This window comes from Pseudomonas sp. UYEF17 (assembly GCF_040546125.1).
Lineage (GTDB): Bacteria > Pseudomonadota > Gammaproteobacteria > Pseudomonadales > Pseudomonadaceae > Aquipseudomonas > Aquipseudomonas putida_Z.
Window position 1 is genome coordinate 281,134 of the sequence record NZ_JBEPNE010000001.1, and the last position, 227,721, is coordinate 508,854.

At 64.4% G+C, this 227,721-nt stretch carries 191 protein-coding genes and 6 pseudogenes (1 of these 197 only partly in view); 96 read left to right on the top strand and 101 right to left on the bottom strand.

The genetic code is table 11. From position 1 onward, the window contains the following. The 4 genes from ABIB24_RS01360 to chrA all read left to right on the top strand — a co-directional run. On the top strand, nt 1–11 hold the final stretch of the coding sequence (locus tag ABIB24_RS01360; RefSeq protein ID WP_274078436.1) for a CaiB/BaiF CoA transferase family protein. It extends 1,222 nt beyond the left edge of the window; only the last 11 of its 1,233 coding nucleotides appear in the window; the start codon falls outside the window, past its left edge; its stop codon occupies nt 9–11. Next, entirely contained in the window at nt 8–826 is an 819-nt protein-coding gene (aroE, locus tag ABIB24_RS01365; protein WP_354315997.1) for a shikimate dehydrogenase, read from the top strand. The genes ABIB24_RS01360 and aroE overlap by 4 nt, the downstream gene beginning before the upstream one ends. A gap of 290 nt (nt 827–1,116) precedes the next feature. Next, nucleotides 1,117–2,058, top strand: coding sequence for a chromate resistance protein ChrB domain-containing protein (locus tag ABIB24_RS01370; RefSeq protein ID WP_274078434.1), 942 nt, complete (start codon nt 1,117–1,119; stop codon nt 2,056–2,058). Beyond that, the gene (gene chrA / locus ABIB24_RS01375) at nt 2,051–3,421 is read left to right on the top strand and encodes a chromate efflux transporter (RefSeq protein ID WP_274078433.1); all 1,371 of its coding nucleotides are present in this window, start codon (nt 2,051–2,053) and stop codon (nt 3,419–3,421) included. Before ABIB24_RS01370 ends, chrA begins: the two co-directional genes overlap by 8 nt. A gap of 41 nt (nt 3,422–3,462) precedes the next feature. Here chrA and ABIB24_RS01380 read toward each other — a convergent pair whose 3' ends face one another. The 13 genes from ABIB24_RS01380 to ABIB24_RS01440 form a co-directional block, all read right to left on the bottom strand. After that, nucleotides 3,463–5,874 carry a TonB-dependent receptor plug domain-containing protein gene (locus ABIB24_RS01380; protein WP_354315998.1) on the bottom strand — a complete coding sequence of 804 codons (2,412 nt, stop codon included), beginning with the start codon at nt 5,872–5,874 and terminating at the stop codon, nt 3,463–3,465. Between the two features lie 34 nt (nt 5,875–5,908). Next, on the bottom strand, nt 5,909–6,403 hold the full coding sequence (locus ABIB24_RS01385) for a RidA family protein (RefSeq protein WP_025339468.1): 495 nt from the start codon (nt 6,401–6,403) through the stop codon (nt 5,909–5,911). A 19-nt stretch (nt 6,404–6,422) separates the two neighbouring features. Beyond that, nucleotides 6,423–7,985 (bottom strand): flavin monoamine oxidase family protein, encoded by a 1,563-nt coding sequence (locus tag ABIB24_RS01390; RefSeq protein ID WP_274078431.1) that lies wholly within the window; start codon nt 7,983–7,985, stop codon nt 6,423–6,425. A 542-nt stretch (nt 7,986–8,527) separates the two neighbouring features. Next, nucleotides 8,528–9,628: an LLM class flavin-dependent oxidoreductase gene (locus ABIB24_RS01395; protein WP_354315999.1), complete on the bottom strand. Its 1,101-nt coding sequence runs from the start codon at nt 9,626–9,628 to the stop codon at nt 8,528–8,530. Nucleotides 9,629–9,659: 31 nt separating this feature from the next. After that, entirely contained in the window at nt 9,660–10,994 is a 1,335-nt protein-coding gene (locus ABIB24_RS01400; protein ID WP_075045455.1) for an LLM class flavin-dependent oxidoreductase, read from the bottom strand. Between the two features lie 72 nt (nt 10,995–11,066). Beyond that, nucleotides 11,067–12,686, bottom strand: coding sequence for a dipeptide ABC transporter ATP-binding protein (locus ABIB24_RS01405; RefSeq protein ID WP_354316000.1), 1,620 nt, complete (start codon nt 12,684–12,686; stop codon nt 11,067–11,069). Further along, the gene (locus ABIB24_RS01410) at nt 12,683–13,597 is read right to left on the bottom strand and encodes an ABC transporter permease (protein WP_354316001.1); all 915 of its coding nucleotides are present in this window, start codon (nt 13,595–13,597) and stop codon (nt 12,683–12,685) included. The genes ABIB24_RS01405 and ABIB24_RS01410 overlap by 4 nt, the downstream gene beginning before the upstream one ends. A 1-nt stretch (nt 13,598) precedes the next feature. Beyond that, the gene (locus ABIB24_RS01415; RefSeq protein WP_075045452.1) at nt 13,599–14,549 is read right to left on the bottom strand and encodes an ABC transporter permease; all 951 of its coding nucleotides are present in this window, start codon (nt 14,547–14,549) and stop codon (nt 13,599–13,601) included. After that, complete coding sequence (locus tag ABIB24_RS01420; RefSeq protein ID WP_354316002.1) at nt 14,546–16,165, bottom strand: ABC transporter substrate-binding protein; 1,620 nt, start codon at nt 16,163–16,165, stop codon at nt 14,546–14,548. The genes ABIB24_RS01415 and ABIB24_RS01420 overlap by 4 nt, the downstream gene beginning before the upstream one ends. A 155-nt stretch (nt 16,166–16,320) precedes the next feature. Continuing rightward, nucleotides 16,321–17,115 (bottom strand): class II aldolase/adducin family protein, encoded by a 795-nt coding sequence (locus ABIB24_RS01425; protein ID WP_354316003.1) that lies wholly within the window; start codon nt 17,113–17,115, stop codon nt 16,321–16,323. A 17-nt stretch (nt 17,116–17,132) separates the two neighbouring features. Next, entirely contained in the window at nt 17,133–18,077 is a 945-nt protein-coding gene (locus ABIB24_RS01430; protein ID WP_274078426.1) for a D-isomer specific 2-hydroxyacid dehydrogenase family protein, read from the bottom strand. Further along, the gene (locus ABIB24_RS01435) at nt 18,074–19,207 is read right to left on the bottom strand and encodes an acyl-CoA dehydrogenase family protein (RefSeq protein WP_354316004.1); all 1,134 of its coding nucleotides are present in this window, start codon (nt 19,205–19,207) and stop codon (nt 18,074–18,076) included. Before ABIB24_RS01435 ends, ABIB24_RS01430 begins: the two co-directional genes overlap by 4 nt. Nucleotides 19,208–19,374: 167 nt before the next feature. Further along, nucleotides 19,375–20,265 carry a LysR family transcriptional regulator gene (locus tag ABIB24_RS01440; protein ID WP_354316005.1) on the bottom strand — a complete coding sequence of 297 codons (891 nt, stop codon included), beginning with the start codon at nt 20,263–20,265 and terminating at the stop codon, nt 19,375–19,377. A gap of 198 nt (nt 20,266–20,463) precedes the next feature. Here ABIB24_RS01440 and ABIB24_RS01445 point away from each other — a divergent pair, with 198 nt between their 5' ends. Both ABIB24_RS01445 and ABIB24_RS01450 read left to right on the top strand, forming a co-directional pair. Beyond that, on the top strand, nt 20,464–21,429 hold the full coding sequence (locus ABIB24_RS01445; protein WP_354316006.1) for an ABC transporter substrate-binding protein: 966 nt from the start codon (nt 20,464–20,466) through the stop codon (nt 21,427–21,429). A 16-nt stretch (nt 21,430–21,445) separates the two neighbouring features. Next, a complete protein-coding gene (locus ABIB24_RS01450) occupies nt 21,446–22,402 on the top strand; it encodes an aliphatic sulfonate ABC transporter substrate-binding protein (protein WP_075045444.1) in 957 nt (318 codons plus the stop codon). A 68-nt stretch (nt 22,403–22,470) separates the two neighbouring features. On the opposite strand, the gene ABIB24_RS01455 is transcribed toward ABIB24_RS01450, so the two are convergent. The 3 genes from ABIB24_RS01455 to ABIB24_RS01465 all read right to left on the bottom strand — a co-directional run bounded on the left by ABIB24_RS01455 (nt 22,471) and on the right by ABIB24_RS01465 (nt 24,482). Then, the gene (locus ABIB24_RS01455) at nt 22,471–22,962 is read right to left on the bottom strand and encodes a GNAT family N-acetyltransferase (protein ID WP_274078423.1); all 492 of its coding nucleotides are present in this window, start codon (nt 22,960–22,962) and stop codon (nt 22,471–22,473) included. A 493-nt stretch (nt 22,963–23,455) separates the two neighbouring features. Continuing rightward, the gene (locus tag ABIB24_RS01460; protein WP_137164195.1) at nt 23,456–24,034 is read right to left on the bottom strand and encodes a hypothetical protein; all 579 of its coding nucleotides are present in this window, start codon (nt 24,032–24,034) and stop codon (nt 23,456–23,458) included. Between the two features lie 10 nt (nt 24,035–24,044). Further along, nucleotides 24,045–24,482 carry a DUF3592 domain-containing protein gene (locus tag ABIB24_RS01465; RefSeq protein ID WP_354316007.1) on the bottom strand — a complete coding sequence of 146 codons (438 nt, stop codon included), beginning with the start codon at nt 24,480–24,482 and terminating at the stop codon, nt 24,045–24,047. 433 nt (nt 24,483–24,915) lie between these two features. On the opposite strand from ABIB24_RS01465, the gene ABIB24_RS01470 reads away from it, so the two are divergent. Both ABIB24_RS01470 and ABIB24_RS01475 read left to right on the top strand, forming a co-directional pair. Then, the gene (locus tag ABIB24_RS01470) at nt 24,916–25,152 is read left to right on the top strand and encodes a hypothetical protein (RefSeq protein WP_015270586.1); all 237 of its coding nucleotides are present in this window, start codon (nt 24,916–24,918) and stop codon (nt 25,150–25,152) included. Between the two features lie 619 nt (nt 25,153–25,771). Beyond that, nucleotides 25,772–28,324, top strand: a complete 2,553-nt coding sequence (locus ABIB24_RS01475) for a bifunctional diguanylate cyclase/phosphodiesterase (RefSeq protein ID WP_354316008.1) — start codon at nt 25,772–25,774, stop codon at nt 28,322–28,324. A gap of 22 nt (nt 28,325–28,346) precedes the next feature. On the opposite strand, the gene ABIB24_RS01480 is transcribed toward ABIB24_RS01475, so the two are convergent. Continuing rightward, on the bottom strand, nt 28,347–29,261 hold the full coding sequence (locus tag ABIB24_RS01480; RefSeq protein WP_015270113.1) for a LysR family transcriptional regulator: 915 nt from the start codon (nt 29,259–29,261) through the stop codon (nt 28,347–28,349). A gap of 199 nt (nt 29,262–29,460) precedes the next feature. Here ABIB24_RS01480 and ABIB24_RS01485 point away from each other — a divergent pair, with 199 nt between their 5' ends. The 4 genes from ABIB24_RS01485 (at nt 29,461) to hutH (ending at nt 33,721) form a co-directional block, all read left to right on the top strand. Further along, the gene (locus tag ABIB24_RS01485; RefSeq protein WP_015270114.1) at nt 29,461–30,429 is read left to right on the top strand and encodes an ABC transporter substrate-binding protein; all 969 of its coding nucleotides are present in this window, start codon (nt 29,461–29,463) and stop codon (nt 30,427–30,429) included. A gap of 75 nt (nt 30,430–30,504) precedes the next feature. Beyond that, entirely contained in the window at nt 30,505–31,356 is an 852-nt protein-coding gene (locus tag ABIB24_RS01490) for an ABC transporter permease (RefSeq protein WP_137164191.1), read from the top strand. Further along, nucleotides 31,353–32,186 (top strand): quaternary amine ABC transporter ATP-binding protein, encoded by an 834-nt coding sequence (locus ABIB24_RS01495; RefSeq protein WP_081742278.1) that lies wholly within the window; start codon nt 31,353–31,355, stop codon nt 32,184–32,186. The genes ABIB24_RS01490 and ABIB24_RS01495 overlap by 4 nt, the downstream gene beginning before the upstream one ends. 11 nt (nt 32,187–32,197) lie before the next feature. Further along, the gene (hutH, locus tag ABIB24_RS01500) at nt 32,198–33,721 is read left to right on the top strand and encodes a histidine ammonia-lyase (protein ID WP_354316009.1); all 1,524 of its coding nucleotides are present in this window, start codon (nt 32,198–32,200) and stop codon (nt 33,719–33,721) included. An 86-nt stretch (nt 33,722–33,807) separates the two neighbouring features. On the opposite strand, the gene ABIB24_RS01505 is transcribed toward hutH, so the two are convergent. Then, entirely contained in the window at nt 33,808–34,665 is an 858-nt protein-coding gene (locus ABIB24_RS01505; RefSeq protein WP_354316084.1) for an SDR family oxidoreductase, read from the bottom strand. A 198-nt stretch (nt 34,666–34,863) separates the two neighbouring features. On the opposite strand from ABIB24_RS01505, the gene ABIB24_RS01510 reads away from it, so the two are divergent. Continuing rightward, entirely contained in the window at nt 34,864–36,216 is a 1,353-nt protein-coding gene (locus ABIB24_RS01510) for a cation:proton antiporter (RefSeq protein WP_354316085.1), read from the top strand. A gap of 90 nt (nt 36,217–36,306) precedes the next feature. Here the strand turns inward: ABIB24_RS01510 and ABIB24_RS01515 are convergent. The 4 genes and pseudogenes from ABIB24_RS01515 to ABIB24_RS01530 form a co-directional block, all read right to left on the bottom strand. After that, nucleotides 36,307–36,501, bottom strand: a pseudogene (locus ABIB24_RS01515) (con-10 family general stress protein); the annotation flags it as partial. A gap of 224 nt (nt 36,502–36,725) precedes the next feature. Beyond that, nucleotides 36,726–38,051 (bottom strand): SDR family oxidoreductase, encoded by a 1,326-nt coding sequence (locus tag ABIB24_RS01520; RefSeq protein WP_354316010.1) that lies wholly within the window; start codon nt 38,049–38,051, stop codon nt 36,726–36,728. Between the two features lie 225 nt (nt 38,052–38,276). After that, nucleotides 38,277–39,578, bottom strand: coding sequence for an Nramp family divalent metal transporter (locus tag ABIB24_RS01525; RefSeq protein WP_354316011.1), 1,302 nt, complete (start codon nt 39,576–39,578; stop codon nt 38,277–38,279). Nucleotides 39,579–39,774: 196 nt separating this feature from the next. Further along, nucleotides 39,775–40,527: an SDR family NAD(P)-dependent oxidoreductase gene (locus ABIB24_RS01530; protein WP_274078420.1), complete on the bottom strand. Its 753-nt coding sequence runs from the start codon at nt 40,525–40,527 to the stop codon at nt 39,775–39,777. 100 nt (nt 40,528–40,627) lie between these two features. On the opposite strand from ABIB24_RS01530, the gene ABIB24_RS01535 reads away from it, so the two are divergent. Next, nucleotides 40,628–41,587, top strand: a complete 960-nt coding sequence (locus ABIB24_RS01535; protein WP_137164817.1) for a LysR family transcriptional regulator — start codon at nt 40,628–40,630, stop codon at nt 41,585–41,587. Between the two features lie 180 nt (nt 41,588–41,767). Here the strand turns inward: ABIB24_RS01535 and ABIB24_RS01540 are convergent, their stop codons facing one another. Beyond that, nucleotides 41,768–42,151 carry a MerR family transcriptional regulator gene (locus ABIB24_RS01540; protein WP_137164188.1) on the bottom strand — a complete coding sequence of 128 codons (384 nt, stop codon included), beginning with the start codon at nt 42,149–42,151 and terminating at the stop codon, nt 41,768–41,770. A 164-nt stretch (nt 42,152–42,315) separates the two neighbouring features. Next, nucleotides 42,316–42,894, bottom strand: coding sequence for an NAD(P)H-dependent oxidoreductase (locus tag ABIB24_RS01545; protein WP_274078419.1), 579 nt, complete (start codon nt 42,892–42,894; stop codon nt 42,316–42,318). 328 nt (nt 42,895–43,222) lie between these two features. Between ABIB24_RS01545 and ABIB24_RS01550 the strand changes: the two genes are divergently transcribed. Next, a complete protein-coding gene (locus tag ABIB24_RS01550) occupies nt 43,223–43,948 on the top strand; it encodes a lipoyl synthase (RefSeq protein ID WP_354316013.1) in 726 nt (241 codons plus the stop codon). 15 nt (nt 43,949–43,963) lie between these two features. Here the strand turns inward: ABIB24_RS01550 and ABIB24_RS01555 are convergent. From ABIB24_RS01555 to ABIB24_RS01575, 5 genes and pseudogenes are all read right to left on the bottom strand, one after another. Continuing rightward, a pseudogene (locus tag ABIB24_RS01555) lies at nt 43,964–44,137 on the bottom strand (S-(hydroxymethyl)glutathione synthase); the annotation flags it as partial. A 15-nt stretch (nt 44,138–44,152) separates the two neighbouring features. Beyond that, complete coding sequence (locus ABIB24_RS01560; RefSeq protein ID WP_075045417.1) at nt 44,153–45,286, bottom strand: aminotransferase class V-fold PLP-dependent enzyme; 1,134 nt, start codon at nt 45,284–45,286, stop codon at nt 44,153–44,155. A 381-nt stretch (nt 45,287–45,667) separates the two neighbouring features. Continuing rightward, on the bottom strand, nt 45,668–46,129 hold the full coding sequence (locus tag ABIB24_RS01565) for a type II toxin-antitoxin system YhaV family toxin (protein ID WP_156859478.1): 462 nt from the start codon (nt 46,127–46,129) through the stop codon (nt 45,668–45,670). Further along, entirely contained in the window at nt 46,129–46,446 is a 318-nt protein-coding gene (locus ABIB24_RS01570; protein WP_075045414.1) for a type II toxin-antitoxin system PrlF family antitoxin, read from the bottom strand. The genes ABIB24_RS01565 and ABIB24_RS01570 overlap by 1 nt, the downstream gene beginning before the upstream one ends. 154 nt (nt 46,447–46,600) lie before the next feature. Beyond that, nucleotides 46,601–47,515 carry a LysR family transcriptional regulator gene (locus ABIB24_RS01575; RefSeq protein WP_038409468.1) on the bottom strand — a complete coding sequence of 305 codons (915 nt, stop codon included), beginning with the start codon at nt 47,513–47,515 and terminating at the stop codon, nt 46,601–46,603. Between the two features lie 206 nt (nt 47,516–47,721). On the opposite strand from ABIB24_RS01575, the gene ABIB24_RS01580 reads away from it, so the two are divergent. From ABIB24_RS01580 to ABIB24_RS01590, 3 genes are all read left to right on the top strand, one after another. Next, nucleotides 47,722–48,744 (top strand): zinc-dependent alcohol dehydrogenase family protein, encoded by a 1,023-nt coding sequence (locus tag ABIB24_RS01580; protein ID WP_038409469.1) that lies wholly within the window; start codon nt 47,722–47,724, stop codon nt 48,742–48,744. Between the two features lie 514 nt (nt 48,745–49,258). Continuing rightward, complete coding sequence (locus ABIB24_RS01585; RefSeq protein ID WP_274079668.1) at nt 49,259–50,644, top strand: hypothetical protein; 1,386 nt, start codon at nt 49,259–49,261, stop codon at nt 50,642–50,644. After that, nucleotides 50,644–51,999 (top strand): aminotransferase class I/II-fold pyridoxal phosphate-dependent enzyme, encoded by a 1,356-nt coding sequence (locus ABIB24_RS01590; protein WP_274079669.1) that lies wholly within the window; start codon nt 50,644–50,646, stop codon nt 51,997–51,999. Before ABIB24_RS01585 ends, ABIB24_RS01590 begins: the two co-directional genes overlap by 1 nt. Before the next feature lie 133 nt (nt 52,000–52,132). On the opposite strand, the pseudogene ABIB24_RS01595 reads toward ABIB24_RS01590, so the two are convergent. After that, a pseudogene (locus ABIB24_RS01595) lies at nt 52,133–52,282 on the bottom strand (MFS transporter); the annotation flags it as partial. Between ABIB24_RS01595 and ABIB24_RS01600 the strand changes: the two are divergent. The 3 genes and pseudogenes from ABIB24_RS01600 to ABIB24_RS01610 form a co-directional block, all read left to right on the top strand. Then, nucleotides 52,280–53,405 (top strand): annotated as a pseudogene (locus tag ABIB24_RS01600) (MFS transporter); the annotation flags it as partial. The pseudogenes ABIB24_RS01595 and ABIB24_RS01600 sit on opposite strands and share 3 nt — an antisense overlap. 228 nt (nt 53,406–53,633) lie before the next feature. After that, a complete protein-coding gene (locus tag ABIB24_RS01605) occupies nt 53,634–55,283 on the top strand; it encodes a VRR-NUC domain-containing protein (protein ID WP_289514748.1) in 1,650 nt (549 codons plus the stop codon). Continuing rightward, the gene (locus ABIB24_RS01610; RefSeq protein WP_354316015.1) at nt 55,280–57,547 is read left to right on the top strand and encodes an ATP-dependent DNA helicase; all 2,268 of its coding nucleotides are present in this window, start codon (nt 55,280–55,282) and stop codon (nt 57,545–57,547) included. Before ABIB24_RS01605 ends, ABIB24_RS01610 begins: the two co-directional genes overlap by 4 nt. Before the next feature lie 251 nt (nt 57,548–57,798). On the opposite strand, the gene ABIB24_RS01615 is transcribed toward ABIB24_RS01610, so the two are convergent. Next, nucleotides 57,799–58,980 carry an NnrS family protein gene (locus tag ABIB24_RS01615; protein WP_354316016.1) on the bottom strand — a complete coding sequence of 394 codons (1,182 nt, stop codon included), beginning with the start codon at nt 58,978–58,980 and terminating at the stop codon, nt 57,799–57,801. A 214-nt stretch (nt 58,981–59,194) separates the two neighbouring features. On the opposite strand from ABIB24_RS01615, the gene ABIB24_RS01620 reads away from it, so the two are divergent. From ABIB24_RS01620 to ureG, 9 genes are all read left to right on the top strand, one after another. After that, nucleotides 59,195–60,109, top strand: coding sequence for a site-specific integrase (locus tag ABIB24_RS01620; protein ID WP_015270152.1), 915 nt, complete (start codon nt 59,195–59,197; stop codon nt 60,107–60,109). Nucleotides 60,110–60,504: 395 nt separating this feature from the next. Further along, complete coding sequence (locus ABIB24_RS01625) at nt 60,505–61,338, top strand: urease accessory protein UreD (protein ID WP_354316017.1); 834 nt, start codon at nt 60,505–60,507, stop codon at nt 61,336–61,338. A gap of 9 nt (nt 61,339–61,347) precedes the next feature. Further along, a complete protein-coding gene (locus ABIB24_RS01630) occupies nt 61,348–61,650 on the top strand; it encodes an urease subunit gamma (RefSeq protein ID WP_003256923.1) in 303 nt (100 codons plus the stop codon). A 19-nt stretch (nt 61,651–61,669) separates the two neighbouring features. Next, nucleotides 61,670–61,987, top strand: a complete 318-nt coding sequence (locus ABIB24_RS01635) for an urease subunit beta (protein WP_025339426.1) — start codon at nt 61,670–61,672, stop codon at nt 61,985–61,987. Then, nucleotides 61,984–63,687 (top strand): urease subunit alpha, encoded by a 1,704-nt coding sequence (gene ureC, locus ABIB24_RS01640; protein ID WP_025339425.1) that lies wholly within the window; start codon nt 61,984–61,986, stop codon nt 63,685–63,687. Before ABIB24_RS01635 ends, ureC begins: the two co-directional genes overlap by 4 nt. 10 nt (nt 63,688–63,697) lie before the next feature. Then, nucleotides 63,698–64,195, top strand: a complete 498-nt coding sequence (gene ureE, locus ABIB24_RS01645) for an urease accessory protein UreE (protein ID WP_354316018.1) — start codon at nt 63,698–63,700, stop codon at nt 64,193–64,195. A gap of 17 nt (nt 64,196–64,212) precedes the next feature. Then, nucleotides 64,213–64,758, top strand: a complete 546-nt coding sequence (locus tag ABIB24_RS01650; RefSeq protein ID WP_025339423.1) for a HupE/UreJ family protein — start codon at nt 64,213–64,215, stop codon at nt 64,756–64,758. Beyond that, nucleotides 64,758–65,432 (top strand): urease accessory protein UreF, encoded by a 675-nt coding sequence (locus tag ABIB24_RS01655; RefSeq protein ID WP_354316019.1) that lies wholly within the window; start codon nt 64,758–64,760, stop codon nt 65,430–65,432. The genes ABIB24_RS01650 and ABIB24_RS01655 overlap by 1 nt, the downstream gene beginning before the upstream one ends. A gap of 11 nt (nt 65,433–65,443) precedes the next feature. Continuing rightward, entirely contained in the window at nt 65,444–66,067 is a 624-nt protein-coding gene (ureG, locus tag ABIB24_RS01660; RefSeq protein ID WP_010953755.1) for an urease accessory protein UreG, read from the top strand. A 296-nt stretch (nt 66,068–66,363) separates the two neighbouring features. Here the strand turns inward: ureG and ABIB24_RS01665 are convergent, their stop codons facing one another. From ABIB24_RS01665 to mcpP, 12 genes and pseudogenes are all read right to left on the bottom strand, one after another. Further along, nucleotides 66,364–67,092, bottom strand: a complete 729-nt coding sequence (locus ABIB24_RS01665; protein ID WP_137164178.1) for a DUF899 domain-containing protein — start codon at nt 67,090–67,092, stop codon at nt 66,364–66,366. A gap of 93 nt (nt 67,093–67,185) precedes the next feature. After that, nucleotides 67,186–69,387 (bottom strand): LTA synthase family protein, encoded by a 2,202-nt coding sequence (locus tag ABIB24_RS01670; RefSeq protein WP_354316021.1) that lies wholly within the window; start codon nt 69,385–69,387, stop codon nt 67,186–67,188. Nucleotides 69,388–69,523: 136 nt separating this feature from the next. Further along, complete coding sequence (gene fapF / locus ABIB24_RS01675) at nt 69,524–70,804, bottom strand: fibril amyloid transporter FapF (protein ID WP_025339419.1); 1,281 nt, start codon at nt 70,802–70,804, stop codon at nt 69,524–69,526. Nucleotides 70,805–70,850: 46 nt separating this feature from the next. Further along, complete coding sequence (gene fapE, locus ABIB24_RS01680) at nt 70,851–71,603, bottom strand: fibril amyloid subunit FapE (protein ID WP_274079676.1); 753 nt, start codon at nt 71,601–71,603, stop codon at nt 70,851–70,853. Nucleotides 71,604–71,649: 46 nt separating this feature from the next. Continuing rightward, nucleotides 71,650–72,330: a fibril amyloid maturation endopeptidase FapD gene (gene fapD, locus ABIB24_RS01685; RefSeq protein ID WP_025339417.1), complete on the bottom strand. Its 681-nt coding sequence runs from the start codon at nt 72,328–72,330 to the stop codon at nt 71,650–71,652. Nucleotides 72,331–72,392: 62 nt separating this feature from the next. After that, nucleotides 72,393–73,940, bottom strand: coding sequence for an amyloid-like fimbrin subunit FapC (fapC, locus tag ABIB24_RS01690; protein ID WP_025339416.1), 1,548 nt, complete (start codon nt 73,938–73,940; stop codon nt 72,393–72,395). Nucleotides 73,941–73,988: 48 nt separating this feature from the next. Continuing rightward, the gene (fapB, locus tag ABIB24_RS01695; protein ID WP_025339415.1) at nt 73,989–74,567 is read right to left on the bottom strand and encodes a fibril amyloid subunit FapB; all 579 of its coding nucleotides are present in this window, start codon (nt 74,565–74,567) and stop codon (nt 73,989–73,991) included. Nucleotide 74,568: 1 nt separating this feature from the next. Beyond that, on the bottom strand, nt 74,569–75,003 hold the full coding sequence (gene fapA, locus ABIB24_RS01700; protein ID WP_274079678.1) for a functional amyloid chaperone FapA: 435 nt from the start codon (nt 75,001–75,003) through the stop codon (nt 74,569–74,571). A 298-nt stretch (nt 75,004–75,301) separates the two neighbouring features. Continuing rightward, nucleotides 75,302–75,871 (bottom strand): AAA family ATPase, encoded by a 570-nt coding sequence (locus ABIB24_RS01705; RefSeq protein ID WP_274079679.1) that lies wholly within the window; start codon nt 75,869–75,871, stop codon nt 75,302–75,304. Further along, a complete protein-coding gene (pnuC, locus tag ABIB24_RS01710) occupies nt 75,868–76,434 on the bottom strand; it encodes a nicotinamide riboside transporter PnuC (protein WP_274079680.1) in 567 nt (188 codons plus the stop codon). Before pnuC ends, ABIB24_RS01705 begins: the two co-directional genes overlap by 4 nt. Before the next feature lie 195 nt (nt 76,435–76,629). Then, entirely contained in the window at nt 76,630–77,364 is a 735-nt protein-coding gene (locus ABIB24_RS26750) for a methyl-accepting chemotaxis protein (protein WP_502945815.1), read from the bottom strand. Between the two features lie 138 nt (nt 77,365–77,502). Next, a pseudogene (gene mcpP / locus ABIB24_RS26755) lies at nt 77,503–78,264 on the bottom strand (methyl-accepting chemotaxis protein McpP); the annotation flags it as partial. A 298-nt stretch (nt 78,265–78,562) separates the two neighbouring features. Here mcpP and ABIB24_RS01720 point away from each other — a divergent pair. Next, a complete protein-coding gene (locus tag ABIB24_RS01720; protein WP_274079682.1) occupies nt 78,563–79,393 on the top strand; it encodes an undecaprenyl-diphosphate phosphatase in 831 nt (276 codons plus the stop codon). Then, a complete protein-coding gene (locus ABIB24_RS01725) occupies nt 79,386–79,799 on the top strand; it encodes a DUF1294 domain-containing protein (protein WP_085619329.1) in 414 nt (137 codons plus the stop codon). The genes ABIB24_RS01720 and ABIB24_RS01725 overlap by 8 nt, the downstream gene beginning before the upstream one ends. 121 nt (nt 79,800–79,920) lie before the next feature. Here the strand turns inward: ABIB24_RS01725 and ABIB24_RS01730 are convergent, their stop codons facing one another. Together ABIB24_RS01730 and ABIB24_RS01735 are read right to left on the bottom strand one after the other, a co-directional pair. Continuing rightward, entirely contained in the window at nt 79,921–80,280 is a 360-nt protein-coding gene (locus ABIB24_RS01730) for an MmcQ/YjbR family DNA-binding protein (protein ID WP_084785196.1), read from the bottom strand. Next, on the bottom strand, nt 80,273–81,175 hold the full coding sequence (locus ABIB24_RS01735) for a LysR substrate-binding domain-containing protein (RefSeq protein ID WP_013972466.1): 903 nt from the start codon (nt 81,173–81,175) through the stop codon (nt 80,273–80,275). Before ABIB24_RS01735 ends, ABIB24_RS01730 begins: the two co-directional genes overlap by 8 nt. 133 nt (nt 81,176–81,308) lie before the next feature. On the opposite strand from ABIB24_RS01735, the gene ABIB24_RS01740 reads away from it, so the two are divergent. Continuing rightward, the gene (locus ABIB24_RS01740) at nt 81,309–81,920 is read left to right on the top strand and encodes an FMN-dependent NADH-azoreductase (RefSeq protein ID WP_049277030.1); all 612 of its coding nucleotides are present in this window, start codon (nt 81,309–81,311) and stop codon (nt 81,918–81,920) included. A 154-nt stretch (nt 81,921–82,074) separates the two neighbouring features. On the opposite strand, the gene ABIB24_RS01745 is transcribed toward ABIB24_RS01740, so the two are convergent. The 3 genes from ABIB24_RS01745 to ABIB24_RS01755 form a co-directional block, all read right to left on the bottom strand. After that, a complete protein-coding gene (locus ABIB24_RS01745; RefSeq protein WP_354316023.1) occupies nt 82,075–83,277 on the bottom strand; it encodes an NAD(P)/FAD-dependent oxidoreductase in 1,203 nt (400 codons plus the stop codon). Between the two features lie 69 nt (nt 83,278–83,346). Further along, a complete protein-coding gene (locus ABIB24_RS01750) occupies nt 83,347–83,946 on the bottom strand; it encodes a helix-turn-helix domain-containing protein (protein WP_025339404.1) in 600 nt (199 codons plus the stop codon). Between the two features lie 40 nt (nt 83,947–83,986). After that, entirely contained in the window at nt 83,987–85,939 is a 1,953-nt protein-coding gene (locus ABIB24_RS01755) for an oxidoreductase (RefSeq protein ID WP_354316024.1), read from the bottom strand. A gap of 176 nt (nt 85,940–86,115) precedes the next feature. Here ABIB24_RS01755 and ABIB24_RS01760 point away from each other — a divergent pair, with 176 nt between their 5' ends. Then, nucleotides 86,116–87,159, top strand: coding sequence for an ABC transporter substrate-binding protein (locus ABIB24_RS01760; protein WP_354316025.1), 1,044 nt, complete (start codon nt 86,116–86,118; stop codon nt 87,157–87,159). Between the two features lie 23 nt (nt 87,160–87,182). After that, the gene (locus ABIB24_RS01765) at nt 87,183–87,938 is read left to right on the top strand and encodes a class II aldolase/adducin family protein (RefSeq protein ID WP_354316086.1); all 756 of its coding nucleotides are present in this window, start codon (nt 87,183–87,185) and stop codon (nt 87,936–87,938) included. An 89-nt stretch (nt 87,939–88,027) separates the two neighbouring features. Here the strand turns inward: ABIB24_RS01765 and ABIB24_RS01770 are convergent, their stop codons facing one another. Beyond that, nucleotides 88,028–89,425 carry a purine-cytosine permease family protein gene (locus tag ABIB24_RS01770; protein ID WP_085591244.1) on the bottom strand — a complete coding sequence of 466 codons (1,398 nt, stop codon included), beginning with the start codon at nt 89,423–89,425 and terminating at the stop codon, nt 88,028–88,030. Between the two features lie 234 nt (nt 89,426–89,659). Here ABIB24_RS01770 and ABIB24_RS01775 point away from each other — a divergent pair, with 234 nt between their 5' ends. The 4 genes from ABIB24_RS01775 to ABIB24_RS01790 all read left to right on the top strand — a co-directional run bounded on the left by ABIB24_RS01775 (nt 89,660) and on the right by ABIB24_RS01790 (nt 91,833). Then, entirely contained in the window at nt 89,660–90,544 is an 885-nt protein-coding gene (locus tag ABIB24_RS01775; protein WP_075045384.1) for an EamA family transporter, read from the top strand. A 189-nt stretch (nt 90,545–90,733) separates the two neighbouring features. After that, nucleotides 90,734–91,054: a YbjQ family protein gene (locus ABIB24_RS01780; RefSeq protein WP_003258990.1), complete on the top strand. Its 321-nt coding sequence runs from the start codon at nt 90,734–90,736 to the stop codon at nt 91,052–91,054. Nucleotides 91,055–91,192: 138 nt separating this feature from the next. Continuing rightward, nucleotides 91,193–91,381 (top strand): hypothetical protein, encoded by a 189-nt coding sequence (locus tag ABIB24_RS01785; protein WP_003253897.1) that lies wholly within the window; start codon nt 91,193–91,195, stop codon nt 91,379–91,381. A 140-nt stretch (nt 91,382–91,521) separates the two neighbouring features. After that, nucleotides 91,522–91,833, top strand: a complete 312-nt coding sequence (locus tag ABIB24_RS01790; RefSeq protein ID WP_025339398.1) for a hypothetical protein — start codon at nt 91,522–91,524, stop codon at nt 91,831–91,833. A gap of 46 nt (nt 91,834–91,879) precedes the next feature. Here the strand turns inward: ABIB24_RS01790 and ABIB24_RS01795 are convergent, their stop codons facing one another. Together ABIB24_RS01795 and ampC are read right to left on the bottom strand one after the other, a co-directional pair. Next, nucleotides 91,880–92,212: a hypothetical protein gene (locus ABIB24_RS01795; RefSeq protein WP_003253895.1), complete on the bottom strand. Its 333-nt coding sequence runs from the start codon at nt 92,210–92,212 to the stop codon at nt 91,880–91,882. Nucleotides 92,213–92,513: 301 nt separating this feature from the next. Then, nucleotides 92,514–93,656 (bottom strand): class C beta-lactamase, encoded by a 1,143-nt coding sequence (gene ampC / locus ABIB24_RS01800; RefSeq protein WP_085663680.1) that lies wholly within the window; start codon nt 93,654–93,656, stop codon nt 92,514–92,516. A 119-nt stretch (nt 93,657–93,775) separates the two neighbouring features. Here ampC and ABIB24_RS01805 point away from each other — a divergent pair, with 119 nt between their 5' ends. Beyond that, nucleotides 93,776–94,768: a bile acid:sodium symporter family protein gene (locus ABIB24_RS01805; RefSeq protein WP_015270181.1), complete on the top strand. Its 993-nt coding sequence runs from the start codon at nt 93,776–93,778 to the stop codon at nt 94,766–94,768. A 170-nt stretch (nt 94,769–94,938) separates the two neighbouring features. On the opposite strand, the gene ABIB24_RS01810 is transcribed toward ABIB24_RS01805, so the two are convergent. Together ABIB24_RS01810 and ABIB24_RS01815 are read right to left on the bottom strand one after the other, a co-directional pair. Further along, complete coding sequence (locus tag ABIB24_RS01810) at nt 94,939–95,532, bottom strand: eCIS core domain-containing protein (protein ID WP_274119924.1); 594 nt, start codon at nt 95,530–95,532, stop codon at nt 94,939–94,941. Then, a complete protein-coding gene (locus ABIB24_RS01815; protein ID WP_137164163.1) occupies nt 95,519–96,082 on the bottom strand; it encodes a TetR/AcrR family transcriptional regulator in 564 nt (187 codons plus the stop codon). The genes ABIB24_RS01810 and ABIB24_RS01815 overlap by 14 nt, the downstream gene beginning before the upstream one ends. 89 nt (nt 96,083–96,171) lie before the next feature. Here ABIB24_RS01815 and ABIB24_RS01820 point away from each other — a divergent pair, with 89 nt between their 5' ends. Next, complete coding sequence (locus ABIB24_RS01820) at nt 96,172–96,903, top strand: SDR family oxidoreductase (protein ID WP_286919088.1); 732 nt, start codon at nt 96,172–96,174, stop codon at nt 96,901–96,903. 31 nt (nt 96,904–96,934) lie between these two features. Next, a complete protein-coding gene (locus ABIB24_RS01825; RefSeq protein ID WP_354316026.1) occupies nt 96,935–97,546 on the top strand; it encodes a 2-hydroxychromene-2-carboxylate isomerase in 612 nt (203 codons plus the stop codon). Between the two features lie 95 nt (nt 97,547–97,641). Here ABIB24_RS01825 and ABIB24_RS01830 read toward each other — a convergent pair whose 3' ends face one another. The 4 genes from ABIB24_RS01830 to ABIB24_RS01845 form a co-directional block, all read right to left on the bottom strand. Next, entirely contained in the window at nt 97,642–98,187 is a 546-nt protein-coding gene (locus ABIB24_RS01830) for a cupin domain-containing protein (RefSeq protein WP_003248033.1), read from the bottom strand. Between the two features lie 81 nt (nt 98,188–98,268). Beyond that, a complete protein-coding gene (locus ABIB24_RS01835) occupies nt 98,269–99,474 on the bottom strand; it encodes an MFS transporter (RefSeq protein WP_354316027.1) in 1,206 nt (401 codons plus the stop codon). Between the two features lie 85 nt (nt 99,475–99,559). Further along, nucleotides 99,560–100,093: a cytochrome b gene (locus ABIB24_RS01840; RefSeq protein WP_085591230.1), complete on the bottom strand. Its 534-nt coding sequence runs from the start codon at nt 100,091–100,093 to the stop codon at nt 99,560–99,562. Further along, nucleotides 100,090–101,142 (bottom strand): catalase family peroxidase, encoded by a 1,053-nt coding sequence (locus ABIB24_RS01845; protein WP_075045377.1) that lies wholly within the window; start codon nt 101,140–101,142, stop codon nt 100,090–100,092. The genes ABIB24_RS01840 and ABIB24_RS01845 overlap by 4 nt, the downstream gene beginning before the upstream one ends. Nucleotides 101,143–101,266: 124 nt before the next feature. Here ABIB24_RS01845 and ABIB24_RS01850 point away from each other — a divergent pair, with 124 nt between their 5' ends. Both ABIB24_RS01850 and ABIB24_RS01855 read left to right on the top strand, forming a co-directional pair. Continuing rightward, nucleotides 101,267–101,788 (top strand): sigma-70 family RNA polymerase sigma factor, encoded by a 522-nt coding sequence (locus ABIB24_RS01850; RefSeq protein ID WP_354316028.1) that lies wholly within the window; start codon nt 101,267–101,269, stop codon nt 101,786–101,788. Next, entirely contained in the window at nt 101,785–102,537 is a 753-nt protein-coding gene (locus ABIB24_RS01855; RefSeq protein WP_025339389.1) for an anti-sigma factor family protein, read from the top strand. Before ABIB24_RS01850 ends, ABIB24_RS01855 begins: the two co-directional genes overlap by 4 nt. Before the next feature lie 125 nt (nt 102,538–102,662). Here the strand turns inward: ABIB24_RS01855 and ABIB24_RS01860 are convergent, their stop codons facing one another. Next, nucleotides 102,663–103,814: an acyl-CoA dehydrogenase family protein gene (locus tag ABIB24_RS01860; RefSeq protein WP_075045375.1), complete on the bottom strand. Its 1,152-nt coding sequence runs from the start codon at nt 103,812–103,814 to the stop codon at nt 102,663–102,665. Between the two features lie 16 nt (nt 103,815–103,830). Next, the gene (locus ABIB24_RS01865) at nt 103,831–104,901 is read right to left on the bottom strand and encodes an enoyl-CoA hydratase/isomerase family protein (protein WP_354316029.1); all 1,071 of its coding nucleotides are present in this window, start codon (nt 104,899–104,901) and stop codon (nt 103,831–103,833) included. 365 nt (nt 104,902–105,266) lie between these two features. Between ABIB24_RS01865 and mdcA the strand changes: the two genes are divergently transcribed. From mdcA to madM, 9 genes are all read left to right on the top strand, one after another. Beyond that, on the top strand, nt 105,267–106,928 hold the full coding sequence (mdcA, locus tag ABIB24_RS01870; RefSeq protein WP_137164156.1) for a malonate decarboxylase subunit alpha: 1,662 nt from the start codon (nt 105,267–105,269) through the stop codon (nt 106,926–106,928). Beyond that, nucleotides 106,928–107,872: a triphosphoribosyl-dephospho-CoA synthase gene (locus tag ABIB24_RS01875; RefSeq protein WP_025339386.1), complete on the top strand. Its 945-nt coding sequence runs from the start codon at nt 106,928–106,930 to the stop codon at nt 107,870–107,872. The genes mdcA and ABIB24_RS01875 overlap by 1 nt, the downstream gene beginning before the upstream one ends. 1 nt (nt 107,873) lies before the next feature. Beyond that, the gene (locus ABIB24_RS01880) at nt 107,874–108,173 is read left to right on the top strand and encodes a malonate decarboxylase subunit delta (RefSeq protein WP_024087234.1); all 300 of its coding nucleotides are present in this window, start codon (nt 107,874–107,876) and stop codon (nt 108,171–108,173) included. Beyond that, complete coding sequence (locus tag ABIB24_RS01885; RefSeq protein ID WP_025339385.1) at nt 108,166–109,014, top strand: biotin-independent malonate decarboxylase subunit beta; 849 nt, start codon at nt 108,166–108,168, stop codon at nt 109,012–109,014. Before ABIB24_RS01880 ends, ABIB24_RS01885 begins: the two co-directional genes overlap by 8 nt. Next, entirely contained in the window at nt 109,011–109,802 is a 792-nt protein-coding gene (gene mdcE, locus ABIB24_RS01890) for a biotin-independent malonate decarboxylase subunit gamma (protein ID WP_274079924.1), read from the top strand. Before ABIB24_RS01885 ends, mdcE begins: the two co-directional genes overlap by 4 nt. A gap of 1 nt (nt 109,803) precedes the next feature. Further along, nucleotides 109,804–110,418: a malonate decarboxylase holo-ACP synthase gene (locus tag ABIB24_RS01895; protein WP_274079923.1), complete on the top strand. Its 615-nt coding sequence runs from the start codon at nt 109,804–109,806 to the stop codon at nt 110,416–110,418. Next, a complete protein-coding gene (mdcH, locus tag ABIB24_RS01900) occupies nt 110,415–111,335 on the top strand; it encodes a malonate decarboxylase subunit epsilon (protein ID WP_274079922.1) in 921 nt (306 codons plus the stop codon). The genes ABIB24_RS01895 and mdcH overlap by 4 nt, the downstream gene beginning before the upstream one ends. 204 nt (nt 111,336–111,539) lie before the next feature. Further along, on the top strand, nt 111,540–111,962 hold the full coding sequence (gene madL / locus ABIB24_RS01905) for a malonate transporter subunit MadL (protein WP_003258591.1): 423 nt from the start codon (nt 111,540–111,542) through the stop codon (nt 111,960–111,962). A 2-nt stretch (nt 111,963–111,964) separates the two neighbouring features. Next, nucleotides 111,965–112,729 (top strand): malonate transporter subunit MadM, encoded by a 765-nt coding sequence (madM, locus tag ABIB24_RS01910; protein WP_024087229.1) that lies wholly within the window; start codon nt 111,965–111,967, stop codon nt 112,727–112,729. Nucleotides 112,730–112,960: 231 nt separating this feature from the next. Here madM and ABIB24_RS01915 read toward each other — a convergent pair whose 3' ends face one another. The 6 genes and pseudogenes from ABIB24_RS01915 to ABIB24_RS01935 form a co-directional block, all read right to left on the bottom strand. Beyond that, a complete protein-coding gene (locus tag ABIB24_RS01915; RefSeq protein ID WP_025339381.1) occupies nt 112,961–113,233 on the bottom strand; it encodes a DUF3077 domain-containing protein in 273 nt (90 codons plus the stop codon). Nucleotides 113,234–113,970: 737 nt separating this feature from the next. Next, nucleotides 113,971–114,161 (bottom strand): annotated as a pseudogene (locus ABIB24_RS26760) (RHS repeat-associated core domain-containing protein); the annotation flags it as partial. Between the two features lie 131 nt (nt 114,162–114,292). Then, nucleotides 114,293–114,706: a hypothetical protein gene (locus tag ABIB24_RS01920; RefSeq protein WP_274079921.1), complete on the bottom strand. Its 414-nt coding sequence runs from the start codon at nt 114,704–114,706 to the stop codon at nt 114,293–114,295. Between the two features lie 211 nt (nt 114,707–114,917). After that, complete coding sequence (locus ABIB24_RS26765) at nt 114,918–115,100, bottom strand: PAAR domain-containing protein (protein ID WP_488192529.1); 183 nt, start codon at nt 115,098–115,100, stop codon at nt 114,918–114,920. Between the two features lie 131 nt (nt 115,101–115,231). Next, nucleotides 115,232–115,582, bottom strand: coding sequence for a hypothetical protein (locus ABIB24_RS01930; RefSeq protein WP_137164150.1), 351 nt, complete (start codon nt 115,580–115,582; stop codon nt 115,232–115,234). 22 nt (nt 115,583–115,604) lie between these two features. Continuing rightward, nucleotides 115,605–120,164, bottom strand: a complete 4,560-nt coding sequence (locus ABIB24_RS01935) for an RHS repeat-associated core domain-containing protein (RefSeq protein ID WP_354316031.1) — start codon at nt 120,162–120,164, stop codon at nt 115,605–115,607. Between the two features lie 673 nt (nt 120,165–120,837). Here ABIB24_RS01935 and mnxG point away from each other — a divergent pair. From mnxG to ABIB24_RS02035, 20 genes are all read left to right on the top strand, one after another. Next, nucleotides 120,838–126,687: a manganese-oxidizing multicopper oxidase MnxG gene (mnxG, locus tag ABIB24_RS01940; protein ID WP_274079797.1), complete on the top strand. Its 5,850-nt coding sequence runs from the start codon at nt 120,838–120,840 to the stop codon at nt 126,685–126,687. A gap of 20 nt (nt 126,688–126,707) precedes the next feature. Beyond that, a complete protein-coding gene (locus tag ABIB24_RS01945; RefSeq protein ID WP_354316032.1) occupies nt 126,708–128,684 on the top strand; it encodes a cytochrome D1 domain-containing protein in 1,977 nt (658 codons plus the stop codon). Beyond that, the gene (locus ABIB24_RS01950; protein ID WP_137164147.1) at nt 128,681–129,337 is read left to right on the top strand and encodes an SCO family protein; all 657 of its coding nucleotides are present in this window, start codon (nt 128,681–128,683) and stop codon (nt 129,335–129,337) included. Before ABIB24_RS01945 ends, ABIB24_RS01950 begins: the two co-directional genes overlap by 4 nt. Continuing rightward, complete coding sequence (locus tag ABIB24_RS01955; RefSeq protein WP_085665553.1) at nt 129,334–129,999, top strand: SCO family protein; 666 nt, start codon at nt 129,334–129,336, stop codon at nt 129,997–129,999. Before ABIB24_RS01950 ends, ABIB24_RS01955 begins: the two co-directional genes overlap by 4 nt. A 224-nt stretch (nt 130,000–130,223) precedes the next feature. Further along, on the top strand, nt 130,224–131,747 hold the full coding sequence (locus ABIB24_RS01960; protein ID WP_354316087.1) for a cytochrome c/ABC transporter substrate-binding protein: 1,524 nt from the start codon (nt 130,224–130,226) through the stop codon (nt 131,745–131,747). Nucleotides 131,748–131,759: 12 nt separating this feature from the next. Beyond that, nucleotides 131,760–132,401, top strand: coding sequence for a SurA N-terminal domain-containing protein (locus ABIB24_RS01965; protein WP_085588441.1), 642 nt, complete (start codon nt 131,760–131,762; stop codon nt 132,399–132,401). Between the two features lie 248 nt (nt 132,402–132,649). Next, entirely contained in the window at nt 132,650–133,183 is a 534-nt protein-coding gene (locus ABIB24_RS01970) for a response regulator (protein ID WP_031325917.1), read from the top strand. Between the two features lie 60 nt (nt 133,184–133,243). Continuing rightward, entirely contained in the window at nt 133,244–135,049 is a 1,806-nt protein-coding gene (locus ABIB24_RS01975) for a GspE/PulE family protein (protein ID WP_354316034.1), read from the top strand. After that, the gene (locus ABIB24_RS01980) at nt 135,033–135,824 is read left to right on the top strand and encodes a hypothetical protein (RefSeq protein WP_025339369.1); all 792 of its coding nucleotides are present in this window, start codon (nt 135,033–135,035) and stop codon (nt 135,822–135,824) included. The genes ABIB24_RS01975 and ABIB24_RS01980 overlap by 17 nt, the downstream gene beginning before the upstream one ends. Nucleotide 135,825: 1 nt before the next feature. Further along, the gene (locus ABIB24_RS01985) at nt 135,826–136,368 is read left to right on the top strand and encodes a PilN domain-containing protein (protein WP_354316035.1); all 543 of its coding nucleotides are present in this window, start codon (nt 135,826–135,828) and stop codon (nt 136,366–136,368) included. Beyond that, nucleotides 136,355–136,918 (top strand): GspMb/PilO family protein, encoded by a 564-nt coding sequence (locus ABIB24_RS01990; protein ID WP_085615416.1) that lies wholly within the window; start codon nt 136,355–136,357, stop codon nt 136,916–136,918. The genes ABIB24_RS01985 and ABIB24_RS01990 overlap by 14 nt, the downstream gene beginning before the upstream one ends. Next, the gene (locus tag ABIB24_RS01995; protein ID WP_274079792.1) at nt 136,918–137,442 is read left to right on the top strand and encodes a hypothetical protein; all 525 of its coding nucleotides are present in this window, start codon (nt 136,918–136,920) and stop codon (nt 137,440–137,442) included. Before ABIB24_RS01990 ends, ABIB24_RS01995 begins: the two co-directional genes overlap by 1 nt. Next, nucleotides 137,439–139,304 (top strand): secretin GspD/PilQ domain-containing protein, encoded by a 1,866-nt coding sequence (locus ABIB24_RS02000; protein ID WP_137164141.1) that lies wholly within the window; start codon nt 137,439–137,441, stop codon nt 139,302–139,304. The genes ABIB24_RS01995 and ABIB24_RS02000 overlap by 4 nt, the downstream gene beginning before the upstream one ends. Continuing rightward, nucleotides 139,301–139,780: a type II secretion system protein gene (locus ABIB24_RS02005; RefSeq protein WP_015270589.1), complete on the top strand. Its 480-nt coding sequence runs from the start codon at nt 139,301–139,303 to the stop codon at nt 139,778–139,780. Before ABIB24_RS02000 ends, ABIB24_RS02005 begins: the two co-directional genes overlap by 4 nt. Before the next feature lie 5 nt (nt 139,781–139,785). Continuing rightward, a complete protein-coding gene (locus ABIB24_RS02010; protein WP_024087221.1) occupies nt 139,786–140,160 on the top strand; it encodes a type II secretion system protein in 375 nt (124 codons plus the stop codon). Continuing rightward, a complete protein-coding gene (locus ABIB24_RS02015; protein WP_013972856.1) occupies nt 140,135–140,662 on the top strand; it encodes a type II secretion system protein in 528 nt (175 codons plus the stop codon). The genes ABIB24_RS02010 and ABIB24_RS02015 overlap by 26 nt, the downstream gene beginning before the upstream one ends. Then, nucleotides 140,659–141,060 carry a curli production assembly/transport protein CsgE gene (gene csgE / locus ABIB24_RS02020; protein WP_354316036.1) on the top strand — a complete coding sequence of 134 codons (402 nt, stop codon included), beginning with the start codon at nt 140,659–140,661 and terminating at the stop codon, nt 141,058–141,060. The genes ABIB24_RS02015 and csgE overlap by 4 nt, the downstream gene beginning before the upstream one ends. After that, complete coding sequence (locus tag ABIB24_RS02025; RefSeq protein WP_013972854.1) at nt 141,057–141,470, top strand: curli assembly protein CsgF; 414 nt, start codon at nt 141,057–141,059, stop codon at nt 141,468–141,470. The genes csgE and ABIB24_RS02025 overlap by 4 nt, the downstream gene beginning before the upstream one ends. Nucleotides 141,471–141,503: 33 nt before the next feature. Beyond that, complete coding sequence (locus ABIB24_RS02030; protein ID WP_274079791.1) at nt 141,504–142,355, top strand: CsgG/HfaB family protein; 852 nt, start codon at nt 141,504–141,506, stop codon at nt 142,353–142,355. A gap of 672 nt (nt 142,356–143,027) precedes the next feature. Further along, nucleotides 143,028–143,264, top strand: a complete 237-nt coding sequence (locus ABIB24_RS02035) for a hypothetical protein (RefSeq protein WP_354316088.1) — start codon at nt 143,028–143,030, stop codon at nt 143,262–143,264. Between the two features lie 334 nt (nt 143,265–143,598). Here ABIB24_RS02035 and ABIB24_RS02040 read toward each other — a convergent pair whose 3' ends face one another. Genes ABIB24_RS02040 through ABIB24_RS02065 form a run of 6 tightly spaced genes read right to left on the bottom strand, consistent with a single transcriptional unit; the run spans nt 143,599 to nt 150,186 of the window. Continuing rightward, nucleotides 143,599–143,871: a PAAR domain-containing protein gene (locus ABIB24_RS02040; RefSeq protein ID WP_137164138.1), complete on the bottom strand. Its 273-nt coding sequence runs from the start codon at nt 143,869–143,871 to the stop codon at nt 143,599–143,601. A 3-nt stretch (nt 143,872–143,874) separates the two neighbouring features. Next, on the bottom strand, nt 143,875–144,804 hold the full coding sequence (locus tag ABIB24_RS02045; protein ID WP_354316037.1) for a hypothetical protein: 930 nt from the start codon (nt 144,802–144,804) through the stop codon (nt 143,875–143,877). Nucleotide 144,805: 1 nt separating this feature from the next. After that, a complete protein-coding gene (locus tag ABIB24_RS02050; protein ID WP_354316038.1) occupies nt 144,806–146,680 on the bottom strand; it encodes a hypothetical protein in 1,875 nt (624 codons plus the stop codon). After that, complete coding sequence (locus tag ABIB24_RS02055) at nt 146,673–147,515, bottom strand: hypothetical protein (protein ID WP_274119913.1); 843 nt, start codon at nt 147,513–147,515, stop codon at nt 146,673–146,675. Before ABIB24_RS02055 ends, ABIB24_RS02050 begins: the two co-directional genes overlap by 8 nt. Further along, the gene (locus tag ABIB24_RS02060) at nt 147,512–148,087 is read right to left on the bottom strand and encodes a DUF4123 domain-containing protein (protein ID WP_274119912.1); all 576 of its coding nucleotides are present in this window, start codon (nt 148,085–148,087) and stop codon (nt 147,512–147,514) included. The genes ABIB24_RS02055 and ABIB24_RS02060 overlap by 4 nt, the downstream gene beginning before the upstream one ends. Beyond that, nucleotides 148,084–150,186 (bottom strand): type VI secretion system Vgr family protein, encoded by a 2,103-nt coding sequence (locus ABIB24_RS02065; protein WP_354316040.1) that lies wholly within the window; start codon nt 150,184–150,186, stop codon nt 148,084–148,086. Before ABIB24_RS02065 ends, ABIB24_RS02060 begins: the two co-directional genes overlap by 4 nt. 917 nt (nt 150,187–151,103) lie before the next feature. Here ABIB24_RS02065 and ABIB24_RS02070 point away from each other — a divergent pair. Genes ABIB24_RS02070 through qhpG form a run of 4 tightly spaced genes read left to right on the top strand, consistent with a single transcriptional unit; the run spans nt 151,104 to nt 156,701 of the window. Next, nucleotides 151,104–153,014 (top strand): sigma-54-dependent Fis family transcriptional regulator, encoded by a 1,911-nt coding sequence (locus tag ABIB24_RS02070; RefSeq protein ID WP_354316041.1) that lies wholly within the window; start codon nt 151,104–151,106, stop codon nt 153,012–153,014. 1 nt (nt 153,015) lies between these two features. Continuing rightward, nucleotides 153,016–154,749: an ABC transporter ATP-binding protein gene (locus ABIB24_RS02075; protein WP_274079210.1), complete on the top strand. Its 1,734-nt coding sequence runs from the start codon at nt 153,016–153,018 to the stop codon at nt 154,747–154,749. Beyond that, nucleotides 154,739–155,416, top strand: coding sequence for a subtilisin-like serine protease QhpE (qhpE, locus tag ABIB24_RS02080; RefSeq protein WP_137164132.1), 678 nt, complete (start codon nt 154,739–154,741; stop codon nt 155,414–155,416). Before ABIB24_RS02075 ends, qhpE begins: the two co-directional genes overlap by 11 nt. Continuing rightward, a complete protein-coding gene (qhpG, locus tag ABIB24_RS02085) occupies nt 155,409–156,701 on the top strand; it encodes a flavin-dependent monooxygenase QhpG (protein WP_354316042.1) in 1,293 nt (430 codons plus the stop codon). The genes qhpE and qhpG overlap by 8 nt, the downstream gene beginning before the upstream one ends. Before the next feature lie 372 nt (nt 156,702–157,073). Here the strand turns inward: qhpG and ABIB24_RS02090 are convergent, their stop codons facing one another. Both ABIB24_RS02090 and ABIB24_RS02095 read right to left on the bottom strand, forming a co-directional pair. Beyond that, complete coding sequence (locus ABIB24_RS02090) at nt 157,074–158,387, bottom strand: alginate export family protein (protein WP_274079208.1); 1,314 nt, start codon at nt 158,385–158,387, stop codon at nt 157,074–157,076. A 152-nt stretch (nt 158,388–158,539) separates the two neighbouring features. Then, a complete protein-coding gene (locus tag ABIB24_RS02095; protein WP_085665543.1) occupies nt 158,540–160,033 on the bottom strand; it encodes an aldehyde dehydrogenase family protein in 1,494 nt (497 codons plus the stop codon). Between the two features lie 494 nt (nt 160,034–160,527). On the opposite strand from ABIB24_RS02095, the gene peaA reads away from it, so the two are divergent. The 5 genes from peaA to ABIB24_RS02120 all read left to right on the top strand — a co-directional run bounded on the left by peaA (nt 160,528) and on the right by ABIB24_RS02120 (nt 166,856). Continuing rightward, nucleotides 160,528–162,093, top strand: coding sequence for a quinohemoprotein amine dehydrogenase subunit alpha (peaA, locus tag ABIB24_RS02100; RefSeq protein WP_354316043.1), 1,566 nt, complete (start codon nt 160,528–160,530; stop codon nt 162,091–162,093). A gap of 48 nt (nt 162,094–162,141) precedes the next feature. Then, nucleotides 162,142–163,572, top strand: coding sequence for a quinohemoprotein amine dehydrogenase maturation protein (gene peaB, locus ABIB24_RS02105; RefSeq protein ID WP_286919113.1), 1,431 nt, complete (start codon nt 162,142–162,144; stop codon nt 163,570–163,572). Nucleotide 163,573: 1 nt separating this feature from the next. Further along, on the top strand, nt 163,574–163,897 hold the full coding sequence (qhpC, locus tag ABIB24_RS02110) for a quinohemoprotein amine dehydrogenase subunit gamma (protein WP_004375838.1): 324 nt from the start codon (nt 163,574–163,576) through the stop codon (nt 163,895–163,897). A gap of 32 nt (nt 163,898–163,929) precedes the next feature. Then, nucleotides 163,930–165,051, top strand: a complete 1,122-nt coding sequence (peaD, locus tag ABIB24_RS02115; protein ID WP_286919114.1) for a quinohemoprotein amine dehydrogenase subunit beta — start codon at nt 163,930–163,932, stop codon at nt 165,049–165,051. A gap of 131 nt (nt 165,052–165,182) precedes the next feature. Then, a complete protein-coding gene (locus ABIB24_RS02120; protein WP_354316046.1) occupies nt 165,183–166,856 on the top strand; it encodes a fatty acid CoA ligase family protein in 1,674 nt (557 codons plus the stop codon). A 229-nt stretch (nt 166,857–167,085) separates the two neighbouring features. On the opposite strand, the gene mobA is transcribed toward ABIB24_RS02120, so the two are convergent. From mobA to ABIB24_RS02135, 3 genes are all read right to left on the bottom strand, one after another. Then, nucleotides 167,086–167,661 (bottom strand): molybdenum cofactor guanylyltransferase MobA, encoded by a 576-nt coding sequence (gene mobA, locus ABIB24_RS02125; protein WP_085665539.1) that lies wholly within the window; start codon nt 167,659–167,661, stop codon nt 167,086–167,088. A 61-nt stretch (nt 167,662–167,722) separates the two neighbouring features. Further along, the gene (locus tag ABIB24_RS02130; protein ID WP_274079204.1) at nt 167,723–170,851 is read right to left on the bottom strand and encodes a multidrug efflux RND transporter permease subunit; all 3,129 of its coding nucleotides are present in this window, start codon (nt 170,849–170,851) and stop codon (nt 167,723–167,725) included. Between the two features lie 11 nt (nt 170,852–170,862). Beyond that, nucleotides 170,863–172,038, bottom strand: a complete 1,176-nt coding sequence (locus ABIB24_RS02135; protein ID WP_354316047.1) for an efflux RND transporter periplasmic adaptor subunit — start codon at nt 172,036–172,038, stop codon at nt 170,863–170,865. 271 nt (nt 172,039–172,309) lie between these two features. Between ABIB24_RS02135 and ABIB24_RS02140 the strand changes: the two genes are divergently transcribed. Beyond that, nucleotides 172,310–173,011 (top strand): response regulator, encoded by a 702-nt coding sequence (locus ABIB24_RS02140; RefSeq protein WP_003259958.1) that lies wholly within the window; start codon nt 172,310–172,312, stop codon nt 173,009–173,011. 6 nt (nt 173,012–173,017) lie between these two features. After that, nucleotides 173,018–174,316, top strand: coding sequence for an ATP-binding protein (locus tag ABIB24_RS02145; RefSeq protein ID WP_013972839.1), 1,299 nt, complete (start codon nt 173,018–173,020; stop codon nt 174,314–174,316). A gap of 206 nt (nt 174,317–174,522) precedes the next feature. Here ABIB24_RS02145 and ABIB24_RS02150 read toward each other — a convergent pair whose 3' ends face one another. From ABIB24_RS02150 to nfrB, 4 genes are all read right to left on the bottom strand, one after another. Beyond that, nucleotides 174,523–175,614 carry a GGDEF domain-containing protein gene (locus ABIB24_RS02150; protein WP_289514772.1) on the bottom strand — a complete coding sequence of 364 codons (1,092 nt, stop codon included), beginning with the start codon at nt 175,612–175,614 and terminating at the stop codon, nt 174,523–174,525. 140 nt (nt 175,615–175,754) lie between these two features. Then, the gene (locus ABIB24_RS02155) at nt 175,755–176,594 is read right to left on the bottom strand and encodes a DUF4434 family protein (RefSeq protein WP_354316049.1); all 840 of its coding nucleotides are present in this window, start codon (nt 176,592–176,594) and stop codon (nt 175,755–175,757) included. Next, nucleotides 176,594–179,599, bottom strand: a complete 3,006-nt coding sequence (locus ABIB24_RS02160) for a phage receptor (RefSeq protein WP_274119903.1) — start codon at nt 179,597–179,599, stop codon at nt 176,594–176,596. Before ABIB24_RS02160 ends, ABIB24_RS02155 begins: the two co-directional genes overlap by 1 nt. Continuing rightward, nucleotides 179,596–181,770, bottom strand: a complete 2,175-nt coding sequence (gene nfrB / locus ABIB24_RS02165; RefSeq protein WP_354316051.1) for a cyclic di-3',5'-guanylate-activated glycosyltransferase NfrB — start codon at nt 181,768–181,770, stop codon at nt 179,596–179,598. Before nfrB ends, ABIB24_RS02160 begins: the two co-directional genes overlap by 4 nt. A gap of 193 nt (nt 181,771–181,963) precedes the next feature. Here nfrB and ABIB24_RS02170 point away from each other — a divergent pair, with 193 nt between their 5' ends. Together ABIB24_RS02170 and ilvA are read left to right on the top strand one after the other, a co-directional pair. Beyond that, nucleotides 181,964–182,395, top strand: a complete 432-nt coding sequence (locus tag ABIB24_RS02170; RefSeq protein ID WP_025339342.1) for a PACE efflux transporter — start codon at nt 181,964–181,966, stop codon at nt 182,393–182,395. A 181-nt stretch (nt 182,396–182,576) separates the two neighbouring features. Then, on the top strand, nt 182,577–184,136 hold the full coding sequence (ilvA, locus tag ABIB24_RS02175) for a threonine ammonia-lyase, biosynthetic (protein WP_354316053.1): 1,560 nt from the start codon (nt 182,577–182,579) through the stop codon (nt 184,134–184,136). 668 nt (nt 184,137–184,804) lie between these two features. Here ilvA and ABIB24_RS02180 read toward each other — a convergent pair. The 4 genes from ABIB24_RS02180 to ABIB24_RS02195 all read right to left on the bottom strand — a co-directional run bounded on the left by ABIB24_RS02180 (nt 184,805) and on the right by ABIB24_RS02195 (nt 192,222). After that, on the bottom strand, nt 184,805–185,986 hold the full coding sequence (locus tag ABIB24_RS02180) for a DUF8534 domain-containing protein (protein WP_354316054.1): 1,182 nt from the start codon (nt 185,984–185,986) through the stop codon (nt 184,805–184,807). 63 nt (nt 185,987–186,049) lie between these two features. Next, a complete protein-coding gene (locus ABIB24_RS02185) occupies nt 186,050–186,517 on the bottom strand; it encodes a VOC family protein (RefSeq protein ID WP_354316055.1) in 468 nt (155 codons plus the stop codon). Nucleotides 186,518–186,627: 110 nt separating this feature from the next. After that, complete coding sequence (locus tag ABIB24_RS02190) at nt 186,628–188,247, bottom strand: NADP-dependent glyceraldehyde-3-phosphate dehydrogenase (RefSeq protein ID WP_354316056.1); 1,620 nt, start codon at nt 188,245–188,247, stop codon at nt 186,628–186,630. Between the two features lie 147 nt (nt 188,248–188,394). Continuing rightward, nucleotides 188,395–192,222 (bottom strand): dermonecrotic toxin domain-containing protein, encoded by a 3,828-nt coding sequence (locus ABIB24_RS02195; protein ID WP_354316057.1) that lies wholly within the window; start codon nt 192,220–192,222, stop codon nt 188,395–188,397. A 162-nt stretch (nt 192,223–192,384) separates the two neighbouring features. On the opposite strand from ABIB24_RS02195, the gene ABIB24_RS02200 reads away from it, so the two are divergent. Continuing rightward, nucleotides 192,385–193,167: an AraC family transcriptional regulator gene (locus ABIB24_RS02200; RefSeq protein WP_274079197.1), complete on the top strand. Its 783-nt coding sequence runs from the start codon at nt 192,385–192,387 to the stop codon at nt 193,165–193,167. 92 nt (nt 193,168–193,259) lie between these two features. On the opposite strand, the gene ABIB24_RS02205 is transcribed toward ABIB24_RS02200, so the two are convergent. After that, nucleotides 193,260–193,847, bottom strand: a complete 588-nt coding sequence (locus ABIB24_RS02205) for a LysE family translocator (protein ID WP_025339335.1) — start codon at nt 193,845–193,847, stop codon at nt 193,260–193,262. Nucleotides 193,848–194,261: 414 nt separating this feature from the next. Here ABIB24_RS02205 and ABIB24_RS02210 point away from each other — a divergent pair, with 414 nt between their 5' ends. Next, the gene (locus ABIB24_RS02210; protein ID WP_354316059.1) at nt 194,262–195,833 is read left to right on the top strand and encodes a TerC family protein; all 1,572 of its coding nucleotides are present in this window, start codon (nt 194,262–194,264) and stop codon (nt 195,831–195,833) included. Here the strand turns inward: ABIB24_RS02210 and rarD are convergent. Both rarD and ABIB24_RS02220 read right to left on the bottom strand, forming a co-directional pair. Beyond that, nucleotides 195,796–196,683 (bottom strand): EamA family transporter RarD, encoded by an 888-nt coding sequence (rarD, locus tag ABIB24_RS02215; RefSeq protein ID WP_354316061.1) that lies wholly within the window; start codon nt 196,681–196,683, stop codon nt 195,796–195,798. The genes ABIB24_RS02210 and rarD overlap by 38 nt on opposite strands. Before the next feature lie 32 nt (nt 196,684–196,715). Further along, entirely contained in the window at nt 196,716–198,302 is a 1,587-nt protein-coding gene (locus tag ABIB24_RS02220; protein WP_137164115.1) for an EAL domain-containing protein, read from the bottom strand. Between the two features lie 300 nt (nt 198,303–198,602). On the opposite strand from ABIB24_RS02220, the gene hppD reads away from it, so the two are divergent. Next, nucleotides 198,603–199,679 (top strand): 4-hydroxyphenylpyruvate dioxygenase, encoded by a 1,077-nt coding sequence (gene hppD / locus ABIB24_RS02225; protein ID WP_025339331.1) that lies wholly within the window; start codon nt 198,603–198,605, stop codon nt 199,677–199,679. Nucleotides 199,680–199,702: 23 nt separating this feature from the next. Here the strand turns inward: hppD and ABIB24_RS02230 are convergent, their stop codons facing one another. Continuing rightward, nucleotides 199,703–200,509 carry a CSS-motif domain-containing protein gene (locus ABIB24_RS02230; protein ID WP_137164114.1) on the bottom strand — a complete coding sequence of 269 codons (807 nt, stop codon included), beginning with the start codon at nt 200,507–200,509 and terminating at the stop codon, nt 199,703–199,705. A gap of 133 nt (nt 200,510–200,642) precedes the next feature. Continuing rightward, nucleotides 200,643–201,329, bottom strand: coding sequence for a type 1 glutamine amidotransferase domain-containing protein (locus ABIB24_RS02235; protein WP_137164113.1), 687 nt, complete (start codon nt 201,327–201,329; stop codon nt 200,643–200,645). 174 nt (nt 201,330–201,503) lie between these two features. Between ABIB24_RS02235 and ABIB24_RS02240 the strand changes: the two genes are divergently transcribed. Then, complete coding sequence (locus tag ABIB24_RS02240) at nt 201,504–203,570, top strand: PAS domain-containing hybrid sensor histidine kinase/response regulator family protein (RefSeq protein WP_274120595.1); 2,067 nt, start codon at nt 201,504–201,506, stop codon at nt 203,568–203,570. Between the two features lie 6 nt (nt 203,571–203,576). On the opposite strand, the gene ABIB24_RS02245 is transcribed toward ABIB24_RS02240, so the two are convergent. The 7 genes from ABIB24_RS02245 to ABIB24_RS02275 all read right to left on the bottom strand — a co-directional run bounded on the left by ABIB24_RS02245 (nt 203,577) and on the right by ABIB24_RS02275 (nt 215,081). Continuing rightward, nucleotides 203,577–205,193 (bottom strand): response regulator, encoded by a 1,617-nt coding sequence (locus tag ABIB24_RS02245; RefSeq protein WP_354316062.1) that lies wholly within the window; start codon nt 205,191–205,193, stop codon nt 203,577–203,579. 80 nt (nt 205,194–205,273) lie between these two features. Beyond that, nucleotides 205,274–206,329, bottom strand: coding sequence for a tetratricopeptide repeat protein (locus tag ABIB24_RS02250; RefSeq protein WP_354316063.1), 1,056 nt, complete (start codon nt 206,327–206,329; stop codon nt 205,274–205,276). 463 nt (nt 206,330–206,792) lie between these two features. Beyond that, complete coding sequence (locus tag ABIB24_RS02255; protein WP_075045355.1) at nt 206,793–208,208, bottom strand: efflux transporter outer membrane subunit; 1,416 nt, start codon at nt 208,206–208,208, stop codon at nt 206,793–206,795. Further along, a complete protein-coding gene (locus ABIB24_RS02260) occupies nt 208,205–211,384 on the bottom strand; it encodes an efflux RND transporter permease subunit (protein WP_025339324.1) in 3,180 nt (1,059 codons plus the stop codon). Before ABIB24_RS02260 ends, ABIB24_RS02255 begins: the two co-directional genes overlap by 4 nt. Nucleotides 211,385–211,396: 12 nt before the next feature. Beyond that, nucleotides 211,397–212,638: a multidrug efflux RND transporter periplasmic adaptor subunit MexE gene (mexE, locus tag ABIB24_RS02265; RefSeq protein ID WP_025339323.1), complete on the bottom strand. Its 1,242-nt coding sequence runs from the start codon at nt 212,636–212,638 to the stop codon at nt 211,397–211,399. A 251-nt stretch (nt 212,639–212,889) separates the two neighbouring features. Next, nucleotides 212,890–214,476, bottom strand: a complete 1,587-nt coding sequence (locus ABIB24_RS02270; RefSeq protein ID WP_274120591.1) for a rhodanese-related sulfurtransferase — start codon at nt 214,474–214,476, stop codon at nt 212,890–212,892. Then, nucleotides 214,473–215,081, bottom strand: coding sequence for a cysteine dioxygenase family protein (locus ABIB24_RS02275; RefSeq protein WP_274120590.1), 609 nt, complete (start codon nt 215,079–215,081; stop codon nt 214,473–214,475). The genes ABIB24_RS02270 and ABIB24_RS02275 overlap by 4 nt, the downstream gene beginning before the upstream one ends. A gap of 215 nt (nt 215,082–215,296) precedes the next feature. On the opposite strand from ABIB24_RS02275, the gene ABIB24_RS02280 reads away from it, so the two are divergent. Both ABIB24_RS02280 and ABIB24_RS02285 read left to right on the top strand, forming a co-directional pair. Then, nucleotides 215,297–216,232: an ABC transporter substrate-binding protein gene (locus ABIB24_RS02280; protein WP_025339320.1), complete on the top strand. Its 936-nt coding sequence runs from the start codon at nt 215,297–215,299 to the stop codon at nt 216,230–216,232. A 139-nt stretch (nt 216,233–216,371) separates the two neighbouring features. After that, nucleotides 216,372–217,679 (top strand): LLM class flavin-dependent oxidoreductase, encoded by a 1,308-nt coding sequence (locus tag ABIB24_RS02285; protein WP_025339319.1) that lies wholly within the window; start codon nt 216,372–216,374, stop codon nt 217,677–217,679. Here the strand turns inward: ABIB24_RS02285 and ABIB24_RS02290 are convergent. Both ABIB24_RS02290 and gspG read right to left on the bottom strand, forming a co-directional pair. Then, entirely contained in the window at nt 217,673–218,863 is a 1,191-nt protein-coding gene (locus ABIB24_RS02290; protein WP_075045349.1) for a type II secretion system F family protein, read from the bottom strand. The genes ABIB24_RS02285 and ABIB24_RS02290 overlap by 7 nt on opposite strands. 11 nt (nt 218,864–218,874) lie before the next feature. Further along, on the bottom strand, nt 218,875–219,300 hold the full coding sequence (gspG, locus tag ABIB24_RS02295) for a type II secretion system major pseudopilin GspG (protein WP_137164107.1): 426 nt from the start codon (nt 219,298–219,300) through the stop codon (nt 218,875–218,877). Nucleotides 219,301–219,485: 185 nt separating this feature from the next. Here gspG and ABIB24_RS02300 point away from each other — a divergent pair, with 185 nt between their 5' ends. From ABIB24_RS02300 to ABIB24_RS02315, 4 genes are all read left to right on the top strand, one after another. Beyond that, the gene (locus ABIB24_RS02300; RefSeq protein WP_286919135.1) at nt 219,486–220,070 is read left to right on the top strand and encodes a lytic transglycosylase domain-containing protein; all 585 of its coding nucleotides are present in this window, start codon (nt 219,486–219,488) and stop codon (nt 220,068–220,070) included. A 340-nt stretch (nt 220,071–220,410) separates the two neighbouring features. Next, the gene (locus tag ABIB24_RS02305; RefSeq protein ID WP_274120588.1) at nt 220,411–221,871 is read left to right on the top strand and encodes a sensor histidine kinase; all 1,461 of its coding nucleotides are present in this window, start codon (nt 220,411–220,413) and stop codon (nt 221,869–221,871) included. Nucleotides 221,872–222,165: 294 nt separating this feature from the next. After that, entirely contained in the window at nt 222,166–223,659 is a 1,494-nt protein-coding gene (locus ABIB24_RS02310) for a sensor histidine kinase (RefSeq protein ID WP_354316064.1), read from the top strand. Further along, on the top strand, nt 223,628–225,055 hold the full coding sequence (locus ABIB24_RS02315) for a sigma-54-dependent transcriptional regulator (protein ID WP_025339314.1): 1,428 nt from the start codon (nt 223,628–223,630) through the stop codon (nt 225,053–225,055). Before ABIB24_RS02310 ends, ABIB24_RS02315 begins: the two co-directional genes overlap by 32 nt. A gap of 170 nt (nt 225,056–225,225) precedes the next feature. On the opposite strand, the gene ABIB24_RS02320 is transcribed toward ABIB24_RS02315, so the two are convergent. From ABIB24_RS02320 to ABIB24_RS02330, 3 genes are all read right to left on the bottom strand, one after another. Continuing rightward, nucleotides 225,226–225,519, bottom strand: coding sequence for a hypothetical protein (locus tag ABIB24_RS02320; RefSeq protein ID WP_013972806.1), 294 nt, complete (start codon nt 225,517–225,519; stop codon nt 225,226–225,228). Between the two features lie 84 nt (nt 225,520–225,603). Then, nucleotides 225,604–226,956: a GntP family permease gene (locus ABIB24_RS02325; RefSeq protein WP_015270532.1), complete on the bottom strand. Its 1,353-nt coding sequence runs from the start codon at nt 226,954–226,956 to the stop codon at nt 225,604–225,606. Nucleotides 226,957–227,067: 111 nt separating this feature from the next. Beyond that, the gene (locus tag ABIB24_RS02330; protein WP_085664749.1) at nt 227,068–227,607 is read right to left on the bottom strand and encodes a gluconokinase; all 540 of its coding nucleotides are present in this window, start codon (nt 227,605–227,607) and stop codon (nt 227,068–227,070) included. Nucleotides 227,608–227,721 lie beyond the last annotated feature (114 nt).

A 227,721-nucleotide genomic window follows, 5' to 3' on the forward strand; every position in this document is an offset into this window, starting at 1 on the left:
ATGCACGATGAGCGACCGCTATGCAGTGATCGGCCGACCGATCAACCACACCAAGTCCCCGTTGATTCATGGCCTGTTCGCCCAGGCCAGTGGCCAGTGCCTGGAGTACGGCGCCATCGAGGGCGAGCTAGAGGGCTTCGAGGCCCAGGTGCTGAACTTTCGCAACGATGGCGGGTTGGGCATGAACATCACCGCGCCGTTCAAGCTGCGCGCCTTCGAGCTGGCTGACCAACGCAGCGAGCGCGCACAGCTGGCGCGGGCGGCCAATGCATTGAAGTTCGAGAATGGCCGTATCTTTGCCGAGAACTTCGACGGCATCGGCTTGCTGCGGGATATCGAGGAAAACCTCGGTGAACCACTGGCCAATCGGCGGGTACTGTTGCTCGGCGCCGGTGGCGCGGTACGTGGTGCATTGCTGCCGTTCCTGGAGGCGGGGCCAAGCGAACTGGTGCTTGCCAACCGTGACATGGCCAAGGCGCTCAGCCTGCGCAACGAACTGGACCACCCAAGGCTGCGCATCAGCCGTTATGAGGAGCTGGAGGGACAGTCCTTCGACATCGTGGTCAACGCCACCTCCGCGAGCCTCACCGGAGAGCTGCCGCCGCTACCTGAAGGTGTGCTGGGCGAGACGCGGCTGGCTTACGAGCTGGCGTATGGCAAAGGCCTGACGCCGTTCCTGCACATGGCCCAGGCGCAGGGTGTGGCGCGCCTGGCCGACGGTGTCGGCATGCTGGTCGAGCAGGCGGCGGAGGCGTTCGCCTGGTGGCGCGGGGTGCGGCCTGAAACCCGTGCCGTGATCGATCGCCTGACCATTCCACTGGAGTAGGATCCCGCTCCTATGGAACTCCACATAACTCCTTGATTTAGCGGGGACCCTGTGGGAGCGGGTTTACCCTGGTGCCAGTCAGTTGAGCGATTTGGGGCCGCTTTGCGGCCCATCGCCGGCAAGCCGGGCTCCCACAGGTACGGCGCCGACCTCAAGATTTTCGCAGTCCCTGTGGGAGCCCGGCTTGCCGGCGATGGGCTGCGCAGCAGCCCCAAAAGCTACGGGCCTGTTGATTTTGCACAGTTTCAGTTTAGTGTAAAGGTACAAACATATTGTGTTGAGTACTCTACATGATCCACTGGTCGCTACTGATCCTCGGATTGCCGACGGCCAATGCCACCGAGCGCATGCGTGCCTGGAGGAGCCTGAAGGCCTCCGGAGCCGCAGTGCTGAGGGATGGTGTTTACCTGCTGCCCGAACAATGTGCGGGTCGGGAAGTTTTCGAGGCAGTCGAGCGTGACGTGCTGGCTATCAACGGCACCGCATTTCTCCTGTCGCTGCCTGAGCGTGAAGAGCGCTTCAGCAGGCTGTTCGACAGGAGCGACGAGTACGCCAGCCTGATGGAAGAAATTGCAGGCTGCAGGGCCGAGCTGGCGCCAGAGAATGCGCTGCAGACCGCACGGCAGGTGCGCAAGCTCAGAAAGGCCTTCAGCCAGTTGGCGGCGACCGATTTTTTCCCGGGCGTGCCCAAGGCACAAGCCGATGCGGCGCTGCAAGAGCTCGAAGCCGCGATTGGCCGCGCACTGTCTTCCGATGAGCCGAGTGCCCACGACGAGGCGATCACCCGACTGGAACGCAACGACTACCAGGGGCGCCTTTGGGCCACCCGCAAGCGCCCATGGGTGGATCGGCTGGCATGTGCCTGGTTGATTCGTCGCTTCATCGATGCCGACGCTCGATTCATCTGGCTGGACAGGCCTGAAGACTGCCCGGGCGATGCGTTGGGCTTCGATTTTGATGGGGCCAGGTTCAGCCATGTCGGCCAGCGGGTGTCCCTCGAAACCCTCATCGAGAGCTTTGCCCTACAGCAGCCGGGCCTGGCACGCTTGGCCGCGGTCATTCACTACCTGGATGTGGGAGGCAACCAGCCCTCGGAAGCACCAGGTATCGAACGTGTCCTCGCGGGCTTGAGACAAAGCATTGGCGATGACGATCAACTGACAACGGTCGCCGGGGGTATCTTCGATGGCCTTCTGACGGCTTTCGCGAGTGAGGAAGCGCAAAATGGTTGATAGCACCTCTGCAGTGGGCGAACAGCCACCATCGCAAGCGGTTCAGCGGCCTATCGGACTGTTCGAAGCATTCCTGTTCTGGCTCAAGCTGGGCTTCATCAGTTTTGGTGGGCCCGCCGGGCAGATCTCGATCATGCACCAGGAACTGGTCGAGCGCCGGCGCTGGATCAGCGAGAAGCGGTTCCTGCACGCGCTGAACTACTGCATGTTGTTGCCAGGCCCCGAGGCACAGCAACTGGCCACCTACATCGGTTGGCTCATGCACCGCTCCTGGGGCGGGGTGATTGCCGGCGTATTGTTCGTATTGCCCTCGCTGTTCATCTTGATTGGCCTGTCTTGGGTCTACATCGCCTTTGGCGAGGTGCCGGTGGTGGCGGGGGTCTTCTACGGCATCAAGCCTGCAGTCACGGCCATTGTCGTGCACGCGGCGCACCGGATCGGCTCGCGCGCGCTGAAAAACGGCTGGCTGTGGGCCATGGCCGCAGCGTCGTTCGTGGCCATCTTTGCCCTCAATGTGCCGTTCCCGTTAATCGTGCTGGTTGCCGGTATCGCAGGCTATGTGGGCGGTCGCTTCGCCCCCGGCAAATTCGTGATCGGTGGTGGTCATGGGGCTGCCAGGAGCAGCTACGGCCCGGCCCTGATCGACGATGACACACCAACGCCTGACCATGCGCGTTTTCGGGTGGGGCATTTGCTGCGTCTGGTGCTGATCGGCGCCGTATTGTGGACCTTGCCCATGGGGCTGCTGACACTGACGTTTGGCTGGGCCGGCACTCTGACGCAAATGGGCTGGTTCTTCACCAAGGCCGCACTTTTGACCTTCGGTGGCGCCTACGCCGTCCTGCCCTATGTGTATCAGGGCGCCGTCGGGCATTACGGCTGGCTGTCACCCACTCAGATGATCGATGGCCTTGCCTTGGGAGAAACCACGCCAGGACCATTGATCATGGTGGTGGCTTTCGTCGGCTTCGTCGGTGGCTACGTGCATCCGATGTTCGGTGAGCAAAACCCGTTCCTGGCCGGTGCAGTCGCGGCCAGCCTCGTCACCTGGTTCACCTTCCTGCCGTCGTTCCTGTTCATCCTCGCCGGTGGCCCGTTGGTGGAGTCGACCCACAACGAGATGAAGTTCACCGCACCGCTGACGGGGATCACGGCTGCGGTCGTGGGGGTGATCCTGAATCTCGCCATGTTCTTCGGCTATCACGTGCTCTGGCCAAAGGGTTTCAGTGGGGCGTTCGACTGGCCTTCGGCGTTGATCGCGATTGCTGCCGCAGTGGCCCTGTTCCGCTTCAAGCGTGGCGTGATCCAGGTACTGTTCAGTTGCGCCTTGGCCGGTGTGGCGGTCCATATGTTGCGTGGTTGATACCGGTTGCCGGCCGACATCGTCGGCCGGCTTGTCACGAATCAGAAGGTGTAGGTCACCCGCCCGAAGTAATACCCGCCGGTAAAGCCATAGGGCGAGTACACCCCGTATCCCTTGACCATGGTCTTGCTGCTCGGTGCCTGGCGCTCGGGGTAGATATCGAACAGGTTGCGCGCCCCAATCGCCACTTCCAGGTCCTTGGTCAGCTGGTAGCCTGCATCCAGGTCGGTGATCCAGCGCGCCTTGTACTCGCGGTCCAGCGAACGGTCGTTGGCGGCATTCACCTCGCGCCAGGATCCGTAGCGGGTCAGCCCCAGGTTGACCCGGTAGCGGTCCAGGCGCCAGTTGCCGCCAAGGATCAGCTTGGTGTGCGGTTGTACCTCGGTCAGCAGGTTGCGCGCCTGGCGATTCATAAGTTCGTAGGGCGTGCCAAGGATGTTCACGCTCTGCTTGTAGTCGAGGATCTCGGTGTCGTTCCAGTTGAAGGCTGCCGTCCACTTCACCGTCCCTGCACCGCCCAGGTCCTGGTCGTAGCTGCCCACCAGGTCCAGGCCCTTGGTGCGGGTATCGGCGCCGTTGGTGAAGTACTGGCCGCCCGAGGTCGAGTCGATACCGTTGGCGAGCAAGGCCTGGGTGACCTCGGGGCCGAGCAGGGTCCCGGTGAGGGTGATGCGGTCGCGCACGTTGATCAGGTAGGCATCGGCAGTGAAGGCCAGGCGCTCGCCAGGCTGCCAGGCCAGCCCCAGGCTGTAGTTGGTGGACTTTTCCGGTTTCAGTGGTTCGGCGCCCAGCGCCTTGGCGGCGGCCGAATCCACCGGCAGCACGCCATAGTTGATCGACTGGTACACGCCGTCGACCACGCCGTAGGTGGTGGAGCGGGCGCTGAACAGGTTGTTGGCCAAGGACGGCGCGCGGAAGCCGTTGCTCACCGTCGCCCGCACGGCCAGTTCGGGGGTCAGCTCGTAGCGGGTGGTCAGCTTGCCGCTGCGGGTGGCCCCGATGTTGCGATCATAGTGCTCGTAGCGCAGGGCAGCACCCCAGTACCACTGCGGCAGCGGGTTGAAACCCACGTCCAGGTAACCGGCGTAGCTGTTGCGGCTGGCACTGGCGGCCTCGGCGGGGGAGATGCCGTTGGTGACCTGGGCGCCGGAGGCGGCGCAATTGCCGGGCGCCTTGCAGTAGCCGCCGTCGGCCCAGCTGGCCCAGTCGCCAGCCTGCACCTGGTAGGTATCGCGGCGCTGTTCCAGGCCCCAGGAGAAGTCCAGCGGCTTGGTCAGCCCAACTTCGAAGCTGCGGCGCAGGTCGAGGTTGCTGGTCAGTTGCGAGCTGACCCAGGTGCCGGATTCGAAATGGTTGGGCGTGGCCTCGCCCAGTGACGGGTTCTGGTTGTTCCAGGTGCCCTGTTCGGCCTCGTTGCGCCCGTAGGTGCTGGACAGGTCCCAGTCCCATTCGCCGGCCAGGCCCCTGGCGCCAAACGCCGCCTGGTAGTCGTATTCCTCGATGTACCAGGTGGGCGTGTAGCCCGAGGGGCGCCCGTTGGGCCCGGTGGTGATGGTGTTGACGATGGTCGGCAGGCGGAAGTTCTGGCCCTGCTCGGCCTTGCGGTACGACCAGGTGCTGAACGAGTAGAGCGTCAGGTCGTCCTGCAGCGGCAGTTCGGCGTTGTAGCTCAGGGTCAGAAGGTTGATCTTCGGCGTGCCATAGCCGCCGTAGGTAACCTTGCCGGCGCGGTCCAGGGCTTCGGCCTGGCTGTAGCCATTGGCGCTGGCCTTGTTGTCGTCGTTCTGGCTGCGGGCGTCCAGTGCCAGTTGGACGATGCCGTCGCGGCCGATCTCGAAGCCCTTGTTCAGGCTTTGCTGCACGGTCTGCTTCTTGCCGTCGTAGCCCTGGCCTGCGGTGGTCACGGCAGTGCCGCTGGCGTCGGCCTTGAGGATCACGTTGATCACCCCGGCGATGGCGTCGGAGCCGTATTGGGCGGCCGCACCATCACGCAATACCTCGACATGGTCGATGGCACTGATGGGAATCAGGTCGAGGTCGGCGGGGGCTGCGCCGGCGTTGATGCCGCTGATGTTGAGCGTAGCGCTGGTATGGCGGCGCTTGCCGTTGACCAGCACCAGTACCTGGGCGGCGTTCAGGCCGCGCAGGTTAGGGGCGCGGGCCATGCCGCTGGCGTCCCAGCCGGTCTTTTCCGGCAAGGTCAGCGACGGCACGCTGGCGCTGAGGGCTTCCATCAGGCCGGGCTTGCCGGTTTCCTGCAACTGCTTGGCGCTGATCACGTCGATGGGCACCGGGCTGCTGGTTACGGTGCGTTTCTCGCTGCCACGGTTGCCGGTGACGATCACCGTGCCCAAGGCCTGGGCGGCGGGTTCCTCGGCCAGGCTGGGTGTGTTGTGCAGCCCGGCGGCCAGGGCCACGCCGAAAAAAGAGGCAGTTTTAAAAGCTGGCTTCATGCACGCAGTTCCTTGTCTGGCATGGCTGGCGCACTTACGGCGCTTTGGCCGCGATCGCGTCGATTTCCACCAGCGCGCCCGGCAATGGCAGGGCCACCACCTGGATGGCGGTGCGGGTCGGTGTACGGGGTTGCTCGGCGGTGGCGAAGAACTCGGTGTAGGCGGCCTGCAACCCGGCGAAGTCGAGGGCGCCGCCGTTGGCCGGGTCACCTACCAGGAACACCCGCAACTGGACGATGTCGCCAAGGTCCAGGCCCTGGCTGCGCAGCGCCGTGCGCAGCTTGTTCAGCACCGAGCGGGCCTGGGTTTCGGTGTTGCCCAGCGCTGCAACGCTACCCTTGGGCGCCTTTGGGTCGGCCACGTCCGGCAGGGTGCCGCTGATGAAGGTCAGCTGGCTGCCGGCCGGTACCGTGACCAGCTGCGAGATGGGGAAGTTCGAGCCGGGTGGCGCGACGCGCTTGATGCCGTCGGCGTGGGCGTTGAGGGTGAGCGACATGAGTACTCCGGCAAGCAGAAGAAGACGAGGCATGGGGGTGGTTCCTTGCAGGTCAGGCGGCAACGCCGCGGGTTGTCTGGCTGGCGTGTTTGGCAATCAGGCCGACCACCCGGCGGGCGGACTCGGCGGCACTGTTCTGCCAGATGCCCACGCCGCCATGGGCCAGGGCGTCGCTGGCCAGCCAGGTACGCCCCTGGGGCTGATTGAGCAGGTCGTAGCCGGGCTGGGCGACTTCGTCGTGGACGATCCACGGCGCTTCGCTGAAGGGGATCTTCGACCAGTTCACCACCACCGGCCTGGCCAGCTTGTGGCTGTGGCCGGGGTGCAGCGATTCCACCGCCTGGCGCGAGGAGGCGACCTGGGCCTGCAGCGGCTTGGCGGCAAACTGCTGGGCCACCGCGCCCGTGTTGTAGGTGGCGACCAGCACACCCTGGGCGCTGTTGAGGTGATCGCTGGGGTACCACAGGGTGCGGGCTTCGTGGTTGATGTAGCTGAGCCCGCCATAGATCTGGAAGTCGGTTTCCCAGAAGCGCGGCGACTGCCAGGCCACCTTGTTGGCCTTGTCGCCTTCGGCGCTGGCGATGGCCTGCCTGAAGGCCTTGTCGAAGTTGTTCGGCAGCTTGGCCAGCAGCGGCAGGGGCAGGGTGACGATGGCGTAGTCGGCCTGTTCGACGTGCTGCTGGCCGCTCTTGCGGTCGCGCCAGACCACCTTGGCACCGTTGTCACCGGTATCCACCCCCAGCACCTCGGCGCCCAGGCGCACGCTGTCCTTGACCTGGCGATAGAACGCCTTGGGAATCTGGTCCATGCCGCCGACCGGCTGGAACATGGTCGAGGAGAACTCGGGGATTTCGTCGAACACCAGCGGCAGTAGCAGGTTGCTGTCCAGCAGCTGGTCCAGTGGCACCGGCTGGCGCTGGATCGGGGTCTGGTCGCCGGCGCCGGCGAAGCGGGTGTAGCCGGCGCGTACCGAACCGCGGTACTGCTGCTGGCTGTCGAGGTCGCCGTAGACCTTGAGGAAGTCCAGCAAGGCCTTGCGCTGGCTGCTGTCGAGCTCGGCATCGAGGGAGTTGCGGCTGACACTGCGCGCCAGCAGTTCACTGAAGTGCCCGCGGGTGTCGTTGACTGCCTGGCGCAGCAGCAGCGGTGGGCGAGCCAGGTCTGGCTGGGCCAGGGCGTTGCGGCTGCTGTTGACCAGCACCTGCAGCTCCACCCCCAGCTCACGGCAGTAGCCGAGGATGGTCAGGTGATGGCTGGGCAGGCGCGCGGCGCCGGCGTTGAAGAAGTGGCCCGGGTCGAACTCGACGGTTTGCGAACTGCCGTCGTTGTGCTCGACGCGGTCGCCCTGGCGCAAGGTCCAGACCCGGCCACCGACCCGCTCGCGGGCCTCCAGCACGGTGACCGAAAAGCCGGCCTTGCGCAGCTCGTAGGCGGATACCAGGCCGGAAATACCAGCGCCGACAATCACCACGCGCTTGCCGTTGCCGCCGCTTGCGGCCAGTTTCAGCGGTTGGAAGGTGGCAGCCAGGGCATTCTGCCCCAGCGCGCCCAGGGCTGCCGAATAGCCGCCAATGGCGGCGAGGCGGGAGATCAGGTCTCTACGGGACAATCCCATGTCGCATGCTCCGAGAAGGTTGGGTTCGGATGTGCGCAACGGGCGGATCGAAGGGAGGGACCCGACGGCGGCTGGCACAAATCCATTTGCCTCCGCCATGTTGGGGTCGGTTTACAGAACCTAATGGACTTTCACGATGCTGTGAAAGGCTTTTTTGTTCTATGTTAATTATGTTTATTACTGATAAATCGCATCAGTATAAATGCGTAATGCTGATTTTTGAGCGGGGCCTTGTGGGAGCAACTGTCTTGCTCAATTTCTAAAATCTAGCGCGTCGCCTGCTTCGCGGGCTTGCCCGCTCCCACAGGTACTGCGTTGGCTTCGGGTTCACGCTGTACCTGTGGGAGCGGCCGTGGCCGCGAACACCGGCGCAGCCGGTGCCATGCACCGTGTTGGATTCTTCGCGGCTAAAGCCGCTCCCACAGGGTACGAGGATCGCTTGCGAACTCAGTTATCTGTCCGACAGCGCGGTCCAAAGGGCTGGGCAATCTCCCACAAGGTCCCTGCCAAAGCAACGAAAGGGCCTGCACAGGCGGCAGGGCCTATGCAGAACGCGTACTGCGTCCTGCCTCACGTTGGGCCACCAGCGCGCGGATCCGCGGAATCAGCTCCTGCCCGTACTCCACGGCATCGCGCAACTGCTCGAAGCCACGGAACAGGAAGGTGCTCACACCCAGTTCGTAGTAGGCCAACGCCGCTTCGGCCACCTGCTCGGGCGTGCCCACCAGTGAGGTGGAATTGCCGGCCCCGCCGCCCAAAGCTGCGATTTCGGTCCACAGCCGGGTATCGTGCACCTTGCGCTGGCCGGCCAGCTGTACCAGGCGCTCGGAGCCGACATTGCTCTTGCCGAAATTCTTCTCGCGGCGGTTGCCCTGGCGGATGCCGATGCGCTGCCTGGCATCGGCCAGGATGCGTTCGGCCCGCGCCCAGGCCTCTTCCTCGGTGGCCCCCAGGATCGGCCGCAGCGACAGGCTGAAGCGGATGTGATTCTCCCGCCCGTGACGGGCCGCGGCCTTGCGCACCTGGGCAATGCGCTCGCGCACCTGCTCCAGTGGCTCCCCCCACATCATGTACACATCGGCGTGTTTCGCCGCGACCTCCACCGCCGCGTCCGAAGCGCCGGAGAAGTACACCGGTAGCATGCCCACCGGCTTGACCAGGGTCAGGTTGACTTCCACCCGGTAATGCTCGCCGTGGTGGTCGAAGGGTGTGGTCTGCGTCCAGGTGTTGCGTAGTACCTGCAGGTATTCGTCGGTGCGGGCGTAGCGGGCGTCCTTGTCGAGGAAGTCGCCGTCGCGCTGCAGGTCGCCGCTGTCGCCGCCGGTGATCACGTTGATCGAGGCGCGGCCGCGGCTGAGCTGGTCGAGGGTGGCGAACTGGCGGGCGGCGAAGGTTGGCGCCTGGAACCCGGGGCGGTGCGCCACCAGCAGGCCGATGCGCTCGGTCAGCGCGGCTACGTAGCTGGCCAGGATCATCGAGTCCGGCGCGCTGGTGTTGACTGCCAGCAGGGCCTTGTCGAAGCCGGCGTATTCCTGGGCCTGGGCGAAGGCCTTGATGAAATCAAGGTCGACCAGCGGGCCGCGCGGGGCCTGTGATTCGCTGCTTTCCTGGGGGCCGATGAGGCCGATGAATTCTAGGCTCATGCAATGGAACTCCTTTTCGTGTGGGGCGGATTCAGGCAGCTGCGATCTGCCCGCGACGCAGCGTGTTGCGGTTGGTCGGAACGCTCAGGCCAAAGCTGTCGCGCAGGGTGCTGCCGCTGTATTCGCTGCGCACCAGGCCGCGTGCTTGCAGCAGGGGCACCACCAGCTCGGTGAAATACTGCAGGCCATCGGGCAGCAGCGAGTTGATGATGAAGCCGTCGGCGGCGCCGTCTTCGAACCAGTCCTGCAAGGCGTTGGCGACCTGCTCGGGGGTGCCGGTGAAGTCCCGTCTTGGGCGCGAGAAGCGCAAGGCCAGTTGGCGCAGGCTCAGGCTTTCGTCGCGGGCCAGTTGCTTCAACTGGTCGGCGGTGCCCTTGTGGCTGTTGTCGCCGAGGGTGCCCAGGTCGGGGAACGGTGCATCCAGCTCGTGCTGGCTGAAGTCATAGTCGTTGAACGGGCGGCCGAGGGCGACCAGGGCGTCCTCGATGCTCACCAGGTCGACGGCCTGCTGGTAGCGGCGCTCCACCTCTGCTTCGTCGCGGCCGACGATCGGGCGGATGCCCGGCAGGATGAACAGCTGGTCCGGGTCGCGGCCATGGCTTGCGGCGCGTTGCTTCAAATCCTGGTAGTAGGCGCGGGCATCGCTGAATGACTCGGGGTTGACGAAGATCGCATCGGCGTTCTGCGCGGCGAAGTTGCGCCCGTCCTCCGACACGCCGGCCTGGAAGATCAGCGGCTGGCCCTGGGGCGAGCGCTGGATGTTCAGCGGGCCCTTGACCTTGAAGAACTCGCCCTTGTGGCCCAGGGTGTGTAACTTGGCCGGGTCGAAGAATTCGCCGCTCTGCTTGTCGCGGGTGAAGGCGTCGTCTTCCCAGGAGTCCCACAGGCCCTTGACCACTTCGACGTGCTCGCGGGCGATGCGGTAGCGTACGGCGTGGGGCGGGTGCTGGTCCTTGCCGAAGTTGTCGGCGGTGCCCGACAGCCATGAGGTGACCACGTTCCAGCCGGCGCGGCCGCCGCTGATCAGGTCCAGCGAGGCGAGCTGGCGGGCGACCTGGAACGGTTCGGTATAGCTGACCGTGACCGTGGCCACCAGGCCGATATGGGTGGTGACCGCCGCCAGTGCCGAGAGAATGGTCAGCGGCTCGAAGCGGTTGAGGTAGTGGGGGCTGGAGCGGGCATGGATGTGCAGGCTGTCGGCGATGAAGGCGAAATCGAACTTGGCCGCCTCGGCCAATTGCGCCTGCTGCTTGTAGAAACCGAAGTTGACGCTGGCGTCGGCCAGCGCCTCGGGGTGCCGCCATTCGCCCCAGCCGTGGCCGACACCGTGGATCATTGCGCCGAGATGGATCTGTCTTTTGCTCATGTTCAATACCTCTTGCCAGATAGGCCTCAATGTCTGATCCGCGCGGCACGCCCGTGCCGCACGGCAAAACGGTCAAACCGCCACGGGCAGCACGCTGCGCGAATGCCCGGGTATCGCCTCGATCAGCGCCCGCGTATAGGCGCTGGCCGGCTGGCCGAACACCTGCACCGCCGGCCCTTGCTCGACCACCTGGCCGCGCTGCAGCACCAGCACCTGGTCGGCCATGCTCGCCACCACCGCCAGGTCGTGGGAGACCAGCACGTAGGCCATTCCCAGCTCGCGCTGCAGCTCATCCAGCAGGGCGAGGATCTGCGCCTGCACCGACACGTCCAGCGCACTGACCGGTTCGTCGAGCAGCAGCACCTCGGGCTCCAGGGCCAATGCCCGGGCGATCGCCACCCGTTGGCGCTGGCCGCCCGACAGCTCCCGGGGCAGGCGGTCGAGGAAGTGCACCGGCAGCTGCACCCGCGTGATCAGTTCACGGGCCCTGCGCTCCAGGGCCTCGCCCTTGAGCAGGCCGAACGACACCAGCGGTTCGACGATGCTGTCGAACACGGTGAAGCGCGGGTCCAGCGCGGCGAACGGGTTCTGCTGCACCAGCTGGATGCGCCGGCGCAGGGGGCGGAACTGCCGCCAGCTGCAGGCACTGACGTCCACGCCAGCGAACTCCACCCGCCCGTGGCTGGGTTTTTCCAGCCCGAGGGCGATCCGTAGCGCGGTGCTCTTGCCTGAGCCCGACTCGCCGACGATGGCCAGGGTCTGCCCGGCATGCACCTCAAGGTTCAGGTCATGCAGGGCGGTGAAGTGGGGATCCTGCCCGGGCAACGCGAAGTACTTGCCGACGTTGCTCAGGCGCAGCAGCGCTGCCTGGCCCCTCGGCGCGCCAGGCCTGCGCCGTGGCACGAAGGCCGGCGCGGCGTTGAGCAGGTCGCGGGTGTAGGGCTGCCGTGCGCCCCAGAGAATCTGCCTGGGCGAGGCCTGCTCGACGAGCTCACCCTGTTTCATGACCAGCAGGCGGTCGGCGCGGTCGCAGGCCATGCCCAGGTCATGGGTGATGATCAGCAGCGCAATGCCGCGCTCGGCCACCAGCCGTTGCAGGTGGTCGAGGATGCGCCGCTGCACCGTCACGTCCAGCGCGCTGGTGGGCTCGTCGGCGATGATCAGCCGCGGCTCGCCGGCCAGGGCGATGGCGATCAGCACCCGCTGGCGCATGCCGCCGGAGAGTTCATGGGGGTACTGGCGGGCGCGCAGCGCCGGGTCGTCCAGGCCGACCTGGGCCAGCAGCTCCAGCACATCGGCATCCACCGTCGGGTAGCGTCGGCCGCGGGCCAGCAGCAAGACCTCGGCGATCTGCCGGCCGATGCGCAGGGTCGGGTTGAGGCTGACCATCGGGTCCTGCGGTACCAGGCCGATGGTGCGCCCGCGCAACTGGCGCCGGGTACGCTCGTTGGCCTGGGCCACATCCACGCCGTCGACCCACAGCTGGCCCTGCTCGATGCGGGCATTGCCCGGCAGCAGGCCGAGCAGGGCATTGGCCAGGGTCGACTTGCCCGAGCCGGACTCGCCGACGATGGCCAGCGTCTCGCCCTGGGCCAGGCTGAACGACAGTTGGCGCAAGGCCTGGATGGGTTGCCCGGCGAAGGTGTAGCTGACACTCAGGTCGCGGACCTCGATCAGGGGGCGCTGGCTCATCGGGCATGCTCCTCGGCGCTGCGCGCCAGGTGGTTGAGGCTGAACACCACGGCTACCACGAACAGCCCTGGCAGCAGGGAGACCCAAGGGGCGGTGATCAGGAAGTGGCGGCCGTTGGCGATCAGCGTGCCCCATTCCGCCGCCGGCGGCGCCGCGCCGAAGCCGAGGAAACTCAGCCCGGCGGTGGCCAGGATGGCGGCGCCGAAGTCCAGGGTGGCGAGCACCGCCACCGGGCCCCAGGCGTTGGGCAGCACATGGCGCAGCAGCGTGCGCGCCCAGCTGGCGCCGCCCAGGCGGGCGGCCTCGACATAGGGCAGGGTCTTGATGCGCAGCACTTCGGCGCGGGTGGTGCGGGCAAAGCCCGGGATGATGCCGACGCCCACGGCGACTGCCACCGGCACCGTGCCGAAGCCGATCGCGGTGACGATGGCCAAGGCCAGCAGCAGGCCGGGCAGTGCCAGCAACACATCGATCAGGCGCATCAGCGCCGCGTCGACGCGTCCACCGGCAAAGCCGGCCAGCACGCCCAGGCCGAGGCCACCGAGCAGGGCGATGGCCACTGCCAGCAGTGCGGCCAGCACCGACAGGCGTGCGCCGTAGACCACCCGGGTATACAGGTCGCGGCCCAGCTCGTCGGTGCCGAACCAGTGCGCCACGCCGGGGGCGCTGAGCTTGTCGGCGGGCGAGGTGGCGTAGGGGTCGAAGCTGGTCAGCAACTGCGGGGCCAGTGCCGCGAACAGGGCGAACAGCACGATCAATAGCGCCAGGCTGAAGCCGGGCCTGCGCAGCAGCGGGATCAGGGCCTGCCGGGCGCGCTGCAGGTGCGTGCGCCGCTTCCAGGCGCTGGCAGGATGTGCCACCTCGCCCGTGGGCTGGGTGTCGATCGGGGACAGGGAAAGGTCAATGGTCATCTCAGCTCACCTTGGCCGTGTGGGTGATGCGTGGGTCGAGGTACGGGTAGAGCAGGTCGACGATCAGGTTCACCACCACGAAGGCGGTGGCCGATACCGCGACGATCGCCAGCACCACCGGGATGTCCTGGCGCAGCACGGCCTCCTGGGCCAGGCGGCCGACGCCGTTGCGCGAGAAGATGGTTTCCACCAGCACCGCGCCGGATACCGTATTGCCGACCTGCAGGCCGATCAGGGTCAACAGCGGCAAGGCCGCGTTGCGCAAGCCATGGCGCGCCTGCACCTGGGCCCGGCTCAGGCCCTTGGCGAAGGCGGTGGTGATGTAGGGTTCCTGCCACACGCCCTGGAAGCCACGCTGCAGCACCTGGGCGTACACCGCGGCGCTGGGGATCGCCAAGGTGATCGCCGGCAGCACCAGGCTGGCCAGGCCCTGGCTGCCGGTGGCCGGGAACCAGCCGAGGGCGAAGGCGAATACCTGGATCAGCAGCAGGCCCATCCAGAACACCGGCACCGAGAAACCCAGCGACGGCAGGCGTGCCAGGGCGGTCTTCAGTGGCCGCCATTGCAGGTAGGCGGTCAGGTAGGCCAGGCCGACCCCGGCCAGCAGCGACAGGGCGATGGCCGCGCCGGCCAGGGCCAGGGTCTGCGGCAGGCGCTCGGCCAGCAGCGCAGTGACCGGCCGGCCCAGTGACAACGACTGCCCGAGGTCACCGTGCAGGGCGCGCCACAGCAGGTCGAAGTACTGCTCGAGCAGCCCCTTGTCCAGCCCGTAGTAGGCGCGGGCCTTGGCCAGGTCCTCGGGTGACAGGCCATCGGCCTCCATGCCCGAGGCGCTGAGCATGATCGCCAGGGTGTCGCCCGGCAGCAGGTAGAGGATGAAATAGGTGATGGTGTAGGCGCCCCACAGCACCAACAGGGCCTGGCCGATGCGGCCGATCAGGTAGCGTTTCATGGCTGGCCGACCTGGATGTCACTGAGCAGCGCGAAGCCTTCTGCAGTCCAGCGGAAGTCCTTGACCCGCGGCGCGGTGGCGGCTTGCCAGACGCGTTCGTAAAGCGGGAACGCCGACGCCTCGTCGACCAGCAGGTCTTGCAGCTGGCCATAGGCCTGGGCCCGTTGCGGGGCGGCGGTGGCGGTGATGCCGCTGTCGAACAGCGCCTGGGCCCTGGCCAGGGTGTGCGGCTCGTAGGTGTTGGTGGCCAACGTGGTGCTGCTTGCTGCCCGCGGGTCGAGGATGGTCTGCAGGATGATCGGGTCGGCGCGGGTCATGTAGGTGGAGGTCAGGTCGTAGTTGCCGGACGCGTTCCCGGCCACCCATTCGGCGCGGGTCAGCACATTGAGCTTGAGGTCGATGCCGACCTTGCGCAACTGGTCCTGCACCAGCACGTCACCGGCGCTTTCGGCCGGGGTCAGGTTGTAGCGCAGGGTCAGGCGCTGGCCGTTCTTGTGCCGGTAGCCGTCCTCGCCCTTGTGCCAGCCGGCGGCCTCGAGCAGTTGCTCGGCGCCCGTGGGGTCATAGGCGAGCTTGTCGGCCTGGGGCTTGAAGTACGGCGTGGTGACGTCGTAAACGCCGCTCACCACCGGGAACGCGGCGTTGTACACGGTATGCGCGTAGCTGGTGCGGTCGATGGCCTTCTGCAGTGCCAGGCGCACCTGGCGGTCGGCCAGCAGGCGGTCGTTGCGCGTGTTGGGGTAGAGGTTGAGCGCAGGGCCCGGCAGCGAGCGGCTCTGGATGGTCGCGCCCTTGGACTGGAACAGCTTCAGGTCGACTTCCGAAAACGGGTTGCGCGGCCACAGAATGTCGGCCTTGCCCTGCAGGAACAGGCCGTTGCGCACGCTTTCCTCGGGGATGTAGCTGATGTCCACGGCATCGACGTGCGCCGGGCCCTGGTTGTGCATGTTGGCTGATGGCCAGGCGTAGTCGGCACGCTTGACCAGCCGGGCGCCCACCTCCGGGGTGTAGTGCTCGAGGATGAACGGGCCGGTGCCGATGATGTTGCCCAGTGAGCGCGCCTGGGCAGTCAGCTTGTAGGAGGCCGGCGCAAGGATGGCCAGGTTGGTGGTCGAGGTGGCCTGCAGGAAACCGGCGTTAGGTTTGGCCAGGACCAGGCGCACGGTGAAGTCGTCCAGTACCTCGGCGTGGTCGTAGCCTGCCAGGTAGGTAGCACCGAAGGTGGCCGGCAGCTGCGTGGCGAAGGCCTTGTTGCTGTCGAAGGCGGTTTTCACGGCGTGGGCGTCGAAGCGTTCGCCGTTGCTGAAGGTGACGTCCTGGCGCAGCTGGAAGGTGTAGCTCAGGGAATCGGCACTGACCTCCCAGCTTTTTGCCAGCCAGGGGATGATGCGGCCGGTTTGCGGGTCCTGGTCGGTCAGGGACTCGGCCACGTTGCGCAGCAGTACGCGGTGCTCCAGCCAGTAGACCTGGAAGGGGTCGACGCTGACCAGGGTGGTGTTGTCGCCCCAGAAGGCGATGTTCAGGGTGTTGCTGGCCGAGGTGTTGTCGGCTGGGGAGCAGGCGGTCAGGGCCAGGGCCAGGGAGCCGATGGCGAACAGGCGGTGCAGTGGGGGCATGGGATGGTCCTTCATTGAATTGGGGTTACCTGTGCCGGCCTCTTCGCGGGTAAACCCGCTCCCACAGGGATTTCACTTTCCTTGAGTGGTGCGCCGTACCTGTGGGAGCGGGTTTACCCGCGAAGAGGCCGGTACAGGCGACAGCTGCCTTCCAGTCAGCCCTGGTAATCGCGGCCTTCGCGGTCCAACTGCCGGATCAACGCATCCCAATGCCGCTGGATGCCTTCCCCCTTGCCATCGGAAAACCGCTTCGACTGTTCATGCACCTTGGCAATCGCCGCCTGCGATGCATGCAGCAGCTGGTCATTGCCCCCGGCCTGGGCCGCCACCTGGATGTTGCAGGCCCGCTCCAGCCCATGCAGCTCACGGAACGCGTGCTCGACGCTGATCCCCCCGGTGAGCAACCCGTGGTTGCGCAGGATGAGGATGTTGCTGTCGCCCAGGTTGGCCACCAGCCGCTGCTGTTCGTCCAGGTCCAGGGCCACGCCTTCGTAGTCGTGGTAAACCACCCGGCTGTAATAGGCCAAGGCATGCTGGGAGATCGGCAGCAGGCCGTCGCGCTGGGCCGATACCGCTGCGCCATCGCGGGTGTGGGTGTGCAGCACGGCCTTCAGGTCGGGGCGGGCGCGGTGGGTTGCGCTGTGGATCACGTAGCCGGCCTGGTTGATGCCCAGCCCCAGCGGGTCGTCGATGATGGTGCCGTCGACGTCGACCTTGACCAGGTTGGAGGCGGTGATTTCGTCGAACAGCAGGCCGAAGGCGTTGATCAGGAAGTGTTCGTCCGGCCCCGGCACGCGGGCTGAAAAGTGCGTGTAGATGTGGTCGGTCCAGCGGAACAGGGCGGCCAGGCGGTAGGCGGCGGCCAGCTTGACCCGCACCTCCCACTCTTCGGCGCTGACCCGGTCGCGCACCTTGTCGGTGCTGGTAGTGACGGCAGACAGTGAACTCATGGTGTGCTCTCCGGTAATCAGTAGCCGCTCGCGGTGTCGACCAGGTTGGCCAGGGGCGCCTGCTCGCGGTAGCGGTGGAAGTTGGCGATGAATGCTTCGAGCAGGGCCGGGTAGCCGTCCTCGGAAATGGCCGAGGTGTGCGGCGACAGGAACACCCGTGGGTGGTGATACAGCGGGTGGCCGGCGGGCAGCGGCTCGGGGTCGGTGACATCCAGGCTGGCGCGGCCGATCAGGCCGCTGTCCAGGGCCTCGAGCAGGGCCTGCTGGTCGAGCAGGCCACCGCGGGCGATGTTGATCAGGTGCAGGCCAGGGCGGGCATGGGCCAGCACCTGACGGTCGACCAGGCCACGGGTGGCGGCGGTGAGTGGGGCGGCCAGCACCAGGTGGTCGCTGCCGGCGAACAACTGCTGCAGGTCGGCGGCGCGCTCCACCCCGGGCATCTCGGCGATCGCCTGGCCGGGTCGACTCAAGGCCAGCACCTGCATGCCGAGGGCCACTGCCTTGCGCGCCAGGCTCTGGCCGATACTGCCAAAACCGAGAATGCCCAGGGTGCGGCCGCGCAACGGCGCCAGCGGGGTCAAGCGCCAGTCGGCATCCTTGACCCACAGCCCCGGCAGTTGCTTGGCGGCGGCGAACACCAGGGCCAGGGCAAATTCGGCCACCTGCTCGGCATTGGCACCCTTGCCACTGGTGACCGGTGTGCCCTGGAACACCCAGTCGGGGTAGAAGTCGATGCCCGAGGACACCAGCTGCACCCACTTCAGGCCCCAGGGCCAGCCTGGCGGCGGGGTGTCGATGCGCTGCCCGCGCACGTTGATCGGGCGCAAGATGAATACATCGGCAGGGGCTTGCAGGGCCAGCTGGCCGGGGGCGATATCGATGACTTCATGGTCCGGCAGGTGTTCGCGCAGATGCTGGTTGGCCTGGGCGTCGAGCTGGCTGGCGATGATCGAATGGCTCATGCGTGCACCTCCGCCAGCGCCGCGCGGCCAGCCTGGCCGAACACCACATCGTCCTGCGGGGTGTGGATGCGGCTGCAGAGCACGTCGCGGTAGTGCCGTTCCAGCGGGTTGCGTCGCGACAGCCCGGGGTTGCCGGCGGCCTCGATGGCCAGCTCCACGGCCCGGATGGCATTGGCGCTGACCAGGTGCTTGAGCTGCCCGGCATGCTGCGCGGCGACCTGCCCGGTGGTGGCTGCGTCAAGCAGGCCCTGGTTGGCGAACAGCAGGGTGTCGATGCGCCCCAGCACATCCTGGAAGCGCGGCAGGCTGGCCAGCGGCGCGCCCAGGTTGGAGGGGGAACGCTGCTTGAGAAAACCCGCCAGCCAGTCGCGGGCGGCACGGGCCACGCCGTCGTACACCGCCGGCAGCAGGACGGCCATCCACAGCAGGCTCTCGCCGTCGAGTTCGGCCTTCGGTGCGCTTGCCGGGCTGACGCTGACGGCATGGTCGAGGGGGATCAGCACGTCATCGAAGCGCACTTCGTGGCTGCAGGTGGCGCGCATGCCCAGGTGGTCCCAGTCATCGATGATGGTGATGCCGGGCGTGTCGCGGTGCACCAGGAAGCCGCCGACCAGCGGGTCGGCGTCGTCGCTGCGGCCCCAGACCAGGTACCAGGTCAGGCCGTGGCTGCCGGTGGAGTAGATCTTGCGCCCGCTCAGGCGCCAGCCCTCGGCTGTGCGCCGCGCCACGGTGGCGGGCAGGCCGCCGCGGGCCGGGGTGCCGAGTTCGGGTTCAACGCGCAGGGCATTGATCAGTGCGCCCTGATGCACGGCATCGCGGGCCACGCGCTGGCGCAGGTGTTCGGGCCAGCGGGCCTCGTCCTGCAGGCGAAAGTGCTGCAGGTACTGCATCACCAGGATCAACGCGGTAGCCGGGTCGCCCTTGCCGACCGCGCCGATCACCCGACGGGCGCTGGCCAGGTCCGCGCCAGTGCCACCGAGTGCGCGGGGTACGGTGAAGGCGAGCAGGCCGTGGCGGTGCAGCAGGTCGAAATTGTCCTGGGGGAACTGCGCGCTGCGGTCGTAGCGTTCGGCGTTGGCCGCGAGGGCCTGCGTCAGCTCGGCGAGGGCGCTGTCGGAGGGGTGACTCATGGGGTTTCATCCCTGAATGACGGTGTGTTGCTAAGACCGTATTCGTATGGATGAACGCTGTAAAAGTCTTTTTGGTTCTATGCTAATTATTTGTTTTAAGAATTTATTGTTTTTACTGTTATGCATGAATTGCATTTATTGGCGGGGCGCCAGGCGCCCCTGCGTGGTCAACCCAGCAGCCTGTGCCCTGCCACCTCACCGAAAAGCTCGACCGGTTCCTGCAGGTTGCCCAGGTAACGTGGATGAAACAGCCACAGGTCTACTTGCGGCTTGAAATCACTGACATTGATCACATCCAGCGCATCGCGGTGGCGGCTGGCCTGCAACAGTGGTTCGGGCACCAGCCCCAGGCCCTGGCCATTGGCGACCAGGCCCAGTTGCAACTCGGTGCCGAAGGTTTCCAGGTTGATCGTCAGGCTCAGCCCCTGTTCGCTCAGCGCCCGCTGCAGACCGGCGCGGAAACCACAGCCGTCGGGGTTGAGCACCCAGCCACGGGTGTAGCAGTCCTTGAGCTTGTAGCTGCGCTTGGTGACGCTGCCCTTGGCGGCTACCACCTTCAGCGGCATGCGCGCGATCGAGCGGCTGGCGATGCCTTCGGGGAAGATCTTGCCCGGTGGGAACAGCGCGGCGGCGGCGTCCAGTTCAGCGTTTTCCATGCGCGCGATAAGGCTGCTGCCCCAACCGCTGCTGACCTGGGTGCGCAATTGCGGGTAGGCCTCGCGAATCTGCGCCAGGGCATCGAGCAGCACCACGTCACCCAGGGTTTGCGGCACACCCAGGCGCAGGGTGCCCGAAGGCGCGCCATCGTTGGCCACCAGTTCGCGCAGCGAGTCGATCTCGCGCAGGATCGCCTTGCACTGCTCGTACACCCGCAGGCCCATGGGGGTGGGCTTGAGCGGCTTGGTGTTGCGGTCGAGCAGGGTGGCGCCAAGGTCTTCCTCGAAGTTCTGCACCCGGCGGGTGATCGCCGGTTGCGTCAGTTGCAGGGCCTCGGCGGCGAGGTTGGTGGATTGGCAACGGATGACCGCGACGAAGGCGTCCATATCATCGATTTTCATAACTGGCGCTCACAGGGTCGGATGGAAAATAAGGCATTAGCATAATCTGCCTGGCGGGTAATGCCATCGGTTCTGTTTCGATAGATGAAAACGCATATTAGGATATTCCTAAAATCAATTTAATTTATTTGACGGATCTCGCTAGAGTCGCCTGGCACGGGCCGCATGATGCTGCCCGCCCAGACACCGAGGAACGCCATGTCCATCCGATCGAAGCTGCTGACCCTGGCCGCGGCCCTGCTGCTGGCCAGCCAGGCCGGCGCCGCCGAGCGCCTGACCCTGCGCATCGGCGACCAGAAGGGCAACATGCGCGCCCAGCTGGAAGCCGCAGGCGCATTGCGCGACCTGCCTTACGACATCCACTGGGCCGAGTTCCCCGCTGCCGCGCCGCTGGCCGAGGCGCTCAATGCCGGGGCGATCGATGCCGGCATCATCGGTGATGCGCCGCTGCTGTTCGTGCTGGCTTCGGGGGCACCGGTCAAGGCCATTGCCGTGGACAAGTCCGACCCCTATGGCACGGCGCTGCTGGTGCGCCCTGACGCGCAGCTGCACAGCGCGGCGGAGCTCAAGGGCAAGCGCATCGCCACCGGTCGCGGATCGATCGGCCATCATCTGGCCCTCAAGGCACTGGACCAGGTCGGCTTGAGCGAGAAGGACGTGGAGTTCCGCTTCCTCGGGCCGGTGGACGCCAAGATCGCCCTGGCCAACGGCTCGGTGGACGCCTGGTCGACCTGGGAACCCTACACCGCGCTGGCCGAGCTGAGCGGGCAGGGCCGGGTGCTGGTCAATGGCCGCGGCCTTTCCAGCGGCAACAGCTTCCTCGCCGCCACCGACAAGGCGCTGGATCAACCTGCGCGGCGCGCGGCGTTGCAGGACTACCTCAACCGCCTGGCCGGGGCGCAGGTCTGGGCCAACCAGCACCTGGACAGCTACTCGAAAACCCTGGCCGCGATCATCGGCTTCCCCGAGGACGCCGCCCGCCTGCAGTTCGAGCGCCGCCAGCTGCGCTGGCAGGTGATCGACCCGCAGACCGTGGCGCAACAGCAGGACACCGCCGACTTCTACCACGCCCACGGCCTGATGAGCGAACGCCTCGATGTGGCACCGACCTTCGCCACTGGCTTCACCCTACCCGATGCCGCCACGCTGGCCGCGCAACCCTGACTCCGGAGACCTCTACATGTCCTTCAAACCCCTGCGCCAGCTTGGCCTGGCGCTGCTGGCCAGCGCCTTGCTGCCGAGCCTCGCCAGCGCCGAACAGACCCTGCGCATCGGCTACCAGAAATCCTCGACCCTGCTGACTCTGCTCAAGGCCCGCGGCAGCCTCGAACAACGCCTGCAGGCCGAGGGCATTCGCGTCAGCTGGCACGAGTTCCCCAGCGGCCTGCCTTTGCTGGAGGCGCTGAACCTGGGCAATGTCGACCTGTCCGCAGATGTTGCCGACACCGTACCGGTATTCACCCAGGCTGCTGGCGCGAGGCTTACCTACTTCGCCCGGGAGACGCCTTCGCCAACGGCCCAGGCCATCCTGGTGCCCGCGGACTCGCCACTCAGGACCCTGGCCGACCTCAAGGGCAAGCGCGTGGCGGTGACCAAGGCGGCTGGCAGCCACTACCTGCTGATCCAGGCCCTGGCCAAGGCCGGGCTGACCTTCAAGGACATCACCCCGGCCTACCTGATCCCTGCCGACGGCCGCGCCGCCTTCGAGAACCACAAGGTCGATGCCTGGGTAACCTGGGACCCTTACGTGGCCAGCGCCCAGCGCCAGCAGAACGCCCGCATCCTGGCCGATGGCAGCGAACTGGCCAGCTACCAGCGCTACTACCTGGCCAGCAGCGACTATGCCCAGGCTCACCCCGAGGTGCTGCAGCAGGTGTACCAGGCCCTGCGTGAGGCAGGTGTCTGGACCAAGGCCAACCCGGCGGCCGCAGCACGCATCCTCGGGCCGTTGTGGGGCAACCTGGACAGTGCCACGGTGCAGCAGGCCAATGCCCGGCGCAGCTACGACGTGCAGCCGGTGAAGCCGGAGAACCTGGCCGAACAGCAGCGCATCGCCGATGCGTTCTACCGCGAGGGACTGTTGCCCAAGGCGGTGGATGCCAAGGCGGTGAGCTTGTATCAGCCGGTTGCAGACTAGCGTGGGTAGTCTGTTTGGTTTGTTCTGTCTTGTTTTCAATGTCCGCTTTCGGGCGAAAGCGGTAACTATCAACTAATGGATTTGGCCATTTCCGACGTTCCAGTCCAACCGGTTTGCTCATAGACCGGTTTACCCGTCTCGGTTGCGTGCAGGACAGCGAAGGTGATGCCTCGGCGAGCGAACTCGGCGTCGGCTGCCTGCATCAAGGCTGAAGCCAGGCCACGGCGGCGATAGGCCGGGTGGACGAACACATTCAGCACGTACCCTCGCTTGTCCAGGGTCGGGTGCGATGGATGGGGAGGCCAATCAATGCTCATCAAGCCAATGGCTGCGACAGGTTGGTCGCCATCCATGAGCTTGAAACCGTAGTACCGACCGTCACCGAGCCGCTCTTCCAGCCATGGGCGAAAGTGCTGAGTCATGACTTGCAGTTTTTCAGGGTCGCCACCTGCCTCAAGAAACATCTGCTGGCGATGCGAGCAGATCATTTCTGCGTCAGCGGGCCCGACAGGCCGGCACTCCAAGCCTGAAAACTCTCCACATCCTTGTAGTTCGATCATCGTTTATCCAGTGTCAGTGGCCGATTCATGGAAAGGCAGCCTATGGCACCTTCAGGCCTGTTTGCAATGGCTTGCTTCAACGCCAGCCCCGCCAGACGAAACAAGAACTAATGGCTAACGATCGACCTTGGCAAGCCACTCAGCTCCGATAAGTGATCCGTCCGGCTTTGATGTCTGGCGCAGCGTCCGTTGTTGGTCGACAGTGGCCAGTCGCGAAGGGCTGCCAACGACCCGTTGCTGCCAGTGAGCCGAACAGCAATCTCTGTGGGAGCGGGCGCGCCCGCGAAGAATCAAACGCGGAGACTGGCACCGGCTGCGCCGGTGTTCGCGGGCACGCCCGCTCCCACAGAGTGCGCATGGCACTCACGACATCAGTTTTTTTCAGCGTCTGCTTTGGGTCGAAAGCTGCCATTCGCCGGAAACAATGCACCCACTCAAGCTGCCCAAAGCGGGCAGCGCACCGAGAGTGGTTAGCTGCCATTCTTAACTGAATCTAGAACAGCCCGCCCAGGGAAATCGTCGCGCCAGCACCGGCCTGCAGCCCTACGTTGAGTCCGGCAGCCGTGATCACGCCCTTTGCCGAGTGCAGCAGGCGCACTGCACTGTCGTGCGGCAGCAGCAGGTTGCCTACCGGCGTTAGCGTAGCGGCAGTCATCGCTAACAGCTTGGCGTCCAGGCCGAACAGCATTGCCGATCCGCTGGCGCCACCAATCAGCCCTACGCCGCCTTCGATGAACATACAAGGGCCTTCAAAGTCCTCGCGAACCAGGCCCCGGGCAGCGACCGAATCAGCCACCAGCACCCTGCCGACTGCGGGGAAGTCCTCGCTCGCGCCCGCCGCCCCGATGCTCTTGCCACGCACATGCAAGTTGACCTTGCCGAAGCGTGGCAAGCGCGCACCGAGGCCTACGCCGACCCCCAGCGATCCGTAGCGAAACTGATGATCGGCCCCCTGGGGGTCGGTCAGGGTCAATGCACCGCCAGAAGCGGCCGCGAATACAACCGTAAAACCGCCTCCGCTGGCGGTCTTGTAACGCCAGTCACTCACGCTGACAGGCAGTGGAATTTGCATGTGAATATCCTTATACGGACCGCGCCATCCGGCGTCGGCGAATCCATGCGGCCAGGTGGTAGCCGCCTCCAGAGGTGAACACGAGCGCGAACAGGCCAGCCAGCAAGCTCGCGCCCCACAGCGCGCCTCGGTCATCGATGATAGCGGTCGCAGTGGGCGCCTCGGGGCGGTACAACACGCCCACTTGGTCACCTACCGCGTAGCCAAAGATCAACCCACTTTCGGGGTAGCTGATCACGTTGCCCGTGGTGTCGGTAAAGTCGATTTGTGGATGGCTTCCGCCTGCGTTCAGCGCGCTGACATTGCCCTGGGCGCGTTGGGCCTGAGCCACAAAGCCCAGCCGGTCTTCAACCAGCCACAGTGTGAGGGAGAGCAGGCACAGGCCCAGCGGAATGAAAACCAGGGCTCGGAGCAGGTCGCCCAGAGGCGAGGATGGCGTCTTGGCCATGGCAGGTTCCTTGTGTCGTCCTTGAAACGTCGGACATTGCAGTCAATCAAGAAGGCCCTGTCAAGCACAAAGCGTGCGGGCATGGGACCCACAGGTAAGTCACGTTAAGAGATAACTGGTTTCGTAAGTGCGACGCGTACTCTGTGTGCGGGAAAGGCGCACAAGCGCCCGCTCTGCGATACAGTTGGCGCTTTTTTGTGCCCGGCTGTTTCGTTTTATGGCGGCTGTGCGTGGGGCGCCTCCGTGCGCGCCGGTTTCCTTGATTCCCGGTTGACCAACCCGCGTACAGTCGCCACCCATTCGTTTGGTCACGTTGTGTGGCGGCTCCAGTGAATCAAGGAGCGACACAATGACAAAAGGCTTACCCGATCCTCCCGTACGCGCCACCACGGCGTCCTCCAGTTTCTCCACGTGCGAATGCAGCCATCCGCCATTGTTTGCCGTGCGTTCTGGGGTGGACTACGAAGATGCGCTGGTGCATCTGTCCACGCTGCTCAAAGGCGCGTTTGCGACCAATCTCAAGGCACTGGAGCTGGCCAAGGGGACCTGTCGTGATCTGTTGTTGAGCAATGACCATGGGCTGGATTCGGCCAAGGCGGTGGTGGAGGCGTTGCTGGATGGGGTGGAGAGGCAGCAGCTGGTTGGGCGGAAGACGGTGCCGGGTGTCTGACGAGCGTTTGGGCTTTGTTGGACTCAAGCGGCAGCCGTGATTGACCTCGAGGGCCTCTTCGCGGGTGAACCCGCTCCCACAGGTTCAGCGCCAACTCAAAGCCCGCGCAGTACCTGTGGGAGCGGGCGCGCCCGCGAAGCAAGCGGCGCGGTGAATGGCACCGGCTTTGCCGGTGTTCGCGGGCATGCCCGCTCCCACAGGTACCGTGTGATCTCAAGTGCGACGCCGGCCCTGTGGGAGCGGGTTTACCCGCGAAGCAGGCGCCGCGGTGGATGGCACCGGCTGTGCCGGTGTTCGCGGGCATGCCCGCTCCCACAGGTACCGCGTGATCTCAAGTGCGACGCCGGCCCTGTGGGAGCGGGTTTACCCGCGAAGCAGGCGCCGCGGTGGATGGCACCGGCTGTGCCGGTGTTCGCGGGTAAACCCGCTCCCACAATGATCGCCGTTGGGCAAAACGACAGTTATGGGTCGTTATCCGCGGTACGCACCAGAACCGTTATCCAACCTGGCCCGTATCAGGCTTTAGGTTGCCTTTCGCCAACCACCGATCGTCAGCTCCATCGACCTCCAAGCCTGCCGCCCGGTCAACCGGGAGACCCTAGGCCGCGATGGTGAACCAATGGACGTCTTTGCTGACAATGAAATGTCGACCCGCAGTGATGTGGTCGGGCAACTGATCGTGGCGTTTTCCCTGATTCTGCTGTTGGCCTTGTTGCTGGGGCTGTTCTCCCTCTACCGCCTCGCCGGGGCACTGGACGCCCGAGAAGTGGAGCAAAGCCGCTTCTATGCAGAATCCGCGATGGCCCAGTTGCAGAAGAATGACAAGACGTTCCTGCTGACCCATGCCAACTGGCAGGCCGCCTATGATCACTTGGGCGGGCAGGTCGATGCACATTGGGCATACGACGAGGACAATGTCGGCGCCACGCTCTATACCTCCGATGGGTACGAAGGCGTATATGTGCTCGATGACGACGGTACACGGTACGCAATACTGGACGGTAAGCTCAGCCAGCAGGGCCTGGAGCAGCATACCGTCAGTGCCGGCAAGATCCTGCAGGAGGCTCGGCAAGCAGCGCAGCACGATCAGGCGTCTTCAGGCTATCTGGTCTTTCGTGGCCAGCCGGCGGTGTACGTCGCTGCACTGATCCGCCCGCAGACCCAGCCGGCCCGCCCGCCGGGACCAACTGCGGTGTTGGTGTTCATTCGGGTTCTGTCGCCACAGGTGCTCTTGCCGCTGGGCCAGGCGGCCGGGTTGTCCGGCCTGGCCGTGGGCGATTCGGCCGATCAGCGCCAAGGGCGCGGAGCCCTGCCACTCGAAGGCAGCGGCCACACCTTGACATGGGATATACCGCAGCCCGGCACCGAACTGATCCACACGGTAATCGCGCCCTTGGCTATCGCCGTTCTATTCATCGCGCTGAGCATGGCATTGTTTGCACGCTATGCGATCCGCGCCAGCACCAGGATCGATCGCAGCCACCGTGCTCTGGTGACTTCCAGGGTTGCCTTGCAATCAAGTGAAGAGCGCTTCAAGGCAGTGGCCGAAGCTGCCTCGGACTGGATCTGGGAAACTGATGCGCTTCTTCGCCTGACCTACCTTTCGGACCGGTTCACCGAACTCACCGGGCACCCCGTCGAAGCGTGGCGACAGCGCCCGATTACCGAGTTGCTATCGTGTGATACCAGCAACCTCCGGACCTCGCTGCACAGCCTGGCCGCGACAGGCTCCTCCGGCACGCTGCGCTGCCAGTACCAGGACCATCTAGGCCAGCAGCGTATCTGCAGGATCGCTTCGCGCGCGATCGTGGCCGAGGGCGTGTGTACCGGCTTTCGTGGCACGTGCAGCGACATCACCGACGAAGTCGCCGCCCATGCCCAGATTCAACACCTCTCCTTGCACGACGCCCTGACCGGCCTGCCGAATCGCAACAAGCTGTTCCGTTTCCTCGAACAATCAGCCCCTGGCGCTGAGCTACCCAAGGTGGCGCTGTTGATGCTCGATCTGGACAACTTCAAGCCAATCAACGACAGCCTTGGGCATCCGGCCGGAGACGCGGTGCTGCTCGAGGTAGCGAGCCGCCTCGGTCAAGTTACCCGTGACAGTGATCTGGTCGCCCGTCTGGGAGGCGATGAGTTCATCGTCGTGCTGACCCGGCCAGGCGATCACCAGGACATGGACCGATTCTGCATGCGCGTGATCGAGGCGATCAAACGCCCCATTCAGGTCGAAGGGCATGTCGTGCAAGTGGGGGTAAGCCTGGGTGTAGTGCTGTCGGCCGAGTACCCCGGTACGCCGAGCGACCTGATCCGGCACGCCGATGTGGCCCTTTACAGCGCCAAGCAGGCGGGCAAGAACACCTGGCGCTTCTTTTCGGCACAGATGAACGCAGCATTGATGGAGAAGCGTGTGCTGGAAAGCGAGCTGCGCGAGGGCATACCGCGTGGCGAGCTGGTGCTGCATTTTCAGCCGCGCTTCAAGGTCGATGGGGTCTCGATCGCATCGGCCGAGGCCCTGGTGCGCTGGCAACACCCGCGCCTGGGCTTGCTCCGCCCGGATCGTTTCATCCCGCTTGCCGAAGAGTCCGACCTGATCGTGCTGCTTGGCAACTGGGTGCTGCAGGAAGCCTGTATCAAGGCGCGGGGCTGGCCGCAGGCGGTGATGGTCTCGGTCAACATGTCGCCGGCCCAGTTCAGCCGCAGCGATGTGGTTCGCGACGTCGGCAACGCGTTGCGCGCCACCGGGCTGCCAGCCCACCGCCTGGAGCTGGAAATTACCGAGAACGTCATGCTCAACGATGTCGAAGGCGCACTGCACACCATGCTTGCACTGAAGGAGCTGGGCGTGCGCCTGAACATGGACGACTTCGGGACCGGTTACTCTTCGCTGGGCTACCTGCGTACCTACCCGTTCGACAGCATCAAGATCGACAAGCGCTTCGTGCAGCACCTGGGCAAGAGCGGCAGCGACCGTAGCGTGGTCCAGGCCATCATCAACCTTGGCAATGCAATGGGCATGACGGTGACTGCCGAAGGTGTCGAGACCGCCGAGCAACTGGCCTTGCTCAGCGATGACCAATGCCATGAAGTACAAGGCTTTTTGCTCAGCAAACCGCTGGAAAACGAGATACTGATGGGGATGATGAAAGACCAGGTATCGTTAGCGCAATGACGCCTCGCAGAGGAGGGCAGTTTCATTCGGATGCAAACGACGGCCGCTCCGCGAACCATGCCACTGCCAGCTCCTTGAACGCCTCAGCCGAAGGCGTCAGCGGATAGCGCTGATCATGCGCCAGCACGATGCTGTGCGTTGGCAATTTCTCCTCGGTCGGCCGACACACCAGCGCTTGGCCATCATAGCTGCGGTCACCAAATGGCCGGGTGTAGATCAGCGCCACGCCAAACCCGTTGGCGACCAGGCTACGCTGCATCTCGAAGGTGCGCACACGGTGTACAGCGGCGGGTGAAAGATCGTAGAAGCTGAACAGGTCCAGCACATGCTGCCAGCTGTGGACCTGATCGGTGACTACCAGAGTGTATTCGGATAGCGCTTTGAGGCTGACGCGCGATTCCTTGGCCAACGGGTGATCGGCAGCCAGCAGTACCTGAGCGGTCAGCTGGCACAGCTGGGTGCATTGAGTGTTCGGCGGCAGACCCAGATCGTAGGTGATCGCCAGCTCTATCGCGCCCTCACTCAGCCGCTTGCCAACATAATCGAAGCTGCCTTCGCGCATATCGACCGTGACCCTCGGGCAGGACTCCTGCATCCGGCGCACGATCTGTGGCAGGCAATAGGGCGCCAGGTCTTCAAAACACCCGACCACCAACTCTCCGACACACTCTCCCGCATTGGCATTGATCTCGGCAAAGGTCCGAGCCTCGCTCAGAACGCGACGGGCCTGGACCATGACGGTACGCCCGAACGGGGTCAGCGATATGCCGAGGCCACGTTGGCGCACGAAAATCGATTGGCCCAGCACCTCTTCCAATTCGCTGATGGCCGCCGAAATGGAGGGCTGTGAAACATGAAGCTCCATGGCGGCAGTCGTCAGGTTCCCGTGCTTGGCCGCTGCGAGCGCGTAGCGCAGTTGTCGCAGTGTGAACTTCATAGGTTTTTCCGTTGTGATACATCAGGACATATTATTTTATCCTTTTTTGAGGTTGTGAAATATTTCCTCTGTGCAGTGGCCACCGATCACAGGTGCCACGCCGATGCCGATTGCAAGGCTGATCAGCCAGTTTGGCGACCCTCTTTGGGCCGGATGCCCTCGACTACTGCAATCCATGTTCTTGTTTGGGAGCGTCACAATGAAAATTACAAAGGCTCTGCTGACCACGACACTATCTTTCGGGCTGCTGGCGGCCGCTGGTGCCAGCCAGGCGGCCGGCTGGTGCGAGTCTGGCAAACCGGTGAAATTCGCCGGATTGAACTGGGAAAGCGGGATGCTGCTCACGGACGTGATGCAGTTCGTGCTGAAAAATGGTTATGGCTGTGAAACCGACAGCCTGCCGGGCAACTCCATCTCCATGGAAAACGCCCTGAGCAGCAACGACATTCAGGTGTTTGCCGAAGAGTGGGTGGGGCGCAGCGAGGTCTGGAACAAGGCTGCCGCTGCCGGCAAGGTCGTTGGCGTCGGCGCGCCGGTCGTTGGCGCGGTCGAAGGCTGGTATGTGCCGCGTTACGTGATCGAAGGCGACCCCAAGCGCAAACTCGAAGCCAAGGCACCGAACCTCAAGACCATCGCCGATCTTGGGCAATACGCCCAGGTATTCAAAGACCCGGAAGAACCGGACAAGGGGCGCTTCTACAATTGCCCGGCCGGCTGGACCTGCGAGCTGGACAACAGCGAGATGCTCAAACACTACGGCCTGGAAAGCAGCTACACCAACTTCCGCCCGGGCACCGGCCCGGCACTGGATGCCGCCGTGCTGTCGAGCTACAAGCGTGGCGAGCCGATCCTGTTCTACTACTGGTCGCCGACGCCGCTGATGGGCCTGGTCGACCTGGTCAAGCTGGACGAGAAGCCAGGCGTGGATAAATCCCTGACCATCAAAGTGGGCCTGTCTAAGGCCTTCCACGAGCAGGCGCCGGAACTGGTGGCGGTGCTGGAAAAGGTCAATCTGCCGATCGACCTGCTGAACCAGAACCTGGCGCGCATGAGCAAAGATCGCATCGAGTCGCCGGAGCTGGCCAAGTTGTTCCTCAAGGAGCACCCCGAGGTCTGGCACAGCTGGGTCAGCGAAGACGCAGCCAAAAAGGTGGACGCGGCACTCTGAGCGTGTGGGCTCGTCCGGCTCCTGCCGGACAAGGCACGCGACAGTCCGTTTCATGCACTTGCTCGAGAGAATTCCATGTTTCCCAAGAACTTCACGTTTTCCATTGCCGACTGGGTCAATGGCTGGGTCGATGCGCTTGTAACAAACTACGGTGATGTGTTCCGGCACATCTCCGACACCCTGCTGTGGGCCATCGTCAACCTCGAAGGCCTGCTGCGCGCATTGCCCTGGTGGCTGATGCTGGCCATCGTCGCCGGTATCGCCTGGCACGCCACCCGCAAAGTCGTGACCACTGCCGTGATCGTCGGCTTGCTGTTCCTGGTCGGCGCGGTCGGCCTCTGGGACAAGCTGATGCAGACCCTGGCGCTGATGCTGGTCGCAACGCTGATATCGGTCCTGGTCGGCATTCCGCTGGGTGTGCTGTCGGCGCGCAACGATCGCCTGCGGGCGGTGTTGATGCCGCTGCTCGACATCATGCAGACCATGCCCAGCTTCGTGTACCTGATACCGGTGTTGATGCTGTTCGGCCTGGGCAAGGTGCCGGCGATCTTCGCCACCGTCATCTATGCCGCGCCGCCGCTGATTCGCCTGACCGACCTGGGCATTCGCCAGGTGGATGGCGAGGTCATGGAGGCGATCAACGCTTTCGGTGCCAATCGCATGCAGCAACTGTTCGGCGTGCAGCTGCCACTGGCGTTGCCGAGCATCATGGCCGGTATCAACCAGACCACCATGATGGCCCTGTCGATGGTGGTCATCGCCTCGATGATCGGTGCCCGTGGCCTGGGTGAAGACGTTTTGGTCGGCATCCAGACCCTGAATGTGGGCCGCGGCCTCGAAGCGGGCCTGGCCATCGTGATTCTGGCAGTCGTGATCGACCGCATTACCCAGGCCTATGGCCGACCACGGCATGGGGTGGGCAAATGAGCGCCAAACAGACAATGAACAAGATCGAAGTCAAGAATGTCTTCAAGATTTTCGGTGCTCGCGCCGAAGATGCCCTGAAACTGATCCGCCAGCAAAAAGCCAAGGATCAGGTTCTGGCCGAAACCGGCTGCGTGGTCGGGGTCAACGATCTCTCGTTGTCCATCGGCAGCGGCGAGATCTTCGTGATCATGGGGCTGTCGGGCTCGGGCAAGTCGACCCTGGTGCGCCACTTCAACCGCCTGATCGACCCGACCAGCGGCCAGATCCTGGTCGATGGCGAAGACATTCTGCAGTACGACATGGAGGCCCTGCGCGAATTCCGCCGGCACAAGATCAGCATGGTGTTTCAGAGCTTCGGCCTGTTGCCGCACCGCACCGTGCTGGACAACGTCGCCTACGGCCTGAAAGTCCGTGGCGAGAGCAAGGCCATGTGCACAGAGCGTGCCCTGCACTGGATCAACACCGTGGGCCTCAAGGGTTACGAAAAGTCGTACCCGCACCAGTTGTCGGGTGGCATGCGTCAGCGCGTCGGCCTGGCCCGCGCCCTGGCTGCCGACACCGACATCATCCTGATGGATGAAGCCTTCAGTGCGCTCGACCCACTGATTCGCGCCGAAATGCAGGACCAGTTGCTGGAGCTGCAGAAGACCCTGCACAAGACCATCGTCTTCATCACGCACGACCTGGACGAGGCGGTGCGTATCGGCAACCGGATTGCCATTCTCAAGGACGGTCGCCTGGTCCAGGTCGGCACACCGAAAGAAATCCTCTACCAGCCTGCGGACGAATACGTCGATCGTTTCGTGCAGCGTCGCGTAGCTTCGCTTTAAGGAACGCGTGTATGTCGTTTGCCGAAAGAATCATCATCGCCGAGGCGCCAGTGCGTTGGCAGGACGTGGTGGCTGTGGCCCGGCATGGCGCGAAGCTTGAGCTGGCCCCATCGGCCTGGGCGCGGATCGAGAACGCCCAGGCGATTGTCCAGCGCATCGTTTCCAGCGGTGACCGCGCCTATGGCGTCAATACCGGGCTTGGCGCCTTGTGCAATGTCTCGTTGCAGGACGAACAACTCAGCCAGCTGTCGCACAACACTTTGCTCAGCCATGCCTGTGGCGTGGGTACGGCGCTGTCGGATGAACAGACCCGGGCGATCATGTGCGCGGCGATCATCAATTTCTGCCAGGGCCGTTCCGGCCTGCAGCGCAAGGTGGTCGAGGCGCTGCTGACCCTGCTCAACCAGCGCATCACCCCGCAGGTGCCGAAGCAAGGGTCGGTGGGGTACCTGACCCACATGGCGCATATCAGCATCAGCTTGCTGGGCGTCGGCCAGGTCAGTTATCGCGGCCAGATCATGCCGGCGCAGCAGGCCTTGGCCGAGGTCGGCCTGGCGCCGGTCAAACTGGGTGCCAAGGATGGCCTGTGCCTGGTCAACGGTACCCCTTGCATGACCGGCCTGAGCTGCTTGTCGCTGGACGACGCCACTCGGTTGAGCCAATGGGCGGACGTTATCAGCGCCATGAGCTTCGAGGCCCTGCGCGGCCAGCTTGATGCCTTCGACCCTGAAATCATCGCGATGAAACCGCACCCCGGCATGCAGCGCGTGGGCAGTAACCTGCGGCGCCTGCTCGACGGCAGCGAAATCATTGCCAGCAGCCAAGGCATTCGCACCCAGGATGCCTTGAGCATTCGCTCGATCCCGCAGGTTCATGGCGCCGCGCGCGATCAGCTGGAACACGCTGCGCGGCAGATCGAAACCGAACTCAACTCCACCACCGACAACCCGATGCTGCTGGGTACGCCCGAGTCGTATCGGGTAGTTTCCCAGGCGAATCCGCACGGCCAGTCGGTGGCCATGGCGGCCGACTTGCTGGCTATCGCGGTGGCTGAGATCGGGGCGATTGCCGAGCGTCGTCTCGATCGCCTGATCAACCCGTTGGTCAGCGGCTTGCCGGCCTTCCTGGTCAGCCAGCCGGGGGTGAATTCGGGCATGATGATTGTCCAGTACGTGGCCGCTTCACTGTGTGCGGAAAACCGTCAGCTGGCACAACCGGCAGTCGTCGACAACTACGTCACCTCCGGCCTGCAGGAGGACCATCTGAGCATGGGCACCAATGCCGGGTTGAAGCTGCACCGCGCCCTGGAGAACTGCACGCAGATCCTCGCCATCGAATACCTGTTGGCGGCCCAGGCATTCGAGTTCCTCAAGGAGCAGCGCTTTGGCGCGGGTACCAACGTTGCCTGGCGGTTGTTGCGCGAACGGGTTCCAGCCTATGCCCAGGACCGTTGGCTGGCCCCGGATATCGCCAGCAGCGCATCGATCCTGAAGGATCCGGGCCTGCTTGGCGCTGCATTCCCCGAGCTGCTATGACCGATGCATCCGTGCGCTGTGTAGGCGTTATGGCTGCCGGGTGCCGTACGGGATGCGTCCGTACGGCATGTTTTCCCAACGATTTTCTAGAGGATCGGTTTGCCGCCAGTAACTCCGTAACGTGAACCACTGATGTAACTGGCCTCGTCGGAGCCCAGCAATACGTAGATCGGGGCGACTTCCACCGGTTGCCCAGGACGGCCCAACGGTGTTTTCGAGCCGAAGTTCCTGACCGCTTCGTCTGGCATGGTGGAGGGAATCAGAGGCGTCCAGATAGGCCCCGGTGCCACGCTGTTCACTCGGATTCCCTTTTTTCCGAGTAGTTGAGCCAAGCCAGCAGTGAAGTTGGCAATCGCACCTTTGGTCGTTGCATAGGCCAGCAAGCTTGGAGAGGGGTCGTCGGAGTTGACCGAGCTCGTATTGATGATCGAACTCCCTTTTGGCATGGAAGCGATTGCCGCCTGGCAGATTCGGAAGATGGCGGTGATGTTGGTATCGAAGGTTTTTACCCATTCATCATCGTCGATTTCTTCCAGGGTTTCGTGGGACATCTGGAACGCCGCGTTATTGACCAGAATGTCGATACGCCCGAACTGTTCGACTGTCTTTTCGACGATGTCGTAGCAGTGCTGTTTCTGCGCCAAGTCCCCTGGCAACAGCAGGCATTGTCGGCCCGCTGCCTTAACCCAGCGCGCTGTTTCTTGCGCGTCTTCATGCTCATTGAGGTAGGCGATGGCAACGTCGGCTCCTTCGCGGGCGTAGGCAATGGCTATCGCCCGGCCGATACCGCTGTCCGCTCCAGTGATAAGTGCAATTTTGCCTTCCAGTCGGTTCTGACCGGTATACGACTGCTCTCCGCAGTCTGGATACGGCTCCATCTTCCGCTGAGAACCGGGGACGTCTTGAGGCTGAGAGGGGAAGGGCGGAGTAGGGAAGTCTCGCACGGTAGTCGCTCCTGCAGTTGAGAACGTTAATACCGGTTTGAAACGATTGGCCCTGGTTTTGTTGGTTTCAATCTGCATTCGGTACGATGAGCGGTGCGGGGTACATTGCCCAATGAGTTACGTGCAATGCAGCGGAACGACCTGTTTCGCCAGAAAGTCCAAAATGTAGTCGAAAACTCTTTCAAGGCTTGTGCGCAGATGACCTTCATCGTCTGGTTCGCCATGCTGGGCGCCGTCTTGCTGCTACTGGCGCTCTCATCCTCCTACCTGCGATGGATCCCTGTGACTTCGTCCGTGGTGTGCCTTGCCCTGGGTATCGGCCTGGGCACATCGGGGTTGGGTTTTCTTCATCTGGACCTGAGCAAGGCGAGCGGCTGGATGGAGCACCTCACCGAAGTCGCAGTCCTGTTTTCGCTGTTCTTCAGTGGCTTGAAGTTGCGCCTGCCCTTGCATGACCGCAGATGGTGGGGCGCCTTCTACCTGGCGGGGCCGGTGATGTTGGCCTGCATCGGTGGGGTAACGCTGGTGCTGCATCATGGCCTGAACCTGGGGTGGGGCATATCGGTATTGATCGGGGCGATACTCGCACCCACAGACCCCGTGCTTGCCACCCTGGTACAGGTGGTTGATGCCCGGGATGATGATCCGGTGCGTTTCAGCTTGTCTGGCGAGGCAGGGCTCAACGATGGCGTGGCGTTCCCCTTCGTCATCCTCGGGTTGTTCCTTCAGCAGGATACCGGCCAGGCATGGTTCAGTGACTGGTTGTTCAAGGACATGCTGTGGGCAGTGACCGCAGGCCTGTTGCTTGGTTACTGGATGGGGCGCGGCCTGGGCAAGCTCACGCTCTTTTTGCGCCTGCGCAACGACGACAGTACCGTGTCGCCCAATGACTACCTGGCCCTTGCCCTGATTGCGCTGGCTTACGTGAGCGCCGAGTCGGTTCAGGCCTATGGGTTTTTAGCGGTGTTCGCTGCTGGCCTCGGTTTACGCCAGGCAGAGGTTCAGACCTCCAATGGCCCCGAAGAGCCGGCTGCTGAACACCTGGTACAGCCCGTGGTAGGCCACCAGCATGTGGCGCCGGAGATGGCCGTCAAAGGTGATGTGCAAGGCCTCGACGACTCGCAGGTGGCAGCAGGCATCATGTTGGGGGATATGCTGGCTTTCGGCAGCTTGATCGAACGGGCAATGGAGGTGTTTCTGGTGACCATGCTCGGGGTAGTACTCATCGAGCATTGGGACTGGCGGGCCTTGATCGTCGCCGCAGCGCTTTTCCTGCTGATTCGTCCCTTGAGCATCCTCGTGTTTCCGGCTCGAGGAATGCTGGATATCCGGCAGCGTGGGCTATTGGGATGGTTTGGCATTCGAGGAATCGGCAGTTTCTACTATCTGTTCTATGCCCTCAATCACGGGCTGCTTGCCACGTCAGCCGCGCAGAATATCAACCTGGTTCTATCGGTGGTGGCGCTAAGCATTCTGCTGCACGGATTGAGCGTTCAACCGCTGCTTGCCAGATACGAAGCGTGGAAAGGGCGGCTCACTGCTTCGGTGTAGCTTGAAACCGACGCAGCACGTGTGGTGGCCGCTGCGTTCAATTTGAAAAAAGGCCAGGGCGCCGTGCACCCTGGCCGAACTCATTTCAAGTTAGCGATTTTCGCTACCACGACCGCCGCCGTGACTGTTCTGTCCGCCTTTGCGTCCAGCCTCGGAGGCGCGCTCACGGTCGTTGGCAAAATTGCCCCCAGAGCTCTGGCCGCCTTTGCGACCTGCCTCCGATGCCTTCTCACGGTCATTGGCAAAGTTGTCTGGGTTGTTCTGTGCGGTACCACCTTGGTGGCCACGATTGGATTGGTTGTCAGCCATGATCTTTCACCTCATGTCGTCACACAGGAAAGTCTGTGTTCAACTCGGACGTCAGGCAGGGGGGCGTTTGCTCCACTGCTTTCTGCTCGGCCCGACGGGTTGCGCGAAAGAACCCGTGCGGGCGACTGTGGCGCCACAGAGCTTTGTTCGCCAACCTTTTGGAAGGATCTGGCTTGCGTCGAGTTTGACGGCCCAATCGTTCAGCTCCTGCGTCGTGAACGGGTGATTGCAAAACCTACGATCATTCCAAGCGCCGCTGCGCCGATCAGTACAGGCGTCTTGTCTTTTGATTTCCTCCAGCCCCCGTCGACACTCCTCATGCCACTCGGCGGCTCAAAGAGGTTGCCTGATGATGTTTCGGCTTTGGGACTGCGGTTTATTCCCCGACGCGTCAGCCACCCCGATAACAGGGGCAGGCCTGGTACCAGGTAACTGGCCAGATGCGCCAGGCGGGCCGTGGCACCGACCGTGGTGTGAGCGCGTGGTGATATTGCGCAGGCCACCATGGCCTTCGCCACAAGTTCGGGATCATATACAGGGCCCGGAGGCGTCAGCGCATGGCCTGTGTAGTTGCCGCCGTCTCGGAAGCCCGGTGTGTCCATGACGGCCGGATAGATATCGCACACGTGGATCTCGGGGAACGCCGTCAATTCCCCTCGCAGCGCCTCAGTCAGCCCACGCAAGCCGAACTTGCTCGCCGAGTACGCGGCTGCATAGGGTTGGGCCACCCAACTGCCCAGTGACAGCGTGTTGATCAGGATGCCGCTGCCTTGGGCCTTGAACAGGGGAAGGGCTACAAAAGCGCCGCGCAGGTAACCCATCAGGTCAGTCTGGATGACCTGCTCGTGGGCCTCCAGTGGAGTTTCTTCGAAATTGCCGACCGCGCCAACGCCAGCGTTGTTGATCCAGATATCGATCCGTCCGCGGCCAAATGCTGCTGCCTGCGCGGCCAGCGCTTGCACCTGGTCGTTGCGGGTGACATCGGTCGTGATCGCTATGGCATCCGTCCCGCAGTCGGTGCATTCGTCCAGGACGTCGAACAACGCTTGTTCATCGCGCGCGGCAAGCACCAAGCGAGCACCCTTGCAGGCAAATGCGTGCGCGGCGGCACGGCCGATACCGCTGGAAGCGCCAGTGATGACCACGACTTTGCCGCGCAGCGGCCCTCTGCTCGGATAGCCCTCTCGGGGCGATTCCCGCTCTTTGCCAGACGTAGTCTGGTCGTCAACTGGCGCGATCGTTTCGCTGGCTTCGATCCGAGAGATTTCAAGAGCGGTGCCGTCGACCAGGGTCAACGTCAGCCCTTCAACCGTGCCAGCCTCCCGGTTCGGAAACACGGGTTCCCCTTCGGCATCCACGCTGTCGTAGATGAAACGCGTGCCCTCGATCCAACCCACGGCGGTCAGAAGCTCAGGGCCGAGGTAGTACTTCCCGTCCTGGAAGAAGCCTGGGAACTGATGTGCCCGCTCCACGTTTTCCACGCGATAGCGTTCACCTGATTTCATACCTGTCGCTTGATCGATCATTGTGCGAACCCCTGTAGATCTCGAAAATGTCAGCCTTCTGCTAGGCATCTTTGCGTGATGGATATGCAGGGGAAGCCAAGGCGGGTCGTAAAGTTCAGACCAACAAGTCCGGTGGTAGGCTGCGTAATGGAATGCAGGCAGAAAAATACCGGTCACGCCGGTATCAGGCCGAGGCGCAGCGCCGATCAGCCCTGGCGAACATTGAGCCAGGGCTGTCCGTTACCTTCAGGCGATAAGGTCCACTGCCAGCTGGAAGGCTACCCATAACGCCAGGCCAGTGGCGAAGGCCAGCGCGATGTTTTCGAACCAGTTGTTGCGGTACGCCTTGCCCAGCAGCGATTTCTGGTTGGACATGATCAGCAGGCCCAGCGAGATCACCGGCAGGCCGACGATGTTCAGCGCGCTGACACCGATGGTAAGGGTCACGAAGTCGGGCATACCCGGGATCGACCAGGCCAGTGGTGTCACCAGGATGAACAACATGAACCATTTGTGCATCGGGTCGTTGTGGAATTCCTTTCCATAGCGTTCGCGCCGCTCGGGCTTCACATGCTGGAAAGCGTCGGTGATCAGCATGGGGAACGCAGTGGTCTTGCCAGAAATGCTGGCGAACAAGGTGGCGAATACGCCGACGAAGAAGATGTACCAGCCGATCGGGCCGAAGAACAGTTCCAACGCCTTGCCCAGGTCGCCAAGCGTTTTCACCTCGATGCCGTTGGGCCGCAGGATTTCCGCGCCGACGATCCAGATCGCCAGGTTGATGACGATACCGACGAATACCGCAAACAGCAGGTCGTTGCGCTGGATGCGTTTGTGTTGCGGGCCGACCCAGCCTTTTTCACGCATGACATAGGGGTGCACGAAGTTGGCTACCGAGCCTGCCACGGCACCGATCACCGATACTGCTACCAGCAGTGCGCCGTGAACGCCTTCATCGGCTGGAATGCTGAAGCCGATGGTGCCTTTGACGATACCCGCCACGTCGGGGCCGGACATCACCGCCAGCGCCAGGAAGGCCAAGGTCATCACCGCCAACAGTAGTTTCATGACCCCTTCGATCATTGCGTAGATGTTGCGCCCCACCAGCATCCACACGGCCAGCACCACGGCCATGGAGCACAGCAGTGGGTAGTCGATCCGCAGCAACATCGCCAGCGCTTCCCCCGCACCCTTGATCATGTAGGCGTTCATCAGGTGCCCCATCAACAGGGCATAGGCCAACATGAACCAGGCGAACACCGGGTGCAGCTGCGCATAGCCCTGCAGAATGGTCATCCCTTGGTTATTGCACAGCTGAAAGCGGGCGATGATGTTTACGATCAGGTATCGGAGCAGGAGCGAAACGGCCAGCACCCACATCATGGCGTAACCATAGTTCGCCCCGGCGACAGATGAGGTTATCAGATCTCCTGCCCCCAACCACGACAGAACCGCGATGACGCCGGGGCCAAGCAATTTGATCAGCTTTGACAGGCGATTTTGAGGGGTTACGGCAGTTTTCCCCTCGACAGAAGGTATGCTCGACATGGTGACTCCATTGTTTTTTTTGTGAGAGCGGAGCGTAGTCGATCACAGTAGATAGGATGTCGTACAACCTAAATTTCAGCAAAAATATTTCTTAATGTTTCGAGGTAAGGGGCAATGTCCATAGAACGGTCGAGACGAAACTGACAGGCTTCCTCAAACAGTGAGGGAAGGCCGCATTTGTCGCGGCCTTTACTCGTTAGACTTGCGCCTGGCCACCGTCGACGAACAGTTCGGCCCCGTTGACGAAGCTGGCGTCGCTGGACGCCAGGAACAGAGCGGCTTTGGCAATCTCTTCAGGCTCGCCGACGCGCCCCAAGGGAATCTGCGATGCCAGGTAGTCCAGCAGGCCTTGCTGCTGAGCTGCGTCCGGCCCGGCGAGGTCTACCAGACCCGGGGTGCGAGTCGCGCCGGGGCTGATGGTGTTGACCCGGATGTTGCGATCTTTAAGGTCGAGGATCCAGTTACGGGCGAAGGCACGCACCGCAGCCTTGGAGGCCGCGTACACGCTGAATGCGGGTGTGCCCGAGCTGGCGGCAGTGGAACCGGTCAAAATCACTGAAGCGCCTTGAGCCAGAAGTGGCAGCGCTTTCTGAACCGTGAACAGCGTACCTTTGACGTTACGATCAAAAGTGTCGTAGTAGTGTTCTTCAGAAATGTCTCCCAGAGGCAACATCGAGCCACCGCCTGCGTTTGCGAACAATACGTCGATTTGCCCGTGCTCTGCAGCCACCTGTTGGTACAGGGCATCGAGTTCGTCCGGCTTGGAAGAATCCACTCGAACCCCGACTGCGCTACCAATCTGTGCGACGGCGTTGTCCAGCTCCACCTGGCGGCGCCCGGTGATGAATACTCGTGCGCCTTGTTGAGCGAAAAGCTTGGCGGTCGCCAGCCCGATGCCTGAGGTTCCGCCAGTCACGATTGCGATTTTGTTTTCAAGCTTGCCAGTCATGATCATCTCCGGTGTTTGTGATGTTGCGTTGGGAGAAGCGTATCGACGACCGGGAAAAACCAAAATAGAATTGTTGGAAACTCATCGTTGCAGAAATGAAATGAGCAAACTTCCGGATTTTGAAGGGCTGGCGATGTTTGCCAAGGTAGCTGAGGAGGGCTCGTTCGCAGCCGCCGCCAGAGTCATGGGCGTTTCAGTGCCCACAGTGTCCAGGGCGGTAGCACGGCTGGAGGAGCGGCTGGGGGGGCGCCTGTTCAACCGCACGTCTCGACAACTTTCATTGACCGAATTCGGCCAGAGCATGGCTGGCAAGGCTGGGGAAATCTACCGACAGGCCGAAGAGGTGGAAGGCGAGGCAATGGAGCTCTCCGTTCGACCTCGCGGCCTGGTTCGCCTCGCGATCCCCATGTCGTTCGGCTTGAGATGGGTCGCGCCCTTGATGCCCCAACTCATTCGGCAGTATCCAGAGCTCTCGGTAGACCTCCATTTGTCCGACGCTTCGGTTGACCTGATCGCGGATGGTTTCGACGCGGCCTTGAGGATCGCTGCATTGCCCGACTCTTCATTGGTGGCTAGAAAACTGTGTGCCGTGACTCAGTTTCTTGTCGCCTCACCGGCCTACCTCAATCAGCACGGAAGGCCAAAGCACCCCCGAGAGCTTGCAAGTATGCTTTGCCTTAGCTACGCCTACCGTGCTCGGACGCAAGTCTGGAGATTCACGCATATATCTGGAGTAGAAGAGGATGTCGTGCCTACCGGGCCTTTGCGTGTCACTAATTCGGAGGCGATGATCCCAATGCTGCTAGAAGGGATGGCCATCTCTGAACTGCCTGAGTTCATCGCGAGTGAGTATCTGGCGGATGGGCGCCTGGAAAGAATCTTGCCTGAGTGGAGTATGACTCGGGGCGGCTTGTATTTCGTGACACCGTCTGCGCGAACTCGGCCAGTGAAGATCAGAGCTGTTTCCGATTTCTTCTTTGAACACCTGTCCGCGCCGACGTGGCGTTGGGCGCCTGGGTATGAGTCATCAGGTGATATTCAGCGAGCAGGGCTGGAGTAAGGTTGGTTCATCTACAGAATGCTGATTTCGCCGTGGTTCTTTGCCTCGATTGTGCCGCAACCAGCAGTGCAAGAGGGCGAGCAGCCGCGGGGTGAGGCTGTGCCAGGCTAAATCGCCGGGGCGCCTGCGTGTTGAAAACGGCACGGGGCGCCATGGCCGTTCAGGGGCGGCGGTGCGGATTCAGCGGGCTTTTTCCAGGTGTTCGAACTGGCATTGCATCCGAGCATCTTTGAGGCTCAGCTCAAACTCTACCAAGCCGTCATGCACTTGCTGCAAGGCCTGGATCTGCCCCATCAATTCCTGCTTTTTGTTATTGATGGCCTGCATGGCCAGATCCCAGGGCAGCTCCTGGCCGCGATGATCCTGCAGAATGGCCTGCATTTCCTTGAGTTTGAAACCGAGTTGCTGAGCACATTTGATGAAGGTCAGCAGCTCTACGCTTTGCTGGCTGTAGATGCGGTACTTGCCTTCGCGTTGCGGGGGGGGCAAGAGGCCGATTTCTTCGTAATGTCGAATGCTTTTGACGGTGGTGCCCGACAGCTGGGCGGCTTTGCCGATGTACATGAAAATCCCTTTTTTGACGCATCGGAAGCGAAAAGATGTCGCGTGCTCGTACGGCGCGCGACATCTTTGCACAAGCGTCAGGGGGTTGGAAGCCAAGTTGGACAAGGTGTCGCAGCAGGGAGGCTCGGCTGGGCAGCGCAGGGGCACGATACGACCGGGGCCGATCAGCGGCTGGCGACTGCCTGGACTTGTTTGAGCCAGGCTTCACGCTGTTCCGGCCTGGAGCCCAATACCGGACCGAAGGTCAGGGTTTTCAGGGTTTTTATGCCGCAGAACTCCAGGGTGGTCTTGCGCATCTGGTGCAGGCCCGGCATGCGATACACCCACCGGTAGTACCACGGCGGCGTGTCCATGGTCACCAGAAGGTGAGCCGTGCGGCCCTTGAGCAGCTTATCCGGGAAGGGCGAGCCTTTGCAGTACTTGAAGGCAAAACCGGGCAGAAACACGCGGTCGAAGAACCCCTTGAGCAGCGCCGGAATGCCGCCCCACCAGATCGGGTACACCAATGTCAGGTGTTCGGCCCAGGTAATGTCGTTCTGTGCGTTGATCAAGTCGGGCTCAAGCAACTGGACCTGGTTATAGCCATCGTGCAAGACCGGATCGAAATCCAGGGTGTCCAGGCGCAGCAGGCGCACCTCATGACCTGCTTGCGTGGCGGCCTCGACATAACGTTCGGACACAGCGCCGCAAAAGCTGTCGTTCGAAGGGTGGCCGAGGATTACGAGCATGCGTTTGCTCTTCATGACGAACTCCAGGTGATGAAGAGCCAAGGGTAAAGTCTGCCCCTTACGGTAGAGTCAAGCGTTGCCGGTTAGCGGTAGAGACAAACAGTCCAGCAGCGCTCGGGTGTAGCCCGGCAAACTGTCGAATGAGTGGGCGCAGGAACGTAATGTGTCAGGATCCCCGAAGAACATTTGGACAGGGCTGAGTCCGTTTGGGAATGCTTTCACGAACGGCTGCTATCGACCCAAAGCGGACACTGATCCAAAGCTCTGTAGTCAGTGCAGGCCTCATCGCCGGCAAGCCGGCTCCCACAGGAATATCACCAGCCTTAAGGCATGCGCTGTACTTGTGGGAGCCGCGCTTGCCGGCGATGGGCCGCGAAGCGGCCCCGGTTACAGATGTCCGCTTTGGGTCGAAAGCGTTCAGTCGCGATCAGGGCCCAAGCCACTGGATGCCGATGAGCCGACGAACCTTGCCATCGCCATTGCCGACCTTGGCCTGAAGTATGTGGTGATCACTTCGGTGGACCGTGACGACCTGCGCGATGGCGGTGCCCGCCACTTCGCCGATTGCCTGCGCGAGATCCGCAGGCTGTCGCCGGGTATTCAGCTGGAAACCCTGGTGCCGGATTACCGTGGCCGTATGGACGTTGCTCTGGACATCACGGCGCAAGAGCCGCCAGACGTGTTCAACCACAACCTGGAGACCGTGCCGCGCCTGTACCGGGCGGCACGGCCGGGCTCGGACTTCGAGTGGTCGCTGGACCTGCTGGAGCGCTTCAAGCAACGCCTGCCGGTGGTACCGACAAAGTCCGGCCTGATGCTCGGCCTGGGCGAGACCGATGCCGAGGTGGTCGAGGTGATGCAGCGCATGCGTGAGCATCAGGTTGACATGCTGACCCTGGGGCAGTATCTGCAACCGTCTCGCAGCCACCTGCCGGTGCAGCGCTTCGTGCACCCTGACACCTTCGCCATGCTTGCCGAGCAGGCCTTGGCGATGGGGTTCAGAAACGTGGCCTCCGGGCCGCTGGTGCGCTCGTCCTACCACGCTGACCGGCAACTGCAAGCAGTATAAGGGTTCAGATCACCATCATTCGCGGTAGGTGCCTTTTTGCTTGGCGGCGTGAACCGCGAGTGCATCCATGAGTGGGGGCGACAAGCAGTCGTAAGGTTCCAGGCCAAGTTCACGCAGACGCTCGCGAATCGCCGCCATCAGTGCCGGTGGCGTGCCGCTTTCGATCACCGAGGACACGAAAGCGGCAAATGCCAGGATGAGGCCTTAGTTCACCATCACTTCGTCCAGTGCCTGCTCAAGGGTGCTGACCGTGCGCTCGATATCGTGCAGTTTTTCGAGCCCGAACAGACCGATGCGGAAGGTCTGGAAGTCGGCCGGCTCGTCACATTGCAACGGCACTCCGGCGGCTATCTGCAGGCCGTGCTCGACAAATTTCTTACCGCTCTTGATATCGGCATCATCGGTGTAGCTCACCACTACGCCCGGGGCCTGAAAGCCGGCGGCGGCCACGCTCTTGATGCCTTTGCCGGTCAACATGGCGCGCACTCGATCGCCCAGAGCCTGCTGTTCGCCGCGGACCTTGTCGAAACCGTAGGCTCGCATCTCGTTGATTACTTTGTTAAATCGCGCGAGAGAGTCGCTGGGCATGGTCGCATGGTAGGCATGCCCGCCCTGTTCGTAGGCCTGCATGATCTGCAGCCACTTTTTCAGGTCGCAGGCGAAACTGCTGCTTTGCGTCTGCTCGATGCGCTCCAGGGCCAAAGCACTGAGCATCACCAGGGCGCAGCAAGGGGAGGCGCTCCAGCCTTTCTGTGGAGCGCTGATCAGCAGGTCGACTGCGCACTTTTGCATATCAACCCAGATCGTGCCTGAGGCGATGCAGTCGAGCACGAACAGGCCGCCCACCGCATGCACAGCGTCGCCGACGGCCCGCAGGTAATCGTCGGGCAGGATAATCCCGGATGAGGTTTCAACGTGGGGGGCGAAGACAATCTGCGGCTTGTGCGCCTTTATCGCCGCCAGCACTTCGTCCAGAGGGGGCGGAGCGTAGGCAGCCTGGCGACCAGTGTCGACCGGTCGGGCTTTCAGCACCGTGGTGGCCGCCGGGATGTTGCCCATCTCAAGGATCTGGCTCCAGCGATAACTGAACCAGCCGTTGCGTATCACCAGGCATTGCTGACCGGTGGCAAACTGGCGCGCTACCGATTCCATGCCGAATGTACCGCTGCCGGGCACTACCGCAACAGCCTGGGCGTTATAGACCTGTTTCAGGGTCCTGGAAATGTTCTTCATCACGCCTTGAAACGTCTGCGACATGTGATTGAGCGAGCGGTCGCTGTACACCACCGAGTACTCGACCAGCCCCTCAGGATCAATGCTGGGATAAAGCTTCGACATGGGTGACTCCTTTGGCAGGGATGTCATTGGTATCGACCCTGTCCTTAGCCTTGTCAAATGCCAAGATTGACCGGGACTGATGAAATCCATGTGATACCGCGGCGCCTGCTTCGCGGCTGAAGCCGCTCCCACAGGGGGGCGTGGCGTTCTTGCCGGCCAAGCGTGAAAGCCTTGATCCATAGCGCCTGGGCCATTTGCGCGATGAGGTGTTGGGGATCGTGCTGAGAGACTGTCCGGATCCCCGAATAACATTTGGCCCTTCATATAAATCAAATGGTTATGAATGGGGCCCCTTTTTACAGCAGCTACGAGTGGATTACAGTGGACGCACCGGGGGCGGGGCTGGCGCAGAACGTGCAATCCCTCACCCATTTGCGCAACTTATGCTTTGGGCTCGTCCCAGTCGCTACGCGTTGCAGCAGTCAGCGCATCCCAGTCATCAGGAGGGTTGCCGCGGCCCAGCATCTTCTCGAATACGGCGTAGGGATCGGATTTGCTGCCTGCGGACCGTAGGGTATTTTCGTCGTTGACCCATGCATAGACGATGACCTTGGACCTTGAGTCGTAGCGAAAGAACAGCCGAAAGCGCCTGCCGATTTTTGCGCGGCGCCAATGTCTGTAGGCGGTGCCCAGCGTGTTGCCTTGGCGGAACTCATCACGGCCTGGGTCGGCAGGCACAGCCTCCATGATCAGATGGCTCAATGCCCGAAACAGCTTGACGTTGGCGTTGCTTTCAAAACCTTGCGGATCGTTCTGCTCGGCCCGGGCGGCGGCTTCTTGCAATTTGCGTAGCTGTAAAGTCACACCTTCATGGAACAACAGTGTCCAGCCATGTCGCAGCATTAGATCGCGACCTCACCATCGATATCTTCGTCCAGGTTTACAGGGTGGTTTGCATTGGCGAGCATGGTTTGCGCCAAGTCTTCCGGCAGGGTGGTGAGGTTGCGTCCGTTTCGGATATCAGCCTCCAGCAAACCCAGGAACGCACCGATGGCAGGGTCTTCGTGGGTGGTTTCTACGCGGCTGACCACGATTTCACCCCCGCGCACGTCGAATGCAATCTTGCCACCTGTGTCAACGCCCAGTAGCTGGCGAACGGATTTTGGCAGTGTGACCTGTCCCTTCGAGGTCAACGTGGCGATTTCGTGGATGGCAGGCATGAGTGTTCTCCCGGATGTATTGATCGGATGGTAAGGAATAATCCTTACTCGGTCAATCTTGGTTTTCTGCTGATCAAGGATAGGCGGGGAGGACGCTCAATAGCGCCGCAGGATGAGTTACACCACTTCCAGGGACGCGATCGGCGCGAAGCCCCTAAAGACTGTCAGGGTCGCCGAAGAACATCTGTATCCGCGACCGCAACCACCGCTCTGCCGGGTCATTGTCCTGCGCCCCGCGCCAGGCCATGTGCAGCTCGAAACTGCGCACATCCAGCGGCAGATCCTCAGCCCGCAACCCACCCGCCGCGGTCAACGCATCCGCCGTGTAATCCGGCACTGTAGCGACAATATCGGTGCCCGCCAGCAAGCTCCCCAGCCCGTTGAACTGCGGCACCGCCAGCACCACGTGGCGCTTGCGGCCAATCTCGTCCAGCGCCTCGTCGATGAACCCCGACAGGTCCCCGGCAAACGACACCAGCGCATGCGGCCGCGCGCAGAAGTCGTCCAGGGTGATGGCGCCGGGCACGCTGTCGGCGCGCAGCAGTTTCGGCATGCTGCGGCGCAGCACCTTGCGCTTGGCGTTGGCTGGCAGTTCGCTGGTGTAGCTGACCCCCACCGAGATCTCGCCCGAGGCCAGCAGCGTCGGCATCAGCAGGTAATTGACCCGGCGCACCACCAGCACGATACCCGGCGCTTCGGCGCGGATGCGCTTGAGCAGCTGCGGCAGCAGGGCGAATTCGGCGTCGTCCGACAGGCCGATGCGGAACACCGCATTGCTGGTGGCCGGGTCGAATTCGGCAGCGCGGCTGACGGCGGTGGAAATCGAGTCCAGCGCCGGGGACAGCAGGGCGAAGATTTCGTGGGCCCGGGCCGAGGGCTCCATGCTGCGGCCGGTGCGCACGAACAGCGGGTCGTCGAACAGGTTGCGCAGGCGCGACAGGGCCGCGCTGATGGCGGGCTGGCCGAGGAACAGTTTTTCCGCGGCACGGGTCACGCTGCGCTCGTGCATCAGCGTTTCGAACACGATCAGCAGGTTGAGGTCTACGCGACGCAGGTCGTTTCGATTCATCGGTGCGCTTCGCCTAAAGTGGGGCAGAGGTGAATCTTAAGGCCAAAGGCTGGTACCCTGCACGGGTTTAGGGGGACCAATCGCAGGGAAAGTCAGGTGCCCAATCGATGACAAGCATGTCGACTATTAATGACCACTGATGGTCTAACCAGCAAAGCCCGGATAAAGTCCGTGGTAATTAGAGGTTCACAAAGGCGAGGTATGCGATGTCCCGCATGATCCGTTTCCACAAGTTCGGCGCTGCCGATGTGCTCCGTTGCGAGGAGCAGGCCGAACCGTCACCTGCTGCCGACGAGGTACAGATCCGCGTCGAGGCGGTTGGCGTCAGCTGGTATGACGTGCTCTGGCGCCAGAACCTGGCACCGTCCCAGGCGCGCCTGCCGGCGGGGATCGGCCACGAGATGGCGGGGGTGGTGACCGCGGTCGGCGAAGGGGTCGAGGATATTGCGGTGGGTGACCGGGTTGCCAGCTTCCCGGCCACCAGTGCCAACGACCACCCGGTGTATGGCGATGTCATCGTGCTGCCGCGTTCGGCCATTACCCGTTATCCGGATGTGCTCACCCCGATCGAGGCCAGCGTGCACTACACGCCGCTGCTGATCGCCTATTTCGCCTACGTCGACCTGGCCCGGGCCAAGGCCGGGCAGACCGCGCTGGTCACCGACGCCAGCCACTGCGCGGGCCCTGCCTTCGTGCAACTGGGCAAGGCCCTGGGGCTGAAGGTGTTTGCCGCCACAAAAGAGGCGGATCAGCGTGAGTACCTGCTGGGCCTGGGCGCCGACAAGGTGATTGTCACTGAAGAGCAGGACCTGTTGCTGCAGGTTGGCAAGTACACCGATGGTCGTGGCGTGGACATGGTCCTGGATGGCATGGGCGGGCCGCAGATGTCGCTGCTGGGCGATGTCCTGGCTCCACGTGGCAGCCTGGTGCTGTATGGCCTGCAAGGCGGCAATCAGACGCCGTTCCCGGCTTGCGCGGCGTTCCAGAAGAACATCCAGTTCTATGTGCACTGCATTGGCAACTTCACCGGCAAGCCGGAGCTGGGTATCAGCCAGGATCAGGTGGCGCTGCAGCGCGCCCTGCGTGATATCAACCAGTTCACTGCCGACCAGTTGCTGACACCGCAGATCATCAAGGTGTACCCGTTCGAACAGGTGGTCGAGGCGCATCGCTACATGGACCAATGCCCGTGCGGCGGGCGTGTGGTGCTGGACATGGCGCAACACTGACAGCGGTCTGCATCTATCAGGAAACCCGGGCAGAGTCCCGGGTTTTTTGTTGCTAATAGAGACTGGTTTTACGTTAAAAAAAGAAGTTTCCTACAATTAAATACGACGCGGACTATATTTGAACTGATTGCTCCGTGGCTTGCCGAAATATCCCGCCAAGTTTTTTGTCTTGTACTGTTCCCGTCTGGCAGTCAATGTGTTTTCTCACTTCCGCTGAATGGTTTTTTTACCCTGATCTGTATCTTCTATTCGCTTTGCATCCCTCGATAATGGCTCAATGATAGTTTGCGCAAGGAGCGTGGAATGAGCATGGCTATGCCCAGGCCAGGGCGGTGTATGGCAGCGGCGGGGCGTCGCGACGATGGGTTTTTCTCGATGTCATGGCGACAGTGATGGTTACGTCATTACTTCCAATTAGTTGTAGGAAATTTCTTCTGGGAAAGTTCGGGGCATGTTGATGTTCAGGTCCTCTGATCAACGTGCGCTGGCTGCATGAAGTTGATGAGGTGATCTCGTGACTGCTATTCACGACCAGGCAATGCACTATATCTACCAGCAAGTACTCGAGCGCTTGCTCAGTCATATGTCACAAGCACAGCGTGCTTCCTTGCAATTGCTGATACAACGGCTGCTGGTTGCTGCAGGCGGGCCCGACTACATCGGTACCTGCCGCTTGCTGGTGCTGCAAGGCAATGATCGCCGCAGCACCCGGCTGCTGGCCATGCTGCGTGCCGCACAACTGAGTATCGCCCTGCGTGCGCCGGTAACCTTCCAGCTGCGGGTGCTGGTGGTGAGCCTGCCCGTGGCTGACAGTGCCACGCTCGAATGCCATGAGCGCAGCTTCAATGCGCTGTTCTTGCAGGATGACCCGCGGGTGCAACTGCAGATGATCAAGGGGCGTGAAGTGGTGCCGTTCAGCCGACATGCCCCTGCCGCGCCCGACAACTGGCTGTTGGCGAGGGATGCCATGCTGATGTTCGGTCACCTGGTCGATGCCAGGCCCGAAGCGCTGCTGGGGTGTCGCCTGCACCTGGAACTGGCGGCGGCCGTGGGCTTTGCGCTGCAGGCCCATTCACCTGCTGATGTATTTATCACCGCCATCCCTGCGCGCCAGCGCCGCCGGTACCTGGCCTGGGCACGTCGCAGCCTGCGCCTGGCAGGGGAGCGCGGTCCGCATGTGGTGCACCAGTGCCTGGCGACGCTGGCACAAGGGCTGAGCCGCCTGCACGGCAGTATCGGGTTGCCATCGGGTGCCTTGGCGGGGCCGACCTCGGCGAGCGTGCCGCAGAGTACGCCGGTGCGGTTGATTGCCATTGACGACCTGCTGCCGCCATTGCTCGAAGAGCAGCAGCTGGACCTCATGCTCGGTTGTCGCTTCGAGGGGAGCCAGGACGCCTGGCCATTGACCGCGTTCGTCGAGCCGTTGGCCCCGGTGCAGCTGCGGGAGCTGCACGCACGCAGTCTCGAGCCGCAGGCCAGTCGCCCGGCATTGCGGCTGGCTGGCCAGCCGGGCGCCAACAAGCGGCGCGACACGCATCAGCTGCAGTTCGGCAAGGCATATGGCATCAACCAGATCCAACAGGTGTGCCTGCTGTTCAGCCCGTTTGCCAGGCAGGGGAAGAACCTGGAGCGTTTTCTGCAATGCTGGCATGCCGACATGCTGGTGGCGCTGCCATACCTGCATCGAGCCTTGCAGGGTAAACCCTGCCCTGAAGCGGTGAAAAACTGGCTGGTGAATACCAGCGGCCTGCCGCTGGGGCAACTCCGGTTGATCTATGGCGGAGGCCTGCCGCTGGCCTCCTGGCGCCTCATGAGCCACCTGGCCCGTCGCGATGTACAGCTGAGGTTGCTGCCACGGCGGGCAACGGGGCGGCGGCGTGGTCATGCGGGGCCGCCTTGATGGCGCAATCGGGCTCCGGCGAGTTCGCCTATCGCAAGGTCTATCGCTACCTGGAAGCCCTGATCGACCAGGCGCCACCCAGTGGCCCGTGCCGATTGCCGTCGTTGCGCGTGTTGGCCCGGCGGTTGCGGGTGTCATTGGCCACCGTGCAGAGTGCCTACAGCCTGCTGGAAGAAGAGGGGCGCGTGCAGTGTCTGCCCAGGTCGGGCTATTACGTACAGGGCGCTGCCAAGGGGGATGCTGCGGCCATGCCCCGGCAGGCGTCCCTGCCGGCACAGCCGATGCTTGAGCGCACCCTGTTCACCCACGAGCGGCGCCTGGCGCGTCAGCGCTCGCACAGTGTCGCCCCGTGGGACGCACCCGGCAGCGCCCGCCTGCGCAATGCCGTCGCCGAGCGCTATACCCGCTCCTCCAACCAGTACTGGCGTGCCGAGGACGTCCAGCTGGCGCCAGATGTGCAGGCGTTGCTGGAGACTTTGCTGGCGGCGCTGGCCCTGCAAGGCGGGACCGTGGTAGTGCACTCGCCCTGTTGCTGGCAGGTACTGCGCGCATTGGCCCGTGCCGACATGCGAGTGCTGGAGGTACCACTGGATAGCCGCGGCAACCCGGACCTGCGCGCCCTGGGCCGGCTGCTGGCCAGCGAGCCGGTGTGCATGCTGGTCATGCCGTCGTGCCTTGGCATGCCGCAGGGGCGGCTGGTTTCACTGCACTATCAGCAGCAGCTTGGCCAGCTGCTGGGCCAGCACCCTGTATGGTTGCTGGAGAACGATCTGGACAGCGAGCACTGTTACAGCGGGCCGCCGAATACGCGCCTGCGCGATTGGGTCGACCCGCGTTGGCTGTTGGTGATGGGGGCGTTCGATGCCGCAGTGGGGGGCGAGGCGCCCTATGCCTACCTGCTGGGTCATGATGCCGTGCTGGCCCGGGCTTTCGCTGAGCGTGCATTTCGGCTTGCACCGCTTCGCCTGCAAGCGCTGGCGCACATGCTGGGCAAAGGCGAAATCGAGGCGCAACTGGTGCGGCTGCGCACCGACCTGCAAAAGCGCATGCAATGCCTGGCGCGTGAGTTGCAGCTGCAGTTCGGCCAGCGGGTGGTGTTGGAAACGCCGGAGGGTGGCCGGACACTGTGGGTGCGCTTTCGCCAGCCGCTGCCGTGGGAGGGTATTGCAGCAGCGCTGGCTGGTTCAGCACTGCATGCCCTGCCGGGCGAGCAGTTCAGCCTGCAGGGCCGCTACCAGCAGTATCTGGCGATGGCGTGGCTGGGTGATCACCCGGGGGAGCTGCAACAGGCGGTAGAGCGCCTGGCTCAGGTGCTGGAACTGCGCTGCGGCCGGCCTGCCGGCGCTACACCTTGAGCCGCCGGGGTTGCGTTGCAACCCATCGCCGGCAAGCCAGCTCCCACGGGTGCAGCGTTGAACTCAAGGTTGTCGCTGTACCTGTGGGAGCCGGCTTGCCGGCGATTAGGCCTTGGCAGGCAAACGCCTCCTGTCAGCGATTCGCTTGCTCCTGCCCTTGCCGCAAGCGGGTACTGACCAGCGCTGCCACCACCAGCAACGCGGCGATGATCCACAAGCCATTGCGGGTACTGCCGGTGGCCTGCTCGATCAGGCCCATCACCGATGGGCCGACGAAACCGCCCAGCTGCCGATGGGCATGATCATCGACCGCCTGGGCAGCAAGATCGCCCTCGGCGCCTCGTTGCTGGGCTGGTCGGTGGCCCAGGCAGCGTTCGGCATGGTCAACAGCTTTGCCGGCTTCATGGGCCTGCGTGTGCTGCTGGGGATTGGCGAGGCGCCGATGTTCCCGTCGGCGGCCAAGGCCCTGTCGGAGTGGTTCGATGCCAACGAACGCGGCACCCCGACCGGCGTGGTTTGGTCCTCGACCTGCCTCGGCCCGTGCCTGGCGCCACCCTTGCTGACGCTGTTCATGGTCAACTTCGGCTGGCGCGGCATGTTCATCATCACCGGCGTGATCGGCGCTGTGCTGGCTGACCTTCTACAAAAGCAAGGCCCGCTACCTGGCGGAGCTTGCTGCCGAAGGCAAGCCGTTGCCGAGTGGGCTGCAGGCACCGGCAGCCACTTCACAAGCGCCGAAGGCCTCGTACTTCGCCGGCTGGCTCGACCTGTTCAAGCACCGCAGTACCTGGGGTGCGGTGCTCGGCTTCATGGGCGTGATCTACATGCTCTGGCTGCACCTGACCTGGCTGCCTGGCTACTTCGAGCGTGAGCACGGCCTGGACCTGTACAAGACCGCCTGGGTAGTGTCGCTGGCCTATGGCTTTGGCGCAGCGGGCACGATCGTTGCCGGGCGCTTCTGCGACGTGCTGGTGAAGCGCGGCATGAGCGTGCTGGCCAGCCGCAAGTTCAGCGTCATCACCGGGCTGGTGCTGGCGGCGCTGTTTACCCTGCCGCTGTCGTTCGTCACCGGCCTGACCGGTTGCATCGTCCTGCTGTGCCTGGCGCTGTTCAGCATCAACATGGCCAGTGCCACTGCCTGGATGATCGTCAACACCATCGTCGACAGCCAGCGCGTGGCCTCGTTTGGCTCGATCCAGAACTTCGGCGGCTACATTGCCGGCTCGGTGGCGCCGATCGTCACTGGCTTCAGCATCCAGTATTCGGGCTCGTTCACCACGGCGTTCATGATCAGTGCGGTGGTGGCGCTGTGTTCGGCGGTGGCTTACTTCCTGCTGCTGCAGGCCCCGATTGGCAGTGCCAAGGTCAAGGCGGCGGAGATGGTCGGGGCGACGGAACAGGGGTGAATTCCGGGGGGGCGCTTTGCGCCCCAATCGCGACGCAAGGCCGCTCCCACAGGTATCGCGCTGGTTTCAGCAGCACTGCAATACCTTGTGGGAGCGGCCTTGCGTCGCGATTGGGCTGCAAAGCAGCCCCCAAGCCGACAGCCGATCGTTGAGCGACCCACGGCACTTGCCAGGCATACTGGTCTGTATGTATAACCAGTATCCATTCCAGCCGCCTGACCCCAGCCAGTGATCGCCCATTCCGTCGACGACCCGTTCTACTACCTGCACAATTTCCGCCAGGTGCTGCTATGGGTCGAACAGCGCTACGAAGACCTGCTCGACGATCAGGAACTCGCTTTCATCCGCACCTTCGGCCAACTGGACGCCCCGGCACAGGCCCTGATGGTGCGCATGGTCATGCGCAAGGGCGAGCTTTTTCGCAGCGATCGCCTCGACTATGCCGAAATCGGCGATACCGGGCAGGCCCTGCAGCCGCTGCTGGCCCTCGGCTGGGTACGGGAGCCCGCGCAACTGGAACTGCAGCAACTGTTCGCCCTGCTGCGCAAGGACGAACTTGCCCGTTGTTTTGCCCCGCAGCTGAGCCGCCCTCGCGCTGCCAAGCATGACCTGCTTGCACAACTGCAACCCCTGGGCCTGCAAGCCCGTTCATTGGCCGAGTGGTTTCCGGACAGTGGCGTGCGCATCCTCCAGTGGTGCCTGCAACCCTTGTGCGACCGCATGCGCCTGCTGTTCTTCGGCAACCTGTACCAGGACTGGTCGGACTTCGTCCTCGCCGACCTCGGTTTGTTGCGCTACGAACAGGTGCCGTTCAGCACCGATTCGCGTGCCCTGCAGCAACGCGCCGAAGTCGACCTGGCCATGGCCTTGCACCAGTGCGCCGAGCGCCTGGAGCAGGGCGACGACCCGCTGTCGATCCTGGCAGCCATGCAGGGCCTGCACAGCGACAACCCATGGCTGGCCCGGCGCCATGCGCGCCTGCAATTCGCCCTGGGCCAGCAATGCGAGCGCCTGGGCGACTGGGCGCAGGCCATGGCTGTGTACACGCAGTGCAGCCATGCCCAGGCGCGCATCCGCCAGGTGCGGGTGCTGGAGCGCAGCGAACAGTGGCCCCAGGCCCATGCACTGGCGCTGCAACTGGCGGCGGCGCCGGCCAACGCCCTGGAAGTGCAGGCGCTGGAACGCATGTTGCCACGCCTGGCACGCAAGCTCGGTGGCCCGCCACAGCGGCGCCAGCGTGTCGCGCCCCTGGAGCTGATCGAGCTGGAACTGCCCCGGGAACTGGCAGCGCTGGGTGTGGAGGAGGCGGTACGCCAGCACCTGGCCGAAGCCGGTGGGCCGGTGCATTACGTGGAGAACACGCTGTTCAACAGCCTGTTCGGCCTGCTGTGCTGGGAGGCGATCTTCGCCCCGGTGCCTGGCGCGTTCTTCAACCCGTTCCAGGCCGCCCCGCAGGACCTGCATGACAGCGACTTCCAGCAACGCCGCAGTCCTCTGTTCGAACGTTGCCTGGGGCGGCTGGACGATGGCAGCCATCACCGGGCGATTCTCGACTGCTACGCCGCCAAGCAAGGGCTGCAGTCGCCGTTCGTGTTCTGGTCCGTGCTCAGTGAAGCGTTGCTTGAGCAAGCCTTGGCCTGCCTGCCGGCGGCCCATTTGAAACAGTGCTTCCTGCGCCTGCTGCAGGACATCCGCAACAACCGCGCCGGCATGCCCGACCTGATCCAGTTCTGGCCCGAGCAAGGTCGCTATCGCATGGTCGAGGTCAAGGGCCCTGGCGACCGCCTGCAGGACAACCAGCTGCGCTGGCTGGAGTTCTGCCGGGCCCACGGCCTGCCTGTCGCGGTGTGCCACGTGCGCTGGAGCGAAACACCGTGAGCTACAGCGTGGCGGTACGCGCCTTGTGTGAATTCAGCGCCAAGGTCGGCGACCTGGACCTGCGCTTCACGCCATCACCCACCGCCCAGGAGGGGATCGAGGGGCATCGGCGGGTGGTGGCGCGACGTGCTGCGGGCTATGAGTCGGAAATTGCCCTTGAAGGCCAGTTCGAAACCCTGAAAGTGCGTGGCCGCGCCGACGGTTACGACCCCGCCTGCAACCGCCTGGAAGAGATCAAGACCCACCGTGGCGACCTGTCGCGCCAACCGGCCAACCATCGCCAGTTGCACTGGGCGCAGGCCAAGGTCTACGGCTGGTTGATGTGCCAGGCACGGCAACTGCCGGCCATCGAGGTAGCGCTGGTTTACCTGGACGTGGACAGCGATGGCCAGACTCTGATCAGTGAACACTGCACGGCAGCCGAACTGCAGGCCTTCTTCGAAACCCAGTGCCAGCGCTTTTTGGCGTGGGCACAAGGGCAGGAGCAGCGCCTGGCCGAGCGTAACCTGGGCCTGCAAGCACTGGGCTTCCCCTATCCGGCGTTCCGCCAGGGCCAGCGACAACTGGCGGAAACCCTGTACAAGGCCGTGAGTACCGGCCGTTGCCTGATGGCCCAGGCCAGCACCGGAATTGGCAAGACCGTCGGTACCTTGTTCCCCCTGCTCAAGGCCATGGTGCCGCAGCAGCTGGACAAGCTGTTCTTTCTCACCGCCAAGACCCCGGGCCGGGCCCTGGCCCTGGATGCCATGCGCCAGATCACCGATGCCACGCCGCAGCCGGCCTTGCGCACGCTGGAGCTGATCGCCCGCGACAAAGCCTGCGAGCACCCCGACAAGGCCTGTCATGGCGAGTCCTGCCCCTTGGCCGTAGGCTTCTACGACCGCCTGCCGGCCGCGCGGCAGGCAGCGGCAGCGTTGCCCTTGCTCGACCGCGCCCAGCTGCGCGAGGTAGCCCTGGCGCACCAGGTATGCCCGTATTACCTCGGCCAGGAAATGGCGCGCTGGGTAGACGTGCTGGTGGCTGACTACAACTACTACTTCGATGCCCATGCCTTGTTGTTCGGCCTGACCCAAGCCAACCAGTGGCGGGTCGCGGTGCTGGTGGACGAGGCGCACAACCTGGTCGAGCGCGGCCGCGGCATGTACAGCGCCAGCCTCGACCAAGGCCAGTTGCAGGCCCTGCGCCAGAGCAAACCGCCCGGGCTGGTCAGTGCGCTGGACCGGCTGAACCGGCAGTGGAACGCCCTCTACAAGGAGCAGCGTGCCCCGTACCAGGCCAGCGAGACGCTGCCGGACGCTTTGCTGCGTGCCCTGCAGCAATGCATCGGGCTGATCCAGGAACAAATGAACCAGGCGCCTGCGCAAATGGACCCGCAGGTGCTGCAGTTCTTCTACCAGGCGTTGCAGTTCAGCCGGGTTGCCGAGCTGTTCGACGAGCACTTCCTGTTCGACATCAGCCAGCGCCAGGGCCCGCGCAAGCGGCGGCTGGCCACCCTGTGCCTGCGCAATGTCACCCCGGCGCGCCTGTTGGGCCCACGCATGCAGGCGGCGCGCAGCGTGACGCTGTTTTCCGCCACCCTGAGCCCACGGCACTTCTACAGCGACCTGCTTGGCATGCCGGCCGATACCGCCTGGCTGGAAGTGGCCGCGCCGTTTCGCGCCGAACAGCTGGAAGTGCGCATCGCCAGCCAGGTATCCACCCGTTACCAGCAACGCCAGGCTTCGCTGGCGCCGATCGTCGAGCTGATTGCCCGACAGTATGAGCGCATGCCGGGCAACTACCTGGCGTTCTTCAGCAGTTTCGAGTACCTGCAACAGGTGGCCGGGCTGCTGGCCGAGCGGCATGCACAGATACCCATGTGGGCCCAGGAACCGGGCATGGACGAAGCGGCCCGCCAGGGCTTTCTCGACCGTTTTGTGGCGGATGGCCGTGGGGTGGGCTTTGCGGTGCTGGGTGGTGCATTCGGGGAGGGGGTGGACTTGCCGGGCACACGGCTGATCGGCGCGTTTGTCGCCACCCTCGGGCTACCCCAGGTCAACCCAGTGAACGAGCAGTTCAAGCAGCGCCTGGGGCGGCAGTTTGGTGCGGGGTTCGATTACGCCTATCTCTACCCGGGCGTGCGCAAGGTCATTCAGGCGGCAGGCCGGGTCATCCGGGGCGACCAGGACCGTGGCGTTCTGGTCTTGATCGACGAGCGCTTCGCCGAACCCCGGGTGCAGCAGATGTTCCCGGGGTGGTGGCCAGCGGCCGGAAATTATCCCTGATGCCTGTCAGCCAGCATCACCGGGATGGAATAGGCCTTGAGGTTGTCGCTGTACCTGTGGGAGCGGCCTTGTGTCGCGAAAGGGCCGCAACGCGGCCCCAGGTTTTGATGCGCAATAGTTGAAATTGCTGGGGCTGCTTTGCAGCCCTTTCGCGACACAAGGCCGCTCCCACAGGGGATCGCGCCAACTTTTATAATTTGAGCAAGACAGTTGCTCCCGTAGAGGCCAGTTATGTGCAGTTCCATGGCGCGTTAGCCAGGCATACCGTCAGCCCGTGGCCGCAGCAAGATGGGCAGGTAATGTTGCAGGAACAGCAGCAGCGCCAGGCTCCAGCACACTACTGAAAGGCTCACCCCCAGCGGCGTGAACATCGGCAGCACCACCCGCGCCAGCGTCGCCAGTTGTATCAAGGCAAAGGCCCAGGCAATGCTGGTCGGCACCTGCAGCGGCCTGCCGGTGTGGCCCAGGCTGACCCGTGCCATCATCGCCAGGATCAAGCCGCTCATGGCGCCCACGGTCAGGGCGTGGGTCACCAGGCTCGGGCCCAGCGCCACCCCGGCATGCCACAGCGCCATGCCCAGGCAGGCAATGGCAATCCAGGCATAGGCCAGGTGCAGCGACCACAGCAGGGGCACCCGCCACAAGCCACGGTCATGCCACAAGGCCAGGCGGGCCGTATGCAGGGCGAACAAGGCGCTGAACAGCAGGGCCAGGGCGATACGTGGCGTATCGGCCAAGCCCGAGGCAAAGGCCAGCGGTACCGCCACGCTCAGCAGCAGGCAGGCCCGGTCCAGCCAGGGGCGGGCAGGGGCCGGGGCCATGTTGCCCAGGCCGCGCCGGGTGAAGAACGGGATCACCCGCCCGCCAAGCACGGTCATCATCGCGGCTACCAGCCACAACCCGGCAAACACCCCGCGGCGCTGCCACAGTTCGTCTTGGCGCAGCCAGCCGACCAGGGTCAGCCACTGGCAGGCGGCGATCAACAGCACAAGGCCGACGATCGGGTAGTTGTTACGCAAGCGCCGTTGCACGATCGGCCGTGCCAGGGCCAGTGCCACCAGTGGCAGGAAGCTGCCCTCGATCACCACCAGCAAGCTGCCCGGTAATGGCAGGAACCAGCTCGTCCTGCCCAGCAGCCAAAGCAGGAACAAACCCTGCAGCGCACGCCCGCTCAAGCCTGGGGTGCCGCTCCAGTTCTGCACGGCGGTCAGCAGGAAGCCGGCGATGATGGCGGCAGCAAAGCCATAGAGCATCTCGTGGCGGTGCCAGGCGAGCATGCCACCGGGGGGCGTGGGCTCCAGCGCCCCGGCCAGTACGCCGGCCCACAACAGCAAGGCGAGCAGCGCAAACAAACTGCCACCCAGGAAGAATGGGCGGAAACCCAGGCCCCAGACGGCCTGGCGTGGGCGTGAAGCGATCGGCTGCACAAGCATGGGCGGACCTTCGTTCGTTCAGTAGGCTCAATTGGGGTAAGATCACGATCCGTGCCAGCTCCGAACCCGTTGTATATCAAGGTGATGGCACCTCTCCGGGTCCGAATGACATGCGTTTTCTGCTGTTATTTGGACCTGCTTGTATGTCGTATTGACTTGCTTCAGGGTCTGGCCGGTTCGCCGCTGGCCAACGCTTCGCTACAGGATTCACGTTTTGTCCGACCTCTCGAAAAATCCACTGCTGCAGTACATGGCCCGCCTGGCCCCATCCAGCCAGCAAACCATGCGCTACATCCTTCAGGACGCTGCCGACCGGCTGGGGTTTGTCGACTGCAATATCGTCGATGTGCCCTGGCATCGGCTCGAGCCCGGCCATGTGATCGCCCTGGTGGCGGCGCTGCGTGCCGACGGTTACGCACCCAACAGCTCGTCGCTGTACGTCAACGCCATCCGCGGTGTGATGAACGAAGCCTGGCGCCAGGGCCTGATCGATCATGAGCAGTTGTTGCGCATCCGCGAGGTCAAACCGGCCACCGGCAGCCGCCTGCCACCGGGGCGCAACCTGCGCCGCAGCCTGATTCGCGAGCTGATGGATGTGTGCGCGGCCGACCCACGGCCGCAGGGTGTGCGTGACGCGGCGATCATCGCCTTGCTGTACGGCACCGGCATGCGCAAGTCGGAATCGGTGGACATCGACCTGGACCAGGTCGACTTCGAGGCGCGCAGCCTGCAGGTGCTGGGCAAGGGCAACCGCCAGCTGATCAAGTACGCCCCGCCATGGGCGTTCGAGAAGTTGCAGGCGTGGCTGGACCTGCGCCGCCAGGACTTGCCGGCTGGGGCCGAAGACGACCCGTTCCTGTTCAACCGCATCCGCCGTGGCAGCCATATCACCCGGGCGCGCATCACCAAGCATGCCATTTACTACATCGCCCGCCAGCGTGGGGCGCAGGTGGGCGTGAAGATCATGCCGCACGACTTCCGCCGGGCGTTCATCACCCGGGTGATCGAAGAGCACGACCTGTCCATTGCGCAGAAGCTGGCGCATCACGCCAATATCCAGACCACCGCGATCTATGACCGGCGTGATGACAACGAACGCCGGCGTGCGGTGGACCGCTTCGATTACTGACGCCTTGTCGCTGTATGAAGGGCTTGCTCGAACCCTGTGGGAGCGGGTTCACCCGCGAACACGGGCGAGGCCCGTGCCATGCACTGGGTTGGATTCTTCGCGGGTAAACCCGCTCCCACAGAGGCCGTGTCGCAGCATCGGGTAATTTTTGCCTTGAGATGGGCTGGCACCGAAACAGGGCCAAAGCACGCCCCCGCCTTGTGCGCCATCCCCCCGTATGCCCGATGCCAGAGCGGCTGGGGAAAAAGTTTCATCTTCGTTCACCTGCGGAGTTGGCCCGCAACCTGCTATATCCAGCCTGCGAATTTGATCGAGTGGTCAGGCCGCGCGCGCCGTAGCCGTGCGTGCCTGCCCCTCTAAACGGCCAGCAGGCCACGGATTTCAGGGGCCGCAGGATGTCGCTCGCGGAGCAGATCGAACAACAACACGACGATGCCGGCTGGAGCGCTCACCTGCAGTTGCGTTTCGTCAGGCGTGACGAGGTGACCCGCCTTGGTGCGTGGCGGCATTTCGGACCTCTTTTGGTGCAGCGGCCGTTCTATCCGGAAGGTGCACCGTGCCATGTCTACGTGCTGCACCCACCCGGTGGGATCGTCGCTGGCGACCGCCTGGAGCTGGATATCCAGCTGGAGCCGGGCAGCCACGCTCTGCTGACCATGCCCGGCGCCAGCAAGTTCTACCGCAGCATCGGCCCGACCGCGCGGCTGGCCCAGCGCTTTCACCTGGCAGCCGGCAGCACCCTGGAGTGGCTGCCGCAGGACAGCATCTTCTTTTCCGGCGCCCGCGCCAGCCTCGCCAGCCGTTTCACCCTCGAACCGGGGGCGCGCCTGCTGGCCTGGGAAACCCTGTGCCTGGGGCGCCCGGTGATGAACGAGCGTTTCGAGCAGGGTGCCCTCGACAGCCGCCTGCGCATCGAACTGCCCGACGAAGTAGGCCTGCACGAGCGCCTGCGCGTCGAAGGCGGGCGCCTGGACAAGCTTGGCGGGCATCCGTTGCTGGCCACCTTCTGCGCCGCACCCGCCGACCAGGCCGTGCTGGATCTGGTGCGGCCGCTGCTCGACGAGATGGCCAACCCGGCCGGCGCGACCCTGCTTGGGTCATTACTGGTCATCCGCGTGCTTGACCATGACAACCAACACCTGCAACGCACCCTGCAACGCCTGTGGCATGTGCTGCGCCCGGCCGTCCTCGGCCTGCCGGCCTGCCCGCCGCGTATCTGGGCCACCTGAGAGAGCGCCATGGAGCTGACCCCGAGAGAGAAAGACAAACTGCTGCTGTTCACCGCCGCGTTGCTGGCCGAGCGGCGCCTGGCCCGTGGCCTGAAGCTCAACTACCCGGAAGCGGTGGCGCTGATCAGTGCCGCCGTGCTTGAAGGCGCCCGTGATGGCCGCACCGTCGCCGAGCTGATGAGCCTGGGGCGCGAAGTATTGAGCCGCGAGCAGGTAATGCCTGGCATCGCCGAAATGCTCCACGACGTGCAGGTCGAAGCGACCTTCCCGGATGGCACCAAACTGGTGACCGTGCATGACCCCATCGTCTGAAACTGCCCAGGAGCCCCGCATGATCCCAGGTGAAATCCAGGTCGCCGCCGGCGACATCGAGCTGAACAGCGGCCGTGCGACGGTCAGCGTCAGCGTGGCCAACCATGGCGACCGGCCGGTGCAGGTCGGCTCGCACTACCACTTCTACGAAGTCAACGAGGCGCTGGTGTTCGAGCGCGCGCCGACCCTGGGCTTTCGCCTGGACATTCCCGCCGGTACCGCCGTGCGTTTCGAGCCCGGCCAGGCGCGTACCGTGCAACTGGTGGCCTACGCCGGCAAGCGCGAGGTCCATGGCTTCCAGGGCAAGGTGATGGGCGCGCTGGAGGGCAGGGCATGAGCCGCATTTCCCGCCAGGCCTATGCCGACATGTTCGGCCCCACGGTAGGCGACCGCGTACGCCTGGCCGACACCGCGCTGTGGGTCGAGGTGGAGCGCGACTTCACCATCTATGGCGAAGAGGTGAAGTTCGGTGGCGGCAAGGTCATCCGCGATGGCATGGGGCAGGGCCAGATGCTGGCTGCCGAAGCCATGGACCTGGTACTGACCAATGCCCTGATCATCGACCACTGGGGCATCGTCAAGGCCGATATCGGCATCAAGCACGGGCGAATCGCGGTGATCGGCAAGGCTGGCAACCCCGATGTGCAGCCGGGCGTGAACGTGCCCGTGGGCCCCGGCACCGAGGTGATCGCGGCCGAGGGCAAGATCGTCACCGCCGGTGGCGTCGACTCGCACATCCACTTCATCTGCCCGCAGCAGGTGGACGAGGCGCTGAACAGCGGTGTCACCACCTTCATCGGCGGCGGCACCGGGCCGGCCACCGGCACCAACGCCACCACCTGCACGCCCGGCCCCTGGTACCTGGCGCGTATGCTTCAGGCCGCTGACAGCCTGCCGATCAACATCGGCTTGCTGGGCAAGGGCAACGCCTCGCGGCCGGAAGCGCTGCGCGAGCAGATCGCAGCCGGCGCCGTGGGCCTCAAGCTGCACGAAGACTGGGGTTCGACACCAGCAGCCATCGACTGCTGCCTGGGCGTGGCCGAGGAAATGGACATCCAGGTGGCGATCCACACCGACACTCTCAATGAGTCCGGCTGCATCGAAGACACCCTGGCGGCCATCGGCGACCGTACCATCCACACCTTCCACACCGAGGGCGCTGGTGGCGGCCACGCCCCGGACATCATTCGCGCTGCGGGGCAGGCCAACGTGTTGCCGTCCTCGACCAACCCGACCCTGCCGTACACGGTCAACACCGTGGACGAGCACCTGGACATGCTCATGGTCTGCCACCACCTGGACCCGAGCATCGCTGAAGACGTGGCCTTTGCCGAGTCGCGCATCCGCCGCGAAACCATCGCCGCCGAGGACATCCTCCACGACATGGGCGCCTTTGCCATGACCTCGTCCGACTCCCAGGCCATGGGCCGGGTTGGCGAGGTGGTGCTGCGCACCTGGCAGGTGGCCCACCAGATGAAGCTGCGCCGTGGGCCACTGGCGCCGGACACCAGCTACAGCGACAACTTCCGGGTCAAGCGCTACATCGCCAAGTACACCATCAACCCGGCGCTGACCCACGGCATCGGCCACGAAGTGGGCTCGGTGGAAGTCGGCAAGCTGGCCGACCTGGTGCTGTGGGCGCCGGCGTTCTTTGCGGTCAAGCCGGCCCTGGTCATCAAGGGCGGGATGATCGTCACCGCGCCCATGGGCGACATCAACGGTTCCATCCCCACGCCGCAACCGGTGCACTACCGCCCGATGTTCGGCGCCCTGGGCGCGGCGCGGCATGCCACGCGCATGACCTTCCTGCCCCAGGCGGCGATGGACCGTGGCCTGGCCGAGGAGCTGAACCTGCGCAGCCTGATCGGCGTGGCCCACGGCTGCCGCCGGGTGCGCAAGCCCGACATGGTCCACAACACCTTGCAGCCGCTGATCGAGGTCGATGCACAGACCTACCAGGTGCGTGCCGACGGCGAACTGCTGGTCTGCGAGCCGGCCCGCGAACTGCCGCTGGCCCAGCGTTACTTCCTGTTCTGAAGGAGCACCGATGATTGTCTTGACCCGCCGTATCACCGACCCCGGCACGCTGGGCGAAACCGGTACCGTTACCCTGGACGTGGACAGCCGCATCAAGAGCCGCCTGCGGGTGACCCTGGATGATGGTCGCGAGGCCGGGCTGATGCTCGAGCGCGGCCACCTGCTGCGCGGGGGCGAACTGCTGGCCGATGCCGAGGGCACCCAGCTGATCCGCGTGCTGGCGGCGCCCGAGGCGGTGTCCACGGTGCGTTGCGCCGACCCGCACCTGCTGGCCCGCGCGGCCTATCACCTGGGCAACCGCCATGTGCCGCTGCAGATCGAACCCGGCCTGTTGCGCTTCCAGCACGACCACGTGCTGGACGACATGTTGCGCGGCCTGGGCCTGACGGTAGAGGCCGAACAGGCGCCGTTCGAGCCTGAAGCGGGCGCCTACCAGAGCGCGCCGCACAGCCACAGCCATGCCCACGGCCACGATCACCCGTTCGTGCGCCTGCCTGCCCATTCCTGAACTGCCTGGAGCAACCGATGAAAAAGACTTTCGCCCTGTTTCTGCTGATGCTGGCTCTGCCTGCCTTCGCCCACCCCGGGCACGACGCCAACCCGCTGCAGGACGGCCTGCTGCACCCGCTGACCGGTCTTGACCACCTGCTGATGCTGCTGGGCACCGGTGTGCTCGCCGCGCTGACCCGGCGCAGCCTGACGCTACCCCTGGCAACCCTGGCGGCGATGTTCGGCGGCGCGGTGTGCGGCCACCTGTTCGGCGATGTACTGGGCATGGAAACCCTGATCGCCGTGTCGCTGCTGGTGGCTGCCGGTGCCGTGCTACTGCCCAGCCGCCAACTGCTGCTAGCCATGGCCATGCCGGTGTTCGCCCTGTTCCATGGCTGGGCCCATGGCGTGGAAGCCACGCCAAGCGCGTTCTGGCAGTTCAGCGCCGGCTTCGTCACGGTCAGCGGCCTGTTGCTGGCGGCCGGCTTTGCGGTCGGTTGCCTGTTGCGCAGGCATAGCGGCCTGCAGAAGGCCTTTGGCGGTGGCCTGCTGGCCGGCGCCGCGCTGGTACTGGCCGGTTGATGGACAGCGACCTGGCGTTGTTGCGCCTGCTGCAGCTGGCCAGCCCTGGCTTGCCGGTGGGTGGCTTCACCTACTCGCAAGGCCTGGAGTGGGCGGTCGAGGCGGGCTGGGTACGGAGCGTGGATGGTTTCGCTGCCTGGCAGCGCGAGCAGATCGACGACACCCTGGCTTGCCTCGACTGGCCGGTGCTGGCGCGCCTGTACCACGCCTGCCAGGCCGAGGACGCCGAGGCCTTCGGCCACTGGAGCCGCTTTCTGCTGGCCAACCGCGAAACCGCCGAGCTGCGCCTGGAAGAACAGCAGCGCGGCGCGGCGCTGGCACGGCTGCTGGACGGCTGGCAACTGGGCCAGGCACCGGCCTGGCGGGCCAGCCTCGAACTCACCCAGCTGGGCGGTATGGCCTGGCTGGCTGCGCACTGGGCGATCCCACTGCGCCAGTTGGCCCTGGGCCATGGCTTTGCCTGGCTGGAGGGCGCGGTAATGGCCGGGGTCAAGCTGGTGCCGTTCGGCCAGCAGGCTGCCCAGACCTTGCTGCGCGACCTGGGGTCAGGGCTGCCCGCGGCCCTCGACCAGGCACTGGGCCTGGGCGATGACCAGCTTGGCGGCGGTCTGCCGTTGCTGGCCATTGCCTCATCGCGACACGAAACCCAATACACCCGATTGTTCCGTTCCTGAGGACTGCCTGCATGCAAAGCTATCAACAACCCCTGCGCGTCGGTGTCGGCGGCCCGGTCGGCTCCGGCAAGACGGCGCTGCTCGAAGCCTTGTGCAAGGCCATGCGCGATCACTACCAGATCGCAGTGGTCACCAACGACATCTACACCAAGGAGGACCAGCGTATCCTCACCGAAGCCGGGGCCCTTGAGCCGGAGCGCATCGTCGGTGTGGAAACCGGCGGCTGCCCACACACGGCGATACGTGAGGACGCCTCGATGAACCTGGCGGCGGTCGAAGCCCTGGCGCGCAAGTTTGGCAACCTCGAGGTGATCTTCGTCGAAAGCGGCGGTGACAACCTGAGTGCCACTTTCAGCCCGGAGCTGGCCGACCTGACCATCTACGTGATCGACGTGGCCGAAGGCGAGAAGATCCCGCGCAAGGGTGGGCCGGGGATTACCAAGTCGGATTTCCTGGTAATCAACAAGACCGACCTGGCGCCCTATGTGGGGGCTTCGCTGGAAGTGATGGAGCGCGATACCCAGCGCATGCGCCCGCAGCGGCCATGGACCTTCAGCAACCTGAAGAAGGGCGAGGGGCTGCAGGCGGTGATCGACTTCATCGTCGAGCGCGGGATGCTGGGCGTGCGCGGGTGATGTAACGGGTTGAACGCAGTCTGGACCATGGCGCAATTCCTGTGGGAGCGGGTTTACCCGCGAACACCGGCGCAGCCGGTGCCACCCCACCGCGTTGGCTTCTTCGCGGCTAAAGCCCACACAGGTACAGCGTTGCTCTCGAGGTTGTCGCTATACCTGTGGGAGCGGCCTTGTGTCGTGAAAGGGCCGCAACGCGGCCCCAGGGTTGATTCACAACAGTTGAAATTGCTGGGGCCGCTTTGCGGCCCTTTCGCGACACAAGGCCGCTCCTACAACGACCGCGTGTGGGCTGAGTATCACTTATGGCAGCAGTTGGGCTTGTCCGGCTGCCCTTCATAACGGTCATGGTGCCGCACCCAGTCCATGGTCCCGGCCTCATTGCGCCCCAGTGGCGCAATGTCGAGGAAGTTGTAGGTGTTGACCAGGATGTCCAGCCCGCGGGCATAGGTCGAGTAGGTGTGGTACACGCTGCCATCCGGCTCGCGATAGAACGCACTCAGCCCGGGAAGCTCGCTTTCATCGCCCTCGTATGGCTCATAGTTGTACTGCCGCTGGCCCTCGCCGCCAACGCTGACGCCAAAGTCCTCGTTGAACCCGCTGCCATGTGACGAATACCAGGGGAACTGCCAGCCCATGCGCCGGCGGAAGGCCTGGAACTCGGCATACGGTGCCCGCGACACTGCAACCAGCGACACGTCGTGATGCGCCAGGTGCAGGTTGGCGCCGTCAAAGTGGTCGGCCAGGAACGAGCAGCCGTGGCAGCCTTCGCTCCAGCCCTCGGCGAACATGAAGTGGTAAACCAGCAACTGGCTGCGGCCCGCGAACAGGTCGGCCAGGCTCAGTTCGCCGTCCGGCCCCTCGAAGCGATAGTCGTGCTCCACCTTGACCCAGGGCAGGGCGCGACGGGCTGCGGACAGCGCGTCGCGGTGGTGGGTGAAGGCCTTTTCGTGCAGCCACAGCTGCCGGCGGGCCGCCAGCCACTGGCTGCGGGAAACCACCGGGTGCCTGCTTTCGCTCGTGCTCATGGTGCTGTCTCCACATTGGGGGATTCACACACTAGTCGAGCACGGGCGGGTCGAATCGACAGGCCGCGGCGGCCGGGCGATGAGTGGTATTGCTCAGCCCGAATGGGCGATATGCCCTTCGGCCAGTTCATCCGCTGCTTCATCTTCCCCAGGCAGCGCGGTGATCACGCTGAAGTCGCTGACTTCCACCTGGCCACCGCCATAGCCCAGCAAATGGAAGGAAAACGCCTTGCGCGCGGTCGGGTTGTCGAAGCTGAACTCCATCTCCAGCGGCTCGTCGGCGGTGACTTTCACTTCGTCAGGCAAGCCCAGCGGTACGTCCTGCTCCAGCTGCTTGGCCTTGAGCTGGATATAGGCTGCGCGCTTGGGGTCCAGCGAGCGTACCTTGACCCGTACGCGGGTATGCGAACCCTCGGGCATTTCCAGGTACTGGGCGCCGATCAGGTTGTCGGCCCAGTCATCTTTGATGCGCTTGCGCAGCTGGATCGGCGATGGGCCGCCGAACTGGTAACGCAGGTTGAGCGGTGTTTGCAGCAGGGACTGGTCGAGCACCCCGGCGAGGGCACCGATCTGCTGGCCGAGCAGGCTGTCGCCCGGGCCAAGGTAACGTGCCTGGTCGGCGATGAAGCCCTCGCTGGCGTAACGTCGGCATCGCTGCTGGAAGTCGCATTCGGTGAACACACCCTGGCCGTCGTGATAACGCAGCATGCCGTTGGTGTAGGAGATCATCTCGCGACCGCTGTCGTAGTCGCGGTACAGCGAGCGACCGCCGAGCGCCATGGGGATGGGCAGGGCAAAGTAGTCGAGCAGGGAGGTGGCCAGGTCGATATGGCCATAGGTACCGCGCTTGATCCGTGGCAACTGTGCCTGCTCCGGCGCCAGGGTGAGGTTGAAGCCCCAGGACGAGGCCAGGCGCACACCGTCGATGCCGTGGGACTCGTCGGAAGTCACCACCACCAGGGTGTCCTTGAGCACGCCCTGGCGTTCGAGGTTGTCGAGGAATGCACCGAGTGCGTCGTCCAGGTAGGCGACTGCCGCCTGTTTCGGCGTGTCGTAGCGCTCCAGGTACTCGGCCGGTGCCGAGTACGGCTGGTGGGTGCCCACGGTGAGCAGGGTCAGCATCCATGGCTTGTCCTGCTTTTGCAGCTGGCCGACGTAATCCAGCGCACCCTCGAAGAAGGCGCGGTCATCTTTGCCCCAGGGGAAGTCCAGGTAGTTCCTGTTGCGGAACCACTCCTGGCCGTGCACCGCGTCAAAGCCGATGTGCGGCATGATGCGGTCCTTGGCCATGAAGCGCAGGCCGGCGCCCTGCAGGTAGTGGGTGGTGAAGCCGGCCTGGCGCAACTGCGCCGGCAGGCAGGCCTGGTTGCGTTCGTTCTGGGTCAGCAGTTCCACGCCCTTGGGTGTGCCGTTGGCCAGCTTGTCGTAGTCACCGCACAGCATTGCGTACAGGCCACGGATGGTCTGATGGGTATGCAGCACGTAGTCCGGGGTGTTCATGCCGCGCTCGGCCCACTGGCTGAGTTTGGGCATCAGCTCTTCATCGAAGCGGCTGTGCAGGGCCTGGCGGTTGGGCCGCAGGTAGGCCCCGGGGATGCCTTCCACGGTGATGACCAGCAGGTTGCGGGCGTTGCCTGGCCCGGCGAGCAGGCGCTGGCCATGCAGGTCGGACTGGGTCAGGCCGGTGCTGGCCAGAGGGGTGAAGGTTTGCGTACGGCCCATCCAGCCTTCGACCTGGCGCTGCAGGTTGCCGGCCCCGGCCGACAGCAGCTGGTGGGTGAGGTTGTATTGCCGCCATTGGTCGGCGTCGGAAGGTACCAGCTGCTGGCTGCCCCAATGGGCGCCGAACAGCAGCAGTGGAATGGCCCAGGCCGTGCGTGGCAGCGGCTGGCTGGGTTGGGTGCGGCTGCGCCAGGCGCTGGCCAGCCAGGCCAGCAGGCCGGCGCCCATGGCCCAGGGCAGCCAGGCATGGGCCAGGCCGCCACCGGTCGAGTTTTCCATGAACTGCGGGTCGAGCAGGTACGTCAGGTCGGCGCTGGTGGGCAACCGGCCCACCGCGCTCACCAGTTCGGCCGAAGCCACCCAGAGGGCCGCCCAGGCCAGCAATACGGGGAGCGCCAGCCACCACGGCCGACGATGCAGCAGCAAGACCAGCAAGCTGCCGAGGGCGAGGTCGGACAGGTAACCGAGTGGGTTGGACCAACCCAGCATGGCGCGCGTACCCAGTGGGATCACCAGTACCAGGGTCGCCAGGGCGACAAGCCGGGTACGTGGGTGGTCTGACAGGTTCTTCACAAAAACATCCCTTTTGCCATTAAATCGTCATGCAACTGTGCTTGATGATAACAGGCCGTGGCAGGGAAGGCGGTCCGGGACAAGGCTGGTAACCAAAAGCCGGGCCCGTTCGCGCGGGCCCGGCCGATGGCAAGTATCAGAAGTAGTAGGGGAATTTCAGGCTGAAGGAAAAGTCCGGCGCGTCATCGGTCAGACCAATGGCCAGGTTGGGTACGATGGTCAGGTTGTCGGTGGCGGCGAAGGTCATGCCGATGTTGAAGTTGGCCGCGTTGTAGTCGCTGTTGGAGATCGACTGCCAGTCGCCGCCATCCGGTTTTATCTTGCTCTTGCGGGCGAACTGGTCGGACACCGAGAACGACATGCTCATCTTCTCGTTCAGGGCAAAGGCGATACCGCCGCCGATCTGCCACGAGTCGCCCAGCTTCACGTCGCCCGGCACCTTGCTGTTGACCTGTGGGCTGATGTCGCTGAACGAGTCTTCCATGTTGTAGGTGTAGGACAGGCTGCCGAACAGCACGGCGGGGTCGAAGGTCTTGACCAGCGAGATGCCCGGCGTGATCGACCAGACGCCGTTGCCGGTCGGCAGGCTTTCCGGTACCGACAGGTTGTCGTTGCCCTCTACCTGGCGCAGTTTTATGCCATAGGGGTCTTTGCCGGTCGGCGCCTTGATGCGCAAGGTAGCGACGGCGTCAGGCCAGGTCTCGTCTTCGTCGAGGAACTTGTAGGCGACACCGACGTTGACGTCGCCGATTTCCGGGTCGCGGGTTACGGTTTCGTCCGAGGTGCTTGCCCCGGCGCCGCCCGCGCCGCCGGAAGAGTAGGTGGATTCGCGGTACACCACCGGGACGTTGATGTCGAACTGCCAGCGCTGGGCGAGGTTGTAGCGGGCAGTCATGTCCAGGGTCCAGTTATCTGCCTTCACCCGGTCAAGGTTGATACTGCCGAGGAAGATCGAGTCCAGTGCCAGGAAACCGTTGAGCACCAGCGCCCGGGTATCGTAGTGGGTATAGGTGACACCGGTCTCGAAGCTGAACTTGCCGCCGCCGAAGAAGCCGCTGGCCTCATCGTACAGGTTGGACACGCTCTGAGCCGGTTCAGCGTCGGCGGTCAGCGCCTGGCCATAGGAGCTGCCGGTGGTGCCCGGTGCACCCGAAGCCACAGTCTGTGCACCTTTGACCCCTTCGGCCGGGGACCTGACCAGGCGTTTGGGTGGGGGGGCTGCCGGGGTTTCTTCTACCTGGCGCACGCGCTGCTCCAGCACCATCAGCGCTTGCTGCTGGGCTTCGTAGCGTTGTTTCAGTTCCATCAGTTCCTGCTTGAGAGCCTCGACCTGAGGGTCGGCTGCGGCGTAAAGCAATGTGGCCGGGGCCAAGGTGGACAAACACACAAAAGCTTTGAGCGATAAAGATCGGTGCATGGAATTGCCGTCCCTGCCGACTACTTTTGATGAGACTGAGCGTAGATCAGTATCCAAATGTGCGAAGACCTTTGAGCTGATCGAGGCTACCGTTCAGCGACGCGGCTGTCGGCACGCTTTCGCGCATCACTACATTGAGCGTGGTGACGTTATTGACCCGGTTGCCATTGCCCAGCAGCGTCGAGTTCTGCATCAGGCCACCCTGCGCCAGGCGCTGCACGCTGCTGCCCTGGTTGTTACTGGCACTGATATTGAACTGCACCCCTACGCCGCTGGCGGACACACTCAGCGCCCCTGCGCCGTTTGCGCCTGTCAGTGTCTGGCCGTTGGCCAGTGCCTGGCCCTGTGGCTGCGCTGTCGGCGCCTGATCGGCCTTGGAAACATTGATGGCGACATTGTTGTAGGCGGTATTGTTGTCGCCAGCTGCGCGTACCACCTGGGTAACACCCTCTGTGGTGTTGAGGCCGGCGCCGCCTGTAACGGTACCGGTGCCCGGTGCCGTGGCTCCAGCTGACGCTGTGCCAGTGCCGCTTTCGTCGATCAACGACACGTAGAATTGCGGTTTGATGGTCGACTGCTGAATCTGCATCGTGCTCGTCGCGCCGATCACGTCCCCTTTGGCATTCTGCCAGGTGCTGGACATGACAATACCGAAACTCACGATCCGCCCCGGCATCACGTAGCGGCCACGCAAGCTCGCCAGCTCATGGTCCTTCAGCTCGACGGGCTTGAAGGTTTCGGCCTGGGTAGGAAGGCTGACGGTCAGGCATGCGATTGCAAGCCAGAATGCATTCTTCATTGGGGTGCTCCCCGGAGCCTCGTGCTCCTTGTCGTTGCAAGCGTCGTTAGAAGAAGTCGCTTTTGATGAACCCGAAGTCCAGCAGCTCTGCATCCTGCACCGGGGTGAAGTTGTTCACCCGGCCCTTGGCGGTCAGGGGCAGGGGCGGGTCGAGCAGGATGTTGTTCTTGTCGTAGCCCTGGCCGATCACGGCGAAGATGATGCCGTTCCAGCCCTTGAGAAAGTCGTCGACCTTGTAGCGCTTGTGGCCCAGTACCGGGTCACCGATGTACACCCAGCCCTTGTCGACCTTCTGCATGACCACGAAGTGCTTGTAGCCGCGCACGTCCATCAGCACCACGACCGGGATGCGCACGCTGTGCAGGGTCTCGGGCGCCACCCGGTAGCCGCGGGCACGCATCCCCAGGCTTTCCACGTAGCGTTTCATGTCGAGCATCGAGAAGCCTTGCGTGCGCACCAGGTCCTGGTCGGCGTGGGCCAGCATGCCTTCGATGATCTGTTGTTCGTCCACGTCCAGCCAGTAGGCCTGGCGCAGGATGGTGGCCAGCGCGGCGGCGCCGCAGCTGAAGTCGGTCTTCTGTTGTACCAGGTCGGCGAACTTGCGCTCGCGTACGCTCTGGATGGGCTTGAACACCACGGCGCCGCCCGGGAGGACGGACAGCGGCATTTGCGCCGCTTCGCTCACGCTGGCCAGGCACAGCAAAAACGCCAGGGCAATGATGCGCATGATCGGATGCCTTCCGGTTCTGTTGAAGAAAGGCCCCCCGAAGGGGGCCTCAAGCACAGCGATCAGAACGAGGTGTTGGAGATGGCCAGCGAGTTGCTCTGCTGGTTGCCCACACCGGCTGCCACGTTCACGCCCAGGTTGCCGCTGCCACCGTTCACCGAACCGCTAAGGGTTGCAGTGTTGGTAACAGGGTTGGCCCAGCCGGTCGGGGTCAGCACTTGGAAGGACACGGTATTGCTCAAGTCGTAGGCACTGCTTTCGCTGTAGCTCTTCGACACGTCGTTCGACGATTGAGACGATTTCTCGCCAGACTTTTCAAACGCCGATTCCGATGCGTTGGCATAGGTCGACTCGTGAGCCTTCTCATACGAGGAGTCGCGAGACTTCTCGTAGGCCGATGCGCGAGTCTTGTCGTACGACGATTCGTGGTTACGGTCGAAGGAAGACTCGTTCGACTTGTCGAATGACGAGTCGAACGCTTTCTCGAACGATGCGTCGTACGAGCTGTCACGTGTGCGGTCTACATCGACATTGAGCGATGCGTTGAGCGATGCATCGAAGCTGTCGGTGCGGGTGCGTTCGCGACGGCCGTCATCGGTGGTCACGGTGCGGCTGGCATCGGCTGCGGCTGCCAGGGTGGCATTCAGGCTGGAGCTGCTGGACGAACTGGCAGTGGCGCCAACCGAGCCACTGGCATTCCAGCTGTTGGAGCCGCTGGCACTGGAGCTATTGGAACCACTGGCACTGGAGCTGTTCGACCCGCTGGCACTGGAAGTCTTCGAGCCACTGGCATTCATGCTGCTCGAACCACTGGAGGTCCAGCCATTGGAACCACTGGAACTGGCGCTTTGCGAGCCGGCCACGCTGAAGCTCGAGGACGAGCTGCGGTCGTCAGTCGAATTGAACGTGCCCTCACGCGAGCTGGAACCGCTCTTGGTGGTGGTGATGGTCAGTGTATCCACCCGGTAGGTGCGGTCGGCGCCGTTGTTCACCGTCAGGCCTGGGCCGTTCTGGTCGGCAGAGGCGGTGGCAGTGGCATTGCCCAGCGGGGCACCGGTGTTGGCGATGGCCATGGTGTTCTTCTGCTGGTTCAGGTCGCCGCCAGCGATGTTGACGCCGACGTTACCCTCTGCACCATCGGCCGAGCCAGTCATGACCGCCGAGTTCTGGGTGGACCAGTTGTCGACACGGTTGTTGTTGCTGAACTGGCGAACGTCAGCGGTGGCTTCGGCGGAGCCGAACACGAAGCTGTTGTCCAGGCTGGATTCGGACGATGCGTTGGCAATGGCCGCAGCGTTGTCCTGTTGGTTGCCGTTACCGGCCGCCACGTTGACACCTACGTTGCCGCTGGCACCCGAAGCCGAGCTGCTCATCTCGGCTTCGTTGATTGTGCCTTGGTTGGTGATGGTGTTGCCGGTGCTGCGCTGGCTGTCCATGGCGTTGGCGGTGGCAAACACAGGGATCCTGGTGGGAGGAGGCGTGTGCTGCCCGTTGTTGTGGTGACCATTGTGGTGCCCGCCACGCCGGTCGTTCTGATCAGCTTGTACAGCAACAGCCATGACCGCAGCAATTGCGAAAACCAGAGGCTTGATTGCCATCGAGGGTTTCATGGTGATTCTCCGTACGATTAGGTTAAGTGTCGTTCTTGACTGGCAGGGTCAATCCGCGACCCGGATGCTCAGGGTGTTGGCCATGCGGTTTCCCACCCCGGCACTCTGGTTCAACTGAATCACTCCACGGCTACCGGTGAAGGCCTGGTCACTGGTGGTGACCTGGCGATGGCCAGTTGAAGTGTCAATCGGACCGGAGTTGTTGAGCAGCGCCACGTTCTGTTGCATGAGGACGCTGTCGTCGATGCTTTGCGGCTGGGCACCGATACTGATGCTCAGTGCGTTCGCTTGCTGGGTGTTGGCGCCGGCGCTCTGGTTGACCCCCAGTGCGCCGCTACCGTTGCTGAAGGCGTCGCCTTGTATGGTCGAGCGTGCGTTCATTGCGGGGTCTGCAGGGGTGTTCAGGCGCTGGCGGATCTGCGTGGTGGCGCTGGCCTCGGGCCCAACGGCGAAGGCGCGTGCGTTGGCCTGTTGCTGTTGGTCGCCAGCCGCCTGGTTGACCGACAGGTTGCCCAGGTAACGGCTGCCCGAGCTGTCGATGTCGGCGTTGTTGATCACGGGAACCGGGGATTGCGCGAAGGTCGATGTACTGCACAGCGTGACCAGGATCAGCAGCGTGTGCTTCATCTCACTTGCCTCCGGTCAGGATCTGCAGCGGCGCCAGGCCGCGCTGCACGCTCGAATTGACCATGTTCGAGATGCCATTGCCCGAGCCCGTGCCTCGGCCACCGGCCAGGTTGGGCAGCTGGGACTGGTTGTTGAGGTTGCCGCCCAGGTTGTTGGTCTGCTGGGTAATCAGGGTACTGATACCCGCACCGCTGCTGATGTTGGCGAAGTCGCCATCACTCAGTTCGTTGGTTTGCTTGAGGATGTGGGCGGAAGGGTTGGCATTGACGGTGGTGGGGTTGGGGTCGGGTCGTAACGGCGGGACAACGGCGTTGCGTGTCTGCACATCACGGGTTATCACGATGATGCCGTTGTCGGCCTCGGCCGTCAGGCTCAACGAGGCCAGCACACAGCCCATCAGCAATAGGTGATAGAGGCGTTTGTCAGTTTTCCTCACGACGGCAACTCCTTCAATGAGCGCTGGCCCGGTTCAGCGATGCAAACCAGGCAGCAGAAGGTGTGCCGCTTTTGAGAAGCGTTTTCAGATCAAAAGCTTAAGGTGATTACCATGCCAAGCTGCGGCGTATTCTGTGTCAGGGTTGAAACAGGCAGCGGCGAGCGGTGCAGGCAAAGCCCGTGTTGGCCTTGATTGGAAGGGTTTTTGCAGGAGTGTTTCAGCGCCTTGACACTACCTTCGACGCCCCGCAAAACCCCATGTTTTCAGGGGCTTCGCCCCACAGGGGTGTGTCGGTGGATTAACACTCGGTGGGGCAGGATGGCGCATCGCTACCAATGAGCTTAGCCACTGTTTGCAGTGCCAGCAACTGGCGTTGTGGCCAATTGCCCTCAATTATTTTGTACGCCTGGTCATGCCGTTGCAGCCAGTGCAGGCTGTCGTCGAAAAAGCGCTGGCGGTCGCGCAGTTCGGGCTGGCTGCGCTGGCCATCGGCAACCCAATCCACGCCTTGCGGGCTCAGCAGCAGGTGCAGGTGGTAATGCCGTGCCAGCAGCGCCTGCTCCAGCCAGGCCGGGCAGTCGCCGAACAGGGCGTGGCTCCAGAGCATGTTACTGAGCAGATGGGTGTCGAGAATCAGCAGCGGTGGTGCCTGCTCGCGGGCGTGGTCTTCCCAGGCCAGCTGGCCGCGGGCGATGGCAGGGATGTCGGCATAGCAGGTGTCGCGGCATTCCTGGTCGATGAAGTGGCGCACGTATTCGGCCACCACCACGCCGCCGAAATGCGCCTGGATCACCCCGCTGAGCCAGCTCTTGCCGCTGGATTCCGGGCCGCACAGCACCACTACTTTCATGGATTGTGCCGCGCTCATGGCTGCACCAACGCCGGGTCACGGCGCCATTCCAGCCAGCCGCGCACGGCAATCAGGGTGAGCACGGCGAAGAAGCCTGCGGTGAAGTACAGCTGCTGGTGCAGGTACTGGCCCACGTAGATGATGTCTACCACCACCCACAGCGGCCAGCACTGCAGGCGCTTCTGCGCCATCCACAGTTGTGCCACCAGGCTGAAGCCGGTCAGGGTGGCGTCCAGCCAGGGCAGGGCGGCGTCGGTCCAGGTGGCCATCGCAGCGCCCAGGGCGGCGCTCAGCAGCACCCCGCCGGCCAGTCCGGCGAGCAATACCGGGCGCTGCAGGCGGGTAACCTGGCGGGCGTCTTCAGCATGGCCCGGGCGCTTCCATTGCCACCAGCCGTAGACCTGCAGGATGGCATAGGCCACTTGCAGCAGCATGCCCGAGTACAGCTTCACCTCGTAGAACAGCCAGCCATAGATCAGCACCATGACCAGGCCGATCGGCCAGCACCAGGCGTTCTGCTTGACCGTGAGCCAGACAGCGGTGACGCCGAGGACGGCGGCGATGAGTTCAAGGCCGGACATCGGCGATCCTTGGAGACTGCGGGGGAGGGGCGCGATTGTAGCGGGTCGGCCGGGGAAGGTGTAGGGCGTTGGGGCCTTTGGGGCTGCTTTGCAGCCCATCGCGACACAAGGCCGCTCCTACAAGGGGACGCGATCGTCTGTAGGAGCGGCCTTGTGTCGCGAAAGGGGCGCAAAGCGCCCCCGGCATTCTCAACCTTATACCCGGAACTGCCGCAACAACTGCTCCAGCTCTTCGCTCAGTTGCCCCAGCGCCATCCCGGCATCGCTGGACTGCCGCGCCGCATCGGCGGTCTGCTGGGACAACCCGGCAGTATCCAGCACGTTGCGGTTGATCTCTTCGACCACGTGCGACTGTTGCAAGGTGGCGCTGGCGATTGAGGCATTCAACGCCGTGAGGTTGTTCAGCGCCTGGTTGATGGCATCCAGGCTGGCACCGGCCTCGCGGGCCTGCTCGACGGTCTGGCGCGAGGCCTCGCTGCTGGTGTCGATGGCCTTGACCGCAGCGTCCGACTGGCTTTGCAGGTGCTCGATCATGGTATGGATCTCGGCCGTCGACTGCGCCGTGCGCTGGGCCAGCAGGCGCACCTCGTCGGCGACCACGGCAAAGCCACGGCCTTGCTCGCCGGCCCGCGCCGCCTCGATGGCTGCGTTCAGCGCCAGCAGGTTGGTCTGTTCGGCGATGGAGCGGATCACGTCCAGCACACCACCGATGCGCGTGCTGTGCCCGGCCAGGTCGCGGATCACCTGCACGGCCTGGTCGATGGTCAGCGACAGCCGGTCGATCTGCGCCAGGCTGCCGTGAATGGCCTCCTGGCCGTGTGCTACCTGCTGCTGCGCGGTGCGCATTTCGCCAGCGGCCTGTTCGGCGGTCTTGGCCACGTCCTGCACGGCGTAGGTCACTTCGTTGACCGCAGTGGCCACCTGGTCCATCTGCAGCGATTGCTGGGCGCTGTGTTGTTGCGCGGCACCGGCATTGTCGCCGACATGCCCGGCGGACCGGGCCAGGGCATGGGCCGCCCCTTGCAACTGGCCGACCACGCCTTGCAGCTTGCCGTTGAAGCGGTTGAAGTGTTCGCCCAGGTGGGTGATTTCGTCACGGCCGTGAGTGTCCAGGCGCCGGGTCAGGTCGCTTTCGCCGCTGGCGATGTTGCCCATGGCCTGCACCGCTTCCTGCAGCGGGCGGGCGATGCTGCGGGCAATCAGCATCACCACCAGCGCCATCAGCAGGGCAATGGCCACGCCTACCAGCGAGACGTCACGCAACTGGCGAGCGAATTCGGCCTGTACATCGTCGACATACACGCCTGAGCCGATGATCCAGCCCCAAGGCTTGAACAGCTGGATGTAGGACGTCTTGGCCACCGGCTCGCTGGCACCGGGCTTGGGCCAGCGGTAGTTGACCGGCCCGGCGTCCTGCTGCCGGGCCAGGGCGACCATCTCGTTGAACACGGCAAAGCCGTCGGGGTCGCGGATGGCCGACAGGTCCTGGCCGTCGAGCTTGGGGTTGGCCGGATGCATGATCATCTTCGGCCCCAGGTCGTTGATCCAGAAGTAGTCGTTCTGGTCGTAGCGTAGCGCGCGTACAACTTGCAGCGCCTGTTGCTGGGCCGCTTCGCGGCTGAGTGTGCCGGCTGCTTCCAGGCCTTGGTAATAGGCCAACACCCCGGCTGCGGTCTGTACCACGTGGCGGGTCTTTTCCGCTTTGGCCTGGTACAGGTCACCGTGGATCTGGCGCAGCATCAGCAGGCCCAATACCACCAGCATGGCCACCGCCACCAAAAGGATCAGCCACAGACGGCGGCTGATAGACATCGATCTCAGGGTTTTCATACCACAGCTCCCGCATTGTTCTTTTTATTCAGGCGCATCCAAGCATGCTTTGCGCCACGCCCCCACTCGACTAATGGCTAAGTGCTATCCATCCAATAGTCTGCAGCAGTTTGTACAAGGCGATTGCAAAGGCGCTCTGCCAGGATTTCGGCCGCGCAAGATGAAACCTTTAGGCGGCGTGAACTTTTCTACTGGCATTGCGCCCAACAGTCGCTGTAAAACAGCCGGGCCGCGTGCGGCAACTTCAAGCAAATCAAGAACAAGGGGCCTGCACGAGCAGCGCTCCATCGGGGGAACGATGGATTTTTGGACTGCCTTCCAGGCAATCATCTTAGGCGTGGTCGAAGGGCTGACGGAGTTTCTGCCAATCTCCAGCACCGGTCACCAGATCATCGTCGCCGACCTGATCGGGTTTGGTGGCGAACGGGCCATGGCTTTCAACATCATCATTCAGCTGGCGGCGATCCTGGCGGTGGTGTGGGAGTTTCGCGGCAAGATCTTCGACGTGGTCTTCGGCCTGACAAGCCAGCCCACGGCGCGGCGTTTCACCGGTAACCTGTTGCTGGCGTTCCTGCCGGCAGTGGTGCTGGGCGTGCTGTTCGCCGACCTGATTCACGAATACCTGTTCAACCCGATCACCGTGGCGGCTGCGCTGGTGGTGGGCGGGGTGATCATGCTCTGGGCCGAGCGCCGCGAGCACCGTGTGGAGGTAGACCACGTGGACGACATGCGCTGGAGCCACGCGCTGAAGATCGGCTTCGTCCAGTGCCTGGCGATGATCCCGGGCACTTCGCGCTCCGGCTCTACCATTATCGGCGGCCTGCTGTTCGGCCTGTCGCGCAAGGCGGCGACCGAGTTCTCGTTCTTCCTGGCGATGCCGACCATGGTCGGTGCGGCGGTGTATTCGGGCTACAAGTACCGCGATCTGTTCCAGCCCGGCGACCTGCCGGTATTTGCCATCGGCTTCGTGACCTCTTTCATCTTTGCCATGATTGCCGTGCGTGGCTTGCTCAAGTTCATTGCCAACCACAGCTACGCGGTGTTCGCCTGGTACCGCATTGCCTTTGGCCTGCTGATCCTGGCGACCTGGCAGTTCGGTTGGGTTGACTGGGCGACGGCTCATGGCTGAGGCAGCGCGGGGGCAAAGGGGGGAGGGCGTACGTAATGTGCGCTTGAAGCTGCTGCTGTTGGGCCTGCTGTGCCTGCTGCCGGGCCTGGGCGCGGCGCGCATGGCCTGGGTCGACCAGGCCTGGTGGCCGCTGGCGCTGTACCCGGCAATGAGCCTGATCAGCCTGTTGCTGTATTGGCAGGACAAACAGCAGGCGCGTACCCAGGCCTGGCGTACGCCCGAGAAGGTGCTGCATGCCAGTGAGCTGCTGGGCGGCTGGCCGGGGGCACTGCTGGCGCAGCAGCTGTATCGGCACAAGACGCGCAAGCTGTCGTACCAGCTGGTGTTCTGGGGGATTGTGCTGGTGCACCAGGTGTTCTGGGCGGACTGGCTGTTTCTTGGCGGGCGGTATCTGCCCTTCAGTTGATGTTTGACTGTGCTGGCCCTTTCGCGGGTAAACCCGCTCCCACAGGGTTCTCCACTGGCCTCAAGACTTGTGCTGTACCTGTGGGAGCGGGTTTACCCGCGAAAGGGCCAGCACAGGGAATTCACAACACCAGCCCCACCTGCAACCGCTTAGGCAACCGCCGCACCACCAGCTGGTGCGAGCGTTGCAACAGATCACACAGCTCCTCACGCCCCATTGGGTAGGGCGATGCCATGCTGATCCACCGCGCCCGCGCCAGGTACGGCGCAGGCCGCACCCCCGGGCGATCGCAATAGCCGAGAAACAGTTCGTCGGCCACCTTGAACGACAACCCCGCACCCGCCAGGTCGAGCACCGCGAACATCTTGTTGCCGGCCACCGAGAACACCCGGATGCCGCCCCATTTGTAGTCTTCCCGCGCACCCGGCAGGCTCAGGCAGAACGCTGCCACCTGGGCTTCGCTCATGTTCCGCTCAGACATACTTTTCTCCACAGGCCTCGAACGACGCCGCCAGGTGGTCGATCCATACCCGTACCGCAGGCAGCAAGCCGCGCCGGTGCGGGTACACCGCCTGCAGGTAGCCACCCGGCAGCGACCAGTCCGGCAGCAGGCGCACCAGTTCGCCGCGCGCCAGTTCTTCTTCACAGAACATGCTGGGCAGCGCGGTAAACCCTAGGCCTGCCCGTACAGCAGCATTACGTACTACGAAATCATCGATGGCGAGGCGCGGTTCCAGGGCGATTTCCTGCTGTTTGCCATGGGGGCCGAACAGGCGGAAGTGTACCAGCCGGTCAGCCTCGGCAGCGCCCAGCACCGGCAATGAGGCCAGTTGGCCCGGTTCGCGGATGTGGTCGGCGAAACCGGGCGCTGCAACCAGCTGCATCTGCGCCTGGCGCAGACGGCGGGTGACCAGGGCCGGGTCTTCATCGCCTAGGTCGCGTACGCGCAGGGCCACGTCGATCCCTTCGGAAATCAGGTCGACCCGGCGGTTGAGCAGCACCATGTCCAGTTGCACCAGCGGGTACTGCGCGAGAAAGCGGCTGATCACATCCGGCAGGAAGGCGTGGGCCAATGCCACCGGGCAGGACACCCGCAAGCGCCCGCGCGGTTCGCTGCTCATGCTGGCCACGGCCTCGTCGGCGGCTTCGGCTTCCAGCAGCATGGCCTGGCAGTGGTGCAGGTAGCGCTCGCCCACCGCGGTGAGCTTCAGTTGCCGTGTAGTGCGTTGCAGCAGGCGCGTGCCCAGGCGTTCTTCAAGCTCGGCGATGCGCCGCGACAGGCGCGACTTGGGGATGCCCAGCTGGCGGCCGGCTGCGGCGAAACCGCCGGCTTCTACCACGCGGGCGAAGTAGAAAAGGTCGTTGAGGTCTTGCATGGGAATGTCTCACTGTTCCACCTGTAGGACAAACTAACGCATTTTTGCTGCCTTATCAGCTATTGTTGATGTCGGTAGGATTCTCCCCATCGTGATCGCCCAACGTCGCGGTCTTCATTCACAGGAGAGTCCCATGAAACTGTTGCATATCGATTCGAGCATCCTGGGCGACAATTCCGCCTCCCGCCAACTGAGCCGCGAAGTGGTCGAAGCCTGGAAAGCCGCCGACCCGAGCGTGGAAGTGGTGTACCGCGACCTGGCCGCTGACGCCATCGCCCACTTCTCCGCGGCTACCCTGGTAGCGGCTGGCACCCCGGAAGACATGCGCGACGCAGCCCAGGCCTTCGAAGCCAAGCTGAGCGCGGAAACCCTGGAAGAGTTCCTGGCTGCCGATGCCGTGGTGATTGGTGCGCCGATGTACAACTTCACCGTGCCGACCCAGCTCAAGGCCTGGATCGACCGCGTTGCCGTCGCCGGCAAGACGTTCCGCTACACCGAAGCCGGCCCGGAAGGCCTGTGCGGCAACAAGAAGGTAGTGCTGGTGTCCACCGCCGGTGGCCTGCACGCTGGCCAGCCGACTGGCGCCGGGCATGAGGACTTCCTCAAGGTATTCCTGGGCTTCATCGGTGTCACCGACCTGGAAATCGTCCGCGCCCATGGCCTGGCCTATGGCCCTGAGCACCGCAGCCAGGCGATCGATGCTGCCCAGGCACAGATTGCCAACGAGCTGTTTGCTGCTGCCTGATCGAAGGTACGCGATCAAATGTAGGAGCGGCCTTGTGTCGCGATGGGCCGCGAAGCGGCCCCAGAATTCTCGGCTTCAACGCTGAAATCCTGGGGCCGCTTTGCGGCCCATCGCGACACAAGGCCGCTCCTACAATGACCGCGTCGGCCTGGTGTCAGGCCACTGGAATAGCCGGGTCAGCCGCTGCCAGCGCTGCAGCACGTTCGGCTGCCGGCGGATAGATCCACACGGTATTGATCTGCGCCTTCAACACCTTGGCCTCGGCCTTGTCTTCCGGTGGCGACACCGTGCGTTCCCACCCTTCGGTATACACCGCCCCCCAGGCCCCAAGGTCCAGGCAGGTCACGTACTTGGGCTGGCTGTAGGTCTTCGGAGCCACGCCAATCAGCTCGGCCGCCGCATTGTTGCCCGCATGACGCCCCAGCGGAATCGCATGCTGGCAGGACATCACCGCGTAATTACCAGCGTCGTCGCAGGCGGCGTAGGCCACATCACCTGCCGCGTACACGGCATCATTGCCTTTCACCTTGAGATTGCCATCGACATGCAAGCGGCCCTGGCGGTCGCGCTCGCCACTGATCTGCTCGGTGAGCGGGTTGGCCTTGAAGCCCACGGTCCAGATCACCGTGCTGGCGTCGATGCGCTGGCCGTTGTCCAACAGCACGCCGGCAGGGTCGACCGAGGCTACCGTGGCGCCACAGATCCACTCCACGCCCAGGGCCTCGGAGGCCTGCTCGATGGCGGGGCGGATGCCGTCACCCAGGGCTGCGCCAATCCTCGCCCCACGGTCGACCACCACCACGCGCAACGCCGCGTCCTCGCCGAGGATTTCGCGCAGGCGGGCCGGCAGTTCGGTGGCGGTCTCGATACCGGTAAAGCCACCGCCGGCCACCACCACGGTATTGCGCGCGGGTGTGTCGGGCAGGTTCGCCAGTGACTTCAGGTGGGTTTCCAGGCGCGCGGCGCTGTCGAGCTTGTCGACATCGAACACATGCTCGATGCCGACCATGTCGGGCCGGTTGAGCACGCTGCCGCAAGCCATGATCAGGCGGTCGTAGGGCAGGGCGCACTGGGTACCGCTGCGGGTGCGGTAGCTGACGCGGCGGGCCGCTTCATCGATGTGGAAGGCCGTGCCCTGCACGAAGCGGACGTTGACGGCATCGAACAGCTCTTGCAACGGCGCGGCCATGGCATGGACGTCGGGCTCGTAGAAGCGCGGGCGCACATGCAGCTCGGCCTGGGGTGCAAGCAAGGTGACCTCGACATCCTTGCGGCCGTGGAGGTCAAGCTGGCGGACGGCGCTGAGCGCGCTCCACAGGCCGGCAAAGCCCGCGCCAATGATCAGGATCTGCTTCATGGTTGTGCTCCTCTGAAGTTCGGGTAACAAGGTAGACCCTGTTGCTGGATGTTGGGGAGCGAGCATGCTTCAGAATGTTGGCGGCGTGATCACCCAGATCACCACGGCATCCACCTCGCCGGGGTTGCCATAGCGGTGCGGTTCCTGGCTCGAGAAGCTGAAACTGTCCCCTTCACCCAGCTGGAAATGCCGCTCGCCTACCCATAGCTCGAAGCTGCCGCTGAGGATGTAGCCGGCCTCCTCACCGTCGTGGCTGTAGCTCTGCTGGCTGTAGCTGCCCGGAGGGAAGCGCGAATGCAGGATTTCCAGCTGGCGGTTGGGCTGGGGCGTGAGCAGTTGATCGACGATGCCATCTTCGTAATGCACGCTCAGACGGCTGTTGCGCCGTACCACATAGCCCTGGTCCTCGGGCGCAGTGGTGGCTTCGCTGGCGAAGAACCACTGGATGGTCACCCCCAGGCTGCGGGCGATGTTGAACAGCGCCGGAATCGATGGATAGGAGAGGTTGCGCTCCAGCTGGCTGATGTAGCCAGCAGTCAGTTCACTGTGCGTGGCCAGCTCCGCCAGGGTCATGCCACGGCGTTTGCGCAGGCCGCGAATGCGGCTGCCGAGAAACTGCGGCGCGGCGCCCCCGGCTTCGCTGGCGGGGGGCTGGGGGAGTTGGCTCATGCACGTCGGTCCATCGTGAAAAGCCGCAGTATGTACAGCCTCAGAGCGCCCAGGCAACCGTCAGGCCATCGTGAATCGCTTCTTCGGCGGTACGCGGCGCCAGGCAGTCGCCAATGCGGCGCACCTCGACCAGGCCGGCCAGCTCCGTGGCCAGGCGGTCTTCCGGTTGATGGCCCAGGCACAGTACCAGGGTGTCGATACCTTCGAAGATCATCGGTTCGCCGCTGGCGGTGTGCTGCAGGTACACCGTGTTGTCGTCGCTGCCATACAGGCGGGCATACGGTGTGACGGGAATACCCAGGCGATGCAGCTCGCCGGCCAGTTGGTCGCGCACGTACAGCGGCAGGCTTTCGCCGCAATGGGTGCCATTGACCGCCAGTTGCACCTGGTGGCCCTCGCGTACCAGGCGTTCGGCGATGCCGGGGCCGATCCAGTCGCAGCGCCAGTCGATCACCAGCACCGAGCGCCCCGGTTTTGCTTCATTGCGCAGTATTTGCCAGGCATCCACCACCTGTAGCTCACCGGTGCGCTCGAAGGCCGGCCAGTAGGGGGTGGCACCGGTGGCCGCGATCACCAGGTCGGGGCGTTCTCGTTCGACCAGTGCGCGGTCGACCCGGGTGTTGCGCACCACTTCCACGCCTGCCAGGGCCATTTCCCGCTGCAAGTTGGTGCTGGCGCCACCGAACTCGCTGCGCCGTGGCAGCAACTGGGCCAGCAGCACCTGGCCACCGAGCTGCGGGCCAGCCTCGTACAGCGTGACCTGATGCCCGCGCGCAGCGGCCACGGCGGCGGCTTTCATGCCGGCGGGCCCGCCACCGGCCACGAGGATGCGCTTGGGGTGGGTGGTGATGGACAGTTGCTCGTACTGCAATTCGCGGCCGGTTTCCGGCCGCTGGATGCAGGAAATGGGCAGGCCACGGTGGAAGTGCCCGATGCAAGCCTGGTTGCAGGCGATACAGGCACGTACGTCCTCGACCTGGCCATGCTCAGTCTTGTTCGGCATCTGCGGGTCACAGATCAAAGCACGGGTCATGCCGCAGACATCGGCCTGGCCACGAGCCAGGATCAGTTCGGCTTCCTGGGGCTGGTTGATACGCCCGGTGACGAACAGCGGGATGCCCAGGTGCTGCTTGAAGGTGCCGGCCTCCCGGGCCAGGTAGGCCGGTTGAATGGCCATCGGCGGCACAATATGCACGGCGCCGCCCAGGGATGCCGATGTGCCGGCCACGATGTGCAGGTAGTCGAGCTGGCCCTGCAAGGCAACCGCTGCAGCCAGCGATTCGTCCTCGCTCAGCCCCTGGCTGTCGCGCTCGTCGGCACTGATGCGCAGGCCGATGATGAACTGCTCGTCGGTGGCCACGCGTACGGCGGCCAGCACTTCGCGCAGGAACCGCAGGCGCTGTTCGAGCTCACCGTTGTAGCCATCCGTGCGCTGGTTCACCCGCGGGTTGAGGAACTGCGCAGGCAGGTAGCCATGGCTGGCTACCACTTCAACGCCATCCAGCCCGGCCTGGTGCAGGCGGCGGGCAGCGCTGGCATAGCCCTGGACGATCTCGTCAATCATTGCCTGGTCCAGCGCGCGTGGCATCACCCGGAAGCGTTCATTGGGCACCGCGGACGCCGAGTAGGCCACCGCCAGCAAGCCGTCCGCCGACTCCATGATCTCCCGCCCGGGGTGGAACAGTTGCGACAGCACCACGGTGCCATGCTCATGGCAGGCCTCGGCAAGCTGGCGATAGCCGTCGATGCAGGCATCGTCGGTGGCCATCAGCACATGCGAGGTGTAGCGGGCGCTGTCATGCACCCCGGCCACCTGCAGCACGATCAGGCCGACGCCACCGGCGGCGCGGGCGCGCTGGTAGGCGATGAGCTTGTCGTTAACCAGGTTGTCGGTAGGCAGGCAGGTGTCGTGGCCGGTGGACATGATGCGGTTCTTCAAGCGTTTGCCGCGGATCTGCAAGGCTTCGAACAGGTGAGGGAAGGCGGTCTGCATACAGGCGGCTCCGGTGCGGTGTTGTTCTTGTTTTTTTATGAAAGTGTAGCGTCAGTAAAAAATCAACTTGTTTTTTTACTGTTCGACGACTAGGTTTTTCTCACCCTCATGGCGAGGGCGTGACCTCACAACAACAAGAAAACGGGCCCCTCGGGCACCGACAGGAGGCAACTACGATGCAGGTATTCCCACGTGTAAGCAGCCTTTGCGCAGCGTTGCTGGCCATGGGCCTGGGCAGTGCCCAAGCGGCACCGCAGATGGTCGTGGTCGGCTATGGTGGTGCCGGCCAGAAAGCCCAGGACGAGGCGATCTTCAAACCGTTCAGTGCCCAGGATGGCAGCAAGCTGATCCAGAGCGAGTACAACGGCGAAATGGCACGGATCCAGGTAATGGCCGACACCGGCAATGTCGACTGGGATGTGGTGCAGATCGAAGGGCCTGACCTGATGCGTGGCTGCGACGAGGGCATCTACGAGCAGCTGGACTGGCAGCGCATGGGCCATGCGGGTGAACTGATTGCCGACGCGGCACAAGCCTGCGGCTCGGCCGCGCTGGTATGGAGCGTGGCCATTGCCTATGACCGCAGCAAGCTGACCCAGGCGCCTGCGTCGTGGGCCGACTTCTGGGACGTTAGCAAGTACCCGGGCAAGCGCGGTCTGCGCAAGCGTGCGGTGTACAACCTGGAGTTCGCCCTGATGGCCGACGGGGTCAAGGTCGAGGATGTCTACAAGGTACTTGCCACTCCGGCCGGGGTCGAGCGTGCCTTTGCCAAACTCAGCGAACTCAAGCCGCATATCCAGTGGTGGGACGCCGGGGCCCAGCCTGCCCAGTGGCTGGCGGCGGGTGACGTGGTGATGACCTCGACCTACAGCGGGCGCATCGCCGTGGCGGCCCAGCAGGGCAGCCCGCTGGCAGTGGTCTGGCCTGGCAGCCTGTATGGCATGGATTACTGGGCGATCATCAAGGGCTCGCGGCATGTCGACCAGGCCAAGCGGCTGATTGCCTACGCCAACCAGCCGGACACCCAGGTGCGTTATGTGCAGCAGATCCCCTATGGGCCGACCAACACCCAGGCGGCAGCGAAGCTCGACCCGTCCCTGGCCAGTTGGGTGCCTACTTCGCCGCAGAACCTGCAGGGGGCGTTGGCGATGAATGTGGAATTCTGGGTCGACCATGGCGAAGAGCTGGAACAGCGCTTCAATGCGTGGGCCAGCAAATAGCGTTCTGCAAAGGAATAACAATGATGACCGCAACGGAACAAAGCCTGCGCCAGGAGCTGGCCGCCTGCTATCGGCTGATCGCCCACTTCCGCATGAGCGACCTGATATTCACCCATATTTCCCTGCGCCTGCCGGGGCCGGAGCACCACTTCCTGATCAACCCGTACGGCTTGCTGTTCGATGAGATCACGGCCTCCAGCCTGGTGAAGATCGACCTGCAAGGCCGGCCAGTGGAAGCGACGCCGCACCCGGTCAACCCGGCCGGTTTCGTCATCCACAGCGCCATCCATGCTGCCCGCGAGGATGCCCGTTGTGTGCTGCACACCCACACCCGGGCAGGTTGTGCGGTGGCGGCGCTGGAATGTGGGCTGCTGCCGCTCAACCAGATGTCCATGGAGTTTTATGGCAAGGTGGCGTACCACGCCTATGAAGGGATTGCGCTGGACATGGATGAGCAGCGAAGGCTGGTAGCCGACCTGGGCGACAAGCCGGTGATGATCCTGCGTAACCATGGCCTGCTGACCACCGGGCGCAGCGTGGCCGAAGCGTTCCTGCGCATGTACTACCTGGAGAAGGCGTGCGAGATCCAGTTGGCGGCACAGAGTGCCGGGCAGGTGATGTTACCGCCCGCCGAAGTGTGTAGGCATACCGAGCGGCAGTTCAATGATCCGGGGCGGGGGTTGAAGCAGGGCGAGCTGGCGGATCCGGATGCGCTGCAGCTGGCGTGGGCGGCGTTGTTGCGGATGTTGGAGCGAGTCGCGCCGGACTATCGTCGTTGACATTGGCGCGCTCGTGGTGAAAGCCGTTTTGCCCTCGCATCGCGTTTGCGGCGCGAGGGCAAGACGTTTCTACGCTGTTGGCGAGGGGCTTACCGGACCTCAGGCACGATCATCGCTGCCGGTGCCTCGTGCGCCCGCCCCCGTGCCACCCAGTAGTACAGCACGCTCGGCACTACCAGGCCGATCAGCCACGAAATATCCACACCGCCCAGGTGCGCGACCAGCGGCCCTGTGTACAGTTTGGTGTCGATGAACGGCATCTGTATCAGCACGCCCACGGTGTAGACGATGATTCCAGGCCAGTTCCAGCGGCCGTATCGGCCTTGCGGGTCGGCGAGGGCGGGGATGTCGTAACGCTCCTTGGTGATGAAGTAGTAGTCGACCAGGTTGACCGCGCTCCATGGCACGAAGAACGTCAGCAGGAAGAGGATGAAGGACTTGAACGCGCTGAGAAACGAATGCTGGCCAAGCAAGGCCACCAGGGTGGCGGCGCCGACGATGCCCAGTACGAACAGCAGGCGCTGCGCACGGCTGATCGCCAGGTGGCCGCGGAAGCCGCTGATGATGGTTGCGATGCACATGAAGCTGCCATAAGAGTTCAGCGTCGAGATGGTCACCTTGCCAAAGGCGATGCAGAAATACAGCAGCGCTGCGGTGCTACCGGCGCCACCCAGGCCGACGATGTAGGCCACTTCGTGACCGGAGAACTGGGCACCGGCGATGGCGGCGGCGAACACCCCGAGGATCATTGATGCCTGGGCACCGATCACCGAGCCCAGGCCTGCGGCGAGGAAGGTCCTCACTGGCGATGTACTGCTTGGCAGATAGCGCGAGTAGTCGGCCACATAGGGGCCGAAGGCGATCTGCCAGGACGCAGCCAGTGATACGGCGAGCAGGAACGATGCCCAACTGAAGTGGCGGTTGTCGAGTAACTGCCCGATGTCGGCCAGCATCATGATGCGACTGAACAGGTAGACGAAGGCAATGATGCCCAGCACGCTGGCGATTCGGCCGATCCAGTGGATCACCCGGTATCCGGCCAGGGTGGCGAGCACGATTATGCTGGCGAAAATCAGGATGCCAGTGCTGTCGCTGACGTCGAGCAATTGGCCGATCGCCTGTCCGGAGAGCACCGTGCCGGTGGCGGTGAAGCCCAGGTACATCAGGCATACCAGCACCATCGGTATGGCCGCGCCGTAGACCCCGAACTGCACGCGGCTGGAAATCATCTGCGGCAGCCCCAGACGAGGACCTTGAGCGGCATGAAGGGCCATGACCGCGCCGCCGATCAATTGACCGAGCAGCAGGCCGATCAGCGACCAGAACACGTCGCCACCGAGCACCACGGCCAGGGCGCCGGTCACGATTGCCGTGATCTGCAGGTTGGCTCCGAGCCACAGGGTGAACTGACTGTACACGCGTCCATGGCGTTCAGTCTCGGGTATGTAGTCGATCGAGCGCCGCTCGAGTACGGGTTTGCTGGACATTCAGTGGCTCCGCTTCATTGTTTTTGTGTAAGCGAGTCAGTCATCGGCGGGACGCAAGGCGGATGACCTCGCATGATATGAGCATGTATATACAAGTGTGGTCAAGCCATCTCTTGCGAGTGAAACAGTCGTGCTGTTGCGCAATGATGGGTTGCAACTGTGCTGGTCCCTGTCGAAGGAATAGCCTTATGCTGTAACGAAATATGTCTAGAAAGCTTGAAGAAGGATGTCGCAATGCCGCTCAAGGACCTGCTCATCGCCCTGGTGGTGATTGTTGCCTGGGGAGTCAACTTCGTGGTCATCAAGGTTGGCCTCGATGGGTTGCCGCCGATGCTGCTGGGGGCATTGCGCTTCTTGCTGGTGGCGTTCCCGGCGATCTTGCTGGTCAAGCGGCCCAAGCTGCCCTGGCGCTGGCTGATCGCCTATGGTGCGACCATTTCGTTGGGCCAGTTCGCTTTCCTGTTCCAGGCCATGTACAGCGGCATGCCGCCAGGGCTGGCCTCGCTGATCCTGCAGTCGCAGGCATTCTTCACCCTCGGCTTTGCCGCGCTGTTCCTTGGCGAGCGGCTGCGCCTGGCCAGCGTGCTGGGGCTGCTGGTGGCCGCCAGCGGCCTGGCGCTTATCGGCAGCGAAGACGGCGGGCATGTGCCGATGCTGGCGCTGGTGCTGACCCTGTGTGCCGGCGCCATGTGGGGCATGGGCAACATCATTACCCGGCGCTTTGGCTCGGTTGACCTGGTGGCGCTGGTGATCTGGGGCGGGTTGATTCCGCCACTGCCGTTCCTGGCATTGTCCTGGTGGCTGGAGGGGCCGGAGCGTATTGGCCATGCCCTTGCCAATATCAGCTGGAGTTCGGTGTTGGCCCTGGCTTACCTCGCGTTTGTCGCCACCATGCTCGGCTACAGCCTGTGGAGCAAGCTGCTGTCGCGCCACCCGGCCGGCAAGGTGGCGCCGTTCTCGCTGCTGGTGCCGGTGATTGGCCTGAGTTCGTCGGCGTTGTTGCTGGGCGAGCGTTTGACCGCGACCCAGGGCTGGGGCGCATTGCTGGTGATGGCTGGGTTGCTGGTGAACGTGTTCGGCGCAAGGCTTGGGCGCCGGTTAAAAGCTGTCAGCGCGTAGCTGACTCTGTGGGAGCGGCCTTGCGTCGCGAAAGGGCTGCGAAGCGGCCCCGGGTTTCTGCATGCTGTTGAGATCCTGGGGCCGCGTTGCGGCCCTTTCGCGACGCAAGGCCGCTCCCACAAATGCGCGTTGCAAACAGGGCGCTCTGTTAGAATCGGCCTCTTTTGCCAGGCCAATGGAGTGCACCCCATGATCATTTCCACCACCAGCCAGCTCGAAGGCCGCCCGATTGCCGAATACCTGGGCGTGGTCAGCTCCGAATCGGTGCAGGGCATCAACTTCGTGCGCGATTTCTTTGCACGTTTTCGCGACTTCTTCGGTGGCCGTTCGCAAACCCTGGAAAGCGCACTGCGCGAAGCCCGGGAACAGGCCACCGAAGAACTGAAGGCGCGGGCACGCCAGTTGCAAGCCGATGCGGTAGTGGGGGTGGATTTCGAGATCAGCATGCCGTCGGTACAGGGCGGCATGGTCGTGGTATTTGCTACCGGCACAGCGGTGCGCCTGAAGTAGAGCGTCTGCCGCTGGTCGGGTCCAGGGCCTCGGTCCGGGCGGTCCGCAAATGACCAGCTAGTCTCACTTTCACAGGTCGCGTTTGGTGGAGCAACTGTTCTGGTTGCCGACGCGTCCGCCACTGGAGGGAGACAGGGCATGAGCGAATCCTTTTTCGAAGACCTGAACGACGCGTTCCCCATCAACAGCCAGGTGCGTTGCGGCCAGGCGGCATTCCGCCTGGGCTTCGCCCACATGACGCTGGATGATTCCGAACAGCTCCAGCCTGCACACCTGCAGCGCAGCAAAAAAGGCCGCTTCATGCCGCGGGTTCCGCTGAAGAAGTGATCCCGCTCCAGCACAACCCCGCCGAATGGCGGGGTTTTTATTGCCATTTCTTGATCCGCCTCATGGCATTGCCGGGTAGCGCTCGCAGGATGGCCAAGGCTGTGGTTTTCTTGCGCGGCATTCCAGCAACGGAGGATTGAATGCTCATGCGAGTCAGGGAAGAGACCTATTGGCAATGGGCCGACGCCCAGCTGCACAGCCGCTGCCACGACGAAGCACTCAGTGACGGCACCACGCTGGACGTGCAGGTGCGCTTGTCGCGCCTGGGGGCGACCCAGCTGTTCCTGGGGCTGTATGCCGGGGATGGGCGAGCATTGCTGGAGGAGTATTACCCCGCACGGCCAGGCGAGACCATGACCCGCGCCCTGGTGTGGGGTGTCGACCGTGCCCGGGCGATGGCAACCGGCGCCTTGCCGCTGCCAGCGCCCCGCAGCCAGCGGCGCCAGGCATGAAAAAGCCCGGCCTATGCGGGCCGGGCTCAGGTAAGGGTGGGAACCCTCAGTTGAGCGGTTCGATCACCTTGACTGCCTGCTGCTCACGGGCAGCGGGCCATTCTTGTTGCAGGGTCTGCAGGACGCGGCCAACGAACTCGGTGTCGGCGGCGGCCTTCTTGCCGACGTAGCCTTGGCCACGGCGGTAGACCTTGAAGCGGGCACGCATGCTGGGCAGGTGCTCTTCGAATTCATCTTCGACGGTGTTCGGTGGCAGGCGGTCGAGGCGCACTTCACCGGTCTGGCTGACCCACAGCAGATGGTCGTCAAGGCTGTCCTTGCGTACGGCGAACAGCTGGGCCAATTGGTCGATAGTCGGATTGTTGTTCAAGTTCATCATAAAGCCCCCATTACCCATTCGTAGGTGATTTTTCACAGTTGGCGCTACCACGGTGTAGCGCACTACCAAGGCTGCTACAGCAGCATCGCAACAGGGGCTTTCTCACGCTGCCTTTTGGACAGTTTCCCTCTCCACGGACGGCCTGCGTTACCGCGCAGGCCGTCTGGAACACCCTTGCCACCGCTCCCGATCGGGGAGACGGCTTCATCATGCCCAAGGGCGATGAACGGCGTCAACCATTTTGTAGTGAATATTTTTAGCCACTACATCGTGTCGTTTTGTTCGACAATCGCTGCCCGCACTAAAGCCCGGACAGAATGTCGAAGGCCGCGCGCACCCGGGCTTCGTTCGGGTAATTTCGGTTGGCCAGCAACACCACGGCCAGCTGTTCGGCGGGCACGAACGCGGCGTAGGCGCCGAAACCATTGGTCGAGCCGGTCTTGTTGTACCAGGCTGCCGGCAGCGGCGGCAGGGCTGGATGCAAGCGCGTGGTTGCCTGCGGTTCCCGGATAAGCTGCGGGCCGTTGCCATCGACCAGTGTGCCCAGCGTGACCGGGTAGGGGTAACGCTCCCAGCCCAGGCCCTGGGTCATGGCGCCGACCTGGAAGTAGCCCCGCTGGGTGATGGCCGTGGCTTGCGCCAGCGCCGGTGGCAGCCCCTCCGGCTGCATGTGCAGGCGCACATAGCGCAGCAGGTCGCTGGCGCTGGTCTTGATGCCGTAGGCTTCGTCGGCGTAAGGGCCGGGGCCGACACGCACCGGCTTGTCGGCACTGTCGTAGCCCTGGGCATACAACCCTTGGGCGCTGGCCGGGACCTGCAGATAGGTGTTTTCCAGGCCCATCTGTTTCAGCAGGCCCTCGCTCATCAGCGTGGAAAACGGCTGATGCTGCGCGCGGGCGGCCAGGTCACCGAACAGGCCCAGGCTGGGGTTCGAGTAGCAGCGCTGGGTGCCAGGTTTGGCGCGGGGTTGCCAGTGCCGGAAGAAATCGACCACCTGCTGCGGCGTCTGCACCGCATCCGGGAACTGCAATGGCAGGCAGTCGGCACTGTAGGCGCCCAGCTCCAGCACGCTTGCGTCGCCGATGGGGGCGCCGGCGAGGGCCGGGTGATAGCGCTTGGCCGGGGCATCGAGGTCCAGCTTGCCTTCGGCGCTGGCCAGTGCGGCCAAAGTGGCGGTGTAGGTCTTGCTCAGGGAGCCGATCTCGAACAGCGTGTCGCGGCTGACCGGCACATTGTCGGCCTTGCTGGCCACGCCATAGCTGAAGTAGTGCGCGTGGTTGCGAGCATAGATGGCCACGGCCATGCCGGTGATGCCTTGCTCCTGCATCAGCGGGCGGATGATCTGGTCGACCTTGGCCTGCAACTGGTCGTCGGCCTGGGCGGCACTGTAGCCCAGGGTGAGCGTGATGGCGGCTGCAAGTGCAGCCAGGCGGGAGAGGGGCATGAGCGGGTCCTGTGCTGGAGCGTGTCCGTTGAGCGACACCGGTGGGGGTTCCGGCGTTAGCGGCGAAAAACCGAAGACCTTATCGTCTGCCCTTGCACAATGACAAGACGGAAACTGTGATGAAGTATTTGCGCATGTTATTCGACAATTTCACCCTGGCCTTGCTCGGGGTGGTGCTGATTGCCACCGTGCTGCCTTGCTCGGGCGACGGCGCGGTGTATTTTGGTTGGCTGACCAACCTGGCCATCGGCCTGCTGTTCTTCCTGCATGGCGCCAAGCTGTCGCGCGAGGCGATCATCGCCGGTGCCGGGCACTGGCGCCTGCACTTGCTGGTGTTCTCCTGCACCTTCGTGCTGTTCCCGTTGCTGGGCCTGGCATTCAAGCCACTGTTCGTGCCGCTGGTGGGCAACGAGCTGTACCTGGGCGTGCTCTACCTGTGTGCCTTGCCGGCCACCGTGCAGTCGGCCATCGCCTTCACCTCGCTGGCGCGTGGCAACGTGCCAGCGGCCATTTGCAGCGCGGCGGCATCCAGCCTGCTGGGTATCTTCCTCACGCCGTTGCTGGTGATGATGTTGCTGGGGGCCAGCGGCGATACCGGTTCCGGCCTGGATGCGGTGCTGAAGATCACCCTGCAGCTGCTGGTGCCGTTCGTGGCTGGGCAGGTCGCCCGGCGCTGGATCGGTGCGTGGGTCAAGCGCAATGCGCGCTGGCTCAAGGTGGTGGACCAGGGCTCGATCCTGCTGGTGGTCTACACCGCGTTCAGCGAGGCGGTGGTCACCGGGCTGTGGCACACGGTATCGCCGCAGCACCTGGCCGGGTTGTTTGCCGTGTGCGGGATTTTGCTGGCAGTGGTGCTGTACGGTACCCGGCTGCTCGGCAAGCTGCTGGGCTTTGACCTGGAGGACCGCATTACCATCCTGTTCGCCGGTTCGAAGAAGAGCCTGGCTACCGGGGTGCCAATGGCACAGGTGTTGTTCGTCGGCAGTGGCATTGGCGCGATGATCCTGCCGCTGATGCTGTTCCACCAGATCCAGCTGATGGTCTGTGCGGTGCTGGCGCAGCGTTATGCCAGCCGTGAGCAGGTGGCTGAAGAAGCTTCTGCGGCGTCCTGACACCTGGCTTGGCCACTGATGCGGTCGCCGTGTAGGAGCGGCCTTGTGTCGCGAAAGGGCCGCAAAGCGGCCCCGGCAATATCTGCTTCAAGCTGAAATCGAGGGGCTGCTGCGCAGCCCTTTCGCGACACAAGGCCGCTCCTACACGGCGACCGCGCAATGACCAGGAATTATCTGGCCTGCCCTGAAACACGCTCGCGCAGCGCCTTGCTTACCTCGCCCTCGATCTTGTAGGCCGGCGCTTCCAGCTCGTCGTAGTTGCGCGTGTAGCGCCGGGCGAACTCTTCCACACCCAGTTGCTGATACTGCTGCACATGCTTGAGCTCGTGTGCCCACAACGCCACGTTGTCCTCGGCATCGGCGGGGCGGCGGAAGATGATCGTGTCGATCAGCGTCACGGCGTTCACGTCGGGGTTCTGCAGCAGCGCATTGGCTGCGCTCATCTGTTGTTCGTCACCCACCCGGAAGCGCGCCGCGTCCAGCACGGCAAAGTCGTACCAGGGTTCGAGTTGCGCACGGATATGCAAAGGGATCGGCTCGACGCCGCTGGCGGTGGCTTCGTCGCGGGCCTGCTGCAGGGCGTAGGTCAGGCTGGACGAAGCCAGCACTTCCACGTCCTTGAAAATCTGCCCGGCCTGCCCGGGGTCGATGGGCGCACAGAAACACCCCATCAGGCACACCTGGTACTGCCCTGGCGGGCAGGCCTGTTCGGCGAGTGCAGGCAGGCTCAGCAGTAGCCCCAGCAGTAGACTAATCCGCTTCATGCAGGGCCTTCTCGACAAAGTGGCGGCTGGCATCCAGTACCTGCGACTGCACGCTTTCAGTGGCCAGCATGCGCCCGACCAGCAAGGCGCCGACGCACTGGCTGATCAGCACCCAGGCCAATTCATCGTCCTCCAGGGTCGCGCTCCAGGCCTGGTGCAGCTCCACCAGCCAATGCTCGGCCACGGCGCGCACGGGTGCTTCGGCCCGGGCAATCTCCACCCCCAATGGCGGCAGCGGGCAGCCACCTTCGGCATTGTGCAGGTGTGCCAGGCTCAGGTACTGCTGCAGGCAACGGCCCAGGCGTTCGCGGCTGGCGCCCTGGTTGGCCAGGCGGGCCAGCGGGCTGTTGCACAGTTCCTGTCGCACTACCTCGGTGAACAGGTCGTCCTTGGACGGGAAGTGGTTGTAGAAAGCGCCGCCGGTCAGGCCGATCGCCTTCATCAGCCCGGCCACGCCAGTGCTGGAAAAACCCCCGCGTTTGGCCAGCGCGCCGCTGCTGGCCAGCAGCCGCTCGCGGGTTTGCTGCTTGTGTTCGTTGGTGTAGCGCATTCAGTTGCCTCTGCAGGCGGGCTTGACGGTGGCGGCGATCATAACATAGCGTTCGTTTACTAAACGATCATTCACCAATGGAGGCAGGCATGACAGAACAACAAAAAGTGGTGCTCGTGATTGGCGCGGGGGATGCTACCGGCGGCGAGATCGCCAAGCGCTTTGCCCGCGAGGGCTACATTGCCTGTGTTACCCGGCGCCAGGCTGACAAGCTGCAGCCGCTGCTGGACGAAATCCGCGCTGCCGGCGGCCAGGCCCACGGTTTCGGCTCCGATGCGCGCAAGGAGGAGGAGGTGGCGGCGCTGGTCGAAACCATCGAGCGTGATATCGGCCCGATCGAAGCGTTTGTGTTCAATATCGGTGCCAATGTGCCCTGTAGCATTCTCGAGGAAACCCCGCGCAAATACTTCAAGATCTGGGAGATGGCCTGTTTTGCCGGTTTCCTCACCGCCCAGGCGGTGGCCCGGCGCATGGTCCAGCGCGAGCGCGGCACCATCCTGTTCACCGGCGCCACTGCCGGCACCCGTGGCGCGGCGGGCTTTGCGGCATTCGCCGGGGCCAAGCACGCCTTGCGCGCCCTGGCCCAGAGCATGGCGCGCGAGCTGGGGCCGCGGAACATCCATGTCGCCCACGTGGTGGTTGACGGGGCCATCGACACCGCCTTCATCCGTGACACTTTCCCCGAGCGCTACTCCCTCAAGGACCAGGATGGCATCCTCGACCCGGCCCACATCGCCGACAGCTACTGGTTCCTGCACGCCCAGCCCCGCGACGCCTGGACTTTCGAGCTGGACCTGCGCCCCTGGATGGAACGTTGGTAAGCCCCTTTCACCGAGCAAGGACCGTAACCACATGAACAAGACTGTCGATTTCTTTTTTGACCTGGGCAGCCCGGCCAGCTATCTGGCCTGGACGCAACTGCCTGGCCTGTGTGCCCGCCAGGGTGCCACGCTGCGCTACCGGCCGATGCTGCTGGGCGGGGTTTTCCAGGCCACCGGCAACGCCTCGCCGGTGATGATCCCGGCCAAGGGCCGTTACATGTTCACCGACCTGGCGCGCTTCGCCGCGCGCTATGGGGTACCGTTCGAGTTGCCGCCGGGGTTCCCGGTCAATACCTTGACCCTGATGCGCGGGGCAGTGGGCACCCAACTGCGTTCGCCGGAGCGGTTCGAGGCGTTGCTGGCGGTGCTGTTCAATGGGCTGTTTGCGCAGCGCCGTAACCTGGGCGATAACGCCGTCCTCGACGACACGCTGAGCCAAGGCGGCTTCGATCCGCAGGCATTTCGCGCGCTGGCGGGTGATGACGAGGTGAAGGCCGCGCTCAGGCACGCGACGGAAGAGGCAGTGGAGCGCGGGGTGTTCGGCGCGCCGACCTGTTTTGTCGGTGACGAGATGTTCTTCGGGCAGGACCGCCTGGACTTTGTCGAAGAGGCCCTGCGTCAGGGTGTCGACAGCCTTACCTGAAGGCGCCCCTCCCACAGGGTTGGCGCCTTCCCTGTGGGAGCGGCTTCAGCCGCGAACACCGGCGAAGCCGGTGCCATCCCCCACGCATAAAGCAATCAGAAATTCGCCGGGGTATTGGCGCTGATGATCTCGGCCTCGTCCGGGCCGATGTTCTTGAAACTGTGCGGCAGGGTAGTGGGGATGTAGTACCCGTCGCCCGAGTTGAGCACGCTCACCTGGCCATCGACCCACAACTCGACGGTGCCGCGGGTGACCAGGCCACACTCTTCACCCTCGGCATGCACGATCGGTTCGCCCGAATCGGCGCCCGGTGCATACAGTTCACGCAGCATGCGCATCTGCCGGCCTTCGACACTGGCGCCGACCAGCAGCATGCGCAGGCCGTTGCGGCCCAGGTCTGGCTGCTCGCCGCCACGGAACACGTAGCGCTCTTCGCGCACCGGCTCGTCGAAACTGAAGAACTCCGCCAGGCTCATCGGAATGCCTTCGAGCAGTTTTTTCAGGGAGCTGACCGAAGGGCTGACACGATTCTGCTCGATCTGCGAGATCGTCGAATTGGTCAGCCCGCTGCGGCGGGCCAGTTCCCGTTGGGAGAGGTTGTTGCGTTCACGCACCAGTTTGAGTCGCGTCCCCGTGTCCATAGCCGCCTTGTAATCAGAGGTGTCAATAATAATGAGCGATGCGCATTAAAACACACTCTGCGCGCTTGCGCGCTGTGCTTGTCAGGCCCGCTGATCGCGGGGCATCGGCCATGACCCGACCAGCAGCAACAGTGCCGCCACCGCCAGGAACGGCAAGCGTGGATCGACGGCATAAACCAAGGTGCCGGCCAGCGGCCCGATCACTGCGCCCATGCCCTGGGCAGCACCGATGGAGCCGGCCGTGGCGCCTTGCTCGGAGGCGTGCATGGCATTGGCCGCCAGCGCCGAAAACGCCGGGAAGACGAAGCCCATGCCCGCCGCCGCGACAAAGTAGCAAGCCCACAGCCAGGGCGCCGTGGTGGCCAGCGAGCCGCAGGCAAAGCCCAGGGCCGAAACCGTGGCGCCGACCCGGATCATCTTCAACGGCGGCCATTCCAGCTGGCGCAGCAGCACCTGCGCCAGGATCAGCGCCACACCCACCGTGGTCAGGGCGATGCCGGCGGCCTGGGCCGCCTCGGCAGGGCCCAGGTGCAGGCGGTCGAGGGCAAAGAAACCGACGATGATCTGCGATACCGTGACACTGAGCATGGCGCTGAACGCCACCAGCAAGGGCCGGCGCAGGCGCGGGTCGTTCAGCCGCACCGGGTTGGGGGCATGGCTGTGCGGCAGCGCCTGCGGCTTGAGGGTGAACAGCAGGACCAGAAAGGCACTGGCCGGCAGCAGCGACATGATATGGAACGGCAGGCTCAGGCTATGCCGCGCCAGCAGCGCCGCCAGCGCCGGCCCCACCACCAGGCCGACGGCGTTGGCCGCCCCCAGCGAGGCCATGGCCCGGGCCCGGCGTTGCGGTTCGACATGGTCGGCGATCAGCGCATTGCAGCCCACCGGGATGGCAGCATAGAAGGCGCCGATACAGCCGCGCGCGACCATCAGGCCGATAAAGGCCAAGGTCGCCCCCGGCAGCCAGCGCAGCGCACCTTCGACGAACAGGCACAGCAGCCAGTAGGCCAGGGTGAAACCGGCGCTGCCCAGCAGCAGGATGCGCCGACGGCCCAGGCGGTCTGCGGCGCGCCCCCAGGGCCGGGCCAGCAGCACCCAGACCACGCCCGCCACGGTCACGGCGGCACCGGCTTGCCAGGTGGCCATGCCGAGCTGGCGGGCGATCGGGCCGATCAGGGCGACGAAGGCCATCATCGACATGGTACAGGCCATGTTGGCCAGCAGCAGGGGGCGCAAGTCCAGGGTACTGGCGGGTGCGAGTGTGGCAGGATCCTTTGCGACATTCATAGGGCAGTCCAGGGCGGTACGGCAAATAGAAAGCCGATCTTGTTGGGAATTATTATCGATTGTCGACCCCCTGGGCTGCCGAGCGTCATTCGCTGCGGCGCAGTGGGCCAGGCCACATGCTACGCAACACGCCATCGCGACGCACCCACGCGTGCATCAAGGCCGCCCCCACATGCACCAGCACCGTGGCGAACAGCAGGTAGCCGGCCCAGCCATGGGCCTGGCGCAGCACGGCGTACAACTGCAGGTCATGCGGGGCAATCGCCGGCAAGCCCAGCGGGCGGGGGTAGCCACCGGCCGACAGCATGGCCCAGCCCAGCAGCGGCATGGCCAGCATCAGGCCATAGAGCAGCAGGTGCGAGGCCCCGGCTGCCCAGCGTTGCAGTGTGGGCAGGTCGTGCGGCAGGGCTGGGTGGGGCAAGGCCAGGCGAACGGCGATGCGCAGCAGCACCAGCACCAGCAGGGCCAGGCCGGTTGCCTTGTGCAACCCGATCAGCACGGGGTGGCGCGGCGACAGGTCGGCGACCATGCTCACACCGATGAACAACATGGCCAGGATCAGCACGGCCATCAGCCAGTGCAACAGGCGGGCGAGGGGGTGGAAGGCGTCGGTTTTCATGGGTGGGCTCCGGTGCCGAGCGATTCGCGGCTGCGGCGGTTGAAGGATTCCGAGTAGGCGGCCGAACGGGCGGCGAGGATCGGGTCGGCGGAGGCCTGGATGCCCCGGGGCAGGATCAGTGGGTCGAAGTTGAGGTCACGGCAGGCACCTTGCTCGGGGCCGTCGACCTGCTCCAGTACCAGCGTGCCGGCGTCCACGCTGCGTCGTTCGGCAGGCCAGGGGCTGGCAGGGTCGTCCACTGCATCGCCAGGCTCCGCCAGCACCAGGCGCAGGGTCCAGCGCAGCGGCCCTTGGGCCAGTCTTTGCTGCAGGTCGTGCTGCAGGAACTGTTTGTCATCGACTTGGGCAGGCAGGGCGGCAAACGCTGTTTGCGGCTCCAGTTGCCAACGCACGGGGTGGGCTGCACCGCTTGCGTCGATCAGGCGGAAGGCGTTGATGCTGTGGTACTGCGTGCTGGCGAAGCTGTTGCTGGGCTTGTAGCCTGCCGCCCATTGGCGAAACGCCGCGCTTTCGGGGTGGGCGGCGAAGAACGCCTGCAGTCTGCCCGGGTCCGGCTTGCCGGTGGCCGGGTCTGGCGCCCCCGCCAGCACCTGTTCATAGAAGGCTTGTGGCGTGCTTACCGCCAGCACCGGCGGGTTGTTCATGCCGGTACGCCAGACCTGCCCGTCGTCGGTGCTCAGCTCGATGGCCAGGCTGCGCACTGGTATGCCGGTATCCGGCGCGAACGGGTTGGCGCCGCCGATGGCGAAGCGGCCGATCACTGGCACCCGCGGCTGGCTGAACGCCCGTGCCGTGGACAGGCTGGCGGCCTGCCCGCTGGGCTGGAAGTAGCCGCTGACGCACAGGCCCTTGGCGTGGTTCTTGCGGTAACCCGGGTAATGCCCGGCCTGGGCTTCGAAGGTGTCGATGATGCGCTGTGGGGTCAGGCGGGTTTCGCCAAGCCAGCCGGCGGCATAGGCAAAGGCGGCGCCCGCGCCCAGCATCACGGCGCCGATGGCGGCCAGGCGCAGGGCCTTGGCCGGGCCGTGCAGGGGTGAGTTCATGGTCATTGTCCGGTTCGGTGAAGGTGCCGGTACGACGGCGCAGGGAAAAACTTATTCCATTGCCGGGAATAGATTTTCCTCACAGGCGTCTGCCTCTTACACTGACAGCCCCAGAGGCCAGGACTTTGCCATGCATGATCTGGACGACCACCAGTGGCGCGAGCTGCTGGCCCGCCTGCGCCGCTTTGCCGTGTGGCTGACCCGCGAGCCGGGCAGCGCCGACGACCTGGTGCAGGCCACGGTCGAGCGGGCCTTGAGCCGGCGCGACCAGCAACGCGACGCCGATGCCCTGCGGGCCTGGCTGTTCACCATCCTTTATCGGCTGTTCCTCGACGGTAAGCGCCGCGAGCGCCTGCATGCGCGCTGGCTGTCCTGGTTCGGCCGCGCTGAGCGCGACGACGAGCCGGTTGGCGGCAACCTCGAGGCCATTGTCCTGGCCCAGGCCGACCTGCAGGCTTTCGCCCGGCTCACGGCAGAACAGCGTGCGCTGTTGCTGCTGGTCAGCATCGAGGGTTTGAGCTACAAGGTGGCCGCCCAGGCCCTGGGTATCCCTATCGGCACTGTGATGTCGCGCCTGTCGCGCGCCCGCAATGCCTTGCGCGAACTGACCGAGGGCAGCCCCCAGCCCCCGGCCTTGCGGAGACTGAAATGACGCGCCTGATCCCCAGCGAAGACGAACTGCACGCTTATGTCGACGAGCGCCTGGAGCCTGTGCGCCGGGCCGAAGTGCAGGCCTGGCTGGCGGCCAACCCGCAGGCCGCGGCCAAGGTCGAGGGTTGGCGTGCCGACGCCCGCCGCCTGCGTACGGCACTGGCCGGGTTTGGCGAAGTGCCTGGGGCGGCGCAGCTGGACCTGGGGCAGTTGCGCCGGCAATTGCGCCAACGCCGCCAGCGCCGCTGGGCCACGGCGGCGGTGTTGCTGCTGGCATTGGGCGTGGGTGGCCTGGGCGGTTGGCAGGTGCGCGACGCGACCTTGGCGCGTGCCGACCTGCCGATGGCCGATGCCGTCCAGGCACACCGTTTGTTTGCCGGTAGCCAGGCGCTGGATATCCAGGCCAGCGACCCGGGCCAGTTGCGTGACTGGCTGGGGCGCCACTTCAGCCGCGTGGGCCAGTTGCCGGACTTGGCGGGCTACGGCTTCAAGCCGGTGGGCGCGCGCCTGCTGAGCAATGAGCAGGGGCCGGCGGCGCTGCTGGTGTTCGAGGATGGCAAGGGCCAGCGCATCAGCCTGTTCCTGCGCTCACCAGGTGATCAGTATCGGCGCATGCCGGACGGGCAGCGGGTGGATGGCCAGCTGGAGGCGCGGTATTGGTCGCATGGGGCCTACAACTTTGCCCTGGTCAGCGCGGCAGACGATGTGCGCGGGGCGGGGGTGGGGGAGGCGTTGCGGTTGGGTTTGTAACAGATGCGCGGTCCCTGTAGGAGCGGCCTTGTGTCGCGAAAGGGCCGCAACGCGGCCCCAGGATGTCAGCTTCGATGCACAATTTGCTGGGGCCGCTATGCGGCCCTATCGCGACACAAGGCCGATTACAGCGGATAGTGCTTCAACTCCCGCGCAATCAGCATCCGCTGGATCTCGCTCGACCCTTCATAGATCTGCGTGATCCGCGCATCGCGGTAGTAGCGCTCCACCGGGTAATCCTCCAGGTAGCCATACCCGCCATGTACCTGGATCGCCATCGAGCACACCCGCTCGGCCATTTCCGAAGCGAACAGCTTGGCCTGCGAGGCCTCCGACAGGCACGGCTTGCCGGCGCTACGCAGGCGCGCGGCATGCAGGATCAGCAAGCGCGCGGCATTCACCTGCACCTGCATGTCGGCCAGCAGGTTGGCGATGCTCTGGTGTTCGTTGATCGGCTTGCCGAACTGCACCCGATCACGCGAGTAGACCAACGCCGCCTCGAACGCGGCGCGGGCAATGCCCAGTGCCTGGGCAGCAATGCCGATACGGCCGCCCTCGAGGTTGGACAGGGCGATGGCCAGGCCCTTGCCACGCTCACCGAGGATGTTGGCGGCAGGGATGCGGCAGTTGTCGAAGGTGACCGCGCAGGTGTCGGAAGCGCGGATGCCCATCTTGTGCTCGCTGCGATCGACCTTGAAGCCCGGGTTGTCGGTTGGCACCAGGAACGCCGACAGGCCCTTCTTGCCCAGCTCCGGGTCGGTCACCGCGAAGACGATGGCCAACCCGGCGCGGCGGGCGTTGCTGACAAACTGCTTGGCGCCGTTGATCACCCACTGGCCATCCACCAGCTCGGCGCGGGTGCGCAGGTTGTGCGCCTCGGAACCGGCCTGTGGCTCGGTCAGGCAGAAGCAGCCGATCACCTCGCCGGTGGCCAGGCGTGGCAGCCACTGCTGTTGCTGTTCGGCCGTGCCGTAGGCCAGCAGCGGGCCGCAGCCCACCGAGTTGTGGATGCTCATCATCGCTCCGGTGGCACCGCAGCCGGCGGCGATCTCTTCCACCGCCAGGGCGTAGGCGACGTAGTCGGTGTAGCTGCCGCCAAAGTCTTCCGGCACCACCATGCCCAGCAGGCCCAGTTCGCCCATCTTGCGTACCACGCCATCGTCGATCCAGCCGGCCTTTTCCCAGGCCTGGGCATGCGGGGCGATCTCGCCACGGGCAAAGTCCCGGGCCATGTCGCGGATCATGATCTGTTCTTCGCTCAGTTCCAGGTCTTGCATCTGTGTACTCCCGGGCTCACAGGCCTTCGAAGAATTGGTCGACCCGCTGGCGTTGCAACGCGGCCAGGGTCGGCGGGTTCCAGCGTGGCTGCTTGTCCTTGTCGATGATCAGCGCGCGCACGCCTTCGATGATGTCGCCGTGCTGGAACCACTGGCGGTCCAGGTGCAGCTCCATGGCAAAGCAGTCGTCAAGGCTCAGGTGGCGACCCCGGCGCAGCATCTCCAGAGTAACCGCCATGGCCAGCGGCGAGCGGCTTTCCAGCTGGTCGGCGGTGGCCACGGCCCAGGCGTGGCTGTCGCCAATGCTCACTGCACGCAGTTGCTCGACGATGGCAGGCACGTCGGACAGGGCGAAGAAGTGGTCGATGACCGGGCGCAGTTTTTCCAGCGGCGCATCGTCGAGCACCTGGGTGCCGAGCTTGGCCAGCAGGTTCTGCAGGTCCTTGAGTGGCTGGTCGCCGAAATGCAGCTGGTCCAGGCCCTTGTCGAAGGCTGCCAGCTGGTCGCTGGCCAGGTACCAGTCGGCCAGGCCGCAGTACAGCGCATCGGCTGCCTGGATCTGGCTGCCGCTGACGCCCAGGTAGGTGCCCAGCTCGCCAGGGATGCGCGACAGGAAGTAGCTGCCACCTACATCCGGGAAGTAGCCGATTGCCACTTCGGGCATGCCCAGGCGGCTGCGCTCGGTGACCACGCGCAGGTCGCAGCCCTGGGCCAGGCCCATGCCGCCACCGAGGGTGAAGCCGTCCATCAGCACCAGCACCGGCTTGCGGTAGCGGTGGATGGCCAGGTCAAGGGCGTATTCCTCGACAAAGAAGCTCTCATGAAGCGTTTCGCCGGCCTTGAAGCTGTCGTGCAGCGAGCGGATATCGCCACCGGCGCAGAAACCCTTGGGCCCCTCGCCACGCAGTACCACGGCGTGCACGTGCGGGTCTTCGGCCCACAGGTCGAGGTGCTGGCGAAGGCTGCGGACCATGTCCAGGGTCAGGGCATTGAGGCCGGCGGGGCGGTTCAGGGTCAGATGGCCGATCTGGTTGCGGACCTCGGCCAGCACATGGTCGGTTGCCGAGGTATGAGCGTGCGCAGTCATTGCGTTCTCCCTGCTTTGTTATTGATTTTCCAAGTGAAGTCTGGAGTTCGCTGGAGGATCGCAGGATCCTGTCATGCGAATTTGCCTTGCACAATCGACAATTGTGCAAGGGCATCGTGCATTTTTGCCCTGCCCGAAGGTAGCGCGCTCCCTGTAGGAGCAGCCTTGTGCTGCGAAAGCGCCGGCATGGCTAAGGACATTCTATGGCCGTCAGGGCCTCTTCGCAGCACAAGGCTGCTCCTACAAAAAGCAAAGCGTCACTGAATCATTAACCTGACAGTAACGAAAGCGCCAGTAGCTTGATTGATCCCCCAACCACCCCAGCCCTAAGGTGACGCCCACGACAGCGAACCCGTGGAGTCACCATGACAACAACCAAGAATCCACCGCCGCAATGGTCGCGGCGGCGCGCCGAAAAGCAGCGCCGCCTTGACCGGGTCCGACACCTCGCCGACGGCGTGGTGCTGCCCACCGAGCGTATCGTCGAAGCCCTGGAACTGCTGCTGGCTCCCGGCGACCGGGTAGTGCTCGAAGGCAACAACCAGAAGCAGGCCGACTTCCTCTCGCGTGCGCTGGCCAAGGTCGACCCTGGGCGCCTGCACGACCTGCACATGATCATGCCCAGCGTGAGCCGCGCCGAGCACCTGGACCTGTTCGAACATGGCATCGCCCGCAAGCTCGACTTCTCCTTCGCCGGCCCGCAGAGCCTGCGCATTGGCCAGCTGCTGGAAGACGGCCTGCTCGAAGTCGGTGCCATCCACACCTATATCGAGCTGTACTCGCGGCTGCTGGTCGACCTGATACCCAACGTCACCCTGGTGGCTGGTTTCATGGCCGATCGCGATGGCAACCTGTTCACCGGCCCCAGCACCGAAGACACCCCGGCACTGGTGGAGCCGGCCGCGTTCAGCGACGGCATCGTCATTGCCCAGGTCAACCAGCTGGTGGACCGCGTGGATGACCTGCCACGGGTCGATATCCCGGCATCCTGGGTCGATTTCGTGGTGGTTGCCGACCAGCCTTTCTATATAGAGCCGCTGTTCACCCGCGACCCGCGCCATATCAAGCCGGTGCACGTGCTGATGGCGATGATGGCCATTCGCGGCATCTACGAAAAACACCAGGTGCAGTCGCTGAACCATGGCATTGGCTTCAATACCGCCGCCATCGAACTGATCCTGCCCACCTATGGCGAGTCCCTGGGCCTGAAGGGCAAGATCTGTCGCAACTGGACACTCAACCCGCACCCGACGCTGATCCCGGCCATCGAGACCGGCTGGGTGGAAAGCGTGCACTGCTTCGGCACCGAGCTGGGCATGGAGGACTACATCGCCCAGCGCCCGGACGTGTTCTTCACCGGCCGTGATGGTTCGCTGCGTTCCAACCGCATGATGTGCCAGCTGGCCGGGCAGTACGCCGTCGACCTGTTCATTGGCGCCACCCTGCAGGTGGATGGCGATGGCCATTCCTCGACCGTGACCCGCGGCCGCCTGGCCGGCTTCGGCGGTGCCCCGAACATGGGCCACGACCCCCGTGGCCGGCGCCATGCGACCCCGGCCTGGCTCGACATGACCGTGCCGGAAACCATGCTCGAACGCGGTCGCAAGCTGGTGGTGCAGATGGTCGAGACCTACCAGGAAGGCGGCAAGCCCACCTTCGTGGAAACCCTCGATGCCGTGGAAGTGGCCAGGAAAGCCGGCATGCCGCTGGCGCCGGTGATGATCTATGGCGACGACGTCACCCACCTGCTGACCGAGGAGGGCATTGCCTACCTGTACAAGGCCCGCAGCCTGGAAGAGCGCCAGCAGATGATCGCCGCCGTGGCCGGGGTTACCGCCATCGGCCTGCGGCACGACCCCAAGGACACTCAGCGCCTGCGCCAGCAAGGCCTGGTCGCCTTGCCCGAAGACCTCGGCATCCGCCGCACCGACGCCAGCCGCGAACTGCTGGCTGCGCGCAGCATCGCCGATCTGGTCGAATGGTCGGGCGGCCTCTACAACCCGCCTGCACGGTTCAGGAGCTGGTGATGAAAGCACTCGACTTGCAACCGCATGGGCTTCTTCGCCAGCACAGGAATAGTGATGCATCTGGAAATTGCGCGATCCTTGTGGGAGCGGGTTCACCCGCGAAGAGGCCAGCACAAGCAACCGAATTACCCCTGGCCGACCACCTGGCCGACCTGGCCGTGGAAGCCCTGATCGACGAAGCCGACCTGTCCCCCAAACCCGGCCTGGTCGACCGCCGTGGCAACGGCGCCCACCACGACATGACCCTGGCCCTGATGCATGCCTCGGCCCTGGCCCTGTGGCCATGCCTGCGCAACATCGCCGAAGCCGCCCAGGCCATCGGCACCCTCGGCCAGCCCCTGCGCGCCACCCTGGGCCGGCTCGGCCGCGAAGGCGAGGCGGCGATGCTGGCCGCCACCGGCGGGGTCAACACCCACCGCGGCGCAATCTGGGCCCTCGGCCTGCTGGTAGCATCCAAGGCCCTCGACACCCAGGCCGATACCAACACCCTGGCTGCCCGCGCCGGTCGCATCGCACTGTTCGACGACCCCGCCATGACCACCCAAGACAGCCATGGCCTGCAGGTACGCCGCCGCTACGGCACTGGCGGCGCCCGCGAACAGGCGCAACAAGGTTTCCCGGCGGTTATCGGTCACGGCCTGCCACAACTGCAGCGCAGCCGTGCCGCCGGTGCCAGCGAGCCACACGCCCGGCTGGACGCGCTGCTGGCGATCATGGCCGTGCTCAACGATACCTGCGTGCTCTGGCGCAGCGGCCCGACCGGGTTGGCTGCCGTCCAGCACGGCGCCCGTACCGTGCTGAGCGAAGGCGGCAGCGCCACGCTGGCCGGGCGCCGGCAGCTGCGCCGGCTGGACCAGCACCTGCTGCACCTGAATGCCTCACCGGGCGGCGCCGCCGATCTGCTGGCCGCCTGCCTGTTCCTCGACAAAGCCGGGAGCCTGTGACATGGAAACCCTGACCTTTCAATTCCCCGCCGCCGCCCCGGGGCGTGGCCGCACGCTGGTGGGCTGCGTCAGCTCCGGCGACCTTGAAGTGCTGATCGAACCCGGCACCGCCGGCAGCCTGCAAATCCAGGTGGTGACCTCGGTCAACGGCAGCGCTGCCCGCTGGGCGCAGCTGTTCCAGCGCCTGTTCGAGGGCCGCACCTGGCCGGCCGTGAACATCGACATCCATGATTTCGGCGCCACCCCAGGCGTAGTGCGCCTGCGCCTGGAGCAAGGCTTCGAGGAGATCGCCCATGACTGATATCGCACGCCTGCTGCACAGCCGCAGCTTTGTCGAACTGGGCGCCCGCCAGCGCGCCCGCGCCGTGCTCGACCCGGGCAGCTTCCGTGAGCTGCTGGGCCCGTTCGACCGACTGATGTCACCGTGGCTGCCGCGCCAGGGCATCGTGCCCCAGGCCGATGATGGCGTGGTCATCGCCAAGGGCCTGCTGAACGGGCGCAACGCTGTGGTTGCCGCCATCGAAGGCGGCTTCCAGGGCGGCAGCATGGGCGAGGTGGGGGGGGCCAAGATCGCCGGTGCGCTGGAACTGGCCATCGAAGACAACCGCAACGGCATCCCCACCTGCGCCGTGCTGCTGCTGGAAACCGGCGGTGTACGCCTGCAGGAAGCCAACCTGGGCCTGGCGGCGATTGCCGAAATACAGGCGGCGATTGTCGAGCTGCGCGCCTGGCAGCCGGTGGTCGGCCTGGTCGCAGGTTCGGTCGGCTGTTTCGGCGGCATGTCCATCGCCGCGGGCCTGTGCAGCCACTTGCTGGTCACCCGCGAAGCCCGCCTGGGCCTCAACGGCCCGCAGGTGATCGAGCAGGAAGCGGGCATCGGTGAATACGACGCCAAGGACCGCCCCTTCATCTGGAGCTTGACCGGCGGCGAGCAGCGCCACGCCAGCGGCCTGGTCGATGCCTATGTGGCCGATGACATCGAGGCGTTGCGCGAACGCTTGCTGCAATTGCTCGACGAGCCTTCAAGGGATCGCGCCGGTCAACACGCCTGGTTCCTCGAACGCCTGGCCCGGCTGGGCGATGGCTGCCCGCAACTGGATGCCGCTGCCGTGCGTGACCTTTACCAAGGAGAAGCCAAATGAACCGTGCCTTGAACTGGCTGCCGGGCCTGGCCGGCGGGCAAGCCTTGCCCGGCTACCCCGCGTCGTTGCGGGTAATCGACGGCGAACTGGACAACCGCCTGGCGCGTTTCATCGCCGTGGTGCCGGACGCCGACAACCCGTTCCCCCGGGCGCGCTCGGGCGAAGTCGGCCTGCTGGAAGGCTGGGGCCTGGCCAAGGCCGTGAGCGAAGCGGTCGAGGCTGACCGCCACGGCCAGAAGCGCGCCATCGTCGCGGTGATCGACGTGCCCAGCCAGGCCTATGGCCGCCGTGAGGAGGCATTGGGTATTCACCAGGCTTTGGCCGCTGCGGTGCAGGCCTATGCCCAGGCGCGGCTGGCGAGGCACCCGGTGATCGGCCTGCTGGTCGGCAAGGCCATGTCTGGTGCCTTCCTGGCCCACGGTTACCAGGCCCAGCGCCTGATCGCCCTGGACGATGCCGGGGTCATGGTGCACGCCATGGGCAAGGCGGCGGCGGCGCGCATCACCCTGCGCAGTGTCGAACAGCTGGAAGCCCTGGCCGCCGAGGTACCGCCGATGGCCTACGACCTGGCCAGCTACGCCTCGCTGGGCCTGCTGTGGCGCCGCCTGGCGGTGGACAACGCCGAGATGCCGAGCAGTGCCGACATCGCCCAGGTACGTGCCTGCCTGGCAGATGCAGTGCGCGACATCGGCAGCTCTAGCGACCTGTCATCGCGGCTGGCGGGCGAAAACCGCAGCGCCTCGCGCCAGGTGCGCGAACAGCTGCGCCGCCAGTGGCAGGGCGCTTGAGATGAACGCGCCAAGGCCGCACGACCTGCTCTGGGGCATGCCCGTATCGGGCCTGCCTGCTGATGCGCCGCGTTGGGCGCAGCATGTGCTGCTGAGCGGCCAGCCGGTGGTGGTGCGCCGTGCCACTTGTGCGGACGGCTGGGTGGCGGTGGGGTTGCGTGGCCAGGGCAGGGCGCAGCGGTCGGGTGTACTGATGCGGCTGGCCGATATCCAGTGTCAGCAAGGCCCCGAAGCGCTGCGCTGGCAAGCTGAAAGCCCTTGGCCTGCATTGCAGGCCCTGGCTTCGGTCGCCCCGGTACTGGATGCCAGCGGCCTGGCCTGGGGGCCGACAGGTGGGGTGGGGTACCAGATCGCCACCGGTATGGAGGTGGTACACGCCGACAGCGACCTGGACTTGCTGCTGCGCACGCCACAACCGCTGGCGCGGGCGCAGGCGCGTGAGCTGCTGGATATCCTCGATTGCGCGCCTTGTCGTATCGACCTGCAGCTGGAAACCCCGGCGGGTGCTGTCGCCCTGCGTGAGTGGGCCGGCTTCGCCCGCCGCGTGCTGCTCAAGTCGGCCCATGGCCCACGCCTGGTCAGCGACCCATGGGCAGCGATGGAGCGTGCAGCATGAGCAGCCTGTTCGCCTTCCCCGGCCAGGGCGCCCAGCAGGTGGGCATGCTGCAGCGCCTGCCTGAGGGTGCCGGGCAATTGCTGGAAGAGGCCAGTGACACCCTCGGCCAGCAGGCCCTGGCGCTGGACAGCCAGCAGGCCCTGCAGACGACCCGTGCCGTGCAGCTGTGCCTGCTGCTGGCTGGCGTGGCCTGGGCGCACTGGCTGATGCAGCGCAGCCCCGCGCCGGATTACGTGGCGGGCTTGTCGATTGGCGCCTACCCGGCGGCGGTCACGGCGGGCGCCCTGGGCTTTGCCGATGCCGTGCGCCTGGTTGCCCTGCGTGGCGAACTGATGCAGCGCGCCTATCCGCAAGGCTACGGCATGACCGCACTCAGCGGCCTGGACCTGGCCTGTGTCGAACGCTTGCTGAGCGATACGGGTGGCGAGGTGTATGTCGCCAACCTCAACAGCGACAACCAGATCGTCATCGCCGGCAGCGATGGCGCGATGGCTGCGGTTGCCGCCAAGGCACGTCGGCTGGGCCAGGGCGTGGCCCGGCGCCTGGCGGTCAGCGTGCCGTCGCATTGCCCGTTGCTGGATGGCCCGGCGGCCGAACTGGCCAGTGCGTTCGCCACGGTTGAGCTGCAGCGACCGCGTATCACCTACCTCAGCGGCAGCAGCGCACGGCCGGTGTTCGACCCACAGCGTCTGCGCGACGACCTGGCCGGCAACATGGCGCGGGTGATCGACTGGCGTGCTACGTTGCGCAACGCCTATGAGCGTGGCGTGCGCCTGCACCTGGCACTGCCGCCCGGCAACGTGCTCGGTGGGCTGGCCCGGCCGGTGTTCGAACAGGGCAGGGTGGTTGCTGTTGAAGGCACCCGCTGGGACACCCTGGATGCGCTGCTGCGCCAGGAGGTGGCCAACGAACGATGACAGCGGCACTGCGGCGGATGGTGATCCCTGTGGGAGCGGCTTTAGCCGCGAAGAATCCAACGCGGTGCATGGCACCGGCTGCGCCGGTGTTCGCGGCTAAAGCCGCTCCCACAGAGTTCAGTTCCATGGGGGCGAAAGCTGCACAAAAGTGTGTTTACGAAGAACAACAACAAGCAACTTCGACACTACCTGAGGACAACAACAATGATCATCTATGGTGTGGCACTGCTGGCGGTCTGCACGCTTGCTGGCGTCATCGTCGGCGACTTCCTGGGCGTGCTGCTGGGCGTCAAATCCAATGTGGGCGGGGTCGGCATCGCCATGATCCTGCTGATCTGCGCACGCCTGTACATGCACCGCAACGGCGGCATGAGCAAGGAATGCGAGTTCGGCGTGGGCTTCTGGGGCGCCATGTACATCCCGGTGGTGGTGGCCATGGCTGCCCAGCAGAACGTGGTCACCGCCCTGCACGGCGGGCCGGTGGCGTTGCTGGCGGCGGTGGGTGCGGTACTGGTGTGCGGTGCGACCATTGCCCTGATCAGCCGCAGCCACCGCGGCGAACCCTTGCCGGCAGTGGAGGCCGGCCCCGAAAGCAATGTGCAGGCTGCCCCTGCAGGAGGGCGTTGATCATGTGGCCGATCATTGACAATGCCCTGGAACACAACGGTTTGATCACCGCCTTCGCGGTGGTGGGCGCGATCATGTGGTTGTCGGTGGTGCTGTCGAAGTACCTGACCTTCGGCCGCGTGCACGGCTCGGCCATCGCCATCGTCATCGGCCTGGTGCTGGCCTGGGTCGGCGGCACCATAACCGGTGGCCAGAAAGGCCTGGCCGACATGGCGCTGTTCTCCGGCATCGGCCTGATGGGCGGGGCCATGCTGCGCGACTTCGCCATTGTCGCCACGGCCTTCGAGGTGCAGGCCACCGAGGCGCGCAGGGCCGGAATGATCGGCGCGGTGGCGCTGCTGCTCGGCACGGTGCTGCCGTTCATTGTCGGCGCTGCGGTGGCCTACGCCTTCGGTTACCGTGATGCGGTGAGCATGACCACCATCGGTGCGGGTGCGGTGACCTATATCGTCGGGCCGGTGACCGGTGCGGCGCTGGGGGCCAGCTCGGACGTGATGGCGCTGTCGATTGCCACCGGGCTGATCAAGGCGATCCTGGTGATGGTGTTTACCCCGGTATCGGCGCGCCTGCTGGCGCTGGACAACCCACGTTCGGCGATGGTGTTCGGCGGGTTGGCGGGGACGGTGTCGGGGGTGACGGCCGGGCTGGCGGCGACCGACCGGCGCCTGGTGCCGTACGGGGCGCTGACAGCCACCTTCCATACCGGGTTGGGTTGCCTGATGGGCCCGTCGATCCTGTACTTCTGCGTACGCGCCCTGGTCGGTTGACATCAATCTGCTGGACTGCGCAGCCCCCTTGTAGGAGCGGCCTTGTGTCGCGAAAGGGCCGCAACGCGGCCCCAGCGATATCCGCACCGCAGCCAAGATCCTGGGGCCGCTGCGCGCCCCATCGCGACACAAGGCCGCTCCCACAGGTACAGCGATAACCTCGAGAGCAATGCTGTACCTGTGGGAGCTGGCTTGCCGGCGATGAGGCCAGCACAGGCAGGACCCTGAGCTTTAGCGCAAGGTATTCTTGGTCAGCTCAACTTCGTTCATCAAAGCCTTGGCCAAGGCCGTGAGGTAATCGGCGGCGCCCAGGAACTTGTGGTCGTCCTCCATATCGCCTTCGCGCAGCAGGTGCTTGATATAGCTCAGCAGGATCGACACTTGCTCGTAGGCATCATCAATAGGAATGCCGGGCTGGACCCGCAGCAGATTGATCGGCGGGTTGCCGACCTCGAGGAAGGTCTCTGCGCCGATGGTGAGGATGACTTTGGGTTCGTCTGTCATTTTTTCAGGGTTCCAGTTCTCTAGTAAGGGAACTGCCACCAGAATCTTTCTCACGGATTGAAGGTGGCAGCCATACGTGGGGTGAGAAACCGAGGAGAATTGGTAAAGACTCGGCCAGGCAAAAGCCTGCCCACGTACGGCCACCATGACGGTGTTACCAAATCTACCCGTCGGGTTCTCACACCCGGTCGCCGGAGCGACCCGAAAACGTTATCCGTGAGGTGTTTCCCCGACAACAGCGATAGTTCGGCAGCGCGCGTAGGATAATTCCTAAGTGGGTTCATTCTGAAGCATTTGGTTTCATGTTCAGAAATGTCCTACGGAGGCTGCGCGGTCCTCTTGAAGCGACCTTGTGTCGCGATCGGGCCGCTACGCGGGCCCAGCAAGTTGCCGCGCTAGATGGCTCAGCCAAGCCTTGCTCAATGTCAGCCAATGTTGGAGGGTAATGAGGGAGCCTCATTTCTCTTCCATTTTTTTGACTTTGGATGAATGCGGTTGACATTTCCGGAGTGATCATAGCTTTCCTCCCAGCTTCTGACTTCACCTGTTTTTGGATTCCACTCGGTGGCGTGTGATCGCCCTCTAGTGGGTCCTTGGGTTCTAGCAGGAGATTCTCGCTCATAGTATCTGATTCTACCGTCCAATAAATGCCTCACTCTGACCGCTCTGGATTGAGCACCTTCCAATGCGTATGGTTTTTTGTCGAGAGTTGCAGTCGGCCTAAAGTCTCTGTTGGATATAAGCCCCAAGGGATCAAGCCATTCAATGGGGTTCGCTGCATAGGTGTAAACATTTAGTCCGCCTGCGAGTCAATTGGATCCTTACCTATAAATCGTCCAATTACTCGGGTCATAGTATCGATGCCGGTTATAATGCAGCCCTGCTCGATATCAAAATACTGTCCTTGAAAGCGCAGCGGATTGCGAATGGCCGGCTTCGTCATAGCGGTAGGTGCGTGCCGCTATGCGCTTGGACTCACCTTGTCGAGTTCTTGACTAATGGCTGACCCACGATAGGTAGATCGTCGTTGTCAATGCTTCAATCTGCGATATTTGGACGCTATCTATGCTGCTTTTTTCGTATGTCTAAATTGTAATGCGCGACTTTTTTAACATTTGGGACGGCGTCCTTGGATAAACGTTCTAGGATTTCAATAGGGGTTTTTTGATTTGCTGCAATAGCCTGCCTAACACGAGGTTCTTCGTCTCTGGATAAAAGCTGTATGCTGTCGAGGCCTAGCTTTCGTTTTCTAGCCACGGCGTGGCGAGTTCTCCAGTTAGCACTGCGGGCCAGTTTTGCAAGGATAATGATTGGTATAGTATTGTTTTGTGATATTATTAGCTCGTAATCCGCATGTTGCTCAATCATGCTTTCCCAGACGTGCATCTCGGCTTCGTCTGAAATCGCCCGACTTTTAAGTGTCGGGTCATCGCTTTCGATTAAGCTTAAAAATTCCGCTGCTGAAATTATCATTTCTTTTCCTGGCACTTTAATAGGTTTAAGTCTATCTGGCGACCAGTTGGGCCTTTGTGTTTCTTGCCACTAAGTATGTCCCCATGCTCATTAAGGTCGGCTAGCCATTCGAGCGTGCTATTTTTTGATTCAGTGAACAATTTCCAAGAACTACCGTGCTCGGTCTTATATGGTGAATATCAGTTATCGTCTTTGAGGCCTCTATAAAAGCTTACGTTGCCGGCTCCCGGTACATGGACGTTGCACCTTTTGGCTTAGCGATGAACGCTGCCGTGTGATGCATTTGCGTCAAGCGGGTGCCGCACGCGGTTTTCTCGCCATCGAGCGCGACAGGAGCTCCGTTGACGCGGTAGGTATTATTGCCCTCGATGATGGGGGGAATTCGCCCTTGCATAACGCGCACAATGTGCCTTTGCCGGCCATGGGTTCGCCGTTAAGGTTATTATTGCCTATGTAACCGATCACGACGCCTCCATGGTCCGTTGTGTCACCAATCCTCAATATGTTGTTCATTGAGGATACCCCTCAATCGGGCGCGAAATGACTATGGAGATCAAAGTCTGTGTTGAGTATTGGTGTTGTAACTCCTTGCGGGCTTCTGGTTGAGATTATGAATTTATCAATGCTTTTATCGACGACTCTTGAGCCATCAATAACTGAAAACAAGCTGAATAGTGTTGCTTTTACAGTCTCTTCTATGACTGTGTTGAAAATGTCGATATCTTCTTTTTGGAGGGATAAGCGCCAGTCTGCAATGGTTTTCAATGTTTTGTCAGGGTTCCTTCCAGGGGGTGAGGTGAATATTTCTTTTAGATCATTAACTGTTGCCTCTTTGACGCTGGTGTCTATGTGTGAAAGAAAATCGTCTCTAGTCATGGCTTTTCCCAATGTCCTATGTCTACTTGGCAAGTGATGTAGGATACGTTTCTTTATTGAGGTTTATCAAGTTTTGAAGGCATTCATTTGGCGCTCCGGTGTGGGCTCTTAGATCTCTTATGTCTTTTGCAAGGAGTTGCCTTGCACTTCCAGTATAGATCCCTTTTTGGGTTGGGATTCGTATGTGCTCTGCCCTCGGAACGGCAATTGCTGGTGCAGATATATAGTTGTAGTCAGGGATGACCTGCGAGGCTGGATGAGCTTGCATCGCGTGGTGGATGTCGAGCTTATCACCAAGCATGGACCGGTTTTTTAGATTGCCATATATTCCTATATCATATTTAGAGCATGGATTGCATGGGCAGTTGGATAGTCCGAATGGATCAGTCCAAGCTGTAGTGTTCGGGGCGTATTGGTATACGTTTAGGCCGCCGGCAAATCTAATTGGATCAATGCCTATGAAGCGACCGGTAGCAGGGTCGTAATATCGATATCTATTGTAATGTAAGTTGGTTTCTATATCGAAATGTTGACCTTGAAAGCGAGTGTTGGTGTATTCATGCTCTGGTGGGTCGATGCTGACCTGTTCTACTGTTGATCCCCAAGCCTTGTAGCTTCCTTTCCAAAGTATCTGTCCGCTGGCGCCGGTAGTTTCCATTGGCGTACCGAGCTGATCACACTGGTACCAGCCAAGAGCGTCGAACGGCTTCGGTGTTGGCTTCTGCTGCCAAACCGGATCTCTGTCGATGGCATACGGGAAGTCGTAATGCGGCTGATGCAGCATCTCCTCGATGTGATTCATCACCCCTTGCGCAACCGGAACGAAAGTCCCCGGTTCAAACACATAGTGCGTAGTCCGCCCCTTACCATCCCGACCGCGCTGCTCGAACGCCAGCGTATCGCCGTCCCAGATGAACAGCGTCAGATCGCACCCCAGCTTTTCATCCAGCGCACGCCGCGCATTCTCGTTCCAGACCGGCCCAGCTTGTATCCGTTTGCGGTACTTCGAGCGCGAGTCCTTGTACACCCGGCGGCCTAACGCGTCATAGCCAAATTCGACAACCAGCCGCTCATCCTCGTAGCGCCGCAGCCGGTCATACAGGTCCCAGGTAAACTTGCCTGTCTTGCCGTTCTCAATCCGCTCCTGCAGGTTGCCGCGCTCGTCGTACCGATACTGCGTGCCGCAGTAACTGCGCAGCACGTTGTCCATCAGCTTGTGCGGCGAGTGCGGATTAGGATTGGGTGGTGCCTCGGGGTCCAGCAGGTTGCTCGCCGGGTCGAAGGCGAAGGTTTCCTTCTCGTAGTTGCGGCTGGCTTCGAGCAAACGGCCAACCGGGTCGTAGCGATAGTGCAGGTCGCCACGGTTGAGGTCGTCGATGTGGCATAGCTGGCCGGCTTCGTCATAGCGGTAGCTGCGCGCCGCTATGCGTCTGGATTCACCTTGGCGAACCAGTGTCTGCTCCAGCAACTGGCCATTCGGGCTCCAGGTCTGGCGCTGGACCAGGCCATTGCCTTGCACGCGGCCGATCTCCCGGTGCAGATCATCTCGCTCGTAGCTGATCAGCTCCTGGTCATCGAGCTTGAGCGCAAGCAGGTGGCCGCTGCCGTAGGTCAGCCAACTGACCCGATGCCCATCGGGGCGGGTGGTGGCGATGCGTTGGTTGAGGGCGTCGTACTCATGCCTGAACACGGCAACCTGTGGCTTGACCAGATAATCCAGCCACTGATGCTCGCGCGTGTTGTTGCCGGCAGCATCGTAGAACCATTGCAGCCTGCAGGCCTCATTGTTGGCCGCCAGCAGGTTGCCATTGCCGTCATAGGCAAAGGTTTCAACCTCCCACTTGTCACCGCCACGCCGAGCGGCCTTGCGCTGGATGAGCCGGCCCATGGGGTCGTACTCGAAGTGCGTGGTCCTGTCGCCATCCACGCGGCGGGTGGGCAGGTTGCTGCCGTTGTCGTAGAGGTAGTGAGTGGTCTCTTTGTCGAAGCCGGTTTCCTTGAGCAGCCGCCCGACGGGGTCATATTTGAAGCTGGCTTCGCTGTTGTTCTCGTTGCGCAGGCGTACCAGTTGGCCGAGCTTGTCCCAGTGGTAGGTGAGGGTGGTGTCGTTGGCGTTGTGGCGCTGGTGAATCAACCCTGCTTCGTTGTAGGTCCAGGCGGTTCGGCGATGCAGGGCATCCGTATGGCTGAGCAAGCGGCCTTCGGCATCACGTTCGAAGCGTTCGGTGGTCTTGTCCGGGTGGATGAGCAACACCAGCTGACCGGCTTCGTACTGGTATTCGGTGGCATCGCCGGCGGCGTTGATCAGTTTGGCCAGTTGCCCCAACGCGTTGTATTTCCACTGCGTGGTCTTGCCTGAGCAATCGGTGTAGCTCGTCAGCTGGCCATCAGGGTTATAGGCCAACTTCTTCTCACCGCCGTTGGCGTCGGTGATGGCGATGGGCAGGTTGTCGCTGTTGTAGGTATAGAGGGTCTTGTTCTCCAGTGGGTCCTGGGTTTCGATGATGTTGCCGCGCTGGTCATGGTCGTACTTCCACAGGCCGCCCTCGGCATCGCGGGTCTTGAAGCGCTGGTCTAGGTCGTCGTAGGCGTGGTGGACGGTCGTGTAGTCCGGGCGTGTGTGCTGCAGCAGATTGCCGCGGTTGTCATAGACGTAGTGGTCAGCGGTGCCATCAGTATGCACATGCTGGGTAACGTTCTTGTCCCTGTCACGGTACAGCCATTCTTCGTCACCATTCGGGTGGATGATGCGGTAGGTGTAACCCAAGCTGTCGTAGAAGTGCCGGGTCTGGTTGCCGTTGGCATCGGTCACGCGGGTCAGGCGAATATCTGGGTCCCAGTTCAATCGGGTATCCAGGCTGCCGTCGTCGGCCCACTCGCGGATGGCCTTGGCGTCGGAGCCTCCGCCGACCCATTCAAGGTTCATGCCCCGGCCCGTACGGTCGGTGTAGCGGGTGATCAGGTGATGGGCGTACTGGTAGGTCCACTGCGCGCCATGTTCGTCACGCGCACTGCACAGGTCGCCCTGGGCATCGAATTCATAGCCAGCGACTTGACGCTCTGGCTGGCCATCACGCATCAACCACAGGGCGACGATCTGGCCGTGATCGTCCAGTTGCGTGTGGATGTGCTGATGGGCGGTTTCGTACTGGTAGGTCACCAGGTCGGACAGCACAGAACGGTCGGCATGGCGGTGCTCATAGAACAGTGCGATGCGTGCACCGCCCTGATGCGAGATCAGCTCCAGCCGGAACTGGTCACCGTCGCGCACGTACACCTCATGCATCACATGCCCGCGCGCCAGCACCAGCTTGTCAGCCTCTGGTCGTCCGACCCACAGGTTTTCGATCGGGTCGTGGTGATGCTTGCTGACATCAGGCAAGGGGTAGTGCTGGCTACGGCCATCGATGCCGTGGTAGACGAGCGTGTCCCCGGCCAGGTCGAAGCGGCTGGAGAACGGCGTGATCCAGCGGGCGCCGAACGGGCTATGGTCGTAGGCGCCTAGAGTCGAGCGATAGGTTCTGTTCCAGTTGATGGGAAACACGCCGGGTAGCGCGAAGTCCGTGTGGCTGATCGTTTCGCTGCCCAGGGCAAAGCTGATGCTGCATCCTGTGCCACCGGCGACCCCGGCTTTGCGGCAGTTGGGGTCGGCTCGGGCAGGGCGTTGCCGCGGGGCTGCTTCCGTGCCGTTTTGTGGGTGAACGCGCCGCACTTGGGTGACCCTGCCGTCGGCATTCACGTTGGCCCGCATCACTACAGGCTTGCGCTTGCTCAGGGCCAGCTTCAACGCATCCAGGATCGCCGCCAGGCTGCCTGGCGTGGCCTTGTTGCCGGTCTGGGCGATCTTGTTGCCTGCCATTCGGCCGAGGCTTTCCAGGCTGAGCGCAATGGGTTCGAGCAGTGCCAGCAGTTTTGGGTCCGGCCCCAGGCCAAGCTGGTCTCTGCTCAAGCCGTAGCCGGTTTTGCGTTTGGCGTAATCGGAGGCTTCGGCAACCAGGCGTAACCCCGGGAAGATAACGGTCAGGGCAGTGCTTTTGACGGTGCCGTCTGCGGCCGAGCGGATAAGGTCTGCGAAGAACTGGCAGATATCCACGACCTTCTGCGCAAAGCCGGCCAGGATGGTTTGTAACTGCCGGTCGATTTCCTTGACGAAGTTTTCCAGGTCGCCCCGGCAGACGTCGGCGAGGGCGTTTTCCATCGCGATCAACAGGGCTTGGGCCATGCCGTCCTTGGAGGAAGCCCTCGCGGACTTCAACACCGGCCGCATCACTTTGCGAGCGGGACTCATGCCGGGTATCGGTGCAATGGCGAACAGGTTGATGCCAAGGCCAACCCAGTTGAACAGGTCGGCCCGGTATTCCGGAGTGCCCTGGACAAGGCTGATGATGTCCCCGATGGCGTCGGTGGCGGCGAATACCGAACCGGCGACGGGCAATACCTCCGCGACGGTGATGACGGTGCGCCAGTTGACCAGATGGCCGGTGAGGTCAGTCAGCCATTGCGCCAGCAATTCGGTGCTGGCGCCGACATCGTCCTGGTCGAAGGTCTCGGTGGGGGCGACGACGCCGGAGCATTTATCCATGGTGGGTACCCCAGGTGACGGGATGAATCATCCAGGCTGGAGTGAGGGTATTTGGGGTAACGCGTAGAGTGTGTTGTGTGCTCATTAGTGTTCCTGCTGTTCATTCCATCGGGCAGGTGAACGCCGGCATGCAGCCTCCTGGCGCATGCGGGCACGTGTGGTGAATTGCACGGGGTGCAAGCACCGGACACTAACGAGGCAAGGGTTCCGGGTCGCTAGTCCGGCTTCCGAAAGATGTGTAGGAAAGTTCGACTCGTGGCGTTACAGGGTGTTGGGGATGTAATAAGTGGTCACAGGCAGGCCCTTGAACCAAGCGACGTGATGGATGGCACCGGCTGCGCCGGTGTTCGCGGGTGAACCCGCTCCCACATCGACCGTATCGGCTTCAAGCCATGTGCAGTAACTGTGGGAGCTGGCTTGCCTGCGATGAGGCCAGTACGGGTAGCGACTTGTTGGCTGCGAAGCGCCGCCCGCGCGGCGCTCGACCTCACAGGCGCTGAGAATCTTGTGACAAGCACCTGCAACCCACCCCCCGTTTCGGGGAAAACCGCTGGGGAATCCTCCCCAACCTGTTTCGTTTGCCGCTGCAACCAACTGAAAACAAAAGCAATCCGCTCCTGGCATACACCTTGCTCCAGCTCCACGCAGAGATCCTGTGTCCCGGAGGTGCAGCATGTCTATGCCACTCAAAGGCCCCATCCTGTCATCACTCGTTCTGGCCTTGCTCGGCTGGGAGTCGACCAGCGAAGCCGCCGTGCAGTGCCAGCGCACCCTGGTCGCCAACGTGGTGGCGCTGGACCAGCCACTGATGTTCAACCGCCTTGGCGCGCAAAACGCCAACGGCATGATGTTCGCCCTGCGCGAGGATGTGGTGGACGACAAGATGGTCCCCCTCAGCAGCGGTGGGGCGGCAGTACCGGGCAAGGTCACCCTGCGCCCGGACAAGCGCCCGCGGCCCATCGTGCTGCGGGTGGCCGCCGGTGAATGCCTTACCGTCAACCTGACCAACCTGCTCGACTACAAGGCCAACCCCAACAAGCACGGCATCGAGGCCGAAGAGGCTGAGGGCGAAGAGGAGGGACCGGAGCTCGAAAACGAAGCCGCCGAAGGCTTCGTCGCCGACGAGCAGGTGGCCGAGCGCATGGTCGGCTTCCAGGTCAACGGCATGCAGGCGGTCAACAGCATCGCCGACATTTCTGCCTACACCGGGCGTAACGGCAACTTCTTCGTCAGCCCCGGCAGCACCCGCAGCTATACCTTGTACGCCGAACGCGAAGGCGCTTTCGCCGCTACCAGCAAAGCCGCCACCTTCGGCGGCGAGGGTACTGCGGGCAACGTTGCCAACGGCCTGTTCGGCCAGGTAGTGGTGGTGCCCAAACTCGGCCGCACCTACCGCAATACCCTCACCGAAGAAGAAATGCGCCTGGCCACCACCGGCCGTACCGCCACCGGCCAGCCGGTGATCGACTACGAAGCCCGCTACCCGCAAATGCAACCCTGGATCGCCGAAGGCAAGGCTGGCAAGCCGATCATTGCCATGGTCGACGGCAACCAGATCATCAACAGCGAAACCGATGCCATCGTCATGGGCCCCAACCCCGATGGCAGCTTCCCCAAATCCACCTACCCGCTGGAAAGCCTGGGCAAGCGCAACCCGGCGCTGCCCAACCGCCTGGAGGCGTTCCGTGACTTCGCCTCGCAGTTCGCCGACGAGGTCGCTGGCACCCAGGCGTTCCCTGGCTACTGGGCCGACCCGGTGATGGGCCACGTACTGGAACCCACCCGCGACTCGTTCATGATCAACTACGGTTCCGGTGGCATGGGCGCCGAAGTGGTGGCCAACCGCCTGGGCGTGGGGCCGATGCACGACTGCCTGTCGTGCGCCTACGAGGAGTTCTTCCTCAGTGCGCACACTGTCGGTGACGTCGGTACCTTGGTGGACGTGCCGGCCAACGTCGGCCTGGAGCACATCCGCCCTGGTGAGGTACCACCGGCCAGCGCAATCGGGGTCAAGGCCAGCATGGCCCTGTTCCCGGCGGAACCGGCCAACGTGCACCACAGCTACATCGGTGACTTCACCAAGTTCCGCAACACCCACAACGGCCATGAGCAGCACATCTTCCACCTGCACGGCCACCAGTGGCTGTTCAACCCCAATGACGACAATTCCGACTACATCGATGCCCAGGGCATCGGCGCGGGGGTCGGCTACACCTACGAAATCGCCAACGGCGGTTCGGGCAACCGCAACCGGGTGGCGGGCGATGCCATTTACCATTGCCACTTCTACCCGCACTTCGCCCAGGGCATGTGGGCCATGTGGCGGGTGCACGACGTGTTCGAGGAAGGCACCCGCCTTGAGGTGAGCGGGCAGGGCGAGAACGGCTTCCACAACACCCCGTTCGCCCTGCGCAGCGGCAAGCCGGCGGTTGGCGCCCGGGCCCTGCCCGATGGCGAGATCGTTGCCGGCACGCCGATCCCGGCCATCGTGCCGCTGCCCGGCAAGGCCATGGCGCCGATGCCAGGCAAGGTGGTGGTGGTACCGAAGCTGTCCGAAGAGCTGGTTGCCGCCAATGATGATGACGACGAGCCCGAGGAAGAAGAGGATGAGGAGCCAGCCAACCAGGCGCCGGTTCGCAAGGCTATAGGCTCGCTGGCGCTGGTCGACCGCAGCGACGCCAACCGCAACGCCGACGGCACCTTGAAGAACCCTGGCTATCCGTTCTGGATCGGCGGCATGGAAAGCAGCGTGGGCAACCGCCCACCAACCCCGCCACTGGACATGCTCGACCCGGCCATGGCACGCCAGCTCAAGGAAAGCGGCAAGGCACTGTGGGCCAACCTCGACCCGAACCAGGTCGATGGCTGGGATGGCGGCCTGGGTCGCCACGCGCTGGACGGCGTATCTGCCGGCGGCGAGGCCGAAACCACCACCACCAAGCTCGATTTCACCAAGGTGGTACACAAGGCCAAGCCGATCTACCTGCCCGAAGAGGGCACCGATGTCGAGCAGGCGGCCATGCAATTCCACGCCCTGGCCGAACACCCAAGCTTCGCCCTGATCCCCGGCAGCCAGCCGGTGGCCAAGGCGTTCCGCACCAACGGCGCCTTGCCGACTGCCGGCGCGCCGTTCTACGAGCCGTGCATGGATGACCGGGGCAAACGCCTGACCCAGTCTTCCGGGGTAGGCGAGTACTTCAGCGGCGAGAGCCTGTCGGGCCTGAACTTCCGTGGCGCCTCGGCCTTCACCGCTGACCGCCCACGCATCTACAAGGGCGCCAACATCCAGTTCGACGCGGTGTACAACAAGGTCGGCTACCACTTCCCGCAGGCCCGCATCATCGCCCTGTGGGAAGACGCCTGGCCGGTGATCACCAAGCAGCGCCCGCCAGAGCCGCTGGTGATGCGCATGAACACCTTCGACTGCACCATGTACCAGCACACCAACCTGATCCCGAACATCTATGAGATGGACGACTACCAGGTGCGCACCCCGACCGACGTGATCGGCCAGCACATCCACCTGCCCAAGTGGGACCTGACCGCCGCCGATGGCTCGGCGAACGGCTGGAACTACGAAGACGGCATCCTCTCGCCCGGCAGCGTGGTCGAGCGGGTGCAGGCCATTCGTGCCTACAACGGCTGCACCCAGGGCGATAGCCGCGACGGCACCGCCGCCTGCCCGCAAGCCCGGCAGCACCCGTACTTCGGCCGCTTCGGCAGGGCCGACTGGCTGGGCGCACGCACGGCCATGCAGCGCTGGTTCGCCGACCCGCTGGTGAACGTGTACAACGTCGACCGTGGCCTGGGCACCATCTTCACCCACGACCACCTCGGCCCATCGACCCACCAGCAGCTTGGGCTGTATGCCACCGTATTGGCCGAGCCGGCCAACTCCACCTGGTACCACGCCGAAACCGGCGAGAAGCTGTACAACCCGGCCACGCGCCAGGACGGTGGCCCGACCTCGTGGCAGGCGGTGATCCAGACCGGTGACCACGATGGTGACGGCAAGAACGACAGCTACCGCGAGTTCTTCCTGGAATACAGCGACTTCCAGCACGCCTACGAGGCCGGTGTGTACGTCGGCGCCGGGCCGGACGGCATCCCCAATGCCCAGTCGTACCCGGCCACCGCCGACAGCTTCCGCTACGCCATCAACCCGCCGGTGCGAGGCAAGGCGTCGAACCTGCTGGAGGCCATTGTCGAGGAGCGCGGCGGCATCAACCCCGGTTGCCCAAGCCGGCCCTGCCCGCAGGCGATCTCGGTGGATGACCCGGGCATGTTCGTCGTCAACTACCGCAACGAGCCCCTGGCCCTGCGTGTGTACGACCCGAACAAGGTCGGCCCGGACGGCAAGCGTGGCATGCAGGCCGACGGCCTGGCCGGCGACCTGAGCTACGCCTTGCAAACCCGTACCGACCGCGCCATCCCGGCACTGAACCTTGCGCCCTCGGCGATCACCTCGGCGGTCGGCCCCACCGGCGGCACCACGCTGTTCCCGCCGCACATCAACGCGGCCGGCAGCGAACCGGGCGACCCGTTCACCCCGATGCTGCGCACCTACTCCGGTGACAACGTACGCCTGCGCATGCACGCCGGTGGCCATGAAGAGGAGCACAACATCACCTTGCATGGCGTGAAGTGGCTGCAGAACGGCACCGGCTACGGCAACAGCTCCAACTCGGGCTGGAAGGCATCACAGATGATCGGTATTTCCGAACAACTGGGCTTCATGGCACCGGTGTCGATGATCTCCAGTTCGGCAGCCACCAACGGTGACTACCTGTATTCGCTGGATGCGGCACTGGAGGGCTACTGGAACGGCATCTGGGGCATCATGCGCAACTACACCGCGCAGCGTGCCGACCTGTTCCCGCTGCCCAACAACCCGCAGCCGGTGGCCATGCGCAACACCGTGAACTTCGATGGCATCTGCCCGAAAACCACGGCCAACCCCAACGGCATCGGCAGCCGCCCCACGGTCAAGCGCAGCTACGAAATCGTCGCGGCACTGGCCAACGACATCCTCGAGAACCGCAACGGCGTCAGCATCAACGACCCGGCCGGTGTCGGCCAGCATGTCGGCGGACCGCTCAAGGCCAACGGCGGCACCCTGGTGTTCAACAGCCGCAAGACCGCCATACCGCTGGTCAGTGGGGTAGACCCCGAAGATGGGGAACCCTTCACCATCGGTGGCCACAGCGCGCCGCTGCACGACCCGACCGCGATCCTGTACGTGCGCAAGGCCGACTTGGACGCCACCACCGGCAAGCTGAAGGCGGGTGTGCCCGTGGAGCCGCTGGTGCTGCGCGCCAACGCCGGCGAGTGCATCAGCATCACCCTGGAAAACCGCCTGCCACTGGTGATGCCGGACCTGCCCAGCACTGCGGTGATGCACAACGTGGTCAAGCGTGACCGCTTCGACAGCGAGGGTGCCACCGCCTTTGCCAACAACTTGATGCGGCCGTCCAGCCACGTGGGCCTGCATGCCCAGCTGCTGGCCTACGACATCACCAAGTCCGACGGCGCCAACGTCGGCCTCAACCCGGTGCAGACCGTGGCCCCGCGTGCCGGCACCAGTGGCGCCTGGCCGACCCGTACCTACCAGTACTATGCCGGCCACCTGGAGCGTGAAGGCAAGCCGGTGTCGCAACTGGGCCGCACGGTGGACAACATCAACACCACGGCCATCGAGTTCGGCGGCCTCAACCTGACCCCGTCGGACTTCATCAAGCAGCCGCAGAAAGGCCTGGTGGGTGCCATGAGCATCCTGCCGCAGACCGCCACCTGGACCGAGGACGGCGCAACACGGGCCCAGGCCACGGTCAAGGTCACCGGCCAGCCGGATTACCGCGACTTCGTCACGGTCTGGCAGCGTGCGCTGAACATGCGCTGGGCCGACGGCCGCCCGGTGGAGGGCATCAATACCGAAGGCAACGGCGCCGCCGGCGACCCGCAGGACAACGGCAACATGGCGGTCAACTACAAGACCGAACCCCTGTGGCTGCGCTTCGGCATGGCCCCCGACTCACCCTTCGGCCGCGCCGGTGGCCTGGGCTTTGGCGATGTGCCCAACGCCCACATGGCCTACGCCAACGCCCTGGTCGGCGGCGACCCGCAAACCCCGGTGCTGTACGCCAAGCCCGGCCAGCCAGTGCGCAACCATATCGTGATGCCCAGTGGTGGCAGCCGCGGCATGGTCTACCAGCTGGATGGCCACTTGTGGCCGCTGCACAACTACCAGGCCGAGAAGAACGACGTGGACGGCTACCCGCTGAGCCTGCCTGGCATCGGCTCGGTGCGCTTCGGCTACAACCCGATGGCCATGTACATCGGTGCCCAGGAAAGCGTGCTGCCGGCTGCGCACTTCAGCTTCATGCTGCCCAGTGCCGGCGGCGCCAACGCGGTGGCGGGTGACTACCTGTTCCGCGACTACGCCGCCTACGGCAACCTCTCGGGGCTGTGGGGGATCTTGCGGGTGACCAATGAAGCGCCGCCGGCAACGGCACCGGCGCAGTGACGGTAAATGGGGGCGCGAACATGAACAAGAAAACCCGCCTTGCATACATGGGGGTAGCACTGGGGGCTGTGCTGATCGGCCTGGGCGTGGCCTATGAAAGCCTCTGGTGCGATCCGCGCGAGTATTTGCAGGGCTCTGACGACCCGCAGGCCCCGCACCGGCTCAGCCGCGACGGCGTGACCGTGGAGTTCGAGGCCCGGCCGCTGGCGGGGGGCGAGCTGCAGGAGGGCAGCTTCGCCAACATCCGTTTCAAGGTCAGCGACCAGGCCAGTGGCCAACCGCTGTCGGGCATGGCCCCGGGGGCGTGGATCGACCCGACGCAGTCGGCCCCGGAGGGCGACCGCGACCAGAGCTGCAAGGCCCGTGTCGCGCTGTTCCTCAAAAGCAGTATCGGCGCCCGGCCGTTGCTCGACCTGAACAGCTACTTCCTGTTGATGATGAACAAGGACGCCAGCCTGACGGTGATCGACCCGACCGTTTCGGTGGGCGGCGTGACCAGCACCATGGCCCGCATCGACCTGCCTGGGCGGCCCATGGACTGGGTGGCCACCGGTGACGACAAGCTGGTGTTCGTGTCCATCCCGGAGCGCGGCAAGGTCTCGGTGATCGACACCGAAACCTTCACCCGCGTGGCCGACCTGAACGCTGGCGACCAGCCCCTGCGCGTGGCCCTGCAGCCGGACCAGCACCGGCTGTGGGTAGGCAACAACAGCAGCGACCCGGCCAAGGGCGGGGTAACGGTGATCGATGTACCGGGGCGCAACACTCTGAAAACCTTCAACACCGGCGGCGGCCACCACGAAATCGCCTTCAGTGCCGACTCGCGCTACGCCTATGTCAGCAACCGCGACAGCGGCACCCTGAGTGTCATCGACATCCCGGAAATGCGTCTGGCCAAGACCATCAAGGTTGGCCCGCACCCACTGTCGGTCAGTTATTCGGCGTTGTCCCAGGCGGTGTACGTGGTCGATGGCGAGGAGGGCAGCGTGCGCGTGTTCGACGCCCGCAACCACCAGCTGCGCCACACGGTCCAGGCCGCCCAGGGCCTGGGGCCGATGCGCTTCAGCAGCGATGGCCGCTACGGCATCGTGCTCAACACCCTGGAGAACCAGGCCCTGGTGATCGACGCCAGTACCGACAAGCTGATCCACCAGATCCCGGTGGCGGCCGAACCGTACCAGCTGACCTTCACCAAGGGCTATGCCTACGTGCGCGGCCTGGCTTCGCCGAAGGTGAGCATGATCAACCTGGCCAGCCTGGGCGAAGGGCGTTCGCCGATCATCCAGGGCTTCGAGGCTGGCCCGGCGGCGCCACGCCAGGCCGGTGACCTGCCGCTGGCCCAGGGGCTGTCGGTGTCGCGTGACGACAATTCAGTGTTCGTGGTCAACCCGGTGGACAACACCACCTACTTCTACGCCGAAGGCATGAACGCACCGATGTCCGGCTACAACAACCGTGGCCACCAGGCCCGCGCCGCCATCGTCGTCGACCGCAGCCTGCGCGAACTGGCCCCGGGCGTGTACGGCTCGACGGTGAAGATGCCCGCCGCCGGCAAGTTCGACGTGGCCTTCCTGCTCAACCAGCCGCAGATCATCCACTGCTTCAGCACCGACGTGACTGCGGCGCCGAATGCCGGCAAGCGCAAGGGCGCCCACGCCGAGTTCATCGGCCTGGACCGGCCGTTGTCGCAGCACAGCGCCGTTACCGCGCGGGTGCGCATCGTCGGCGACGACGGCCAGCCGCGCCTGGGCCTGAGCGACCTGAGCCTGCGCTACTTCCTGGCGCCTTCGTCCATGCCGCAAAACCTGCAACTGGAGGAGGTGGGCGAGGGCATCTATCAGGCAGCCCTGACCCTGCCCGAAGCCGGCGCCTGGTACCTGCACGTGCAGTCGCCGTCGCTGGGGCGCAGGTTCGCCGAGGAAAACTACACCAGCCTGCGCGTCCTGCCGGCCGCAACGTCCACCGTTTCCGAGAATGACGTGAGGAACCTGCGATGAACGCCAAGCATGCTTGCAAACTGTTGGCCCTGAGCCTGGCTTTTGCCGGCAACCTGGCCCAGGCCCATGGTGGCCACGACCACAACGGCCACGCCGAACAGCCGCCGGCGGTGCGCCAGGAAAAGGCCAGCGTGCGCTTTGCCGATGTCTCGCTGCTGAACCAGGACGGCATGCCGGTACGCCTGGAAAAAGACTTGGTGGGCGACCACCTGGTGGTCATGGGCTTCATCTACACCAGCTGCACCACGGTGTGCCCGGTGGTGTCGTCGATCATGGGCAAGGTCCAGCAGCAACTGGGTGGCCGGGTAGGGCAAGACATTCATCTGGTGTCGATCAGCGTCGACCCGCAACGTGACGACGCCAAGCGCCTGCAGGACTACGCCAAGGCCTTCCAGAAGGGGCCGGGCTGGAGCTGGCTGACCGGGACGCCGTACGCCATCAGCGAAACCCTCAAGGGCCTGGGCAGCTTCAGCGCCGACCTCAGCCAGCACCCGCCGCTGATTTTGGTGGGTGACGGGCGCACCGGGCACTGGACGCGCTACTACGGGTTCACCGACCCGGCAGTGCTGATCGACGAAATCAACCGCCTCGGCGCCCGCCGGGTGCATGCCAAGAGCACGGCCATTGCCGACCATCACGAGGTGCAACCATGAGCCAGGTAAGCAACCGCCGCGTTGCCATGCGCGGTTTTGACTGGCTGGTGCTGGGTGGCTGCCTGTGGATCCTCGCCTCGGTGGCGTTCGCCCATGAAGGCCATGCCCCGCAGGCACCAGAACCGCAGCCGGCACCGCAGGCGATGACCAGTGGCGGCGGCACCCGCGATGCCCAGACCTGGTTCACCGACACTGTGCTCAAGGACCAGAACGGCCGCGAGCTGCGCTTCTACAGCGATGTGCTCAAGGACAAGGTGGTGATGCTCAACGTGATCTTCACCCACTGCACCGACGCCTGCCCGCTGATTACCCGCAAGTTGCGTGAAGTGCGCGAGACCATGGGGCCGCAGCTGGCCAGCCAGGTGACCTTCGTGTCGATCAGCAGCGACCCGCTCAACGACACCCCCGAGGTGCTCAAGGCGTTTGCCGAGAAGCAGGGCGTGGATGGGCCCAACTGGGTGTTCCTGACGGGTGACAAGGCCAATGTCGACCTGGTGCTCGGCCGCATCGGCCAGTTCCTGCCCAGCCCCGAGCAGCATTCGACACAGCTGATTGCCGGCGACGTGGCCGGCAAGCGCTGGAGCAAGATCCGCCCGGATGCACCGCCTGCGGCGATTGCCCAGCGCATGCAGTTGCTGGCACTGCCTTTGGCAGGGCGGTGAGCATCATGCGCAGTACTTCGCCAATGCCGACGCCAAATTTGGCGCGAATCCCGGCGCGAATCCCTGTAGGAGCGGCCTTGTGTCGCGATCGGGCGCGCAGCGGCCGTAAAACCGGCATACCCGGAGTACCTGATGAAACACATGCGCCGGTCCTGCGGCCGCTGCGCGCCCGATCGCGACACAAGGCCGCTCCTACAGGGATTCGCGTCTGTATTGAGGCAGTGCTGCGCTATCTGGCATTCGCATTAGGTATTGCCATATGCAGCGGTGCACTCGCCCTGGACCTGGACCTGACCGAACATGAACAAGCCGGCAAACACCTCTACCGCCAGGGCGTCTCCAGCAGCGACGCACAGTTGCAAGCCCGGGTCGGTGCCAGCAACATGACGGTCCCCGCCAGCGTGCTGCCCTGCGCCAGCTGCCACGGCAACGATGGCCGCGGCCGCGCCGAAGGGGGAGTACGCCCGCCCAGCCTCGACTGGCAGCGCCTGGCGCAAGGCCAGGGCGAACGCGAGGTCAACGGCCGCCGCTATCCGGCCTACACCGACAGCAGCCTGGCCCGGGCCATCCAGCATGGCGTCGACCCGGCCGGCAATCGCCTGGACCCGGCCATGCCACGCTTCGAGCTGACCCTGGCCGACCAGCGCAACCTCACGGCCTACCTCAAGCGCCTGGCCCAGGAGCGCGACCCCGGCGTGGAGGAGGGCGTGCTGCGCCTGGGCACCTTGCTGCCGGCATCCGGCCCGCTGGCCGAGGCCGGGCAGGTGGTGCGTGCGGTGCTGGAAGACGGCCTGACGCAACTCAACCAGCAGGGTGGCATCCACGGGCGACGCCTGGAACTGGTGGTGCTCGACCCGGGCGCCGACCCGGCCAGCGCCGAACAGGCGCTGCAGCAGTTGCTGGAGCAGGAGCGGGTGTTCGCCCTGATCGCGCCATTGGTACCCATGCTCGACCAGCGCCTGGCAACCTTGCTGGCGCCACACAATGTACCGCTGATCGGCAGCACCCCACGCAGCGGCGGCAGCCCACAGATTTTCGACCCGTTGCCCGGCTTGCCCGCGCAATTGCTTAGCCTGGCCGGCCACGCCCGCGCGGCGCTGGGCCTGGCAGCGGGCGACCTGCGTGTGGTGTATGCCGGCAATGAACACGCGGCGTTGGCCGAGCAGGTGCGCGAACGCCTGCAGCAGCAGGGCTGGGCAACACCTGCGGCCCAGGCCTTTGCTGGCCAGGCCGTAGACGGGCAGGGCATTGTCTTCCTCGGCCGTGCCCATGCCTTTGCCGAACTGGCTTCGGCGCTGCAGTCAGCCGGCCGCCAGCCATACCTGTTTGGTGCCTCCAGCCAGGTGACCGGCGCCGTGGCGCGCTTGCCCGAGTTCTGGTCGCAACGGGTGTTCCTGGCTTATCCCTACGTGCCCGAGGACTGGACCGAACAGGGCCTGGCGACCCTGGCCGGCCTGCAGCAGCGCCAGGGCCTCGACCCCCGCCAGGCGTCGCTGCAGGTCAACACCCTGTGCGCCCTGCGCCTGTTGAGCGAAGCGTTGAAGCAGACTGGCCGTGACACCAGCCGCGAGCAGCTGATTGCCGCGCTGGAAGGCCTGCATGATGTGTCCACCGGCCTGACCCCGGCCCTGGGCTTCGGCCCCGGTCGCCGCCAGGGCATGGCCGGTGCCCATGTGGTGGCGGTGGCCCTGCCCGGGCCGCGCTTTACCGCGGTCACCCCGTACCGGCCACTGCCGGACAGCCCTTGAGCGGAGGTTGCCATGCGTGTTCTGTTGTTGTGCCTGTTGCAGGTGCTGGCCAAGGCAAGCTGGGCCGATATGCCGGCGGCGCGGGTCAACGGTGTGGAGATCGAGACGATGCGCCTGGAGCGCTATTTCAGCGAATATCTGGACGCCCAGGGCCGCGCGGTGGCCAGCATCCGCAACCCGAACCTGTACCAGCGCCTGCGCGATCAGGCCCTGGATGAACTGATCGACAAGGAGCTGTTGTGGCAGGAGGCCCAGCGCCTCGGCATAGCCATCAGCGACGAGCAGGTGTCGGCGCATGTGGGCGAGATCGAGGCCGCGCTTGGCAGCCCGGCAATTTTTGAGCGGCGGCTGGCGGAAGCGGGTTTCGATAGGGCACAGTACAATGAGTACACCCGGCGCGAGCTGGCCGCGCAGCAGGTGTATGCCCAGCTCAGCGCGGTCGCCGCGCCCAGCGAGGCCGAAGTGGAGGCATTTTATGATGCCAATTCGCAAAACCTGCAAGGAGTGCAGCAACAAAGTGACGAGCCTTCGGTCATACGCGAACAGGGCCTGGTTCTGGCCCGGGCCACGCTCATCGGGCAGCGGGAGGCGCAGGCGCGCCAGTCCGTGCGCCAACGTTTGCGTGCGTCCGCTACCGTGGAGATTGCCGACTGAGGCCCCTGATGGCGTTTCCCCAATGCTGGGGAATAACGAAATGGCAGTGTGCCATCAGTTTCCCCGCATGTGGGGAACGGGGCCGGTGCGCCTGCCCGCCGCGTTGCGGGGAGTGATCGGTGCTCCTGCAAAATCAATGAGTTACGGTTATTCAGCATGACTATTCACGCCTGGCACGAAGCCTGCTCAAGCCTGTACAGGGGCGCACTTCGCAGACCGGGTTACCGGGCAGTTCTTGGGAGTCGACCTTGGTGAACAGAGTATTGGTAGTCGATGACGAACAGACTCTTGCGCAGAACCTGCAAGCGTACCTGCAGGCGCAAGGCCTGGAAGTTCATGTTGCCCACGACGGTGCCAGTGGTATCGAGCAGGCTGCAAGCCTGGCACCGCAAGTGATCGTGCTGGATTACCGCTTGCCCGACATGGAGGGTTTTCAGGTTCTGGAGACCGTACGCAGGAACAGGCAGTGCCACTTCGTGCTGATTACCGCCCACCCCACCGTCGAAGTGCGTGAGCGGGCCGCCGAACTGGGTGTGAGCCATGTCCTGTTCAAGCCGTTCCCGTTGGTGGAACTGGCCCGTGCAGTCTTCGACCTGATGGGCATCGAGCGCCGGCGCAGGGCCACGGACAACCCGGCTGAAGGGTTCGTCGAACGACGCCAGAACAGGAACGAATCGTTCCCCCTGCAGTTGTACGATGGAAGCTGGGTATTGGCCGACCGCCGCCGCAACGGCGCCAAGCCCCCAGGGCCCGACGACGATCAACTGCTCACAGGGGAATAGCGGCGCCCGCACCCCTGGCCGAGCCAGCCTGCGACGCGCCCCTGAGCGGAGTCGCAGGCCATGCCAGAAGCATTCGATGCAACCCAGGACGCTCCACCGCCTGCACCGGCCTCTTCGCGGGTAAACCCGCTCCCACAGGGGCACTGCAATCCTGAAGATATCGAAAATCCTGTGGGAGCGGGTTTACCCGCGAAAGGGCCGGCACAGGTAAAAGCATACTCTGCCTACCCCCGCGACCTCTTGGCCCAGGCCCGCCTGCAAACCAGCGACGAACGCCTGCTCAGCCGCCTGGAACAGCTGGCCGGCGACACCCCCGACACTTTCACCCAGCGCCTGGGCCTGACCCTGCATTACCCGGTGCTGGGCAGCCACACCCTGCTGGCCAGCACCCCACGCTTCGACAAGGTCAGCCTGGCGATGTGCCTGAAGCGTGAATTCGTGCTGATCGAGCAGGGCGGCCAACTGCTGGGCGTGTTCGCCGACCCCTTCGACCACGCCCGCCTGGCCTGGATCGACGATGTGCTGCAAGGCGCACCGCTGTACCTGGCCCACGCCGCCGACCTGGCCACCTTCCTGGCCCGCCACGAAGAAAGCTTCCATGCCGTGGACGCCCTTGACCACGACGCCGAAACCAGCAGCGAAAGCGACCCGCTGCAGCGCCTGTCGCTGGCCAGCATCAGCGAAGACCAGAGCCGCGTGGTCAAGCTGGTCAACTCCACGCTGTACGACGCCCTCAAGCTGCACGCCAGCGACATCCACCTAGGCATGACCGGCCAGGGCCTGACCATCAAGTACCGCATCGACGGTGTGCTAAACGGCGCCGGCAAGGCCAGCGGCAGCGCCTTCGCCGACCAGGTGATCTCGCGCATCAAGGTGATGGCCGAGCTGGACATCGGCGAAAAACGCGTGCCCCAGGACGGCCGTTTCAAGGTTGCCGTGGGCGACCGGCAAATCGACTTCCGGGTATCGATCATGCCCAGCATCTTCGGCGAAGACGCGGTGCTGCGGGTGCTCGACAAGCAGGACCTGTCCGACCGGGTCAGCGGCGTGCAGCTGCAGGCCCTGGGCTTTGCCGAGGAAACCCTGCGCGCCCTGCGCCGGCTGGCCGCCGAACCCTACGGCATGATCCTGGTCACCGGCCCCACCGGCAGCGGCAAGACCACCACCCTGTACGCCATGATCAGCGAGATCAACCACGGCGTGGACAAGATCATCACCATCGAGGACCCGGTCGAATACCAGCTGCCCGGCGTGCTGCAGATCCCGGTCAACGAGAAGAAGGGCCTGACGTTCGCCCGCGGCCTGCGCTCGATCCTGCGCCACGACCCGGACAAGATCCTGGTCGGTGAAATCCGCGATCCGGACACCGCGCAAATCGCCGTGCAGTCGGCGCTCACCGGCCACCTGGTGTTCACCACCATCCACGCCAACAACGTGTTCGATGTGATCGGCCGCTTCAGCCAGATGCAGGTCGACCCCTACAGCTTCGTCTCTGCGCTCAATGCGGTGCTGGCCCAGCGCCTGATCCGCCTGGCCTGCCCGCACTGCGCCACGCCGTGCGAAGTCGACGACGACACCCTGTACGGCGCGGGCCTGACCCGCGAGGGCGTGGCCGGCTGGAAGTTCGTCCGCGCCCAGGGCTGCGGCCAGTGCCGCGGCAGTGGCTACCGCGGCCGCAGTGCCATCGCCGAACTGCTGCACCTGGACGACGACCTGCGGCAGATGATCGTCGAGCGCCGCCCCCTGTCGCAAATCAAGAACCTCGCCTGCCAGCGCGGCCTGCGCTTGCTGCGGGCCTCGGCCCTGGACCTGGTCCGGGATGGCCGTACCACTCTCGAGGAGATCAACCGTGTCACATTCATCTGATCGTGGCGCTTACAGATACAGTGCCGTACTCGGCGCCGAAGGTGTAGGCCTGGGTAGCTGGCACGCCAATCACCACCAATGGCTGGGCAGCCGCGACTTTACCTGCGATGCCGCCCAACCGGCCTGGGAGGCCGCCGTCGACGCCCTGGCCACCCTGCTGGCCGAGCATGCCGTGCGCGGTGCCCAGTTGCGGGTGCTGCTGTCGGCCCGCTACAGCCGCTTCTGCCTGGTGCCCTGGAGTGATGCCATCAGCCACCCGCGCGAACTGGACGCCTACGCCCGGGCCTGTTTCGAAAACCTCTACGGGCAGCCGCTGGACGACTGGCGCATCGTGCTGTCGCCCGAGCCGGCCGGGGCCGCGCGCATCGCCACGGCGCTGCCCGAAGCCCTGCTGCAACGGCTGCAGGCGCTGGGCCGGGAAAGCCACCTGAGCCTGCGCTCGGTGCAGCCGTACCTGATGGCCGCCTACAACCGCTGCTCGGCACAGTTGGAGCAGGGCGACTTCCTGTTCGTCCTGGCCGAACCGCGCCGCAGCGTGCTGCTGCTGGCCGCCGGCGGGGCCTGGCAGCAAGTGCTGGCGCAAGGCTGCGCCGACAGCGACCAGGCCCTGCAAGCATTGATCGAGCGCACCTGCGAGCTGTACGGCGAGCACCTGCCACGGGTCTACCTGCATGCCCCGGGCCGGGGCGAGGTGCCGCAACTGGCGGCGGTGCAGCTGTGCCAGCCGGCCAGCGACGCCGACCCGCTGTGCGCCATGTGGCGGGCGGTGGCCTGACATGCGCCGCCTCGACCTGGAATTCCAGCCCCGGCGCAACAGCCCGATGGCCTGGTCGCTGCTGGCCGTGGCGAGTGCCATGGTCGCCGGCCTGGTGCTGCTGCAACAAAGCTTGCAGGCCGAGCAGGTCGAAGTGGAGGCCAGCGTGCACAGCCTGGAGCAGCAACTGGGCCGTCGCCCGGCCACTGTCGCACCGCTGGGCAGCGCCGCCAGCCGCGAACAGGCCGAGCGCCTGGCGCAGATGCAAAGCGTGTCGCAGCAGCTGCAACGGCCCTGGCAGCAGCTGTTCGCCATGCTCGAAGCGCAGCCGCAGGACGACGTGGCGCTGCTCAGCCTGGCCCCCGACGCGCGCAAAGGCCAGCTGCGCATCACCGCTGAGGCGCGCAACCTGGAAGCGATGCTGCAGTACCACCAGCGCCTGGAAGCCAGTGCCGAGCTCAGCGATGTGTCGCTGCTCAACCACGAGGTGCTGGCCGCGCAGCCCGAGCACCCGGTGCGCTTCACCCTCACCGCCACCTGGGAGACCGGCCATGCGCGCCCGTGAATCGCTGAACAGCCTGATCCTCCAGGAACGCCTGCGTCGCGTCGGCCCGGTCGGCCTGGCTGCGGTTGCGGTAGGCCTGCTGGCCGTTGGCGTGCTGTGCGGTGGGGTGGTGCCGCAATGGCAGAACCTGCGCGAACTGCGCGCCGCCGAAGCGGACGCCAGCGTGCAGGTCGAGCGGGTCAGGCGTGGCGAGCTGAAGATCGCCATCAAGCCCGAGCAGCAGGCCCTCGACAGCCTGCGCCAGCAACTGCCGGGGCAGCCCCGGGCCAGCGAGCTGATCGAGCGCCTGTACCACTTGGCCAGCGCCGAGCATATCAGCCTGGCGCGTGGCGAATATGCCCTGGGCATCGACCCCAGGACGCAACTGGCGCGTTACCAGATCGTGCTGCCGGTGCGTGGCAGCTACCCGCAGATTCGCGGTTTCCTCAGGGGCCTGCTCAAGCAGTTGCCGACCCTGGTGCTGGAAGACCTGGAGCTGCAACGCAAACGCATTGGCGACAGCGAGCTCAACGCGCGCCTGCGCATGACCCTTTACCTGTCGAGGTCGTGATGAACACACAACGTGCTGTCATCTGGGTTGGCTTCCTCGGCGTGAGCGCGGCGCTGGCCTGGGCCCCGGGCCATTGGTTCGGCCAGGAAGACAGTGTTGCCCCCTTCGCGGGCGCGCCCGCTCCCACAGGACCCGTGGGCGCCGCCGACCCTGTGGGAGCGGGCGCGTCGGGGCGCCGAACCGCCGCGAAAGGGCCGGAACAAGCCTCCAGAGATCTCTTCCCGACCCAGCAATGGACCAAACCCCAGGCCCTGGCCACCGTCACCGAACAACCCGTGGTCACCGCACCCGCCGTAGCCGCAGCCCCGACTGCCCCGGCCCTGCCATTCCAGTTCATTGGCCGCATTGGCGACCGCGACGACCTGCAGATCTTCCTGCAGAGCGGCGAAAAACTCTACGTCGTGCGCCAGGGCGACGTGATCGAAGACACCTACCGCCTCGAACGGGTATCGGCCAGCGAGCTGCACCTGGTCTACCTGCCTTTGCATCAGTCGCAGACTTTGTCTGTAGGGAGCGCACCATGAAGTCGTCAAAGCTGTGCAAACCGGCTCCGTTCCTGCTAGTGGCGCTGTGCGTGGCCATTGCCGGCTGCGGCTCCAGCGCGGTACGCAAGGACAGCGACCAGCTGATGAAGGAGGGCCAGTACGAAGCCGGCATCGCCCGCCTGGAAGAAGCCCTGCGCGAGGACCCGCGTGACACCGAGCTGAACATCGCCCTGGCCCACAGCCGCCAGGCCGCGGTCGAGGCGCTGCTGACCCAGGCCGACGCCGACCGCATCCGCCACGACTTCGCCAGCGCCCGCATGGGCTATGGCCGGGTGCTGACCCTGGAGCCGAACAACCGCCGCGCCCAGGAAGGCATCCGCCAGCTGGAGCTGATCCGCACCCTCGACGAGCGCGTGGCGCTGGGCCAGGCGGCGCTGCGCCAGGGTGACCTGTTCGGTGCCGAGCGCTACATGCGCGAAGTGCTGCGACTGGACCCGCAGAACCAGAAGGGCATTGCCCTGCGCAGCGACATCGAGAACGTGCAGGCGCGCACCGCGCAACCGTTCCCGCAGCTGCGCAGCAAGCTGGAGCGGCCGGTGACCCTGGAGTTTCGCGATGCCAACCTGAAGACCATCTTCGAGGTGCTGTCCCAGGTCGCCGGCATCAACTTCATCTTCGACAAGGACATGCGCCCGGACATGAAGGCCACCATCTTCGTGCGCGAGTTGCGCATCGAGGACGCCGTGGCGCTGCTGCTGGAACAGAACCAGCTGCGGCAGAAGATCGTCAACGAAAACACCCTGATGATCTACCCCGACTCGCCGCAGAAGACCAAGGACTACCAGGAACTGGTCATGCGCACCTTCTACCTGACCAGCATCGACTCCAACACTGCGCTGAACATGGTCAAGACCATGCTCAAGACCCGCGACGTGTTCGTCGACGAACGCCTCAACACCCTGACCATGCGCGACACCCCCGATGCCGTGCGCATGGCCGAGAAGCTGCTGCAGTCGCAGGACCAGTCCAACCCCGAGGTGGTGCTGGAAGTGGAGGTGATGGAAGTGGCCACTTCGCGCATCCTCGACCTCGGCCTGCAATGGCCCAACACCTTCGGCGTGCTGAGCTCCGACGGCCAGCCGGTGAGCGTGCTCGACCAGCTCAAGGGCATCGACTCCAGCCGCATCAGCATCGCGCCGGCGCCGCAGGCCAAGATCAACGCCCAGGACAAGGACATCAACACCCTGGCCAGCCCGGTTATCCGCGTCAGCAACCGTGAGCAGGCGCGCATCCACATCGGCCAGCGGGTACCGATCATCAGCGCCACCTCGGTGCCGTCCACCCAGGGCCCGGTGATCACCGAAAGCGTCACCTACCTGGACGTGGGCCTGAAGCTCGAGGTGCAGCCCACCGTGCACCTGAACAACGAAGTGGCGATCAAGGTAGCCCTGGAGGTGAGCAACGCCACCCCGTTGGAAGCCACGCGCCAAGGCACCATCCCGGTCCAGGTCGACACCCGCAACGCCCAGACCACCCTGCGCCTGCACGATGGCGAAACCCAGGTGCTGGCCGGCCTGGTGCGCAACGACCACAACGCCAGCGGCAACAAGATCCCGGGCCTTGGCGACATCCCTGGCCTGGGCCGGCTGTTCGGCAGCAACAAGGACGACATGAGCAAGTCGGAGCTGGTGCTGGCGATCACCCCGCGCATCGTGCGCAACCTGCCGTACCAGAGCCCGTCGGACATGGAGTTCGCCACCGGCACCGAGTCGGCCATGCAGGTGCGGCAGATGGCGCCGTTGCCGCCGGAGGATGTGCCTGGCAATGCCCCGGCCACCGATGCCCCGGTGGTGGAAAGCCAAATGGCGATCGCCCCGGCCAAAGGGAGCCCGCGGCCATGATCGCGCAGCGCCGCATGCAGGGCTTCAGCCTGATCGAGGTGGTGCTGACCCTGGCACTGCTCGGGCTGCTTGCCAGCATGGCCGCGCCGCTGACCGAAACCGTGGTGCGCCGCGGCAAGGAACAGCAGCTGCGCGAGGCGCTGTACCAGATTCGCGACGCCATCGACGCCTACAAGCGCGCGTTCGATGCCGGCTACATCGAGAAGCGCCTGGACGCCAGCGGCTACCCGCCGAACCTGCAGGTGCTGGTGGACGGCGTGCGCGATGTGCGCAGCGCCAAGGGCGCCAAGTTCTACTTCCTGCGGCGCATCCCGCACGACCCGCTGGTGGCGGCCAAAGGTGAGGACGAAGGCGGGTGGGGGCTGCGCGCCTACGACAGCAGCCCCGACAACCCGCGCGAAGGCGAAGACGTGTTCGACGTGTATTCCAAGGCCCGCGGCAAAGGCCTGAACAACATCCCCTACGGGCAATGGTGACAGCCATGAAACGCAGCAAAGGCTTCACCCTGATCGAACTGCTGGTGGTGCTGGCGATCATCGCCACGCTGATGACCATTGCCATGCCGCGCTACTTCAACAGCCTGGAAAGCTCCCGCGAAGCCACCCTGCGCCAGAGCCTGGCGGTGCTGCGCGAGGCGCTGGACCACTACTACGGCGACACCGGCCACTACCCCGACTCGCTGGAGCAGTTGGTGGAACAGCGTTACCTGCGCAACACCCCGATCGACCCGATCACCGAGCGCAGCGATGCCTGGCAGCTGGTGCCACCGCCTGAAGGCGTGGCCGGCGGCGTGGCCGATATCAAGAGCGGTGCCACAGGGAGGGCGCGCGATGGCAGCCTGTTCGCGGAATGGTAAGGCCGACGCCGGCTTTACCTACCTGGGCGTGTTGCTGCTGATTGCGGTCAGCAGCGTGGCCCTGGCCGCCACCGGCACGCTCTGGGCCAGTGCCGCCCAGCGTGACCGCGAACGCCAGCTGTTGTGGGTGGGCAGCCAGTATGCCCAGGCCCTGCGCAGCTACTACCGCGCCTCGCCGGGGCTGGCCCAGTATCCACAGGAACTGGCCGACCTGCTGCAGGACAACCGCTTCCCGCAGGCCAGGCGGCATATTCGCCGGCTGTACCCCGACCCCATCACCAACAGTGACGATTGGGGCCTGCTGCGCTCGATCGATGGCCGCATCACCGGCGTGCACAGCCGCTCGGACGCCACCCCGTTCAAGCGCAGTGGCTTCAGCGCCGAATGGAGCGGTTTCGATGGGCTGGAACATTACAGCGACTGGCAGTTCGTCGCCGAGCAGGCCTTTACCGAAAGTGCCGGTGGCGTGCAGACCCATGCCGGCCCGGGAGACACGCCATGAGCCGCCTGGCCGCGTTGTGCCTGGGCCTGCTGCTGGTGGCAGTGCTGGCCACCTCGGTCAGGGCCGGGGACGAGGACGAGATGCAAGGCTTCATCGTCGACAACACCATCTCGCACATCGGCCACGACTTTTACTACTACTTCGCTGACCGCCTGCGCGCCACCAGCCGGCTGGATTTCAACCTGGTGGTGCGCGAACGCCCGGATGCCCGCTGGGGCAGCCTGGTCACCGTGGAGTTCGAGCGTGAGGTGGTGTACCGCCGCTTCCTGCCGCCGAACACCACCGAGCTCAAGGACGAGGCCGTTGCAGCAGCCGACCTGGTCAAGCAGCAAATCATCCAACGCAAGTTGCAACGCCTGCTGCAGGACACCACCGATCTGGAGAGGGACGAGCTATGAAGCACCACATACCCCGTTGCATCGCCGCCTGCCTGTTGGCCAGCGCGTGTGCCGCCCAGGCCACCGAGCTGGTGTACACCCCGGTCAACCCGGCCTTTGGCGGCAACCCGCTCAATGGCACCTGGTTGCTGAACAACGCGCAGGCGCAGAACGACTACGACGACCCCGACCTCAAGGACCGCTCCTCGGCCTTTGCCGGCACCACGGCCCTGGAGCGCTTCAGCAACCAGCTGGAGTCGCGGATGTTGTCGCAGTTGCTGGACAACATCAGTAACGGCAACACCGGCAGCATGGCGACCGATGCGTTTCTCATCGACGTCATCGACGATTCCGGGGCCTTGAGTATCAAGGTCACCGATCGCGCCACAGGAGAAATTTCGATCATTGAGGTCAGCGGCCTCAACCCCTGAGAGGGAAGGGCTGTTTGTCGGGGAGAGAACAACATGAAACGTCTGCTGAGCACGCTGCTGATCCTCACCGCACTAGGCCTGCACGGTTGCGGCCTGCGCGAACCGATGCCCGCCGAACAGGACTCGGAAACCCCGACCCTGACCCCCCGTGCTTCGACCTACTACGACCTGATCAACATGCCCCGGCCCAAGGGCCGGTTGATGGCAGTGGTGTACGGCTTCCGTGACCAGACCGGGCAGTACAAGCCGACCCCGGCCAGCTCGTTCTCCACCAGTGTCACCCAGGGGGCGGCAAGCATGCTGATGGACGCCCTGAGTGCCAGTGGCTGGTTCGTGGTGCTGGAGCGTGAAGGCCTGCAGAACCTGCTGACCGAGCGCAAGATCATCCGTGCTTCGCAGAAAAAGCCCGATGTACCGGAAAACATCATGGGTGAACTGCCGCCGCTGCAGGCTGCCAACCTGATGCTGGAGGGCGGCATCATCGCCTACGACACCAACGTGCGCAGCGGCGGCGAAGGTGCCCGCTACCTGGGGATAGATATCTCCCGCGAGTACCGCGTCGACCAGGTGACCGTGAACCTGCGCGCGGTGGACGTGCGCACCGGGCAGGTGCTGGCCAATGTGATGACCAGCAAGACCATCTATTCGGTCGGCCGCAGCGCCGGGGTGTTCAAGTTCATCGAGTTCAAGAAGCTGCTCGAGGCCGAGGTGGGGTACACCACCAACGAACCGGCGCAGCTGTGCGTGTTGTCGGCGATCGAGGCGGCGGTGGGGCATTTGCTGGCGCAGGGGATTGAACGGCGGCTGTGGCAGGTGGCGGGGGATGCGGGGGAGGGACAGGCTACGGTGGACAAGTACCTGAGCCAGAATCAACAGCCTGATTGAGCTTGAGGGCCTCTTCGCGGGTGAACCCGCTCCCACAGGTTCAGCACCAACTCGAAGCCCGCGCCGTCCCTGTGGGAGCGGGCGCGCCCGCGAAGCAGGCGACGCGGTGAATGGCACCGGCTTTGCCGGTGTTCGCGGGCCTGCCCGCTCCCACAGGTACCGCGTGATCTCAAGTGCGACGCCGTCCCTGTGGGAGCGGGTTTACCCGCGAAGAGGCCGGTGCAGGCGACACAACATGGTGAACACTGCTGATTCGCCGGCCGGTGATGAGTGAGAGGCGGCAACGGAAGTGTTACTGCACATTCCCTTCGCTTGAAACGCTTCCCCGACACCGGTAGTCTTTGCCCGCTGCTGTAAGTCCAGCAGCCGGGTTTGGTAGCCCGCGATCAATCAAGGCGCACAAGCGCCCGCTCTGCGATACAGTTGGCGCTTTTTTGTGCCCGGCTGTTTCGTTTTATGGCGGCTGTGCGTAGGGCGCCTCCGTGCGCGCCGGTTTCCTTGATTCCCGGTCTACCAACCTGCGTACAGCCGTCACCATCTCGTTTGGTAGCGATTTGTGGCGGCTCCAGTGAATCAAGGAGCGACACAATGACAAAAGGCTTACCCGATCCTCCCGTACGCGCCACCACGGCGTCCTCCAGTTTCTCCACGTGCGAATGCAGCCATCCACCGTTGTTTGCCGTGCGTTCGGGGGTGGACTTCGAAGATGCGCTGGTGCATCTGTCCACGCTGCTCAAAGGCGCGTTTGCGACCAATCTCAAGGCACTGGAGCTGGCCAAGGGGACCTGTCGTGATCTGTTGTTGAGCAACGACCATGGGCTGGATTCGGCCAAGGCGGTGGTGGAGGCGTTGCTGGATGGGGTGGAGAGGCAGCAGCTGGTTGGGCGGAAGACGGTGCCAGGTGTCTGACTGGCGCTTGGGCTTTGTCGGACTCAAGCGGCAGCCGTGATTGAGCTCGAGGGCCTCTTCGCGGGTGAACCCGCTCCCACAGGTTCAGTGCCAACTCGAAGCCAGCGCCGTCCCTGTGGGAGCGGGCGCGCCCGCGAAGCAGACGACGCGGTGGATGGCACCGGCTTTGCCGGTGTTCGCGGGCCTGCCCGCTCCCACAGGTTCAGCGCCAACTCGAAGCCAGCGCAGTACCTGTGGGTGCGGGCGCGCCCGCGAAACAGATAACGCGAGCGCTGTTCAAATCGTGCAAGCCCGCGAAGACGTCGATGCATGAAATCAACGATCTTCAGGTCGTTCAGCCCTCTCTGGCATAAGGTCCCGAACAGGTAGATGAAACCTGGCACCCACAAGCAAGCTCTGCAGGCTCGAACACCAACGAAATACCGTTGAACAAGACACTACCGTCACCGCCAGAGACCAACGCAAATGTCCCTCCATGAAGCGCGCATGGCGCACGATCTCCGAGAATGCATTGTTGCCGCCCGTTGACAAGAACTCCGCTTCCTTCCCCCATCCGACCACCCCCGCTGTGGGGATCGCCTTTTCGAATCGCACCTTGTCGGGACATCGCTCAATCCTTTGCGCTGTTTTGCAGGATTGCTTCGTAAAGGCCGGCCGGTACGGCATCAGGATCGTGTTTGCAGGCGGCAGCCAGGAAGCGCATCAGCAGTTCATCCGGCTCGAAGCGCATGCCAGGCGGGCAGGTCAGCCTGGCGTAGGGTGTTTTCATCAATGGGTGGTCGATGGAAGGGTTCGGTAGGCCTAGCGAACGGCGCAGGTTGAGAATGGCCAGGATCTCGGCGGGGTAGACGGCCTCGAAGGGGGAGCCGAATTCGAAATTGCCGGAGTCAAGTTCGCGGGATGTCAAGGCAATGCGTTGGACATGGGTATCGCAGGCGGCCACCAGGATCGGCGCCAGTTTATCGGGATCAGGTTCGCGCCAATGAGCGACCAATTGACCCCAGGCTGGGTCGCGGGGCAGGGCATGTTTGTCGAGGTCGAGCGGATTGCCCAACCAGTCGCCAATGATGGTCAGGCCGAAGGCGGCGTAGCGTAGGGTGGTGCCAATAGGTAGGTTGTTTCCATCCTCGACGCCGTAGCCGCCTTCCAACGCTAGAAGAATGGTTTGGTGGAAAGGCGCTATCAGTCGAAATTGTCCTGTAGCCATGGCGCAGAACATGAGGTGTGTTATGCCGTCCAGCGTATCATTAGCAACTCGCCCGGTGCCCTTAAGTGATTCGATAAGGATTGCATCGCTGGCCATCATTCTAACTATACCGGTCGTTAAATTCTTGGGTGCTGGTGGTGCTATTTTGAGTCGTGCTTGTAGAAGCTCTTTTTTGATTTCGAGAAGCCCAATTCTGAATAGGGCGTTAAAAGCCAGGGTAGATTGGGAGCCGTTGTTCAAATAATCGTCAAACCAATTGGCTGGATAATTGCCGTTAGCAGATGCCCAATCGTCCAGGTCTCGGAGGCTTTGTTGAAGTCGATTTTTCTTCATGTTATTTCCAGTTATTAATTTGTATACCGCTGAGGGCGTGGGTTAGTGGGTTGAGTTTGCCACTGGAGTCGAAGAAAACTTGAGCGTGCAGGAATTCAACTTTTCCCGAGGCTGTCGCCGTCATGGTCGCCCCGGCTTTTGATGTGAAGCCGGGGTCATGCTTTTGAAGCTTATCGAGTTGCCAAGCGCCTTTGTCCTTAGCTATAAGCTCCTGGACTCGTCGTAAATTTCTTGACCCTCCAACGCGTTGCGTTTCTAGAAAAGATGGCGTCCTGGTTTTGCCAAGCGTCGTTTTCACCTCAATCACCAACAACGTCCCAGCCTCGAACTTCAACTCTTCCACGGGTGCCGTCCCCTTCAGCCCATCAATGTGATGCCGCATTTCCAGCGTCGTCGGATTACGCACCGTCATCGAGGGCGGTGGTGGCACGTACACCAGCATGTCGATCCCCTGGTCGCTCTTGTTTTTCAAACCGAACTGGCTGGGCCGGGAAGGGTGGGTGCTCAGGCCGAGGATGTTCTCCGGCTTGACCTTCCAGTGGCTGACCAGGGCCGCCGCCAGGGCTTCTTCGCCGGCATCGGCGACGACCCGGGTCAGGCTGCCGCCCATGCGCACCGGCCCGATGCTGTGCTGAATCATGGCCACCAGCCGGTCGCGCAGGGTGGTGGCCATGTAGGCGTAGTCGGCCTTGCCGCCGGCCACATCGAGCGCGACCAGGCTGGCATTGCGCTCCACCGAGTGCAGTTCATGCGCTGTGACCGGCAGCTCACCCTCGCGGGTGCGTCGCTGGATGCGGGTTTCCAGTACGGTGACTTCGCCGGCGCTGCGGTTGCCAAGGCGGCGGACTTCCTCTTGCGGCAACGCGGCGTTGTCGAGGCGTACGGTGGTCATGCTGCCGGGCTGCACCTTGTGCATCAGCCAACGGGCGCCGCCGATGGCGGCCGGCAGCAGCAGGGCCAGGTTGATGGCCATGAATACCTGCTTGCCACGTGCCTCGGCAGTGTCGGGGTTGGCCAGGCGCGCCAGGTCGGTGAAGAACTGCTCGCCGATACTCAGGCCTTCGCCCGTGATCATGCGGCTGCTGCCGTCGACCATGGCATCGGCGGCCAGCGCGGCTTCCAGGGCGACGAAGGCATAGCGGCCGAGCGTTACGGTGCCCTTGATGCCGCGCACCACCGGTATGAATGCCAGCACGCCGAGGGCGAATTCGCCCGCGCCAATGACGCCTTGCCAGAAGCGAGCCCGGGCCTTGGCTTCGGCGTAGTGCCGGGCCAGCTGTTCACAAGCCTGTTCGATCGGGTACAGGCCACTGGGCGTGTGCCAGGTATAGGGCGGGCTGATACGCTGGGTGCCGTGCTCGTCAACGTATTCTTCCCGTTGCGCCTCGGCCCACTGCACATGGGTGAAGGTGGCGAAATAGATCTTGTGGTCGGTGAACAAGAAATTGCTGTGCAGGGCAAAGGCATAACCGTGCTGGCTGCGCTCGCCCATGTGGTCGAGTACGGGTGGGGGCAGTTCGTCGAGGCGGATCTGGTCGTCGATGCACACCAACTGCAGCTTTTCGCTGGCGGCAAAGGCATAGAATTCCGCCAGCCAGGCATTGCCCAGCGTGTCGCCGGCATGCTCCAGCACCTGCTGGAGGAAGGTGTCGCGGTGGTTGCGCGCCAAGTCGCGGATCCACGGGTTGTTGCGAAACCACGTGGGGCCAACGCCGCTGCGGGAAGGTATGCCCAGCAACTGGTCGCAGCCATCACCACCGTCGAGAGAGAACAGCGCGCCGGGAAGGGAGCAGGGTACGCAAATGTCGGGTGGAACAGGCAGCGCTCCGTTGAGTGCGGCTTGCCCCAGCATTTGTAAAGCAGATGCTTCAACCATGCGGACTCGGCTCCTTGAGTGCTTGTTGGTGGGCTGCCAGTTGATCTGCCAACACCCTGCAGCGCTCTCGGGGAGAGTCGGTGGCTTCAAGCAACTTCACCCAAGGGGTGAACAATGGGTTGAGGTAAAAGTGTCGACCGAACGCGATCGCCAGGAGCACATGCACCAGCACTTGGCTGCGGGGCAACGGGGGCAGCTTGTACAGGTCATCGGACGGCTGAGGTAGCCGTTTTCCGTAATAGCGGTAGGCGAGGATCTCGTTCCCGTTCAGCTCTTTGTGGTTGATGGCGGGTAGCGCATAGCGGCGGCTGGCATCCGACTCATAGCAGCAGTAGCAAGACTGCTGCGCGTCAGCTGGTATGCCGCGCAGGTTCATCAGTTGCTCCAGTGATCGCCACTGCCGGTCGTGGTCGCAATCGTCATCGGGCAAGCGCAAAATCTGCCGTGTGACGTCATGCATAAGGGTAAGTTGACCCTCCCACTGTATACGGTGGGCTACTGCCCGCACGGTCAGCATGTCGAGTCGCTCATCCTGGGTAAGGCCGGGAACGTGGTGGATTGACCACACCGATTCGCTTGCGGGGTCGTTCCACCAGCCCAGACCCAGCAAGAAGTGGCTCAGCACCAGCAAGCTGTATTCCTTGCCGCAGGTGTAGCCCCTGTTGCTGACCAGAGCCCCCGCATTGGCTACCAGCAGGGGAACATCCTCGGGACGGGTATGAAAACGCGCAATCGAACTGTCCAACGTCCCCAGCAGGAAGCGGGACAGTCGACGGTTGGTGGACCGTAGCGAGGCAGCTTGCAGCGCACCCAGATTCAGACTCGGCAGGCTCATGCAGGGACCTCGTGGTGCAATGGCAGCCAGGCCAGGCAGCCTTCCCGTTCGATGCTGCTTTCTGTTTGCTCGAACAGCGGCTGTGCGCCAAGTGCAAGCCCGGTTCGTGAATCGTGGAAGTAGAGTCTGCGTATGCGTCCGTGATCGAACAGCCGGGCCAGGGTGTCTGGCTGCTGCGTCAGTGAGCCGACGTAGAAGCTTAACGACCGAGGATCACCAAGCCTCATGAAGTAACGACGTCGTCCTTCCTGGACTTTGCCAAAGCGGCGCAGGTGCCGTGCGAGGGCTTCGAGGGGCAGAGTGGTCTCGGCGACAGTACAGGCGAAGGCCCCGTCCAGGCGGCCAAGCCAGGCATCCAGTTCGCTGCCTGCTGTCAGCTGGAACAGTAATGGCGCATGCTTCTCCAGCCCGGTGTGATGGTCCAGGTGCCATAGGCATTGGTGTCGGGTGGAATGGAACTCGAGCCTGCCCAGCAGGCCCGGATTGGCCGACGCTTCGGCAAGCACGAACAGGCTTGCACTGACGACACCCGTGTACAGGCTGCCTTCGCTTAATTGCTGGTGCAGGCTCATGCGTCGTCCTTCCCGGAAAAGGGGCATTCTTCAATCAGCGGTGAGCCTTCTCGAATGGCGGCCTCGATGGCTTCGACCTGGGCCTGCACAGGTGTCTGGTAGGTGACATTGCCTTTGAAGTGGATGTTGGGAGCCTCGATAGTGATGCCGTCGGTATCGAGGATGATCTTGCCGCTCGGGCCACGGATGTGGATGCGTTCCGTGCCCTGAAGCATGTAATACCGGGTCAGCAGGCGTTGTGCAGTACGGGCTTCAATGGCACGCGTACCTTCGATGACGAGCGACTGATTGCCGCCGATACTCAGGCTGTGGTCGGCGGCAATGGTGATGCGGCTTGTGTTGCCAATGGAGTGGATATCGTTGCGGTCGATGCTGGTGAATCGGTCCTGGTGAACATGATCGCGGCGATCACGTCCCGTATCGATAGTCTCGTCACGCGCAATGCTGGTGTTTTGGTCCCGGCCTGTCGCAGTGGCGCGATCATTGCCGACGTTCAGGGTCTGGTCATGTTTGACCTTGATATTCATGTTCCTTTCGGCATGCACGTACACTTCCTGCCGACCCAGTTCATCTTCGAAACGCAGTTCGTTGAAGCCATTACCCTTGTGGGTCTGACTCTTGATGGTCATGCGCGTCTTGTGTTCCGGCAGCTCGTAGGGCGGCAGTTGATCCCCGCAGTAGGTGCGCCCGGTGATCATTGGCTGGTCGGGGTCGGCGTTGACGTACTGGATGATCACGTCCTGGCCGATGCGTGGGATAGCCATCGAGCCCCAGCTGCCGCCTGCCCAACCTTGTGATACGCGCACCCAGCAGGAGCTGAACTCGTTGTTTCTGCTCTCGCGATCCCAGGGGAAGCTGACCTTGACCCGTCCCCATTCGTCACAATAGATCTCCTCGCCGGGTGGACCGACGACGGTGGCCATGTGCGGGCCATCGATGCGCGGTTTGCCCAGCGGCGCAGGTCGCCATTCGATCCGGCCGGGCACCAGCACGGCTTCCTGCGAGTAGCGTGTTCCCTGTTCGGCTCCGGCAGCTTCTTCTTGCAGGCTGGTGAATTGGCTCCCCTCGTGATGCACGCGCATCACGCGCCAGTGTGTGTTGAGGTCTTTGCGGGGGTGTTCGATGAGGGTGAAGCTCAGGCCTGGTTGCAGCCGCACATCGTCGCCCTTTACCTCGGCAATACGGGCGTCATGGCGCAGGGCCGTGAGTCGCGTGGCGGTGAAGGGGACGCCGACCACATCGCGCTTGTAACGGCCGGGGTAGTCGAAGCGCTCATAATCCTGGGACTGATGGGCGATGCCACTGTCATCTGCGCGGTGTTCCTGCCGGTACTGCGGGTTGGTGAAGGTGTAGTCCCGCTGTACCTGTCGTGCGGTGCGTACCTGCTCGCTGTAGCGCAGGCGGCGCAGGCAAGGCCTGGCCTGATCACCACCGCTGTTGGCGCGGTACAGCACCTGGTCGGGGCCGACGTCGTCCTCTTCAGGAAGCCCTTCATCGTCGTCTTCGGTCTTGATCGCGCCTCGGCTGATCTGCCCCAGCGCCAGCAGTCGGTCGGTGATGACCAGCAGGTGTTGTTTTGGCGTGTGCTCGAAGCGATAGATGAAACCCTCTTCACCCGCCAGGCGGGCGATGAAGTCTAGGTCTGTTTCACCGGCCTGTACGCAGAACTCGCGCGCCTGATGGTCGCCAAAAGTGTGCAACTCGAAATGAAGGATGCACTGGCGCTTGAGCATGATTTCGAGAATCTGCGGCACGGTTTTCTGCTGGAAGATTCGCCAGTTCGAACGCAACCCGCCGCGGGCCAGGAGGGGTTCGACCAAGGCATGGTAACGGGTGCGATAAAAGCCCGTTTCACCTTGGCTGAAGCTGCTTGTCACGCCGTGCACGTAGCGCAGTGGGCGTTCGTGCTGCCAGATTGTGAACAGTACCGGCTTGTCGAGCAACTGACCGAAGTCGACTTCATCTTCGTGACTGATCAGCTCCAGCTTCAACTGGAATGGTGCGCTGATGGCTTCGTCGAGTTCGAATGAAATTACCTCGAATTGAATGTCGCCAGCCAAGGGTTGAAAGCTGAAGCGCAGATCAGATTGTCGGTACATGGCGTGTTTTCCCTTGTTAAGAATTGCTCCGGTATCAGCCGTAGGCCCGGTGAAGATTGGGCCTGGGGTAAGGTTGATGGCGAGGGCGGACTTGCAGGGTAGGCGGGCTGCGGCGGGATTTAAATAAACAGGGTGTTGTTGTTTTGGGTTATAAGTAGGGACTTTCTGAAACTTGTAACTTGGTGTTTTTTTCTTGGTTGTTGGGTTGGCTTTAAGTTGTCTTCGCGGCCATTAGTTGAGAACAAGTTGTGCGCTATTTCTGCAGGAGCGGCCTTGTGCCCGGTTGTTACGTTTATGGTGGCTAAGCCAGCGCAGTACCTGTGGGATCTCAAGTGCGACGCCGTCCCTGTGGAAGTGGGTTTACCCACGAATGGGGCGGTGCCAGGTGACTGGCGGGCGCCAGGGCTTCGTTGAAATCAAGCGGTAGCCGTGATTGAGCTCGATGACCTCTTCGCGGGTGAACCCGCTCCCACAGGCTCAGCGCCAACTCGAAGCCCGCGCCGTCCCTGTAGGAGCGGGCGCGCCCGCGAAGCAGACGACGTGGTGGATGGCACCGGCTTTGCCGGTGTTCGCGGGCATGCCCGCTCCCACAAGTACCGCGTGATCTCAAGTGCGACGCCGTCCCTGTGGGAGCGGGTTTACCCGCGAATGGGCCGGTGCCGGGTGTCTGGCGGGCACCTGGGCTTTGTTGAAATCGAGCGGCAGCCGTGATCGACCTCTAGGAACCCGTTCCCACAAAGCTTGCGCAAGCTTTCAGATCTTGAGCAAGGCGGTGCTCCTGCGTGTCCCTTTACGTAAACGTCACCATATGCCACCTTCTACCTCAGCCTGATGACGGCCAGGGATTTCTCCCGCACACTGCGGAAAATTCCCAAGCCCGTTCCCCGCCACCTTGCGGGGTACAGCCGGAGTAGAAAATGGCGCGACAACTAATAACAAACGCCCACGACCCGCTGCACGAATCCCGCCAGGCCCGCCTGAAGCTGGCCAGCGAAGGCGAGCTGCCACTGGGCATGCTGCGCGACGAGATCGATGCCTCCTGGCGCCGCAGCCTGGGCCATGGCCTGGATTGCCTGCAGGGCGAGCAGGTCGGCCTGGGCCTGGAGCATGGCCATGACCTGCGCATGCTGCTGGAGCGCAACCGCCTGCTGGTCGACGCCGTTACCCCGGAACTGGACTACCTGGTCGCGCGCCAGGGCAAGGCCGGCATCGTTATCCTCGGCGACGCCCAGGCCAACGTGCTGGCCATCGAAGGGCAGAAGCACGTGCTGCAACGCGAAGGCCTGCGCGACCTGCACCCAGGCAGTTGCTGGAGCGAATCACTGCGTGGCACCAATGCCATCGGCACGGCAGTGGTGGAAGGCCGGCCGACGCTGATCAACTGCGGCGAACATTACCTCGATCGCCTCAGCCCGTTCTCCTGCACTTCGGTACCCCTGCGCGACCCGCGCGGCGAGGTGATCGGCGTGCTCGACATCACCCGTGAAGGGGTGATGGCGCAACCACAGGACAGCCTGTCGACGCTGATGCTGGCGGCCGGCAACATCGAAAGCCGCATGTTCGGCCTGTGCCATCCGGAGCAATTGGTGCTGGCCTTCCACAGCCGCCCGCAATACCTCAACAGCGCCTGGCATGGCCTGCTGGCGCTGAGCCTGGACGGTGAAGTGCTGGCTGCCAACGACAGTGCCTGCCAGCTGTTGCAGGTGCCGCGCCATGAACTGTTGGGCCGGCGCAGCAGCGACCTGCTGGGTGAACGGTCACCGGCCTTCATCGCCCGCCTGTGGCAGGGCGGGGTGAGCAGTGTGCAAACGGCCAAGGGCGAGTTCTACTTCCGCGCCCTGCAGTTGCCGCGCCACGGCCGGGTCAACGGCAGTACGCCGGTGAGCAAGCCGGCGCCGGGCAAGCAGTCGCCGGCGCTCGACGCCCTGGCCGGTGGCGACCCGCGCCTGGCGCGCAACCTGCGCATGGCCCGCCAGGGGCTGGGCAATGGCCTGCCGGTGCTGCTGCTGGGCGAGACCGGTACCGGCAAGGAAGTCGTCGCCCGGGCCCTGCACCAGGCCAGCCCGCGCGCCGACAAACCGTTCGTGGCCGTCAACTGCGCGGCCATCCCCGAAGGGCTGATCGAGTCCGAACTGTTCGGCTACCGTGAAGGCGCGTTCACCGGTTCGCGCCGGGGCGGCATGGTCGGCCGGCTGATGCAGGCCCATGGCGGCACGCTGTTCCTCGACGAAATCGGCGACATGCCGCTAGCGCTGCAGGCGCGCTTGTTGCGGGTACTGCAGGAACGGCGCGTGGCACCGCTGGGGGCGGGCGACGAGCAGGACATCGACGTGGCATTGATCTGTGCCACGCACCGCGACCTCAAGCGCCTGGTGCAGGAGCAGCACTTCCGCGAAGACCTTTACTACCGGGTCAACGGCGTGTCGCTGCGCCTGCCGGCACTGCGCGAGCGTGATGACCTGGCGGCGATCATCCAGGGGCTGCTGGACAAGTCCGATGCCCAGGGCGTGACCTTGGACCCGGCCCTGACCGCGTTGCTCGAAGGCTTCGACTGGCCGGGCAACATCCGCCAGCTGGAAATGGTCGTGCGCACCGCGCTGGCCATGCGCGAGGATGGCGAGCAGGTGCTGACCATCGACCACCTCACCGACTGCCTGCTGGACGAACTGGCCAGCGGCACCGCGCCTTCCGGCAGCCTCAAGGACAACGAGCTGGAGCTGATCCGTGGCGCCTTGGCGCGCCATCAGGGCAACGTGTCCGCGGCGGCCGAGGCGCTGGGTATCAGCCGGGCGACGCTGTACCGCAAGCTCAAACAGTTGCGCGGCTGACGTGGGCGGCCTGTTCGCCCGGCTGGTGGAATCCAGCGACCCTGTGCTCATGCGCCAGGCGTTGGCCTGGCTGTATGGTTTCGTGCGCCCCCATCGATGTGCCATCGGCCTGTTGCTCGGTTTGTCGCTGGGCGCCTCGTTGCTGGCGCTGGCGCAACCCTGGCTGGTCAAGACGCTGATCGACGAGGGGCTGCTGGCCAAGGACTATCAGACCCTCTGGCACATGGCCGCGATCATGATTGGCGCGGGCCTGCTGGGTACCGTGCTGGCCGGGGTCAACCGTTACCTGCACACGCGCTTGTCAGGGCGCATCCTGTTTGCCCTGCGCGACGACCTTTACCGCCACCTGCAGCAGCTGTCGCCGACGTTCTACGGGCGGCGGCGCATCGGCGACATCCTTTCGCGGCTGGATGGCGATGTGGCGGAAATCCAGCGCTTTGCCGTGGATTCGCTGTTTTCGGCGGTGTCGGCGGTGATCGGCCTGGTGGGCGCGGTGGTGTTGATGCTGATGCTGTCGTGGCAACTGTCGCTGCTGCTGGCGCTGCTGGTGCCGATCGAAGTGCTGTGGCTGCGCTGGATGCGGCGCAAGGTGGAGCGCGAAGTACGCAACCTGCGCGAACGCTCGGCGGATGTGTCGTCGTTCCTGGTCGAAACCCTGCCGGCAATGAAGTTCATCCAGGCCGCCGGCCAGCAAGGCCGCGAGGCGGGGCGCCTGGACCAGCTGGGCCAGGGCTACATGCGCCAGCTGCTCAAGGTGCAGGTGACCGAATTCTTCACCCAGGCCATCCCCGGCACGCTGACCTCCTGGTGCCGCGCCTGCGCGTTCCTGGTCGGCGGTTGGTGGGTAATCCAGGGCACTTGGCAACTAGGTGCGCTGATCGCCTTTTCCACCTACATGGGCATGGCGGTAGGGCCGGTGCAGAGCCTGCTGGGCCTGTACGTGGCAGTGCAGCGCATGGCGGTGAGCCTGGGGCGGGTGATGGAACTGAAGCAGGAGGCCGTGGCCGTGCGCCCGGCAGCCAACCCGCAGCCGATGCCCGACGGCCCGGGCGAATTGCGCCTCGAGGGGGTGAGCTTTGCCCATGAAGGGCGCCAAGGCGCGGTGCTGAACGACGTGCAGGTGTGCGTGCCGGGTGGCCTGAAGGTGGCCATCAGCGGTGCTTCGGGTGTGGGCAAGTCGACCCTGATCGACCTGCTGCAGCGCTTCTACGACCCGGACGCCGGGCGCATCCTGCTGGACGGCACCGACCTGCGCGAACTGGACCTGGCGGCGCTGCGCCGGCGCATTGCGGTGGTCAGCCAGGATATCGTGCTGTTCCGCGGCACCCTGGCACAGAACCTGGCCTACGGCGTGCCCGAGGCCAGCCGTGAGGAACTGGAACGGGTGGTGCGCCTGGCGCGGCTGGACAGCCTGGTCGACAGCCTGCCGCTGGGCCTGGACGGCCTGCTGGGTGAGCGTGGCCAGCAGTTGTCCGGTGGGCAGAAACAACGCATTGCCATTGCCCGCGCCGTGCTGCAGGCGCCGGCGATCCTGGTACTGGACGAGGCCACATCGGCGGTGGACGAAGCCACCGAGCGCGAAGTGATCGCGGCCATCGACCAGCTGTTCGCCGGCCGCACGCGCATCCTGATCAGCCACCGTGCTTCGACCCTGGCCGATGCCGACCTGCACTTGCAGCTGCACGCTGGCCAGTTGCAGGTGCTGCCCGAGGAGGTGATCAAGCATGGGCACTGACGTGCGTGTTGGCGTGATCGACAGTGGTTGCACGCCGGAGCAGGCCAGCGCCTTGCTGGGCGCGCGCCGCTTCTGGCTGGAGGACGGCCAGTTGCGCGAAGGTGACATGCTGCCCGACCAGCTTGGGCACGGTAGCGCGGTGCTCGCCGGCTTGCAGCGGGAGGCCGGGCCGGTGCCCGTGCTGCTGGCCCAGGTTTTCGGCGCCCAGGCCAGCACCAGTGCCTTGCAGGTGGCGGCCGCGCTGCTGTGGCTGGTGGAGGCGGGGGTTACGCTGGTCAACCTCAGCCTTGGCCTGCAGCAGGACCGGCCTGTGCTGCACCAGGCTTGCGCCGAGGCTTTGGCCGCGGGTGTGCTGTTGTGCGCCTCCAGTCCGGCCCAGGGCGGGCCCGTGTACCCGGCCAGCTACCCCGGGGTGATCCGGGTTACCGGCGATGCCCGCTGTGCGCCGGGCGAGTGGTCCTGGCTGGGTACCCGGCAGGCGGACTTTGGCGGTTATGTGGGCGCGGGCGGCAGGGCGGGCGCGAGCCTGGGCTGTGCGGCCCTGAGTGGCAGGATCGCTGCGTTGCTGCGTAATGAGCCGGGCATGGGCCACCAGCAGGTTCATGATTGGTTGCGCCACCACGCGGCGTTTACCGGCCCCGAGCGACGAGGTGCCGGCCATGGTTGAACCGCGCATTGTGGTGCTGGGGGCAGGCCCTGCGGGTGCGGCCACGGCCATTGGCCTGCGGCGGCTGGGCTATGCGGTGACGGTGGTGTCCGAGTGGCGCCGGTTCGCGGCGGTCGAAGGGGTTTCGCAGCGGGTGCTGGACGGTCTGCGCCACGCCGGCCTTGGCGGGGCGTTGCGCCAGGCGGCGATGCCGGCGACTCGGCAAGTGCACTGGAACGGCCAGCAGCTGCACCTGAACCAGGAGTTTCTGCTGGATCGGCAAAGGTTTGACCGGGCGCTGCGCGACGACCTTCAGCGTGCGGGTGTGAGCGTGGTCGAGGGGCGGGTGCGTGAGGTGGTTCGCGAAGTCGGTCATGGTATTCGCCTGGACGACGGGCAGGTACTGCAGGCCGATTTCCTGGTCGAAGCCCGAGGCCGCCAGGCCCCGCTGGCTGCCGACCGCCTGCGCGGACCGGAGACGGTCAGCTTGCTGAATGTCTGGCAGGCCGCCCCCGGGGCGCCCGCGTCGGCGGTGGAGAGCCTGGCGGATGGCTGGGCGTGGATGGCGCGCCTGGAAGACGGCCGCTGCTACTGGCAAGTCACCCTGGACGCCGCCGGGCTGCCGGGCAAGGCCGGGTTGGCGGATTATTGCGCGGCGCGGCGAGCCGACAGCGCGCTGGTGGCCGAGCTGTTCGATGCCAGGGCATTGGCGCCGGCAGAGGTGCATGCGCGCAGCAGCACCGCGATTCTGGCCGGTGAGTGCGTCGGGCAGGACTGGATACGCGTGGGCGATGCCGCGATGGCCGTTGACCCACTGTCGGGCAACGGGATCTTCCAGTCGCTGTCTTCGGCGCTGCAGGCGCCGGTGGTGATCAATACCTTGCTGCGCAGGCCCGAGCGGGCCGGGTTGGCGCGGCAGTTTCATCAGCAGCGGATCGAACAGCTGTTTTTGCGTTTTGCCCGGATCGGGCGGGATTTCTATGGGCAAGAGCAGGGGCGGGTGGGGCAGCCGTTCTGGGCGCGGCGGCAGGATTGGCCGGACACGCAGGCATTGCACGTGGCGGCGGACTGGAGCGCGCTGAGGGTCGAGCGGCGGCCAGTGTTGCGTGACGGGCTGGTGGATGAGGCCGAGGTGGTGGTGACGGCGGATCAGCCGTTGGGGGTGTGGCATTTGCAGGGGGTGGAGCTGGCGCCGGTGGTGCGGGGGCTGCGTAGCGGCCGACCTCTCGAGGCAGTGTTGTCAGGCCTGCCAGGGGAGCAGCAGATGATGGTGCGGCGGTGGTTGTTGGAGCAGGGCTTGGCTTGAGATTGCCGGGGCCGCTTTGCGGCCCTTTCGCGACACAAGGCCGCTCCCACAGGTCCGGCACAGACCTTGAGGGCAGCGCGGTACCTGTGGGAGCGGCCTTGTGTCGCGATGGGCTGCGCAGCAGCCCCAGGATTTCGAATCAGAAGAAAGTCCCGACGATCAGTCCCGGTATTCCTGCGGGGGAGCAGCAGATGATGGTGCGGCGGTGGTTGTTGGAGCAAGGTTTGGCTTGAGATTGCCGGGGCCGCTTTGCGGCCCTTTCGCGACACAAGGCCGCTCCTACAGGTCCGGTACAAACCTTGATGGCAGCGCTGTACCTGTGGGAGCGGCCTTGTGTCGCGATGGGCTGCGCAGCAGCCCCAGGATTTCGAATCAGAAGAAAGTCCCGACGATCAGCTGCATATAGGTGCCGGTATCCCGCCCACCCAGCTGCGTCCCGCCATTGGCTGCGCTGCGTTCCGGTTTGTAGAACCCTACCAGCGGGCTGATCAGCAGGTGGTCGTTGACCATCCATTCCACATACAGGTCCAGCTCCCGCCCGCCCAGGTTGCCCTGGTCGGTGTCCAGCGTATCGAAGTCGAAGTACAGCGCGCCGACGGTCAGGTTGTCCCGTGGTTTGCCCTTCAACGCCACGTGATGCACCTGGCTGTTGCTGTTGAACGGCCCGGCATAGTTGGCTGCCACCTCCCCCTGGAACCAGGTGCCATAGCCACGGCTCAGGCCATAGAACAGCGGGTCGAAATCTTCGGAAAAGCGGCTGTAGCGGTAGGTGGCGGTGGGTGACCAGGGCAGTTCGGAGAAGGTCCAGTTGCCCTCCAGGTACCAGGCGTTCTCCCGCCCGCCGGTTTTGTCCTGGGTCACGTACTCGGCGGCCAGCTCCAGGTCTTTCACCCCCAGGTTGCCACGCCCGCGCAGGCTGGCGGTGTCCATGCCGTCGCGGTGTTCCAGGCCCATGATCTGCGCGTAGCGCTGGTCCACGTCGAGGCCACGGATCCAGCTCAGGCCGACGGTGCCGGCGTCGGCGACGTGCTCCAGGTTGGCCACTGCCAGCGAGGTGTCGGCCTGGTAGTGGTTGTCGGACTTCAGCCACATCAGGTCGCTGCGCCAGCCTTGCTTGCCGCCCAGGCGCAGCACGGCGGTGCGGTCGAAGGCCTTGCGTGCGGCCAGGTAGTAGGCGCCGCCGCGGTCGAAGTTGGCGCCCAGGTCGACCTTGCCCAGGTTCACCGGGTCGCCCTGGATCAGGAAGCCGTCGCCCAGGGTCACCACCTGGCGGCCGCCGGAAATGTCCACGCCGTCTTCGCCCAGGGCCGGGAACAGGTTGGCCGAGCGCCAGCCCAGGTACAGGTCTTCGATGGCGGTACGGCGCTCGTCACCCAGGGTCAGGCCGGCGGCATCGCCGTCGCCCCAGGTGGCGGAGCTGAGCAGGTTGAAGGCGCCGTAGAGCGTGCCGCTGTCGGCCAGGGCCTGGCTGCCGCTGAGGCCATATTTGACGTAGCCTTCCTGCCAGGCGGTACTGCCGGGCTTGCGGTTGCCGGCCAGGTTGAAGCTTTCGTCGCTGTGGAAGGCGCCGAACAGGGCTTCGAGGTCGGCGTTGAGGGTGGTGCCGTCGTGGTTGTACAGCTCGTAGGCTTGGGTGACCGGGGCGGCGAACAGCAGGGCCAATGTGCAGGCGAGTTTGTGCCTCATGGTGTGCTCCATGTTTTTGTTGTTGTTTTCGGGTTGCCTGTGCCGGCCTCTTCGCGGGTGAACCCGCTCCCACAGGGACCCCACAGTGTTCAGGCCTGTGGTGATCCTGTGGGAGCGGGTTTACCCGCGAAAGGGCCGGTACAGGCTGAAGATCAGAGCTTGATCAACACCGATTTCAGCTCGGTGTAGTGCTCGATGGCAGCCGCCCCCATCTCACGGCCGACGCCGGACATCTTGTAGCCGCCAAAGGGCAAGGCAGGGTCGAGGGCGCTGTGGCAGTTGACCCACACCGACCCCGACTTGATGCGCGGGATCATCCGGTGCACGGCGGCCAGGTCGTTGGACCAGATGCTCGCACCCAGGCCATAGGGGTTGTCGTTGGCCATGCCGATCACTTCGTCGATGTCATCGAACGGCATCGCCACCAGCACCGGGCCGAAGATTTCTTCCTGCACCAGGCGGTGGCGCTGGTCGACATCGACGATCACCGTTGGCTTGACGAAGTAGCCCGGCCCGAAGCCTTCGCCACCGCAGGCGATGGTCGCGCCCAGCTCGCGGCCAAGCTCGATGTAGCCGGTGACGCGGTCCTGCTGCTTGGCCGAGATCAGCGGGCCCATCTGCACCGCCGGGTCCAGGCCGCTGCCCAGCTTCATGCCGTTGGCGATGCCGGCGATGTCGGCCACCACGTTGTCGAAGTGCTTGCGGTGCACGTACAGGCGGGACCCGGCACAGCACACCTGGCCCTGGTTGAAGAAGATCGCCGTGGCCGCGCCGGCGGCGGCTTCCTGCAGGTTGGCGTCGGGCATGACGATGGTCGGCGACTTGCCGCCGAGTTCCAGGGTGACGCGGGTCATGTTGTCCATGGCCGCCTTGCCGATCAGCTTGCCGACCTCGGTGGAGCCGGTGAAGGTCAGCTTGTCCACGCCGGGGTGGCGGCTGAGTGCGGCGCCAGCGTTCAGGCCGGTGCCGGTGACCACGTTGAACACACCTGCCGGGTAGCCGGCTTCGTCCACCAGCTCAGCCAGCTTGAGCACGCTCAGCGGTGTTTCGTCGGCGGGCTTGAGCACTACGGTGCAACCGGTAGCCAGGGCCGGGCCGAGCTTCCAGCAGGCCAGCAGCAGCGGGAAGTTCCAGGCGACGATGGCGCCGACCACGCCCACTGCCTCGCGCCGCACGAAACCATGGAACTGGTCGTTGGGCATCAACGGCATCGAGGCTTCGACGGTGCTACCCTCGATCTTGGTGGCCCAGCCGGCCATGTAGCGCAGGAAGTCGATGGCCAGTTGCACGTCCATCACCTGGGCAACGGCGGCGCTCTTGCCGTTGTTCAGGCATTCCAGTTCGGCCAGCTGGCGGGCGTCGCGCTCCATCAGGTCGGCCAGGCGCCACAGCAGGTTCTGCCGATCGCGTGGGCGCAGGCGGCTCCACGGCGAATCATCGAAGGCCTGGCGCGCGGCGCGCACGGCGCGGTCGACATCTTCGGCCTCGGCGGCGGGCACTTCACCCAGTACCTCGCCAGTGGCCGGGTTGCGGAACGACAGGGTGCGACCGCTGGCGGCGTCCTGCCAGTCGGCGCCGATGCGCATCTTCAGCTTGCGTTCGAGAAAGGCGCGGGTGGCGGGCAGGATGGGCAGTTCGGAAAGCATGGGACGGTGCCTCTTGTCATTGGATGTGACAGGCATAGGCGCAATGGGCGTGCCAAGGTCGGTAGATGGCCGCAAGCCGTTGAACAGGTTGGGTTTTGTCCTGGCGCAAGGTTGGGATTGCAGGGTTGCGCTGTTGCACATTGAGACGGTGTGAGACGGTGGTGAAACAGTGGCTGTTCCGGCCTCTTCGCGGGCACGCCCGCTCCCACAGGGAATGCACAATGCCTGGAGCCGGTGCGATACCTGTAGGAGCGGGCATGCCCGCGAAGGCCTGCGCAGCAGGCCCTTGTCTCAGGATGAAACACCCTGTCGCGAAATGGCACGCTGCAATTGGCCATACCTGCTCCTGGCCAAGGCCGAAAAACCGGCTAACAGGTTGAAAGAAAAAACTTTTACAGCACCTGGCACAGTTCCTGTATCGCAACCGTCACATGCACACCTGCTGTACCAAAGCGTGCGAAAACGATAAGAACAACAACCGTGGAGGTCTGACCTTGAAGACGACTCGACTCCGGCGGCATGCGGGCAAACTGGCGCTGGTCGCCGCCGCGCTGCTGAGCACCCAGGCCATGGCGGCCGAGCAGGGCCCGAGCCTGTTGCAGAACAAGTGCATGGGGTGCCATATCCCCGAAGGCAACGACACCTACAGCCGTATCAGCCACCAGCGCAAGACGCCGGAAGGCTGGCTGATGAGCATCGCCCGCATGCAGCTGATGCACGGCCTGCAGATCAGCGACGACGACCGCCGCACCCTGGTCAAGTACCTGGCCGACAAGCAGGGCCTGGCGCCCAGCGAAACCGATGGCGTGCGTTATGCCATGGAGCGCCGGCTGAATACCGTCGAGCAGTTCGACACCCAGCTCAGCGAAACCTGTGGCCGTTGCCACTCCGGTGCCCGTGTCGCCTTGCAGCGGCGCCCGGCCAAGGAATGGGAGCACCTGGTCAACTTCCATCTCGGCCAGTGGCCGTCCCTCGAATACCAGGCCCAGGCGCGTGACCGCGACTGGCTGCCGATCGCCCTGCAGCAAGTGGTGCCGGACCTGGCCAAGCGCTACCCGCTGGAAAGCGCGGCCTGGGCCGAATGGCAGAAAGCCAGGCCCAAGGCCAACGCGCTGCCGGGCCAGTGGGCATTCAGCGGTCACATGCTGGCCAAGGGCGATGTGCGCGGGGTGATGAGTGTCACGCCTGACCAGGGCGATACCTTCAAGGTCGAGGTCAAGGGCGCTTATGCCGACGGCACGCCGTTCAATGGCAGCGGTTCGGCGATCCTCTACAACGGCTATGAATGGCGTGGCAACGTCAAGGTCGGCGACGCCAACCTGCGCCAGGTGTTCGCCGCGCTGGATGGCGAAATGAAGGGCCGCATGTTCGAGGCCGAGCACGATGAGCGTGGCCTGGACTTCACCGCGGTGAAGGAGGGCAAGGCGCGCCTGCTGGCGGTACAACCGGCATTCATCAAGGCCGGTGGCGAAAGCGAGATCACCCTGGTCGGCAGCGGCCTGGCCGGCAAACCGGACCTGGGCGCTGGCGTGGAAGTGATCAAGGTGCTGGAGCAGACCCCGACCCTGGTACGGGTGAAGGCCCGCGCCGCGGCCGATGCCAAGCCTGGCCAGCGCGAAGTCGCCGTAGGGGCGCTCAAGGGCGTCAACCTGGCGGTGTACGACAAGGTCGAGGAAGTTAAAGTGGTGCCGGCGTTCTCCATCGCCCGCATCGGCGAAAACGGCGCCTCGGTGCCCAAGGTGCAGGGCCGCTTCGAGGCCGAAGCCTGGGGCAAGGACGCCAATGGCCAGCCGCTGCGCATCGGCTACCTGCCGGCCAGCTGGAAGGTCGAGCCGTTCAACGAGCGTGCGGTCGAGGACGAAGACGTCAAGTTCGCCGGGAAGATGCAGGCCGATGGCGTGTTCGTGCCAGGCGGTGCCGGCCCCAACCCGGAGCGCAAGATGATGACCAACAACGCCGGCAACCTGAAGGTCATCGCCACCCTGGCCGACGGTGGCCAGACTGGCGAAGGGCACATGATCGTCACCGTACAGCGCTGGAACAACCCACCGCTGCCGTAACGGCAGGGGCTTACGGTTTTCCAACGGATCGATTATCGGGAGGTCGCCATGGGCGCGCTACTGAACCTGGTCGAACGCAACCTGCATGAAGTGCAGGTCGACGCCGACCGCATGCTGTTCCATATCCCCAGCAGTTCGCTGTTCACCGCTGACGCGGTGACCGGCGGCATCATCGACACCCTGCGCCAGCAAGGCTGCTCGGCCGAGGAGCTGATGCAGCGCCTTGGCCAGCAGTTTGCCGGCAGCGATATCCAGGACACCCTGCGCGAGCTGATCGCGCTGGAACTGGTCAGCGACGGCTCGCCGCTGACCCCGGAAATCGCCCTCAAGCAGGTCGAGCGCACGGCGCTGAACACCGTGGTGCTGAACGTCAACACCGGCTGCAACCTCAGCTGCACCTACTGCTACAAGGAAGACCTGGACAAACCGTCCGCGGGCAAGAAGATGAGTATCGCCACCGCCGAGGCTTCGGTGGAGATGCTGCTCAAGGAGTCGCCCGACGAGCAGCGCTACAGCGTGGTGTTCTTCGGTGGCGAGCCGCTGTCCAACCGGCCACTGATCGAGCACATGGTCGCCTACTGCGAGCGGCGCTTCGCCGAGGCCGGCAAGCAGGTGGAGTTCATCATGACCACCAATGCCACCTTGCTCACCGAAGAGATCATCGACTGGCTCAATGCCCACCGCTTCGGCCTGTCGATCAGCATCGACGGCCCCAAGACCGTGCACGACCGCAACCGTATCACCGTGGGCGGGCAGGGCACCTATGACGTGGTGCGGCGCAAGGTCGACATGCTGCTGTCGCGCTACCACAGCCGCCCGGTGGGTGCGCGGGTCACGCTGACCCGTGGCATCACCGACGTCGAGACCATCTGGAACCACCTGTTCAACGAACTGGGCTTCGCTGAAGTCGGCTTTGCCCCGGTCACCTCCGGTGACATGGCCAACTTCAACCTCACCGGCGAAGAACTGGTGCAGGTGTTCGCCAACATGAAGGCGCTGGGCCGGCGCTACCTGGAGGCTGCGCTGGAGCACCGCAACATCGGCTTCTCCAACCTGCACCAGCTGATCACCGACATCCACGAAGGCCACAAGAAGGCCCTGCCGTGCGGCGCCGGGCTGAAGATGCTGGCCGTGGACCATGAGGGCGAGCTGAACCTGTGCCACCGCTTCACCGGCTCCAGCCTGCCGACCTTCGGCAATGTGCACCAGGGCGTGAAGCAGGCGCAGCTCAACGACTTCCTGTCGCAGCGCCTGGACCGCAGCAACACCGGCTGCGACAGCTGCCGCATCCGCAACCTGTGCTCCGGCGGCTGCTACCACGAAAGCTATGCCCGCTATGGCGACCCGCAGCACCCGACCTACCACTATTGCGAACTGATGCGCGACTGGGTCGACTTCGGCATCGAAGTCTACAGCCGCATCATGGCCGCCAACCCGGCCTTCATCGATCGCTACATCACCCCGCGGAAGGCGCACTGACATGAAGCACTTGAAGCCCCTGAACAACAAGGCGCGCATCCTCGAGCAGGCCGCCGCCGAAGACCGCGTCGAAGAAGTCATGGCCATGAGCGCAGTGGCGGGCTGCACCGCCACCACCGACCCGGGCTGGGAAGTGGACGCCTTTGGTGGCGTGAGCTCGCTGTGCCAGCCGATGGAGGCCGACCTGTATGGCTGCTCCGACCCTTGCTGGTGGCCGGCCCAGGTGCCGGACATGATGAGCACCTACCAGGACTGGAACGCCCAGGCGAGCAACTCGGCGGAAGACTGGCGCAACCTCGGCACCGTGTTCCCGAAAGACAAGTGACCGGCCCAACAAGAATGACAAGGGGAAACCGCATGAAAGCTGGACGCTGCGCGTCACTCGCGCTCACCATCGCCGCCACGGCCTGTGCCGGGCTGGCACAGGCCGCCGACACCGGGCCGGCGCTGAAGGCTGGCCACGAATACATGATCGTGACCAACTACCCGAACAACCTGCACGTGGTCGATGTGGCCAGTGACACGGTGTACAAGAGCTGCGTGATGCCCGACAAGTTCGGCCCCGGCACCGCGATGATGGCGCCGGACAACCGCACCGCCTACGTGCTCAACAACCACTACGGCGACATCTACGGCATCGATCTGGACACCTGCAAGAATACCTTCCACGCCAACCTGTCCAGTGTGCCGGGTGAGGTGGGCCGGTCGATGTACTCGTTCGCCATCAGCCCGGACGGCAAGGAAGTGTACGCCACGGTCAACCCGACCCAGCGCCTGAACGATCACTACGTGGTCAAGCCACCGCGGCTGGAAGTGTTCAGCACGGCCGATGGCCTGGAGGCCAAGCCGGTGCGCACCTTCCCGATGCCGCGCCAGGTGTACCTGATGCGTGCGGCGGACGATGGCAGCCTGTACGTCGCCGGGCCGGACATCTACAAGATGGACGTGAAGACCGGCAAGTACACGGTGGCCCTGCCGCTGCGCAACTGGAACCGCAAAGGCTACAGCGCCCCGGACGTGCTGTACTTCTGGCCGCACCAGAGCCCGCGCCACGAGTTCTCGATGCTGTACACCATTGCCAGGTTCAAGGATGACAAGCAGGACCCGGCCACCGCCGATCTGCTGTATGGCTACCTGAGCGTCGACCTCAAGACCGGCAAGACCCACACCCAGGAATTTGCCGACCTGACCGAGCTGTACTTCACCGGGCTGCGTTCGCCGAAAGACCCGAACCAGATCTACGGCGTGCTCAACCGGCTGGCCAAGTACGACCTCGAACAGCGCAAGCTGATCAAGGCGGCGAATCTGGACCACACTTACTACTGCGTGGCCTTCGACACGAAGGGCGACAAGTTGTACCTGGGCGGCACCTTCAATGACCTGGCGGTGTTCAACCCGGATACGCTGGAGAAAGTGAAGAACATCAAGTTGCCGGGTGGGGACATGTCCACCACTACGCCGCAGGTGTTCATCCGTTAGCTCCAGGGTGGCTTCACTGGCCTTTTCGCAGCACAAGGCTGCTCCTACAGGCTACTGCGCTCCAATGTAGGAGCAGCCTTGTGCTGCGAAGAGGCCCGCTCAATCAACACAAGAACAACAAGAGACCGCCCATGCCCCAGCCAAGCTACTCCCAGGGCAACCAGGACAAACCCCTGCTTACCCAGTGCATCGGCGACGCCTTCGACACCACCGTCGCCCGCTTCCCCGAACGTGACGCTTTGGTCGTTTGCCACCAGGCCCTGCGCTACACCTGGCAGCAACTGGCCGAAGCCGTCGACCAGCATGCCCGTGCGCTGATGGCCCTGGGCGTGCAGCCCGGTGACCGCCTCGGTATCTGGGCACCCAACTGCGCAGAGTGGTGCATCACCCAGTTCGCCAGCGCCAAGGTGGGCGCGATCCTGGTCAACATCAACCCGGCCTACCGCTCCAGCGAACTGGACTACGCCCTCGGCCAGTCCGGCTGCCGCTGGGTGATCTGCGCCGACGCGTTCAAGACCTCCGACTACCACGCCATGCTGCTGGGGCTGGTCCCGGGCCTGGCCGGCGGCCAGCCGGGCGCCCTGATCTGCGAACGCTTCCCCGAGCTGCGCGGTGTGGTCAGCCTGGCCGTCGCGCCACCGCCGGGCTTCCTGGCCTGGCACGACCTGCAGGCCCGTGCCGCGGCCGTAAGCCGCGAAGCCCTGGCCGAGCGCCAGGCACAGCTGCGCTGCGACGACCCGATCAATATCCAGTACACCTCGGGCACCACCGGTTTCCCGAAAGGCGCCACCCTCAGCCACAGCAACATCCTCAACAACGGCTACATGGTCGGTGAAAGCCTGGGCCTGACCGAGCATGACCGGCTGGTGGTGCCGGTGCCGCTGTACCACTGCTTTGGCATGGTCATGGCCAACCTCGGTTGCATGACCCACGGCAGCACCCTGATCTACCCCAACGACGCCTTCGACCCGCTGGCCACCCTGCGTGCGGTGGCGGAAGAAAAGGCCACGGCGTTGTATGGTGTGCCGACCATGTTCATCGCCGAACTGGACCACCCCCAGCGCGGCGAGTTCGACCTGTCGAGCCTGCGCACCGGGATCATGGCCGGTGCCACCTGCCCGATCGAAGTGATGCGCCGGGTTATCGGCGAGATGCACATGGCCGAGGTGCAGATTGCCTACGGCATGACCGAAACCAGCCCGGTGTCGCTGCAGACCGGCGCCAGCGACGACCTCGAGCGCCGCGTGACCAGCGTCGGGCGCACCCAGCCGCGGCTGGAGAACAAGGTGATCGATGCCGATGGCAACAGCGTGCCGCGTGGCGAGATTGGCGAGCTGTGCACGCGGGGTTACAGCGTGATGCTGGGCTACTGGAACAACCCCAAGGCCACGGCCGAAAGCATCGATGAGGACGGCTGGATGCACACCGGCGACCTGGCGGTGATGGACGAGCAGGGGTATGTGCGTATTGTCGGGCGCAGCAAGGACATGATCATTCGCGGCGGCGAGAACATCTACCCGCGCGAGCTGGAGGAGTTCTTCTTCACCCACCCGGCGGTGGCCGATGTGCAGGTGATTGGCGTGCCGTGCAGCAAGTACGGTGAAGAGATCGTGGCCTGGGTGCGGCTGCACCCGGGGCATACGGCCAGTGCGGAGGAACTGCGCGATTGGGCGAAGGCGCGGATCGCGCACTTCAAGGTGCCGCGGTACTTCCGCTTTGTCGATGAGTTCCCGATGACGGTGACCGGCAAGGTGCAGAAGTTCCGCATGCGCGAGATCAGTGTCGAGGAATTGTCTGCCGGGTAAATCACCAGCTGAAGGGAAATGGGGCCTCTGTAGGAGCGGCCTTGTGTCGCGAAAGGGCTGCACAGCAGCCCCGGCAATTCATGCATCGCTGCTGAAATCCCGGGGCCGCTTTGCGGCCCTTTCGCGACACAAGGCCGCTCCTACAAGGACCGCGCAGGCCTCAAGGGCAGTGGAGAACCTGTGGGAGCGGGCGTGCCCGCGAAGAGGCCAGCACAGGCAGCAGATGACCTCAGCCTTGCAGCAACTCCGGGCTGTTGAAGTTGCTCAACCTGCGATCATCGTCGGCACATTCCAGCCCTTGCACCGCTTCACGCAGCAAGGCCTTCTGCAAACTCCGCTCGCCCGCCGCCCAGGCCTGCTCCAGCACTGGCAACACCCGGCGTGGCAGCACGCTGAACATCGGCTGCCAGTACCCACCCTGGCGCACCATGGCCGCACTGTCACTGGTCACCGCCAGCCTTAGCAGGTCCTCGATCAACCCCCGGTCAACCAGCGGTGCATCACAGGCCAGCAGCACCACCCATTCATGCCGCGCCACCTTGAGCCCGGCAATCACCCCCGCCAACGGCCCGGGGTAGTCCGCCTCGGCATCGCCCACCAGCTGGTCGGCATACGCCCGGTAGGCCTGCTGGTTACGGTTGCAGGAAATCACCAGGTCATCGCTGAGCGGCCGTACCACGCGCTGCACATGCGCCACCAGCGGTTCGCCCTGCCAGTCGACCAGGCCCTTGTCGCGGCCGCCCATGCGCTGGCCGCGGCCACCGGCGAGAATGAGGATGGAGCAGGGGGGCAGGGCATCAGGCATGAAAAAGGGGTCCGGGCAGTCATTGCCGGGAACCCTCCCATTTCACGCGGGGCTTGTCCAGTCAGCTTTCGCTGGTCACGGCCTGCGTGTCGGCATTACCCGCCTGGCGTCGCCCGGCAAGGCGCATCACCACCACGAAGAACACCGGCACGAACACCACTGCCAAGGTGGCGCTGAGCATGCCGCCGATCACCCCGGTGCCGATCGCCTGCTGGCTGGCCGAACTGGCGCCGCTGGCAATGGCCAGTGGCACCACGCCGAGGATGAACGCCAGCGAGGTCATCACGATCGGCCGCAGGCGCAGGCGCGCGGCCTGCACGGCGGCGTCGGCGGCATCGACGCCCTGGTCGACCAGGCTCTTGGCGAACTCGATGATCAGGATGGCGTTCTTCGCCGACAGGCCGATCAGGGTGATCAGGCCGACCTTGAAGAACACGTCGTTGGGCATGCCGCGCAGGGTCACCGCCAGCACCGCACCGAGCACGCCCAGCGGTACTACCAGCAGTACTGCGGTGGGGATCGACCAGCTTTCGTACAGCGCTGCCAGGCACAGGAACACCACCAGCAACGACAGCGCCATCAGCATCGGTGCCTGGCTGCCGGACAGCCGCTCCTGCAGCGACAGGCCAGTCCATTCCAGGCCGGCGCCGGCCGGCAGCTGGGCTACCAGGCGCTCGATCTCGGCCATGGCTTCGCCCGAACTGTAGCCGGCCGCCGGTTCGCCGGAAATCGACACCGCCGGGTAGCCGTTGTAGCGGGTCAGCTGCACCGGGCCGCTGACCCACCTGGCCTGGACGAAGGCGCCCAGTGGCACCATCTTGCCGCTGTCGTTGCGCACGTGGATCTTCAGCAGGTCTTCGACCTGGCTGCGCTGGTCGCCTTCGGCCTGCACCACCACCCGCTGCATGCGGCCCTGGTTGGGGAAGTCGTTGACGTAGCTGGAACCCACGGCCACATCCAGCACCGAGCCGATATCGGCAAACGACACGCCCAGGGCGTTGGCCTGGCGGCGGTCGATTTCCAGCTGCACCTGCGGGCTTTCCGCCAGCGAGGCTTCGCGCACGTTGGTCAGCACCTTGCTCTTGCCGGCATTGGCCAGCAGCTCGTCGCGGGCGGCCATCAGCTCGGCGTGGCCCATGCCGCCGCGGTCCTGCAGGCGGAACTCGAAGCCGGTCGACTCGCCAAGGCCGTCGATCGGCGGCGGCAGCACGGCGTAGGCCACGGCGTCCTTGAGCTGGGTGAAGGCCATGGTCGCGCGGTCGGCAATCGACTGGGCGCTGTCGTCGGCGCCGCGTTCGGACCAGTCCTTGAGCGTGGTGAAGGCCAGTGCCGCGTTCTGCCCGCTGCCCGAGAAGCTGAAACCCAGGATCAAGGTGGTGTTACCCACGCCGGGCTCTTCGGCGTTATGCGCCTCGATCTGTGCCGCCACCTGTTCGGTGCGCATGCGGCTGGCGCCCGGCGGCAGCTGGATATCGGTGATGGTGTAGCCCTGGTCTTCGGTGGGCAGGAACGCCGTGGGCAGCTGGCTGAAGCCATAGCCCAGCACCGCCAGCAGCAACGCGTATACCAGCAGGTAGCGGCCGCTGCGCTTGAGCGCCTGCATCACCCAGCGCTGGTAACCGTTGCTCATGCCCTCGAAGCGGCGGTTGAACCAGCCGAAGAAGCCCTTGCGTTCGTGATGCTCGCCCTTGGCTACCGGCTTGAGCAGGGTGGCGCACAGCGCCGGGGTCAGGCTGAGGGCCAGGAACGCCGAGAACAGGATCGACACTGCCATCGACAGCGAGAACTGCTGGTAGATCACCCCCACCGAACCTTGCATGAAGGCCATGGGCAGGAACACCGCCACCAGCACCAGGGTAATGCCGACGATCGCGCCGCTGATCTGGCCCATGGCCTTGCGCGTGGCTTCCTTGGGCGGCAGGCCTTCCTCGGCCATGATCCGCTCGACGTTTTCCACCACCACGATGGCATCGTCGACCAGGATGCCGATGGCCAGCACCATGCCGAACAGGGTCAGCACGTTGACGGAGAAGCCCATGGCCAGCATCACGGCGAAGGTGCCCATCAGGGCCACCGGCACCACCAGGGTCGGGATCAGGGTGTAGCGCAGGTTCTGCAGGAACAGGAACATCACCGCGAACACCAGCAGCATGGCCTCGAACAGGGTGTTGATGACCTGCTCGATCGACACCTTGACGAATGGCGAGGTGTCGTAGGGGATGTCGTACTTGACGCCTTCGGGGAAGTAGCGCGCCAGGTCCTGCATCTTCGCCCGCACCAGGGTGGCGGTTTCCATGGCGTTGGCGCCCGGCGACAGCTGCACGCTGAAGGCGGTGGCCGGCTTGCCGTTCAGGCGCGTGCCGTACTGGTATTCCTGGGCACCGATCTCGACCCGGGCGACATCGCCGATGGTCACCGTGGAACCGTCCGGGTTGGCACGCAGGACAATCCCGGCGAACTCCTCCGGGGTGCTCAGCTGGCCCTTGACCACCACGTTGGCGGTGATTTCCTGGGTGCCACGGGTGGGCAGGTCACCAATGCTGCCGGGGGCCACCTGGGCGTTCTGCGCGGCGATGGCCTCGGCCACGTCGTTGGGCGTGAGGTTGAAGCCGATCAGCTTGCGCGGGTCGATCCAGATGCGCATGGCACGTTCCGAACCATACAGCTGGGCCTTGCCGACGCCCTTGAGGCGACGGATCTCGTCCATCACGTTGCGCGCGAGGATATCCGACAGGGCGGTTTCGTCGAGCTTGCCATCTTCGGAGGTGAGGGTGGCCAGCAGCAGGAAGCCGGTGGAGACCTTTTCCACCTGCAGGCCTTGCTGGGTTACCGGGCGCGGCAGGCGCGACTCGACCACCTTCAGGCGGTTCTGCACGTCGACCTGGGCCAGGTCCGGGTTGGTGCCCGGGGCGAAGGTGGCGGTGATGGTGGCGCTGCCCAGGCTGCTCTGCGACTCGAAGTACAGCAGGTTGTCGGCGCCATTGAGCTCCTGCTCGATCAGGCTGACCACGCTCTCGTCCATGGTCGCCGCCGAGGCGCCCGGGTACACGGCGTAGATTTCCACCTGCGGCGGGGCCACGTTAGGGTACTGGGCCACCGGCAGCTGCGGGATGGCCAGGGCACCGGCCAGCAGGATGAACAGGGCGACCACCCAGGCGAATACCGGGCGGTCGATGAAGAATTGCGGCATGAATCAGGCCCTCACTGGCCAGTGTGCTGTGCGATGGGCGATGCCCCTGATGCGTTGTCGACCTGCACCTGGTCACCGGCCTTGACGTGTTGCAGGCCCTCGACCACCACCCGCTCGCCGGGGGCCAGGCCTTCGCTGACGATCCAGCGGTCGCCCTGGGCGCTGCCCAGTACTACCTGGCGGTCGCTGACCCGTGCCTGCGGATCGACCACCAGCACCTTGGGCACGCCAGCGCTGTCACGCAGGATGGCGCGCTGCGGCACGCTCAGGCCCTTGGGCTGCACGGCCTGCTCCAGGCGCACGCGCACGTAGCTGCCGGGCAGCAGGTCGAGGTCCGGGTTGGGGAACTCGCTGCGCAGGGTGATCTGGTTGGTGCTGGGGTCGACGCTGATGTCGGAGAACAACAGTTTGCCCGGCAGCGGGTAGGTGCTGCCATCGTCCTGGATCAGCGTGGCCCGGGCCTGGCCGTCACCGACCTGCTGCAGCTCGCCGGCACGCAGGGCGCGGCGCAGGGCGTTGAGCTCGCGGGTCGACTGGGTGACATCGGCGTGGATCGGGTCCAGCTGCTGGATGGTCGCCAGTGGCGTGGTCTCGTTCTGCCCGACCAGCGCGCCTTCGGTGACCTGGGCGCGGCCGATACGGCCAGAAATCGGCGCGGTCACGGTGGCGTAGCCGAGGTTGAGGCGGGCGCGCTCCAGGGCGGCCCTGGCCTCGGCCACTGCGGCATCGGCCTGCAGGTAGCTGGCCTTGGCGTTGTCGTATTCCTGGCGGCTGACGGCCTTGTCGTCGACCAGCTCGCGGTAGCGCTGCTCCTGCAGACGTGCCTGGTACAGGGTGGCCTCGGCCTTGGCCAGGGTGGCGCGGGCGCTGTCGTGGTCGGCCTTGAACGGTGCCGGGTCGATCAGGAACAGCACATCGCCCTTCTTGACGTCGCTGCCTTCGCGGTACACCCGCTTGAGCACCACGCCCGCGACGCGCGCACGCACTTCTGCGGTGCGCGGTGCGAGGATACGGCCGCTTAGCTCACTGCTGATGGCCAGTGGCTGCAGTTGCAGGGTTTCCACCCGCACTTGCGGGGTGGGGGCCTGTTCTTCCTGTTCGGCGCTGTCGTCGCAGCCGGCCAGGGACAGGCTCAGGAACGCCAGAAGCGCCAACGGGCGCAAGCGTGGGGGGAGGGTAGTAGACATACGGATCTTCCGATGATGACCGCCGGTATGCTACGGCAGGCGTTCCTTGCGTGGCTGTTAATACCTGTAGGACGAGTGTGAAAAAGTGTGAAGAACAATCCTCTCGACCTGTAGGGTTCTATATTCTGCGTGTACCTGTACCGGCCTCTTCGCGGGTAAACCCGCTCCCACAGGGACCGCACAGCACTGGAACCTGTGCAGTCCCTGTGGGAGCGGGTTTACCCGCGAAGAGGCCGGCAAGGCCTACCACAACCCAGACTTCCAAGCGCCTATGCCGAATATTTTCCTGGTCGAAGACGACAGCGCCCTGTCCGAACTGATCGCCAGCTACCTGCAACGCAACGACTTCCATGTCCAGGTGATCGCCCGTGGCGATCATGTGCTTGACGAGTACCGCCGGCAAAAGCCCGACCTGGTCATCCTCGACCTGATGCTGCCAGGCATCGACGGCCTGCAGCTGTGCCGCCTGCTGCGCCAGGAATCGCAAGGCCTGCCGATCCTGATGCTGACCGCCCGCGACGACAGCCACGACCAGGTCCTGGGCCTGGAAATGGGCGCCGACGACTACGTGACCAAACCCTGCGAACCGCGTGTACTGCTGGCCCGCGTGCGTACCCTGCTGCGTCGCAGCAGCGTCAACGAGCCGCGCCTGGACAACGACCTGATCCTGATCGGTGGCCTGCGCATCGACCTGGCCGAGCGCACCGTGAGCTGGCGTGGCGAAGAGGTGGAGCTGTCCAGCGGCGAGTACAACCTGCTGGTGGTACTGGCGCGCAATGCCGGCGAAGTGCTGAACCGCGACCGCATCCTGCAGCAACTGCGGGGTATCGAGTTCAACGGCACCGACCGCTCGGTGGATGTGGCCATCTCCAAGCTGCGGCGCAAGTTCGACGATAACGCCGGCGAAGCGCGCAAGATCAAGACCGTGTGGGGCAAGGGCTACCTGTTCAGCCGTGTCGAGTGGGAGTGTTGACCGCCCATGCTGAAGATTCTGGTGCGGCTGTACCTGGTGATCATCGTTGCCTATGCCGGTGCGCTGTTGTTCATCCCCGACACCATCGTCGGCCTGTTCCAGGACCGCTTCATGGCCTACAACCTGGACCAGGCCAAGGGCGTGCAGTCGCTTATCGTGCGCCAGTTCCGCCAGGCCCCGCGCGAGCAGTGGCCGGCGGTGGAGCAAGAGCTGGCCAGTGATTTCGCACCGCTGGAACTGCAACTGCTGCGCATGGACCAGGCTGACCTGAGCGAGGACGAGCAGGCGCGCCTGGAGCACGGCCTGTACGCCGTGCGCATTGCCGAATGGGGCTACTACGAGACGGTGCTGGCGCCGCTGGACAAGGAATGGCTGGTGCGCCTGCACTCACCGCCAGACCCGCTGGATATCAACGTGCTGTCGTGGGGCGTGACCGTACTGATCGGTGCAGCCATGCTCGGTTGCCTGCTGCTGTGGGTATGGCCGCACTGGCGCGACCTGGAGCGCCTCAAGGAGACCGCCCGGCGCCTGGGCCAGGGGCAGATGGCCGAGCGTACGCACATCTCGCCGCACTCCAACATCGGTGAGCTGGCCGGGGTGTTCGACACCATGGCCAGTGACCTGGAGCGCCACGTCAACCAGCAGCGCGAGCTGCTCAATGCGGTGTCGCACGAGTTGCGCACGCCACTGACCCGGCTGGATTTCGGCCTGGTGCTGCTGTTCGACGAAGTGCCGCCGGCCAGCCGCAAGCGCCTGCTGGAACTGGTGGGGCATGTGCGTGAGCTGGATGAGCTGGTGCTGGAGCTGTTGTCCTACAGCCGGCTGTACAACGCCGACCAGGCCCGCGAGCGGGTCGAGGTGTCGTTGCTGGAGCTGGTCGACAGTGTACTCGGCGGCTTTGCCGAGGAACTCGATGGCCGGGGTATCCAGTGGGAGGTGCGGGCCGAGGGGGATTTGCCGCGTTTTGTGCTGGACCCACGGCTGACGGCACGGGCGGTGCAGAACCTGGTGCGCAATGCCATGCGTTACTGCGACGAGAGCCTGTTGCTGCGCTTGCGCCTGGAAGACGATGGCGCCTGCCTGGTGACGGTGGAGGATGACGGGATTGGGATTCCGGTGGAGGAGCGCGAGCGGATTTTCCAGCCGTTCTACCGCCTGGACCGTAGCCGTGACCGCAATACCGGAGGGTTTGGCCTGGGCTTGGCGATCAGCCGGCGGGCGATCGAGGGGCAAGGGGGCACCTTGACCGTGGCGCAGTCGGCGCTGGGTGGGGCGCAGTTCCGGATTCGCTTGCCTGCCGGGTGATGGGCTGCCTGTACCGGCCCTTTCGCGGGTAAACCCGCTCCCACAAGGACCGCACAGATTTCAAACACTGTAGAGAACCTGTGGGAGCGGGTTTACCCGCGAAAGGGCCGGGCCTGCTAACCCTGGTCCTCCACAGGGACCGCACAGATTTCAAACACTGTGGAGCACCTGTGGGAGCGGGTTTACCCGCGAAGAGGCCGGGCCTGCTAATTGCCGTCTGCCAGCCGGGCAGACCACAGCACAAACCGGTCCTTGCCACTGTGCTTGGCCTCGTAAAGCGCCTGGTCGGCGCGCACCAGCGCCGTGGTCAGGCTGTCGCCCTGGTCCACCCGGGCCAGGCCGATGCTGACAGTCACCGGGTGCTCGCCAACGTCTTCGCGCACCCGTTGGCACAGCGCCGCCACCCGTTGCTCGGCGCCTTGCTGATCCAGCCCCTGGAAAAAGATCGCGAATTCCTCGCCGCCCAATCGGGCAAACTCGTAACCGGCCATGCTCGCCTTGATATGCAGGGCCACGCGCTTGAGCACTTCATCGCCCACGTCATGGCCGAAACGGTCATTCACCCGTTTGAAGTTGTCGATGTCGATCATCGCCAGGTACTGCTCGGCCGTGGCCAGGCGCAGCTGGCGGTCGGCCTGGGCCATGAACGAACGGCGGTTGGGGATTTCGGTCAGGGCATCGACATAGGCCTGGTCCAGCAGCACCTTGGACAGGTAGAAGTTGTGCAGCTTGGCCTTGCGCATCTGCAGGTAGCTGTAGATGACCAGGCCGCTGAGGAACACCGCGTAGCTGATCAGCATGGCGCCTTCGAGTTCGTCCGGCCCGATACGGGTGTGGTAGAACGGGTTGAGCACCACCCAGGTGATGGCCATGGCGCAGAAGAACGACCAGCGCCGCACCGGTAGCACCGACACGGCATACAGCACGGTGGAGACCCCGAGCACCAGCCACACCGGGCGCAGGGCCACCGGTATGCCTTCGATCACCAGGCGCATGCCCAGGGTGATGGAGGCGATGAACAGCAGGTTGAGCACATCGAAATGATGGCTGCGACGGGCGAACCGCAGTACCACGGTGAGGGCGCCGAGCAGGGTGATGAACAGATAGGACAGCCAGGTGAAACCCTGGCCGCCGAGGAAGCTGACGATCAGGTCGAAGACCAGCCAGATCAGGATGCTGACGCAGAATACCAGCAGGCAGAATGGGCGCATGGCCTCGAATTCGTGCTGGCGGAATTCGGCGCGCAGGGCGGCGGGGGCGACCTGTTTGCGAACGTGGGCTTCGATGGTCTTGAACATCGCTGGCTCCTGAGAGTACTGCTTTACCAGGCCTGGCCCTTTCGCGGGTAAACCCGCTCCCACAGGCCTCCCACAGCACTGGAAATCTGTGCGGTCCCTGTGGGAGCGGGTTTACCCGCGAAGAGGCCGGGCCTGGAGACTCAATTGGTGGGCAGAACACCCCGGGCCCATGGCCGGTAACGCAGGTCGAACACCGCCTCGGCATGGCACCCGGCGCCCAGCTTCGGTTGGGCAGGCTCAGCCCGAAACGCCTGGCCTGGCGCGCTCACCTGGCGGAACGCCTCGCGCACCACGCCTACCCGGCACGGCAAGGCCTGCTCGTAGCCCTGGCGCACCAACGCGGGCAAGCGTCCGGTTCCGGCGCCATCCTGCCACCACACAGTCAAGCCCAACCCGGCCAGTTGATCCAGCCATGCGGCATTGACCCGCGGTGAGAGTTTGCCAGCGCTGAAAGCGCTGATATGCAAAGGCTTGTCCAACTGCCGGTTGAAGGCCTGCAACTGGCTGCGCAGGGCATCACGGCGTTCGGCCTCGCGAAAATGATGGTCGTCCAGCTCCATGGGCAGGTACCAGCCGTCCACCGGCAACTGCCACGCCTGGCGCAGTTGCTGGTACTGGCTGAGCGAGCGCCCCAGCTGCGCCTTCCAGTAGCTATTCAGGCCTTCACCGTCCAGCTCGTCGATGCGTTGGTAATAGGCCGGGTCCATGTACAGCCCCAGTACCAGTTGCAGGCCCTGGGCACGCGCGCTGCGCAGGCTGTCGGCCAGCCAGCCTTGGGCACCGCCGAAATCGCTGTCGCCATAGGCGCTCCACTGCACGATCAGGGTCTTGCCGCCCTGGGCCACGGTGGCGTGCCACAGTTGCTGCCACTGGGCGGGGGTGACATTGGCGTCGCGGTTGAGGGGTTGGTAGAACAGGCGCTGGTCGGCGCTGGCTGGCAGGCACAGGGCAAGCAGGCAGAGGGCCAGGAACGTACGCATCAGAAGGTCATCTCCGCACCGACCAGCACGCCGTTGGCGCGCTCGTATAGATTGCCGCCCAGCGATTGCTGGTATTCGGCACGCACTTTCAGCGAACCGCGGTAGGCGTTGTAGCGGTCGTCATCGAACCACCATTGCCAGCGCACACCAACCCCGGCCCGGGCGTCCTGGCGCCAGTCGTTGCTCGGGTCCTGGCTGGAAAACTCGACAAAGCCATAGGGCATGATGGTTTGCGGCGAGCTGCCCGGCAGCTTCCAGGCGTGGCCCTGCTGGTAGCGCGACAGCCAGGCGTGGTCGCCGGCACGGGTCCACCAGGCGGCGTCGAGGTAGAGGAAGCGCTCGTTCCAGTCGTCTTCATCGACCCGCCAGTCGTTGCGCCAGTCGCCCTGGTCGAGGAACGAGGCGGTGGCACGCAACAGCAGGTCGTTGCTCGATTCGGCGTGGTGACGCAGGTCGCCCCAGTTGCCGCCGACCTTGGCCGGGCTCAGCAGCTGGCCCAGGCTCAGCCCGCGATAGTGCTCTTCGTCGATCTGACGCTGGTGGTACAGCTCGGCATACAGGTTGAGGTTGGCCTGGCCGAATGGCTTGTAGCGCAGGCCGACACCGGTGCCCATGCTTTGCGCGTAGTCGGTGCGGCTTTGCCCACCGAACAGTACCCGGCCATACACCGACAGAGTGCTGCCGTTGCGGCTGGGCTCTTCGCCCAGTGCGTGGTCCCACATGGCCAGCTGCACGTTCTGCGATTGCGCGCGGCGCGAAGTGCCGCTGCGCTGGCCATTGTCGAGGAACTTGTCGTTGGTCGAGGTGCCGGCCGGCGACCAGGTGCTGGCCAGGGTGATGGTGTCGCGCCGCGACAGGCTTTCGTGGGCGCGGCGCTGGCGGTACTTGCGGGCTTCCAGGCTGCCGTATTCGTCGTCGCCGTCGACCAGGTCCTGCTCCACATCGAGGATGCGGCGCAGTTCGCGGCGCGCCGAAGCGCTGTCTTCGGCTTCGTCGTAGCGCAAGGCCAGCGTCTCGCCAAGGCGGTAGTCCTCGGGGAAGTCGTGGGTGGCGCGCTCCAGGTAGGGGATCGACTGGCGGCGCTGGGCCTTGTCCGTCGAGCTGGCCAGGCGCATGCCGTAGTCGGCGCGGTAGCGTGGCTGGTCGGGGGCCAGGCGCACGGCTTCGGCCAGCCAGGCGCTGCTCTGGGCACTGTCGCCAGCCAGTTGCGCGGTGCTGGAGGCAGCGTAGTAGTGGTCGGCCCGCGGGTTGTGTGCCAGGGCCTGGCGCTGGAAGCCCAGCGCGGCCTGGTAATCGCCTTGGCGCTGGGCGATGGCGGCACCCAGGGCCCAGTCGTCGGCGCTATCGTGCGCGGCGGCGTCCCAATAGCGCCGGGCCGCTTGTGCGTCGCCGGCGTTCAGCGCGCCACGGGCGGCGGTGAGGCGGGCGTTGTCGGTCCAGGCGCTGTCCGGCTGGGTGCGCCAGATGGGCAGGGCCGCTTCGGAGTCGCCAGCGGCTTCCAGGGCATAGGCCAGGGGCAAGCGGCTCTCGCTGTCGCCCAGGCGCTCGGCGGCCTGGTAGTAGACCACCGCTTCGCCGGGCTGGTCGGGCATGGCGCAGCGGCCCAAGGCGCGGTACTGGCCGGGCTCGCTCGGGGTGGCCGGTACGGCCTGGCGCACGGCATCGCACTGGCCAGCCTCGGCCAGGCGGCCGAGCAGCTGGGCCCGGGTACTGGCGTCGACCCGAGGGATCAGGCCGAGCATGCGGCGGCTGTCCAGCGGCCCGTCGTTGCGCGCATACAGGTTGCCCAGGCGCTGCAGCAGCGACGGTGCAAGGCGGCCCTGGTGGCGGTCGTAGGCCTGCTCCAGCAGTTGCCGGGCGTGTTCGCCATGGCCCTGTTGTATCAGCAGGAAGGTGGCTTGCTCCAGTGCGGCCATATCGCCGCTCTGCCGATAGCGCTGCTCCCATTCGGCGGCGGTGCGTGGTTGCGGCGGCTGGGGCGGGTCGCCGTACAGGCGTTGCTTGAGCACGGCGTAGGCCCTTGGGTCGGTGCTGGCGGTGCAGCCCTTGAACTGCTCGCGCGCCAGCTCCGGGTCGCGGCGCGACAGCCAGTCGACGGTTTCCAGGCAGGGGCGTTGCAGTTCGTTGCTCAGGCGCTGTACCAGCGGCGCGTCATCGCCTTCGCGGGCCAGCTCCCACAGTTGCTGGCGCTGCTCGGGCTGGTTCAGCTGCGCGGCGGGCAGTGCCTGCAGCCAATGCCGGGCCTGCTGGTTCTGGCCGACGGCGATGGCGCGGTTGGCCATGGCCAGGCGGGCCTGGTTGGCTGCTTCGGGGGAAGGGGCGCTGGGCAGCAGCGCGTTCAGCCCTTTTTCATCTACCTGCTGGATATAGGCATTGGCCAGGCGCTGCCAGTCTTGCGCAGGCAACTGGCCTTGGTCGGCCAGCGGCTGCAGCTGTTCGATGGTTTCCTTCCAGTTGCGCAGTTGCTCGGCGAAGTTGGCCCGGGCCAGACGCAGCACTTGGCCGTCCCCCTGAGGCGGCAGATGGTTGAGCCAGTCCAGCGCCTTGGCGGCACCACCGTATTTGGCCAGGCTCAGGCTATAGGCCTGCCACAGGCGTACCCGGTGGGTGCCGTCGCTGCTGGCCAGCCACTGTTCCACCTGGCTGGCCGGCGGCGGGTCTTGTTCGATCCAGGCCAGGCGCAGTTCAAGCAGGGCGTTGGCGTATTCGGGGCTGTCGCCCAACTGTTCGGCAAGGGCCTCGGCCTCCTTGTAGCGGCGCTGGTGAGCCAGGGCCTCCACCAGCAGCGCGCGGGCTTCGTCGTTGTTCGGCACCCGGCCCAGCACGTGGCGGGTCAGGCGTTCGACCTCGGCCCAGTTGTCCTTCTTCGCTTCGCGGTAGCTGCGCTCCATGAACGGGTAGCTGGTGAACCGCTGAAAGTCGGTCATCGGCGCCGAAGCGGCGCAGGGCAGGGCGGCGGAGCACAGCAACAAGCCAGTGAAAGTGAGGGAAAAGCGCGGCTTCATGCCACCTCCCGGGTCAGGTCAAAGGCGGCCTGCTGTTCGCTGGCCTGTTCGATCAGGGCCTGCTGCAGCACCTGCTCGGTGATGATGCCGCGGGCAATCAGGTGCTCGCCGAGGCTCTGGTGTTCCGGGTCGAAGTCGATCAGCGCCTGGTTGAACAAAGTGACCGGGACCATGCCGCGCACCTGCAGCAGGGCGCCGAGCATCACCTGGTGGTGGCTGACCTGTTCCAGCAGCACTTCGTCGTCCTGGTGGCGCTCGAGGATGGCCAGCATGTCGCGGGTTTCCGGCTTCTGCCAGGGGCTTGGGTAGTGGTAGCGCAGGCCCAGGGTCACCCGGCCCTGGGGCGCCAGGCGGGCGCTGACCGGGCGCTTCAGGTGGCGGCTGATTACCCCCAGCGACACCTGGCTGACCGGGCTTTCGCTGGCCAGCACCAGCGTGTCGCCGTCTTCGGCCACCGGCAGCACGCCATAGTGCGTCGCCAGCTTGCGCGGCAGTTTGGCGATCAGCTGCGGGTCGAGCTTGAACGGGTTGAGCGGTGCCCAGGGCAGGTCCATCTGCTCGGCCAGGGTGGCGACCAGCTGTTCGCTGTTCAGCCAGCCGCGCAGCAGCAGTTCGCGGCCCAGGCGCCGGCGTACCGGGCTGGTGATCGCCTGTTGCAGCTGTTCGTCGCTGATCAGGCCCTTGGCTACCAGGCGCTGGCCCAGCGGCGTGCGGGCGGGGGCGGCGATGGCGGGGAATTCGTGAGTGGTCTTGTCCCAGGCCACGCGCCGCGAGTCACCCATTTCCATCACCTGGCGCAGGGCGCGCAGGTTGGCGAAGAAGTTGACAAAGTTGCTCCACATCATCCGCGGTGCCGACAGCAGCCCTTCGCCAATGCCATAGAAGCGGGTGACGAACCAGGCGCGCTGGAACAGGCGGTTGAACAGCATCAGCCCGTTCAGCCACAGCAAGGTGGTCAGCAGCCAGCTGTCGCTGAGGATCGACATGAAGCGCCACGACTCCGGCGCAATCACCGTGACCAGCCACATGGCCAGCAACACCAGCAGCAACAGGTTGACCAGGAAACTCAGCAGGTAGGCGAACAGGCCGCGGCGGTCACGCCAGAGGAAGTAGTTGAGCGCGCCCTTGCGGCTCCAGCCGAGGTTGCTGGTGCCCTGGAACACGATGCCGACGATCCACCGCGACTTCTGCCGGATGGCATGCTGCCAGTCGCGCGGAAAGTGCTCGCGCACGCAGATCACCTGGGAGAATTCGCGGCTCATGCCCGGGCGCCATTCCTGCTTCAGGGTCAGCGCCGGGTCGCTGATGGAGTAGCGGGCGAAAATGCACTTCATGCCCTTCTGCTTCAGGCGGAAGCCGATGTCGTAGTCTTCGGTGAGGCTTTGTACGTCGAAGGCGATGCCGTCGCCGTCCTCGAGCAGCGCACTGATGGCGCGGCGGCTGAAGCAGGTGCCGACCCCGGCGCTGGGCACCTGGCCTGTCAGGGCCTCGCGCACGATCACGTCCTTGCCGTGGTTTTCGGCGAACTCGTCGACATAGTGGCCGGCGGTGAAGCCTTTCCATTCCGGTGCGTAGGGGTACACCGGGATCTGGATCATGTCCTTGTTCGGCAGCAGGTAGTTGAACAGGCGCAGCTCCATGGGCGAGATCACATCTTCGGCGTCGTGCAGGATGAAGCCGGCGAACTGGATGCCGGCGTCCTGCTGGAAGCGCAGCAGCGCGTCGATGATGTTGTTCAGGCAGTCGGCCTTGCTGGTGGGGCCGGGGCGGGCGCAGACCACCTTGTGCACGTTGGGGTAGTGCAGGCACACCGCGTCGACGTCGGCCTGGGTTTGCGGGTCGTTGGGGTAGGTGCCGACGAAGATCTGGTAGTTCTCGTAGTCGATGGTAGAGGCTGCCAGGCGCGCCATCTCACCGACCACGCCCACTTCGTTCCAGGCCGGGACCATGATGGCCAAGGGCTTTTCCGGTACCTCGAACAGGCGTTTTTCGTCGGCTTTTTCGTACTTGTCGTAGATGCGAAAGCGCCGGATCAGCTTGCGGCCCCAGTAGCAAAGGTCGATGAACAGGTCATCCAGGCCCAGCAGGAACATCAGCGTTGCGAGGACGATCGCGAGTATCTTCAGGCCGAACAGCACATAGGTGAGAAAATCGATGAATGCCAGGCTCATGTGCCGGTCACCGGCAGGAAGGGGTGGGCCATCGTCTATATCCTCGTTCGATTCCCTGGACGAAGTTGTACGACTTGTCGCCGTTTGTACTGGATAGATACAAGCAGCCGAACGCGGGGTTGTCCAAATTTCAGGCTTTTTCTTGTGGGCCACTTCTTGTAGCTTTACAGGTCGTTTACCCAGGGAGCTGAACATGCAAGGCAAGGCACGCAAGATCGTCCAGGCCATTCTTTACGAAGCCATCGCTGTCGCCTGCGTGGCGCCCGCGCTGGAGCTGGCGTTCGGTGCCGGCATGGCGCAGTCGACCGTGCTGTCGGTGCTGATGTCGGGCATCGCGATGAGCTGGAACATGGCCTACAACTGGGTGTTCGAGCGCTGGGAAGCGCGCCAGCACCGGCGTGAGCGCACTTTCCTGCGGCGCCTGCTGCATGCCCTGGGCTTCGAGGGCGGGCTGGTGCTGATCCTGCTGCCGCTGGTGGCGTACTGGCTGGATGTCAGCCTGTGGGCGGCGTTGCTGACCAACCTGGCGTTGTTCGTGTTCTTCTTCGCTTACGCGTTTGTGTTCCAGTGGGGCTTCGACAAGGTGTTCGATGTACCGCTTTCGGCGCAGCAGGCGAAGTGTTGACTTTGTGCCGTACTACCGGCTAAGTTGCTACCCCATGAATACTTTCACGCACGTCAACGCCATTATTATTACCGCCATTATCAGCTTGGCGGGCTAGCGCGTACGTGCACCGAACCCGCCCTGGAGGCGGGTTTCTTCTCTCTGACTCCTGGGCAACGTGAACACAGCCAAGGAGTCATCGATGACCAGCTTCGTCAGCCCTCGTTCTACCGTCCCCCCCCAGCAACTGCTGTCGGAGCAGGTGCGGCGCATTCTTGCCGCCCCGGTGTACGACCTGGCCATCGAAACGCCCTTGCAAGCTGCGCCTGCGTTGTCTGCCAGCCTGGGCAACCAGGTGTTGCTCAAGCGGGAAGACCTGCAGCCTACTTTCTCGTTCAAGATCCGCGGTGCGTACACCCGCCTGTCACGGCTGAGTACCGTGCAGCGCGAGCGTGGCGTGATCACCGCCTCTGCGGGCAACCATGCCCAGGGTGTGGCCCTGGCGGCATCGCACCTGGGCATGAAGGCCACCATCGTCATGCCTACCACCACGCCGTCGCTGAAGGTGGAAGGGGTACGTTCGCGCGGTGGCCATGTAGTGCTGCACGGCGAGAGCTTCCCCCATGCCTTGGCCCACGCGCTGAAACTGGCCGACAGCGAAGGTGCCACCTTCGTGCCACCGTTCGATGACCCGGATGTGATCGCCGGGCAGGGCACCGTGGCCATGGAGATCCTGCGCCAGCGCCCGGGTGCGCTGGACGCCATCTTCGTGCCGGTGGGTGGCGGTGGGCTGATCGCTGGCATTGCCGCCTATGTGAAGTACCTGCGCCCCGAGGTGAAGGTGATCGGCGTCGAGCCGGAGGACTCCAACTGCCTGCAGGCTGCCATGGCCGCTGGTGAGCGGGTGATCCTGCCGCAGGTCGGCACCTTCGCCGATGGTGTGGCGGTGGCACAGATCGGCGCCCATTGCTTCGAGCTGTGCCGGCACTTCGTTGACGAAGTGGTGACCGTGAGCAGCGACGAGCTGTGCGCGGCGATCAAGGACATCTATGACGATACCCGCTCGATCACCGAACCGTCCGGGGCCCTGGCCGTGGCCGGGATCAAGAAGTACGTGGCGCGCGACGGCGTGCAGGGGCAGACCCTGGTGGCCATCGATTCCGGGGCCAACGTCAATTTCGACCGCCTGCGCCATGTGGCCGAGCGTGCCGAACTGGGCGAGCAGCGCGAGGCGATCATCGCTGTCACCATTCCGGAACAGCCGGGCAGCTTCCGCGCCTTCTGCCAGGCACTGGGCAAGCGGCAGATCACTGAGTTCAACTACCGCTATTACCCCGGCAAGGAGGCGCGGCTGTTCGTGGGTGTGCAGACACACCCGCTGCACGACCCGCGCGACCAGTTGCTGGCCAGCCTGCGCGAGCAGGGCTACAGCGTACTGGACCTGACCGACAACGAACTGGCCAAGCTGCATGTGCGCCATACCGTTGGCGGCCATGCCGCGCCCGGCGCTGACGAGCGGGTGCTGCGCTTCGAATTCCCCGAGCGCCCGGGGGCCTTGCTGGGCTTTCTGGAGCGGCTTGGCAAGCGCTGGAACATCAGCCTGTTCCATTACCGCAACCATGGTGCGGCGGAGGCACGGGTATTTGCGGCGCTGGAAGTACCGGGGGATGAGTTGGCGGGGTTGCCATTGGCGCTGGATGAGATGGGGTACCGGTACTGGGATGAGACCGACAACCCGGCGTACAAGCTGTTCCTGGGTTGATACACAAACCTCATGCAGCCTGTACGGGCCTCATCGCCGGCAAGCCAGCTCCCACGGGTGCAGCGTTGATCTCGAGGTTGTCGCTGTACCTGTGGGAGCGGCCTTGTGTCGCGAAAGGGCCGCAACGCGGCCCCAGGATTGATGCGCAATAGTTGAAATTGCTGGGGCTGCTTTGCAGCCCTTTCGCGACACAAGGCCGCTCCCACAGGGGATCGCGCCAACTTTTAGAATTTGAGCAAGACAGTTGCTTCCACATGGCCAGCGTCGCCCTCAAGGCATGCACTGGACCTGTAGGAGCGGCCTTGTGTCGCGATAGTGCCGCGAAGCGGCCCCTGGGTTTCAGCACTAGTGCATGAATTGCCGGGGCTGCTTTGCAGCCCATCGCGACACAAGGCCGCTCCTACAAGGTTTTGTGTGTGCTGGTAGATGGTGCTCGGCGCTCACGCATGAAGAAACCAGCGACGAATTTGTGCCGGCAAGCAACTCCCACGGATGCAGCGTTGATCTCGAGGTTGTCGCTGTACCTGTAGGAGCGGCCTTGTGTCGCGATAGGGCCGCGAAGCGGCCCCTGGGTTTCTGCACTAGTGCATGAATTGCCGGGGCTGCTTTGCAGCCCATCGCGACACAAGGCCGCTCCTACAAGGTTTTGTGTGTGCCGGGAGATGGGCTCAGCGCTCACGCATGAAGAAGCCGGCAACGAATTTGCGGAAGGTTTCCAGGCTCTTGAAGTCGGCGTAACGCTTGAAGTTTTCGGTATCCGGTTCGGGGCCGATTGGCTGCTCCAGCAACGATACCGACAACACTCGGTCCTGGTCCGAGGTCATTACCAGTTCATCCATCACCTGGCCGCCGATCACCGGGCGGCGCATCTGTACTTTCACACCTTTGCCGGCCATCCAGTCGACCAGCGATACCAGGGCCTTGAGCGGCTCGCGCTCTTCGTCGCGATACACCGGGAACAGGTGGGCGCGGGACAGTACCGGTACGCTGGCGACATGGATCAGCTCGTAGTAATGGCTGCCGGCACTGGTCGGTGAATAGAGCATCAGCGCCAGCAATGGCCCGTTGGTGCGGTTGCCGCCCCAGTACAGGTGGTGGCCCTGGAAGTCAAAGCCGTCTTCACTGCGGTTGTTGAACAGCTTGCGCCCTTTGATCTGGTCCACGCAGTCCAGCAGCAGGCCGTGGCGGCGGTGGTTGCCGAACACCGTGGCTTCGCGCAGGCGGGACTTGAGCATCATCATGTGCTTCATGTCCAGGCGGGTTTCCAGGTAGTTGCTGGCGGGCACCCGTTCCAGCAGCGGATAGCGGCTGGCAACGCTGCGCAACTCGGCAAACTGCCCGGTCAGGTCCTTTTTCAGGTGCGTGGCATACAGGTTCAGGCCACTGGTCTCGATCCAGGTCAGCAGCAGTGACAGCAGGCGCTGTTGGTCGCGCCGCTCGCTGCCATCGCCGCCGGCACCGGCGGTGCCGCTGCGAAAATCGCCGATCAGGCGCAACGGTGTGTCGGGCGGCAGCCAGGCAGCGGGTGGCGCGGGGTCGTTCTCGCGCTCGGCCGCTTCCCGCTCGTCCTTGGTGAACGGGCAGCCGGGCGCGTGTTCGGCGGTACCCGGGTTGTTCTTGAGAAACAGCGTACCGGTGCTGCCGTTGAGGGTGACATTGAATACCGGCAAGGCATCGTTGCGGCAGTCGCAGGCCAGCCACTGGTTGGCGTTGCGCACCTTCATCAGCAACTGGTTGGCCTGCAGCAGGCGCGGGCCGGCGAGGCTGCAGGTGGCAAAGCCGACCAGCAGCTCCTCTTCTGCAGGGGTCAGGCTACGGACCTGTGCGGCGGTTTTGTCGATGATTCGCATGAAGCAGCTCCCAGCTACGAGCCCCAAGCTTCAAGCAAAGTCGCGCCGCTTTCAACTTACCGCTCAGTTGCCACCGAACATCTTCGCCGCGCGGGCGCGAATTTCGTCGGGGGTCAGGTCCTCCTTGTGGGTGGAAACGAACCAGATGTTGCCGAACGGGTCTTTCAGGGTGCCGCTGCGGTCGCCGTAGAACTGGTCGGTCAAGGGATGCAACTGGGTGCCGCCGGCGGCCAGGGCCTGGGCGTAGACCTTGTCACAGTCTTCGACATACAGGTGCAGGCCCACGCCTGTGCCGCTGAGCTTCTGGCTGGCGGTGAGGCCGCCTTCCATGTCGCAGGGGTCGCCCAGCATCAGCGATGAATCGCCGATTTTCAGCTCGGCATGGCCAACGCGGCCGCCAGGGGCATCGAGGCGGAACATTTCCACTGCGCCGAAGGCCTTCTTGTAGAACTCGATGGCCTTGGCGGCGTCATTGATGGTTAGGTAGGGCGTGATGCTGTGCTGGCCTTCGGGAATGGGTTTGGCTGCCATGTTCGACTCTCCTTGGAAGTGGGCGCCGGTTGGCGCCCTGATGCTTAGAGTCGTTTGCGCGGATGGAAAATCGACAGGGGCGATAGACCGATTCTCTATAAGCGCGGCGGTCAGAAGATGTAGTCGGTGGTCAGGAAGCTCGACTGCCGGTTGCGAATGATCTCGCTGATCAGTTCCTTGTTGGCCTCCTGGAAGCGCGTTGCGACCAAGGTGCGGATCGAGAACACCCGCAGGGCGTCATGTACCGACAGGGTGCCTTCGGCGCTGTTCTTGCGGCCGTTGAACGGGTAGGTGTCGGGGCCGCGCTGGCATTGCGCGTTGATGTTGATGCGCCCGACCTGGTTGGCGAACATGTCGACCAGGCTGCCGATGGTCGCCGGGTCATTGCCGAACAGGCTCAGTTGCTGGCCGTAGTCGGAGTCCAGTACATAGTCGATCACCGTCTGCAGGTCGCGGTAGGGCACTACCGGCACCAGCGGGCCGAACTGCTCCTCGTGGTACACGCGCATATCGCTCTTCACCGGGTACAGCACGGCCGGGTAGAAGAACGAGCCACGGCTGTGCCCACCACCTTCGTTGAGCACGCGTGCGCCCTTGGCGGTGGCATCGGCGACCAGGCCGTCGAGGTAGTCGACCTTGCCGGGCTCGGGCAGCGGTGTCAGCGCCACGCCCGGCTCCCAAGGCATGCCGGGCTTGAGCGCGGCCAGCTTGCGCTGGAACTTGTCGAGGAAGGCATCGACCACGTCCTCGTGGACGAACAGGATCTTCAGCGCCGTGCAGCGTTGGCCATTGAACGACAGCGCACCGGTGACGGCCTCTTCGACGGCGTTGTCGAGGTCCACCTGGGGCAGCACGATGCCCGGGTTCTTGGCATCCAGCCCAAGCGCGGCGCGCAGCCGGTGTGGGCGCGGGTGCAGCTTCTTCAGGTCGCTGGCGGCCTTGTGCGTGCCGATGAAGGCGAACACATCGACCTTGCCGCTGGCCATCAGCGCGCTCACCGTTTCCCGGCCACGGCCGTAGATGACGTTGATCACCCCCGGCGGGAAGCTGTCACGGAAGGCCTCGAGCAACGGCCGAATCAGCAGCACGCCGAACTTGGCCGGCTTGAACACCACGGTGTTGCCCATGATCAGCGCCGGGATCAGCGTGGTGAAGGTTTCGTTCAGCGGGTAGTTGTATGGCCCCATGCACAGGGCCACGCCCAGTGGTGCACGGCGGATCTGGCCCAGCGTGCCCTGTTCCAGCTCGAAGCGGCTGGAACGGCGGTCGAGGTCCTTGAGGGCGTTGATGGTGTCGACGATGTAGTCGCAGGTGCGGTCGAATTCCTTTTCCGAATCCTTGAGGTTCTTGCCGATCTCCCACATCAGCAGCTTGACCACGGCCTGGCGCTGTTCACGCATGCGCGCCAGGAAGGTCTCGACGTGCTGGATGCGCTCGGCCACGCGCATGTTCGGCCAGGCGCCACGGCCTTTGTCGTAGGCCTGCACGGCGGCATCGAGGGCGGTGAGCGCGGTGTCGGCATCGAGCAGTGGGGCGCTGCCCAGCACTACCTGATGCTCATCGTTGCCTTCCTTGAGCCAGACCGGGCTGCGCACCGTGGCCAGGGGGCCGTCCCAGCGCCTGAGCTCGCCGTTCACCAGATAGTCGCGTTGTTCCAGGGGGGCTTCCAGGCGCCAGGTTTCCGGGATGTTCTCGGCGCTGGGGAAGAGTGAATCGAGCAGACGGTCCATGGGTACTGCACCTCACATTGCTGGGCGGGTTTCAAGCCGGGTGAATCGCTTCAGCTGCGAGCATGCACCGGCCGCCGGAAAAACACCAGTCTGGCTTAACCTGGCCGCAAATGCCTGCCTGTCGTGCAGGCAGGCACTCGGGGGCGGTCAAAGCGGGAGGTTGAACAGGTCGTACGGTGGGTGCGTCAACCATTGCTGACGCAGGGCGGGGTCTGCCTCGATCAGGGCCAGGCGCCGCCAGAACTCTGCACGGGCTTGCCTTGGGTGGGACAGGAACGGTTCAAGTTCAAGCAAGGGCCTGAGGTCGCGCCGATACTGCAGCGGCAAACGCTGCCACAGGGCCAGTTCGGCCGGGCCGGTCTGTTCGAAGAATTCCAGGTAGTCACCTTCACACACCAGCAGGTCCACCTGATGCACGGTGTTGTAGGCCTCGATCTGCGCGAGCACAGGTTCGCCCAGCCATTCGCTTTCCAGGCGCAGGGCGTTTGCGACTGGCCGTGGCAGGTTGAAGTCGTCTGGCAGCCGCAGCAGCTGGTTGTCGCCAATGTCCAGGATGATGGGCTCGATCATCTGGTCCAGGCCTTGCGGCAATTCGCTGAGCGCACAGTCGTTCAGGAACAGCGTCCTCAAAAAGGCCAGGCCGCGCAGGTCCGGGGCCTGCAGCAGCGGGTTGCCCGAAAGGTCCAGCACGTTGAGGCCGGTGCAGCGGTTCAGTGCCTGCTGAGCCTGGCTACTCCAGGTAATGCGGTTGCCTTCCATATCCAGCCAGGCGAGGTGCTCAGGGTTACCCAGGCGGGGCACGGTGTCGAACCGGCAGTCGGCCAGCAGCAGGCGATTGAGGTTGGGGAAGCGCTCGTAGAACTCGGCCGGCAACTGGCTGAGCGAACGGTTGTAGCTGAGTGACAGGTGCTGCACATGGGTGAAGTCGTCTGGCAAGGCCAGGCTGGCCAAGTCCTGGTTGTCCAGCTCCAGGCCGGACAGGTCCAGGCTGTGCAGGCTGCCACCCCCTTCAAGCGCTACGGTCGACAGCCGCCGCCAGGCGTTGAGGATGGGGCGGATGGCCAGGTGCCGCTGGTGAGGGCGCTGCGGATCGGGCCGGGCCCATTCATGCAGGTCGCGGCGCAACGTATCCAGCCGCTGCTGCAGGTCGTGCAGCCGCTGTGTGGGTGAGCGAATGTCATCGACGTACGGGTTGTCCTCGTCGTTGCCGAGCCAGTTTTCGAATTCCCAGTCGGTGGCGTCGGGGAACAAGCGCCGATAGGCCCCGGCCAGCGAGCCTGCCAGGCGCGGCTGAGGCGGTTCGGGGTCAAGCGGCCGACCGCCGCGCAAGCCGCCCATGGGCTTGCGCACCAGCGCGCGGTGACCCCAGAAGCGTTGGGCCAGTGTCTGTCTGTGCAGGTCGACCCAACCCAGTACGCGCTGGCGTAGCGAGCTGCCATCGGCCGTCGGGATACCCAGCGTATCGCGATGCGAGCGTGGCAGTGCCTGCTCTATGGCACGGCAGAGGTCCGGATCACGCGGTCCAGGTGCAGGGCGCTCGCCTCGGTCGACCTCATAGCCTTCGGCCGTTTTGATCACACGGCGCAGGGTGCTGGCCTGGTCGCTGCCGACATGCTCCAGCAAAGGGCCTTGGGGGCTTGCGCCATGCAGCTCCAGGCGCAGGTCCGCAGGCCAGTCGGGCATGGCATCCAAGGCGCTGAACAGCAGGCGTTCGCTGTCGCTGCTGGCCCGGGCTGGCTGAAGCACACCCTCCAGGGCGCGTACCAGAGGCAGCTCGCTGTGCACCTGTTCCAGTGCCTGGCGAACCTGAATGGGTAGCTGACCCTGCTGTTGCCAGGCGAGCGATTCAGCCTCGCCCAGCGGTGTCAGCAAACGCGTGGCCAGGGCAGGGGAAAGCCGCGGATAGGCAGCGAGCAGTTTCTGCGTTGACGGGGTGGTGGGCGCGCTGCCGTTGTAGAGGCGCTCGAACAGGCCCGGCGGGGCCCTGTCGGCCAACGCCTCTACCTCGGCCTGTGCCGCCATGCGTAGCAGGACATCGAGCAACAGCGCGGGCGTTGCTCGGCCTTCCAGGTGCACCCGGCGCAACTGCGCGGCGTCGATGCCGCAGAGGCGGCCGGCCTGCGTTAAGTGCTCTGGCGTGAAAGCGGCATATGCAGGGCCGAGACGGCGCGCCAGCTTCGCGAATGGCCACTGGCCGGGCTGTTCATGCTGGCCGCGCCAGGCACCTTGGGCATTGTGCGTCAGCGGTGGCTGCCAGGCGTCGGGCGTGTCGGGGTGAATGACCCGCCATTGCTGCAGGTCTTGATCGAAGCGTTGTTCGAAGAGCTGGCCGTCCATGCGGATGAAATACCGGCCCTGATACAGGTACTGGCCAAGTGCATTGGGCTGCAGGGTTTCGGGCAGTGTCACGGCACTGCGGTAGGGGGCGAGGTCTTCATTCCAGAGCCGGTAGCGCCCGTCGTTGCCGCGTACTTGCTGCAGGCTTTCCATCAACGGGCTGTTGAACAGCTTGGGCACGACCTTGCCCGCTGCCACGAACCCTCCGATCAGGGCCAGGTTCAGGCCGACCGCCTCCAGGTGGCGCAGCGCCAGGTGACGGTCGCCTTCATGCCAGGCCTGGTAGCCCTCGAAGGCCTCGCCGAGCAGTTGGCAGGCAGTGACGGCCAGCATCAGGGTGCCTGCACCCGGAATGAAGAACGCGGCAATACCGAGTGCATCCAGGCCAAGGCTTTCCCATTCCTCCAGGCGCCTGGTTCGCGCGTTGGCATCGGCCATTGCTGTCGGAACCGCCAGCAGGCTGGCTTCGTGCTTGAGGCGAGCAAGGTGCAGGTCCTGGTAGTGGCCGAAAGGCTCGGCCGTGATGGCCACGCGTGTGGGGCGCAGGTCCGCTTGCGCTGCGCGCTGCCAAGGGCGGTCAAAGGCCGTGTTGCCCGTGGCGTCGAGGTTCTGCTGCAACAGGTCGAGAAAGTGCGTGCGTTGGTCCTGCCTGATGTAGGCCGTGAAGGCCTGGCGGGCATCGGGCTCCAGCAGCAAGGTCGCCAGCGTGTCGTGTACCGCTTCCAGGTTGCTGCATTGACGCAGGGCCGGGTCATGGCCGGGCAGGTACAGCGCCAGCCCCGCACTGCCGGCATCGATCAGCATGACCTCGTGCAGGGGCGTGCCGAACAGCGCCAGTTGCCAGCACCTCACGGCACCACCCTGCAAAAGCTGTTCGACCTGATCGCGCGTGCTGCCGTCAAGCAGGTGCCGCAGAAAGGCAAGGTCGGCCGCCAGGCGCAGGCGGTCTTTCTGAACCTGGATGGCCAAGGCCCGGGTGGCGGGCTGGGCAAGGTGCTGTGCCAGGTGGGCCTGGTAAGCCTCACCCAGGTCCAGGTCACGGCACTGTGTGGCGAAAGCGGCCGGCTCAAGTGGCAGCCGTTCCACCTGATAGTGCTCCGACTGCAATGGAAAGTGCGCGACGGGTGATTGCATGCCGAAGGGGGCGGAGCCTTGTACCAGAATCGGCGTCACCTGAATGTTATCGCCCAGGGCAATGGCACTTTCAGCGGTGAACACTTCGTCGCTGGCGAAGTTCTGCAGGGCGGCCTGTAGCAGGTTGTCGCGGCGATGGCGGTAAAGATAGCGCAGGGCTGCCCAGTGCCAGCTGCGCTCGACCCGCAGCAGTTGGCTATTGCGCAGCGGCGCGTGAAAGCCTTGTTCGGCAAGACGCCGTTGCAGCAATGGCTCGGCGAATTCAGTGATCTGTTTCAGGCCTTTGAGCGAGCCGGCCAAGGCTGCTTGCGCCTGCATCAGGCGCGCCTGGCTGGCATGCACTGTTTCACGCAGGTCGGGGGCAGCATTGGCGAACCAGTCCTGCGCCTTCCACGGGGCGATCTGGGTTCGCTTCAACGCGGCCCATTGATTGGGCGTTACCTGGCGCGCCCAATGCGGCAGCTGCGCCTCGAGCAAGGGTTGATGAGGGTTGATGGCTGGCATGTCGATGCTCCTTTCATGCAAAGAGGGGGCATCAAACGGTATTTATCGATGGCCAAGTGGTAATGGGATAACGCGGGTTGGATATATGGCCTGCGGTTGCCTGCTGATTTCGTGACAAGCGTGTAGTATCCAGGCGCATGGCAGCGGCGAGCGGGGTGAGGGATGATCGAAGTATCACGGTTCTGGCGCGACCCGGCGTTGCCCTTCGTCGAAGCCCGGCGGGTAGGGGACGGGCGCCAGGTGTGCTACGCCGCGCATTCCCACGAGAGCTTTTCCATCGGGGTGATCACGGGTGGGCGCAGCACCTACCTGTACGGTGACCAGTGCATCGAGGTGGCGGCTGGTGCCACGGTATTGATGAACCCAGGCGTGGTGCACGCCTGCAACCCCATCGCCGGGGAGCCATGGTCCTACCTGATGTTGTTCGTCGACATGCCCTGGTTGCAGGCGCTGGGGTTTGCCTTGCCGGCCCAGGCCTGGAGTAGCTCGCCGGTATTGTACCGGCGCCTGTTGCAGGCCTTTGCCGACCTGTTCGATGCCAGCGTGCCGGACCGCGAAGGCCGCCTGGCGGCACTGTTTGGCGCACTGCCGGGCATGCTTGGCGGTAATGCCAGTGTGAACGACGAGGGCAACCCGCGACTGGACGCGGCGGCAGCGTTCATACGCGCCCATCGTGGCGACCCGCTGAGCCTGGACGACATCTGCGCGGCCTGCGGCCTGTCGCGTTCCTACCTGATTCGCGCGTTCCGCCAACGCTTCGGCCTGACGCCGCATGGCTACCTGATCGACCAGCGCGTGCAGCTGGCCAGGGCGCAACTGCGCCAGGGCCGGGCAATCGCCGAAGTTGCGCAGGAGGCCGGGTTTGCCGACCAGGCGCACCTGCAGCGGGCCTTCAAGCAGCACCTGGCGGCGACGCCGGGGCATTACCGCAATGCATTCGGCTGAATTGCCATTTTGACTGTGATGGCCCTATCGCCGGCAAGCCAGCTCCTACAGGTACAGCTCAGGTCTTGAGGGCAGCGACAGGGCTGGTGCAGCTAGCCTTGAATGACCAGATAAACCGCGCTGCCCACTAGCAGCACCGCCAAGCCCCGATTCAGCAGGCGCATGTGCCGTGGGTTGCCCAGGTACTGGCGAACCACGCTCCCGGCCCACGCCCAGCTGGCCACCGAAATGAAACAGATCGGACCGTAAATCCAGGCAAACAGCCACAGCAACTGCTGCTCCCCGCCGGTGTAGGCGCCAACCCCGGCCACCGCTGCCAGCCATGCCTTGGGGTTGAGCCATTGCATCGCCGCGCCGTGCCAGGCCGAGGGGGCCTGGGCGGGATGGGCGCTGCCCAGCTGCCCATCGTCACTGGCCAGCTTCCATGCCATGTACAGCAGGAACGCCACGCCGCCCCAGTGCAACAGCAGGCCCAGCAAAGGCCAGCGCAGCAACAACTGATGCAGGCCCAGCCCGACCAGCACCAGCAACAGGCAGAAGCCCAGCGTGGCGCCAGCCACATGCGCCAGGCTGGCACGCAGGCCATGGCGGGCACCGCTGCCCAGCGCAACGATGTTGACCGGGCCGGGGGAGATCGAGGCCGCCAGTGCGAAAGCGGCCATGGACAGGGACAGGCTCATGAGGGGGATCCGTTTGGTTGAGGGTGGCCTCCATGCTCGGGCATCGACAGCCTGCGGTATTGAAGAAAAGTACCCACATTGGGCTTATGCCTTTCTGTGGGAGCGGCCTTGTGTCGCGAAAGGGCCGCAGAGCGGCCCCAGCGATGTTCGCAGAGATGCTGCAATCCAGGGGCTGCTGCGCAGCCCTTTCGCGACACAAGGCCGCTCCCACAGGGGAATGCGTGGCTCTGGAGGGGGTTGTTACAGGTTTTGTAATAGTTTTGCGCTATTCCGGAAAGCTGCTGTGCTTGTAGGATCATTTTCCCAATTTGCTATCAAGGTCCATATGAGCACCTTCGCGGAGCCCCCCAGTCCCCGGCCTTCAAGGCCTTCCTTCTCCCGTCCTCGTGACGCTGCCCTCGTGAGTACCCGCTAATGGAATGGCTAGCCGACCCCACGGCCTGGCTGGGCCTGCTGACGCTTATCGTCCTCGAGCTGGTGCTGGGTATCGACAACCTGGTGTTCATCGCCATCCTCGCCGACAAGCTGCCGCCGCATCAGCGCGACCGCGCGCGGGTCATTGGCCTGAGCCTGGCGTTGATCATGCGCCTGGGCCTGTTGGCCAGTATCTCGTGGATGGTCACCCTGACCGCGCCGTTGTTCGAGGTGTTCGACAAGAGCTTCTCCGGCCGTGACCTGATCATGCTGTTCGGTGGCGTGTTCCTGCTGTTCAAGGCCACCATGGAACTGCACGAACGCCTGGAAGGCCATGTGACCCAGGCCAGTGGCGCGGTGCGCCATGCCGCGTTCTGGCCGATCGTTGCGCAGATCGTGGTGCTCGATGCGGTGTTCTCGCTGGACGCGGTGATTACCGCGGTGGGCATGGTCGAGCATTTGTCGGTGATGATGATCGCGGTGATCTTCTCGATCGGCATCATGATCGTTGCCAGCAAGCCGCTGACCCGCTTCGTCAACGCCCACCCTACGGTGATCATGCTGTGCCTGGGCTTCCTGATGATGATCGGCTTCAGCCTTACCGCCGAAGGCCTGGGCTTCCATATCCCGAAAGGCTACTTGTACGCGGCCATCGGCTTCTCGATCCTGATCGAGCTGTTCAACCAGTTGGCCCGTGCCCGCCGCAAGCGCAGCCTGCAGCAGCACCGGCCGCTGCGTGAGCGCACCGCGCATGCCGTGCTGCGCCTGCTGGGTGGCCGCCGGGTCGAGGCTGACGAGGTGGGCGAGGAAATCGCCGACCTGGTCGAAGGTGGTGAGGAGCAGGTGCTGTTCGACCGCCGTGAACGAGTGATGATCAGTGGCGTGCTGAACCTGGCCGAGCGGCCGATCCGCACGGTGATGACCGCCCGCGCCGAGGTCGATGTGATCGACCTGGCGCAGCCGGCCGACGCCATTGCCCAGGCCCTGGCCAATTCTCCGTACTCGCGCCTGCCATTGATCCGCGATGGCCGCGTGGACGAGCCGCTGGGCTTCGTGCACAAGAAGGAGCTGCTCAAGGAACTGCTGTCGGGTAGCCAGCCCGATCTGGAAGGCATGGCCCGGGTACCGCTGAACCTGCTGGAAAGCTTCAGCATCCTCAACGCCCTGGAGCAGATGCGAGGCCAGTCGACGCACATTGCCTTCGTCGTCAACGAGTTCGGTGACTTCACCGGCCTGCTGACCATGACCGATATCCTCGAGTCGATTGCCGGCGAGCTGCCGGATGCCAGCGAGGTCGAAGGCCCGGGCATCGTCCAGGAAGGTGAAGGCTTTGTGGTCAGCGGTGCGTTGAACCTGAGTCAGGTGCAGGCGCGTACCGGCTTCAGCGCCCGCGCCACCGAGGACTACCAGACCCTCGCGGGCCTGGTGATGAGCCTGCTCGACCGCCTGCCCATGGTTGGCGACCGCCTGGCCTGGAATGGCTGGACGCTGACCGTAGTTGCAGTCGAGGAGCGGCGGGTGCGCCAGGTTCGGCTTACACCGAGCGGCGACGTTGACGCAGCAGGTGCTTGAAGCCCTCGATCACCAGCACCAGCACCGCGGCCCAGATCGGCAGGTAGGTCAGCCACTGATCCGGGCCGATGGTTTCGCCCAGCAGCAGTGCCACGCCCACCAGCAGCACCGGTTCGACGTAGCTGAGCAGGCCGAACAGGCTGAACGGCAGCAGGCGGCTGGCCAGCACGTAGGCGATCAGGGCCGAGGCGCTGATCGCCCCGAGGATCGGGATCAACGCATACAGCCCGGGGTGTGCCTGCAGATCGGCAGGGGAAAGCGGGCCCTGGCTCACGAAGTACAACGCCCAGGGCAACAGCAGGCACATGTCGCACCACAGGCCGCCCAGGTGTTCGGTGCGGCAGCGCTTGCGCAACACGAAGTAGATCGGGTAGCCGATCGTCACCACCAGGGTTTCCCAGGCGAAACTGCCATGCTGGTACAGCTCGTGGCCCACGCCCAGCGCGGCGCAGGCCACGGCCACCTTCTGCAGGCGTGACAGGCGCTCGCCATACACCAGCCGCCCGGTCAGGACCATGGCCAGCGGCAGCAGGAAGTAGCCCATCGACACTTCCAGGCTGCGCCCGTGCAGGGGTGCCCAGAGGAACAGCCACAGCTGCACGCCCATCAGCCACGATGTGCCGACCATGCCCAGCAACAGCAGCGGCGTGCGTTTTACCCGGGCAAGCAGTTCACCCACCCGTTTCCAGTCTTTCGAGACAAGCATGAACAGGGTCAGGCAGGGCAGCGTCAACAGGGTGCGCCAGCCAAAGATCTCTTCGCCATCGAGCGGCGTGAGCAGAGAGGTATAGAAGTACATCACGGCGAACAGACAGGACGCCATGACCGACGAAAGAATGCCTTTTGACACGAATGCCTCGAATAGGGAATTGAGCGGGTGGATCAGCCGCGCATGATCTCAGGGGGCGCGGCTTGCGGCAACCGCGACGCAGCCGGGCGTGCCGCCAGCGCCTCGAGGAATTGGGCAGCCGGCATGGGCCTGGCGAACAGGTAGCCCTGCTGGAAGTCCACCTCGTGACGGGCCAGGTAGTCGCGCTGGGCTTCGGTTTCCACGCCCTCGGCAACGATGCCCAGGCCCAGCTTGGCCGACAGCTCGATGATGGTCTCGAGGATGTGTACCGACAGCGCGTCGGCACCGATCATGGCGACGAAGCTCTGGTCGATCTTCAGGTAGTCGACCTTGAACTGGCGCAGGTAGTTGAGGCTCGACTGGCCGGTGCCGAAGTCGTCCAGGGCAATCTTCACACCCATGGCGTCGAGCTTTTCGAACAGTTCCAGAGCCACCGGCGTGGCCTCGATCAGCTTGCGCTCGGTCAGCTCCAGGGTCAGCACCACCCGGCCTGGCGGGAAGTGCTGGAGGAAGGTGCGGCAGTCGTCCAGCAGGCTGAAGTCGCGGCAGTGGTCGGCAGTGATGTTGATGCCGATATGGAAACCGTCCTCCAGCAGCCCGGCATAGGGTGCCAGGTTCTGCGCGGTGTGCATCATCAGCGCACGGGTCATGGCGACGATCTGCCCGCTGTGTTCGGCGTAGGGGATGAACAGGTCGGGGCGTACCAGGCCTTCGCGCGGGTGGTTCCAGCGCATCAGCACTTCGGCGCCGGCCCAGCGGTAGTCGCCCTTGCGCACCACCGGCTGGAAGTACGGCAGGAACTCGTCGGCCTCCAGGGCCCGACGCAGTTCGGCACGGGGCGAGGTGGCTCGGCGAACCTGCCAGCGGCACACCAGGGCGGCCACCGCGCCCAGTACCAGCAGCAAGCCGAACAGGGCGGGGTAGTGGCTGCGCCACAGCTGGGCCTGCTTGTCGGCGCCGTAGCCGCCATGCACACTGAACGGATAACGGGTCGAGCCCAGCTGCACATTCGCGCTGGCCGCTGCAGGGGGCACGCCTTTGTGCACGATGCCATCCTTGCCCAGCCAGGCATCGCCCACGCGGATCTGCAGGTCTTCATCGGGGCCGATCAGGCGCAGCGCCGTCAGCAGGTGTTCGCCATCCACCGTACTGATCGCGCCGCGGTCGCCGTCGCTGGCTCGATACACCAGCAGCGGGTGGCCCGGGGTGACCGAGTTGCCGTCCATCAGCCACAGCTTGCCGTCGATGTAGTCACCGGGGTTGACCGGCTCGTCGAATGCGCCGAACAGCGAGGTGCAATAAAGGGCGTTGTGCCGGAACAGGTTGGTCGAGCGCACGAAGGCTTTGCGCGTGACCTGGGCGCGCAGCATGAGCTGGGCCTCGTCGCACGGGCTGTCGACAAGTGGCAGCAGGGCATTGGCAGCGCTGGACAGGTTGTCGAGAATGCGCTCGACGTGTTCCACCACCTGGCGCGCGGTGGCCTGGCTGCTGGCCTGCATTTCGCGCTCGATCTGCCAGTTCATCACAGCCAGGCCGCACGCCACCGGCAGCACGCCGACGACCCAGGGCAACAGGGTGCGCCAGCCGAAGCCGGCGCGGCGTTTGACGGTAAGGGGCATGCTGACCTGATCTGTAGGAATAATTACGAGAGGATAGCCGCTTGTCGGAACCCGTGAGCAACTAAAGCGCGACAAACCATTTTACGCAATGTAGAATCGATTTACGAATACAACAATAAGGTCCTTCGATACCGAAGGATCAAGCCCGCCGAGAATGGGTCCATATGACATACCATGGGTTCAAGCTGATAATAGGTGACTTCCTCGCCCGCAGCGTGCGGGGTATCCCGTGCTCACCGCCGTTTCCGTGCCACATCCCACGCAATCAATAATTTTTTCGCTGCAGATGAGGACACGAACATGGCTGATATCTTCGACAATCCAATGGGCCTGATGGGCTTCGAATTCATCGAACTGGCTTCGCCGACCCCTGGTGTACTCGAGCCGGTATTCCAGATGCTGGGCTTCACCAAGGTCGCTACCCACCGTTCCAAGGATGTGCACCTGTATCGCCAGGGTGACATCAACCTGATCCTGAACAACGAACCCAAGAGCATCGCCTCGTACTTCGCCGCCGAACACGGCCCGTCGGTATGCGGCATGGCGTTCCGCGTGCGCAACGCCCACGAGGCCTATGCCCGCGCCCTGGAACTGGGCGCCCAGCCAGTGGAAATCGAAACCGGCCCGATGGAGCTGCGCCTGCCGGCGATCAAGGGCATCGGTGGTGCGCCGCTGTACCTGATCGACCGTTTCGAGGAAGGCAGCTCGATCTACGATATCGACTTCAAGTTCATCGAGGGCGTGGACCGCAACCCGGTGGGTGCCGGCCTGAAGATCATCGACCACCTCACCCACAACGTTTATCGCGGGCGCATGTCGTACTGGGCCGGCTTCTACGAGAAGCTGTTCAACTTCCGCGAAATCCGCTATTTCGACATCAAGGGTGAGTACACCGGCCTGACTTCGCGTGCCATGACCGCACCGGATGGCATGATCCGCATCCCGCTGAACGAAGAATCGTCCAAGGGCTCCGGGCAGATCGAAGAGTTCCTGATGCAGTTCAACGGCGAAGGCATCCAGCACGTGGCCTTCCTGACCGATGACCTGCTCAAGACCTGGGACGCCCTCAAGGGCTTCGGCATGCGCTTCATGACGGCACCGCCGCAAACCTACTACGAGATGCTCGAAGAGCGCCTGCCAGGTCACGGCGAGCCGGTAGACCAGTTGAAAGCACGCGGCATTCTCCTCGATGGCGCTTCCCAGCCTGATGACAAGCGCCTGCTGCTGCAGATCTTCTCCGAGACCCTGCTCGGCCCGGTGTTCTTCGAGTTCATCCAGCGCAAGGGTGATGACGGCTTTGGCGAGGGCAACTTCAAGGCCCTGTTCGAATCCATCGAGCGCGACCAGGTGCGCCGTGGTGTGCTGAGCACCGACTGATCCCCTTTGGAGTACCGCCGCCGTCATGCATGGTTGGCGGCGGTACCACGCCGGCCGACCCGCGCCCTGAACAGGGCCAGATAGACAATCGAGCCTGTCACGATCCCCACCAGCATCAGCGAAGGCAGGATTTGCAGCATCGACTGGCGGGCTTCCCGGGCGGTATAGCCTTGGGCGTAGCCACCCTTGACCTGATATCCATATTTGACCGAGTGCGCGTTTGCAGTGAACTCGGACTGAGAGGGACGTTGCCTGTCGCGGCTGTCTCCGTGGCTCCAGATGTACCGGTCGCCAAACTCCAGCAGCAGCGTCAAGCCGTCCTGGAAACCGTCCAGTTCGTTGCGCAGTTGCATGGCATAGGCGGTCACTATGACACCGTTGTCGTTGCCACCCAGGTAAAAGTTGACCAGCAGTTTGTTGGTCGCTGCCCCTGAGCCGTAAGCCAGTTCGACCTGGCGGCCGGACAGGGCAAGGGCCGACAAGTCAGCCAGTGAATCCGAAGTGGTGCTGCAGTAGGCCTGGTTGCCCTTGATCAGGGACAGCGAACGCACCATGGAGCGGCCGGCCACCTGGTCCTGCAACTTGCCGATGACGTCGTTGCACGGTTTGCCCGCAAAGGGCAGGGCCTGAAGAGCGGTCTCGTGCATGCGGTCCAACGCCTGATCAACACTGAAAACTGCCTCCTGGACCGAGATGTTCGCGTTTTCCGCGAGTTTCGTTTCCAGCTGGAATACCATTACCAGCAACCCTGAAACCACGGGCACCAGGCCCAAGGCGATGAGCAGCAGCAGTTCCAGCAAGCTGCGCCCGGCGTGCATGATTTTCGACATAGGCCAATTGCTCTCCGGTCCGAAACTGTTCGTGGTGAACAGTTGAACCCTGAGCCTATGTATTCAATGACCGGCCGGCTGTAGGCCGGGTGCAGTGCGCGTTATGGGAAATCCGGAAGCCCGGCGTAGGCCGCTAATGGCCCTTGAGTTTCTCGAGCACTTTCTCGGCCAGCAATTCTGTGGAGGCAGGGTTCTGCCCGGTGATCAGCCGACTATCGGCAACCACATACGGCTGCCACGGGTCATCATGCTTGCTGTAGATACCGCCGCGCGCGCCCAGCTCGTTTTCCGTCAAGAAGGGGACCACCTTGTCCAGTTCGACCAGTTTCTCCTCGGTATTGGAGAAGCCGGTTACCTGACGGTCCTTGAGCAACAGGCTGTTGTCGCTGAGCTTGATGTTCAGCAGCCCGACAACGCCATGGCAGACCGCTGCGACTATGCCCTTGTTCTCGTAGACCCGGCGTGCCAGGTCTTGCAGCGGTTGGTTGTCGGCAAAGTCATACATCACCCCGTGCCCGCCGGTGTAATAGATGACGCGGTACTCATCGGCCTTCACCTGGCCAGGGCTCAAGGTGTTGCCCAGGCGGGTCATGAAGCGCTTGTCGTCATACCACTGCCAGTCCAGGTCGGGGGCCATTTGCAGGCTATGCGGGTCGACGGGTACGTAGCCGCCCAGCGGGCTGACATAATCGACCGTATAACCGGCCTTCTCGACTTTTTCAACAAAGTGCACGGCTTCCCCCAGCCACAACCCGGTCGCCCGCTTGAGGGTCGGATACTTGGCTGTATTGGTCAGCACCACCAGCATTTTCTTGCTCATGACCACGCTCCCGTCGGCAACCTGAATGGGCCGTTGCTCCCTGGCCCGAGGGAAAACCTAATGAGCATAGCTCTCAGGTGCAAGTACGCCATATTGCGTGGCGTGTGTTGTGCTACCGTGAACCACATTCACGGGGCGCCCGTACTTTTCCTGAACCATGCTGGAGTCACGATAGTGGTCGAAAATGGTACGCCGCGCGAGCCTGCGTCGCCGGTCATTCTGCAGGCGCCTGTGCTGGCACCGATCGACCCCATGGGCGAACGGATTGCACAGTTCGACTGGGGGCGCACATCGCTCGGGCCGCTGCCGCGCTGGCCGGCCTCGTTGCGCATTGCCGTCGACATGATGCACTTGTCACCGTTCCCGTGTGCCGTGGTCTGGGGGCCAGACCTCAACGTTGTCCACAATGCTGGCTACCGGGCGTTGCGGCCGGTTGCCCCGGATGCATTGGGCATGGCCTTCGATGCGCTTTGGAGCGATGTATGGCCGGCGATGGGGCCGTGGGTATTCAAGGCGCTCGAGGGGCACTCGAGTTTTGTCGAGGACCCACCACTGCGTGTTGGCTGCGGCGAAGGCGGGGAGCCGTTGTGGTATGCGTTCGGCTACACACCGTTGCGCGATGAACTGGGCAACGTGGCAGGTTTTCTGCACGCGGTGATCGAGACCACGGCCAGCGTTGAGGCGCACCGCCACTGGCGGGAGCAGGCGCAAGGCTACGAGCAGCAGGTCGAGCGACACCTGGTGGAGCGCGAGCAGTTCTGGCAGTTGTCGCGTGATGCGATGATGACGGTTACGCCCGAGCTGAAGGTGCATGCCGCCAACCCTGCCTGGTACCGCATTCTGGGCTGGGCCGAGGAGCAGGTACAGGGTGTTCCGGTATTGGACCTGGTACATCCGGCCGATCGCGCCGAGGTTGAGGTGGCGGTTTCCGGGTGCCTGCAATACCGCAATGCCGAGCAGATAGAGACGCGCCTGCGTCACTGCGATGGCCATTACCACTGTTTTCGCTGGAGCGCGCGGTTCGATGGCAGCCTGCTGACTGCCGTTGGGCGGGACATCACCGAGGAGCATGAAGAGGCCGCGCGTCAATCCGAAGCCCTGATGCGCAACAACGAACGCCTGGAAGTGGTTGGCCAGTTGGCCGGGGGCATGGGCCATGAACTGAACAACTTGTTGTCCGGCATCGGCGGCAGCCTGGAGTTGCTGCAACGGCGCCTGCAGGAAGGACGGCTGGAGCGCGTGGAGACCTATGTCGAGGTGGCGCGTGATTCGGTGCAGCGTGCCATGGAGCTGACCCATCGCTTGCTGGCGTTTTCCCGTCATCAACCTTTGGCGCCCAGGCCGCTGGATTTCAACCGGCAATTGCGCTTGAGCGAACCACTGCTGCGCAGCACGCTGGGCGCCGAGATGCGTTTGCACTGGCAGCTGGATGTCACGCCGTGGGCGGTGAACCTTGATGTTTCCCAGCTTGAAAATGCCTTGATCAATCTATGCACCAACGCCCGCGAAGCGTGCCTGGATCGCGGCAATGTCACGCTGCGCAGTATCAACCAGCGGCTGACGGCGTGTTTCCCGGATGAGGGCGGCCTGCCTCCAGGCGACTACGTTGCCTTGCATGTGGAGGATGATGGCCGCGGCATGCCGGCGGTGGACATTGCCAGGGCCTTTGAACCGTTCTTCACCACCAAGCCGGTCGGGCGTGGCTCAGGGCTTGGCTTGTCGATGGTGTATGGGTTTGTCGGCCAGTCGGGGGGCTACGCCTGGATCGAGTCGGAGCCGAACCAGGGCACCAAGGTCTGCATGCTTTTCCCAAGGTGCCATGACCCGGTACCCGAGGCGCCCGCGCTGGTGCAGCGCTCGCAGCGCCTGGCCGGGGGGCAGCGCCTGTTGCTGGTCGATGACGAGCTCGGTTTGCGTGCGGTAATGCGCGAGTACCTGACCGAGCGTGGTTTTGAGGTCATTGATGTGGGCGACGCCAATAGTGCGCTGGAGCGCTTCCGCCATGACGGCCCGTTCGATCTGGTAATCACCGACATCGGCTTGCCAGGTGGTTTCAGTGGCCGCCAGGTGGCCAAGGCCATGCGCATGCAGCTGCCGTTGCAGAAGATCCTGTTCATCACCGGCTATGCGGGTCAGCCGATCGAAGCGCAGTTGCTCGAGCAGCCGGGCACGGCATTGATGAACAAGCCGTTCGCGCTGGCGGACCTGGTGGATGAGGCGCTACGCATGCTGGAGGAGTGAAGCAGTTCAGGGCTTGCCCAGTATCTGGGTCACCTGGGCCTGCAGCTGCTTCAGCTCGAAGGGCTTGCAGATCAGGTGCATCCCCGCCTCCAGGAAACCCTCGCGGGCCATGGCCGTTTCCGCATAGCCGGTGATGAACAGTACTGGCAAGCGTGGCCGCAGGTTGCGTGCAATCTCGGCCAACTGGCGGCCATTCATGCCGGGCAAGCCGACATCGCTGACCAGCAGATCCACCGGTTGTGTCGAACGCAGAACCTTCAGGCCCTCGTTGGCGTCGGCGGCACTGTGGCAGGCGAAGCCATCCTCGCGCAGGGCCTGGCATAGCAATTGGCGTACATGCGGGTCGTCCTCGACCACCAGCACGTGATGGCCCTGGTAGCCTCGCACGGGCTGCACGGTGTTGACCGGTGCCTGGTCCTGGTCGACATGGCGCGGCAGGTACAGGTCCACCCGGGTGCCTTGGCCGATCTGGCTGTGCAGGGTGACATGGCCGTGGGATTGCTTGCTGAAGCCGTACACCATCGACAGGCCCAGGCCGATGCCCTGGCCGATCGCCTTGGTGCTGAAGAACGGCTCGAAGGCATGCTCCAGCGTGCTTTGCGCCATGCCCTGGCCGTCATCGACGATTCGCAGGCGTACATAGTCGCCGGCGCACAGGGCACCGCCGGGGAATTGCCCGGCGCCGATGTGCTGGTTACTTGCCTCGATGCGCAGCTGGCCGCCACTGGGCATGGCTTCGCAGGCATTGAGCAGCACGTTGTCGAGGGCTTCCTGCAACTGCTGGTCATCGGCTTCGACCGACCACAGGCCCTTGGCGATTTGCACGTGCAGGTTCACGGCCGGGCTCAGGCAAGCCTTCAGGCGCTTGGCCTGGAGCAGGTCGTGCAGGTCGACCTGCTGGCTGTGCAGCGATTGCCGGGAAGAGAAAGCCAGCAGGCGGTGGGTCAGGCGGGCGGCGCGTGACACTGCCTCGCGGCCCATGCGCAGCACGTTGTCCAGGCCATCGCTGCGGCCCTGGCGCAAGCGCCGGTCGATCAGCTCGAAGCTGCCGCCAATGCTGGTGAGCAGGTTGTTGAAGTCATGGGCGACCCCCCCGGCCAGTTGGCCGATGGCCTCCATCTTGCGCGTCTGGTGGCGGGCGAACTCGCTGCGCTGCTGGTCTTCGCCGGGAGGCGCGGCCTGGGCGTCAAGGCGTTGCTGCAGGTCCTGCAGCTGGTCGCGCGCCAGGTACTGCCGGCGCCGGTTGCGCAGGGCGGACTGGGTCGTGTGCAGCAGCTGGGCGTTTTCGAACGGTGTGGCCAGCAGGACAAGGTTGCCCACCGGGTGGTTGGTCGAGCCCTCGGCCGCTTGGCTCCCTTGACCGAGCAGCACGATGGGCAGGTCCGACCAGCACGGTTGCTGGTCGATGAATGCCTGCAGCAACGCGCTTGGGCCCTGTTTGAACACTTGCTCGGCGATGATCGCCAGGCCCGCGCCTTCGGCCAGGCAGGCTTGCAGGTTGGCCAGGTCGACCGCGCACAGGCTGTCGATGCCCGCAGAAGCGAGCAGGCGAGCAGTATCCGCGGCTATTGGCGGGGGCGCCAGGATCAATGCACGTTCGTCCAGCGCCAACGAACTGGCCAAAACGACTCTCCTGCAGGGTGGTCTGATATCCACTGGACCTTGGGCACAGCCCCAGGGTTCAACAAATTTTCGGACGTTGCCTACAGGCCCTGTTGCAGCACGGGGTCGTCCGGGTTCTGCCGCTCCAGTTCGGCCAACAGTACCTGCACGTTCTGCAACTGGCCGGTTTCCTTCCAGTACTGGATCAGCAACACCCGTGCCCGGCGATTGGCCGGCTGGCGGCTGAGCACGGTTTCCAGTTGCTTTTGCGCGGCGTCGAGTTGTTCCAGTTCATGCAGGGTGACCGCCAGTGTGTAGCGGTAGTCGGCGTTATCCGGGTCCAGCTCGACGGCGCGGGACAAGGCCAGCAAGGCGTATTCGCGCTGCTCGTGACGGTTCAGCCAGAGCCCCAGTTCGTACTGCAGAAAGGCTGAATCGGGGCTCAGCGCCAGGGCTTTGCCCAGTACCTGACGCGAGGCGTCGTGATGGCCCTGGCGTTCCAGCAGGCGTACCTGGGTCGCCAGTGCATCGAGGTTGCCTGGCGCTACCGTCAGGGCCCGTTGCAGGGCTGCGGCGGCCAGGGTGTAGTCGTTTTCGTGCAGGTACAGGCGCGCCAGGTGGACCTGGGCGTCGGCGTCTTCGGGCTGTTGCTCCAGGGCCTGCTGGTATTGCTCCAAGGCGACCTGCAGCGGGCCGAAATACAGGCCGATGTCATCCGGGGCAAGGCCGAGCAGGGCATCTACCGCGGCAAAGCGTACGCTTTGCTCGTCGTCATCCAGCAGCGGGCCGAGTACCAGGCTGCGCTGCGCCGCCGGCAGCAGGCGGCGGATGCCGGCAATGGCTGCACGGCGCACCAGCGGGTCGGCATGTTCCAGGTCCTGGCGGGCGAGTTTCAATGCCTGGGGCGAAGGGTAGTTGGGCAGTTCGGCATACAAGGCCGCTCGGCGGATGGGCGGTAGGTCGGTGCGCTGCAATTGTTGGTACAGCACCCGTGCAGCGCCGGGTTGGCCCTCATGGGCCTGGCGCAGGGCCTTGGCGTAGCTGTGCGCAGGCAGGGTTGGCGGGGCTGGTGGGGCGTCGCGCCACAGGTAGCCGAACAGGGCCGATACCAGGATCAACAGCAGCAGGGCGATCAGGTAGCGGTGGCGTCTGGGCATCGGACGATCCGTGGCGGCGGGAAGGGCAGAGCTTGGGCTAGCCGGGGGGTAAATGCAACCGAGTGAGGGGTGCCTGGTGCCTGTCTCGGGTTTTGCGGTGGGGCATAAATCGAGCGCCGCCCGCGCGGCGCTTCGCAGCACAAGGCTGCTCCTACATCTGTTTCGGGCCAGTTATTCCTGAGGTAGAGGCGCGCGGCCCCTTGGCATCCACGTCGATATCGTGTCGGACAAACAAGGCGGTCGCGCGCGCTGGCGCAGGCGTTACTGGCCTGAAACAGATGTAGGAGCAGCCTTGTGCTGCGAAGCGCCGCGCGGGCGGCGCTCGATCTCATAGGCGCTGAAGATTCAGAGGCATGCACCCTGCACACACCCTCAATCAGCATAAAAAAGCCCCGCGGACCAAGGCCTGCGGGGCAAACGGTTGGGGGAGGAGCCAACCAAAGGAGTCGTTGAAACGGGTGTATCAGCGCGCGCTGGCTACAGTCTCTGGTTGCCAGCCGCCGCCCAGGGCCTTGTAGATGGAGACGATGCCGCGGTACAGCTCGACCTCGCCCTGGGCTTGCGCATCTTCGGCGCTCAGCCGCTCACGCTCGGCATCGAGCAGCACCAGGTAGTCCACCGTACCCTCGCGATAACGAATCGAGGCCAGTTCTGCCGCCTTGCGGCTGGCATCGCTCTGGCGCATCAGCGACAGCAGCCGCTGCTGGGTCTTGTCGTAGTCGCTGAAGGCGTTGGCCGATTCTTCCAGGGCCAGCAACACCTGCTGTTCATAGTTGGCCAGTGCCCCTTCGGCATCGGCCTTGGCACCGCGCAGGCGGGCGCGCACGCTGCCCAGGTCGAAGGCCGCCCAGGTGATGCTCGGGCCCAGCGCCCAGGCATTGGCTGCCGAGGAGCCGATCTGCGAGCCACGGGCAGCAGTAAAGCCGAGGAAGCCGCTGAGGCTGACGCGGGGGAACAGGTCGGCCGTGGCCACGCCGACGTTGGCGGTGGCAGCCGCCAACTGGCGTTCGGCGCTGCGGATGTCCGGGCGGCGGCGCAGCAGTTCACCCGGGTCACCCACCGGTAGCGCCTTGGCGATGGCCGGCAGGGCCTTGGGCGACAGGTCGACGCTGAGCGCCTCGGGGCGCTGGCCGAGCAGGGTGGCGATGCGATGCCGGGCCCGCGCCTGTTCCGCCTGCAGTTGCGGCACGGTGGCTTCGACCCCGGCCAGGCGCGCGTCGGCCCGTACCACGTCAAGGTCGTTGCCCACGCCGGCATCGCGCAGGGTTTCGGTGATGGCCCGCGATTCCTGCTGGGTCTTGAGGTTGGCCAGGGCGATCTTCTCGCGCAACTGCGCGCCGCGCAGCTGGCCGTAGGCATCGACCAGCTCGGCGATCAGGCTGACCTGCAACTGCTGCAGGTCGGCCGCGGCTACTGCTTCCTGGGCTTCGCTGGCTTCGATCTGGCGCTGGATGCGGCCGAACAGGTCAAGTTCCCAGGCCATGTCCAGGCCCAGGTCGTAGCGCTCGCTGTTCACCCGTTGCGTGGTCTGGCCGGGGACCTGGCCCTTGCCGAGGTCGCTGCTGGCGCGGCTGGTGACCACCGGGAACTGATCGTTCTCGGCGTCTTCACGGATCGAACGGGCCGACTTCAGGCGGGCGAAGGCCACGCGCAGGTCACGGTTGCCGTCCAGCGAAGCCTGCACCAGCTGGTTCAGCACCGGGTCGTCGAACTGCTTCCACCACAGGCTTTCGAAACGGCTACGGTCGTAGGCCTTGGCCTGTACATCACTGGCCAGCTGCGCAGGCTCGGTGGCCGGCGCCTGATAGTCCGGGCCTACCGCGCAGGCCGCCAGGGCCAGCGCCAGCAGGCTCGGGGTCAAGGGTTTGAGCAGGTTCATGCATGGCTCTCCAGCGAGTGGGCGCGTTCGGCCTTGCGGGCCTGGCGACGTTCGACGAAACGGCGAATCAGGAAGAAGAACACCGGGGTCAGGAACAAGCCGAACACGGTCACGCCGATCATCCCCGAGAACACCGCCACACCCATGGCATGGCGCATTTCAGAACCTGCACCGGAGCTGAACACCAGTGGAACCACACCCATGATGAAGGCGATCGAGGTCATCAGGATCGGCCGCAGGCGCAGGCGGCAGGCTTCCAGTACCGCTGCCAGCGGGTCGAGCCCCTTGGCCTGTTCGTCCTTGGCGAACTCGACGATCAGGATCGCGTTCTTGCACGCCAGGCCCACCAGTACGATCAGGCCGATCTGGGTGAAGATGTTGTTGTCACCACCCGACACGATCACCCCGGTGATGGCTGACAGAAGGGTCATCGGCACGATCAGGATCACCGCCAGCGGCAGGCTCCAGCTTTCGTACTGGGCGGCAAGCACCAGGAAGGCCAGCAGTACGCACAGCGGGAACACGAACAGCGCAGTGTTGCCCGAGAGGATCTGCTGGTAGGTCAGGTCGGTCCACTCGAAGGTCATGCCGTTGGGCAGTTCCTCTTTCAGCAGCTTCTCGATTGCAGCTTCGGCCTGGCCGGAGCTGTAGCCCGGTGCCGCTGCGCCGTTGATCTCGGCGGTGATGAAACCGTTGTAGTGCATCACCCGGTCAGGCCCGGAGGTGTCGCTGACCTTGAGGAACGTCGCCAGCGGGATCATCTCGCCGAGGTTGTTGCGCACCTTCAGTTGGCCGATCTGCTCGGCATCGAGGCGGAACTGCTGCTCGGCCTGGACGTTGACCTGGTAGGTACGGCCAAAGCGGTTGAAGTCGTTGGTGTACAGCGAGCCCAGGTAGACCTGCAGGGTGTCGAAGATGTCGGTGATCGCCACGCCGTGGGTCTTGGCCTTTTCCCGGTCGATGGCGGCATCGACCTGCGGCACGTTGACCTGGTAGCTGGTGAACAGGCCCGCCAGTTCCGGCACGTTGTGGCTCTTGGCGATGATGTTCTGGGTTTCCTTGTACAGGGCCTCGTAGCCCAGGTTGCCACGGTCTTCGATCTGCAGGCGGAAGCCGCCGATGGTGCCCAGGCCTTGTACCGGCGGTGGCGGGAAGATCGCGATGTAGGCGTCCTGGATGTCGGCGAACTGGGCATTCAGTGCAGCAGCGATGGCCGCCGCCGACTGGCTCGGGTCCTTGCGCTCGTCGAACGGCTTGAGCGGGGTGAACACGATGCCGCTGTTCGGGCTGTTGGTGAAACCGTTGATCGACAGGCCTGGGAAGGCTACCGAGTCGGCCACGCCAGGCTGCTTCAGGGCGATTTCGCTCATGCGCTTGATCACCGCTTCGGTGCGGTCGAGGCTGGCCGCGTCAGGCAGCTGGGCGAACGCCACCAGGTACTGCTTGTCCTGGGCCGGCACGAAACCGGTCGGGGTGGACGAGAAGCCCAGGTAGGTCAGGCCCATCAGGCCGGCATACACGAACAGGGCGATGCCGCTGGAGCGGATGACCCGACGCACGCCGCCGACGTAGCGGTTGGAAGCGCGGTCGAAGAAGCGGTTGAACGGGGCGAACAGCCAGCTGCCCAGCAGTTTTTCCAGGAACCGCGAGAACCGGTCCTTGGGCGCATGGTGGTCCTTCAGCAGCACGGCAGCCAGGGCCGGCGACAGGGTAAGCGAGTTGAATGCCGAGATCACCGTGGAAATGGCGATGGTCAGGGCGAACTGCTTGTAGAACTGCCCGGTCAGGCCGGAAATGAACGCGGCAGGCACGAACACGGCGCACAGCACCAGGGCGGTGGCGATGATCGGCCCGGTCACTTCGCCCATGGCCTTTTGCGTGGCCTCCAGCGGTTTCAGGCCCAGGCCTATGTTGCGTTCGACGTTTTCCACCACGACGATGGCGTCGTCCACCACGATACCAATGGCCAGGACCAGGCCGAACAATGACAGCGCGTTGAGCGAGAAGCCGAACAGGTGCATCACGGCAAAGGTACCGATCAGCGATACCGGCACGGCCATCAGCGGGATGATCGAGGCACGCCAGGTCTGCAGGAACAGGATGACGACCAGCACCACCAGCACCAGCGCTTCGAACAGGGTGTGCACCACGGCTTCGATGGAACCACGGACGAACACGGTCGGGTCATAGACGATGCTGTAGTCCATGCCCTCGGGGAAGTCCTTCTTCAGCTCGGCCATCTTCGCCCGCACTTCGTCGGAGATCTCGATGGCGTTGGAGCCTGGACGCTGGAAGATCGGGATGGCCACCGCCGGCTGGTTGTTCAGCAGCGAACGCAGGGCGTACTGGCTGGAGCCGAGTTCGACCCGGGCGATGTCCTTCAGGCGGGTGATTTCGCCATCAGCACCGGCGCGGATGATGATGTTCTCGAACTCTTCCTCATTGACCAGACGACCCTGGGTGTTGATCGACAGCTGGAAGCTGGTCGAACCCGGGGCGGGTGGGGCGCCCAGCTGGCCGGCGGCCACCTGGCGGTTCTGTTCGCGGATCGCAGCCACCACATCACTGGCGGTGAGGTTGCGCGAAGCGGTCTTGTTCGGGTCCAGCCACACGCGCAGCGAGTAGTCGCCCATGCCGAACAGCTGCACATCGCCCACGCCGCCCAGGCGCGCCAGCTCGTCCTTGATGTTGAGGATGGCGTAGTTGGACAGGTAGAGCATGTCGTAGCGGTTGTCCGGCGAGGTCAGGTGCACGACCATGGTCAGGTCGGGCGAGGCCTTGTCGACGGTGATACCGATGCGGGTCACTTCCTCTGGCAGCTTGGGCTGGGTACGGGTGACGCGGTTCTGCACCTGCACCTGGGCGTTGTCCAGGTCGGTGCCCAGGGCGAAGGTGATGGTCAGCGTCAGCTTGCCGTCAGCGGTGGACTGGGAGGACATGTACAGCATGTTCTCCACGCCGGTAATCGCCTGCTCCAGTGGCGCGGCGACGGTTTCGCCGATGACCTTGGGGTTGGCGCCGGGGAAGTTGGCGCGCACCACCACGGTGGGCGGCACCACTTCGGGGTATTCGCTGATCGGCAGCTGGAACAGCGAGATCGAACCCGCGATCAGCAGCACCAGCGACAGCACCGCGGCGAAGATTGGCCGGGTAATGAAGAATTTCGAGAAGTTCATCGGTGTGGTCCCTTAACCGCGTGGCGCCTGGGCGCTGGCGACTTTCACGTTGTTGCCCGCCACCTTCGGCGCCGGGTTGCTGGCCTCCAGGGCCTGGCGCTGCTGGGCGAGGGCGGCGAGGGTCTGTTCGCTGGCCATCGGTGTCTCTTCCGGGGTGACCGGTGAGCCAGGGCGTACGCGCTGCAGCCCCTTGACCACGATGCGGTCGTCCTTGCCCAGGCCGCTGCGCACGATGCGCAGGCCTTCCAGCTTCGGCCCCAGCTCCACGGCGCGGTAGGCGGCCTTGTTGTCCTTGTCCATGACCAGCACGAACTTCTTGCCAAGGTCGGTGCCCACGGCTTCGTCGTTGATCAGCACGGCCTGGTACTGGGCGCTGCCCACCAGCTTCAGGCGTGCATACAGGCCTGGGGTGAACTGGCCGTCGCTGTTGTCGAACACCGCACGGCCACGGATGGTGCCGGTGCGCGGGTTGACCTGGTTGTCGACGAAGTTCATCTGGCCCAGGTGCGGGTTGCCGGTTTCGTTGGTCAGGCCCAGGTACACCGGGGTGCTCTGGCCGCGCTGGCCTTCGCGGGCCAGCTGGGTGTACTTGAGGTACACGCGCTCGTCGGCGTCGAAGTAGGCATAGACCTTATCGGTGGAGACCACGCTGGTCAGTGGGGTGACATCGGCGGTAACGATGTTGCCGGCGGTGAACTGGGCGCGGCTGACGCGGCCGCTGATGGGCGCGGTGACACGGGTGAAGCTGAGGTTCAGGCGTGCCAGGTCGAGCTGGGCCTGGATCGCGTCAACCCCAGCGCGGGCTTCGGCGGCGGCGCTGCTACGCGATTCGGCCAGTTCTGCGGAAATGGCGTTGCTGTCACGCAGGCGTTCGCCACGGCGGGCTTCGTTGGCGCTGCGGATGGCGGTGGCCTTGGCTTGCTGTAGCTGGGCTTCGAGGCGGCGGACGTCTGCCTGGAACGGGCGTGGGTCGATCTGGAACAGCAGGTCGCCTTTCTTGACCTGGGCGCCTTCAGTGAAGGCCACCAGGTCGATCTGGCCGGAAACCCGCGGGCGAACCTCGACGGTTTCCGGGGCTTCGAGGCGGCCGGTGAACTCGTCCCATTCGTTGATCGGTTGCTCGATCACCTTGGCCACACTGACCTTCGGCGCGGCGGGAGCCTGCACGGCGTCGGGGGTTCGACCGCAAGCGCTGATCACCACCACTGCCAGGGCAGCGAGGGGGAAGCGCAAGGGTTTGAGTGATTGTTCCATGGAGAACTCCGCCAATGTATTAGTAGTGGGCGGAGTGTGAGTGTCTTGCGCGTGATGCACGAATCGAACGGGGCGAAGGTTATTATCACGATGAATGATATGTGTGGGTCGTTCATCGATTTGCGGCATGGTTGGGATTTCTGGGGCTGCGTTGCAGCCCATCGCGACACAAGGCCGCTCCTACAGCATACGCGTTCCCCTGTAGGAGCGGCCTTGTGTCGCGAAAGGGGCGCAACGCGCCCCCGGCAATGTCAGCTCGATACGCGGAACCCATGGGTGCCATCGCGCTCCAGCTGGGCAATCAAGCCGAACTCCCAGTCGAGATACCCCTGCATCGCCTCGTGCGGGTTGTCCGTCCCTTCATAAGGCCGGCGATAACGGTCGGTACGCGCCACGGCCAAGCGCGTTTCGCCGCTCTCCAGCGCCTTGCCCGCCGCAATCCAGCGCGCGGTGCCACCGTCCAGCACGTACACCGGGGTTTGCGTCAGTGCCTGCAAGTCCAGCGCCGCAAAGCGCGCCAGCAGGCTGCTGCCGCAGGTCAGCACATAGCGCTCGGCTACCGGCAAGCGCTCCAGCACCTGTGGCAACTGCGCGCGGATCGCCCAGTAAGCGCCTGGAATGTGCCGTTTCACATAGTTGGCACTGCTGGTGAAGTCCAGCAGCACGGTGCCTGGCGCTTGCAGCCAGTCATCCAGTTGCTCGACACCGATTTCGGTCACCGCCGGCAACGCCGGCTGCGGCGGCTGCCACTCGCCGGCTGCACTGAAGTCTGCCGCTGACAAACCGTCCAGCACTGCCACCTGCCAGCCCATCTGCGCCAGCCACGAAGCGCTCATGTTGGCCCGCACGCCGTCATCGTCCACCAGCACGATGCGCGCCCCGCGTACGCTGGCGACATGGTCGGTTTCCTGCACCAGCTGCCCGCCCGGCACGCTGCGGCTGGCCGGCAGGTGGCCCTGGGCGTATTCCTCGGGCGTGCGCACGTCGAACAGGTAGGTGGTGCGGCTGGTATCAGCCTGCCAGGCGGCCAGGCCTTCGGGCTCCAGGCGGGCCACGCCGGCGCGGTCGGCCACGCTGCGCGCGCGCTGTGCGGCATCGGCACGGGTGCTGTCGGTAACCTCGGCGAAACGCCGTTGCTGGCCGTGGGCCAGGGTTTGCCCGGCCAGGGTCCAGCCAATGGTGCCGTTGCGCAGGGCCGCCACCGGGTTGGGGATGCCGGCGTTGACCAGCGACTGGGTGCCGATGATGCTGCGGGTGCGCCCGGCGCAATTGACGATCACCTGGGTGGCAGGGTCGGGCGCCAACTCGGCCACCCGCAGCACCAGTTCGGCACCCGGGACGCTGATGCCACCCGGGATGCTCATGGTCTGGTATTCGTCGAAGCGGCGGGCATCGAGCACCACCACATCGGCCTTGGCATCCAGCAGCGCTTGCACCTGTTCGGCCGCCAGCGATGGGGTGTGGCGCACGCTTTCCACCAGTTCGCCAAAGGCCTTGCTTGGCACGTTGACGTCGCGGAACAGTTCGCCGCCTGCTGCGCGCCAGCCAGCCAGGCCACCTTCGAGCAGTGCCACATCGCTGTAGCCCAGTGCCGTCAGACGCTGGCCGGCCTGGGCCGCCAGGCCTTCGCTGTCGTCATACAGGGTGATGGCGGTGTCGCGCCGGGGGACCCGGGCAAACACCTCCAGCTCCAGTTTCGACAACGGAATGTTGGCGGCGAACAACGGGTGTGCCTGGGCGAACGGGTCTTCCTCGCGTACATCGATCAGCGCCAGTTCTTCATGGGCCAGCAATGCCCGACGAATGTCGTGGAAGGCGCGGGTGGCTACGGTACTCATGGGGCAGGGTTCTCTTTGGACAGGTCCCAGATATTGGGCAGAAGGGTGTTGGAATAGCCGGAAATGAACGGTTTCTCGCTGCCGTCGGGCAGGTACACGGCACGGCTGACGGCGCCGATGTTGGCGCCATACACGTGAATGCTGATCGACACCTGGTCGGCGAAGGCGTTGCTGACCTGGTGGATATCACCGATGCGCGGCGATACGGCTTCCACGTGGCCAGGGTCGATGCGCACCGGCTCGCCTGCCGGTAGCAACGCACCGTGCTCGCTACGGACAAAGCCTTGCGAGTATTCGGCGCCACGCAACATGCCAATCAATCCCCACACCCGGTGGTCGTGGATCGGCGTCTGCTGGCCTGGCCCCCAGACGAAACTGACGATGGAAAAGCGCTGGCGCGAATCGCAATGCAGCAGGTATTGCTGGTAACGGGCCGGGTCCGGCTGCGCCAGCGCCTCGGGCAGCCAGTCGTCATGGGCGACCAGGCTGCGCAGCAGGCCCTGGCCCTGGTCGAGGAGGGTGGCTTCGTCGGTTTCCCGGTCCAGCAGTTGCGAAAGTGCGTCGATGAAGTGGCGCAGGCGCTCGAGGCGCAGGGGTTGGCTCATGGTTCAGGCTCGGCTGACGGTTTGGTTAAACCCTAGCAAATGCGGTGAGTATTCTTAAAAGTAAAAATATTCATAAGCTAATATGCAAAAAATGCATTTACAGCTTGGCTGATCTGTTTTGAAATGGGCGCAACGAACAGCAAGCCCCGCGATTACCCCACGAGACCGCACGCGCGGATCGGCCTTATGTACCTCGACGGTACCTGGAGACGAACGTGCGATACCTCAAGCAATTGGCCGCCGGTGTGCTGGCCAGCTCCCTCAGCCTGGCGGCCGCCGCGCAAACCCTGGTGGTTGGCGACCAGAGCTTCAATGCCCGCGCCGTGATGGAAGCGGCCGGCGTGCTCGACGACCTGCCCTATACCCTGGAATGGAAGCAGTTCACCGCCGGCTCGCCGGTGGCCGAGGCGCTGAACGTGGGCAGCCTGGACATCGGCCTGCTGGGCGATGCGCCGCCGTTGTTCCTCGGTGCGCTGGGTGCGCCGATCAAGGTGATTGCGGTCAGCCGGCAGAACCTGGAGGGCGTGGCCATCCTGGCACGCAAGGACTCGAACATTCACCGCCTCGAAGACCTGCGTGGCAAGCGCGCGGCGATCTGGAAGGGTTCCTGGAGCCAGCAACTGCTGTTCAGCGCGCTGGACAAGGCTGCGGTGCCGCGTGACGCCCTGGAGCTGCGCTACCTCAGCGCTCTGGATGCGTCGCATGCCCTGGATGGTGGTTCGGTGGATGTGATCGCCACCTGGGAACCCTATGTCACCCAGCAGGAGCGCCAAGGGGCACGGGTGCTGGCCACGGCCGAAGGGTTGATCCCGGCCCAGAGTTTCGTGGTGGCCAATGCCAAGGCGGTGGAGGCCAAGCGGGCGCAGATCAGTGATTTTCTCCAGCGCCTGAAGAAGGCCCGTGACTGGACCCTGAGCGACCCCGCCCACACCGAGGCGTATGCCGATGCCTGGGCCAGGCGCACCCGTGCCGACCGCGACATCGCCCGGGCCTGGTTTGCCAGGGCGCGTACCGATGTGGCGGCGCTCAACCCGCAGGTGATCGTGGAGGCGCAGAAGACCGTGGACTTCTTTGCCGGGCTGGGGCTGATCAAGGCCTACCCGGCGGCCAGCCTGTTCGATACCTCGTTCGCGGCGGCGTTCGAGCACTGATTACGCCTGTACCGGCCCTTTCGCGGGTAAACCCGCTCCCACAGGGGCAGTGCAGCACTCGAATACTGCGCAATTCCTGTGGGAGGGGGTTTACCCGCGAAGAGGCCGGCACAGCCACCACCATTTCCGAGGAATACCCATGACCACCCGCAAGATCAAGCTTGGCGCCCTGACCATGGGCTGCGGTGGCCCTGGCCGGCACAACCTGTGGCTCGACCCGGAGCTGCCTGCCGACGCCAGCGTCAACATCGACTGGTACATCGACATCGCCCGCCAGGCCGAGGCGGCGTTGTTCGACCTGATGTTCATCGTCGACAGCCAGTACATCACCCCCGGCTCGCCGTCCCATTACCTCAACCGCCTGGAGCCGCTGACCCTGCTCTCGGCGCTGGCGGTAAGCACACGCCACATCGGCCTGGTCGGCACCCTGACCACTTCCTACAACGAACCCTTCAACGTCGCCCGCCGCCTCGCCTCGCTGGACCTGATCAGCAAGGGCCGCGCCGGCTGGAACGTGGTCACCAGTGGCGACGCCGGCACCGCCGGCAACTACGGCCGTGACGAGCACTACGACTACGACACCCGCTATGCCCGCGCCCAGGAGCACGTCGCGGTGGTGCAGGGCCTGTGGCGCTCCTATGAAGACGGCGCTTTCCCGCGCAACCGGGCCACCGGGCAGTTCCTCGACCCCAGCCGGATGCATGCCCTGAACCACAAAGGCGAGCACTTCTCGGTGGTGGGGCCGTTGAACATCCAGCGCTCGCCACAGGGCCAGCCGGTCATCTTCCAGGCCGGCGATTCGCAGCAGGGGCGTGACCTTGGAGCTGCCACGGCGGATGTGATCTTCACCCACGCCGCCAGCATCGAGCAGGGCCAGGCGTTCTACCGTGATGTGAAGGGCCGCGCCGCGCGGCTGGGGCGTGACCCCGAGCAGCTGCTGGTATTGCCCGGGGCCGAGATCTATGTCGGCGACACCGACGAACACGCCCGCGAGATCGAGCGCCATTACCACCAGCAGGACCACAGCTTCGAGCTGGCGCTCAAGGAGTTCGGGCGCAACTTCGGCTGGCACGACTTCAGCCAGTACGACCTCGATGCGCCATTCCCGCAAGAAAGCCTGGAGCACGCGCGCAGCAGCTTCTTCACCAACGCCAGGCGTATTGCCGACCAGGCACGGGAGCAGGGCTTGAGCTTGCGCCAGGCGGTGGAGTTCGGCCGCCAGTTGCGGCCGGGGGCCTTCGTCGGTTCGCCGGCAACGGTAGCGGCCAGAATGGCCGAGTGGTTCGAGGCGCGGGCCCTGGATGGTTTCAACATCTATATCGGCCACCCCGGGCAGTTCCGCCGCTTTACCGAGCAAGTGGTGCCGCTGCTGCAGGAGCGCGGGGTATACCGCACCGCCTACGAGGGCACCACCCTGCGTGAAAGCCTGGGCCTGGCCATTCAGTGAATGCTCGAGGCCAGTTCGAAGATCGGCATGTACATCAGGATCACGATCAGGCCGATCAGCAGGCCGATGAAGGTCATCAGCAGTGGTTCGAACAGCTTGACGAACCATTCCACCCAGCGGCCGATTTCCTGGTCATGGAAGTCGGCGCAGCGCTCCAGCATCTCGCCCAGGTTGCCGGACTGCTCGCCGGCCCGCAGCAGGCGCAGCGATACCGGCGTGACCAGTTGCCCGGCCTCCAGCGCGTCGGACAGCGGCAACCCTTCGCCGACCCGCTGGCTGGCGTGCTCCAGGCCCTGGGCCGCCGCGCTGCCGAGCAGGCCGCGGGCCATGCCCATGGCGGTGAGGATGGGGATACCGCCTTGCAGCAGGATGCCCAACGAGCGGTAGAAGCGCGCCAGTTCGTACATCATCAGGCGTTGGTGCAGTGCCGGCAGGCGCCGCAGCTGGCAGGCTGCCCAGCGCCGCACCCGTGGCTGGCGGCGCAGCAGCCACAGCGCCGTGACCGCGCCGAGGGTGCCCAACGCCAGTGGCAGTTGCTGGGCATGCAGGAACAGGCCGATCTGCATCAGCAGCCGAGACAGCCAGGGCAACTCGGTGCCCATGCCCTCGAATACCTGGCTGAAACGCGGCACCACGTAGCCAAGCAGGAACAGCACCACGCCACCACCCACCAGCAATAGCAGCAACGGGTACACCGAGGCGCCCACCAGCTTCTGCCGTACCAGGTCCAGGCGCTGGCGGTAGCTGATGTAGCGGGCGAGGGCGTCGCCCAGCGCGCCGGTACGCTCGCTGGATTGCACCAGCGCCACGTACAGCGGCGGGAATACCCGTGGCTGCTGGCCCAGGGCCTGGGACAGCGAGCGGCCTTCGTACAGTTGGCGGACCAGTTCGGCGAGCACTTTGCGCGTTGCCGCTGCGGGGGCCTTTTCCGCCAGGCTCTCCAGCGCGTCGATCAGCGGCAGGCCGGCGTTGAGCAGGGTCGACAGTTCCTGGCTGAACAGCACCAGGTCAAAGCTTGCTTCGCGGCGCCAGGCCATGCCGCGCAAGGCGCCGCCGTGGCCACGCAGGCTGAGCACGCGCAGGCCCTGGTCCTCGGCCTGGCGGCGGGCCTGGTCGGCGTCCTCGGCGTCGATCTGCAACTGCACCACACCCTGCCTGCCCAGGGCCTTGAGGCTGTAGCGCATGGTCGTTCTCCCTACTGCCAACTGGTGATTTCGGCGTTTTCCCCGTCGCCACCGGGCTGGCCGTCCTTGCCCATCGACAGCAGGTCGTACTCGCCGCCGTTCTCGCCGGGTTGCCGGTAGATGTACGCGCGGCCCCACGGGTCTTGCGGCACGGCCTTCTGCAGGTACGGGCCGGTCCAGCGCGCTTCGCCACTGGGGGCGATCACCAGGGCCTGCAGGCCTTGCTCACTGCTGGGGTAGTGGCCGACTTCGAGGCGGTACAGGTCCAGGGCCTTGCTCAGCCCCTCGATCTGCGCCCGCGCCACCTTGGCCTCGGAGCGGCCTAGCTGGCTGAAGTACTTGGGCGCGACGATACCGGCCAACAGGCCGAGCACCACCAGTACCACCAGGAGTTCAAGCAGGGTGAAGCCACGTTCAGGGTTGGTTCTGCGCTGCATGGTGAAGCCCTCCGCTGCATGGGGACAAGCTTTTGCAGGCTCCATGCAACAGCCGTGCACGCCTGCGCTGGCGCCTTGCACCATGCGGTATGCAAAGCGGCACAGTGCTTGCGTCGTGGTCATCGACCTCGGGTTTTCCGGGGTATATCCCCCAAATTTGGGGGTACCACGAAGAGGCGACCGACATGCGTGGACTCATTCTCGGTTTGATCTGGCTGGTGGCAGGTGCTGCCCAGGCCGATGTGTACATTTCCATCGACGCCAAAGGCAGCTACATACTGACCAACGTCCATCGACCCGGGCGCCTCTATGAAACGGTGATCAGCGAGCCGAAGGCCCAGGCCGGCCCGGCCCACGCGCAGCTCATCACCGGCCGCCCCTACGCCAAGCTGGTCGCCGCCGCGGCGCGTACCCACGACGTCCCCCCGGCGTTGCTGCATGCGGTGATCAAGGCCGAGTCCGGCTACAACCCCAAGGCCCGTTCACCGGCGGGCGCCGTGGGGCTGATGCAACTGATGCCGGATACCGCCCGCGAGATGGGCGTGGAAAACCGCCTGGACCCGGAAGACAACGTGCAGGGCGGGGCCCGCTACCTCAAGCGCATGCTCAACTTGTTCGACAATGACATCACTCTGGCCGTGGCGGCCTACAACGCCGGCCCCGAAGCTGTGCTGCGCCGTGGTGCGGTACCGCCGTTTGCCGAGACCCGGCGCTATGTACCGAATGTGCTGCGGGAGTACCGCCGGTTGCAGGGGTTGACGGGTGATTAGCCTTTGCAATTTTCCCTGTGGGAGATGGCCCAGCCCTTTGTGCTGCGCTGTCGCGCAGAGAACTCAGTGCGCAAGCGATCCGCGTACCGTGTGGGAGCGGGCGTGCCCGCGAAGAATCCAACGCGGTGCCTGGCACCGGCTCCGCCGGTGTTCGCGGCGGTTCGACGCCTCGACACGCCCGCTCCCACAGGGGCCGCGCGGCATCTGGATTTTTTTCAGCGCGAGCGCCACTCGGCAAGGACAGAAACAATACCCTTCGGCGGATGCCACCAAGCTGACCCGATGGTTTCCCCAACTCTGGGCTATAACCTTCTGAAGGTGCCCAGTTGTGGAGTCCGCCATGGACATCGCCCCTCGTTCCGACGCTATTGAAGTACCCGCCGGTAACGAACTGGCCACCCCACGCAAGCCGTTCAACCTGCTGCGCTGGTACGCCTGGGTCAGCCTGGCCATCATCCTCTCGGTAGCGGTCGGGCTGGGGTTGATTTCCAGCCGTTTCATCATCGACGAGAGCATCGAGCGCGATGCCTTGCTCACCGCGCAATTCATTACCTCCATTGCCGATGCCGAAGTGCGCCATGTGTCGATCCCCAATGTGCGCACCATGGGTGAACTGCTCGACCCGCGCATCGACCGCGCCAACCTGCTCGATGTCGACCCGGACGCCCGGCGCAGGGCGCGTGGCGAGTTCCTCGACCACATCGCCCACCTGCCCGACATGCTGCTGGCCAACATCTATGCCCCGGACCGTACGGTGATCTGGTCCAGCAACCCGGCGCTGGTCGGCAAGCTGATCGAAGGCGACCAGGACCTGGAGAAGGCCTTCGAGTACAAGATGCGAGTCTCGGCCAGCTATCACAACTTCGAACAGGCCCGCGCCGAGCAGAAGTTCGTCATCCCACCCGAGCAGTTGTTCATCGAGAACTACATTCCGCTGTTCGATGCCGATGGCGAGCAGGTCACGGCGATGGTGGAGATCTACAAGGAGCCCCATGACCTGATCGTACGCATCGAGCATGGGCTGATCCTGATCTGGCTGGCGATCACCGTTGGTGCCGGGCTGGTCTACGTCGGCCTGTACGGCATCATGCACCGCGCCGCGCGCCTGCTGTCGGTGCAGCAGAAGCGGCTGATCAGCAACGAAACCTACGTGGCACTGGGCGAGGTGTCCTCGGCGGTAGCCCACAGCCTGCGCAACCCGCTGGCCAGCATCCGTTCCAGTGCCGAGCTGGCCCAGGCGTTCGACGACGGCCCGGCGCAGCGCAATGTCAACGACATCATCAGCCAGGTCGACCGGATGTCGCAGTGGATCCGCCAGATGTTGCAGTCATTGCGCCCGCTCAACGATGAGGCAGTGGCGGTGGATTTGCCGCTGGCATTGCAGGAAAGCCTGCAGACCTACGCGGTGCTGCTGGCGCGTGGCGGCGTGAGCCTGGACCTGCAACCGTTACCGGCGGTGCAGGTGCTGGGGCACCCGGTGTTACTGCGGCAGATTTTCAGCAGCCTGATTGCCAACGCCCTGGAGTCGATGGAGCAGGGTGGGCGGTTGCGTGTCGAGGTGGTGCGCCATGACCGGCGAAACTTGACCCTGCGCCTGTCCGACAACGGCAAAGGCATGAACGAAGAGCAGCAGCGCATGGCCTTCCGGCCTTTCTTCACCACCAAGCAGGGTGGGTTGGGTGTGGGCCTGGTGTTGGTGAAACGCATCATGGAACGCTTCGGTGGCAGCGTCCGGCTCAGCAGCAGTGAAGGCCATGGCACCCGGGTTTCGTTGAGTTTCCGGTTGATCGAGTCCTCATGATTTACATTGATAAATATCTGTATGTTGTTGTTTATAAAGGATTTATGTTTTTGGGGTGAAAATCCCCAAATGTGGGGGACCATCCTCCATGCGAATTTAGGAAAATTCATTAACCTATTGATTATAAAGAACTTATCAAATCATTCAGGTGGCTGGCTGGGTTCTTGCAACGTGACAGGCGGAGTGCAACACGACAAATGGCAGCTGCGGCTGCACGGGTGGAGTGCTATCAATTGGCTACTGTTCGTCGCCTTGATGCATTTCTGAACGGACGCCCTGCGCGGGAAGCACGCGATGCAGATGCTGGATAATGAAGTGCCAGGCAAGGCCAGTACTACCGCCAGCGGTATGGCCGTGCCATTGCGCGAATTCAACCTGCTGCGCTGGTTCTCGGTCATCAGCCTGCTGATCATCGCCTCGGTGGCAGGCGGGCTGGGTTATGTGTCGACGCGTTTCGTGGTGCGCGACAGCGTCGAGCGCGATGCCATGCTCACCGCACAGTTCATCCAGGCCATGGCCCAGGCCGAAGTGCGCCATTCGCAGTTGCCGCCGGGCACCACCATGGGCGAGTTGCTTGACCCGCGCCTGGATCAGCAGCACCTGCAGTTCACCCCGGACCTGGCTGAATCTACCCGGGTCGAGTTCCTCGACCATGTCGAGCACCTGCCGGACACCTTGCTGGCCAATGTCTATGCACGCGACCGTACCATCGTCTGGTCGACCAACCGGGAGCTGATCGGCAAGCGCATCGAGGCCGATGGCGACCTCGACCGCGCCTTCCGCTCGCGCAAGGCGGTGTCGGCCAGCTACCACCAGGCCGACGATGACCGCGAAGAGCAGAAGTTCCAGCGTGAGCCGCGTTACCTGTTCATCGAGAACTACATCCCGCTGTTCGACAGCCAGGGCGAGCAGGTGCTGGCCATGGTGGAGATCTACAAGGAGCCTCAAGACCTGGTCCGGCGCATCCAGCGCGGCTATGTGCTGATCTGGGCCTCGACCCTGGTGGGCGGGGCGCTGGTCTACTTCGGCCTGTTCTGGATCGTGCGCCGCGCAGCGCAACTGCTGCACCTGCAGCAGGACCGGCTGGTGGCCAGTGAAACCTATGTGGCCCTGGGCGAGATGTCGTCGGCAGTGGCGCATAGCTTGCGCAACCCGCTGGCCAACATCCGCTCCAGCGCCGAACTGGCCCAGGAAATCGCCAACCCCGCGGCTCAGAAGAACATCACCGACATCATCAGCCAGGTCGACCGCATGTCGCGCTGGGTGCGTGACTTGCTGGTGTCGCTGCGCCCGACCAGTGACGACGCCGAGGCCGTGGACCTGGTGACGGCCATCGAGGACACCCACCTGGCCTTCGCCCAGCAGATCGAACGCAACGGCGTGCGCTTCTGCTACGAAGGCCCCGGGGCACAATGGGTGGCCAGCCAGCCGCTACAACTCACGCAAATTCTCAACACCCTGTTCTCCAATGCCCTGGAAGCCATGCCCGAAGGCGGCATGCTGCGTGCCCAGGTCAATGTGCAGGATGGGCAGCGTGCCGAGTTCGTCCTCAGCGACACCGGCAAGGGCATGAGCCAACAGCAGGAACGGATGGTGTTCAAGCCGTTCTACACCACCAAGCAGGGCGGCCTGGGCGTAGGCCTGGCCCTGGTCAAACGCATCATGGAGCGTTTTGGCGGCTCGGTCAGCCTGAGCAGCCGCGAAGAGGAAGGAACCCGCGTCAGCCTCACATTCAATATCGCAGCGGGAGGGGACCATGGAGCACAGCATCCTGGTGGTCGAGGATGATGAAATTCTCGCCGACAATATTCGCACCTACCTCAGCCTCAAGGGCTTCGAGGTCACCGTGTGCCACAGCGCGGAACTGGCGCTGGAGCAGATCAAGCGGGGCCAGCCCGATGCGGTGCTGACCGACAACTCGCTGCCGGGCATGAGCGGGCACGACCTGCTGCGTACCTTGGTGGCGCAGGTGCCGGACCTGAAAGTGATCATGATGACCGGCTACGGCAATGTCGAAGATGCCGTGCAGGCAATGAAGGAGGGCGCCTTCCATTACCTGACCAAGCCGGTGGTGCTGGCCGAGCTCAAGCTGACCCTGGACAAGGCGCTGGCTGCCGAACGCATGGAGCGCACGTTGTCGTTCTACCAGGAGCGCGAGGCGCAGAAGTCCGGGTTGCAGGCGTTGATCGGCGAATCACCGACGATGCTCACCCTCAAGCACACCCTGCGCCAGGTGCTCGATGCCGAGCGGCGCATGGCCAGCGACGACTTGCCACCGGTGCTGATCGAAGGCGAGACCGGTACCGGCAAGGAGCTGGTGGCCCGCGCCCTGCATTTCGATGGTTCGCGCAGCAAGGGGCCGTTCATCGAATTCAACTGTGCCTCGATCCCGGCCAACCTGCTGGAGGCCGAGCTGTTCGGCCACGAGAAGGGCGCCTTTACCGACGCCAAGGAGCGCCGGGTGGGCCTGGTGGAGGCTGCCGATGGCGGCACCTTGTTCCTCGACGAGATTGGCGAGATGGACCTGGTGCTGCAGGCCAAGCTGCTCAAGTTGCTGGAAGACCGCAGTATCCGCCGGATCGGCGCGGTAAAGGAGCGCAAGGTCGACCTGCGGGTGATCAGCGCTACCAACTGCAACCTGGAGCAGATGGTGCAGCAGGGCAAGTTCCGCCGCGACCTGTTCTTCCGCCTGCGCATCATCGCCCTGAAGGTACCGCGCCTGTATGCCCGCGGGCAGGACGTGCTGCTGCTGGCGCGGCATTTCCTGGCCCATCATGGCCGGCGTTATGGCAAGCCGAACCTGCGTTTTTCCGCCGAGGCGGAAAACCTGATGCTCGGTTACAGCTGGCCAGGCAATGTGCGCGAACTGCGCAACATGCTGGAGCAGACCGTGCTGCTGGCACCGAACGAGGTGGTGCAGGCGCATCAGCTCAACCTGTGCATGACCCTGATCGACGAGCCGCTGGTGCAACAGGCGGCGCCTGCGGTGTTCGAAATGCCCCGGCACGAACCCGAGCCCGGCACCAGCCTGCCGGACATGGAGCGCGACCTGGTGTGCAAGACCCTGGACCGCACGGACTGGAACGTGACCAAGTCGGCGCGCATGCTCGGGTTGTCGCGGGACATGCTGCGTTACCGGATCGAGAAACTGGGGCTGACCAGGCCGGACAAGCGCCAGTGGTGAGCAAAGGATAACGGGCCGTACAGGGGCCCCTGTGGGAGCGGCTTTAGCCGCGAACACCGGCGCAGCCGGTGCCATGCACCGCGTTGGATTCTTCGCGGCTAAAGCCGCTCCTACAGGGATTGCGCCAACTTTTGGAATTTGAGCAAGACAGTTGCATTCAGGGGCATTGATCAACGCTGATTATCGGCTGCTCCCTGCCGCCCGGTACCTTCCGAGCCACTGCCATCCATACCCGGCAAATCCCGGTTGTCATTCTGTTCAGCGGGCGGGCTGTCCGGGTCGTTGCCTTTTATGCGTGGGTCGGTGTCCCGCGGCATGGGCTTTTCGATCGGGTTGAGGGTGCTGTCCGCGCCCGGCTTGGGCGCCGGGTTGTGCGGGTCGTCGGGGTAGGTGGGGCCGGTGCCGGCAGCTATGGCCAATGGCGCGGCGAGCAGGGCAATCAGCAGGATGCTTGAGCGGGGCATGGCAGGCTCCTTTGCTTCTGGTAGGGCTGATACTTCCGTTCGGCCCTACCCGAAGCTTCAAGGTGCCATTACCCCGATCAACGGTTACACCACCAGCGACAGCAACATGATGAAGATGATGCCGACGATCGACAGGATGGTCTCCATCATGCTCCAGGTCTTGAAGGTTTCCGCCACGGTCATGTTGAAGTACTGCTTCACCAGCCAGAAACCGGCGTCGTTGACATGGGACAGGATCAACGAGCCGGCGCCGGTGGCCAGCACCAGCAGCTCACGGTTGACCCCAGGCACCAGGTCGATCACCGGTGCGACGATGCCCGCGCCGGTGATGGTGGCGACCGTCGCGGAACCGGTGGCAATGCGGATTACCGCCGCTACCAGCCAGGCCAGCATGATCGGCGAAATCTCCGCCTGCACGGCCATCTGCCCGATCACGTTGCCCACGCCGGTGTCTACCAGCATCTGCTTGAAGCCGCCGCCGGCACCCACGATCAGCACGATCGCCGCGGTTGGTGCCAGGCTCTGGTCGAGCATCTTCATGATCTGCTGGCGGTTGAAGCCACGGGCCGAGCCGAAGGTGTAGAAGGCCAGCAGCAGGGCAGCGAGCAGGGCGGTGATGGGGTGGCCGATCAGGTCCATCCACTGGCGCACGATGTGCTCGGCTGGCAGCACCACGTCGGCGAAGGTCTTCAGCAGCATCAGCACCACCGGCAGCAGCACGGTGACCAGGGTGATGGTGAAACTCGGCAGGTTGCCCTGGTCGGACTCCTTGGCGATCTGGTCCATCAGCTCCTGGGACGGGGTGCCCGGGATGTAGCGTGAAATGAAGTTACCGAACAGCGGGCCGGCGATGATGGCGGTAGGCAGCGCCACGATCAGGCCATAGAAGATGGTCTTGCCGATGTCGGCATGGAAGATGCCGATCGCCAGCAGCGGGCCCGGGTGCGGGGGTACCAGGCCGTGCACCACCGACAGGCCGGCCAGCAGCGGAATGCCGATCTTGATCAGCGACACGCCGGAGCGCCGGGCGACGATGAACACCAGCGGAATCAGCAGCACGAAGCCGATTTCGAAGAACAGCGGAATGCCCACCAGGAAGGCGGCGAACATCATCGCCCAGTGCACGTTCTTCTTGCCGAAGGCACGGATGAGGGTTTGCGCGATCTGGTCGGCCCCCCCGGAGTCGGCCATCAGCTTGCCAAGCATGGTGCCCAGGGCAAGCACGATGCCGACGAAGCCCAGCACGCCGCCAAAACCGTCCTGGAACGATTTCATGACCTTGGCCACCGGCATGCCGGAGGTCAGGCCAAGGAAGCCGGCCGCGATGGTCAGGGCGACGAAGGGGTGGACTTTGAAGTGGGTGATCAGCAGGATCAGCCCGACGATGGTAACCAGCGCGTCGAGCAGCAGGAAGGTATCAGTAGCCAGTCCGAACATGGTTTGAAGGCCTCGGTCTTATCGTTGTTTTGGCGTAGCTTTTTTGTAACTTTGCTTGCGCTTATGGGGCAGGGTAGCGCTGTCTTGTGTGGGCCGGGAAAGCCGCCACGGTCAGGCAGTTTGTGCCAGGCCCGGCTCACCGCGGCCCTTTAGCCAGCTGTCCACCGCTTCGGCAAGCGCTTCAATGGGCTGGGTGGCGTCAAGCGCGATAGTCAGGGGTTCGCCGTGTGGCGCCTCGAGGGCAGCGAACTGGCTGTCGATGAGGCTCGCCGGCATGAAATGCCCGGGGCGGGCCAGCACGCGTTTTTCCGCCTCGGCGGGTGACAGTTCGAGGAACACGAACACCAGCCCGGGCATGGCATCGCGCAGGGAGTCGCGATAGCGGCGCTTGAGGGCCGAACAGGTCAGGATCGGACGTTCCCCGGCCTGGGTCGTGGCTTGCAGCTCCTGACCAAGACGCACCAGCCAGCCGGCACGATCGCTGTCGTCCAGGGGGATGCCAGCGCTCATCTTGCGGATGTTTTCGGCAGGGTGGAAAGCGTCGCCTTCGATCAGGCGGCCGCCGCTTCGGGCGGCGATGGCAGCGCCGATGCAGCTTTTGCCGCAACCGGCCACGCCCATCACCACGATGGCGGACAGGGGAGAATTCATCAGTACCTCCTGCGGGTGAGATAGCGCTGTCTCGTCGTCGACGAACAGCCACCTCCCCGGTGTTATTGATCTTGTCCTTACGCAGTATGGACGCTTGGCGGCGAGCGCGCGGTG

What these genes read in the sequence shown, in the direction of transcription:
- aroE (WP_354315997.1), top strand. Translation starts at nt 8, where the DNA reads ATGAGCGACCGCTATGCAGTGATCGGCCGACCGATCAACCACACCAAG.
- ABIB24_RS01370 (WP_274078434.1), top strand. Translation starts at nt 1,117, where the DNA reads ATGATCCACTGGTCGCTACTGATCCTCGGATTGCCGACGGCCAATGCC.
- chrA (WP_274078433.1), top strand. Translation starts at nt 2,051, where the DNA reads ATGGTTGATAGCACCTCTGCAGTGGGCGAACAGCCACCATCGCAAGCG.
- ABIB24_RS01380 (WP_354315998.1), bottom strand. Translation starts at nt 5,874, where the DNA reads ATGAAGCCAGCTTTTAAAACTGCCTCTTTTTTCGGCGTGGCCCTGGCC.
- ABIB24_RS01385 (WP_025339468.1), bottom strand. Translation starts at nt 6,403, where the DNA reads ATGCCTCGTCTTCTTCTGCTTGCCGGAGTACTCATGTCGCTCACCCTC.
- ABIB24_RS01390 (WP_274078431.1), bottom strand. Translation starts at nt 7,985, where the DNA reads ATGGGATTGTCCCGTAGAGACCTGATCTCCCGCCTCGCCGCCATTGGC.
- ABIB24_RS01395 (WP_354315999.1), bottom strand. Translation starts at nt 9,628, where the DNA reads ATGAGCCTAGAATTCATCGGCCTCATCGGCCCCCAGGAAAGCAGCGAA.
- ABIB24_RS01400 (WP_075045455.1), bottom strand. Translation starts at nt 10,994, where the DNA reads ATGAGCAAAAGACAGATCCATCTCGGCGCAATGATCCACGGTGTCGGC.
- ABIB24_RS01405 (WP_354316000.1), bottom strand. Translation starts at nt 12,686, where the DNA reads ATGAGCCAGCGCCCCCTGATCGAGGTCCGCGACCTGAGTGTCAGCTAC.
- ABIB24_RS01410 (WP_354316001.1), bottom strand. Translation starts at nt 13,597, where the DNA reads ATGACCATTGACCTTTCCCTGTCCCCGATCGACACCCAGCCCACGGGC.
- ABIB24_RS01415 (WP_075045452.1), bottom strand. Translation starts at nt 14,549, where the DNA reads ATGAAACGCTACCTGATCGGCCGCATCGGCCAGGCCCTGTTGGTGCTG.
- ABIB24_RS01420 (WP_354316002.1), bottom strand. Translation starts at nt 16,165, where the DNA reads ATGCCCCCACTGCACCGCCTGTTCGCCATCGGCTCCCTGGCCCTGGCC.
- ABIB24_RS01425 (WP_354316003.1), bottom strand. Translation starts at nt 17,115, where the DNA reads ATGAGTTCACTGTCTGCCGTCACTACCAGCACCGACAAGGTGCGCGAC.
- ABIB24_RS01430 (WP_274078426.1), bottom strand. Translation starts at nt 18,077, where the DNA reads ATGAGCCATTCGATCATCGCCAGCCAGCTCGACGCCCAGGCCAACCAG.
- ABIB24_RS01435 (WP_354316004.1), bottom strand. Translation starts at nt 19,207, where the DNA reads ATGAGTCACCCCTCCGACAGCGCCCTCGCCGAGCTGACGCAGGCCCTC.
- ABIB24_RS01440 (WP_354316005.1), bottom strand. Translation starts at nt 20,265, where the DNA reads ATGAAAATCGATGATATGGACGCCTTCGTCGCGGTCATCCGTTGCCAA.
- ABIB24_RS01445 (WP_354316006.1), top strand. Translation starts at nt 20,464, where the DNA reads ATGTCCATCCGATCGAAGCTGCTGACCCTGGCCGCGGCCCTGCTGCTG.
- ABIB24_RS01450 (WP_075045444.1), top strand. Translation starts at nt 21,446, where the DNA reads ATGTCCTTCAAACCCCTGCGCCAGCTTGGCCTGGCGCTGCTGGCCAGC.
- ABIB24_RS01455 (WP_274078423.1), bottom strand. Translation starts at nt 22,962, where the DNA reads ATGATCGAACTACAAGGATGTGGAGAGTTTTCAGGCTTGGAGTGCCGG.
- ABIB24_RS01460 (WP_137164195.1), bottom strand. Translation starts at nt 24,034, where the DNA reads ATGCAAATTCCACTGCCTGTCAGCGTGAGTGACTGGCGTTACAAGACC.
- ABIB24_RS01465 (WP_354316007.1), bottom strand. Translation starts at nt 24,482, where the DNA reads ATGGCCAAGACGCCATCCTCGCCTCTGGGCGACCTGCTCCGAGCCCTG.
- ABIB24_RS01475 (WP_354316008.1), top strand. Translation starts at nt 25,772, where the DNA reads ATGGACGTCTTTGCTGACAATGAAATGTCGACCCGCAGTGATGTGGTC.
- ABIB24_RS01480 (WP_015270113.1), bottom strand. Translation starts at nt 29,261, where the DNA reads ATGAAGTTCACACTGCGACAACTGCGCTACGCGCTCGCAGCGGCCAAG.
- ABIB24_RS01485 (WP_015270114.1), top strand. Translation starts at nt 29,461, where the DNA reads ATGAAAATTACAAAGGCTCTGCTGACCACGACACTATCTTTCGGGCTG.
- ABIB24_RS01490 (WP_137164191.1), top strand. Translation starts at nt 30,505, where the DNA reads ATGTTTCCCAAGAACTTCACGTTTTCCATTGCCGACTGGGTCAATGGC.
- ABIB24_RS01495 (WP_081742278.1), top strand. Translation starts at nt 31,353, where the DNA reads ATGAGCGCCAAACAGACAATGAACAAGATCGAAGTCAAGAATGTCTTC.
- hutH (WP_354316009.1), top strand. Translation starts at nt 32,198, where the DNA reads ATGTCGTTTGCCGAAAGAATCATCATCGCCGAGGCGCCAGTGCGTTGG.
- ABIB24_RS01510 (WP_354316085.1), top strand. Translation starts at nt 34,864, where the DNA reads ATGACCTTCATCGTCTGGTTCGCCATGCTGGGCGCCGTCTTGCTGCTA.
- ABIB24_RS01520 (WP_354316010.1), bottom strand. Translation starts at nt 38,051, where the DNA reads ATGATCGATCAAGCGACAGGTATGAAATCAGGTGAACGCTATCGCGTG.
- ABIB24_RS01525 (WP_354316011.1), bottom strand. Translation starts at nt 39,578, where the DNA reads ATGTCGAGCATACCTTCTGTCGAGGGGAAAACTGCCGTAACCCCTCAA.
- ABIB24_RS01530 (WP_274078420.1), bottom strand. Translation starts at nt 40,527, where the DNA reads ATGACTGGCAAGCTTGAAAACAAAATCGCAATCGTGACTGGCGGAACC.
- ABIB24_RS01535 (WP_137164817.1), top strand. Translation starts at nt 40,628, where the DNA reads ATGAGCAAACTTCCGGATTTTGAAGGGCTGGCGATGTTTGCCAAGGTA.
- ABIB24_RS01540 (WP_137164188.1), bottom strand. Translation starts at nt 42,151, where the DNA reads ATGTACATCGGCAAAGCCGCCCAGCTGTCGGGCACCACCGTCAAAAGC.
- ABIB24_RS01545 (WP_274078419.1), bottom strand. Translation starts at nt 42,894, where the DNA reads ATGAAGAGCAAACGCATGCTCGTAATCCTCGGCCACCCTTCGAACGAC.
- ABIB24_RS01560 (WP_075045417.1), bottom strand. Translation starts at nt 45,286, where the DNA reads ATGTCGAAGCTTTATCCCAGCATTGATCCTGAGGGGCTGGTCGAGTAC.
- ABIB24_RS01565 (WP_156859478.1), bottom strand. Translation starts at nt 46,129, where the DNA reads ATGCTGCGACATGGCTGGACACTGTTGTTCCATGAAGGTGTGACTTTA.
- ABIB24_RS01570 (WP_075045414.1), bottom strand. Translation starts at nt 46,446, where the DNA reads ATGCCTGCCATCCACGAAATCGCCACGTTGACCTCGAAGGGACAGGTC.
- ABIB24_RS01575 (WP_038409468.1), bottom strand. Translation starts at nt 47,515, where the DNA reads ATGAATCGAAACGACCTGCGTCGCGTAGACCTCAACCTGCTGATCGTG.
- ABIB24_RS01580 (WP_038409469.1), top strand. Translation starts at nt 47,722, where the DNA reads ATGTCCCGCATGATCCGTTTCCACAAGTTCGGCGCTGCCGATGTGCTC.
- ABIB24_RS01590 (WP_274079669.1), top strand. Translation starts at nt 50,644, where the DNA reads ATGGCGCAATCGGGCTCCGGCGAGTTCGCCTATCGCAAGGTCTATCGC.
- ABIB24_RS01615 (WP_354316016.1), bottom strand. Translation starts at nt 58,980, where the DNA reads ATGCTTGTGCAGCCGATCGCTTCACGCCCACGCCAGGCCGTCTGGGGC.
- ABIB24_RS01625 (WP_354316017.1), top strand. Translation starts at nt 60,505, where the DNA reads ATGTCGCTCGCGGAGCAGATCGAACAACAACACGACGATGCCGGCTGG.
- ABIB24_RS01630 (WP_003256923.1), top strand. Translation starts at nt 61,348, where the DNA reads ATGGAGCTGACCCCGAGAGAGAAAGACAAACTGCTGCTGTTCACCGCC.
- ABIB24_RS01635 (WP_025339426.1), top strand. Translation starts at nt 61,670, where the DNA reads ATGATCCCAGGTGAAATCCAGGTCGCCGCCGGCGACATCGAGCTGAAC.
- ureC (WP_025339425.1), top strand. Translation starts at nt 61,984, where the DNA reads ATGAGCCGCATTTCCCGCCAGGCCTATGCCGACATGTTCGGCCCCACG.
- ureE (WP_354316018.1), top strand. Translation starts at nt 63,698, where the DNA reads ATGATTGTCTTGACCCGCCGTATCACCGACCCCGGCACGCTGGGCGAA.
- ABIB24_RS01650 (WP_025339423.1), top strand. Translation starts at nt 64,213, where the DNA reads ATGAAAAAGACTTTCGCCCTGTTTCTGCTGATGCTGGCTCTGCCTGCC.
- ABIB24_RS01655 (WP_354316019.1), top strand. Translation starts at nt 64,758, where the DNA reads ATGGACAGCGACCTGGCGTTGTTGCGCCTGCTGCAGCTGGCCAGCCCT.
- ureG (WP_010953755.1), top strand. Translation starts at nt 65,444, where the DNA reads ATGCAAAGCTATCAACAACCCCTGCGCGTCGGTGTCGGCGGCCCGGTC.
- ABIB24_RS01665 (WP_137164178.1), bottom strand. Translation starts at nt 67,092, where the DNA reads ATGAGCACGAGCGAAAGCAGGCACCCGGTGGTTTCCCGCAGCCAGTGG.
- fapF (WP_025339419.1), bottom strand. Translation starts at nt 70,804, where the DNA reads ATGCACCGATCTTTATCGCTCAAAGCTTTTGTGTGTTTGTCCACCTTG.
- fapE (WP_274079676.1), bottom strand. Translation starts at nt 71,603, where the DNA reads ATGAAGAATGCATTCTGGCTTGCAATCGCATGCCTGACCGTCAGCCTT.
- fapD (WP_025339417.1), bottom strand. Translation starts at nt 72,330, where the DNA reads ATGCGCATCATTGCCCTGGCGTTTTTGCTGTGCCTGGCCAGCGTGAGC.
- fapC (WP_025339416.1), bottom strand. Translation starts at nt 73,940, where the DNA reads ATGAAACCCTCGATGGCAATCAAGCCTCTGGTTTTCGCAATTGCTGCG.
- fapB (WP_025339415.1), bottom strand. Translation starts at nt 74,567, where the DNA reads ATGAAGCACACGCTGCTGATCCTGGTCACGCTGTGCAGTACATCGACC.
- ABIB24_RS01705 (WP_274079679.1), bottom strand. Translation starts at nt 75,871, where the DNA reads ATGAGCGCGGCACAATCCATGAAAGTAGTGGTGCTGTGCGGCCCGGAA.
- pnuC (WP_274079680.1), bottom strand. Translation starts at nt 76,434, where the DNA reads ATGTCCGGCCTTGAACTCATCGCCGCCGTCCTCGGCGTCACCGCTGTC.
- ABIB24_RS26750 (WP_502945815.1), bottom strand. Translation starts at nt 77,364, where the DNA reads ATGGACCAGGTGGCCACTGCGGTCAACGAAGTGACCTACGCCGTGCAG.
- ABIB24_RS01720 (WP_274079682.1), top strand. Translation starts at nt 78,563, where the DNA reads ATGGATTTTTGGACTGCCTTCCAGGCAATCATCTTAGGCGTGGTCGAA.
- ABIB24_RS01725 (WP_085619329.1), top strand. Translation starts at nt 79,386, where the DNA reads ATGGCTGAGGCAGCGCGGGGGCAAAGGGGGGAGGGCGTACGTAATGTG.
- ABIB24_RS01730 (WP_084785196.1), bottom strand. Translation starts at nt 80,280, where the DNA reads ATGTCTGAGCGGAACATGAGCGAAGCCCAGGTGGCAGCGTTCTGCCTG.
- ABIB24_RS01735 (WP_013972466.1), bottom strand. Translation starts at nt 81,175, where the DNA reads ATGCAAGACCTCAACGACCTTTTCTACTTCGCCCGCGTGGTAGAAGCC.
- ABIB24_RS01740 (WP_049277030.1), top strand. Translation starts at nt 81,309, where the DNA reads ATGAAACTGTTGCATATCGATTCGAGCATCCTGGGCGACAATTCCGCC.
- ABIB24_RS01745 (WP_354316023.1), bottom strand. Translation starts at nt 83,277, where the DNA reads ATGAAGCAGATCCTGATCATTGGCGCGGGCTTTGCCGGCCTGTGGAGC.
- ABIB24_RS01750 (WP_025339404.1), bottom strand. Translation starts at nt 83,946, where the DNA reads ATGAGCCAACTCCCCCAGCCCCCCGCCAGCGAAGCCGGGGGCGCCGCG.
- ABIB24_RS01755 (WP_354316024.1), bottom strand. Translation starts at nt 85,939, where the DNA reads ATGCAGACCGCCTTCCCTCACCTGTTCGAAGCCTTGCAGATCCGCGGC.
- ABIB24_RS01760 (WP_354316025.1), top strand. Translation starts at nt 86,116, where the DNA reads ATGCAGGTATTCCCACGTGTAAGCAGCCTTTGCGCAGCGTTGCTGGCC.
- ABIB24_RS01765 (WP_354316086.1), top strand. Translation starts at nt 87,183, where the DNA reads ATGACCGCAACGGAACAAAGCCTGCGCCAGGAGCTGGCCGCCTGCTAT.
- ABIB24_RS01770 (WP_085591244.1), bottom strand. Translation starts at nt 89,425, where the DNA reads ATGTCCAGCAAACCCGTACTCGAGCGGCGCTCGATCGACTACATACCC.
- ABIB24_RS01775 (WP_075045384.1), top strand. Translation starts at nt 89,660, where the DNA reads ATGCCGCTCAAGGACCTGCTCATCGCCCTGGTGGTGATTGTTGCCTGG.
- ABIB24_RS01780 (WP_003258990.1), top strand. Translation starts at nt 90,734, where the DNA reads ATGATCATTTCCACCACCAGCCAGCTCGAAGGCCGCCCGATTGCCGAA.
- ABIB24_RS01785 (WP_003253897.1), top strand. Translation starts at nt 91,193, where the DNA reads ATGAGCGAATCCTTTTTCGAAGACCTGAACGACGCGTTCCCCATCAAC.
- ABIB24_RS01790 (WP_025339398.1), top strand. Translation starts at nt 91,522, where the DNA reads ATGCTCATGCGAGTCAGGGAAGAGACCTATTGGCAATGGGCCGACGCC.
- ABIB24_RS01795 (WP_003253895.1), bottom strand. Translation starts at nt 92,212, where the DNA reads ATGATGAACTTGAACAACAATCCGACTATCGACCAATTGGCCCAGCTG.
- ampC (WP_085663680.1), bottom strand. Translation starts at nt 93,656, where the DNA reads ATGCCCCTCTCCCGCCTGGCTGCACTTGCAGCCGCCATCACGCTCACC.
- ABIB24_RS01805 (WP_015270181.1), top strand. Translation starts at nt 93,776, where the DNA reads ATGAAGTATTTGCGCATGTTATTCGACAATTTCACCCTGGCCTTGCTC.
- ABIB24_RS01810 (WP_274119924.1), bottom strand. Translation starts at nt 95,532, where the DNA reads ATGAAGCGGATTAGTCTACTGCTGGGGCTACTGCTGAGCCTGCCTGCA.
- ABIB24_RS01815 (WP_137164163.1), bottom strand. Translation starts at nt 96,082, where the DNA reads ATGCGCTACACCAACGAACACAAGCAGCAAACCCGCGAGCGGCTGCTG.
- ABIB24_RS01820 (WP_286919088.1), top strand. Translation starts at nt 96,172, where the DNA reads ATGACAGAACAACAAAAAGTGGTGCTCGTGATTGGCGCGGGGGATGCT.
- ABIB24_RS01825 (WP_354316026.1), top strand. Translation starts at nt 96,935, where the DNA reads ATGAACAAGACTGTCGATTTCTTTTTTGACCTGGGCAGCCCGGCCAGC.
- ABIB24_RS01830 (WP_003248033.1), bottom strand. Translation starts at nt 98,187, where the DNA reads ATGGACACGGGGACGCGACTCAAACTGGTGCGTGAACGCAACAACCTC.
- ABIB24_RS01835 (WP_354316027.1), bottom strand. Translation starts at nt 99,474, where the DNA reads ATGAATGTCGCAAAGGATCCTGCCACACTCGCACCCGCCAGTACCCTG.
- ABIB24_RS01840 (WP_085591230.1), bottom strand. Translation starts at nt 100,093, where the DNA reads ATGAAAACCGACGCCTTCCACCCCCTCGCCCGCCTGTTGCACTGGCTG.
- ABIB24_RS01845 (WP_075045377.1), bottom strand. Translation starts at nt 101,142, where the DNA reads ATGACCATGAACTCACCCCTGCACGGCCCGGCCAAGGCCCTGCGCCTG.
- ABIB24_RS01850 (WP_354316028.1), top strand. Translation starts at nt 101,267, where the DNA reads ATGCATGATCTGGACGACCACCAGTGGCGCGAGCTGCTGGCCCGCCTG.
- ABIB24_RS01855 (WP_025339389.1), top strand. Translation starts at nt 101,785, where the DNA reads ATGACGCGCCTGATCCCCAGCGAAGACGAACTGCACGCTTATGTCGAC.
- ABIB24_RS01860 (WP_075045375.1), bottom strand. Translation starts at nt 103,814, where the DNA reads ATGCAAGACCTGGAACTGAGCGAAGAACAGATCATGATCCGCGACATG.
- ABIB24_RS01865 (WP_354316029.1), bottom strand. Translation starts at nt 104,901, where the DNA reads ATGACTGCGCACGCTCATACCTCGGCAACCGACCATGTGCTGGCCGAG.
- mdcA (WP_137164156.1), top strand. Translation starts at nt 105,267, where the DNA reads ATGACAACAACCAAGAATCCACCGCCGCAATGGTCGCGGCGGCGCGCC.
- ABIB24_RS01875 (WP_025339386.1), top strand. Translation starts at nt 106,928, where the DNA reads ATGAAAGCACTCGACTTGCAACCGCATGGGCTTCTTCGCCAGCACAGG.
- ABIB24_RS01880 (WP_024087234.1), top strand. Translation starts at nt 107,874, where the DNA reads ATGGAAACCCTGACCTTTCAATTCCCCGCCGCCGCCCCGGGGCGTGGC.
- ABIB24_RS01885 (WP_025339385.1), top strand. Translation starts at nt 108,166, where the DNA reads ATGACTGATATCGCACGCCTGCTGCACAGCCGCAGCTTTGTCGAACTG.
- mdcE (WP_274079924.1), top strand. Translation starts at nt 109,011, where the DNA reads ATGAACCGTGCCTTGAACTGGCTGCCGGGCCTGGCCGGCGGGCAAGCC.
- ABIB24_RS01895 (WP_274079923.1), top strand. Translation starts at nt 109,804, where the DNA reads ATGAACGCGCCAAGGCCGCACGACCTGCTCTGGGGCATGCCCGTATCG.
- mdcH (WP_274079922.1), top strand. Translation starts at nt 110,415, where the DNA reads ATGAGCAGCCTGTTCGCCTTCCCCGGCCAGGGCGCCCAGCAGGTGGGC.
- madL (WP_003258591.1), top strand. Translation starts at nt 111,540, where the DNA reads ATGATCATCTATGGTGTGGCACTGCTGGCGGTCTGCACGCTTGCTGGC.
- madM (WP_024087229.1), top strand. Translation starts at nt 111,965, where the DNA reads ATGTGGCCGATCATTGACAATGCCCTGGAACACAACGGTTTGATCACC.
- ABIB24_RS01915 (WP_025339381.1), bottom strand. Translation starts at nt 113,233, where the DNA reads ATGACAGACGAACCCAAAGTCATCCTCACCATCGGCGCAGAGACCTTC.
- ABIB24_RS01920 (WP_274079921.1), bottom strand. Translation starts at nt 114,706, where the DNA reads ATGATAATTTCAGCAGCGGAATTTTTAAGCTTAATCGAAAGCGATGAC.
- ABIB24_RS26765 (WP_488192529.1), bottom strand. Translation starts at nt 115,100, where the DNA reads ATGCAAGGGCGAATTCCCCCCATCATCGAGGGCAATAATACCTACCGC.
- ABIB24_RS01930 (WP_137164150.1), bottom strand. Translation starts at nt 115,582, where the DNA reads ATGACTAGAGACGATTTTCTTTCACACATAGACACCAGCGTCAAAGAG.
- ABIB24_RS01935 (WP_354316031.1), bottom strand. Translation starts at nt 120,164, where the DNA reads ATGGATAAATGCTCCGGCGTCGTCGCCCCCACCGAGACCTTCGACCAG.
- mnxG (WP_274079797.1), top strand. Translation starts at nt 120,838, where the DNA reads ATGTCTATGCCACTCAAAGGCCCCATCCTGTCATCACTCGTTCTGGCC.
- ABIB24_RS01945 (WP_354316032.1), top strand. Translation starts at nt 126,708, where the DNA reads ATGAACAAGAAAACCCGCCTTGCATACATGGGGGTAGCACTGGGGGCT.
- ABIB24_RS01950 (WP_137164147.1), top strand. Translation starts at nt 128,681, where the DNA reads ATGAACGCCAAGCATGCTTGCAAACTGTTGGCCCTGAGCCTGGCTTTT.
- ABIB24_RS01955 (WP_085665553.1), top strand. Translation starts at nt 129,334, where the DNA reads ATGAGCCAGGTAAGCAACCGCCGCGTTGCCATGCGCGGTTTTGACTGG.
- ABIB24_RS01965 (WP_085588441.1), top strand. Translation starts at nt 131,760, where the DNA reads ATGCGTGTTCTGTTGTTGTGCCTGTTGCAGGTGCTGGCCAAGGCAAGC.
- ABIB24_RS01975 (WP_354316034.1), top strand. Translation starts at nt 133,244, where the DNA reads ATGCCAGAAGCATTCGATGCAACCCAGGACGCTCCACCGCCTGCACCG.
- ABIB24_RS01985 (WP_354316035.1), top strand. Translation starts at nt 135,826, where the DNA reads ATGCGCCGCCTCGACCTGGAATTCCAGCCCCGGCGCAACAGCCCGATG.
- ABIB24_RS01990 (WP_085615416.1), top strand. Translation starts at nt 136,355, where the DNA reads ATGCGCGCCCGTGAATCGCTGAACAGCCTGATCCTCCAGGAACGCCTG.
- ABIB24_RS01995 (WP_274079792.1), top strand. Translation starts at nt 136,918, where the DNA reads ATGAACACACAACGTGCTGTCATCTGGGTTGGCTTCCTCGGCGTGAGC.
- ABIB24_RS02000 (WP_137164141.1), top strand. Translation starts at nt 137,439, where the DNA reads ATGAAGTCGTCAAAGCTGTGCAAACCGGCTCCGTTCCTGCTAGTGGCG.
- ABIB24_RS02005 (WP_015270589.1), top strand. Translation starts at nt 139,301, where the DNA reads ATGATCGCGCAGCGCCGCATGCAGGGCTTCAGCCTGATCGAGGTGGTG.
- ABIB24_RS02010 (WP_024087221.1), top strand. Translation starts at nt 139,786, where the DNA reads ATGAAACGCAGCAAAGGCTTCACCCTGATCGAACTGCTGGTGGTGCTG.
- ABIB24_RS02015 (WP_013972856.1), top strand. Translation starts at nt 140,135, where the DNA reads ATGGCAGCCTGTTCGCGGAATGGTAAGGCCGACGCCGGCTTTACCTAC.
- csgE (WP_354316036.1), top strand. Translation starts at nt 140,659, where the DNA reads ATGAGCCGCCTGGCCGCGTTGTGCCTGGGCCTGCTGCTGGTGGCAGTG.
- ABIB24_RS02025 (WP_013972854.1), top strand. Translation starts at nt 141,057, where the DNA reads ATGAAGCACCACATACCCCGTTGCATCGCCGCCTGCCTGTTGGCCAGC.
- ABIB24_RS02030 (WP_274079791.1), top strand. Translation starts at nt 141,504, where the DNA reads ATGAAACGTCTGCTGAGCACGCTGCTGATCCTCACCGCACTAGGCCTG.
- ABIB24_RS02040 (WP_137164138.1), bottom strand. Translation starts at nt 143,871, where the DNA reads ATGTCCCGACAAGGTGCGATTCGAAAAGGCGATCCCCACAGCGGGGGT.
- ABIB24_RS02045 (WP_354316037.1), bottom strand. Translation starts at nt 144,804, where the DNA reads ATGAAGAAAAATCGACTTCAACAAAGCCTCCGAGACCTGGACGATTGG.
- ABIB24_RS02050 (WP_354316038.1), bottom strand. Translation starts at nt 146,680, where the DNA reads ATGGTTGAAGCATCTGCTTTACAAATGCTGGGGCAAGCCGCACTCAAC.
- ABIB24_RS02055 (WP_274119913.1), bottom strand. Translation starts at nt 147,515, where the DNA reads ATGAGCCTGCCGAGTCTGAATCTGGGTGCGCTGCAAGCTGCCTCGCTA.
- ABIB24_RS02060 (WP_274119912.1), bottom strand. Translation starts at nt 148,087, where the DNA reads ATGAGCCTGCACCAGCAATTAAGCGAAGGCAGCCTGTACACGGGTGTC.
- ABIB24_RS02065 (WP_354316040.1), bottom strand. Translation starts at nt 150,186, where the DNA reads ATGTACCGACAATCTGATCTGCGCTTCAGCTTTCAACCCTTGGCTGGC.
- ABIB24_RS02070 (WP_354316041.1), top strand. Translation starts at nt 151,104, where the DNA reads ATGGCGCGACAACTAATAACAAACGCCCACGACCCGCTGCACGAATCC.
- qhpE (WP_137164132.1), top strand. Translation starts at nt 154,739, where the DNA reads ATGGGCACTGACGTGCGTGTTGGCGTGATCGACAGTGGTTGCACGCCG.
- qhpG (WP_354316042.1), top strand. Translation starts at nt 155,409, where the DNA reads ATGGTTGAACCGCGCATTGTGGTGCTGGGGGCAGGCCCTGCGGGTGCG.
- ABIB24_RS02090 (WP_274079208.1), bottom strand. Translation starts at nt 158,387, where the DNA reads ATGAGGCACAAACTCGCCTGCACATTGGCCCTGCTGTTCGCCGCCCCG.
- ABIB24_RS02095 (WP_085665543.1), bottom strand. Translation starts at nt 160,033, where the DNA reads ATGCTTTCCGAACTGCCCATCCTGCCCGCCACCCGCGCCTTTCTCGAA.
- peaB (WP_286919113.1), top strand. Translation starts at nt 162,142, where the DNA reads ATGGGCGCGCTACTGAACCTGGTCGAACGCAACCTGCATGAAGTGCAG.
- qhpC (WP_004375838.1), top strand. Translation starts at nt 163,574, where the DNA reads ATGAAGCACTTGAAGCCCCTGAACAACAAGGCGCGCATCCTCGAGCAG.
- peaD (WP_286919114.1), top strand. Translation starts at nt 163,930, where the DNA reads ATGAAAGCTGGACGCTGCGCGTCACTCGCGCTCACCATCGCCGCCACG.
- ABIB24_RS02120 (WP_354316046.1), top strand. Translation starts at nt 165,183, where the DNA reads ATGCCCCAGCCAAGCTACTCCCAGGGCAACCAGGACAAACCCCTGCTT.
- mobA (WP_085665539.1), bottom strand. Translation starts at nt 167,661, where the DNA reads ATGCCTGATGCCCTGCCCCCCTGCTCCATCCTCATTCTCGCCGGTGGC.
- ABIB24_RS02130 (WP_274079204.1), bottom strand. Translation starts at nt 170,851, where the DNA reads ATGCCGCAATTCTTCATCGACCGCCCGGTATTCGCCTGGGTGGTCGCC.
- ABIB24_RS02135 (WP_354316047.1), bottom strand. Translation starts at nt 172,038, where the DNA reads ATGTCTACTACCCTCCCCCCACGCTTGCGCCCGTTGGCGCTTCTGGCG.
- ABIB24_RS02140 (WP_003259958.1), top strand. Translation starts at nt 172,310, where the DNA reads ATGCCGAATATTTTCCTGGTCGAAGACGACAGCGCCCTGTCCGAACTG.
- ABIB24_RS02145 (WP_013972839.1), top strand. Translation starts at nt 173,018, where the DNA reads ATGCTGAAGATTCTGGTGCGGCTGTACCTGGTGATCATCGTTGCCTAT.
- ABIB24_RS02150 (WP_289514772.1), bottom strand. Translation starts at nt 175,614, where the DNA reads ATGTTCAAGACCATCGAAGCCCACGTTCGCAAACAGGTCGCCCCCGCC.
- ABIB24_RS02155 (WP_354316049.1), bottom strand. Translation starts at nt 176,594, where the DNA reads ATGCGTACGTTCCTGGCCCTCTGCCTGCTTGCCCTGTGCCTGCCAGCC.
- ABIB24_RS02160 (WP_274119903.1), bottom strand. Translation starts at nt 179,599, where the DNA reads ATGAAGCCGCGCTTTTCCCTCACTTTCACTGGCTTGTTGCTGTGCTCC.
- nfrB (WP_354316051.1), bottom strand. Translation starts at nt 181,770, where the DNA reads ATGAGCCTGGCATTCATCGATTTTCTCACCTATGTGCTGTTCGGCCTG.
- ABIB24_RS02170 (WP_025339342.1), top strand. Translation starts at nt 181,964, where the DNA reads ATGCAAGGCAAGGCACGCAAGATCGTCCAGGCCATTCTTTACGAAGCC.
- ilvA (WP_354316053.1), top strand. Translation starts at nt 182,577, where the DNA reads ATGACCAGCTTCGTCAGCCCTCGTTCTACCGTCCCCCCCCAGCAACTG.
- ABIB24_RS02180 (WP_354316054.1), bottom strand. Translation starts at nt 185,986, where the DNA reads ATGCGAATCATCGACAAAACCGCCGCACAGGTCCGTAGCCTGACCCCT.
- ABIB24_RS02185 (WP_354316055.1), bottom strand. Translation starts at nt 186,517, where the DNA reads ATGGCAGCCAAACCCATTCCCGAAGGCCAGCACAGCATCACGCCCTAC.
- ABIB24_RS02190 (WP_354316056.1), bottom strand. Translation starts at nt 188,247, where the DNA reads ATGGACCGTCTGCTCGATTCACTCTTCCCCAGCGCCGAGAACATCCCG.
- ABIB24_RS02195 (WP_354316057.1), bottom strand. Translation starts at nt 192,222, where the DNA reads ATGCCAGCCATCAACCCTCATCAACCCTTGCTCGAGGCGCAGCTGCCG.
- ABIB24_RS02200 (WP_274079197.1), top strand. Translation starts at nt 192,385, where the DNA reads ATGATCGAAGTATCACGGTTCTGGCGCGACCCGGCGTTGCCCTTCGTC.
- ABIB24_RS02205 (WP_025339335.1), bottom strand. Translation starts at nt 193,847, where the DNA reads ATGAGCCTGTCCCTGTCCATGGCCGCTTTCGCACTGGCGGCCTCGATC.
- ABIB24_RS02210 (WP_354316059.1), top strand. Translation starts at nt 194,262, where the DNA reads ATGGAATGGCTAGCCGACCCCACGGCCTGGCTGGGCCTGCTGACGCTT.
- ABIB24_RS02220 (WP_137164115.1), bottom strand. Translation starts at nt 198,302, where the DNA reads ATGCCCCTTACCGTCAAACGCCGCGCCGGCTTCGGCTGGCGCACCCTG.
- hppD (WP_025339331.1), top strand. Translation starts at nt 198,603, where the DNA reads ATGGCTGATATCTTCGACAATCCAATGGGCCTGATGGGCTTCGAATTC.
- ABIB24_RS02230 (WP_137164114.1), bottom strand. Translation starts at nt 200,509, where the DNA reads ATGTCGAAAATCATGCACGCCGGGCGCAGCTTGCTGGAACTGCTGCTG.
- ABIB24_RS02235 (WP_137164113.1), bottom strand. Translation starts at nt 201,329, where the DNA reads ATGAGCAAGAAAATGCTGGTGGTGCTGACCAATACAGCCAAGTATCCG.
- ABIB24_RS02250 (WP_354316063.1), bottom strand. Translation starts at nt 206,329, where the DNA reads ATGCCCAGACGCCACCGCTACCTGATCGCCCTGCTGCTGTTGATCCTG.
- ABIB24_RS02255 (WP_075045355.1), bottom strand. Translation starts at nt 208,208, where the DNA reads ATGAACCTGCTCAAACCCTTGACCCCGAGCCTGCTGGCGCTGGCCCTG.
- ABIB24_RS02260 (WP_025339324.1), bottom strand. Translation starts at nt 211,384, where the DNA reads ATGAACTTCTCGAAATTCTTCATTACCCGGCCAATCTTCGCCGCGGTG.
- mexE (WP_025339323.1), bottom strand. Translation starts at nt 212,638, where the DNA reads ATGGAACAATCACTCAAACCCTTGCGCTTCCCCCTCGCTGCCCTGGCA.
- ABIB24_RS02270 (WP_274120591.1), bottom strand. Translation starts at nt 214,476, where the DNA reads ATGAGTACCGTAGCCACCCGCGCCTTCCACGACATTCGTCGGGCATTG.
- ABIB24_RS02275 (WP_274120590.1), bottom strand. Translation starts at nt 215,081, where the DNA reads ATGAGCCAACCCCTGCGCCTCGAGCGCCTGCGCCACTTCATCGACGCA.
- ABIB24_RS02285 (WP_025339319.1), top strand. Translation starts at nt 216,372, where the DNA reads ATGACCACCCGCAAGATCAAGCTTGGCGCCCTGACCATGGGCTGCGGT.
- ABIB24_RS02290 (WP_075045349.1), bottom strand. Translation starts at nt 218,863, where the DNA reads ATGCGCTACAGCCTCAAGGCCCTGGGCAGGCAGGGTGTGGTGCAGTTG.
- gspG (WP_137164107.1), bottom strand. Translation starts at nt 219,300, where the DNA reads ATGCAGCGCAGAACCAACCCTGAACGTGGCTTCACCCTGCTTGAACTC.
- ABIB24_RS02300 (WP_286919135.1), top strand. Translation starts at nt 219,486, where the DNA reads ATGCGTGGACTCATTCTCGGTTTGATCTGGCTGGTGGCAGGTGCTGCC.
- ABIB24_RS02305 (WP_274120588.1), top strand. Translation starts at nt 220,411, where the DNA reads ATGGACATCGCCCCTCGTTCCGACGCTATTGAAGTACCCGCCGGTAAC.
- ABIB24_RS02310 (WP_354316064.1), top strand. Translation starts at nt 222,166, where the DNA reads ATGCAGATGCTGGATAATGAAGTGCCAGGCAAGGCCAGTACTACCGCC.
- ABIB24_RS02315 (WP_025339314.1), top strand. Translation starts at nt 223,628, where the DNA reads ATGGAGCACAGCATCCTGGTGGTCGAGGATGATGAAATTCTCGCCGAC.
- ABIB24_RS02320 (WP_013972806.1), bottom strand. Translation starts at nt 225,519, where the DNA reads ATGCCCCGCTCAAGCATCCTGCTGATTGCCCTGCTCGCCGCGCCATTG.
- ABIB24_RS02325 (WP_015270532.1), bottom strand. Translation starts at nt 226,956, where the DNA reads ATGTTCGGACTGGCTACTGATACCTTCCTGCTGCTCGACGCGCTGGTT.
- ABIB24_RS02330 (WP_085664749.1), bottom strand. Translation starts at nt 227,607, where the DNA reads ATGAATTCTCCCCTGTCCGCCATCGTGGTGATGGGCGTGGCCGGTTGC.